Genomic DNA, 224,509 nt, shown 5'->3' with positions numbered 1-224,509 from the left:
AAGCGCCGCCTGCGCGAGCTGGAATTACAAGGCCGCTTGACCGGTGTGATCGAGCTGGTGCCGATGGCCAATCCAATCGGTATCGGGCAAATGTTCCAGGCCACCCATCAGGGACGCTTCGAATTCAACAGCGGCAAGAACTTCAACCGTGACTTCCCGGAACTGGCCGAAGCCGTGGCCGTGCAGTTGAAAGACCAACTGGGCGAGGATGCCGATGCCAACGTGGCACTGATCCGGCGTGCCATGATCGAGGTCATTGCCGACATGCCGCTGGCCGAATCGGAACTCGACGGCCTGCGCCGCCTGCTGTTGCAGCACGCCTGCGATGCCGATGTGGTGCTGGACCTGCACTGCGACTTCGAGTCGATCATGTTGCTGTATGCGCTGCCGCAAAACTGGCCACGCCTGCGTTCACTGGCCGCGCGCCTGGACGCCGGTGCCGTGCTGCTGGCCGAGGACGCCGGCGGCAATGCCTTTGATGAAGCTTGCGCGATTCCCTGGTTGCGCCTGGCCGAACTGTTCCCGCAGGCGAACATTCCGCTGGCCTGCGTGGCGACCACCATCGAACTGCGCGGCATGGCCGACACCGAACGTGAACCGTGCATGGCCAGTGCCGAGCAGATCCTCGGCTACCTGGCCGAACAAGGCCTGATCCGCGGCGACTGGCCAGACGCGCCAGCCACCTGCTGCGACGCAACGCCCTTCGCCGGCGCGCAATACGCCTATGCGCCACACCCCGGCGTGGTGAGTTTTCTGCAACCGCTGGGTGCTCGGGTCTCGGTCGGCGACCCGCTGTTCGAAGTGCTCGATCCGTTGACCGATCGCCACAGCGTGGTGAAGGCCAGCACCGACGGCATTCTTTACGCCCGCGAACGCCTGCGCTTTGCCCAACCGGGCTTGTGGCTGGCCAAGGTCGCAGGCTCTACCCCTATTCGCCAGGGTCGCTTGCTCAGCGACTGACTCAAGAGAATCGACACCATGAACACACTTGAAATTCAGGACCTGCACAAACGCTACGGCACCCACGAAGTGCTCAAGGGCGTGTCCCTGGAAGCCAAAGCCGGCGACGTGATCAGCATCATCGGCTCCAGTGGCTCGGGTAAAAGCACCTTCCTGCGCTGCATCAACCTGCTGGAGCAACCCAACTCGGGCAACATCCTGCTCAATGGCGAGCAGTTAAAACTGGTCGCCAACAAGACCGGCGGGCTCAAGGCCGCCGAGCCAAAACAGCTGCAACGCATGCGCTCGCGGCTGGCGATGGTGTTTCAGCACTTCAACCTCTGGTCGCACATGAGCGCCCTTGAAAACGTCATGGAAGCGCCAGTGCATGTGCTGGGCCTGGACAAGAAACTCGCCCGCGAAAAGGCCGAGCACTACCTGAACAAGGTCGGCGTGGCCCATCGCATGGGCGCTTATCCGGCGCACATGTCGGGTGGCGAACAGCAGCGCGTGGCGATTGCTCGCGCGTTGGCGATGGAGCCGGAAGTGATGCTGTTCGATGAGCCGACTTCAGCCCTCGACCCGGAGCTGGTCGGTGAAGTGCTTAAAGTCATGCAGGACCTGGCCCTGGAAGGCCGGACCATGGTGGTGGTAACTCACGAAATGGGCTTTGCACGGGAGGTGTCGAACCAACTGGTGTTCCTGCACAAAGGTCAAGTCGAAGAGCGTGGCAACCCGCGTGAAGTGCTGGTCAACCCACAGTCCGAACGCCTCCAGCAGTTTTTGGCCGGCAGCCTGAAGTAAGCCGCTTGCCGACCGTTCCGGGTGCTGCACGCCAACGGTCGGCTTCGGATACACTGGCGCGCACTCATATCAGGGGCCAGATAGGGTCCCTTCCAACCTCCTGCGGATGTTGAGCCGGTTATGCCTACTCCTTCGAAAAACACCACGGTCTACGCCGCGCCGGTCATGCGCAAACTGGCAGAAATTCTTGCCGACTTGCAGCCGTCGCTGCGCAAGGTGGCGGACTTTATCCTGCGTCACCCGCTGAAGGCCGCCACCCTGACCATCGAAGAGATGGCCCATGAAACCTCCACCTCACCGGCGGCGGTCAACCGTCTGGCCAAGGCGTTGGACCTGGGTGGTTACAGCGGCATGAAAGCCGAGCTGGTCGCAACCTTGCAGCAGATGGTCTCCCCGGTGGACAAACTGCGTAACGAGCTGGCGCACCGCCCCGGGGGTGCGTTCGGTCTGCATGAGCAAATCCAGAGCGCCACCAGCAACCTCGGCACCGCTGGCACCAACAATCACCCTGACACCTTCGAAGCCGTGGTCACCTGCCTGATCGAGGCGCGCAAGATCTACATCCTCGGGTTTGGCAACAGTGTCTACATGGCCGGTCTCGCAGCCTCGACACTGATGCCGTTCTGCGCCGACGCCACGGCGATCAGCATGGAAGGCGGCAACGAAAACGCCGCCTACCGACTGGCCGCGATTACCGATCGGGACGTGCTGCTGGCGATCTCGCTGCCGCGCTACTCCCTCGACACCCTGCAACTGTCACGTTTTGCCCATGAGCGCGGCGCGACTGTGCTGGCAATCACCGACTCCCCCGCCTCGCCCTTGACCCACATTGCTCAGCACGTGCTGTTTGCGCCGGCCGACCACCCGGTGCTGACCAGTTCCAATATCGCGGTACTGGCGCTGATCGAAGGTTTGGTCGCCGGTGTGATGGCACGTAACAAAGAAGCGGTGAAGCTGGCGACCGAACTCACCGAAAGCGTGATGAATTACCTGCACATACCCGGCAGCAGCAAAACCCCAAAAAAGTGAGACGGCGGGTCACAGCCACCAGCGCAGCAGAAAAAAGAAGCCCATGCTCAGCAGCATGCTGATCAGGGTACTGCGGGTGTAGAGCACCAGGCCGATGGCGACCAGTGAGCTGATCAGGTACGGATTGTCGTACTGCAGATTCAGTTGATGGTCGGGCATGAACACAATCGGCCCGCAGATCGCCGTGAGCATGCCCGGCACCGCAAACCCGAGAAATTGCCGCGCGTTGCTGCTCAGGCGCACGGGCAACCGTGGTTCAAGGAACACATAACGGTTGAGAAAAACCAGCACGCCCATTCCGAAAATAACCGCCCAGACCATCATGTGCGCGCTCCATAAAACTTGTTGCAGACAAACCCGGCACTCATTCCCAGCAAGCCGGCCAACACCAGCGCCGAGCCCCAGTGCCAGTAGTTGAAGAGCACCGAGCAGAACAGCGAAACCGCCACACAGACGACCGTCGGAACGTTGCGCACCACGGGGGTGATCAACGCGATAAACGTGGCCGCGATGGAAAAATCCAGACCCAGGTGTTCAAGGCCCGGAATGCTGCTGCCCAGCACAATCCCGGCGAGGGTGAAGAGGTTCCACGCCACATAAAAGGTCAGGCCCACCCCGAGGGCGTACCAGCGATTGAACTGCCGTTGGTCAAATTGGCTGGTCAGCGCGAACAGTTCATCGGTAAGCAAAAAGCCCAGCCCTACCCGCCAGCGACCTGGCAACGGCGAAACCACCGGACGCATGCTCATGCCGTACAGCAGGTGTTGCGAGGTCAGCAGCAAGGTGGTCAGCAGAATCGAGAAAATCCCGGCGCCGCCCTTGAGCATCCCGATCGCGACCAACTGCGCAGCACCCGCAAAGACAATGCTCGACAGGCCCTGGCCCTGCAGTGGAGTGAGGTTGGCCTCAATGGCCATCGAACCCGCCAACAGCCCCCATGGCGCAGTCGCCAGGGACAAGGGCATGACGGCAGCGGCACCGCGCAAGAAAGCACTGCGCGGCAATAGATTGTCAGACATAGCGCTCTACAACGAAGGAAAGGTCGCTAACTGTGTCAGCCGATCAGCCCCCTGTCTTGAACAATCTTGCGTAATTGCACATCAAGGCGCAGGCAAGTGGTTGAGCACTGGCCGGTAAAAAGTACTGCTCGATAAACATGGCAGCGACAGGAGATGGTCTATTTTTAATGGGTGTCGACTTCGGGTCGTTTGAGCGCAGGTGAACCTTATCGCCGGATAGCCGGTCGATAGGTGCAGCCTAGCCAGGTTTGCCGGTGACCCCGTCGGTAGTAGCAACTGACCCGTATCATTCGCTGGAGACGCCCCCTTGATAACGACCCGACGCATGGCCACGCTTAAAGCCTGGGGCGCCCACGGTTTTACCGCAACCGGCGTGGTGACCGCCTTCCTGGCAACCCTCGCCTTGTTCGATAACCAGCCCAGAGCCTGTCTGCTGTGGCTGGGTGTGGCGCTGATCGTCGATGGTGTAGACGGCGCGCTGGCGCGCAAGGTGAATGTGCAAACGGTACTGCCGCATCTCGACGGTTCCATACTGGATCTGGTCATCGACTACCTGACCTACGTGTTCATCCCGGCCCTGTTCATCTACCGTTACATCGACTTGCCGGCCTACACCCCGCTGCTGACCACCTCGGTGATCCTGGTCTCGTCGCTCTATTGCTTCTGCAACGTCAACATGAAGAGCAAGGACAATTACTTCCAGGGCTTCCCGGCCGCATGGAACGTCGTCACCCTGTGCCTCTACATCATTGCGCCGACACCCTGGCTGACGCTGCTGACCATTATCGGCCTGGCGCTGTTGACGGTGACCCGGATGAAGTTCCTGCACCCGTTTCGCGTGCGGCGGTTCATGCCGATCAACATTGCCGTGACGTCCATCTGGTTGCTGTGCAGCCTGTCACTGGTCCTCAACCACCCGACCGTCAACCCTTGGGTCATGGGGCTGTGGCTGGCGATGTCGGCTTACTTTCTGGGGATCTGCATCTGCCGCTCGGCCGCAGACTGGCTTGAGCGCAGTCATCATTAATGGAGGCATGAATGCCTATCCATATCGTGCAATTGGGCACGCCCCGTACACCCCATGAAGGGCTGCGCCTGGGCACCGTCCGCCGCCCACCGCGCGGCGTTCCGAAAGCCGAATTCGCCAGCCGCGACTTCTACGACACCTGGCTCCCCGTCCTGTCGCCCAGCGCAGAGCTGGTAACAGAAGCCAAAGCCGCGGAAGACGAAAAAGACTGGGAAGCCTTTCGACGTAAATTCAAGGCCGAAATGAACCACCCCGCCCCCAGCCAAATGCTGGATCTGCTGGCCGCCCTATCTCATCAAACGTCGCTGGCCATCGGCTGCTACTGCAAGGAAGAACGCCACTGCCATCGCTCGGTGTTGCGTGAGCTGTTGATTGCTCGCGGGGCACAGGTTGCAGCGCTTGAAGAGGTGTAGTTGGCTGTTTGCTTCGAGGGGCGTTTGCGGCGGGATGTGAACGGCAGAGTTCGGCCAAAAGCTGAAACACTGGCCTGACCATGATTGAACCAGGCGATGGGAGATGTATCCAGGCGAGACAGTTGAAGAGCATCTGTCGGCAACCCGGACGACGGCAAGCGATACGCTACACTTCCCTGGCTCTGCCGCGGCACCTGAGGTGCCAAACCCTTGTCTCCTGATCCGGAGGTATCCAATGAGCGCTAACAACATACTCACTTCCTTCACCGGCTGGGCCGCGACGGCGGCCGGCGCTCCACTGGAGCGCTATAGCTACGATCCCGGTCCATTGGGGGAAGAGGAAGTAGAGGTCGCCGTGGAGTATTGCGGCGTCTGCCACTCCGACCAGTCGCTGATCGATAACGAATGGGGCATCAGCCAGTATCCCTTTATTCCCGGCCACGAGGTGGTCGGCAATATCGTACGAGTCGGCACACAGGTACGCGGTCTCGAGGTGGGGCAACGGGTGGGCATTGGTTGGTACAAGGGCAGTTGCATGCATTGCTCCTCGTGTATCGGAGGCTCCCACCATCTGTGCGGCACCGTCCAACCCACCATAGTCGGCAGCAACGGAGGCTTCGCCGACCGCCTGCGTTCGCACTGGGCCTGGGCCCTTCCAATACCGAGTGGACTCGACCCGGCCATGGCAGGCCCGCTGTTCTGCGCCGGCTCGACAGTGTTCAACCCGCTGGTGGAATTCGACGTCAAGCCCACCGACCGGGTCGGCGTGGTGGGCATCGGCGGCCTCGGTCATCTGGCACTACGCTTCCTCAACGCCTGGGGTTGCGAAGTCACGGCCTTTACCTCGTCGTTGAGCAAGCAGGACGAAGCCAGGCGCCTGGGCGCGCACAACGTGGTCGCCTCGACCGACAGTAATGCACTGAAATCCATTGCCGGCACTTTGGATTTTCTGCTGGTCACCGCCAACGCCGACCTCGACTGGCCAGCCATGCTCGGAACCCTGCGCGGCAAGGGCCGCCTGCATTTTGTTGGCGCCGTGCCTGGCGCGATTCCAGTGCATGTGTTCGATCTGCTTCCCCAACAAAAGAGCGTGTCCGCCTCGCCGGTCGGCTCGCCGGGCACCACAGCGACCATGCTGGAATTCTGCGTACGCCATCAGATCCTGCCGCAGGTCGAGCACTTCCCCATGAGCCGGGTCAACGAAGCCATCGATCACCTGCGCAGTGGCAAGGCTCGTTATCGAATCGTACTGGATGCCAGCAAATGAAAGACTGGCGCGTCGGGTGACGCTCGCACGCGCCTTTGACTGCGCTACCCCCTTCGCGGGCTCAAACGGAGAAGGCACCGACTTCTCCGTTTGCCTCGCACCGTTCATCAATGGATGGTTTGGGATCATCGAGAAACTTCGGGGGGTGTAAAAAACTAAAGGGGGGGAAGCTATGGTTTAAGACGCGTTTTGTCTCGCGAGAGACATCCGCTTTGGGTCGGTTACATTCCCTCGCGACAGGCAGCAATCGGCCAAAAGCAGACGGTCCTACGCAGACATATTTCAACTATCTGCCAAGCGATATAGCGCTTGAGCGTGAGATGTCGCTAGCCCTGTACGCTGCAAATTACGGCGACTTTGCGAGCTGGGAAGCGCGGTTGCGGCGATCACAAGGCTGCCGTGCTTCTTTGCTTGCTCTATCCGGTGAGATATCAGGGCACCATGGTAGCCCAAGCCTCGTGCATTTTTTTGGGTCGCAGCCGTCCCAAGGTAGGCAACTCCATTGCTGGCCAGGTACATCAACGCTCCTGCAACAACCTGTCCATCAGCTTTAAGGACGTAGATTTTCAGACGTTCATTTGACATCAGTCCTGCGAACGAAGCCTTGCTCAACTGACGATGCTCTAGCTTGGTATGAAATCCACTCGCATGAACGACTGCGAACTCGGGAAGAGTGTGTGAGGTGGCCTCTTCGATTTCGAATGAATGGTGGTTCAAGACCACGTCCTCGATGGAGCACACGAGCTGCAGGTGCGTCCAACCCCTCAGACGCTCCAGTCGCCCCTCCCCCGCAAAAGCGTACTGTTCCAACGTCGAGGCATTCCCGATAAGAGGCGTTACGGTCGAATACTCTGCTGATTCCTTGAGCAAGCTCAACAGTGACTGGGGTCTGCCGGTGCTGTCGCCGTAGATACGATTGAACATCGGGCTAGGTGATGCCTTCACTTGAAAGCATGGAAAAGCTTCGTTGAAGAACACACGAGCACCAAAAGGGTTTCCACTTACCCGAGACAAGCTCTCAACGCGGGAATACAAATACTCGCTTTCTGCGGCCTCGATCGCATGAGCCATTCCAATATCCATGTGCATAGTCCTTATTGCGCGATTTCCAAGGAAGGTAGCGGTAAATCAAACAATACGCACCTGCAAAGATACCTGCTAATAGATAGCCTGCTTCAGCGTCCGCTTTGGGTCGTTTACAGCCTTTCGTGACAGGCTGTAATCGGCCAATGCCCGCTAGAATCAGCGGCGTGAAGTGTGTGTGTTGGGCGACATCAGGCATGGCTCCAAAACGCGTTTCAGGTACCCGATGAGAGACGTGCGGCATCGGGCGCGGATTCAGCGCCGACTTCGCTTTGGCGTCCCAGGAATAGAAAGACCACGGCGGCAGTGAACAGCGTGAACATCGCCAGCAGTTGCAACAAGGTGTTGAATCCTGCCGTATAGGCCGAGCACAGCATCGTCAACGGGATTTGGCTAGCGTCGGTACTCGCGTGCTGGATATCACCCATCACTAGGCGTTGCGCGATAGTTGAATAGTCAACAGCGGACAGTTTGACCGAGTCACTGATGCTCAGATGGTGTGCGACCAGGGCCGTCAGCACCGCAACAGTGATTGCCAGGGCGACACCTTCGCTGGCCACCCGCGTCGTGTTGAAAATACCGGCGGCCATCCCCGCCCGTTCCTTGGGGATCACGCTGATCGACAAACCATCCATCAAGCCCCAGGGCAGGCCTGTACCGATACCGGTCAGCAGCATGGCCGCGATGATCTGCCCGTGCGCGCCAACCGGGATCGCACTCATCCAGTAGAGCCCGGCCGCTGCGATCACGAAGCCAATTGCGCAGAGTACGCCCGCCGACAACCAGCGAGTTAGCGACGCGGCAATGATCGGGACAATCAGCATCGGGGCAGAGAGTGCCAACATCATCAGCCCCGCTTCAAAGGCACTGGCCCCTTCTACGCCGATAAACCTAAACGGCAGCAATACGATCAAGACGATGTAGCAATAGCAGGTGCCGATCGGCAGGATCTGTACACCGACAAAGCGCGGAAACAAAAATAGCCCCAGTTCCAGCATCGGATGTTTTGCCCGATTCTCAACAATGATAAACAGCAGCAAAAAGACCGCCGACGTTCCAAGCAGTGCATGGATGACCGGCGAGCCCCAGCCTTGCTCAGGTGCCAGGATCACCGCCGTGGTAAACATGATCAGCAGGCCGGAAAACGTCAGCACACCGGGCGTATCCAGACGCTGTGCTTGCGGGTCGCGGCTTTCGCGCATTTTCGGCAGGGCAAATATCAAGGAAAGGATGGCGAGCAGGGCCGTGAAAAGGAAAATTGCACGCCAGCCCAAGTACTCGATCAGCAACCCCGATAACAACGGACCGAAGGCCAGGCCAACCCCGAAAGTGGTGCCCAGAAGGCTGAAAGCACGAGTTCTGGCATGCCCATCAAATTCCTGCGCCAGTGCCGCCGAACCGCTGGCCAGGGCTGCCGCCGCGGCAATGCCTTGCACGCCACGCAACAGGTCCAGCCAGAAAATATCGGGGACCGCCGCCAACAGGATCGACACCAGTGCAAACAACGCCATGCCGCACATGAACAGTCGCTTGCGTCCGTAGAGGTCAGCGAGGGTGCCGGCGGCCATCAGCAGGCTGCCGAAGCTAAGCATGAAGGCATTGGTGATCCAGGCCAGTTCCGTGGGATGGGCATCAAAGGTTTGACCAATGAACGGCGTGGCCACTGCCCCGCCGGTAAAGCTCATGGGCAATACCAAGGCGGCGAGGCAAATTGCAGCCAATATGGAGTGCCGGCCATGGGCCGGCAGCGGTTCGGTAGCTGAGTTCATTAGGTGATTCCCTGCATATCTATGAAGTATCCGTGCTGTCCAGGCCGAGGCGCGCGATCGTTCGCACACTCTAGTTAGGATACAATCGAAGATAAACGGGCTTTTATTCCACTTATAGTGAACCAAAAGGATGTAATCGATCTGTGGACAGTCTTAGCGGTGTGATCTCATTCGTAAAAACCGCCGAGGCGCTCAGTTTCATCAGCGCCGCCAGGGCGTTGGGGATTTCTGCCTCGGCCGTGGGCAAAAACGTCGCCAAACTTGAGGCTTCGCTGAATGTGCGGTTATTGCACCGCAGCACCCGCAAAGTCAGCCTGACTGCGGAGGGACAGTTGTTCTATGAACGCTGCCGCAAGATCCTCGACGATCTTCAAGATGCCCGGGCGATGCTTTCCCATGCCACACAGGAACCCCGTGGAAAGTTACGCGTCAGCTTGCCCACCATCGGTTATCGCTTTCTCTTGCCCCATATGGCGCGGTTCCGCAAAGCCTATCCGGAGATTGAACTGGAACTGGACTTCAACGACCAGTTGGTGGATGTGATCGATGAAGGCTTTGACGTAGTGATTCGCAGCGGCGGCCAGGTCGACTCCAAGCTGATGGCCCGCAAGCTGGGACCTTTTAAGTTTGTCCTGTGCGCATCGCCTGACTATCTGCAGCGTAAGGGACGGCCCGTCACTATCAGTGACCTCGAGCATCACGAGTGCTTGCGTTACCGATTTGTCACGACGGGTAAAATAATGGACTGGAGTATGTCTTCGGCCCCCCAGTTCACGCAGTTACGCCTGCCAACCGCCCTGACATTGAACAACATGGAAGCCATGCTGATGGCCGTGGTGGATGGGCACGGTATCGCATTTGTCCCGGACTTCCTGGCCCGCGAAGCTATCGCCTTGGGGCACCTGGAAACGGTGCTCGACGGTCACAGCGAAGATCAAGGGCAGTTCTGGGCGTTGTGGCCGTCCAGCCGCCATCTTTCACCGAAGATCCGCGTATTCGTGGACTTTGCTGCCGAGCATCTGTTTGCCATCCCTTCCGTCGACAGACCAGCTGTAACTCGCTCATGAAGCCGGTAATCGCTGACCGTCCGTTGTGGGTCGATTGCGGGCCTTCGCGACAGGCAGAAATCGGCCAAAAGCGGTCACTCAATCACGGTTGTCGCTTTCTCCGGGTGCTATCGACAAGATCGCCCGGTATCCGTCGTCCTCAGGTGCGTATGGGATAAAACGGGTGCCGGCCTCCTTATCCAACCAAAGGCGCCCGCATCCCTTGCACTCGTAAACAGTTGTCAGTTGGCGGGCATGGATGCTGGTTAGTCGGTCTAGCAGGTAATCCGAGGCGTGAATCCAAGGCACTTCCCGGCAGACATTAGCCATTAGCGCTGTCAAATCTCCCGACTCAGCAGCGGCGACGAAGTTTTTGATCTCGCGATGGAACTCATCCCAATATATGTTTTCTGCCTCATCGCGAAGCAAGCCAGCCTTGTAGGGCAAGCTATCAGCTTGATCGACAATCACATGCCCACATTTGCAGCGGAGTTTGCTCATTTGCGGTTACACACCTATGCGTTCGATCACTTGGCTTAACTCTATCAGTGATAAGACGTGGGTCGGAAACCTTGAAACGATGTTCGCTAAATTCAGCAACCAGGTGGCGCAGGACATATTTTTTGAATGACCGCTTAGGGTCGTTAGCAGCCCTTGCTTCCAAGCCGCATTGAGCAAAGCCATCCACGCCAACCATCGAGGACCGGGTTGACCGTCTGCTTTTGGCCGTTAGCTGCCTTTCACAAAGGGCAGCTTTGGCTCAGTTGTTGCCATTGGTAATGGATCACCATCGAAAGGGGTTCAGCTGTCGATGTGCAGGGCCTCTGGGATCAGGTCGATCCAGTAAGGGGGCATGTATCGATAAACTTTGAAGATCTCTGTTTTGATTGGCTCAAGCCCCCCACACAATCGTCGCCAAACGACTTGCAGAGTCAGCCCATCCCCTGCAATCCAGTTTTGATCAGCGGTAACGCGCGTTTTCGGTCCAGGCTTTCGCCAAAGCTACGGATCACCTGCAGCAGCGACTTCACCCGCAGCGGCAGATTCCCGGCCGGGTACACCGCGTGCATCTGCGGGTTTTCGCCGCCGCTGGAGGTGAGCATGTACTCGGGACAGACCCGGAGCAGGCGCCCCGCTTCCACTTCGGGCTCTGCGACCCAGTCCGCCAGACGGGCAATCCCGACGCCCGCCAGGGCCGCCTGGAGCACCGCCACACCGGAGCTGAATCGAAATTTCGGCTGAACCCTAACGCTGACGGCCTGTTGCTCACTGCGAAAATTCCACTCCTTGAGAATCCGCGGCGCCGTATGCAGGATCAGCGAATGTGCCTCCAGCGCCTCGATGGAATCGGGCATCCCGCGCCGCTCCAGGTACCCGGGGCTCGCATACAGGTAACGTGAATAACTCCAGAGCGGAAATCCGATCAGGTCGCTGGATTGCGGAAACGAGCCGCGAATCGAGAAGTCCAGCTTGCTCTTGGCCGGGTCGATGGTTTCGTCGGTGAAAATCACATCGACGTTCACGTCTGGAAAACGCTCGCAGTACTGCGCGATCAGCCGGGGCAATACCCCGTGTCCGAGCATCTCGGGGGCGGATAAGCGAATCCAGCCGTAGGCCAGGCCGCTAAGGCCGGCCAGGTCTTCATCCGCCTCTCGTTGCAGATCCAGCATTTTGTAGGCGTGGGGCAACAAGCGCTCACCCGCCTCGGTCAAGCTCACGGCGTTGGACGAGCGATTGAACAACTTGCCCCCGACACTTTCCTCCAGGGCTTGAACGGCGCGGGTCAGCGAACTCGGGGAACGCCCCAGCGAGCGTGCTGCCGCGACAAAACTGCGCTTGCGAGCCACCGTCGCAAAGGCTTCAAGTTCCCCCAACATATCCAGTGCCATTCACCACCTCATTGCACTTTTCACAACGCGGCATTGCAACACAAAAAAAGCCGTTCCGTTAACCTTCCCGCTCAATCCACACCGCTGGACCTTCACCACTCCTTCATCGTCAGGGCCTGATTTCATGATCGATATTGTCATCCTTTGCGTGTTCGCCTTTGCTGCCGGCCTGATTGATGCGGCGGTGGGCGGCGGCGGACTGATCCAGATACCTGCGCTGTTCAACGTGCTGCCCACGGCACCACCCGCGGCACTGCTGGGTACCAACAAGGTCGCGGCCGCCTGCGGCACTGCATTCGCGGCCCGGTCTTTCGTGCGCAAGGTGGTGATTGACTGGGGGCTGGTGATTCCTGCGGCCTGTGCGGCCTTTGTCATGTCCTTCTTCGGAGCGGCCACGGTGTCGTCCGTCCCGCAGTCAGTGATCCGGCCGGCAGTGCTGGTGTTGATCGTGCTGATGGCGATCTACACCTTCTGGAAAAAGGACTTCGGCGCCCTGCACAAACCCATGCACATCGGTACCCGGGAGAAACTGCTGGCGATCAGCATCGGCGGTGCCATTGGCTTCTACGACGGACTGTTCGGTCCCGGCACCGGCAGCTTCCTGATCTTCCTGTTTATCCGCTGCTTCGCCTTCGACTTCCTGCATGCCTCGGCCTCGGCCAAACTGGTGAACATCGCGACCAACGTTGCGGCGCTGATCTTCTTCATTCCCACGGGTAACGTGCTCTACTTGATCGCCCTCCCCATGGCCGCATTCAACATCCTCGGCGCGCTGACCGGCACCTGGCTGGCGGTGCGTAAAGGCGTGCCCTTTGTCCGTGCGCTGTTCCTGGTGTTGCTGGTGATCCTGATCAGCAAACTGTCTTACGACCTGTTCGTGTGAACCTGAGCCGTGGTTCTGACTGTCCCCATAGCATTTCTATTCATGCGAAATCCGACAACAGTGTTTGTCCAATAGGCCGCTGTCTGGGAAAGGGCTAAACATCTAGCATCGTTTCTACCCGGTGAGCACATTGAATAAACATCAACGAGCTCACGAGGTAAAAACGACGCAGACCAAACCCTTGAGCGATACGGTGAACATGATGAGTATTTCAAAAATTGCGATCTTCCTTGCACTTGGCAGTTTAGGCGCCCAGGCATTTGCAGACGAGAGCCATTCAACAGCCGCGACCAGTCAGGCACCGATTGAAAGTTACACTTACGCAACAAAGCTCGACATTAAAAAAGTCATTGCAATGACAGACACTGCGGACCAATGCGGAGTGGTTCCTGTTCAAATGACCTATGAAGACTCTCATGGTCAACGGCACGTCCTTCAGTATCAAGTCATGGGAACGGGCTGTTCAAACGGTTGAGCACTGTGCGGACGATGGAGGGTCGACACTCCATACCTGCCGCGCTAGCGAGCTCGAAAGCTGTTATCTTTTCTGGCTGAACCTACGATCTCTTCATCAGATGCTAACAAGCCCGGAATGTAATCTTTAAGAAACTCTACCCATGTCTTTATTTTGGCATCCACGAACTTTCGTGATGGGTAAATGGCAAACAAGTTGAACTCTTCAAAATGATACTCCGGCAGTACCCGCACTAACGTGCCGGCCCTGAGTCCGTCGACTGCCGACGCAATCGGCTGAATACCAATCCCCATCCCATTCGTTATGGCAACAGTCATGGCGTCAGCAGTGTTGACGTGAAACGGCGACAATGGAACGTTGACGGTCTCCACGCCTTCGGGCCCCTCAAATACCCAGTTTTCAACCGGCATTACCGTATTAACAATTCTCAAACAATCATGTTCGCCAAGCGATCTCGTGGAATCAGGAATTCCGCGTTTCTTCAGGTACGCGGGCGAGGCGCAGAGAATGCTGTACGTGATGCCAAGCCGCTGAGCGACAAATCCTGAATCAGGTAGATCCCGCGCTAAAACAATCGAGATGTCATAGCCCTCTTCCAGCAAATCAGGCAGCCGATTGGTCAGTGTCAAATCAAACATTACCAAGGGATAAATCTCTCTATACCTGGCAATGGCTTTGATCACGTAATGATTACCGACGGCTCCCATCGCGTGAATCTTGAGCCTGCCAGCGGGCATGACCTGGGCGGTACCTGCTTCGTCTTCGGCCTCACGCACCTCCTCAAGAATTTTCTCGCAGCGCTGCAAATAGCGCACACCTGCCTCGGTCAACGCCAGGCGTCGGGTCGTGCGGTTAATCAGACGTGTTTGAAGCCTGGCCTCCAGACTGGAGACCGCTTTGGAAACGTTAGTTGTGGTGGTGTCCAATAGCTCAGCCGCCGCCGTAAAGCTGCCGCTCTGAGCAACAGCAACGAAAAAACGCATGGTCTGGAAAACGTCCATTGCTTTCACCTCTGGGGGGATAAAAAGGGGTGGCCCTGCAGAAGACCGCCCCCCCTTGTCGCGCGTTACTTCTTGCCCGGAATAAATCCGGGCACACCGGTTTCCACCACCGAGTTGAATCGTACCCGGGTCGTAATATCTTCCTTGATTTCAAGCATGGCCCTGTGAGGCAGAGTAGAAATCGCAAAGTTTTCCTGGATATGGCTCAACGTTGCAGAAGTCGTCAGGAAAGCCACGCCACGTTGTACGGACCAGGCCAATGCAACTTGAGCCGGGGTCTGTTGCAAGCGCCGGGCGACGCCTGTGATCACCGCATCTTCCAGTACGTTCGGCTGCATGCCATGCCCCAGTGGTGCAAACGCAAGGACGACAATTCCATGCTGCTGACAAAACTCGAGCAGTTCCCATTCGGGCAGATAAGGGTGAGATTCAACCTGCACCACGGCAGGTTTTATCCGGGCCACTGCCACAATTTCTTTTAATGCCTGCAGTGTGATGTCGGATAACCCGATGGACTTGCACCGACCCTCATCCACCAGACGCTCAAGTGCTCGCCAAGTCTCGATTAATGTCACGCCCGAGTCGTAAATGATTCCCCCCTGCTCGTCTCTTGGTTCCTGGTCTTCGCCCGGTTGAAAGGCGAAGGGTGTGTGGATGAGGTAGCAATCGATGTAATCCACTTGAAGTCGTTGGCAGCTGGCTTCAAAAGCCGGCAGAATCCGCTCGGGGCGATGGTTGGTGTTCCACAGCTTTGTGGTAATAAACAGGTCTTCGCGCCGGACCTTACCAGTCTCCAGGAATTCCTTGATGGCCACACCGACCTTGTCTTCGTTTCGATAGCGCTCTGCACAATCGAAATGGCGAAAGCCTGTTTCCAGTGCGTGCTTGACGGCTTGTGTGGTCACGCTCAGATCCCGGAACAGCGTGCCAAATCCAACGGCTGGCATCGCACCCGATCCTTGGACAATCGGGAACTTTGTATCGCGAAGTTCATCGTGAAACGCTTCGTATGACATGTCTTTACTCCGATGTCTGGGGCCACAGCCGCAATGGCGGTAGTGGTCTCTGGTAAAACGCAGCTGCTATTGATAAACAGTTTTCGGCGCCTCGCGACTGGCAACGCGCTGCTCGGACACGCCCACAGAATTACCGCCGAGTGCCACATACAACCGCACCGTGTCGAGGTACTGCGCCGTCTTCACTCTGAGTTGACCGAGTAACGCCTGCTCATAGGCACGTTCCGCCTCCAGCACCTGGAGAATGCTGTTCTCACCTTGCGCGTAGGCTTGCTGGTTCAACCGAAAACTCGTTTCGGCCGCTCGTAACGCGTCCTCCTGCGCCAGGTTTTCCTCCGAGTCATGGTTGATTGCCTGCAGCGTGTCTGCGACCTGGCCAAAGGATTGAATGACCGTTTGCTGGTAGCCGGCGAGTGTCGCCTTGTAGCCGTCGACGGCTGCCTGACGTTCAGCCTTGAGCGTGCCACCATCGAAGATCGGCCCCGCCAGTCCCGCAGCAAGACTCCAGAGTGCAGCGCCGCCATTGCCCGAAGCCGCCTGCGCAAGAGATGCGGACAGCGTTACATGGGGATAAAGATTGGCTGTCGCGACCCCGACGGCGGCGCTGGCCATGTGCAATTCAGCTTCTGCTTGCAGTACATCCGGCCGGTTGTGGGCCATTTCCGAGGGCAAGCTGACTGGCACGCTAGACGGCAAGACAAACTCGGCAAGATTGAAGTCGGGTGCGGTCCAGTCTCCTGGGCCTTTTCCCGTCAGAACCGACAGCGCATGCCGCGCCGAATCACGCTGTTGAGCGAGAGGCGGCAACAGCGTGCGGTCCTGAGCGAGCCGTGTCTCGGCCAGCGAAACGTCGATCTGCGTGGTGGTGCCATTGGTGTGCGCCATGCGCACGAGCTCAAGGTTCTTCGCGTCATTGGCGAGCAGTTTCTCGACGGCTTCCATCTGCGCGTTTGCAGAAGCAACCAACAACGCCTGGCTCGCAACATCGCCCGTCAGGGTCAGGTACGCCGCTTCGTAGCGATGTTTCTGCAGACTCGTAAACGCTTCCTTCTGCTCGACCAACCGCTTGGTACCGCCAAAAGCGTCAAGGTCGAAGCCAACCCGTGGCCCAATCGAGTAGAAATTGGAGACGGTTGGCTCGGGCCCGTTGTGGGTCCGTTGGCGACCAGCCTGAGCGCCAAAATCAACCTGCGGATACAGTGCACCCTCCGCCGCTGCAACAGAGGAGGCCGCTTGCCGGATCGTCGCATCCGCCGCCACGAGCTCAAGATTGCCGTCGATTGCCCGACGCACAACCTTGTCGAGCTTCGGCGAATGGAAGGCAGACCACCAGTCACCGCTGACCTTCTTGCCAAGCTCAATGTGCTGTTCAGCGAGCTGATTACTTTTCTCGCCGAGCCGTTGCTCGGCCTGTTGATCATAGTGCTGCGACGGGCTATCCGCAGGCGCTTTATAGTCAGGGCCGACGGTACAGGCGGACAGGAACATCAACGCCGACACCGCACCGACCGTCGTTTGGAACCATTGTCTGTTGAGTACGAACGTATTGGATTTCATTGGGCAGACTCCACGAAAACTAGTTGGTCGGAACGGGTTTGCGAAGAAAGACAACCAGTGGGCTTACCACCAGCATCGCCAGCATCAGAATCTTGAACTGGCCGATAACCGCGATAAAAGCTGCCTGGCCGGTGATCATTTCGTTGAGTCCCCCGAGTGCCTGCAAGGACGCCGACGCCGTCATGGAATGTGCAGCGGCGCGATAAGGCGTCAGATGGCTTGCCAGCACCACATGCATCGTTTGCGTGTTGTTGAAGAAGAACACTTGCACGATGGCAACGCCGAGGGTGCTTCCGTAGACACGGGCCAGATTGAAAAAACCGCTACCTTCCGGGCGGAACCTGGGATCGAGTGTGCTGAAAGCCACCTTACTGATCGCCGGCATCAAGACACCGAGGCCGATTCCCTGGAGTGCACCGGCGACCGCCACAGGCCACCAGTCCATCAATGGCGAATAGCCGAGCATCAGCCAGTTGGCATAAGCCACCAGCGCCACGCCCGCGGCAACGAAGAGTCGCGAGTCGATGCGAGCAGGAACCCGGCCCATCAGCAGAAATGCACCTACAAGCCCGACACCTCGCGGTATCGTCAGGTAACCGGTCGTGGTCGGTGGGTATCCGAGAATTTCATCCAGCATCGGCGATGTCAGGGCCATCGTCGGCAACAGCACAAAACCGAGTGCGAAAAAGATGATCGTCGACAGCACGAAATTGCGGTCTTTGAACAGATTCTTGTTGAGGAAATGCACCTTCGCGGTCAGCACATGAACAACGAACAGGTAGAGCCCCAGTGCACCTGCCAGCGTTTCCAGCCAGATCTCGGGCGAAGCAAACCAGTCCAGACGCTCGCCGCGATCCAGCAGCATTTGCAACCCGATCATTCCCAGCGTGAAGGTGCCGACGCCGAAAAAGTCGAAAGGCGGGCTTTTCTCGGCCTTTTTCTCGGCCAGCAACAACCTCACCACCACGAAGATAAACGCCGTTAGCGGAAGGCTGATGGAGAAAATCGAGCGCCAATCGTAATGTTCGCAGACCCAGCCACCGATACTCGGGCCGCTGACGATGCCCAACAGCACAATGGCCGTGAATATCGAAGCAAATTTCGCACGCCGCGCAGGTGGCAGTGTCTCCATTGCAATGGCCATCGAAAGCGGTGCCAGCAGGCCACTCGCGGCGCCTTGAATAATGCGCGCACCGACGAACTCCAGCGGGGTCGTTGCCTGCATGGCGAGCAACAAGCCAAGGACGAACAAGGCTATCGCAGCTTGATACACAACCTTCAGGCCGTAGCGTCCGGCGAGCCACTGCGCAATCGGCAGGGTAATGGCGCTCGCCGCAAGGTATGAAGTGAATACCCAGCCAGCCTGGTCATCCGTCATCGACACGGCGCCCTGAATAAACCTCAATGCCGCATTCGGCAGAGGCAGGTTCGCAGACTGCATAAAGGTCGCGAGCAATGCGGCGAACCTGAGCGTGCGCGAACCCTCTCCCGCCGGGTTTCCAGCAAGATTGGCGTTCATCGGTCGGTACCTGCCGTCAACAGAGCCTTAAGTGGGTGCCACCAGGGCGTGCGATACCCGGTGTCGACTTTGACCGTGGCACTGGTACCCGAGAAAAGCGGCAGAGCAGGATCCACTTCATCGAGTTCGAGTCGAACCGGCACCCGCTGGACAACTTTGACCCAGTTGCCGGTCGCATTTTCCGGTGGCAGCAGTGCGAAGTCCGACCCGGCACCCGGGCTCATGCTGGTCACGTGGGCTTTGAATACGTGATCAGGGTACGTATCGACACTGATGGTTGCTTCCTGGCCCCGACGCATATGGGCCACTTCCGTTTCGCGGAAGTTGGCCTCAACCCAGATCTGGCGATCGGACAGCAGAGCAAAGGCTGGCGCGCCGCTGTTGACGTAGTTGCCCACCTGCAAATCGTCGACCTTGGCCACGATGCCATCCTCCGGCGCATACACCGTCGCGTACGAGAGATAAAGCTGCGCTTCGTCGAGCTGAGCCTTGGCCTCGCGAACCATCGGGTGTTTATCGGCTTCGATGTCCGGATTGCCGTTCAAGGCAACGACCGTACTGGCGATCTGCTGTTCGATCGACGCTATTCGTTGCCGTGCAACTTTAAGGTCTGTGTCTGCACGTTCGTAAATGGCGCGCGAGACGAACTCGGTGGCGACCAGCGCTTTCTTGCGGGCAAATTCCCGCTGGTCGAAATCCGCCGACTCTTTGGCCGATTGCAGTTCAGCCTGCTGCTGGCGGTAGCTTGCCTTGAGTCCATCGATGCGAAGCCGCGCGACGCTCAGCTGTGCTTCTGCACGGTTAATCGCGATCTGGAACGGCTCCGGGTTGATCCGAAACAGCACCTGGCCCTTGCGAACAGGCTGATTGTCCTCGACCGCGATTTCGACGACTTGTCCGGAAACGCGGGCATTGATCGACGCCTTCGCTACTCGGGCATAGGCGTTATCGGTCGAAACGTAGGGCTCGCCCGTCACATAGTGTGAGTACCCAACCGCTGCGACGAGAGCAGGAACACCCACCATAAGGAGCGGTCGCAACTTCTCTTTAAACGGTTTATTGATGGGCCTGTCAGCCTGGTTCAGCCCTGGGTGCTCGAGGGTTTGCGAAGCTGGAATGTCGAACTGTCTGGTCATGATCGAATACACCTTTAACCGGGAAATCGGGCGAACACCGGCAAGAATCGCCTGCGGCCCTGATGTCAATAATTGCTGTGAGAAAGCAAACCCATGCGCGGTCAGGAGGATCGCTCTGCCGCACCTGTTTCATCGCCGCAACACCCAGTTCGAGCTTCGCTGCAACAAACCTGAAATTCAGGAACTTCTGGTTCCTTAATTTTGTGCGATGGTGTAAGAATATGCCGTGACTCACCTTCATTCAAGGATTTTGTACAGAATGGCACAAAATAAAATTGCAGAGGGCAAAGGCCGCGGCCGCCCTCGCGCGTATGACCCGCAGGCAGCGTTGCAGCAGGCACTTGGGGTTTTCTGGAGCACCGGATATTCCGGCGCCTCTCTGGATAGCATCGCGACGGCGGCCGGCATGAACCGTCCAAGCCTCTATGCGGCATTCGGTGACAAGCACGCGCTCTATATCAAAGCGCTTGAGCAGTATTGGGAGTTTGCCGCGGCGGCCATGCATGAGGCACTGACAGACAACGCGCTGACACTCGAACAGGCGTTGATGCGTTTCTATGAAGGGCAGTTGTCGATCTACTTCTCGGGCGAAGGCCAACCGCGCGGCTGTTTTGCGATTGGTACGGCGACTACCGAGGCCGTCGAGGATGCTGAAATACGCGACGTTCTTTCGGATCGGCTGAGCAGGCTCGATGCCGAACTCGAAACGCGCCTGCGGGCAGCAATCGACTCCGGCGAGTTGAAAAGCGATGCCGACCCTGCAGCCCTTGCCGTACTCGCATCAGCCTTGCTGCACAGCATTTCGATACGCGCTCGGGCGGGTAAATCCCGCGCTGAATTGACCGAGCTTGCACGCAATGCGGTCAGCGTGATCTGCGGCTAATTAACCTCGGCACCTGTCGGGTTTGTGAGGTTTTATCGTGGGTGAAAGACTCGAAGATATTCTTGCCGAGCAGCTTGCCGTGATTTTCTGTGGCATCAATCCGGGTATGACTGCCGCCGCCCAGGGCCATCATTTTGCGGGTCGGGGCAATCGCTTCTGGCGCACCCTTCATCTCGCCGGTTTTACGCCGCAGGAAGTACGCCCGGAACACGATCGAACGATCTTGCAATACCAGTGTGGGTTAACCGCAGTGGTCGAACGGCCAACCGCGCGGGCGGATCAGCTGTCTGCACATGAATTCAGCGCTGCCGCTGCGGATTTTGAACAAAAGATCGCACGTTATGCACCACGCTTTGTGGCGTTTCTCGGCAAAGCGGCGTACAGCGCGTTGTCCGGTCAACGAGATATTGCATGGGGGCTTCAGTCAAAAACCTTTGGTAATGCCTCGGTCTGGGTCCTGCCTAATCCCAGCGGGCGAAATCGCGCGTTCACGCAGGATCAACTGGTCGGCGCTTATCGCCAACTCTGCCTGGCAGCAGGTTCGGATCGGTTTCCCGGTTGATCAGGGGATCACTTTACTTTTTCGTCAGACCGGGATAGATAGCGTGTTACGCCCCCTGCTTGATACCTGATGTAATTAATCGAGAGATAAGATGCCCCGGCATTTTGACGATGTGCAACTCGGCAGCATTGAGCTGTTCTGTTTGGCAGTCGAGTTTGAAAGTTTCACTGCCGCTGCGCAGGCCGCCGGTGTGACGCCTGCCGCCGTGAGCCGGTCGGTGTCACGTCTGGAGGAGCGTTTGGCGGTGCGCTTGTTTGTACGCACCACCCGGCAGATACGCCTGACCGAGGCAGGTCGGGTCTATTACGAGCAATGCCGGCAAGCGTTGACTCAACTGGTTGACGCGGAACGTAAAGTGACGGGACAGCAGCAGGCACCTTCAGGGGAATTGCGAATCAGCGCACCGACGCCCTATGCGCATTTTCGACTGTTACCACGCCTTGCCGAGTTTCGTCGACGCTATCCACTGGTCAAGGTGGTCGTACACGTCAGCACCCGGAACATAGATTTCGCTGAGGAGGGTTACGATCTGGCCATCCGTGGTCGAGCGCCCGAAGACTCGGCGCTGATTGCGCGCACACTCGAGAATGCGGAGCTGGTGGTCGTAGCCTCTCCTGAGTACCTTCGCCAGCATGGCGTTCCGCAGGCACTGTCGGACCTGGAATTACACGATTGCATTCAGTTTGAACTACCCAGCAGCGGAAGGAATGTGCCGTGGACCTTCATCGTCGATCAACGGTCGGTCAGCGTGCACACCACTGGAAATACCACCTGCCTTGAAGATTATCTGGCAACGATCACGATGGCCAGACACGGCGCCGGGATCGTGCAGGCGTACCGGTTTACCGTTCAGGCGCAAATCGAAAGCGGTGAATTGGTCGAGGTACTCGGGGAGTTTGGTGGTGCTACACGCCCCTTCATGTTGCTGTATCCCCATGCCCGCTACCTTCCGATGAAAGTCAGAGCGCTGATTGATTTCTTGACGGACCCGGAGTCAGTTCATTGATTGCCAGGTCAGATGCTCCTTCTCTGGGGACTGAACATATGCCGATTCGGAAGGCTGCCGCTTACCCCTGCTAATTCGGGTCCAACAATCCTCCGCTCCAGTTGCGCGACACCCGGGTTCCGGTGAATTTCGCCACCACCATGCCCTGTTGCACAAGGCGATCCCGATAACGTGTGACCATCCGCCCCGATTGTTCGGCAAACAGCAGCACTTCGGAAGATGGGTCACCTGGGCGCCCCAGAATCCGCGCAAACCGCTGCCCTTCTTCGACAAAATCGCCCAGCTCCTTTTCAAAGATCAGCACCCCGGGCTGCGGCGCGAGAATGGTCTCCATGTGGCTCATTTCTATCGCCTCGACAGGCCAATCGCCTGGCGATAGCGGCTCATCGATCACCCCGCACGCGCAAAGCCAGGCGTACAGCCCTGCAGCATCCTGCTCGGCAAACCGGTCGCTGACATCGCCCTGCCCGCGCAACTCCAGGGTCGCCGCCAGGTGCTGGTCCGTAACGCCATCGCGCAGCCAGGGCGCGATGATGGTTTCCTCGAAAGAGCCATCGCCACCGTCATCCCAGATGATCGCCACCTCCATCTTCATCGCCGCCGCCAGTTCGCGGCCGCGTGGCCAGAAACTGCGGTGAACATAGAGGTACGGTAGCGCCTCGTCATCGGTGTGCAGATCGAGCATTACATCCGCCGGGGCCGCCAGTTGTACCAGGCTTTTTTGCCAGGCCTGGACAGGAGTCGAAGGTCGGGCCATTGCTGTCGACTGGTCGAATGAACGGTTGAAGTTATGGCCGGTGGCGTCGTGAAACCGACCGAGTATTCGCCCTTGGCGAAACTGTCCGATGCCCAGGGGATTGGCCTGTGGCACCACGGTCACACTGCCCTTGATGCGGCCCTCGGCCTCGGCGACCTGGAGCCGCTGCATCAACAGATGCAGGACCAGCATCCCGGCGATTTCATCGGCGTGCACCCCCGCCTGCAGGTGCACCTTCGGCCCGCCGCCATTGCCCTCGAATCGCCACACGCCGACCCGTACCGCGTCGCCGTTATTGTTCCGAACAGCGAACGAAATGTCCTGCGCCATATACTTGTCCTCTCGTCATGACTGTCGACCCCGATGCTCGACGGACTCTGGATCGAAGGGTGCCTGGCCCCCGAAACCTTCAGCCCCGCCAACGGCCTCCCTGTCGGTCGTTGCGGGATAAAGGGGTTGCGTCACGGAGCATTCGGCGCCGACGACGTCTTGTGCCGGGTGACGGCCAACGATCATCGCCAGGGTGCCGCTGACCGCGATCAGCCCGGCACCGATCATCAGCGACTCATCCATCAGCGTGCCCCAGACCAGGTTCGACAGCAGGAACGCCCAGACCAACCCGGTGTACTCGAACGGCGCCAGCAAAATCGCCGTGGCCCGCTGAAAACTGGCGAACAGCAGGAACTGCCCGATACCGCCCACCAGCCCGGCGCCCAGCATCCCCAGCCAGGCCGGGGTCGGCGATGGGGTGTGGGTCCAGGGCAACGCCAGCATCATGCAAATGACAAACACCCCATTGGTGATCAGCATCTGCTCCAGTACTGAGGTCTGGTCATCCACCTGCCGCAACTGGATGTAGGTGAAGGCCCAGCACATCGCGGCCAACAGCGTCAGCACGATCGGCAAGGGCTCGGTCATATTGCTGGGGCGACAGGCAATGATCACGCCGACAAAGCCGATGATCAGGGTGAACCACTGCCAGCCGCTGGCACGTTCCTTGAGAATGACGACTGCCAGCACGGTGACCATGATCGGTGCCGAAAAATACAGCGTGGTCATCTCTGCCAGAGTCAGGTCCCGGGCTGCCGTGTAATACAGCAGCCAGGCAACAAGCGACAGCAACCCGCGCACCACCAGCAAACGCCGGCTCGGTGAACGCCAGGCGCGCTGAATCAGCCGCAAGCGTCCGGCCAGCAGGCAGGCGACCACCACCACGAGGCTGCGCCAGAACAGGATGCTGACCACCGAGTAGTCGGCCACCAGCCACTTGATGCTCGCGTCCTGCAACGCCAGAAACGCGTAACCCAAGGTGCACAGGCCAATACCCTGCAACGACCGGTCAACCCGTGGCGCGCTCATTACACCGCCCTGCGCAGCGGCGTCCCGCGCCGTTCGGCAAAAGCGAACAGCGCCTCGATCAGGAACGTCAGGCAGACATACACCCCGGCCACCAGCAGCAACGGTTGATAGACTTGCAGGGTCTGCGCGCGGACCACGTTGGCGGCGCCCAGCAGATCGATCACCGCGATGGTCGAGGCCAGCGCCGTGGACTTCAGCAACATCACGGTCTCCCCGGCCAATGTCGGCAACAGCAACCGCATGGCCCGTGGCAAGCGCACCCGCAGCAGGGACTGGCGCGGGGTCATGCCAAACGCCGAGGCGGCTTCCATTTCACCTTTTGGCACTGCCAGCAGGCCGCCGCGAATCACTTCGCCCACATAGGCCCCCACCGACAGCACCAGGGCAAACACGATGTACCAGTAGCCGTCACGCAGATAAGGCCAGAGAAAACTGCCACGAATCAGCGGAAACTGCGCAAACAGACTGCCAAGCCCGTAATAGAAGATGTAGATCTGGATCAGCAACGGTGTCCCGCGAAACACGCTGGTGTAGAACAGGCTGGCCTTGGCGATGACTTTATTCTTCGAGATCCGGGCCAGCGCCACCAGCACCGCGAGCAAAAAACCGAACGCACTGGCAAACAACAGAAGGGTGATGCTCGTTTGCAGCCCTCGGCCCAACAGCGCCGCGTATTCAACTATCCACGCTGGAATCATTTCATTCACTCAGCCAAAGGCATCCAGCGACGAGTACGTCGCTCAAGCCGTCCCGACAGGTAGTTGGACACCAACGTCACCACGTAATACATCGCCGCGGCCGTGAGGTAGAACAACAGGTAGTGACGCGTCGAACCCGCCCCTTGCTTGGCGGTGTACAACAGCTCGTTGGTGCCGACTACGCTGATCAATGCGCTGTCCTTGATCAGGTTGATCCACAGGTTGGCCATCCCGGCCATCGCATAGGGCGCCATGATTGGCAGCGTTACGCGCCGGAACAGTCCGAACCCGCTCTGGCCGAACGCCCTCGCCGCTTCGATCTGACCAAAGGGAATCGCCTGGATCGCTGCCCGAAAAATCTCCGAGGCATAGGCGCCTTGCACCAGGCCCAGCACCAGGATTGCCGCCAAAGGACCGCTGACATCCATCGCACCGTAACCCATCCGGGCCATCAGCGAATTGAGGAGCATGGAACCGACGTAGTACAGCAACAGGATCAGCAACAATTCCGGAACTGCCCGGAACAATGTGGTGTAGCCACGCATCAGTGCCGCAATCGGTTTGGGCGCGTTCAACTTGAGACAGGCCACCACCAGGCCAATGAACAGCCCGACCACAAAGGCCCCGGCCGATATTTGCAGGGTCATCCAGAGCCCCTTCAACAGCGCACTGCCCCATCCTTGTTCGCTGAAATCGATCAACTCGAACATTGCTGGCATTTCAACTCTCCGGTCGGTGGCCGTGAAAACACCACCTCATCCTTAGTGGGAGCGTGGCTTGCCCGCGAAGCTTTTGGCGGCCTCAAGGGCCTCATCGCGGGCAAGCCCGGCTCCCACAGGGATCTGCGTTTCACATAGGATTTGCGTTTAGAACGCGGGCTTCACGCTGGTCCCGAAGTAGCTTTGGGAGAGGTCGTCATAGTCCTTGCTCGCCAGCAGGGTCTTGATCGCCTTGTCGAGATTGGCCTTGAGCTCGGTGTCATCCTTGCGCAGACCGGCGCCCACGCCTTTGCCGAAGATCGGGTCATAAGGCACCGTGCCCAGGTAGGCCAGGTCCTTGGCATCCGGCGTCTTGACGAATGCCGCCATGGCCGTGCCGTCCGCCATCATCAGGTCGACGCGACCGGCAATCAGGTCGGCGTTGGCCGAGTCCTGGGTGTCGTAATACTTCACGTCGGCAATTTTCTCGTAGTAAGCCTTCAGGTAACTGGCGCTCACTGTCGAGTTCTGCACCGCGATGATCTTGCCCTTGAGATCATCCGGGTACTTGTTCACCGCCGTGCCCTTGGGCCCGACAAGCGCGATCGCCGAGTCGTAGTAGGCCTTGCTGAATGCGATCTGTTTTTCGCGCTCTTCGGTCACCGACATGGAAGAGAAAATCACGTCGATCTTCTTCGCCAGCAGCGACGGGATGATCCCGTCCCACGCCACTTCCTTGATCTCGCACTCGGCTTTCATTTCGCTGCACAGCTTGTGGATCAGGTCGACTTCAAAGCCTTTCCATTCACCGTTGGCCTGCTTCTCGGTGTACGGCGGATACGGTTCGGCGGCGACCGCGAACCTGATCGGCTGCGCCTGTGCCGCGCTCATGCCGGCCAGCATTACGCAGGCCACGCCGGCCAACCAGTTTGCCAAACGTCGATTTCCCATGATTGTTCCCCGTTTTTTTTATGTTATTAGCGAGTCTGATGAGCGTTGACGAATTGTCGGCAACGTTCGCTGCGTGGGTGTACGAACACTTCGTCCGGCGAACCGGCTTCCTCGATCAACCCTTGATGCAAGTAGGCGACTTTGGAAGATACATCGCGTGCGAAGGCCATCTCATGGGTCACCAGGATCATGGTCCGGCCTTCTTCGGCGAGAGAGCGGATCACCCGCAGCACTTCGCCGACCAGTTCCGGGTCGAGTGCCGAGGTGGGTTCATCGAACAGCATGACCTTGGGCCGCATGGCCAGGGCCCGGGCGATGGCCACCCGTTGTTGCTGTCCCCCGGAGAGAAACGCCGGGTACTCGTTGCGCTTGGCCGCAAGCCCGACGCGTTCAAGCAAGGCTTCGGCCCGTTCAGTGGCCTCCGCACGGCTTTCACGCAGGACCTGAGTCGGCGCTTCGATGAGGTTTTCCAGCACCGTGCGATGGGGCCAGAGGTTGAAGTTCTGGAACACCATGCCCAGGCTCGAACGGATCCGTACCAGCTGTTTGGCGTCGGACACCAGCGGCGCGCCGGGACGGTCGAAGTTCAACTGAATGCTTTCGCCGTCCACCAGAATGCGCCCCTGGTCCGGCACTTCGAGCATGTTGATGCAGCGCAATAAAGTACTTTTGCCCGAGCCGCTGGCGCCGATCAGGGAGATCACATCGCCTTCGCGGGCCGTCAGGGAGACGCCTTTGAGGACCTCGATATTGCCAAAGCGTTTGTGCAGACCATCGACCTCGATCATGGTCTTGGCCGCGACCGGCTCAACGGTCACTTCGCTGGTCACACGGGTGATCTCCGGCCGCGGCGCTTCGCCTTTCAACACCCGGACAAAATCGCGAATACGCTGGCAGGCCTGGGCCAGTCGTTCTTCACCGAGCGTGAACGAGAGCCGCACAAAGCCTTGTGCCGGTTCGCCGAAAGCAGCCGCATCGAGGACCGATACCCGCGCCTCGCGCAACAGACGCCAGGCGAACTCAAGAGAACTCAGACCAGTGCCCCGCACGTCCACCAACACGAACATGCCGGCATCGGGCGTGAGCACTGAAATTCCCGGGCAATCGGACAAACTTTTCACCACCAGATCACGACGACGGCGATAGATCTCGCGCATGCCGTGGGTCACGTCCTCATGGGCCTGAACGGCCTTGAGCGCGGCCTCCATGACAAACCCCGGCAAGCCGTAGAGCATGCTCAGCATCAGGGTTTCGGCATGCGCCACCAGGGTTTCATCAGCGACGATCCAGCCGATCCACCAGCCGGTCATGGCATGGGATTTCGACAAGCTGCCGATGACCACGCAACGTTCGGCCATGCCCGGCAAGGCCGCCAGGCTGAAGTGCTCGCGTTCGAACGCCAGGCTCTCATAGACCTCGTCCACCACAACCCACAGGTCATGGGTGATGGCGAGGTCGGCGATGGCCTGCAGCTCTTCGCGGTTGAGCACCACGCCGGTGGGGTTGTTCGGATTGGAGAGGAAAATCGCCCGGGTACGCGGGGTGATGGCCTTGGCCAGCACCGCGGCATCGAGCCGGAAACCCGAATCCGCCGCGCAAGGCACCCGCACCAGCGTCGCGCCGGAGGCCTTGAGCGTCGCCTCGTAGGTCACGTACATCGGGTCCAGGGCAAGTACTTCGTCGCCGGCAGTCAACAGGCACAGCGAGGTGATGAACAGTGCATTCTGCGCCCCCGCCACATTGATGACGTTTGACGCTTGCAGCTCACGGTCGAACAGTTGGCTGTATCGCGCGGCGATGGCTTCGCGCAGGGCCAGGCGACCGGCGATTTCGGTGTAGTGCGTGTCGCCCTCACGCAGCGCATCAACCGCGGCATCGGTGATGAAGTCTGGAGTGGGGAAATCCGGGTCCCCGACGCTGAGGATGATGACATCCTCACCACGGCGCTGGGCGTCAAACGCCGCATTGTGAATATCCCAGGCAGCAACGCCCTGACCTGAGATCCGCTCAACAAAGGGTGAAAACCGCATGCCAGTGCCTCGTTCGAGAAGAAGAAACGCAAGCCCGCAACCAGCCGGGAAGAAGGTGGGACGAACATAGTCCAAGCTGAACAGTCGTTCAACAGAAAAGTCACAGGGGTTCGCGTTCAGCGTCAACAGGTCGTTTTTACGACAGTCGAGGCACTTTCCAGTATTCGAAGGACAGGTAGGAATGAGGTTTGCGATGGCGCTGCTGGTGCGTTGGGCAATGCCGCGATAGCCGTGTCCCTTTCACCAGGAGCGGCGTCAGGCATCCTCGAGATGCTCACGCAGAAACTCGATAAACCGTTGGGTTTTCACTGGTAACAGTCGGGTTTCGATCAGGCGACCGCTGAGGCCTTCGCCGCGCAAGGTCACGGCTGCGCAGCCACCGGCATTCGGCACGCCGGAAAAGCCAAGGAAGAGAGTGCGGTTGTCGATATAGACGATCATCCTGAACTCACGCAAAACCTGCCGGTTGAGGGAATACCTGGATGAACTTGGGAAAATGGCAGGGGCGGCTGGATTTGAACCAACGCATGGCAGGATCAAAACCTGCTGCCTTACCGCTTGGCGACGCCCCTGTAGCTGTTGCTGAAAACCCCGTGAGGGCCTCTGCAAGAACGCGCGGAAATTTATCAACTTTCGCTTCGTCTGGGAAGCCCCCAAACCACATAAATTGTTTTTAAAACAGCCACTTGCTTTTGATCGAATTAAACAACCCTCCCCTGCCCGAGCCTGAGGCAATCGTTGCAAGGGAGGGACGCTGGCTGAGTTACTTCGGTTGCGCCACGGTGCGCAAATAGGGTTTCAACGTCTTGAAGCCCTGCGGGTACTTCTTCCTGGCTTCTTCGTCGGACACCGACGTGGGAATGATCACGTCCTCGCCCGGACGCCAGTTCACTGGGGTGGCGACCGTGTGCTTGGCGTTTAATTGCAGCGAGTCGAGCAGGCGCAACACTTCATCGAAGTTGCGTCCGGCACTCATTGGGTAGATCAGCATCGCCTTGACTTTCTTGTCCGGGCCGACGATGAACACGGAGCGCACCGTCGCGTTGTCCGCGGCGGTGCGTGAGCCGCCGCTGGCATTCGGGTGAATCATGTCGTAGAGCTTCGCCACGACCAGGTTCTCGTCGCCGATCATCGGATAGTTGACCGCATGCCCCTGGGTCTCTTCGATGTCACCGAGCCAGGCCCGGTGGTCACTGACCGGATCGACGCTGAGCCCGACTATCTTGGTGTTGCGCTTGTCAAACTCGGGCTTGAGTCTGGCCATATAACCGAGCTCAGTGGTACAGACAGGCGTGAAGTCCTTCGGATGCGAGAACAGGATCGCCCACTTGTCGCCAATCCACTCGTGGAAGTGGATCGGGCCTTCAGTACTTTCGGCAGTAAAGTCCGGTGCTTCATCGCCAATGCGAATTGCCATGTTCATTCTCCTTACAGTGACTGATAGGGAAGCTGTCAAAACCCTGTCGGCGGGCCCGACGGCGTTGGGTGCCAGCGCTGAGCCTGGCAACGCGAATCAGTATAGGAGACGTATCAAGACAGCCGTGACAATCGCTTGGCCCGGCCTCGCAGTGGCGTCGTTTTCATTTGACCAGTCGCGTTTCCTTGGAGGGTCTGTATCCAAAGTACGAGCTATAACATTTGCTGAAATGACTGGGTGAAACAAAACCGCAGGCCACCAGCACATCGACCTGGGATAGCTCGGTGTGTTGCAGCAGTCGCCGCGCCTCGGTAATACGCAGCTCCATGTAATACCGTTGCGGCGTCGTGCCCAGTTGCTCCTTGAACAAGCGTTCGAGCTGTCGACGGGAACGGCCGGCATAAACCGCCAGTTGCTCCAGCTCCAGCGGCTCTTCGAGGTTGGCATCCATCAGCTTGACCACCTCACGCAATGGCGCGCTCACACAGATATTTTCAGCCGGTTTGATGCGCCGATAACGGGACTCCTCGAAAGCCAGAATGTCCTCGATACCCTCGACCAGCGCTTTATCGTGCAGTTCCTTGATCCAGTCCAGCGCCATATGGAATGCCCCCGCGGGACTGGAAGCGGTGAGCCGGTCTCGATCAATGACAAAAGCTTCGCTGGTGACATGCGTCGCCTTGGAGATTTCCGCGAGTGCGGGGCGATGTTCGGGGTGAATAGCGCAACGATATCCATCCAGCAAGCCGGCGCTGCCGAGGAACCAGGCGCCATTCCACAACCCGGCCAGACTCACGCCACGGTCTGCCGCTGCTCGCAACAGGCTGATCAGCTCATCAGTCGCCTTCAGCTCTGTCCTGTAGCCGCCACAAATGACCAACAGGTCCAGGTCTTGAATGGCTGAAGAATCGAAACGCGCATCCGGACGAATGACCAGGCCGAGATCACTGATGACCTCCCCGTCATTCAATCCGAACGTTCGGGAAGCGAACAACCCGGGGCGTAGCAGATTCGCCGTAACAATCGTATCCAGCGCCTGGGTGAACGCGGGCAGCGAGAAATGCTCGAGCAGCAGAAATCCTGCCCGGGTCATTTGAGCAGTCTCACTGGGATTCTCATTCAGATAGCGAAGGTTTTTCCCCTTCATGCCTCCGCTAAATTGGCGTCGTTCGATCAATGTTCGACCTACTCGGTTGCGTTAACCCACCGGTCATTTGGTGCGTCGGTAAAGCGCAATGCTAACCGCATAAGTTTCAACACCACCAGCACCATTATGCAACTGATCAGGCAAGCTGAAAGCCGTGCAAAAACGGGTGACATGATCCACTTTCAGCGCCACGACCGCCCGTAACCCTGAACAGGCGTCAGCTCATGCTTCGCTATGCTTAACCACACACCGCTGGAGCGGTCGAATACGAGCTTCGTCGCGTGAGCGCGAGGAGCAAAGGCAGGGAGATGAGGCAGCTATCTGACAAGAGAATCGAATAATGAAAATGCTAATGATGGTCGAGTGCCCGAATGAACCCTTCAACGCGCTCGTCAGGGCCGGGAAGGTCGGCGAAGTCATCGGGCGAATCCTGGAAAGCATCAAACCGGAGGCTGCCTACTTTACCGAGCAGGATGGAATGCGCGGCGGGATTTTCCTGATCGACGTACAAGACTCCTCCCAGATCCCCAGCTTTGCAGAACCGTTCTTTCTCAACTTCGATGCCACCTGCAAGTTCCGTCTGGTCATGAGCCCACAGGACCTGCAAAGGGCTGGTCTGGAAGCGCTCGGAAATACATGGGGCTGAAGGCGATCAGTGCGGGGCGGTTATATCCGCCCCACACCCTCGTCGGGTCACGACAAACCCGCTGGGCAATAGCGGTTGCCGATAGCTATGATTGGAGACCATGACAGCCTCTCTCCAGATTCGACAACCCTGCCCGCCCGGTGCCTGCGATTGCAGGCGCGAACAGTTGCTGGACATACCCAGTGCGGATTTGCGCATCCTGCACCTGACCCGCCAGGAGGAAAAACGCCTGCTCGACCGACTGGAGAATCTGCAGAGCCTGGCCGACCTCGAGCATTTGCAACGGCGGATGTACGAGCAGCTAGGCATTCGTGTGCAAATCATCCCAAGCGTGCACGAAGTGCGAAGCATGCGCGGTATCGGTATTCAGCTTCTCGACCTGCCGGGGCTGTGCCGCAAAACCCGCCAGTCGATTCCAGCCGCCATTCGTCGCGGTCTGGAAAAACACCCCGAGATTGCCTACGAGCTGCTTAACGCTCACGACCTGTTGCGCGATGCCTGAGGTGCCGCCCGGCGTGCGCCTCTTGCAAAGACACGGCGGGCGACAAGCGATTATCGAGAACGTGTCAATGGCGCAGCAATTTGCGCAGCGGCACGCCGTCCTTGAGCACGGGAGACTTGATGACGATGTAACTGAAGTACTTGGAGATGCCGATGTTCTTGTCCAGCAGGCTTTCGATCACTTCCTGATAGTGCTGGATGCTGCGGGTCATGAAGCGCACCAGATAATCGTAGCCACCGCTGATCAGATGGCATTCGAGCACCTCATCCACCAGACGGATATTGGACTCGAACTTGGCGAAGTCTTCGCGCTTGTGATCGCTCAAGGTGATCTCGGTGAACACCGTGACCGAGTCAGTGATCTTGGCCAGGTTCAAATGTGCCTTGTAACTCGAGATGTACCCCGCCGACTCCAGTCGCTTGACCCGTTGCAGGCACGGACTGGCTGACAACCCCACGGCATCGGCCAGGCTGACATTGGTCATGCGCCCGTCTTTTTGCAACTCAACCAAGATGCTGATGTCGATCCGGTCCAGTTTCACTAAACCTTCCATTGCGTACCTCTTGATTGCCGTTTGTAGGACAATCTTCTAGCAAAATCAGCGCCGTAAAGACAGCTGATGCTGAGCCACCAGGTCAGCCATGCTGTTAATGCAGTAATCCGCCGCACACGACGTTGCAGGTTTTGCCCGCCCGCGACAAATCAGGCACACATCGCTGGCCGCCTGCCGACCGGCAGAAGGTCGGGTCACTTGCAGGATATCCCGGGCCTCAAGCCCATTGGCCTGTAACCAGTCCCGATCCAGCAAAGGATCGCTGGCCAGTGAAATGAAGTCGTCGGGCATGACCCCCAAACGCTCACAGAGCAGCCCTCGATCTTCGGCATCCCGATCGCCCTGCACCAGCAAGCGATAGAACTTGCGCAGGTACAACATCGCGCCGGGCGCGTCCTCGAACAGCGACCAACCGGCCACCGAACGGGCAAAACTCATGCCCTCCTCCCAACTGGCTCTCAGCCCCCAACGCTCGGCCAACTGACGATGGGCGAAACACAGCAAGCCACTAAAGCCCAGCTCACCGAAACGCGGGTAGAGCGCACGCACCACCTCGCCGTACTCGGCCAGTACCTGTTCCTTGTCCGGGCGACCGCCAAGACTGTCGAGCAGCGGTTGCAGCGCCGTCCAGACTCCCGAATCGCGATCGACCAGGACTTCATCGCAATCGATGAGCAACGCTCGATAATCAGTCAGCCCCATGGTACGCCAAGCCTCCAATAATGCACTCCGTCACTCCATGCGCCATAAATGCTCACGGGCGATACCTTGCAGTACCGCCCGGAGCAGGCATGAGTTCAGTTCAAGACGCGTGCCAATGCTGCTTCAAGAATCTGCAGCGCTTCGTCGATCTGATCTTCTGTTGTCACCAGCGGCGCAAGGAAACGCAGCACGTTGCGGTACACGCCGCATTTGATCACCAGCAAGCCGCCTGATCGGGCTTCGTCAATCAGCCGCTGATTCAGGTCCGCATCCGGGGTACGCGCGTCGTCATCCTTGATCAGCTCGATCGCCAGCATGAACCCGCTGCCGCGCACGTCGCCGATTTGCCGGTGACGGGCTTGCAAGCGCAACAAGCCCTGACGCAAACGCTCGCCCAGAGCGTCGCCACGCGCCAGCAGCTTCTCTTGCTCGTAGGCGTCGATCACCGCCAGCGCTGCGGCGCATGACAGCGCGTTACCGCCGTAAGTGCCGCCCAGGCCACCAGGCAATGGCGCGTCCATGATCACGGCCTTGCCGACCACACCGGACAACGGTAGACCACCGGCAAGACTCTTGGCGACGGTCACCAGGTCCGGCTGGATACCGGCGTGCTGGAAACCGAACCATTTGCCGGTACGGCCAAAACCGGTCTGGATTTCATCGAGAATCAGCACGATGCCGTGCTTTTCAGTGAGGGCGCGCAACGCCTGGAGGAACTCCACCGGTGCCGAGAGGAAACCGCCGTCGCCCTGGACCGGTTCAATGATGATCGCCGCGACCCGCTCAGGGGCGACCTGGGTGGCCAGCAACTCGTCCAGTGCCTTGAGGGCCATCTCACTGCTGACGCCGCGATAGGCATTCGGATACGGCGTGTGAAACACCTCCGGCGCGAACGGCCCGAAGTTCTGCTTGTACGGCTGGCTCATGCCGGTCAGCGTGGTGCCGAGCAAGGTGCGACCGTGAAACCCGCCACGAAACGCGATCACCGCTGAGCGGTTGGTGTGAGCGCGGGCGATCTTCACCGCGTTTTCCACGGCCTCGGCGCCAGAGGTAAAGAACGCCGCTTTATAGGCTTCTTTGCCGCCGATCATTTCACACAGGCGCTGGGCCAGATCAAGGTAAGGCTTATAGGCCACCACCTGAAAACAGGCGTGGGAGACCTTTTGCAACTGGGCCTGCACCGCGGCAACCACCTTGGGGTGGTTGTGGCCGATGTTGAGCACACCAATGCCGCCGACAAAATCCAGGTAGCGCTTGCCGTCCACGTCCCACAATTCGGCACCTTGGGCGCGATCGATCACCAACGGGTGAGCGGTAACCAGGCCACGTGGCACGAATTGATCGCGCTGACGGAGCAAATGAGGGGTTTCGTCGACTTTGCTGTTCATGGCATTTCCCATCGTGAGTCCGGCAACCGGGAGGTGGTTGCGATGGTGTTCAGGTTAAGGCTTGTACGAAACGAACTACGCCGAACTTGCACCCTGAGAAATTCGGATCAACTGTTTTCACCCCACCAAACGGCAGATTCCTTCAGCCCGCCGAATCTGCCGGGGCATGCCTGATAGAAACAGGTGCAACGCGTTTAACCCGGCCCTTTCGACAGATCCTGCGCTGGCGTTGCGCGATGATGGACAGCCTCTTCACCCTTCAGGAAATGCCCATGGCCCTGCTTTATAAAGCTGACCCGATACGCGGCGAACAGTGGAAAGCGCTGTTCGCCGAGCATGCCCCGGATATCGAATGGCGCGCCTGGCCGGACATCGGCGACCCCAAGGACATTCAGTACCTCGCCGCCTGGCAGGCACCGGATGATCTCGAGGCGCTGCTGCCCAATCTGCGCGTTTTGTTTGCGTTGTCCGCCGGGGTCGATCAACTGGACTTGAGCCGCTTGCCGACGAACCTGCCGGTGGTGCGCCTGCTGGACCCCGGCATCACTCGCGGCATGTGCGAATACGCCAGTTTTGCGGTGCTCAGCCTGCACCGCGACATGCTGCGCTATCGCCAGCAACAAATGGCCCGGTGCTGGCAGGCACACTTGCTGCAACCGGCGGCCAAGCGGCGGGTTGGCGTCATGGGCCTCGGTACCCAGGCCCGGCAGATTCTGGCGACCTTGCAGCCCCTGGGGTTTGCGTTGTCCGGCTGGGCGCGCAGTGCCCATCAAGTTCCGGGCGTCGATTGCTATGCCGGTACCGAGCAGTTGTCTGCGTTCCTGAGCCAGTGCGACATTCTGTTGTGCGTACTGCCGCTGACCGAACAGACCCAAGGCATTCTCGACCGCACGCTGTTCCAGCAACTGCCCCGTGGGGCGGCGCTGATCAACATGGGTCGTGGCGGGCATCTGGTGGAAAGCGATTTGCTGGAGGCGCTGGACAGCGGGCAACTGAGCGGCACCGTACTCGATGTGCTACAGGAAGAACCGGCGCCGGTGGATCATCCGTTTTGGGACCATCCGCAGATTCTGCTGACCCCGCACATCGCAGCGATGACTCAACCGGAAAGCGCATTCGAGGTGTTGTTGGAGAATATTCGGCGGCATCAGCGTAGCGAGCCTATGGTCGGTGAGATCGATCGCACCCGGGGTTATTGAATACACAAAAAATCAAAATTCGGGAGCGAGCTGGCTCCCACAATAGTCCGGTGGTTGATTCAGAGTCTGTCGGCAATCACCCGTTCGACGCTGATCATGCTTTCAATGCATCTTCCAGAAAGGCCACCAACGCCTGTACGCGCGCACTGCGAAGTTTGCGTGAGGGGACCAACAGGTTGATCGGCGCGCTATCAAATTGCCAATCCGCCAATACGCGTGTCAGGCTGCCGTTGGCGATCGCTTCACTGACATCCCATTGCGAACGCAGCACCAGCCCCAAGCCTTGCTCGGCCCACCGCCGGGCCACGCCTCCATCGTTGCTCAACAGCGCCGGCTCGATGCGCAGCGTTTTGCGCCCCTGCCCCTTACGCATATGCCACAACGTGACGTCTTCATCATTCTCGCGAATGCAAATGCAACGATGCTCGGCCAGTTGCTCGGGCGACGACGGCACGCCGTGCTGCTCCAGATACGCCGGACTGGCGCACAGCCATCGATTGTTTTGCGTGAGGGGTTTGGCGATCCACAGGCTGTCGTTGAGGTGACCAATGTGAATCACCGCATCGCTGTCGTGACGATCAGGCCACGGCGTTTCGCGCAGATCCAGGTGCAGGCACAGCTGTGGATGCAATCTGGCAAAACGCGCCAGTAGCGGCGCAATGCGCTGGCGCCCATAGCCGAACGGCGCCGCCAGCCTGAGTGTGCCAACCAGCCGCTCATCATGCTGCCTGAAGGACTCTGGAAGCGCCTCCAACTGTTCCAGCAGCAGCGCGCTTTCACGGGAAAAACGCTCGCCATCGGCAGTGAGACTCAAGCGCCGGGCATCGCGATTGGCCAGGGTCAGACCCAGCAGCGTCTCCAGCTTGCGCAAACGCATGGACAACGCTGGTGGTGAGACATTCAGGACTCTGGCGGCAGCGCTTAAAGACTCGGAGCGCGCCAGCGTTACGGCCAGACGTAAGTCTTCAACGGAGATCATTCAATTTTACTTAATGATTGATGACTATCCATTGAACCACACCTTCATGACGGCTGAGTAGAGTGGACCTCGTACCCAGCCACCCGAGTTCTGTCATGTCAGTCCCTATTGCCTCCCTCGATACGCCCGCCGCGATAGTCGATGTCCCGCGAATGCAGCGCAATATCCAGCGCATGCAGCAGCGCATGGACACCCTGGGTGTGCGTTTGCGCCCGCACATCAAGACCAGCAAATGCCTCCCCGTGATCAAGGCACAGATAACCGCTGGCGCAAGCGGTGTCACGGTTTCCACCTTGAAAGAAGCTGAGCATTGTTTTGCTGAAGGGATCAGCGACATTTTCTATGCCGTTGCCATGGCGCCTGCCAAATTGGCCCAGGCACTGACACTCAGGCGCAATGGCTGTCAGCTGAGCGTGCTCACCGACAGTGTTGCCGGGGCGCAAGCCATCGTCTCCTTCGGACAGAAACACGACGAACGATTCGAGGTCTGGATCGAGATAGATTGCGATGGCCACCGCTCAGGTCTGACCGTTGAAGATCATGCACTCATAGAGGTCGCACGCGTCCTTTCTGAGGGGGGCATGCAACTGCGAGGCGTAATGACCCACGCCGGATCCAGCTACGAACTCGACAGCCTTGAAGCACTGCAAATCCTCGCCGAACAAGAACGCGCCCTCTGCGTCGAGGCCGCCGAAAAAATCCGCGAAGCCGGACTGGCGTGCCCGGAGGTCAGCATCGGCTCCACTCCCACGGCACTGTCGGCACGGAGTCTGGAAGGCGTCACTGAAGTACGCGCGGGTGTCTATGTGTTCTTCGACCTGGTCATGCACAACATCGGCGTCTGCCAGGCAGGCGAGTTGGCGCTGAGCGTGCTGACCACCGTCATCGGTCACCAGCAAGATAAAGGCTGGATCATCACCGATGCCGGCTGGATGGCCATGAGTCGTGATCGCGGCACGCAGCGCCAGCGACAGGACTTCGGCTACGGACAGGTGTGTACCGAGGCCGGTGACTGGATCGAGGGCGCGCTGCTCACGGGCGCCAACCAGGAGCATGGCATCATCACCCTTGGAGTGGCCGAGAGCGCCAACCTCGTAGCGCGCTTCCCTATCGGTAGCCGTCTGCGCATTCTCCCCAACCATGCGTGTGCCACGGGCGCGCAGTTCCCGGATTATCACGCCTGTGACGCCGAGGGCGTCGTGCACACCTGGAGTCGTCTACATGGCTGGTGATCAAGCAGGTTCGATCGACTTAATCCACACGCCCCACGCAGCAACTCCGGGCGGGCACTACTCCCAGGCGGTATTGCACGAGGGCGTTTTATATGTGTCCGGGCAACTGCCGGTACACGCGAATGGCGACCACAGTGCCGACCAACCGTTCGAGATTCAAGCATCCATCGTGCTCGATAACCTGGTGGCGATTCTCAGCGAAGCAGGCCGGAGCACGAGTGACCTCCTGAAGGTCACTGTCTATGTCGTCGGAATAGAACACTGGCCCGCCTTTGATCGGATTTATGCCCAATATCTGGGAGAACATCGGCCAGCCCGCGCCGTGGTGCCCGTTCCGGTATTGCATCATGGTTACTTGATCGAAATCGAAGCACTGGCCCGCGGCGAACAAACGGAAACCTACCGATGACGAGGCGCTTTGCACGACTGGCCGAGCAAGGTCGGCCGACCGTCAACAAACCCTCACCGACGATGATCATCGAGGAGCTCTCATGAAACCGCAAAAAAGCGATGTCCTGATTATCGGCGGCGGCATCATGGGCTCGACGTCGGCGTTTTTCCTGCGTCAACGTGGACTCTCAGTCACCCTGCTGGAGCGTGACCAGATCGGTCAGTACGCCAGCGGCGTGAACTTCGGCAACGTCCGGCGCCAGGGGCGATTCCTTGGGCAGCTTGAACTGGCGAATCGTTCCTGGGCGTTGTGGAAACGCTTGCCGGAGCTGATCGACGACGACCTCGAGTTCATCGCCAGCGGCCACATGCGGGTGTGTTATCGCGAAGACGAGATCGCCGAACTGGAGGCCTACGCTGCCGCCCCCGAAGCGGCACAACTAGACCTGAAAATCTATCGCGGCGCCGAACTGCACCAGCGTTTTCCGTTTCTTGGGCCGGATGTGAAGGGCGGCTCCTATGCACCCCACGACGGCCACGCCAACCCGCGTCTGGCAGCCCCGGCGTTTGCCCGGGCGGCCCGGCGCCTCGGCGCGCGGATCGAAGAGCGCACCGAAGTCGCCGAGGTGCAGAAGGTCAATGACCAATTCCACGTCACGACCACCGATGGCCAACTGTTCGTCGCCCAGCAACTGCTGATCACCGCTGGCGCCTGGGCCGCCAGGCTGTCCGAGCAATTCGGCGAACCCGTGCCGCTGGAACCCAATGGTCCGCAGATGTCGGTGACCGAGCCGGTGCCCTATGCCTTGCCAACGGTGATCGGCGTGTTTACCAAAATCAAGGAAGAGGTGATTTACTTCCGGCAGATCCCCCGCGGCAACATCATCATCGGCGGTGGCAACCGCTGCAAACCGGACATGGTCAACCGGCGCGCTTACTTCAAGCCGGAAAGCCTGCTCAACCAGATGCGGCAAATGCGTCGCCTGCTACCGGGGGCCGAGAAGCTGAACATCATCCGGGTCTGGAGTGGCATCGAGAGCTATACGCCGGATTCCCTGCCGATCATCGGCCCCAGCGGCACCGTCGATGGATTGTTTTATGCCTTCGGCTTCTGCGGTCATGGCTTCCAGCTTGGCCCGGGCGTTGGCGATGTGATGGCTGAACTGATCAGCACCGGTCGTACCAGCACCTTGATCAGTCCATTCGATATCCGTCGGTTTACTAACCCATCCGCGATTGCGATGCCGTTATCTACAAGCCTCCTCAGCACAGGCAAACTTATATGAGCCGCGCACCGCAACGCCCTGATCGCCCCACTCAAGATTGCCCTCTTCAAGGAGGCTCCATGCCTGCAACGCCGGATTCTGCCTATCTGTACCGCACGGTTACCGCGGCGGATATGCCCGCGGCACACGCTCTCTCCGTGCACCTGAAATGGCCTCACCGAGAAGAGGACTGGGCCATGGTACAGCGCACGTCCGAAGGCTTTGTCACGGAACATAACGGTCAACTGGTCGGCGTAGCATTTGCCTGCCATCAAGGTGCTTACTCCTCCATCGGCCTGGTGATCGTGAGTGATGAGCACCAGGGAAAGGGGATCGGACGTCGGCTGATGAACCTGTGCCTGGACGCCGCTGAACTCCGCACGCCGATCCTCAATGCCACCGAGTCGGGCGCACCGCTCTATGCAAGCCTGGGATTCATCGACTTCGCGCGTATCCAGCAGCATCAAGGCGTGCCACAGACACCTGCGCTGATCCCTTTGATCGAGGGCTCGCCATGTCGCGCATTAGGCCCGGCCGATTACCCGAGGCTGATTGAATTGGCCAATGCGGGTAGCGGCCTGGACCGCACAGCGGTACTCAACGATTTGCTTCCGATGGCCGAGCACGCAGTCGGCATTGAGGTGGATGGACAGCTGCAAGGCACTGCCCTGCTCCGTCGTTTTGGCCGTGGCCATATCATTGGTCCGGTTGTCGCACACAACCAGGAACAGGCCCAACAGTTGATTACCCACCTTCTGCGTTTGATACCGGATACCTTTGTTCGCTTCGACATTCTGGCCGATTGCGGGTTAGCAAGCTGGCTGGAGAGCCTGGGGTTGCAGTGCGTCGACAGAGCACCGCGAATGGTTCGTGGACTTTCCCCGCAGTCAAGCGGTGGAATCAAGCAGTTTGCGCTGGTGACTCAAGCTATCGGCTAGTGATCACAACCGCCAGCGAGGGGTTTATCGGACCCACTCCCCACGTAAACGGCTCAGTTGCATGGATGCAACGTTAGCCCGGCAGATACAGCAGATTGTCCCTTGCCGACTTGTATAACGGCATATTTTGCCGGGGCCATTTTGTTAGCGTATTGAGGTAACAGGGCATAGGGATGTATGGGGCGCCACGGCGATGCTCTGGTGACTCGCTCCCTCCCCGGCCCCTCTCTTCGCGGTGTCTATTACCGCTCCAAGGAGCTCGTTGGATGACAACACAATCTTCGAATAGCTACAGCGTTGATCCGCAAACGTCTCACCAGTTTTATATCAACGGCCGTTGGTCTTCCCCCGCCATCCCGGCCAGTTTGCCAGTGGTCAATCCGGCAAGTGAAGCCGTTGTTGCGCAGGTCGCGCGCGGGTCTGCCGAGGATGTTGATCGGGCAGTCGCTGCGGCGCGTGCAGCGTTTGCAAGTTGGTCTGCGTCCTCGGCAGAGTCGCGCGGGCTTATCCTTGGAAAGATCTACGATCTCATCCTTGAGCGCAAAGAGGTGCTCGCGCAGGCACTCTCTCTCGAAATGGGGGCAGCGATCAGTTTCGCTCGGGCAATGCAAGTGCCTCTCGCGGCCGAACACGTTCGGGTCGCACGCGATCTCCTCTCCAGCTATCGTTTCCAAACGGTTGAAGGCGGCACCGCGATTGAACGCGAAGCAATAGGTGTCTGCGCGCTCATCACGCCGTGGAACTGGCCGCTGTATCAAATCACCGCGAAAGTTGCCCCGGCTATTGCTGCCGGGTGCACCGTGGTTTTGAAACCCAGTGAACTGTCGCCTCTGAGCGCCCTTCTTTTTGCACAACTGGTCCATGACGCTGGCCTCCCGCCTGGCGTCTTCAACCTGGTGAACGGAAGTGGACCCGAGGTCGGTGCCGCCATGGCGGCGCATCCCGATATCGATATGATCTCAATTACCGGCTCAAACCGCGCAGGCACGCTGGTCGCACAGGCAGCCGCCCATACGGTGAAGCGCGTCACGCAAGAGCTGGGAGGCAAGTCCCCGAATCTTCTGCTTCCCGACGCCGACTTCGCCAAAGCCGTCCCGCTGGGAGTGATGTCTGCGTTTCGCAACGTCGGACAATCCTGCAGCGCCCCGACACGAATGATCGTTCCAAAGGACCGGCTGGCCGAAGTCGAATCCCTGGCTGCCGCAACCGCCAATGCGATTATCGTGGGTGACCCGCAATCGGAAGATACGGTACTCGGCCCCATTGCCAACGAGGCCCAGTTCAATCGCGTGCAAGCCATGATCAACGTTGGCCTTAGTGAGGGCGCCAAACTCATTTGCGGAGGACCAGGACGTGTGCCGGGCTTTGAAAGGGGCTTTTACACCCGACCCACTGTTTTCTCCGAGGTAGATTCCACAATGCGGATCGCCCAAGAGGAAATTTTTGGTCCCGTGTTGTGCATCATTGCGTATGAGACGATCGATGAGGCGGTCGCTATCGCAAACGACACGGTATATGGGCTGGGCGCCCATGTTCAGGCTCAGGACCTTGATCTTGCACGTGCCGTTGCCTCTCGTATTCGCGCGGGACAAGTGCACCTGAACTACCCCGCCTGGAATCCAATGGCTCCGTTTGGCGGTTATAAGCGCTCGGGTAATGGTCGGGAATACGGTGTCTACGGCTTTGAAGAGTACCTGGAAACCAAAGCAATCATCGGATTTGGCGCAGCGCCCGATCTCCCTTCGCGCACATAGAACACGCTTCATCGGACCAATAGGGCAACTGCTCGCAGCCGCCCTATTGTTAACTCAGTTCAAAGCGCAGCGACGATTGCCCTACCGACATCCTGAGTCGAGCCCTTCCCGCCCAGATCCGGCGTGATCGGCCCCTCGGCAATCACCCGCTCGATCGCCTGCAAAATCCCGTCATGCGCCGCGCGATAACGCTCATCGCCGTTACCGAGGAAATCGAGCATCAACGCCCCGGACCAGATCATCGCAATCGGGTTGGCGATATTTTGCCCGTAGATATCCGGCGCCGAGCCATGCACCGGTTCGAACAGCGACGGAAAACGCCGCTCCGGGTCGAGATTCGCCGACGGCGCAATGCCGATGGTTCCGGCGCAAGCCGGCCCGAGGTCGGAGAGGATGTCGCCGAACAGGTTCGACGCCACCACCACATCGAAACGATCCGGTTGCAGCACGAAGCGCGCACAGAGAATGTCGATGTGTTGCTTGTCCCAGCTGACTTCCGGGTACTGCTGGGCCATCAGCGCCGTGCGCTCGTCCCAGTACGGCATGCTGATCGAAATCCCGTTGGACTTGGTCGCTGCCGTCAGGCGTTTTCGCGGCCGGGTCCGGGCCAACTCGAAGGCAAACTTGAGAATCCGGTCGACGCCGCGCCGGGTGAACACCGACTCTTGCAGCACGAACTCATGCTCGGTGCCTTCGAACATCTTGCCGCCGACCGAGGAATACTCGCCCTCGGTGTTCTCGCGAATCACCACGAAATCGATGTCCCCCGGCTTGCGTCCGGCCAACGGACACGGCACGCCGGGGAACAACCGCACCGGGCGGATGTTCACGTACTGGTCGAAGTCGCGGCGAAACTTCAGCAGCGAACCCCACAGCGAAATGTGATCCGGCACCTTGTCCGGCCAGCCGACGGCGCCGAAGTAGATCGCATCAAAACCCTTGAGCTGTTCGAACCAGTCGTCGGGCATCATCTGCCCGTGCTCCAGGTAGTAATCGCAGTGCGCCCAATCGAGCACCTCGATGCTCAAGTCCAACTGCCATTTCTTCGCGGCCTGCTCCAGTACCCGCAGCCCTTCAGGCAGGACTTCCTTGCCGATGCCATCGCCGGCAATCGCGGCGATTCTGAATGTCTTGCTCATCAATCGTGGCTCCCCGTGTCTGTGAGTTACAGCCCGCCAATGTGGAAGGCTTTGACTTCAAGGTATTCATCCAGGCCGTACTTGCTGCCTTCACGGCCCAGGCCCGACTGCTTGATGCCGCCGAACGGCGCGACTTCCATGGAAATGATCCCGGTATTGAGGCCGACCATGCCGAACTCCAGTGCTTCGCCGAAACGCCACGAGCGGCGCAGGTCCTGAGTGAAATAGTAGGCGCCCAGGCCATAAGGCGTGGCATTGGCCAGCGCGAGTGCTTCGGCCTCCTCGGTAAAGCGCATCAACGGTGCCACCGGGCCGAAGGTTTCTTCGTTGGCCAGCAGCATGCCGGCGTGGGCATCGCCGAGCACCGTTGGCTGGACAAATTGACTGTCGCCCTCGGGAACACCGCCGCAGAGCAAACGCGCGCCCTGGCTCAGGGCATCGTCGATATGCCGAGCGACTTTGCTCACCGCCGCCGGATTGATCAGCGGGCCGATGGTGACGTCAGCGTCGAGGCCGTTGCCGACCTTGAGCTTGCCCACCTCCTCCACCAGCCGCTGGGCGAAGCGCTCGTAGATGCCGTCTTGCACCAGGATGCGGTTGGCGCAGACGCAGGTCTGCCCGGCGTTGCGAAACTTGCTGAGCATGATGCCCGCCACTGCCTGCTCAAGATCAGCATCGTCGAACACAATGAACGGCGCGTTACCGCCCAGCTCCAGGCTCAAGCGCTTGATGTGTTCGGCACTCTGGCGCATCAGCAAGCGGCCGACCGCCGTCGAGCCGGTGAAGGAAATCTTCCGTACAGTCGGGTTACCGGTTAGCTCTTCGCCGATGCCGGCGGGCATTCCGGTCAGCACATTGAACACCCCGGCCGGAATCCCGACCTGTTCGGCCAGCACCGCCAGGGCCAGCGCCGACAATGGCGTCAGGTCCGAGGGTTTGACGATGATCGGGCAGCCAGCTGCCAAAGCCGGCGCGCACTTGCGGGTGATCATCGCGTTGGGGAAATTCCACGGGGTGATGGCCGCACAGACACCCACCGGTTGCTTGAGGGTCAGCAGTCGGCGGTCGCCGCTGGGAGCCGGCATGGTTTCGCCATAGACACGGCGGGCTTCCTCGGCGAACCATTTGACGAAACCGGCGCCGTAGCGAATTTCGCCTTTGGCTTCGTTGAGCGGTTTGCCCTGCTCGCAAGTCATGATCAAAGCGAGGTCATCGAGGTTGTCGATCATCGCCTGATACCAACGCTCCAGCAGCGCTGCACGTTCGGCCGCTGGGCGTGCGCGCCAGGCTGGCCAGGCTTTTTCGGCCGCTTCAATGGCACGGCGGGTTTCCGTGCCTTGCATCGCCGGTACGCGGGCGAGCAACTGGCCGTTGGCCGGGTCGATGACGTCGAGCGTCGCGGCGTTGTCGGCGCCGATCCACTGCCCGTCAATGTAGGCGAGTTCTGCCAAAAGGCTTGGGTCTTTCAAACGATTCTTGAGCATGGTCGAGTCCTGATCCGAGACACTTGCCAGTCTAGGGAGGTGCCTCGCAAGAGGATGCTGAAAGCGCCTTGAGGGCAGCGTCGGATGCTGAAAATCGTAGTGGGACGGCAGGCTCTACCAAAGGAGTTCGAGGAGCAGACAACCAACCCGCAACCCTGTGTGGATGCGGTGTGCCTGTCGAAATGGGGTTGCAGGTTTTAGGGCCGCTTCGCGACCCAGCGGGGGCAAGCCCCCTCGCCACAGGGAATCGTATCGCCTGGAAACAACAGGATTGGCCTTACAGCTTTAACGAGCCGAGCAACCCAGCCAGAAACCGCTCCCCGGCCTCCATCTGGCTGATCTCGATAAACTCGTCCGGCTTGTGCGCCTGTTCGATGGAGCCCGGACCGCAGACCACCACCGGCACATCCAGGCGCTGCTTGAACAACCCGCCTTCGGTGCCGAACGACACTTTAGCGGTGCCGGTATCCGGCGCGGCGAAGTTCTTCAGAAAGCGCACCGCTTCGACGCTCGGATGGGTATCGAGACCCGGATAAACATTGAGGGTTTCGATCTCGATGTCCGCCACGCTGGACAGCTTTTTCGCCTCGCGCACGATCACTTCGGCGCGCTCTTGCATCTGCGCCAGGAACTGATCCAGATCGTCTGCGGGCAGGTTGCGCACTTCGAAATCCAGGGTGCAGAGGTTCGGCACGATGTTCAGCGCCTTGCCGCCAACAATCTGCCCGACATGTACGGTGCTGTAAGGCACGTCGTAGTCCGCATCCTGAGCGCCCTGCTCTTGCAGCTGCTGTTGGCTTTGACGCAGCGCCGCGATGAAATCGCAGGCTACGTGGATCGCGTTGACCGAGCGCGGCGCCAGCGAGGAATGCGCTTCCAGGCCACGACAGTAAGTGCGGTAAGAACCCTTGCCCTTGTGCCCAAGCACAAATTGCATGTTGGTCGGTTCGCCAATCAGGCACAGGAATGGCCGAACCGGCGCCAGGTGCAACACGTCGAGCAAACGCCGCACACCGACGCAACCGATCTCTTCGTCATGGGACAGGGCCAGTTGCAGCGGTCGGCTCAACGAATGGTCGGCGGCGTCGAGCATGGCGTCGATGGCCAACGCGATAAACCCCTTCATGTCGCAGCTGCCGCGACCGTAAATCCGCCCCTCCTGCACCGTCGCCTGAAACGCCGGGAAGGTCCAGGCCTGGCCCGCTGCCGGGACCACGTCGGTGTGCCCGGACAGTAGAATCCCCGGCAACGCTTCAGGGCCGGTGCTGGCGAACAGGTTGGCCTTCTTGCAGGTGGAGTCCTTGACGATCAGCGACTCGATGCCCTTGCTCAGCAGCAGGTCGCGCACGTACTCGATCAAGGCCATATTCGACTCCGAAGACACGGTATCGAAGGCCAGCAGGCGTTTGAGAATATCCAGTACGCGGGGTTTCATGAGGCCTTGCTCCGTTGCTCGGCTGGAAGGGCGAACCGACGAATGGAGAACGGCTCAATCGACGTGCGGGTGCTGCCGGTACTGATCAGTTCGGCCATCACGTCGCCGACGCCCGGGCCAAGCTGAAAGCCGTGACCGCAGAAGCCGAACGCGTAGAACAGCCCGTCGACCGTACCGCTGGGGCCCATCACCGGCAGGGAATCGGGCAAGTAACCTTCGATGCCGCTCCAGACGCGGATGATGTTCAGGTTGCCGACACCCGGCAGCAAGCGACGCATCTGCTGGATCTGGTTGAGGATGCTGCGCGGCTCGACCTGAGCCCGACGGGTGAGCATGTCCGGCTTGCTGCGGTAACCACCACCGATAACGATGTTGCCGCGCGGGATCTGGCGGAAGTAAATCACTTCCTCGGGAATTTTGGTGTACACGCCGATCACCGTTGGCAAGGCGTAAGGCACCGGCTCGGTCACGGCCATTTGCGGGCCGTGCGTGTCCAGTGGCACCGGCTCGCCGAACTGCGCCGAAAGCTTCTGGCCCCAGGCACCGGCGGTAATCAGCAACTGTTCGGCGCTGAACTGGCGTCCATCAGTGGTGGTGACGGTGAACTCGCCGCCAACCTTTTGCACGTCGGCGACTTCGGTCTGCTCTTCGATCCGTGCGCCAAGACGCCGTGCGGCGCGGGCAAACGCCGGGGCTGCCAGACGCGGGTTGGCGTGGCCGTCGTGAGGCGCATAGGAGCCGCCCTTCACATCCGGCCCAAGAAACGGAAAACGCTGGTGCAACTCGGCACCGCGATAGATTTCCAGGTCCAGTTGCGCAGCCTCGGGGGCGGCGGCGTAGGCCTCAAGCTCGGCGATTTCGTCTTCGCGGTAGCACACGCGCATGTGGCCGCTGGCGATGAATTCGAGGTCGTCGTCGATCAGCTCCGGCAGGCGTTTCCACAACGCCCAGGAACGGTTGGCCAATGCCAACTGGCCAAGGAATCGCCCCTGGCGCCGGACGTTGCCGAAGTTCACCCCGCTGGCGTACTGACCGATCTGGTCGCGCTCCAGCAAGATCACCGACTGCCCGCGCTGGCGCAGGAAAAACGCCGCCGCCGAACCCATCAGGCCGCCCCCGACAATCACCACATCGGCTTTCTGTAGCGTCATGGCGACACCTCCTCGGTGAGCATCGACAGCGGCTTGACCGGCGCCTGACCACGCTGGCGGCCGACCTGTTGCACGTTGACGCCCGCCGCAGCGGCAATCACCTCGGCCCCGGCCTGGGAGCAATAACGACCCTGACACCGGCCCATGCCGACCCGGCTAAACGCCTTGGCCCGGTTGACCTCACAAGCACCTTTCTCCCGGACCACGGCCCGCAACTCGCCGGCGCTGATCATCTCGCAGCGGCAGACAATGGCGGCGTCCGGCAAGGCTTTGGCTTGCGCCGACGGCCAGGGAAATGCCTCGGCCAAACCGAGACGAAACCGGTCCATTCCCGCCAGGGCGTGCCGCTGTTCGTCGCGCAACCCGGCGTCCACCGGCTGGTGCAGATCCTCCAATAGCGCCATGGCCACCAGGCGCCCGGCGTGCTCGGCGGCATCCGCCCCACGAATTTTCGAGCCATCCCCGGCGGCATACACGCCATTTACCGAGGTCCGGCCTTCTTCATCGGTGGCCAGCCACCATTGGCTGGACGCCTCGTCGAAGCGCAAACGGCAACCGGCCAGATCCGCCAGTTGGGTTTCCGGGCGCAAGTGATAACCCAGGGCCACGGCATCGCACGCCACGGTCAAGGTCTCGCCTTTGGCGGTACGCACCCGCACACCGCTGACACCGCTGGCGGCGTCGCCCAGCACTTGCAGGGGCTGGATGCCCAGGTGTACGGGAATCTTCGCTCGGTACAGCTGCGCCAACAGTTTCATCCCGCTGAACAGCACTCCGGGACGCGCCAGCAGCTTTGGCAAGGCGCCGATGCGCTTGCTCAGCGGCGAAGTGTCGAGCACCGCTGACACGTTGGCGCCGGCCTTGAGGTATTGACTGGCGACCAGATACAGCAACGGTCCGCTGCCCATGAACACCACGCTGTGGCCGATCGACACCGCTTGGGACTTGAGCGCGATCTGCGCCCCGCCGAGGCTGTAAGTCCCCGCCAACTGCCAGCCTTCGATCGGCATCAAGCGGTCGGTGGCGCCGGTGCAGAGGATCAGCGCGTCGTAATCCACCGTCGAGTGTTTGCCCTGGCTGACGCAGCACAGTTGCCCCGGCGTGAGGTTCCACACCAGCGTGTCCGGGCGGTAGTCGATCAACCCGCGCAAGCGGTCGAAGCTCTGGTGCAGGTCTTTGGCCTTGGCGGCTTCGGTGCCGTACAGCGTGGCGTAATCGCGGGTAAAACCTTCCGGTTGGCGCCGGTAGATCTGCCCGCCATCCCGGCGATTTTCATCGATCAGGATCGGCTTGCAGCCTGCCGCCAGCAAGGTTTCGGCGCAGCGAATGCCGGCCGGCCCGGCGCCGACGATCACCACTCGATGTGTGCTCAGCCGTGCAGTGGCCATATCGCCTCCGGTTGTGTAGTGACGATATCCAGCCCTTCACGGACTTCGTTGGAACAGGCGCGCAGGCGTTCGCCACTGCGGGTCCAGACCCAGCAATCCTGACAGGCGCCCATCAGACAAAAACCGGCGCGGCGGCCCGAATCGAACTCCGACTGGCGCAATGCCGAGCCATGGGTCAGCAACGCGACCATCAGCGTGTCGCCCTGCAACGCCTCGATGAGTGCGCCGTCCACCTTCAATTTGACGGTTGGCCGGCCCTGCTCGGCCAGCCTCACAAAACGCCCCTTCATGCGTAGACTCCCTGAATCATGCTGTTCAAATCCTGCTGGGTTTTCAGCAACTCGGCACTGTCGTGGTGGCAGAGAATTTCACTGCCGCCGACAAGCGTCCGGCGGTTCGGTGCGGTGCGATTGCACAGACCGTCGACCCGCACCGGGCAGCGATTGAGGAACGTGCACAACTCCGGCACGTTGGCCTTCGCACCGATCGGCGGCAGCGTGCCGCAGGTGGTGCCGCAGTTCTCCAGCCAGCCCTGTCGCAGCTCCGGCACCGAGTGAATCAACAGGTCGGTGTAAGGATGGAAAGGCGCCTGGGCAAACGACTGCCGACTGCCCTCCTGAACCTTGTAGCCGCTGTACATCACCACGATGTCGTCACACAGTGCGCGCACGGTGGAGATGTCGTGGCTGATGAACAGATAGGACACCCCCAGCTCCTGACGCAGGTCGCGCAGCAGTTCAAGAATCGCCGCGCCGACCACCGTATCCAGCGCCGAAGTCACCTCGTCGCACAGAATCAGGTCCGGCTTGGCCGCCAGCGCCCGGGCCAGGTTGACCCGTTGCTTTTGCCCGCCAGAGAGTTCATTCGGTCGACGCTCGGCCAGGCTCCGCGGCAAGCGCACCAGGTCCAGCAATTCGCCGATACGCTCGCGCAATGCGGCGCCCTTGAGGCCGAAATACATCTTCAACGGCCGGCTTAGAATGGTGCTGATGCTGTGCATCGGATTGAGCGCGGTGTCGGCGTTCTGGAAGACCATTTGAATGCGCCGGAATTGCTCAAAGGTACGCTCAGAGAGACTACCGCCCAGTGGCTGACCATCAAAGGTCAGGCCACCCAACGCCGGCGTCAGCAACCCGGCCACCACCCTCGCCAGCGTCGATTTACCAGAGCCCGACTCACCGATCACACCAATGGCCTGGCCCCTGCGCACCGTCAGGTCGATGTCTTCCAGCACACGAATCGACGGCATGCCTTGGGCGTTTTTGTTGCCGTAGCCAGCGGTCAAACCTTTGATGGTCAGCAGTGGCTGATCTTCGGCGACACCACAGGGCGGGCGGATTGTCGTATCCGGGCGTGCCGCCGCCAACAGGCTGCGGGTGTACTCATGGGCCGGGCCTTTGAGCAGCGGCGCGGTGGCGCTCTGTTCGAAGATCTGGCCGCCGTTGAGCACCACAATCTGGTCGGCCATCTGCGCCACCACCGCCAGGTCGTGGGACACGTAAACCGCCGTCGCCCCACGTTCGCGCACCACCCGTTTGAAGGCGCGCAACACGTCAATCTGAGTGGTCACGTCCAGCGCGGTGGTCGGTTCGTCAAGCACCACCAGCAACGGATCGCTGATCAGCGCCATGGCCGCCATCACCCGCTGCAATTGCCCGCCGGACACCTGATGCGGGTAGCGTTGACCGATGTGTTCAGGGTCCGGCAAGGCCAGGTCGCGGAACAGCTCGATGGCTTTGGCTTCGAGCACGGTCCGGTTGCCCAGACCATGAATCAACGCACCCTCCACCACTTGGTCGATCAGCTTTTTCGCCGGGTTGAACGCCGCCGCAGCGCTTTGCGCAATATACGACACCCGGTTCCCGCGCAGGCCTTGCAGTTCGCGTTCGCTCAACGCCAGCATGTCGTGCTCGCCGACTTGCACCACGCCTCCGGCCAACCGGCAACCGCGCCGGGCGTAACCGAGCAGCGCCAGGGCGATGGTGGTCTTGCCGGAGCCCGACTCACCAATCAGCGCCAGCACTTCGCCTTTCTCCAGAGAGAAGCTCACGCCCTTGACGATTTCTACTTCGCCGCGCTCGCCACAGGCAACCACGCGAAGGTCCTCGACTCGAATCAATTCACTCATATCAATGGCCTCCCGAACGTCGACCACGCCGGGACGAGAGTCTGTCGATGAACAGATTCACCCCAATGGTCAGGGTGCCGATGGCCAGGGCCGGAATCACGATGGCCGGCGCGCCCTGATTGAGGCCGCCAATGTTTTCGCGCACAAGGGATCCCAGGTCGGCATCCGGCGGTTGCACGCCCAGACCGAGGAAACTCATGCCGCTGAGCAACAACACGATGTAACCGAAACGCAGGCCCAGATCGGTCAGCACCGGGTTGAGCATGTTCGGCAGGATTTCCATGCAAGCGACGTACAAACGGCGCTCGCCACGGGTACGCGCCACTTGCACATACTCCAGCGCTTCGATGTTCACCGCCATGCTGCGGGCAACGCGGAAGGCGCCCGGGGTGTAACTCAGCACCGCCGTGCAGATCAGCAAGGTGACTGACGAGCCAAAAGCCGAGACCATGATCAACGCCAGCATCTTGCTCGGAATCGAGATGAAGGCGTCCATCAAGCGACTGATCACCTCATCCAGCCACTTTGGTGCGACCACCGACAGCAATGCGCTGAGGGTCCCAAGACCACTGGCGAGGACTGCCGAGACCAGCGCCAATCCCACGGTAAATCGCGCCCCGATGAGAATTCGACTGAGCATGTCGCGGCCCAGGTAATCGGTGCCAAACGGGTAAGCCGCGGTCAGGCTGTCGAAGACATTGTCGGAGACCACTTCGCCCACCGGATGTGGCGCCAGCCAGGGGCCGAAGATCGCCACCAGCAACCAGATAAAACACATTGCAGCCCCGACCAGCCCCAGCCAGGACCGCCCACTGACCACCTTGCCGAGCGCCACATCGGGCGCAGCAGGCATCGATTTCACAATGAGTTTGTTCATTGGTTTCTCAGCCTTGGATTGGAAAGAATCGCACACAGGTCGGCAATCAGCACCAGCACCAGGTACGCCGTACAAAACAACATGGTGCAAGCCTGGACCAGCGCCATGTCACGGTTGGTCACCGCATCGACCATCAGGCTGGCGATACCGGGATAGTTGAAGATCGTCTCGACAATCACCACCCCACCCAACAGGTAGGAAAGACTCAGGGCGATGGCATTGGCGATCGGCCCGATGGCATTGGGCAAGGCATGGCGCAGGACGATCCGCACCGGGCTCACGCCTTTGAGCCGGGCCATTTCCACATACGGGCTATCCAGTTGATCGATCACCGCGGCCCGGGTCATGCGTGCCATTTGCGCGACAATCACGCAGCAGAGCGTCATCACCGGCAAGGCGTAAGTGCGCAGAAATTGCAGCGGTGAGGTGATGTCGCTGGCATAGGACAGCGCCGACAACCAGCCCAGGTTCACCGCAAAAATCAGCACCGCCAGCGTCGCCACCAGAAACTCCGGTACGGCGACCATTGCCAGGGTGACAAAGCTGAGGAAACTGTCGATGCGCCCGCCCCGGCCCATGGCCGAGCCGACGCCCAGAATCAAGGCCACCGGCACTGACACCAGCGCCGTGGCGGCCGCCAGCATCAGGGTGTTGGGCACCCGCCCGGCCATCAACTCGCCGACCGGCATGGCGTTGGAGACGGAAAGCCCCATGTCGCCGCTCAGCAGGTTCATCAACCAGTGCAGGTAACGCAACACACCGGGCTGATCCAGTCCCAGTTTCAGGCGCAACGCGGCCACCTGTTCCGGCGTGGCGAACTGCCCCAGAGACTGTTGCGCCGCGTCCCCCGGCAGTACCGCCGTGATGGCGAATACCACCATGGACACGATCAACAAGGTCACGATCGCGGAACCCAAGCGCCGGCCGATCAACCACAGTGTGTTGCTATTCATCGCCCTGTTCTCCTGCAATGTCGCTGCGGCACAAACCTCATCGGTCCATCAAGCATCCAGCCAGACCTGCTCGGCAAACATGTAGCCCATGAAGCCGCCCAACGGGTTGCTGCCATAACCTTTGACGCGCTGGTCGACACCGTCGATGTTGCTGATGAACACCGGAATGCCGATACCGCAGTGATCATGCGCCAGGGTCTGCATGTCCGCGTACATCTTGCTGCGCTTGGCATCGTCGGTTTCACCCCGGGCGAGCATCAGCAGCTGGTCGAACTGGTCGTTCTTCCAGCCGGATTCATTCCACGGCGCGCTCGACTGGAAGAACTGCGAAAACATCACGTCAGCATTCGGCCGCGGGTTGATGTTGCCGAAGCTCAACGGGTGTTTCATCCAGTGGTTGGACCAGTAGCCATCGCTGGGCAGACGGTTGACGTCGAGCTTGAGCCCGGCCTGTTTCGCCGATTGCTGCAACAGCACGGCGATGTCCACCGAACCGGTTGCCGCTGGAGATGCCGCCACTGGCATGCTGATGCTGTCCATCCCAGCCTTCTTCAACAGGAATTTGGCTTTTTCCGGGTCGTAGACAGTCTGTGGCAGGTCAGCGTTGTAGTAGCGCGAGCCGGGGGCAATCGGATGGTCGTTACCGACCACTGCAAAGCCACGGAACACCGCGGATTTGATCTGCTCGCGGTCCATCAGGTACTTCATGGCCTGGGTGAATTCGGCGCTTTTGCCGGGCATCTGATCCTGACGGATGATCAAGTCAGTGTAGTTGCCCGAGGGTGCATCGACGACGCGGTGACCGGCGCTGGCCTTGATTCGCGTGGTGGAGCGCGGGTTGACCTCGTTGATCATGTGCACGTCGCCTGAGAGCAACGCGTTGACCCGCGATGGCTCGTCGGCAATGGCGATAAATTCGATTTCGTCCAGGTAAGGCAAACCTGGTTTCCAATAACCGGTATTGCGCACGGCAATCGAGCGCACACCTGGTTTGAACTCCTTGGCCTTGAACGGCCCGGTACCGATGCCCTGATTGAAGTCGGTGGTGCCTTCGGGAACGATCAACAAATGTGAAACTGCGAGAATCGACGGCAGCTCGGCATTCGGGCCACTCAGACGGATCTGCACTTCGTTGGCCCCGGTGGCCTTGATCTCGGCAAACTGCTCGACCAACGGCAGGACCTTGGAACCGGTGATCGGGTCCTTGTGCCGCAATAGAGAAAAGACCACGTCAGCGGCTGTCAGCGCCTTGCCGTTGTGGAAGGTCACCTCCTTGCGCAGGGTGATCACCCAGAGCGTGGCATCCGTGGTGTCGATGCGCTCGGCCAACTCCAGTTGCGGCACCATATGGCTGTCGAAACGCGTGAGACCGTTATAGAACATGAAATGGCGCGCGTAGTCGGTAGATGAGGAGCCTTTAGCCGGGTCCAGGGTATCGGCGGTGGAACTGGTCATGCCGGCGACACGAATCCGCCCGCCCGGCTTGCCTTTGCCAGGGCTCGCAGCTTCGTCGGCAAACAGTTTGCCGGCGGCGCCGAACAGGCTGCCGGCACCCGCTGCAGCCACCCCGGCGACACCGAGCAATTGCAACGCGTTACGGCGCGACATGCCGCGATTGAGGCCTTCGAAGACTCTCAGGCTTTCCTGGCCGGAGATCAGTTTGGAGTCGATCTTGTCATCATTCATTTAAGCTGTACCTGTCAATAAAGAGAAGGCTCATGCTCGCGGTTGTCCGGAGCGTCTTGAAACGCAAACGACGGTAAAGCCACAACTTCAACTCAATGCAAATAGTCCTGGAACCGGTAATACGCGCCCACCAGCGGCAGGAACCACGGCTTGCCGAAATGCCCGGGAATCGCCGGCCAGTCGAGTTCCCGCCAGGGATTGGCCTCGACCTTGCCGGCCATCACTTCGGCCATCACCTGGCCCATGTGCACCGACATCTGCACCCCATGGCCGCTGTAGCCCATGGAGTGATAAACCCCGCCGTGCTGGCCGGCACGGGGCAACCGGTCGGAGGTCATGTCCACCAGCCCGCCCCAGCAGTAATCGATCTTCACGTTGGCCAATTGCGGGAACATCTGCACCATCGCCGCCCGCAGCACCTTGCCGCTTTTGGCGTCGGAGACGCTGTCGGACATGGCAAACCGCGCACGGCCGCCAAACAGCAGGCGGTTGTCCGGGGTCAGGCGAAAGTAGTTACCGATCATGCGGCTGGTGACATAGGCTCGCCGACCGGGCAACAACTGGTCGATCAGGCTCTGTGGAAGGACCTCGGTGGCGATCACGAAACTGCCCACCGGCACGATCCGCCGCCGATACCAGCCCAACCCGCCGTGCTGACAGGCACCGGTCGCCAGCAGCACTTGCCCGGCGTGCAGCGAACCCTTGGCGGTGTTGACCCGATAGCCGCCGGCCTGGGCTTTCCAGTCCGTCACCGGCGTGTCTTGGTAGATCAACGCACCGTGCCGTGCCGCAGCTTCGGCCAGACCGACGCCAAAGCGCCCGACATGCATCTGCACGCCGTTGCGCTGCAGCAATCCTCCGTGGAACTGGGCCGAGTCGACTTCAGCGCGGATCTGTTCGGCGGTCAGCAACTCGACATCGGCATCGACCTCCCGGCGAATCAATTCGCAAGTCCGTGCCAGACCCTCGTAGTGCATCGGCTTGGCGGCAAGCTTGAGCTTGCCATTACGCTTGAGGTCGCAGGCGATCTGCTCCTGTTCCACCAGCGAAACCACGCTGTGCACGGCACTCTCGTAAGCCTTGTAATAGGCCCGCGCCTTGTCCGCGCCGAGGCTGGCGCTCAGGCCGGCGTAATCCTGGGCCACGCCGGTATTGCACTGACCGCCGTTACGACCCGAGGCTTCGCCGATCACCCTGCCAGCTTCCAGCACCACCACGCTGGCGCCCTTCAAGGCCAGCGCCCGAGCCGCCGCCAGGCCGGTGAAACCACCGCCGACAATGGCCACGTCGACTTGCCCGGGCAATGCGCCGGGCTGCGCACCGGTGAATGCCGGTGCAGTGTCGAGCCAGTAGGATTCACTGCCCATGTCTAACCCGCCTCTACCAAAAAGACTGCCGTGAGAATGCCGTTGCCGTGACGACTCAGAGACCGACTAGCGCCGCCAGCCCGCCGATGTCGGTGATCTGCCGGTACTCGTAGAAAGCATTGGCCGGGACTTCGTGACCACGGGCGACGAAGGCCTTGTTCTTGATCTTCATGTCGTGGGCTGGCATCAGGTCGTAACGGAAGCTCGACGACACATGCAAGATGTCTTCCGGGCCGCAGTTGAGGTTGTCGAGCATGTACTCGAACGCGGCCAGGCGCGGTTTGTAGGCTTGTGCCTGTTCAGCGGTAAAAACCTTGTGAAACGGTGCGCCGAGCTTATCGACGTTGGACATGATCTGGCTGTTGCTGGCGTTGGAGAAAATCACCAGCGGGATTTTGTCGGCGATTTTCGACAGGCCGGCCGGTACATCCGGGTGCGGGCCCCAGGTCGGCACGGCGTCGTAATACAGCTGACCTTCGTCACGGTACTCAATACCCCAACGCTTGCAGGTCCTTGCCAGGGCGGTCTTGAGGATTTCGTCATACGGCATCCAGTCACCCATGACCTGGTCCAAGCGATAGGCCGAGAAGTCCTTGACGAACTGATCCATCTGCTCGGGCACCACGCGATCGGCGAACAGTTCGCGAGTCATCGTACCCATGTGGAAATTGGTCAGCGTACCGTAGCAGTCGAACGTAATGAATTTGGGGCGAAGAAAGCTCATTGAGTGCGGTCCTGAAGTTCGTTGAGGTCATGGCGTGACAAGCATTCGCTCCGTTCCGGGAGCCGTGATGCAACGCTGCAGCACACCGTCATTACAACACCGTGAAATCAGCAGATGGCGTTAAAAGCGACCTCTGGTCGATACAAACCACCGTTTTAGCGCCCGCCCTCAGCAGACTTTGCGGGTCGCTCCAGCCTTGGGCAAACCCCGTATTCATGCGCTCTTATGGGCCTTTATAACGCCGCAAGGCTCAAGCGCACACCGATTCACCGCAGAACCTGCGCCGGGCACCACGAAAACGGGCGCTTCCCTGAGGAAGCGCCCGTTTGGATCCGGTTTGAAACCTGTCGACGATAGGCGGTTAACGGATCACCTGTGGCGAGGGAGCTTGCTCCCGCTCGGCCGCGAAGCGGTCGTAATCCGGCAATCGCGCTCCATCTGGATACTCGCGGTGGCTGACTTTAGAGTCGCTTCGCCCGAGCGCGGACCGACCCGCGGGAGCAAGCTCCCTCGCCACAGGTTTTGTGCTCGGCAAATTTTTCCTTAACTAACTGGCATCAGGGCAAGCCCCTGACAACAGGGGGTACGTGCCAGCCGCCTACGGAACGATATCAATCAGCACACTCTTGAAGCGCAAATTGGCTTCGAACGCTTCATCCACCAGGTCGGCATCGACAATCGGCAACTGGGCATAGACCTGGCCATCCAACGGCCGCACCACCTCAAGTCCCGGTTGAGCATCGCGGTATTGGCCGGCAATGAAATGAGCGCTGCGCACAGCGATAAGGCGAGGATCGAAGCTATCCATGGAGCACTCCAAAAAAGAGACGGCGAGTCGTCAACTCAGGCCTCCATCGTAGAAAAAAAGCCCAAGCATTTGCTGCCGACCTTGCCGGGCAATTAAGTAGTAAGTGTGGTCTTGTGGCCGCGGGCGTGCGGAATCTGCCGAATGCTCCAGCCCCTCTTGTCAGGCCTTCGCGCAGATGGGATACAGGCACCATCGCGCCGCACAGCCGGTTGATCGCGCACACTGTCCAACGGAGACTCGCCATGTCCGCCCCGCTCCCTTCTGCTTATGTCTATCGCCCGATGACGACCGCCGACCTGCCCTCGGCCCATGCCTTGTCCGTGCAATTGAAGTGGCCCCATCGTCTGGACGACTGGGCCATGGTGTTGCGCATCAGCGACGGCTTTGTGGCTCTCGATGGCGAGCGTCTGATCGGCACCGCGTTCGCCTGCCCCCAAGGCGACTTCGCCACCATCGGCCTGGTGATCGTCAGCGACGACTATCAAGGCAAAGGCATCGGCCGCAAGCTGATGGAGCAGGCACTTGATGCTTCTCAGTCGCGCATCCCGGTACTCAATGCGACCCTTGCCGGTGCACCGCTTTACGCGAGTCAGGGCTTTGTCGAGTTCGGGCGGATTCAGCAACACCAGGGCCCGGCGCAAGCCGTTGCACCTGTGCCGCTGGCCGACGGTGAAACCTCTCGCCCGCTGCGTGAGGCCGATAAGGCCCGCGTGCTGGAACTGGCCAATGCGGGCACCGGGCTGGACCGGCAAACGGTGCTCAACGAGCTGTTCGATGTGGTCGAGCATTCGGCTGTCATCGAGCGCGATGGCCAAGTGCGCGCCTTCGCCCTGCTGCGCCCTTATGGCCGTGGTCGCGGCCTTGGCCCGGTGGTCGCCGAGAACATCGAACAGGCCAAACACCTGATCGCCGTGTTACTGGCCCACGTACCGGAGGCCTTCGTGCGCATCGACATTCCGGCGGACAGTGGCTTGAGCGACTGGCTGGACTCGGTCGGCCTCAAACAGGTCGACACCGTGGCACAAATGGCACGGGGCACACCGCCGCAAGCGGTCAACGGCGTCCGACAGTTCGCACTCGTCACCCAGGCCATTGGCTGATAGCCGCGCGCAAAGCTGCCGCCGCTACCCAACACCCTCCACACCCCATTTGCATGGAGCATCACCCACATGCCTCAACCTACCGTTCTGCTGTTGGCTCGCGCCGACGGCAGCCGTGTCGCCACGTCTTTCAACGCAACGTCCTTGAGCGCTGCCGACCCCTTCAAGGCACATCGTCAGGTCGCCTACACCGGGCCCGATGGCATCTGCGCCGGGACCGTGAACACAAGCGAATCACTCGATATCGATGACTTCCCGCACACCGAAGTGATCGTGGTCCACGCCGGCCACGTCGTGTTGAAATCCAAAGGCCAGACGCTGGAACTGGGGATCGGTGCCAGCGCGGTGATCGGCCGTGGGACCACGCTGCGAATCGAGGCGCAAGCCGATACGTGCTGGGCATTCTGTGCCGTGATCAGCCCCAACGCTGAGCCGACACCAGGGCTGACAGCGCTGGACCCGCTAGCAATGCTCTCCCCTTCGGCCGCGCCGGAACCGCAAATACTGATCGGGCCTACCCCGCAATGCCGCTCACGCAATGCCTTCGAAGACAGCACCAGCGACCTGCGCGTCGGCGTCTGGGATTCGACCCCCTACGAACGCCATGGCCGCCCGCATAAACTCAACGAGCTGATGCACCTGATCGAAGGCAGCGTCACCCTGCGAGCAGCCGATGGTACGAGCCTGACCGTCAACACCGGCGACACGGTATTCGTACCGCAAGGCGCACCGTGCGCCTGGCAAAGCACCCGGTATGTCCGCAAGTTTTACGCCGTGAAATAAGCACCACGGCGCAACGCCGGCAACCGCGCCGGCACTGAACCCACCGACCGGTCGCGAACCAACGCAGACCGGTCGACGGGGCAAGCAGCCTCGCTACAACGCGGTACTACGGCGCATCCGGCTGATCGTAATTATCCAGCGCCCGATTCACCAACAACTCCCCCAACGAAATCATCTGTTGAATCGCCAACGCCACATGCCGGCGCGTGCCCTCCAGCTCGAACGCCAGATCGCTGGCCAATACATTCAACGACGCCAGGGTTTCCGAGGCGTGGGCCAACAGGGTTTCGTTATCCAGATCAGGGATGACTGCAAAGATGTTGGAGGGACGTTTATCGGGCAGGTTGCCCTTGTCGAACGGCGGCTTGAGGTGGTGATCCAACGCCCGCTCGGCGGCAGCGTGGAGTTTTTTGGAGTCGGTGGAGGCGTAAGGGGAAGTGCTTGGGGTTTCTGCGAGATCGGAAGTGATCTTGTGCATGGTGAAGCTCCTTGAGTAAGTGGGAGCTTGATGGGTCCAGGCCGCGACGCCCGGTCGCTGCTTTGGCCGCGACACCCGGAGGTTATCCATACACCTTCCCACCCGGCAACCTTGAAAAGCTGTCGGAAAATTCTCTTGAGCGCCTGATGTTTGTAGTCGTTTCCTAGGACTGAACCGACTGTCCGGGACAGTCATATCAATCGTTCAATCGAATCGGGAACGGAAGTTGCGCCATGATCCCGACGATTGTAGCGGCGAACCGTCCATCAGGATCAAGATCAGGGTCGAAAACCGTAACCGTCATCCCCCGACATCGGTGATCAGCAACGAATGGAGTCATGATTTTCACCAAATCGTCAGGAGCAATACCAGGAGACCCAGGGCAATCGACGGCAGGCATGACGGCTTGGTCCAGCACATCGACATCAAAGTGTATCCAGAAGCCCTGATCAGGCACCCGATTGAGCGTGTCGCCGATACGCTTAATGACAGCAGCCGGACCGATCGCCAGCGCCTCGAAAACGTCGATCCGGTTGATGGAAGTGCTGTTTACGTCGGGCCATGCGAAATCTTCATCGCGGTTTTCGCGTTCGCCAAGTTGGACAACGTGAATATCTTCAACAAGCGGGCCGGATACACCGGGCCATTCGGTCGCTAGTGTCTCGCCACGGCCGGTCGCTAGCGCAAGGTCCATGCCCGCCACAGCACCCAAGCTTTGCTCAGGATCGTAATTGCCTGGATGGCGAAAGTCGCTGTGCCCATCAATATGAATCAGCGACAGCGGGCCTGCGTAGCGCGCGCCAGCGAGGGCGCCCAACAGAATCGAGCAATCCCCTCCGATGACGAGCGCGAAATCGCCCTGCCGATAAGCTTCACGTACCAAATCCGCAAGCGCAAGATTGGTCGGTGGCGTCGGGCGAAGTCTTAGAAAATTCAGTCAATAGGCGGGCAGACACCAGGCGTAAGTGCGCCTTCGACTCCATTGCTCCCCCCTGCCTTCAAACACAGCCGCTAAACCTGCAAAAAACACTCTACCTTAGAGCATTACATCTAGGCTCTGACTTCAGCCAAAAAAACTTTAAGCTTCTCATACTCTTCAAAAGTCACCTCATACGTTACCAATATCTTTTGACCTGGCAATGCTTTAACCGCCAGAAACTTATGTAAAAATTGCCACACCCAAGCCAACAAAATCAAAGACACAATATAAACAAGAAGATACAAACTAAAGACAAAAATAAGTTGAGAGCTGTCATTGAAATTTAATAGCGACGAAAGGTATACCAACGTATTGGTAGAAATTATAACTAAAAGCATAAAAATCCATAATAAAAAATTACACATTCCAGCCTTAAGTTTCGTATTTTTCATACTCAAATCACCTCAAAATCCAATGTGGCAGAAGACTAACATATAAGATCCATCATTTCCCCCCAATCCCCACGCCCTGATCAGCCTCAGATTTTAGACGCATCTGACGCGGCAGCTTATGACCGATTTCCGTCTATCACGACGGACTGAGATCGATCCACGGCAGACGGCCTGCGACATCTATATGACTAGTGGCGATTCACACCCTCCATGATCGCCAGGCCGATGGCCAAGGCAACCCAAACCGCTCCTCGTGTATGCAATCAAAATGACAAAGCACGAGGTGCTGAAAAGTAAGTTGTCGTGAGATAAAGTGTGGAGGGTTCAGATACTTGTCGTCACATAATACCAATCCCCGCCCATATTGGTAACGAGTGCTTTTTCCGCCTTATCAGGGCTGTATACTTCTTGTGGTGAATAGATATAAAAGGCGTAGCAGTAGAAGCATGGAAGGTCGATCTGCGCGAACGATACACGCCCTTGCTCGGACCGGATGCTGATACTAATGGGGGCTAGCTTTGCCTTCTTTGCTGCATATCTGACTTTGGTGAAAAGTTCTGTTCCTTGTACATCGAAAGGTTTGGTCTCGTCACCGACGCCACAGGTGGAGACTGCTGAGCTTGCATAGTTACCAGCCTCGGAAAGCAAACTCTCACACCCGTCCTGATCCTGATAATAAGATATTCGATTTTCATTGACAGTGGTGACTAGCGCGGTTAGCAAAGGGACCATTTGTGGATTCGTGGAATCAGCAGTCACGTAAATAAAAAAAACAATACCGACCAATATTGCGGCCGCGCAAAGTACGACTTTAATTAAAGCTCCAGCCAGCTGCTTAATCGCATAAAACAGCATGCAGCTTAATGATTTTATACAGCGCATCATTACGACTTTAATGCTCCTGATAGCTGACACCGCATGCCCCCTTGAAGTCCTTTTTATTGCAACCGGCCTTTATATGCAGCCCAGCCCAGCCCAGCAAAACAAAGAGTACTATAATTTCTGATTAAACTACCACTCTCCAGATCTCATTGACCTCCCAGGAGTCGGCATCTAGCGGCTGGCAGGAGATGTCGACTAAATCAGGGGCGGCTCAGTCTTCAGCTTGGCTGATTTTCTCTTCCAGACGCACCGCTTTGGCCTCAGAGGGTGTGGGTTCTTGCCGATCGGCAGCGATAAAATCCTCAGAAATAATAGCAAGTGCTCGCGAAGGCGTTTTTATACACTTTGGCTAGAAACGGACGCTCGACGGATGAGTACGTGGTAGTTAACGAAATCGCGAAATACTTTGTTTCAATTCTTTGAATCACCCACGTACTGGTGCTCTCCGGGCAACTGCGCAACTTCTTGCGCAGTTCAAGCGAGCTATCATTGCGCGCCTCATAAACTGCCGCTCGCACTGAGCCTCCATGCCTCATAGGCAAGCCTGGTTTTTTACGGAAGATCTACACGTCAAGGAGCAACAATAGATGTTCAGTCCTGCCAACCAAGCTCATTTCAGCCTGACCATCGATGATCTTGAGCACGATCTTCAAGTGCTTTCGTTTACCGGCACCGAGGCAATCAACACGCCCTATGCGTTTGATGTGGAACTGGTCAGCGAAAACCCCGACCTGGACCTGGAAACGCTGCTGCACAAACAGGCGTTTCTGGCGTTCGACGCCAATGGTAGCGGCATTCATGGGCAGATCTACCGGATACGGGGCCCTGCCCTGCATGACCTGAACCACAACTTCAGCACCGCCTGGGATCGGGAAACCTTTTGGGTCAAGAAATGGTTTGTCGATGGCCTGCGCGATCAACGCCAGGCCATCAAACCGGACAATTTCAAAGCCGCCGGTTCAACCATGGCGCAGATTTGCCGTACGCAACCGCAAGAAGGTGCAGAGACCTCGATTCTGGAGCTGTACCACAAGGCTTTAGGCAACGTGCGCAACTACGCCTATTTTGAAAACCAGTATTTCCGCTACCCGCCGTTTGCCAAACAGCTGCGTGAACTGGCGGCGGCTTATATCGCAAAGGGTAGAGACAAGGATTTGTACTTGTTCGTCGTCACCAACAACCCGAACGACAAGGGCTTTTCCAGCACCACCTATGCCACCTTGCAGGAACTGGGGCAGGAGCAACTGATGCCTCAGGCTCAGCGCAGCCTGGTGGAAGATATGCTTCGAAAGCGCAGCCAGTTGGCGTATCTGGAAGCAAACCCACACAGTGATCCCGACGTACAGCAGATTCAGCTCAGCCGAGCCGGGGTACTGAAGCGCGAGATTACCGAGCTGGAAAAAAAGGGCGTCACCCCTGAAGTAGAACAGCGTCTGGGCGGTCTCAAACCAAAAGATATTCCTGACCTCGGCAAGCCCAAATCGAATGATAGTGAAGAGCCAAAACCCTACACCCTCAAGGATTTACCGGGTCTCAAGGTCGTCATCGCGACGCTGACTGCTTGCACTCCAGAACCCGGAAGCACTTTATCCGAGGGAGAGCAGGCTTTTTTCCGGGACATCTACGTGCACTCAAAATTGCTGGTGGTGGACGATGTCTTCAGCTTGCTCAGCTCTGCGAATATCAACACCCGCAGCCTGCATACTGACTCCGAGTTAGGTCTGGCTGCACCGGATGCCGAGTTGGCCAAACATTGGCGGGAAGAGTTGTGGAAGTTGCATGTCGGTGAGTCAATCAACGACAGCAAGGGGCGCTGTAATGCGGCGGCCAACTTTAAAAGTTGGAATGAAGTGATGGATAAAAACTGGGAAAACAAAAACAAAAATGAGCCATTGATAGCCCATCTAACGCGCTTTTGGGACGTGGAGACGCCTTATGCCAAAGCCATTGACTAAAGCCATCTCTTTTTGTGCCCTCATTTTTTCACTTTTGTTGAGCGGAGCTCCGGCCATGGGCTATCCAACCTTTACCTGTGCCTACGAAAAAGACCACAACCCACCGCTGGATGCGGAAGCTGAACGCTGGTTTCAACAGGCCCGCGCTTTGGAGAAAGTACGAGGAGTCAAAGACTGGAAAACCATCGTCGGACTCTACGAAAAAGCCATCGCCAAAGATCATTGGAAGGCAATGCATAACCTGGCGGGACTCTATCGCACGGGCTGGCCAGGACAACCCGGTGTTGAGCAAGACACCAACAAGATGCTCGATCTCTATGAGCGGATGGTGAAACTCAAAGTCCCGCTGGGCTATTACATCAGGGCAGTGATTGCCGAAAATGGACAATGAAAACATGTGCCGTGGCCATCAAAATCTCCTTTGGCCGATTTTTGAAAAATCAGCGCTTTGAATAATACTTGGGGTTTGCCTGTTGATTTGCCAACGTTCAGCGCGGCTGACTGCGCGGCTGGAATGAAGGTATCAGTCCTGATTCTGGAGAGGAAAAATGGTCAGCAAAAACACGATTTGCCTCTGGTACGACGGCGCTGCGCAGGATGCTGCAGAGTTCTACGCCCAAACATTCCCGGACAGCGCGGTCGTCGCCGTCCATCACGCGCCTGGCGACTACCCGGCGGGCAAGCAAGGCGATGTAATAACGGTCGAGTTCACAGTGATGGGCATCCCTTGCCTCGGATTGAACGGGGGGCCGGGGATCAAGCACAACGAGGCTTTTTCATTCCAGGTGGCGACCGACGACCAGGCCGAAACTGACCGCTTGTGGAACGCGATTGTCACAAACGGCGGCCAGGAAAGCGTATGTGGCTGGTGCAAGGACAAGTGGGGCCTGTCGTGGCAGATCACGCCCCGCGTCCTGAGCGCCGCGATATCCAACCCCGATCGAGCGGCGGCCAAGCGCGCTTTCGACGCCATGATGACAATGACCAAGATAGACATCGCGGCAATCGAAGCGGCACTCGCGGGTTAGCCGGTCGACATCCCAGCCGCTTGATTTCAGCCGAGACGCCGCATGGAACGACTCACCGGCAGTTGCCTGTGCGGCAACGTGCGATTTATGGCGCGGGTCTGCACTACCAGGTCGTTCTTCGGCAATTTTCTGCGTGTCATGAATGACCGGTTTGGGTTGTGAATTGCAGTCCTTCGCGACATGCAAATATCGGCCAAATGAAGACATTCACCGAGCCACATGCAAGCATCAAGCAAGAGCGCCCCTCTCCCTGCTACCCCCGAAACAACAAAGCCCAACACTGGACCGGGATTCAAGATGAGCGTGGATCGCTTATCAAGTATTCATTGAAAGGATAAGCACGATGAACCGAACCAGTCATATCTGCCTGATGGCGACCTATAACGAGTGGATGAACGCAAAGATTTATGAGGCAGCCAGAAGCCTGTCGGATGAAGAGCTCTCAGTGGACAGGAAAGCATTCTTTGGTTCAATTCTCGGGACGTTGAACCACCTGGTGGCCGGCGACACGGTCTGGCTAAAGCGATTCGCCAAGCACCCAACTAACTACTTGGCTCTGGGACCGATTCAGCAGCTTCCTGCCCTCAAAAGCCTCGACCAGTTGCTGTTCTCGAATATCCGAGAACTTTCGGCACATCGAGTGTGGCTCGACCAGAACATTATCGAGTGGTCTCGCTCCATTGCAGAGTCGGATCTGGATCACACCCTCCATTACACAAGCATGAAGGGAATACCCGCTGACAGGAACTTTTATGGTTTGGTCATGCATTTCTTCAACCACCAGACGCATCACCGCGGACAAGTGACTACCTTGCTTTCACAAGCGGGTGTCGACATAGGGGATACGGATCTGGTCGCACTCATTCCATCCGAGCCCTGCACAAAGTAGAAAAGCCTAGCGCTAGAGCACGTATTGTCAGCTCTGATCGGGTCGGCGAAACAGCGCAGCCATCCGGACTGGTTGCCGATCCCGAGTGACGGTAAACAGTTGTGGATTCAACCGGTCGCGACAGACAGCAACCGGCCAATAGCGCACATTCAATCAAGGATAGGACGGCATCTCGCTCTCATCTCCAGGAAGCGCAGTCGCAACACAACATTCGTTCCCACGGTGCGGTCGCCCCCTCCCATCAGCCTTTAACTGGACGTTCAAAACCTGCACAATCGCCGGCTTTTTTCGCGACAGGAAGTCCCCATGCAACGGATTGTAATTCTGGGCAATGCCGGTAGCGGCAAATCTACCCTAGCCCGCGCCCTCGGCAAGCGCCTGAACCTACCCGTGGTCCATCTGGACACGCTGTTCTGGGAACCTGGCTGGGTCGAACCCGACGCCGAACAGTTCCGCGCACGGGTTCGCGAAGCGATCGCACCGGATGCCTGGATTTGTGAAGGCAACTACGCGCGGCGAACCTTTGACCTTCGCCTGCCCCGTACCGACCTGATCATCTGGCTCGATACTTCGCGGCTTACCTGTTTCGCCCGAGTGATCTTGCGCAGCGTAATGAACCGCCCTCGCCCAGACCTCCCAGCGGGCTGTAAAGAGAAGCTCGACCGAGCGTTCCTGACCTTCCTGAATTTCGTGTGGAATTTCGATCGCGGTTACCGCTCAGGTATCGAGAGCGTGCGCTTGTCCATAGGCCCGGAAATTCCTACGGTGCACTTGCGCGGTAACCGGCAGATTGCCGCATTTCTCGATAGCTTGCCCGCAACACCTGAAATCTGCCTTGAGTAGAGGGTGACTTTCACCATCCCGGCAGTCCATCCGCGCCTTTAGCGTTAGCCCAGTGCCTGGGGCTCAAGAGTGGAAAGAACAACTTCACATGCACGTTACAGATAGGTCTTCGAACATGAAAAAACCCACTCGGCTCTCGACATTAGTCCTCAGTGCACTCGTGTTCTGCGCGGGGCTATGGGCCGTTTCACAGTGGTGGGAAAAGGCTCTGGCGAAGCCCGACGGCGCCGCCGAGATCAGCCCCAACGGCTGCTACCGAGTTCAGGAATTCAGACCTTTTGGGATATTGCCCGGCCTCTTTCACCCCAAGTCGCCCCCGGATGAGCCAGAACAGCTACAGTGGTTTGTCCGCCGGGAGTCTCCGGCCTTTTTTCGCTTGTATGTCCCGTCCTGAATAAGGTCTACACCTGTTTCAGGACTAGACAGGTTTTACTCAAGGCCGCTTCCGGTACATCCCCGTCAGCATCTCCTGAGAATCCGGCGCAGCGTTGTAGTTGATGACCGCAAAGTTTTTCACCAGCTGTATGTGATACGGGCCATTTATCTTGGACGCTTGCGGCTCACGCACAATGATCAGGTTTTCGGTTTCCATGGGCACGATGTGATGCTCGGTCACGATGTCTTTCAAGGTCACAGCGTCCTTCAATGTCACGGTGAACTCCGCCACTTCTCTCCCCTCGGCATCGCGGTCAGGCAGGATCTTCAAGTCCAGGTCTCCGTCGCGCCCCAGAAAGTCCCGGCGCATCTGGTAATGGCCGCTGCGCTGGTCACGGTCGACTTCGTTGAGTTTGTCGTAGTCCGGTTCACGGTATTCATCGTGTAGCAGGATCGCCAGTTCGCGGGCGTCACCCTTGGCGCCGCTGACCCATGTGCCGGTGTAGTTGTGGGGTTCGATGGTTTGCCGCGTGATCCGCCAGATACCCGTCTGACGACCATCGTCAGCATATTCGTGAAGGTAGACAAAATTATCGTCGCCGTAGGCTTCCCGAGAACCCACCAGTTTGATCGGCTCACCGCTGCCACCCTTGGTGTACCGCACCTCACCAATGAGGACCTCCCCCTGATCCTGGTACCAGATCTCTACCGGGATTTTGCCGTTGAGGGTTCCGACGAGACTCTGAGAATCTTCGATGACCGGTCCTTCAAGACTGGGTTGTTCGTGCCACTGGCCGTCTTTCCAGTCGCCGGTGGTGCGCAGCATATAGCCGCGGGGCATGCTGGAATTTTCGCCAAACTCGGTCGGAGGGACTTCTTCCTGGGTGTACGAGCGAAGCCGGACCAACTCGCCGTCGCGCATTTTCCATTGGCTAGTGCGCATCCAGCAGCAGCCGCGGTCAGTTTGCGAATGCAGAATGCCGTCAGTTGGGCTGACCGAGAACATCCCGTTGCTCTCCTTCGCCAGGTCCGTTAAGGCAGCGTTGAGGACCCATCGGGTTTGCTGCGGGTCTTGCAAATAGACATCGAAATGCGACTGACCATCCACCTTGGGATCCGTGCCGTTGCGAATTGCCAGATCCTGACGACCATCGAAGTTGAAATCGGCGAAGTACAACAAGCCGTAGGGCCCGAGCAACCACGCGTCGGCTTTGTCATTGTGGTTTGCCGGCACATTACCGGCCTGGGTCTGCCATTGCTGCAGGGTTTCGAGCGTGTTTTTGTCGCGCAAAGTGATGAGCGCTTGCGCCAGTTGATGCGGGTCTTGCGGTGGCTCCGGGAACAGCACTTCCACCAGGTACTTGCCACTGGGGTCATTTACCGCAAATGACAGTGGTGCGGCCACGACCGGGGCTACCAAGGCCATGGAGAGGAGCACACCGTTGACGAGCGAACGCATCCAAAGCTTCCTTGCTTAAATTTCGGGGGCCGCAGTGTAACGGCATACTCCACCTTAGGGTAATTGCGTCACGCCATTAACCCGAGATGCTCGCGATGTAGGCCCTCAGGTCTGTCAACGTCAGTTCCGGCTTTGTAGAATCCTGCCAGCGCTCACCATCAATTGAGGCCCGCATTGAAAAGTAGAATAAGACCGGAAATTGAGAGAGCGACCTATGATGAGTTCTTAGCGCTTTGGGACAGAGGTGCATTCGAGAACCAGAGATTGGGTCAGGCTTTCTACAACCACTTCCGTCTGCATCGTCTCAGCGAGCGGAGGTTGCTACATGGTCTTTATGAATCTGACGGCAGGAAAGCCTTGAATGCAATTGCTGGAATCTTTCAGATCAAGTAACCACCCCTCTTCATTGGCCAATGAATGTAATAGGCGGCTTTGGGATAGCAGCCCTTGCTGACAGGCAGCAATCGGCCAGGAGCCGACGCACGACTCCAACAATAAATTCCCCCCTTTGCTCATGAAACTTGTGTTGAGGCCCACAGTCTTAGCCCAGCCTTGGAATCCATTTGCGAGCCAATACAGCGAAACGCTCTGCGGTCATTCCTCAGCCCACTATCGCCATTACCGTCGTCATCCCATCAGAGCTGCCCGCCTCATGCGCCAGACCGTTCGCTCCTCCTGCGTTTTCTCGTTCTGCCTTATTCCTTTGCTCCCCCTGTTCGCCAGTCCCGCCCATGCCGGCGGGGAAAGGCAACTGGTGGAGGACATCAACGACTACCGCGCCCAACCGCAGCGCTGCGCGGGGCGCACGGTCCGAGCCTTGACGCCGCTAGCTCTGAAGTCGAACCTGGCCTTGCCGATCGGCTATGGAGGCGTTACGCGGGAGACGTTGAAGGATTCCGGCTATCAGGCGGTGTCTGTGCGGACTATCCGTCTGGTCGGCGCTGAAGATGCCGAGGAGGCCTTTGACATGCTCCAGAGCCGCTACTGTGGAGCCCTGCTCGATACCCAGTTCGCCGATATTGGCGTGTATCGCGACGAGAGCGAATGGCAGGTGGTGCTGGCACGGCCCTTGCTCGATGGGCATCTGGACGACCCGCGAGCGGCGGGCAAGACGTTGCTGGCACAAGTCAACGCGGCACGGGCGAAACCGCACCTGTGTGGTCGTCAGCGCTTTGCCGCTGCACCGCCGCTGACCTGGAATGCCGCCCTGGGGACAGCGGCGCAGGGGCACAGCCGGGCGATGGCCAACGACAATTACTTCGCGCACCAGGACCCCAACGGTGATATGCCGTGGGACCGAGCGAAGGCCGCCGGCTACGGTGGCCGGCAGATCGGAGAGAACATCGCCGCCGGGCAGCGTTCGCCGGACAAGGCTATGGAAGGCTGGCTGGCCAGCCCCGGGCATTGCGCCATCCTGATGAATCCGATGTTTACCCAGGTTGGCGCGGCCTATGCCGCGAACTCGCGTAGCGACAACGGCATCTATTGGACGATGCTGTTCGGCGCGAAATGAGGAAAGCTGAAACAACCAAAATCTACTTCCCTTCAAGCTTACGTTTCAGTCGCTTGAGATCACTATTGACGATCAGCTTATGGGCTAGACCTACCGGCAACATGTAGATGCGCCCAAAGACGTTATGCGTTACGACAGATGAGGTGATCGTGAACACACGATCTGTTATCGAAAGGCAAATCATGACATCCAGATGCCGGTCACGTTCGGTCAGAACCAGCATGTCGGGGGCACTATGCTCCACCAGAAAGAAATCCAGCTGTTCGCCAGCGTGTACCGTCTCTCGCCTGGCGCCGGAGAACCCGCCGATCCGCTTCACGCCGAATAACGAGGAAATCGCGTCCCTCGTTCGGAAAGCTAGCCGCATGAGCAGTCCCGGTTCGGCCGTCATGATGTTCCAGGCGTCAAGAGTGGTGATTTCAACAGGGAGCGGAACCGACCTGCTGTCATGGTAATCAAGATCGGACAGTGCACGCAGAGTGTGAGCAGGTGATGTGGTAGCCAAACATTATTCCTTTCAGTGGCCCGACTGCCATTCCCGATAAAATCGGAAGCTGATTATCATGTAGCCATGCTACGTCATAATTACCCCCAAACAGGCCGGTACGGGTTGTGGATTCAACCGGTCGATGCAACAGATGGAATCCATGACCAATAGCGGACGGTGGTGAACCGAGTTTGGGCCAGGCTACCAATTCGTCCCTATGCCGACCAGGCTCCTGAATCAATCATTGTCGACCTGGAGCTCCTGCAGAAGAAACCCAAGTGAGTCAGGGGTTGAGCAATGACTTTTTTCCGAGCGTTGTTCATCCCATGGCATAGCGTCATCAGTGCAGAAATCTCCAACACACTCCATGCTCAGTTCGCCATCGAGAAGTCCAAGTGGAATCCAGAAGTAAGGCATCTCGCGAAGAGCATTAGGCACGGTCGAGCCACATCGTGAGCAAAAGTCATTTCTGTACCCGCTGGATTTGCGCCAACTAGTGATCGCACCTAACCCTTCTTCCCATCGAAAGTCGCGAGCTTTGACCACTGTGGCGAGATTGTGGCCGACCCCGGTTTGCTTGCGGCACAGGGTGCAATGGCATCGATAAAAAAAACGTGGTTCAACCCCGAGGGAAAAGCGTACAGCCCCGCAAAGACATTGCCCTGATGTCATGGATATCTCCTTGAAGAACGACTCATCGGTATTTTACCGGTTCGAGCGTTGGTACCGGAAAAGGGGTGGCCGTCATGGTACTGGCCTTTGATTGCCATGGATAATGCCCAGCCTGATTCAACGCCGAATGTCGAACACTGGATCATGCGCAACGAGGAGGCTCGCCCATTTCGAGCCTCCTCAGAAGCAATCAGTCAGCTGCCAACCGTAGCGATTTGCTTCGCACGATCGTTCTGTTTACCTATCAGAAACACCAATAGCGAACCGATAGCGGTCACTATGCAGAGTGGCATCAGTGCAATTGGAAAGCTCCCGGTCTGATCACGCAGTACACCGATCACCGAACTCATGGCGCCCGTACCCAAGTGGGCAAAGGTATTGATCGCTGCAATCCCGGTGGCCAAAGTCGCCGGCGGCAGGGATTCAGAGCAAAGTGCCCAGAACGGCCCCTTGATCGCATAGTTACCCATCAATACGAGGGTCAGCAGTACCAGCGTAATGGTCAGGGAGTCCGTGAACAGCGTGGCAGCGAAGCTCACCGCAGTAATGGCCAGCGGAATAGCAGTGCTCTTGATCCGCTCCCCGCTCTTGTCTGCACGCAGTCCCCAGAAAATCATGAACGCTGCGGCCATGCCGAACGGAATCATGTTCATCAGACCCGTTTGCATGTTGGTCAGATGAAAGGATTTCAGGATCTGCGGCATCCACAACGACAGCGTGTTGCTGGTTGCCGAACTGCCCATGTAGATAATCGAAAGCACCCATACATATTTATTGGTAAACACAGCCTTGAGGGTGCCGCTTATGCTGTGAGCGTGTTGAGGAATACCACTTTCGCGCGCGGCCTTATCGTTAGTCAGTTGCTCGCCTAGCCAATCCTGTTCCTGCTGAGTCAACCATTTCGCTTCGCTTGGCCGATTTGGCAACACCTTCAGCGCGAGCAATCCCAGGGTGATGGCGGGAATGGCTTCAAACATCAGCAACCACTGCCATCCCTTGAATCCGGCCAGACCGTCTAATTGCAACAGCAGTGCCGACACCGGTGAGCCGAGAAAGTTGGAGAGTGGTATCGCCACCATGAATAGCGCAACGATTCGAGCCATGTACGCTTTGGGGATGCATTGCGTGAGGTAAAGAATGACGCCGGGAAAGAAGCCGGCTTCGGCTGCACCCAAGAGGAATCGGGAAATCGAATAGGATATTGGCCCGACCGCAAATGCCGAACAGAATCCGACGATGCCCCAAGTAATCATGATGCGCGCGATCCACCGGCGGGCACCGAAACGCTCCATGGCCATGTTGCTTGGCATTTCGCAAAGTACATAAGCGACGAAAAACAGCGTGGCGCCGAATCCGAAGGCACTGGCCGTCAGGCCGATGTCCTGGTTCATGGTCAGTGCAGCGAAACCGATGTTGACTCGGTCAATGTAGGCGATGAAATAACAGAGTACGAGAAAGGGGATCAGGCGAATCCCCAACTTGCGCATGGTCGATTTTTCAATTTCAGTACTGGATGGCTTGCTCATGGAAACCGCTCTCTTGTAGTTGTAATAGGCTGCTCTTGGGTGAGCTTCAGCCTTCGCGTTTTGCAAAACCGAATAACCTTTGAGGTGCTTGCACGAGCAACGAATGGCTCAGTTGCATCGAACACTCCAGGGCTTGTCGCTGATTGATTACTGTGCCGAAACCGATGCTTTTCTCATGCTGCGTGTGTGGCCAGTCGCTGCCCCATACAAGTTGGTGGAGGCCGAAACTTTGCTCCAACAGCGGTAATGCCGATCGGGCGAAATTGAGGTTTTGTTCCGGTGTACCTCCCAAACGATAAATTCCCGATACCTTCATCCAGATCGACCCTCTCGATCCCAATTCCAGTAACTCGCAAAACCCTGGTTGATCGACGCCCAAACTGGCATCCGGCCGACCAAAGTGATCAATAACCAGCTTCAAACCGAACGGCGTCAATTGATGGATCAGTGCCGGCAGATCCTTTACCTCCCGATGCAATTCGACATGCCAGTCAAGATCAGCGATGTGGCTGAAAAATTCTTTCCAGGCGCGATTGCGAAAATCAGGTAACGCCTTGCCCATCAGGTTCAAGCGAACGCCGACCACGCCTAGGTGAGCCATGTCATTCAACATCGCACGACTAACGCCCGGCTCTAGCACGACCACTCCTCGCAACCGCTCCGACACTTGTCTCAGCGCCGCCAACAGGTAGCTATTGTCGGTGCCCAGAAAGCTCGGCTGCACCAATACGCCGTGACTCAAACCATGGGCACCCAGGTGATTCAGATACTGCGCAAGCGTGGCATCGTAGTCAGGGGCGTAGCGCCGTTTAGCGGACAGCTTCAGCCCCCGACTAAAGACATGAGCATGGGAATCGATGCCAGTGATCGATGTTGAACAGGTATCAGACATGGGTTTCATCTATCGCAAGTAATGATCATCACGCTCGGGCGCTCTCGCGGCCTTGCACCGAGACGGATGGGATTGCAGCGTCGAGACTGCGACCACGGGTTTCCGGCAGGCAAAGGGCAGCGATAACGGCCACGCCGTAAGCGATCCCGGCGTCGATGCCTATGGCCGAGCCCAGTGACATGGAGTCACTCATATGGCCGACCAGAAACGGGAATACCGCCGAGAGCACTCGGCCGAAGTTGTAGCAAAACCCCACGCCAGCACCGCGCACGTCCGCCGGGTACAGCTCGTTGAACAGTGCGCCGAGGCTGGCCGGAATGCCCGCCGCGAAGAAGCCGAGCGGAAAACCGAGGAATAGCATTTGGGTATTGGTCAGGGGCAGGAACACGTAGCACTGCACGGTCACGACGCAGCACAGGGCGAACAGCACGATGTTTTTGCGGCGGCCAATACGGTCGATCAAGAATCCGCTGACGACGCAGCCACACCAGAAGGCAAGGATGATCACGGCAAGGTAGCCGCCAGAGTTCAGCACCGACAGGTTGCGTTCGGTCTTGAGGAAGGTCGGCAGCCACGTCATCACCGCGTGGTACCCGCCGTGTGCGCCCAGGCCCAACAGCCCGCCGAACAGTGTCACGCGGATCAATTCAGGACGGAAAATACCGGCCAGGGATTTGAAAAAACTTTGCGCGATGGCGTGTTCTTTTTGCAGACGCTGGAAGCTGTCGGGCTCCTCGACATTGCGCCGTACCCAGATGATCAGGAGCGCCGGCAACAAGCCAACGATGAACATCACACGCCAGGCCATGTCTTGCGGTACGAACGAATAAATCAACGCAAAAACCCCGACCGCCACGCCCCAACCTACGGCCCAGGCACTTTGTACGGTGCCCATCACTTTGCCGCGGTATTTCGGGTTGATGGTTTCGGCCATCAGTACCGCGCCGGCCGCCCACTCACCGCCAATGCCGAAGCCTTGCAGCGCCTTGACGATCAACAACTGCTGGAACCCGGTAACGAAGGCGGACAGAAAGGTGAAGAAGGAGAACCACAAAATCATCCACTGCAACGTGCGCACCCGGCCATAGCGATCGGACAACGTCCCCCCTACCCAACCGCCGATGGCCGAAGTGACTAACGTGACGCCGCTGATCAGCCCGGCATCGCCCTTGGTCAGGGCGAAGGCGGCAATTAACGCCGGAATGGCCAGGCCGAACATTTGTACTTCCAGTGCGTCCAGCGACCATCCACCGAAGCAGGCCCAAAACGTTTTGCGCTCCCGAGGAGTGACTTGGCGATACCAGCTGAACATGATTTCTTATCCTTATAGGTGGAACATGAGGCAGCCGAGAGCGAACCGCGCCGCTACGAGGCCAGTCATGGCAAACAAAACGATGAATCCGCCGGCGATCGATTCGCCGGTGAGCGATCCGCTATCCGGGCAATGCGCTAGCGAATGTCCACGCTGTAACGGAAATGCTCGGCATGCCCACGGGAGCGCCGCCACTCCAGAGGCGTACCGGCGTAATCACGCGCCAGACGCTCGATCACCACCACGGGACTGTTGACCGGTATTTTCAGTAACCGCGCATGCACGTCATTTACAGACTCGGCGGTGAGTGCTTCTTCGGCAGAGGCGACGACCTGACCGCAGAGCTCTTCGTAAATCGGGTAAAGCAATGGCCCTTTTCGATTCAGGTCGATCTCCAGTAGCGGCTGAAACCGGCTGCGAGGCAGCCAGATTTCTTCGGCAAGTACCGGCTGAACATCCAGAAGACGAACACGGACAATGCGAATAACCGGCGCGTCGATTGGCAGCCCTAACGCCTGGGCCACTGCCGAGGGTGCGGCCACCGGTTCGATAGACAGGATGCGACTCTCCGGGACCTGGCGTTCACCCGCAGCAGTCTGGAAGCGGAAGAATCGGAAAAGCGATGATTGAAACTGAGGCCGACGAACGAAGGTGCCTCGACCTTGCTGACGCTCCAGAACCCCTTCACTGACCAGCGCGTCGACCGCTTTGCGCACGGTGCCAGTGGACAGTTCGTACTCCGCTGAAAGCGCAGCTTCAGTGGGAATGGCCTCCCCCGGACGCCAGCGATTGTTGGCAATCTGTTCAGCCAACTGATCACGCAGGCGTTGATAAAGCGGTAGGCGGACATCACTGGACAGGGAATTCATCGACTTTATTCACCTTGTTATCTAGTCATATATATGAATATTGGCCGAGTATTCTCCTGATGCATTTTTCTGTCAATAAGGGTTACCGAACCTGGCGGACGAACGGCAGCGGCAGCCCTTTACCTGCGACTGCGCGCGAGGGGCGACGGTCAAGCACATGATCGAGGCGCTCGGGATACCGATGTCGAACTGGTGCTGCTCAATGGCGAGTCGGTGGGCTTCGAGCGGGTGATCTTCGACGGTGATCGGTTGGCGGTGTATCCCAAGTTCGAAGCGCTGGACATCAGCCCTCTGCTAATGGCTTCGAGGATGGCGCGTCCACCTAATCCCTACTCGCAAAACGCCTTGATCCAAAGCCCGACGGCTGGTGTATCGCGTCTTATGCGCCAGTTTGCGCAGCGCGCGCTTTCGCATGGCGCGCCAGACCAATCTTGATGCCGACCAGCATAGGCGCGGCGACCACAAACAGCAGGGCCACTGCGTAGAACGCGGTATCGAAAGCAATCACCGTGGCTTGACCTGACACGACTTTGCCCAGCAGGCTGGTCGCTACCCGGCCAGCGGCTGCTTGTTCCATCCCCTTCCCCACCAACATCGCCGTGGTGGTCGTCAGCCGTTCGATGAGCGCGCTTCCCCCTGGGGTGACGTTGGCGCCGAGGGCCGCGACATTGATGACGATGTGATGATCGATCAGGGTCTGGAGCCCGGCGACACCCATTAATCCACCCAATTGACGCCCCGTATTGAACAGCCCGATGCCGAAGGCGAGGTTGCGGCTGTTGAGGTCGCTGAAGGCGATCAGCGTAATTGACAGAAACAGGAAGCCAAGGCCCAGGCCGCGCAACAGGATAGCCGCCATCATGTCACCGGCGCCGCTGTCGCTGGTGGAGCCGGACAGCATCCACATCGCCCCCATAATCAACAGGATGCCAAAGGGCACTGTCGCAACCGGTGGAACGCGACGGATTTTGATGAGAAAGGCAGCGATGAGCAGCGAGCCAACAAAAAAAACACCACTGGGCAGCAGGAGCAAACCGGCATCAGTCGGCGTGAACGCAAGCACTGACAAGGCGAACGCCGGAATCAAAAACGCACTGCCGAACAAGGCGGCACCGGCGACAAAACTGACAATAAAGGCAAAGCTAAAATCGCTCGATTTGAACACCGTGAAATCGAGCAATCCCTGACCTTTGGCCAACGTTTGTTGGCCGAAAAATGCCAGCAGCGCGGCTGTACCGATCATCGTCAACATCAGGATCCGAGGTTCCTCGAACCAGTCCCATCGGCTGCCTTGGCTGAGGACGTAGGTAACACAGATCAGGGTGGCCGAGATCAGAGAGAAGCCGAGCCAGTCAAAGGGACGCTGCCGGCCCTTGGCGGGCATGGGGTGGTCTGCGATGAGCAAAAGGCCGGTTGCCGCAAGGGCCAGCGGCACCACGCTGAAGAAAATCCAGGTCCAGGACTGGCTGTCGATCAACCACCCTTGAAGGGCCGGGGCGAGAGTCGCCGGTGCGACCACGGAGCCCATGGCAAACACGGCTTGAAGGATCGGCTGAAGGGCACGCGGCCAGGCACGAAAAATCATCGTCTGGCCCGCCACCAGCAGGGTGCCGCCAGCGAAGCCTTGAATGATGCGAAGCGCGATCAGCAGGTCCAGCCGAGCGGTGATGGCGGCGATGCAGCACGCCAGACCCATGGCCAGGGTTGAACCGATGATCAGGTTACGCGCAGTAAAACGCTGCATCAGCCATGGAGCCATGATGAAGCCGATCAGCTTTAGCGCGGTGTAACCGACATCCAGCCAGGCGAATTCATCAGGTGTTGCATAGGTGTCGCCGATGATATCGCCGCGCCCGATCGATAGAACGGTGCCGGCGATCGCCTCCGTCAGTGTGGCCAGCACGATGCCCACGATGAGCAGGACGCCAGTCGTAGCCTTGGCGCTGCTCGGCGTTGCGCTGGCAAAGGTGTTCATGAGCCGCCCCCTTGCGCCACCTCCACCCGCGCGGACAGACCTGGCACGATGCGCCCCGGCAGCGGATTGTCGGCCAGCCGGATCTTGACCGGAACCCGCTGCACGACACGGACATAGTTCCCGGTTGCGTTGTCAGGCGGCAGCAAGCTGAACGCCGCCCCACTCCCCGGCGCAAAGCTGTCGACCACGCCTTCAAGTGCCGTGTTGGGGTAGCCATCGACCGTGATGCGCACGCGCTGTCCAGGGCGGATATGTTCGAGCTGGGTTTCCTTGAAATTGGCCACGACCCACACATCATTGACCGGCACGATATCGAGCAAGGAAACGCCCGGCGTCACGAGCCGGCCGACACGAACCTGGCGGTTACCGACGACGCCATCCACTGGCGCGCGTACCACGGTGTAGTCAAGATCGATTTGGGCAAGATCGCGCGCAGCCTGTGCTTGCGACACGGCCGCCACGGCAGCCTCTCGCTCGGCCACATAGACGGCGATGTGTTGCTGTTGCGCCTCGACCGTAGCCGAAGCGGCCGATACCGACGCCTCGGCTCTGGAACGCGCCGTGCCGGTTTCATCGAACAACGCCTGGCTCACCGCGTTGCTGACGATCAGTTTGCGACTGCGATCGTGGGTCTTGGTTGCCAGATCCATGTCGGCGGTGGCTGAACGTCTTTGAGCTTCGGCCTGCCGAATCAACGCACGCTGAAGCTGGGTCTGCGCATCGACATGGGTCAGGCGAGCCTTTGCAGCGCTGACATTAGCCTCTGCTTGCGCAAGCTTGGCGCGATAGTCCCGGTCATCGATACGAAACAGGACGTCACCCGCCCGGACAGTCTGGTTGTCCACGACCTCTACCGCAGTGACATAGCCGGCCACCTTTGCGGCGAGTGAGGTCACGTCACCGCGAACATAAGCGTTATCGGTCGAGGTTGTGCCGCTCGAAACAGCCATGGTCCCCCAGGCAGCCACGACCACCACCGCGCCGACGCACAGCAATATGCCGATTGTCTTGCGCGTGCTTCGCCGCGCCACTACGACGGGGGGCCCGGCGATTGCCCCGGTGGCAATGGCGGCCTTGTCCTGGAGCGAGTTCATTTTTCCATTTCCTGTTCAATGCCATGCACTACAGCAGCCCCAGGGCGGCGGTGGCCTGCCGCCCGGCTGTCGAGTATTTATGAGCGCGTTGATCGGCTCACTTCTTGATAGGTGTGACGAGCGTCTTTTCGTCGGTGTCGAGGACGAACACGGCCAACAGGCGTGCAGGTTCGGTGTCGCTGGCGTTGGCGCTGACTTCGTGCACGGAACCCGGCTCCTCTACGAAGTTTTCGCCGACGTGGTAGATCTTTTCCGGCTGGCCTTTGACTTTGATACGAAACGCGCCCTCCAGGACCGTTGCATAGATGAAGGCCGTTTTCGGATGGGTGTGGGACGGCGACGCGGCGCCCGGCCCATACTCGACGACCACACCCTTCATGCTCTTGCCAGGGATGTTGGGAATGGGACGGTCAAACACGACTGTCACCTTGGCGGCGGGCGGCTCAGCGGCCGACGCTGCGCTGATCGACAGTGCTGCGAAAGCAGCGGCTAAGAGAAATCGGGCAACCATGGCAATACTCCTTCGTGTGCAGGGGTTATGACGGCGCGCCCCACTACCGGGGCGGCGCCTTCGTGAGTTGTCCCTGGAGGCCTCAGCGGCCCGCTTCGGCCGTTGACTGGCTGAGCCAGTCTTCGAAACGGATCGCGCCCAGGCGCGGGTTCTTGCCGGGGGTCAGCGATTGATCGTCAAGCACGGCACCGTAGTAGCGTGCGTGTACGTCCGGTACGACTCGGCGAGTATCCTGAGTGGCCCGCAGAAAGCGCCTGATCAACTCGTCGAGCGGCATGGCCTCGGGCCCCGCGACTTCGACCGTGCCCTTCACCGGAGCTGCCAGCACGATGTCGGTAAGTGCCGCCACCACGTCGTCGGACGCCATCGGCTGGATCAGCGCCGGCGAAACGCAAAGTTCTTCGCCGACGGTAAACGATTGGGCAATGCCGCCGACAAATTCGAAAAACTGTGTGGCACGCAAAATAGAGTAAGGAATGCCGGATGCCTTGATGAGGTTTTCCTGCGCGACCTTGGCCCGGAAATAACCGTTCTCGGGAAGCCGTTCGCTCCCGACAATCGACAGGGCAACGTGATGGCGAACCCCGGCGGCCGCTTCGGCGGCCAGCAGGTTACGGCTCGACGTTTCGAAAAACTCGAGGACGGCCTGGTCCTCCCACGACGGCGCGTTCGCCACGTCGACGACGATGTCGGCACCATCCATCGCCTGGGCCAGGCCCTCGCGGGTGATGCTGTTTACGCCCGTGCTGGGGCTGGCAGCGAGCACGTCATGGCCGCGCTCGCGGAGGTTCTTCACAAGTTTCGATCCGATGAGGCCGGAGCCTCCGATGACGACGATCTTCATGGGCTTTCTCCACGTATCGACTGCAACCATTGCGTCGGTGTAAGGGAAGATTGCCTGCAGGCGTGAACGAAGTCCTTGTGCCTGTTGTGGATTCCCCTCCACGAAAGCTTGGTTTTACATCCAAAGACGCCGCAGTCCGACATCGTCTCTGCCGCAGACGGTGCGGCGGGTTTAGCGCTGCCGTATCATCAATATCAAATACTAATCGCCAGCCGCCTGGGACACGGAGTTGAGGGCGCGTCACCAGGGGATCCTCACTTTGCCATTCATGTTTGAAGACTACCTGCTCGATGAGGAACGCCGGGAACTCACCTTGCGCGGGCAAGTCGTGGCCGTCGGGCCGCAGGTTTTCGATCTATTGCTGCTGTTCGTCAACAACCCCGATCGCGTCGTCAGCAAAGACGACCTGCTCAAGGCGGTGTGGAACGGCCGGATCGTCTCGGAGTCGACGATCACCAGCCACATCAATGCGGTGCGCAAGGCCATTGGCGATACCGGTGAAGAACAGCGCCTGGTGCGCACCGTCGCCCGCAAGGGCTACCGCTTTGTCGGCCAGATCAAGGTCGGCGGGATCGGCGAAGCGCAGCAGCCTGACCGGCCTGCCATCGACGAACGCTCCCCCACAGACCCGAAGGAAATGCCCTCCTCCTCGCTCGTCCTCCCGGACAAACCTTCGATTACCGTCTTGCCCTTCCAGAATTTGAGCGGCGATCCAGAGCAGGAATATTTCGCTGACGGCATCGTGGAAGATCTCATCGCTGCCCTGTCGCGTATCCGCTGGCTGTTCGTCATCGCGCGTAATTCGAGCTTCACCTACAAGGGCCGGACGGTGGACGCCAAGGGCGTCAGCCAGGAGCTGGGCGTTCGCTACGTGCTGGAAGGCAGTGTGCGCAAGTGCGGGAACAAGGTACGCATCACCGGCCAGCTCATCGACGCGACGAACGGGACACATATCTGGGCGGAACGCTTCGAAGGCGCGCTCAACGACATCTTCGAGCTGCAGGATCAAATCACCGAAAGCGTCGTCGGTGCCATTGCGCCGCAACTCGAACGGGCAGAAATCGAACGCGCCAAACGAAAACCCACGGAAAGCCTGGACGCCTACGACTACTATCTGCGCGCAATGGCAAAACTGCACAACGGCACCCGTGAAGCCATCGACCAGGCGCTGCCATTGTTCTACAAGGCTATCGATCTCGATCCGGAATTTGCATCGGCCTATGGCATGGCAGCCTGGTGTCACTTCTGGCGCAAGCTGAATGGCTGGATGACCGATCGGACGCAAGAGATCGCTGAGGGCGTACGGCTTGCGCGTCTGGCGGTAACGCTTGGCCGGGATGATGCGGTCGCGTTGACGCGAGGTGGACATGCGTTAAGCCATCTCGCCGGTGATGTTGACGGCGGCATTGCCTTGCTCGACAGGGCACGCCTGCTCAATCCAAACCTCGCCCCTGCCTGGTTCCTGGGCGGTATCCTGCGCGCACTGCATGGTGAAACGGACGCCGCCATCGAGCATCTGACCCATGCCGTTCGCTTGAGTCCGCTGGATCCGGAAATGTTCAGGATGCAGGTCGGAATGGCGCTCGCGCATTTCTTCGCCGGGCGCTTCGATCTCGCGACGGACTGGGCGGAAAAGGGCTTGGGCAACTTGCCCAGTTTCCTGCCCCCGGTGGCTCTGGTGGCGGCCAGTCACGCCCTCAGCGGACGAATGGATAAAGCGAGGTTGGCGATGCAGCGTCTACGCGAGCTGGATCCCACTTTGCGCCTCTCCAACCTGAAAGACTGGCTGCCCATCCAACGGCCCGAGGATTTCACGCGCTTGGTCGATGGACTGCGGTTGGCCGGGCTGCCTGAGTGACCGTGGAACGGTTCCATGTACTCACAATCAACGGGAATGTGCAGGCAGATGATACGTTTGCTGGCCAGTTCTGAGCGCAATCGTGCGCTGCGACGCCTGCCAACGGGTTTACTGGCTTTTGCATCAGCTAGATAACGGACAAACCCGGTCACTCACACAATAGACGCTCTGGATGGACTGCCTCACGGTGTTGCGCATCGCAGCGGCGATCCAGCTGACTATCGGACGGAGTACACACGGGTTGACCACTACAACCGCACAATGCTTCTACGACTTGAAGCGCCCCACCAGCCCGTTCAGTTCATTCGAGAGGTGCGAAAGCCGGCCTGAGTCTTCTTGCGCAGAGTTGGCCAGGCTTTCGACCAGCCGCGCCTCGTCGTAGATCTGCTGGATATGCCGATTGATCTCTTCGGCCACACTGTGCTGCTCTTCTGCCGCCGCCGATATCTGCAGGTTCTGATCCCTGATTTCATTGACCGACAACTGGATGCCTTCAAAGCTGTCACGTGCGCTCTCGATCGAGGACACACTGGCACGCGACAGGTCCAGGCAACTCTCCATCTTCTGCGAAACTTCCTGGGTCTTGCTGCCGAGCGTATTGAGCAACTGGTCGATTTCCCCGGTGGAGTCGGACGTGCGCTTGGCCAGGGCCCTGACCTCGTCCGCGACCACGGCAAAACCCCGGCCCTGATCACCCGCCCTGGCAGCCTCGATTGCCGCGTTCAGCGCCAGCAGATTGGTCTGCTCGGCGATGGCGCGGATGGTGCCCAGAATCTGGTTGATGCTGCGGCTGCCTTCTTCCAGCTCCACCATGGCCTGGGAAGACTCGGTCATGCGAGTGGCCGCGCCCATGACTTCGCCATACTCGATCAAACCGATGTAGCGCCAACCAAGGCCGGGCGATGTCCAGATATTGGCCATGTACCTGACCCCGTTGATTTGCACCTCGGTGGAACCCTGCGTGGTGGCAGCCAGTTTGGCGTAGGGCTCGCCCAGATCCTTGAGCTGCTTGAAGCTGTGCCCGGCGTCACGCGGGTCGACCAGCACGGTGCCGTCCTCGATCAACATTACGTAGCCGCTTTCGCCGAGCTTGATGCTTTTGACCAGTTCGGTGAGGTTTTTCAGCGAAACGCTCACGACCAACACACCCTTGGCCTTGCCAGCATCATCGAGCAGCGCCCTGGCGCTACCGACCAGCGCCACAGCGTCCTTGTCATAGTAGTAAGCGGGAGTTCGCACCGTTTTGCCGGGGCTGGCCATGGCGGCTTTGTACCAGGGGCGCAAACGCGGGTCGTAGTTCGACAGCTGCGGGTCGTCCGGCCATTTGGCGTAGCTGCCATCTTCCAGACCGATGGAAAGGATTGCGGCGGCCGGGTGCATCGCGCCATAACGTGCGAACGCATCGATGACATGCTGGGCAGCCGGTGGCAGAGGCTGGCTGGCGGCATCGGCGGCCAGATAGTTTTTGAGGCTGGCGATCGATGTGTATACAGGATCAGTGGCAATTTGATCGACGTTTTGCTGGGTTCCGTCGAAAAACTGCCGCATATTGCCGTCGATCTGGCGTATTTCACGGGTGCTGCCATCGAGAAACTGATCGACTGCCTGAGCCCGAATATTCAGCACCGATATCACAGCCACCAGGCTTACCGGAATGAAGGCGACCAACACAAAAGCAAGGACGAGCTTGTTTTTTATTTTCATTATGACGGTCACCATCCTGGGAAGTGAGGTACAAATAGCCGAATCACACGGATTAATGGCGATTTGCTGTTGAGTCTGTCCCGGCTGATTTTGTGGAATCTTTACCGTTTCTTCGTGCACAAAAAAAGCAACGATTGCTCTCAATATTTTCGCTAATCAAGAGGCTTCTATCTTCATGCCGCAGCGTTGGTGAGCTGATTCCTGTATCAGCTCAAATCAGCTCACCAAAATGCTGGTCGAGCGGGCCCTTGAGGCCGAAATGATCGAGCACCTGACACAGCGTGCAACTGAGATCGGCCAGTTGCTGACGCATCTATGAGTGCCAGCCGGAGAAAGTCTCCGGGCTGGACTCGCTCATCCTGCAGCCCTGCCATACTGTTCAGCATGACCCGTGCAACCTTCCGCTTCTACGAGGAGCTCAACGATTTCCTGCCGGCCGAACGGCGGCGTCAGTCCTTTACCTGCGAGTGCGCGCGCGGGGCGACGGTCAAGCACATGATCGAGGCGCTCGGGATACCGCACACCGAGGTCGAGCTGGTGCTGCTCAACGGCGAGTCGGTGGGCCTCGAACGGGTGATCTTCGACGGTGACCGGCTGGCGGTGTATCCCAAGTTCGAAGCGCTGGACATCAGTCCGCTGCTAAAGGTACGTGCGCAACCTTTACGGGTGCTGCGCTTCGTCGCTGATGCGCACCTTGGCGGGCTGGCCAGCCTGCTGCGCATGAGCGGCTTCGACACGCTCTACGACAATCGCTTCGAAGATAGCGAGATCGCCGAGATCGCGGCGCAGCAAGGGCGCATCGTGCTAACCCGCGACCGTGAACTGCTCAAGCGACGGATCATCAGCCACGGCTGTTACGTGCATGCCCTGAAACCGTCGCTGCAACTGCGCGAGGTGTACGAGCGCCTCGACCTGGCGCGTAGCGCGCGGCCCTTCAGCCTGTGCCTGCATTGCAACCTGCCGCTGCACGAGATCAGCCCGGAACTGGCCCGGTCGCTCGTGCCGCCACGCGTTGGCGCGCTCTATTCGCACTTCCTGCGCTGCGACGCCTGCCAACGGATTTACTGGGAGGGTTCGCACTGGCGCGGCATGTGTGCCCTGCTGGCACCTTTGCTGGACCGATAGTCGAGAGCATCGAGCAGATAACGGCCAAAAGTGCTCAAGTGCACACCACAAGGCTCTGGCCCGATATTTAAGCTGATATCATTCGAAAACGTACAAACCGAGTAGAAAAGATGAATCGTCGTAAAAAAATAAATCAGTTATTAAAGGCTAACGCCAAAAAGGCCAGCGCCAAATTGGCACCGCAAAGCAAGTCTAAATACATTTGCAAAGCCGACCGATTGAAGCTGGCGGCTGAATCCAGTCACGACGCAATCACTTCTTCCGAAAGCTGATCTGTGTAGCTTAAGCACCACCTGGATTTACAAATCAGCAGGCAGTGCTGTCGGCGGATTTATCTCGCGGCTACGCACTAGCGACGATAGTAGCGGTGATCGTCATCGTAGCGGTGCTCATGATGGCGCTCCCAATCACGACGGCGTTCGACTTCCCGGCGCTCTTGCTCTCTGCGCCACTCGTTTCTACGCCATTCGTCTCGGCGCCAATCTTCTCTACGATCGTGCCAACGGCCGTCACGCCAGTATCGGTCGTCATGGGCAAGCAACGGCCCTGGCTGCTTGCCGGCCATGCTGGCCAAGCTCGGCCAAGGGTTTCCGGCAGCCTGGACCGGAGCCTGAACGGCTGCGACTTCAGTTGCGAAAACAGGGTTTGAGGTCTTCATCTGTGATGCTGATGCCGAGCCCATTGCCGCAAACGCGAACAGGCTGAGGAGCACCATCCGTGGGACATAAAATTTCATGGGCGAAGACAACCTCTGATTGACAATTGGACGTGGCGCCATTTGGCTACGGGAAACCTTCGGGTCGCGCTTACCGAGCTTTATGTGCGTATTCACATAGACCGGTAAATAGGGAAAAGTTCTAGGAAGGCGCTGGATAAATAGCTGACGCCCCCCAGTCCGGTTGCTCCCTCGACACTCTTGTGAGACGTTGAGGCGACGCTAATTTTTCAGGAAGATCATGGACATTCGATCGACGCAAGCAAAAGACTGGATGCTATTGAAGCAAGTGCGACTCGCCGCGCTGTTGGACACACCAACGGCGTTTGGTGTGAGTTATCAAACCGCCGCCAAATACAATGACGAACAATGGAAAGAAAGAGCCTCATCAACCGGAACGGAATTCTGGCTGGCCTTCGAGAGAGACAGACCTGTCGGAATGATCGGTGCCGGAGTCGGTAGCACGAATCGCTATAACTTGATCGGGATGTGGGTTGAACCCGCTGCACGGGGCTCTGGCGTGGCAACTCAGCTGGTAGAGGCAGTGAAAGTCCGCGCGATGACGAAAGGCTTTGATCGCGTTTTCCTCGACGTCTCTCCCGACAATGCAAGAGCCTCGAACTTCTATCTGAAGCAGGGGTTTGCTTTCCTGGATGAATGGGAACCGTTAGAAAGTCATCCGCATATCACGGTTCAGACAATGCTTTGGATCGGAAGCCGCCCTTGCTGACAGGCAGCAATCGGCCAGAGGTGGACTCTCAGAAACTCAACCGCGCACCAAGTAGGCCCCTAACGGAACCCGATATCGCAGCTTCTCGCAGCTGCCAGGTGCGGGCTGATGCCCCGGCGGGCGATCAGGAAACCAGATTCGGCATTTACCCGGAGGCGGCAAATGGCCGCGGGGAATCTCGACCTCGTCGTACTCGTACGACGGCTCTGGCTCGACGGAAGTCATTTGCATTTGTCCTTCGGGCCGAGGTCTGCCAGCCGTCGGTGAATCCGATACGCCATCTGCCTTTGCGTAAGCGAAGTTACCAGCGTCGCGCCCAGCATCCCGAGTGGATTGTTCAGCAACGGCCATTTCTGCTTCGCGGCGCCTTTGGGTCTCCTCTTCCAGCCCCTTCCGTACGGCGACCTGGTCCTCTTTGGCGTTGGGTGGGGTATTCGAAGCCTGGGCCTGCTGCGCCGCCTGGATCAATTGGAAGTTGCGGTTGCGTAACGCGACGTTGCTACCAACCCGCATGTTCGAGCGCACCGCCAACGTTTCAGCCTGCTGGTACTGACCCTGCTGAAGACGCAATACACCGAGGTAATGCAGGGTCGCGGGGTTGTTCGGCTGGATATGCAGGGCACGCTCCAGCGTGGCAGCGGCTTGGTCCAGTTGACCATCGCCATACTGCCGCGAGGCCGTTTCGATCAGGGTGGTTGATGCGCTGTTACTTTGCGAGGGCGCTCTTCGCTCGGCAGCCACCGAACCAAGCGACGCGACGGCGCAGAACACCAGGATGAGACCCGGCAGAAAACTTTTGGTTGGCATCAGGGGGCGGACTCGACTGATCTCGGACGGCACTGCCGTAAAACAGCTCCCAACTGACCTGGCGAGTACCCTGAAGTTCCCGCAGCATCAGCCTTGGAACAAGGGATTTGGCCCTCTTCAACGTGGCAATCTTCAGTGAGTCCCTGCCCGCACCGACCGTCTGACCTCAGCCTGTATGGCATAAGCCGGCGCCTCCACAGCATTGAAGTCTTGTGTATAGCGCTGGGCAAATCCTTCTACCCCCCATTCCTGATACTGCTGCACATGCTTGAGTTCGTGAGCCCAGAGCGCGACGTCCTGCTCTGCGGTTTGAGCGTCCCGGAAGAGGATGATGTCGATCAGCGTCACGGCACCGACATCAGGGTTTTGCAGCATGGCAGTGGCGGCGTTGAGTTGACCGTTGTCGCTAATTTTGTAGCGCGCGGCATCGAGGACGCGGGGGTCATACCAGCGCAGCAACTGCTGCCGGATGTGCGGCGGAATGGGTTGGATGCCGGCGCTGGCTGCTTCAGCACGGGCTTGGGTCAGCCACAGCGCAAGGGCAGGTGCCGCGATCTGGTCGATGCCATCAGTCATCTGCCCCAGATCCGGCAGGCAGATGCAGCCGTCCAGGCACACTTGCTTCTCGCCAGCTGGACAGCCGTTGGCCTGGACTGGCACGTCAAGAGTCAGGCAAAGAACAAACAGCGCCACCAGGCACGTGGTGATAGGCGGCATTGGGTCCTCCAGGGACAGACGCAGCACGAGCAGTCGATCACAATTGATCGACGGCCCGCATAACTTTAGCGCATCCCTATCGGTCTCCTCCCGATGACTGCTGCGGGTCCAGGCTGTGTGAAAACGCAGGCGTCACATCAGCGTTTTGCTTCTTATGAAAAACACGCAGCAGAAATTTGAAGTCGGCTTTGACTATAAACTCCGTGACATAAGGTATTGCTCTTTCCCCCAAGCCTCAAAACGCTCCAACACTTCCCAGCCAAGCTTGGTGTAATAATTGCTCCGGTTGTGGGTGTGCAAGTACAAGGTCGTGAATCCAATGTCTCTTGCATGGTCACAGATGCCTTCGATTAACTGCGCTGCGAGCCCTCTCCTTCGAGCTTCAGGTGTGATGAACACACACGCAAGCCACGGGCCCAGATCCGGCCTGTCAGAAAGGTCGTTACTGGCAAGTGTAGCGCCGCCCAGCAACTGGCCTCGTTCCGTTGCGATCAGGCACTTCCAACGGCCATCACGCTGTCCATCAGAGAACTCTTGTTGCCAACTTGAAAGAGATTGCTGCGCAAACTCATAACTGAATTCCCGATAAAGCCATTCGGCCATAACGTCGCACATGTCCATTTGTGTATCGAGCCAATCCACTCGCAGCATCTGAAACACTCCTCAACACGGTTGTTTGAATGCAGGTCTATGCTACAGAATTTCATCACGCCCCCCCACAGCAAAAGTCTAAGAAAGCCAGCACGGCGGCTGGTAACGTCAATACGGTGATGGCCGATATCAGGATTATGCGTTTGGGCTTCATCACTATTCAGCGCGTTGGCATGAGTTGATAGTTGAACAGATAGAAATGCTGCCCATCACGAATATCAATCTCCATCGTGCCGCTGAGCCCCTCCAACTCGCCGGTACCCGAGTCGGGTACGACCTGAATGGTCAGTGTTCGCTGGCCTCTGTCCATTGTTCCAAAATGCATCAACACAAAGCTGCCTGGCCTTCCCGCCAGATTACCCTCAACCCGCTCCATCGCCACATAGCCGGCAGATCCCGGGACTGTCGAGAGGGAGGCAAGCATCTCTCCCAGACTATTGGCCACCAAGTCTCCCTGAAACGTCTTGTGTATGGCCTTTCTGCTCAGTTGAGCGGCCTCGGTACCGGGCGCAACGGAGTGGACAGGTAATTGGACGTCGAATGTTCCCTTGGCTTGCATGCTGTTATCTCCATTAAAAATCCAGGTAATGCCGTACGGTCTAAACCAGAAGCAGTTGTTGTCGACGCTAATCCCTCGACTGTTTACAGTCCGCCTATGCCGAGATCAGCGGCCTATTTGAGCGGTCCACACAGTCGGACCTATCCCTGATTTGCATTGGAGCAGATGGCGACCGAAGATGATTGGAAAAACACGACCAGCCTCTACTGTTATCCTGCAGCCCGCACGAGGCGTCCTTAATCAGCGATTGACGAGCCCGCAGTTCACTCACACTCGCGAGGCACCCTCAGTCCAGTTGGCACCCTGGGTTGAGCATTATTGGCATGTCAGCTGGAATCTCAGTGATCAGCCTGTACAGCAACAGGAAACCCTGCCTCACCCCAATGTGCATCTCGTTGTGGAAAGGGCTCAGGTCCATGTCTGGGGACCTCGTCGCTCCCGCTTCAGCAAGACGCTGTCTGGCAACGGCTGGGCGTTTGGAATCAAGTTTCGTCCCGCCGCATTCCAGCCATTTCTGGGCGGACCTGTCAGTCGGTTGGCCAACCGATCGATCCTGGCCTCTGAAGTTTTTGGGGCGGTGGTCGACAGGTTGGCCGAACACATCGAATGTCCAGGGATGGCAAGCCTGTGCGAGCAATCAGAAGCGTTGCTGAGTCCCTGCTTGCCGCAATCCGATGAGCGTGTACAACTGCTCAATGACCTCATCGCCCAAATCGCGTCAGACAACAGACTGACAACAGTGGCACAACTCAGTGAGTTGTCCAGAGTTAGCGAGCGGCAGTTACAACGCCTCTTTGCCCATTACGTTGGTGTAAGTCCAAAGTGGGTGATTGCCCGATACCGGCTACATGAAGCACTGACCCTGCTGCAGAGCGGCGAAGCCAGGCCGGGGACGGAACTCGCGCTCAAGCTGGGTTATTTTGATCAGGCACACTTCATCAGGGACTTCACCCGGATGGTCGGTCTGGCACCCGCAAAATATGTCCACCTGATGATCAAAGCCCCGTGACATTACCTTAGCGAACATGCGCTTCAAAAAACTCAAGCGCCCTTTCGTTAAGCTGCTTGTGAACGGCAACCCGATCGAATCCCTTGGCATCAACGCAGAGCTGCGGTGCATCCTGCTTCAACGGCGCAGGACACGGGGCGAGAAAAGCAAAATGTGCTGCGTCGGGAACGAGGTGGAACTGCGGTCTCTGGGGAAGTGCGTTGGCGAGTGCAGGAAGGGTTTCAGGCAACACGCCATCGCCGCCAAACTGCGAAGCCCAAAGCTGAATCGGTGCTTTCACATTTGTCAGGTTGGCCGGGCTGGGAAACTCGTTGAGCGGATCCGCCAAGACAAAGGCTTTGATACGTTCATCACGGGTCAAGGGCTGGGTGGGCACCTCTTTGTTGCGCAACTGTTGGCAAATGGGCAGTGACGGATCCGGACAAGGAACATTGGCATTGAGGAAATCCGGGGTGCCTCCGGCCAGTACGAGACCTGTGTAGCCACCGCGTGAAAACCCAAAGAATCCAATCCGCTGCGGATCGATCCTGGCGGCGTCCGGGGCGGCGCCCAGCATGTAATCGATAAGGCGCTTTATATCGGTCGGACGCTCAACGAACGCAGAAAGATCGTCCGCGTGGCTCATATCAGAAAAGGTATCCCCGGGATGGTTGATGGCCGCCACGATGAAACCGGCATCGGCCAATGTCTCGGCAAGGTCATGATGGCCAAGGATCAGGCAAACCTCTCCCACATCTGAACCAGCCCTACCAAATGGACGACACCAAAACCGACACAGACTGCCGAATTGATCACGATGAACCGATTGCTTCGTCCAGTGCCGACCCACACGAAGGGGTTCGCCAAAGCATAGGTTGCCCAAACCAGCAGGACCAACGCAATGATGCTGGTAATCACGACTGGGGAAACTCTTCCTGCCTCCGCTGTGTGGGCAAAACGTTCGCCCCGTCCAGGCAATACGTCTTGTTGATCCAGCGCTTAGGGCGATGGTGTATCACGCCATATCGTCTGCATGGACAAAGCACAGTTTGTTACCCTCGGGATCGCGGCAATACGCGCCAAAGTAGTCTTCCGAATACTGTGGCCGTAAGCCCGGCGCTCCTTCGTCCTTGCCGCCCATCGCCATCGCGGCTTCCCAGGCAGCTTGCACCTGTTTTTGTGAGTGGGCTGCAAAGCTGACTTGTGTGCCGTTCCCCCACGTAGCCGGTAATCCATTAAATGGCAACTGAACGAAAAATTGTGGCCATTTTCTTCCTGGGAGCCGCCAGCCTGCTCCAGCAGGGCCATCGTCATCTTCATCAGGCATACGCACCAACCCCAAGGTCGTGAGAACCGCATCGTAGAAAGTGATCATGGTAGCGAGGTCACGAGCGCCAATCTGAATGTGACTGAACATGTCTTCTCCAAAAAAATATATTTGAAATGTCTAGTCCTGAAACAGGTGTAAACATTTTTCAGGACGGGACCTCCTGCAATAATGGGTGCCCCCTTTTCGTTTTTTATCAGGAGGTCTGGGGCTTGTTGTTGGCCTACAACTTGATTCGCCGGGAGGCGAGCCAGACCGCAGAGGTTTTTGGCCGAGCGCCGTCGGACATCCGTTTCAAGCCAGCTTGCCAGTACATCGCCGTTCAGTTGATCGTCATGGCAGCGGCGAACCCGGCTTTGCGACGTCACTGACTGATGACAGTAAACGGCAAACGGCCCGACTGAAACCTGTCAAAAAAATCAGCTTTAGAGGCTGAGGGCTTTTTTAGGACAGTCGGGAGCGGCTACTCATCGAGGGCCGAGCGCTGCTGAGGCAGCGCTCACAACGAACCCGGATACATTAGCGCAAGCCAGTTTTACCGGATACAGCCAATGGGGTTGCAGGAGACGGGCTGACCATACATTTTGTTTGGACAGGCTCAATCATGGGTGCGTGCCGCACTCAAGCCGCATCTGCACCAGCGTCATCAAACGTCTGCTTGTCGAGATTCAAGACCTTGTCCATCACGTCCTGAGCACTGCCCTTACCTTCAACGGTATTGGTCTTGTAGTTGAAATCGAGTGCTATCCAACCCTGCAACTTCGCCTCATAACTATTAGGGTATTGTGCCTGCTCAATAGCGGGCAAATCCTTGTAGTGCTCAAGTGCTGCAGTAAAGAATTTCGTCAGCTTCCCGGTTCCATTATATTCAGCGATCGAATTGGCAACAACTTTCTGCCGCCAGGCATATTCCTGATCGGATGACTCACTCCACGCCGCGCGGCGCTCATTATTCGTAAAACTCCCACTGTCATCATAGATAATCAATGAGAGCTGATCGCTCGACATGCCCGCAAATGGGTTTTTACCACTGCCATTTACAAATTGCGTTGCATTTTTCGCACGCGCCAACAACTCAGGGTTCTGAGTGTCAGGCACTTCAGCATCATTGGCTTTTTTGTTGGCAAAATAACCATCACCGGAAATCTTGCTCAAAAGCTCACTCGCTTTCATGCCAAGCTCTTTCCTGCTCAAACTCGAGTCCCTTACCGCCGCACCCGCGGCACTCTCACTCAACTGCAGAGAGAGTGAAGAAAGGCTACTGGTATCTTTCTGACTGTCAACAGCAGAGTTTTCAGTTACCGCCTGACTTTTCGTTAGCGATTCATTTTGGCTCACCGTCACATTGGAAACCTGCGAGCCCGAAAGTGTATTTGAGTTTATTGAAACGACCAAGATAACGTCCTCCCTGTTATTAGCCATTCCTGAATAACTGGCCAGTAAATCATTATCGGCAGCACTCAAAGAAACTGTGCTGCTTCACGATGAATGGACGAACAAAACCGGCGCAGGCCCAGCGGCACAGGCAGGCTTTGCGCAAGCAGCCACACCGCCAGGCCAGGCCTGGGCCTTACTTCATGGTAAATTCAACAGCCCAGGCGTATGTGGAGATATTGGTCGACGTTACTTTCGCCGTACACACTGCGCCACCGCTAGGCGTTGCCGTATTGTTCCATTTTGGAATAGTCGAACCTAATGAGCCTGCCGTGCGGTAATGTCCGGCTGGCGATAGCATTTTTCCATCCTGCCGCTCTCCTCCTTGAACGCAATCGGTCTAAAAAAGCCCGGCCTGCGCTTTAGAGTTTTTGCTATCCTGAAACTGTAGGTGAAGACGCAGACTGATGCGCAAGAGGATAGCAAGGAAACGTGGGGCGCGTTCCGAAGGGTACACGGTTAGAAAGATCTCCGCGCTGAGATCCAGCCCTTATGCCGTGTGAAGCAGAAGAGCCTATTTTTGTTCCCAGGCAATTCTGTGAGAGGCCTGATAAACCTTGTAAGCCGGGGACCAGCGCCGGCCACCTACTCGATTTTCAAAGCCCGCCTTGTGCGGGCTTTTTCGTACCCGCTGGCGCAAGGCTTGTCCCCTCTTCAACCTCGCTCGCGCCCAATGTCCCCTCATTGCCCGGCTGCGCGCACACCTCCCGAAGGCACCCGCGCAACCAGCGATGCGCCAGGTCGGCATCCAGCCGTGGATGCCAGAGCATTGAGACGGTGAACGTCGGCAAGCTGAGTGGAAGCGCAAAGCTGTGCATGCCGGCGCGCAGGCTTTCGGTGTGCCGCTGCGGAACGCTGGCGATCAGGTCGCTGGCCCGGGCCAGCGCCAGTGCGGTCGAAAAGCCGCCGACGATGGTCACCACTTCCCGTGCAAGCTCGAGCGACTTCAGGGCTTCATCAATAGGTCCTCTGTCGAGCCCCCGCCGGGAAACGTAAATGTGCCTGCCCGCCGCGTAACGGGCGGGCGTAATCTCGCCCTGGCTCAGCGGATGCCCCTTGCGCACAACGCCAATGAAACGGTCCCTGAACAGTGCCTGCGTACGAACCTCGGGGCCTTCACTCTTCCCCACCACCCCCGTTTCCAAATCGACGCTCCCATCGCGAAGCGGCGTGCTGTCTTTATCGGGCTTCTGCACGAACCGCAGCCGCACACCGGGGGCTTGCTCGCCGACGCGTGCAATCAACTGCGCGCCGAAACTCTCCACAAAACCTTCACTGGTGCGCAGCGTGAATGTGCGGGCCAGCTGTTGGAGGTTGAGTGTTTCAGCCGGGCGCAGAACCGCCTCGGCATCCTGTACCAGCTGACTGACCTGCTCGCGCAATTCGAGCGCTCTCGGGGTAGGCACAAGTCCGCGGCCGGCCCTGACCAATAGCGGATCGCCGGTCGTTTCACGTAGTCGCGCCAGTGCCCGGCTCATCGCCGACGGGCTCAGCCGCAAGCGCTTCGCAGCCCGTGCAACGCTGCCTTCTGCGAGCAGCACATCAAGGGTGACCAGCAAATTGAGATCAGGTGTCGACATGGATCGCCCCTTGGAACGGCGTGAGGGTGATAAGGCGCTAGACGCACGAATAAAGTGCAAATGCTGCGTCTTCCGCCATGTTATGCGCCAGCGTAGATTTCTGACAGCTCCGTTTCGGAAGTCGCCAAACAAAGGGAACATGATGAAGCCAATCAGTGCAGCACGAGATGAGGCCGTCGCCGGCAGCGCACCACGAGCAACCTCGGTTCGCTGGGCGCTCGCCAGCCTTTCGTTATCCATGTTGCTGTCCTCGCTCGGCACCAGCATCGCCAATGTCGGCTTGCCGACGTTGGCACAGGCATTCAACGCCTCCTTCCAGGAGGTCCAGTGGATCGTCCTCGCTTACCTCCTCGCCATCACCACCCTGATCGTCAGCGTCGGACGCCTCGGCGACATCACTGGTCGTCGACGGCTGCTACTGGCCGGCATTTTCTTGTTCACGCTGGCCTCGGTCCTATGCAGCGTCGCGCCCACGCTCTGGCTGCTGATTGCCGCCCGGGCGCTGCAAGGCCTCGGCGCGGCCATCATGATGGCCCTGACCATAGCCTTTGTCGGCGAGACGGTTTCGAAGGCAAAAACCGGTAGTGCCATGGGCTTGCTCGGGACGATGTCTGCGATTGGCACCGCGCTGGGGCCGTCGCTCGGCGGCGTGCTGATCGCAGGCCTCGGCTGGCAGGCGATCTTTCTGATTAGCGTACCGTTAGGAATCCTGACGTTTCTGCTCGCGCATCGTTACCTGCCTGCCGATCACCAAGCGCCGAAACCCGAGCGCGCCGGCTTCGACCCGTTGGGCACTTTGCTGCTGGCGCTGATGCTTGCGGCTTATGCGCTGGCCATGACGATTGGGCACGGCAGTTTCGGTCCACTCAATGTGGCCCTGCTGGTGGCGGCAGCCTTCGGCGTCGGCCTCTTCGTGCTCGCCGAAGCGCGAGCTGCCTCACCGTTGATTCGATTGGCGATGTTCCGCGATCCGGTGCTGAGCGGGAGTCTCACCATGAGTGCGCTTGTCTCGACGGTGATGATGGCGACGCTGGTGGTCGGGCCTTTTTATCTCTCGCATGCCCTCGGGCTTGACGCCCCGCTGGTTGGGATTGCCTTGTCGGTCGGGCCGATTTTCGCGGCGCTGACCGGGGTGCCCGCAGGTCGTCTTACGGACCGTTTTGGCGCGCAACGCATGACCGTCTTCGGGCTCATCGCAGTGGCGACCGGTTGCCTCATGCTCTCGCTGATACCGGAGACGCTCGGGGTCCTCGGCTACATCGCCCCGATGGTTGTCATCACCATCGGCTACGCCTTGTTCCAGACGGCCAACAACACCGCGGTCATGAGCGATATTCGCCCGGACCAGCGCGGCGTTATCTCCGGCATGCTCAACCTGTCGCGGAATCTGGGGCTGATCACCGGTGCGTCCGCGTTGGGTGCAGTGTTCGTGTTCGCATCCGCGACAAACGACATCACCGCGGCGCGTCCCGAGGCTGTTGCCAGCGGTATGCGGATCACCTTCGTCGTCGCCCTGGCGCTGATCGCCGCTGCGCTCGTTATTGCGCAGGGAAGCCGTGCTCTGGCAATGCGCTCTACACTGCCTGGAGACGTCTCATGACGCGAAAAACAAAATCGGCTGCAGCCTAAAAAGGCATTGCGCTGGGTGGGGCTAATTCGCGCATCATGGACGCAGTCAGCTCAAGGGAGAGTTTCATGCGCGTCCTGTCATCCGTTATGCGTCTTGCCACGTTGTCGCTGGGGCTGGTGTTCGCCGCCACTGCCGTGGCAACCGAAGAGTCGCAGCTGGTCGAGTTGATCAACACCTACCGCAGCCAGGTACAGCGCTGCGCCAGCCTGGTGTCTCAAGAGCTGCCACCGCTCGCGGCCGATCCGCGCCTGATCCTGCCCGGCAACAATATCGGCGACCTGCAGCAGGCGCTGGCGCGTACGGCCTATCCGATGGTCAGCGTACAGGCGATCACGTTGTCCGGCCCGCGAGATGCGCCATCGGCCATGAAGGCCGTACGGGAGAGCTTTTGCCAGGTTGTGCTGGACCCGCAATTCGTCGATATCGGCGTGAGCCACGAAGGAACTACGTGGCGCATTGTGCTCGCGCGCCCATTGTTGGTCAGCCGCCTGGGCGACTGGCAGGCCGAGGGACAGAAGCTGCTCGAGATGATCAACAGCGCCCGCAAGCAAACGCGCCAGTGCGGAGCTCAGTCCTTTGCTGCCACCCAACCGCTGGCTTGGAACACCATGCTGGCGACGGCCGCCCAGACGCACACCCAGGCCATGGCCAATCAAAACTTCTTCGACCACAAGGACCGCGATGGCCGCACACCGGGTGATCGGGCCGAACTGGCAGGCTACGCCGGCCAGCAGATCGGCGAGAACATTGCCGCCGGGCAAGACACCGTGCGCAAAGTGATCGATGGCTGGCTGGCCAGCCCCGGTCACTGCGCCAACCTGATGAACCCGCAGTTCCGTGAGCTGGGCGCGGCGTACGCGGTTGATCCGAAGAGTGATGCGGGCATTTACTGGACGGCGATGTTCGGTACGCCGTAAGTACTTTGGCGATCCGGCGATCGACCTATACTTTGTGGATTACCACACTCGATGCGACGCGCATACGTGTTCGATGGGCTGCGTGACGTGTCGAGCGGTCCGTTCACGCAGGCCCAGGCCTGCCTTCGTATGAAGGAGAACATCATGTCGCGTAAATATATCGATTGCCGTGAATTTCCAAGCGGAATCAAGTGTTCTGTCGCACTGTCCGCCGATTCCGAAAAAGAATTGCTGGATGCCGCTGCGCAACATGCGGTCAGTGTTCACAAGCATGTCGATTCGCCAGAGCTGCGCGCCCAACTGAAGACCATGTTTCACGATGGCACGCCGCCGCTAGAAGCCCGACGCGCTTGATGCAGAAGGTTTGACGGGGGATTCAGAGTCGTCTGCGGGGCTCATATTGATGAGCCCCGCAGTTCTCACGCGTCTATCGAAGGCTATCGCCCGCCTCGCTCAACCCACTCAACTACCGGTTCTGTCGTGGCGACCAGTGCCCCCTTCGAGCCGTCATTCCAGTGACTATGATGAGGGGCAATACCACTGAGGAGTTGAAAGATGTCGCTGACTCTTTACTACCATCCACTGTCGTCGTACTGCCACAAAGTGCTGATCGCGCTTTACGAAAACGCTACCGATTTCGAAAAGCGGATCATCGACCTGGCAGACGATGCAGACCGCGCGGAGCTTCAAGCCCTCTGGCCACTGGTCAAGTTCCCGGTCATCAGTGATCACCTGCGCCAGCGCGCCCTGCCAGAGGCCACGATCATCATCGAGTACCTGGATCACCACTATCCGGGTGAGCAACGGTTGATTCCGAACGATTGGGAGACCGCGCTGGAGGTGCGTCTCTGGGACCGCTTTTTCGACAACTATGTGCAGGGGCCGCTGCAACAGATTGTTAGTGATCGACTGAACAGCACCAACGCTGATTTGAGCAAACAACGGTCCATGCTGGAGACGGCCTACGCCATGCTCGACCATCGAATGGCGTCGCGAATCTGGATGGCCGGCCAGGACTTCAGCCTGGCTGATTGCGCCGCAACCCCGGCGCTTTTCTATGCCAGCACGCTCGTGCCGTTCCCGAGCGAATTCAAGCACTTGAGTGCCTATTTCGACCGGTTGACACGCAGACCCTCCGTCCAGCGAGTCATCGACGAAGCCCGACCGTACTTTTCGCTCTACCCGTTTGCGGACGCCATTCCCAAGCGGTTTCGCCAGGCACCGGACATCACTTGAGGAGCGGATACAAGCCCTGGCGACACTCGACTAACGGTACTTGAGCGCATGCTCCCACCTTCCTAGGATAGTTCTGCGCAACTGTTAAATGCTCCAACAGTTGCGTAGGTGGTGAGTGATCTGAACCCCTACCAAGCTCACCACTTGCTTCACGTGCATCTTGAGCCTCTGGGCTCTACTTCCTCCCCATCAAAGAGCTTTGAGGCTCTTTTTTTGTCTGAAAAAACTCCAGACACCATAATGCCCGGCACCAGAAGCCGTTACGCGATTCGCCAGCTAGCGGTTACTCATCGTCAATCGCGGTGCAGGGTCACTCCTTTTGGGGTCGTGGCGGGTTGTCCTGACGATAGGTATGCTGGGGATTGATGACCAATTGCCTGATCTGACTGTCCAGCTCTTTGCTGTGATAAAGGTCCAGGCATTTGAGCAGTTCAAAGCGAACGCCTTGAAGCTCTGATTCGACCAGTGGATTGTGATAATCACGAGCCAGAAACTGGTCAATCAGAGGTCTACCGGCTTGAGGTGCTTGCTCCAGATCGAAATAGGTCCAGTCCATAAGCGCACTGGCACTGCTTCCGGCATCCTGGGAGGCTTTAGGTTCGTTCTTGTAGGCGGTAGCGATGCAATCTGCCAGTACCATATCCTTGTAGTTTTGCGCGTAGGTGCGTTCGCCTGCCTGTGGGGAGTGTGTCGGATCATCCTTGGACCAACTGTTGGAAGGTGCGGCTGCCCAAGCCAGTACCAAGACCGCAGTTAAATATTTCATCAGGACAAACTCCAGAAGCTTGCGCGGTCGGTTTGATAGTTCACACCTGGCTCATTGAAATAGCAGTGGTCATAACACATTCTGCCGTCAAACAATGTGGCATGCCCCTGAGCGTCCGACCAGCCAGAAACCTCAAACAGAATCAGTCCCTTCCTGCCCGCCAGGGGGCCGCCATCTGCGGCCGGGAAACTGACCGTCTCGGCACTTCCCCATTGCTGCTCCAGATAGGCAATCAGGCTTTTGACGCGATAGAAGTACCAGCGCTTGTCAGCGCCAGACACGGTTTCGCCAACTATTCTCGGTATGAGTGAGCCTGAGTAATTAAGGATATAGCTCATGCGCACCGCGCACGTGTTGATCCACCTTAGGGCTGGATCACGGCTGTTAATGTTCATTGCAACATTGCCGCCGATGACTGTCGCCACTTTTTCAGATGGATTGAGGGTGTCGTAAATCCGTTGAGAGGCCGCCCACGCGCTGGAAAATGAGGGTCGAATCATGTTTCATCCTTGATTTTAGGGAGCAGAAAAACGCAGCAGCTTAATCCTTCATGCTTGAGGTGACGATGGTGGCACGCGCCGCTCAACAGGACCTCATACTTCGGCCCTCGGCGTTACGACCACCGGAGGGGACTGAACGGTGTACATCTGAGTAGGTAGCCATAGCCCGAAACCATGTCTTGGCTTTGCGGGGCTGGGTAGATGACTTGGCCGGACGCATACGAACAAACCCCAGAAACGATAAAGCCCGGCACAAGTCCGGGCTTTATCGTTTCTGATCGGTCCAGCGCGCAAGCCCCGCCACACAGTGTGTGGCGGGGCTTCGTCTTACAGGGCCATATCAGTCGCTGGGTTGCTTTCTTTCTGTGGTTGCGCTGGAGCTGGAGCGGCTGTTTGCGCGGCCGCTGCCTTGCCAATCACAGGCGGTGTAGCAAGTTGCAGGACTTGGCTGGTGTAGGTCCATTCCTGATAAACACGCTCAGGACTGTCGTTCAGCTTGGTACCGTAGCTCGGGATGATCTGGTGCAGCTTTTCCTGCCAGGCCGGGGTCGCCACCTTGTCCTTGAAGATCTTCTCAAGCACGCCCAGCATGATCGGAGCCGCGGTGGACGCACCTGGCGATGCACCCAGCAGACCGGCAATGCTGCCGTCCTGGGAGCTGACAAGCTCGGTGCCCAATTTCAGGATGCCGCCCTTCTCTTCATCACGCTTGATGATCTGAACGCGCTGGCCGGCTTGCCACAGGCGCCAGTCTTCCTTCTTGGCGTTCGGGAAGTATTCCTTCAGGGCATTCATGCGATCGTCGTCCGACAGCATCAGCTGGCCGGCCAGGTATTCAACCAGTGGGTACTGCTCGATGCCCACCTTGGTCATAGGCCAGAAGTTGTGCGTGGTGGTGCTGGTCAGCAGGTCGAAGTAAGAGCCTTCTTTCAGGAACTTCGTGGAGAAGGTCGCGAACGGGCCAAACAGAATCACGCGCTTGCCATCCAGCACGCGGGTATCCAGGTGCGGAACCGACATCGGCGGTGCGCCAACCGACGCCTTGCCGTAGGCCTTCGCCATGTGCTGTTCAGCGATTGCCGGGTTATCGGTCACCAGGAACGAGCCACCGACCGGGAAGCCTGCGTATTCTTGTGCTTCCGGGATGCCCGACTTCTGCAGCAGATGCAGTGCACCACCGCCCGCGCCGATGAACACGAATTTGGCGTCGGTCTGGGTTTGCGAACCGTCTTTCAGGTTCTTGTAGGAAACACGCCAGCTGCCATCTTCATTGCGCTTGATGTCTTCCACTTCGCTCGAAAGCTTCAGCGAGAAATTCGGCTTGGTTTGCAGATAGCCGACGAACTGGCGGGTAATCTCGCCGAAGTTCACGTCCGTACCAATCGGAGTCCAGGTTGCTGCGACCTTTTGATTCGGGTCACGGCCTTCCATCATCAGCGGAACCCATTTCTTGATTTGCTCCGGGTCTTCCGAGTACTGCATGCCGGCAAACAGCGGGCTCGCCTGCAGGGCTTCGTAGCGTTTCTTCAAGAACTTGATGTTGTCATCGCCCCACACAAAGCTCATGTGCGGAGTGGAGTTGATGAACGAATGGGGATTCTTCAGAACGCCATTCTTGACCTGCCAGGCCCAGAATTGACGCGTGATCTGGAAGCCTTCATTGATTTCAACGGCCTTGGGGATCTCGACCTTGCCATTCTTGTCTTCTGGCGTGTAGTTCAGCTCAGCCAGAGCAGAGTGACCGGTGCCGGCGTTGTTCCAGCCGTTCGAACTTTCCTGCGCGACGCCATCGAGACGTTCAACCATCTCCATGGACATGCCAGGCTCAAGTTCATTGAGATAAACGCCCAAGGTCGAACTCATGATGCCGCCGCCGATGAGGAGCACATCGACTTTCTTTGTTTCAGCTGCGTGCAAAGGCATGAGGACCATCGACATGGCCAGGCCGAGTAGCCCCGTGTTCACTTTTTTTAACATTCAGTAATACCTAGGATAGAACGCCATCCACCCACCACTCTTGATCATGAGCTGCCCGGGTTCACCGCATGCAATGCCGCATGCCGTCGAACCCTGTACTCAGAAAGACTGATGGGTGGACATATAAGACCGACAGACACTATCGGTCTCACGTTTAGGCCCCTCCCGCGCTGACTTTTTATTAGTCATTGGCTTCAGCTACTCGGGTGACACTAATTCTGTTTTTAAAATATCGGACGCAGAAATGAACAGATGTGCGTCCAGAGCGCGACATTCTACCTCAGGTCTGCCAAATCGACGAAGACGCAAAAATTTCTCATTCTTCGACGGCTGCGGCACAAAGAGCCTCACGCAGCACCTGTTCCAAAATGGCAAAAAAACACTTGATGTGGGCCTGTTTCAACGCTTGAGGCCGAGTCACCAGATAGACTTCCATATCCGGCAGCTGGATATCCGGAAACACGGCTGTCAGGTCCCTTGCCAAAATACGCGGCAACACGGCAACTCCCATCCCTCCCCTTACCGCTTCGATCTGTGCCGCGAACGAATTCACTCTGATCTGCGCACGTTCCAGCCCCGCGGCCCTTGCCGCACGCATTTGCGGCAACATGTCCAGCGGAGGGAGCAAGGCGATATTCACCGCGGTGGCTGGAGCCGCCGCTGGAAAGCGCTTCAGATAAGCCGCATCGGCGAAGACACCATAAGCGAGCTTGCCCATGGGTCGATAAACCAGTGATGGCTCGCCCAGGTGCGCTGTGCGGATAGCGATATCCGCTACACCGCGGACGATCTTGTGAAAGTCGGCGGTGACCAGCAATTCCACCGAGCAACGCGGATGCACAGACGTAAAGCGATGCGAAGCCTCCAGCACACAAGACGAAAATCCTTCGCCGACACTGACCAGAACACTGCCGCAAAGCTCCGTCGGTAATTGCGATGCGCCGGCAGCGGTCTGACGCCTCAAGCCCTCCTCCGCGGCCAAGGCAACTTCAACCAGGAATTGGCCCCGCGAGGTCAGCCAACAGCCTTCAACTCCACGCTCGACGAGTGGCTCGCCGAGTGAACGCTCAAGCTGAGTGATCCGTCGGGACACCGTCGACGCCGCGATGCCCAGCAATTGGCCAGCCTGAAGAAAGCTGCCACGTCGCGAGACCGCCAACAACAGACGCAGATCGTCCCAATTCGCTTCTGAACTCATGTACATGCCCGCTGCTTTGCAAATGTGCAAAACCATTATGCAGCAGTCGCTGTTTTTCGGGAGTGACGGCGACGGTATATCTACCCGCTTTAGCCAATGAAGGGATGACACATGCGCAGTACATTCGTCACCGGCGCAACCGGTTTGCTGGGCAACAACCTTGTGCGTGAACTGGTCGCCGGTGGCTACGAGGTCAAGGCTCTGGTTCGTTCAAGAGCCAAAGGTGAACAACAGTTCAAAGATCTTCAGGGCGTGAGACTGATCGTGGGTGACATGGCCGATGTCGATGCCTTCGCCGCGTCGATGCAAGGCTGCGATACGCTGTTTCACACGGCGGCGTTCTTTCGCGACAACTACAAGGGCGGCAGCCACTGGGAGGAACTCGAAAGGATCAACGTGACGGGCACACAGCGTCTGCTTGAGCACGCCTACGCTGCCGGTGTCCGCCGTTTCATCCACACCTCGTCCATTGCCGTGCTCGACGGTGCTCCCGGCACATCGATCGACGAGACGTGCCTGCGCGACGAAGCCGATGCAGATGACTACTATCGCAGCAAGATCCTCGCTGACCGTGTCGTGTTGTCGTTCCTGGAAGATCATCCCGACCTGCATGCCTGCATGGTCCTGCCCGGCTGGATGTGGGGCCCTGCCGATAGTGGGCCGACTTCCTCGGGGCAGTTACTCAACGACGTCGTGCGCAATAAGCTGCCCGGGCTGGTTCCCGGCAGTTTTTCAGTCGTCGATGCCCGCGATGTGGCATTGGCGCAAATCGCCGCAGCACAACACGGGCGACGTGGCGAACGTTACCTGGCGGCGGGACGCCACATGACGATGGCTGAGTTGGTGCCCTTGCTGGGCAAAATCGCGGGCGTCAAGACGCCGCTGCGGCAATTGCCGCTGTCGTTGCTGTACGCCTTGGCGTTTACGCAAGAGCTCTATGCGCGCCTGACCGGCAAGCCGATTCTGCTGAGCATGGCGACCGTGCGCCTGATGGTGCGCGAAGCCGGGCGCACGCATTTCAACCCTGACAAGAGCAAACAAGAGCTTGGCCTGCGGTTTCGCCCCGTCGAACAGACCCTTACCGATACGCTGGCCTGGTACCGCGATCATGGCTGGTTTGAAAAGCGCTAGCACTGCACCAGTGCCATCGCGGTTTACGCAGATTCACCTTGCACGCCAACAGCGGCGACACTCAGGCGATTTCTGCCCTGCGACTTTGCCAAATACAGCGCGCGGTCGGCCAGGTCAATCAGCGACGTTTCATCATGCTCGCTATCGTAGGCGGTAAAAGTCGCCAGCCCGAGGCTGGCGGTCACGCTACCGAAAGGGCTCGACAGGTGTTCAAGTCGCGCCTGTGCAATGCCGAGGAGAATGGCCTCGGCAACCGAGCGGGCACCCGACTCGTCTGTGTTGGGCATCACCACAGCGATTTCTTCACCGCCGTAGCGGGCGGTCATGTCAGCTGGACGGCGCACGCACTGCTTGATCGACTGGCTGATGATGCGCAGGCATTCATCTCCGGCGAGATGCCCATAGTGATCGTTGTAACGCTTGAAAAAATCCACATCGATCAGGATCAGCGACAAAGGACTTCGCTGGCGCTTGGCGCGCTTGAATTCGATATCCAGAAACTGATCGAAATGCCGGCGATTGGCAAGACCGGTCAGCTTGTCCTCGCTGGCGAGAACTTCCAGCGTCTGGTTAAGCTCGATCAGCGTAGTCTGGGTGGTTCGCAGCTCTGCCTCTGCCCGAATACGATGACTGATATCGGCAATCAATCTGCGCCCAAGCGTAATCAGGAGTCCCAGCAACACCATCACCACCGCAACCGATTGCCTGGTCTGGCTCCACCACGCTTGCATGGCCTCGTCCTGGCCCACCGCGACCGTCGTGACGAGGGGATACTGATCGCTTCTGGTGAATGCGTAGATTCGATGGATGCCATCGACGTTTGAAACAAAATCCACGGTACCCGACGACATCTTGCGCAGGTACTCGGAAAATATCGGTGCACGAGACAGATCACGCCCGATGTCCTGCTCCTGGAAGGGATACCTCACCAGAAGACGCCCTTCGGATGAGGTCAGGCTGATCGCGCCATACTGCCCAACGGACATGGTTTGATAAAGCTTGAGGAAATGTTCGAGACTCAAAGTGACGGCGATCACCCCGGCAAAACTCCCGTCCGGATGATCGATGCGTCGACTGACCGAAATAACCCAAGCACCAGTCGCCCGGCTGCGAATCGCCGGACCGATGAAGATGCCGCGGTCCGGATTGTCGCGGTGATGCTTGAAGAACGCTCGATCAGCGTGGTTGCTGTTGGGTGAGACATGCTTGTTGGTCGAGAATATCCAGTCCCCCTGAGCGTCATACAGCGCCACGCTGTTCAATTGCTTCAGTGCACCCATCTCCTGAGCGACCAGCACTTTCAGGCGTTCGAGCTGCTGCGGGCCGGTCCTGTCTTTCTCGATCCTTTCTGTCAGCCCCAGCAGTACCACTTCGCTTTGCTTGAACGTGCCCTCGGTGTACGTGTTGAGTGCATTGGTCAAATTCAACGTATCGGTTTCAATGTCACTCAGGGTGTTCTCACGGGCTGTCCAGATCTGCCAGGCAGTCAGCACCACCACGGATACACACACCAGGGAGGTCAGCAAAGTGGCAAGTCGAAGGTCGCGTTTCAAGTGAGTACCCAGGCGGTTGAGCGCGCATTGATCAAAAGCCCGCGCAGTATAAACGCCTTCGAACGGTACAAATGACTGAAATGAAAGCTATTGGCCATCTTTCTTCCATGCCAAAGACTGCTTGCGTTGCTTCGAAGCGGTGAGAGAGTCGCCATTCAGCGGAGCCCTGAAACAGGGCTCCGCCGCTCACTCAATAGCCCAGCGACAGTCCGGTGTTACGCCGCGGGTCGTTCGCGCCATAGAAGCGGTTCTTGCCGACCGGTTTTGCACCGAGTGCCGGCGCACCGACCAAAATCGCCGCAAGATGGTTGGCGTCCTGCGGACCGATGAACTTCTGCCCCCAGCTTTCGAGGATTTTCCGGGTGTCCGGGCTGACGGCGAAGGCTTCAAGATTGGTCTCTTCAGGCAGCCACTGCTGGTGGAATCGCGGCGCATCGACCGCTTCCTGAATATTCATTCCGTAGTCGATCACATTGAGGATGGTCAGCAAGGTCGCGGTGATAATCCGGCTACCTCCCGGCGTGCCGACGACCATCACTGTCTTGCCGTCCTTGGTGACGATGGTCGGGCTCATCGACGACAGCGGTGCCTTGCCTGGAGCGATCGCGTTCGCTTCACCTTGCACCAGACCGTACATGTTGGGCACGCCCACCTTGGAGGTGAAGTCGTCCATTTCGTCGTTGAGCATGATGCCGGTCTTGCTGGCCATGACCCCCGCCCCAAACCAATCGTTGAGGGTATAGGTCACCGAGACCGCGTTACCCCACTTGTCGACGATCGAGTAATGCGTGGTGTTGTTGCCCTCGTGTGGCGCTACTCCAGGTTTGATCTCGCGGGAAATACCGGCTTTTTGCGGGTCGATGGCCCCACGTAGCTTCTCTGCATACGCTTTGTCCAGCAGATGGGCTATCGGGTTCTTGACGAAATCGGGGTCGCCCAGATAGCTGTTGCGGTCGACATAGGCGTGGCGCATGGCCTCGATCTGATAGTGCAGCCCCTGCGCCGAGTGAAAGCCCAGGCTTGGCATCGGGTAGCCTTCGAGGATGTTCATGATCTCGCAAATAATCACCCCGCCCGAGCTTGGTGGTGGCGCAGAGACAACGTGATAGCCACGGTAGTCGCACTCGATCGGCGCCAGCTCGCGGGTCTGATACTTGTCGAGGTCAGCCTGAGTGATGAGGCCCTTGCCGGCCTTGCTTGAGTCGACGATGGCCTGGGCAACCCAGCCCTTGTAGAAGCCGTCAGCACCTTTGCTGGAAATTTCCCGCAGCGTCTTGGCCAGGTCCTTTTGCACCAGCTTCTGGCCCACCTGAAGCGGCTCGCCATTGCTCAGAAAGATTGCGCCCGAGTCGTGAATATCTTTCTTGAACTGGTCGGTGGCGGTATCGAGCAGGTCGACATCGCCCTGCTCAAGCACGAAGCCGTCCTCGGCGTACTTGATGGCCGGGGCAATGACATCGGCACGCTTCATCGTGCCGTATTTTTTCAGTGCCAGCTCCATCCCCGATACCGTCCCCGGCACGCCGACGGCCAGATGTCCCTTCGAACTCAGGTCCGGGACAACGTTGCCATCCTTGTCGAGGTACATGTTCGCAGTCGCGGCCAGAGGCGCCTTCTCGCGGAAGTCGAGGAAGGTCTTGCGACCATCGGCCAGCTGGATAGTCATGAACCCACCGCCCCCGATGTTGCCTGCCGCTGGGTAGACCACCGCCAGCGCATAGCCGACTGCGACCGCTGCATCGACTGCGTTGCCGCCGTCCTTGAGGACGTCGACACCAACGTGGGTGGCCAGACGCTGGGCGGTGACCACCATGCCATTTTCGGCGGCGACCGGGGCTTGCGAAGCGGCCTGTGCGCAGGCGCAGCCAATAGCGAGTGCTGTCGCTATCAGGGATTTGGCAAGGGGCTCGAATGTCATAAGTCGATTCTCTTGTTTTTGTTATAGGGAAAGGGAGCGTCGTGCCGGATCGCAACCCCCCACAAACTGTAGGACAGTTTTGGCATTCCCGAGCCGGCAAATCTTCACAAAGGGGCTATCACCCCAACTGCCTACCGAAGAGTCGACTTTTTCAACACTACCGACCCTGACCGGACATTCGCCGACGACAGCTCCAGGTCGAAAGCAATGTGCTCCACAACCGCTATTGCAACGGAATATAAATATCGGTCTGCCATTGATCCCGCGGTGTCTCGGGATAAGCACTCAGGTAATCGAAGTACAGCGGCTGGTCACGAAGCTCCTCACCGCTGGCAGGCAGCCAGTCGCGGTAGATCGGATAGATCGTTTCGCCGATATGATCCGTCGAGCCCACGTGTCGCACCACCACGCAACGGCCGCCAGGAATGACGATCTCGCGCACGCCAAACTCATTCGGCGCCACTGCCTCGTGAATCTCGCCGCAGATTGCGAAGCGGAATTCTTCCGGCGGTGTCGTATCGGGGTTGCCGTAGGGAATGCCAAAGGTGCGACTCGATGCCACCGGCGACTGTCCGCTCTGCATACGCCACTCGATGAACTTGCGCACACTCTCATCAAGGAGCCCGGTTGGCCCGCAGTGCTCAAGCGCCGCGACCCTGACTTCGGAAAACTCCACGATTCGTACCTGCATGATGATGCTCCTGGAAAAATGAGGGATTGCAAACACCGCACTCCAGACCTGCCAGTTCGGTTGCTTCCTGAACGCACTCGGCGTCATACCGAACGCCCGCCTGAACGCCCTGCAAAATGCCTCGGGACTTTCAAAGCCGGCACCGAGTGCGGCGTCCAGCACCGAATGATCGGCAAGGGAGGCCAGGCAATGCGCCGCGCGTCGTAGCCGCATCAATTGCACATAACGTGAGACAGGCACGCCCACGAACGCGGTGAATTGCCGATGGAAGTGAAATTCCGAAAAGTTCGCCACACGGCTCAACGCCTTCACCGAAAGGACACCTTCGAGGTTGGCGTCAATGTAGGCGAGTACGGCGTTGAAGCGTTTCGCGTAGGCGGCGTTGGTCGGCATGTCAGACACTGGGTAAAGGCTCCGGGAAATACGGTAGGCAACAGGATCGACTATGCCGGAGTGAACGCGCCTAGCCGCGTTTGCTCAAAGCGCTTGGGTAGCCAGTAAAGCCACATCCCTTTACGATCAGGCGACCACACGGAAGGCGTTGCCCACGGTGACAGAAAAAGGAGCGACCTTATGAAGCCCATCAGAATTCGTACCCTGCAAAGTACCGATGCTGAGGCAGTACTGACATTTGAACGGGACAATCGCGAATGGTTTGAGCGCCACATTGACCCGCGCGATTCGGCTTTTTACTCGGTGCAGGGCGTCACCGACCACATTACGGCTTATTTATCCGGTTTTGCCGCCGGAACCTGGCACCCTTTTGTCATCGAAGATCCTGACGGAAATATAGTCGGTCGAGCGAACCTGAAAAGCATCGACATAACCGAGCGCTCGGCAGAAGTCGGCTATCGGATTGCTCAAAGTGCTTGCGGACAGGGACTCGCAACGCTGGCGGTGAAGCATCTTATCCAGGAGGCGCAGTTGCATTGGAACCTTAAACAATTGGTTGCCAACGTATACGCTGGCAATATCGGCTCGGCAAAAGTACTCGAACGGTGTGGCTTCTCGATCGAACATGCCTCTCGGCAAGAAGGGACAGAGCACGAATATCGATTTAGCCTTTCGATTTAGATCAGTGAATGATTGGCCAATACCTGTAAAACGGGCGCCTTCAGGGCTGATGCAAGTCAGTCAAGAGACCGCGCAGGCAACACATGACCCGTAGCAGCCGGTGCAAGTTCGGGGAACTCAACCAGCAGTGCCTTGTTACCCCTGGCGATGTGCTCCGTCACCGCCATGGCGATGTTTTGACGCACCACTCCGGCCGAGACGTAATACATGGCCCAGGCTTGTTCGGGCGTGCAATGGGCGATCTGTTCCTCAATTTCCTTATAGGCTTTGTATTCGTCCGACTCCAAGTGGCATTGGCAATCACCTTGGCGCATGACTTTTCTCCTTCCCTGGAACTGCTGTGACAACCCTTTAGTAACTCGACTGATAAAGGCAGCCCCTACTCCCTACGTGATGACCAGCATTTTAAATAAACGCTGGCTATTGCAGGAAGCGGGAGCAACTCTTCAATAAAGACAATACCCCAGCAAGATCAAATGCCAGTCTTGACTTTGGTCCAAACTCGGGTACGGACACGCTCCAACTTCAATGGCAGCGGTTCAAGTGGAATAAGTGTAGCAATCGTCTTTTGATCCGGGTAAACCCAAGGATTGCCTGTCAGCTTCTGCTCGACAAACTCAGTGGCATCTTTATTAGCGTTAGGATATAGAGTGTGATTTGAGGTCTTGGCAATAACTTCTGGTCGCAACATGTAATTAATAAACGCCAACCCTTCCTTAGGGTGAGGTGCGTTTTTTAGCAGAACCAGATTTTCCGACCACACCAGCGCGCCCTCACGAGGAAGGCTGTAGGCAATCTTGCGTCCAGTGTTGGCCTTCTCGTTTATGGCCTGCGCAGCAAGGGCACCATTAGCCCATCCCACAACCGCACAAATATTGCCATCCGCCAGGTCAGCGTCGATTCTGGATGAGTCGAAATAGAGGACGTAGGGGCGGATTTTTAACAGCAGGGCTTGTGCTTTCTGGTAATCATCCGGGTTCCTGCTGTTGCTGGGGAGCCCAAGGTAATGCAAAGCAATCGAAACGATCTCACTGGGAGAGTCGAGCATTGCCACACCACACGACTGGAGTTTGCTGATGTTTTCTTCTTTGAAGATCAGATCCCAGCTATTCACCGGAGCATCATCACCCAATGCCGCTTTGACTTTATCAACGTCATAGCCAATGCCGGTAGTGCCCCATAAATAGGGCACAGCGTAGCGATTACCAGGATCATTGACCGCGACCTGGGACAAGATATCAGGATCGATATGTGACAAATTACTCAGTTGATTACGATCCAAGGGCTGAAGGACTCCCGCCTGGATCAGGCTTGGCAACACATTGGAGGTAGCCACAACCACGTCATACCCCGTGCGCCCCGCCATTACCTTACTCTGCATGATTTCGGCACTGTCGAACGCATCCATCTGCATTCTGGTACCGGTTTCCTGCTCAAACTCCTTTGGGGTCTCCGGTGCGATAAGCCCGAACCAGTTATACAGATACATCCCGGGCTCTACGGCCCCCACAGATGTGCTGATCCCTACACAGAGAAGCGAGGCTGAAAAAATGCTTCGCAAAGGTGATTTTCTCATGCAACTATCCTTGTCAAGACGATGTGCCCTCATGGCCATCCCAAGCCCTGAATAGTGAATATACCGGGCATTAGCGAATAGTAAATACCTACGAATACTTACCCCTGACCGACGAATCCCTAACCCTAAAGGGGTAGAAAATGCCACTCGACCTTCATAGCCTGGCCTGGCACCGATCGATTGGAAAGCTGATCATGCAGTTGAACCGTCCAGAGTTCTGGAGCCCACTCATTCGCACATTAAATTAATATATGTACAATGATAACTATGCATTTCCGTTGGCGGCAACATCCATTTCAATCAAGAACAAATAACAACATGCGAAAAATGACGTACTTAAATTACTACTGAGTGACTTCGCCAACAAAGAGATAGCCGAAAAACTTCCCCTGTCGACAGAAACGATAAAAGTGCACCGCCGCAATATTTACGCCAAATTAAATATCAAATCACAACCCGAACTATTTGCTCGTTTCTTTATGCCCAAACCGGATAGCCTCTCTACAAATTGAAGTTTGTGCGGGTCGCGTGATCTTCGAACGCGCAGACGATGCAATCAATCATTTCGGCGATGGTCGTGAGTTGCCTGCCATCCGCCCGAGTAGCGAAGTTTTTCGCTGAAACGCCATGCGCCTTCGCCAATTCCGCGTCCGGCGTACTGACCGGCGACACCAGGACCCCGCCCTGCTTCAATACCTTCCAGGAACGTCGCTGGGTTTCGCCGCCCATCAGGTCAAGCACGATGTCTACATCCTTCACCACCTCCTCGAAGGCCTGGCTACGGTAGTCGATCAGCTGATTCGCGCCGATTGTTTTCAGATAGCCATGGTTGCCGATCGACGCCGTGGCAATGACCGTGGCGCCCGCATGCCTGGCTATTTGCACGGCGGCGCCGCACGCGTTCATCCACTGCGGCGCTATTGGCTCAGCGATGGCGGGCGTCGAGGCTGAAGCGACCGGCGCCGAATGCGACGACCTGCAACAGACCACCTGCCATGGCGATGTTCTTGAAGAAGTGGATGAACTGGTTCTGGTCGCCCAGGCTGTTATGGAATGCCAGCGCGGTGATCACGCTGAACAGGGCAAGCACCAGCGCCACGGTACGAGTGCGGTAGCCCGCGATCAACGCGATACCGCCACCGAGTTCGATGATGATCGCCAACGCTAAAGCAAGTTGCGGGAACGGCAAACCCACGGAACCGATGTAGCCGATCATCATCGCCGGGGCGCTCAGTTTGGAGATGCCCGAGAGGATGAAGATGGCGCTGAGGAACACACGGCCGACCAGCGCCGCCGTGGCGGTGGTAGCGACAGCACTGGACAGTTCATGGGTATCTTTGGAGGTAGTAGCTGCAGATTGGGACATGGTCGTTCTTCCATCAAGTTGGGCGCATCCACCATTGGAGCACCGCGTTGAAGAAAGTCTGCCACCCACTCTACACTCGTAATAGCCGACTAATTTCGACGATTACGTTCGAGTAAATAGAAATGATCTCAGACCCAGGCACTCCTACTCTCGATCAACTGCGTGTGTTCCTGACGGTTGTCGAGGTCGGCAGTTTTGCGGCCGCCGCCCGAAAACTGCACCGAGCCACTTCAGTCATCAGCTATTCGATCGCCAATCTTGAGATGCAACTCGGCGTGTCGCTGTTTGACCGCCATACGACGCGTAAACCCCAGCTCACCGATGCCGGCCGCACCGTGCTGGCCGAAGCCAGAACCATCGCCAATGGCATTCATGGGTTACGCGCCAAAGTAAAAGGCCTGCTTCAGGGGCTCGAAGCTGAAGTTCATGTCGTACTGGATGTGATGCTTCCCGCTGAGCGCGTGGTGGACGCACTCAAATCATTTCGAGAGGAATTTCCTACGGTTGCACTCCACTTGCATATGGAGGCGCTCGGTGCAGTCACTCAACTGGTGATCAACGGCGGCGCGTCCGTCGGCGTCAGTGGCCCGATGAATGAGGGGATTGATGCTATCGAAAGAATTGCGGTCGGCAGTGTTGAGCTGATTCCGGTGGCAGCCCCCAATCATCCACTGGCTTCAAGCGATTCGAATATTCCAGGTGCTGGACGTGAGTTCATCCAGCTTGTGCTGTCTGACCGTTCACTCCTGACAAAAGACAAGGACTTCGCAGTCCTCAGTACCCGCACGTGGAGGCTGGCCGACCTGGGGGCTAAACACATGTTGCTGCGTGAAGGCATTGGCTGGGGGAACATGCCGATCACGATGGTCCGGGAAGATCTGGATACTGGCCGACTCGTCCACCTGAAAATGCCGGAATACAAAAGCGGGATGTACACCTTCGACGCCATCTATCGCACGGATCTGCCGCCAGGGCCCGCCGCAAGGTGGTTGATTGATCGGTTCGCTCAACAAAGCTCAGCGGGCGATGCGCCCGCTCCTCGATAGCACCAGGATAATCTGCATCACTGGGGTTTCAGGCCATCGCGCCAGGCGATTGCTTCGAGTTCGACCCGGACCGCGTCCTCGACGGCAACCACAGGGCGCGCCTGGAACTCGAACGCAGGAAACGTCGAGCAAACCTTGTGAACCGCCAGCGGATCGTCGCAGTCCACCAACATGTGTCCACCCCACTCGCCCACGCGCACGACAAACACCTCGATCTTGAAATTGTCCGGGGCTTTCCATTGACCAAACACCTCCAGGATCCGTTTCTGCGCACTCTCGTACTCCGCAGGCGAGCCTTGTGGCCGTTCAAACCAGCTGATCATGTACTTCATTGCGATCCTCCTCTGGAGAGGTAAGGATAGTTCTCGATGCAACTTCTCGCTTCAATCGCCTAGCTCGCCCATCCTGCAGACACTGTGCGATTTCGCGCCTACCGGTGCTGCAAAACCGACCCGCCCCTCAGCGACAGGCCGCTTCAGCACGTCGGCCTTGGCCTTGGCTTCGGACAAGATTGCATTACAACTTTGTCATTGTGCTGTTGGTCGGCTGTTGGAGTTGCCTTGTTACCGTGAACTCACTGCCAAACAACAGGCAGCCAACTTCAGACAAGGAGATACTGCCATGAAACTGTTAACGCTCGGACTCGCCACCCTCCTCGCCACCGGCTCAGCCTTCGCCGGTACCAGCGACACTTCGGCGGTGATCCACGACAGGACCGGTTTCTTCGTCCACCTGGACGTTGCGAAAGTCCTGTCCATGACTGAAATTCCGGACCAATGTGACGTCACTCCAGCCCGTCTCGATTACCTGGATCATCAGGGTCGGGAACATGTGCTGGACTATTCGGTTCAAGGACGTTGCACCAACGGAAACTGATGGGATGCTGTACGCACATGACTGTCCGGGAGCAGGCAATACGCAACAAAACCTGATGATTGGGCTAAAATTGCGCCACCTGCTCTCGGCTTTCAGGTCCGTTCTTTTGGGTTGAATGCCGACACCGAACCAAGGTCATTCTCATGAACATCCTTGTCGTGGAAGACGAGCCCAAGGCGGGCAATTACTTACTCAATGGTCTGCAGGAGCAGGGATACTCCGTCAGCCTGGCCCGCGATGGCGTCGAGGGTTTATACCTGGCCCTGGAAACGCCTTTCGACGTCATCGTGCTGGATGTGATGATGCCAAAGATGGACGGCTGGGAAGTACTGCGCCGCCTGCGCAAGGAAGCCGACACACCGGTACTGTTCCTGACCGCGCGCGATGACATCGCCGACCGAATCAAAGGCCTGGAGCTGGGGGCCGACGACTACCTGATCAAACCCTTTTCGTTCGCCGAGCTGGTCGCACGCCTGCGCACCCTGACCCGCCGGGGTCCGACCCGGGAAGAAGAGCAACTGCAGATCGCCGACCTGCAAATTGATGTCATCAAACGCCGCGTCACCCGCGCCGGCGTGCGAGTGACGCTGACAAACAAAGAGTTTGCCTTGTTGCATCTGTTCGCCACGCATCAGGATCAGGTGCTGTCGCGTTCACTGATCGCCTCCCGGGTCTGGGACATGAACTTTGACAGCGACACCAACGTGGTGGACGTGGCGGTGCGACGCCTGCGCCTGAAAATCGACGACCCTTTCCAGCTGAAGCTGATCCACAGTGTGCGGGGCATTGGCTACCGCTTCGATACGCAACCATGAACCGTCGCCATTATTCCCTCACCCTGCGCCTGGCCGTGGTGTTCGCCTTGCTGGCCTTCGCCCTGATGGCCACCACCGGCGTCGCACTGTATCGCGATCTTGAGCGCGAACTGATCCGACGCGACGAGTCCACGTTGGTCTACCGCATCGATCAGCTGCGTAATTTTCTCAATGGCAGCAATACGCTGGAACTGATCAAGACCAAACCTATGCTGTTTCAGAACATGCTGGGCAATCGCGAGTACATCCTCACGATTGGTGTTCCGGGGGAAGCCCCGTTACTGCAGGTCAATCCCCGTCATATCGATATTCCCGACCTCACGCCCGTGGCCATGGACCAATCCCTGTCACTGACCGATGTACGGCATCTACCCGCCGTGGACGGAACACCCTTCGCGGCCCTCTCCGCAAGTATCGACTCGGGCAAGCTGAAACTGACCGTTGGCTGCCTGATGACCGAACGAACTGCTGTACTCGCCAGCTACCGTCTCAGCGTATACATCCTCGCGAGTCTCGCGGCGATTGTCCTGGCGCTGGCGGGATATGCCCTGGTTCATCTCGGTTTGTTGCCCGTCAGGCGCCTGGCGCAGCAAGCCCATGGTATCGGCATCGGTAACCTGACAGAGCGACTCGGCAGCCAAGGTGCTCCGAAGGAGTTGCTGCCAATGATCGACTCGTTCAACACCATGCTTGAGCGACTCGCCAAGGGTTTTGCGCAACTGAGCCAGGTCTCGACCGACATGGCCCACGAACTGCGCACACCCATCAACAACTTGCTGGGCGAAATCCAGGTCGCCATGCATAAGAACCGCAGCGTGGAGCATTACCAGCAGTTGCTCGCCTCCAACGTCGAAGAACTCGAACGCCTGGCACGCATGCTCGACAACATTCTGTTCCTTGCTCGTACTGATCCCGGTAGCGCTCGTGATCAGCGCCAGGAACTGGGCGCCGCCGACGAGCTGGAACGCGTAGCCGACTACTTTGAAGGCCTGGCCGCGGACGTCGACATGACCATCCGCGCGGAGGGCGACGGCCTTATCTGGGCCGAGCCCATGCTGCTACGCCGCGCCTTGGCCAACCTGTGCGCCAATGCGATCAAATATGGCGCACCCCATTCCGAACTGTTGATCCAGGCCACACCATCCGAGGACGGCATCAATCTGCGCGTGCGCAACTACGGAACCACCATCCCGGCGGAACACCTTCCGAGACTATTCGAGCGTTTCTACCGCGTTGATCCATCACGCGAGCGCTCGGCCCAGTCCAATGGCCTGGGACTTTCGATCGTCGCCACGATCATGCAGCTGCACAGTGGCCGCTACAGCGTCACCAGCGAAAATGGCGTGACCTGTTTCAATCTGTTTTTCCCGATACGGGAACAGTAATTGTTGTGTCTGCTGGTCAGCGTTGGATGGTGGATTCAACCGGTCATTCGTGACAGGCAGACATCGGCCAACTGTGTTGAAAAGTCGGCTTCGGTTTCCGCTAGTGTTTACACATCAGGCCATGAAGAACGCCGAACCTTAAGCCTGGCTCGGACGGAGTCATATGCGGGATACCAAATACCTTGAACGCCGCCAGCATGAGCACCAGGCCTCCGGGCAAGATGCCGAGGCGATGAGTTGGCAAGCCCGCTAATTTGAGTCGTTTCACATGCCCCACTTCCAGCAGACGCAATGACAAGCGCAACAGACCGCCGTAGGTGATACCGCTTTGGCCATAGTCGTTCAATCCGTTGGCCTTGAGCACTTTGGCTAGCATCCTTGCGGTACCTGAAGAGCCGATAGTCTGCTGCCAACCGAGTGCACGATAACGACGTGCAACTTTTTCAAACTGTAGAGTGGCCACCCGCTCAGCCTCGAGGAGCGCCTGAGCCGTGATACCACCGCCCTGAAAGTAACGTGCACCAAAGGTGCCGCTGCCGATGGCAATGCTCTCGGTCAACAGGGGGTGAGCACCCTGCCCCAGAATCAATTCAGTTGAACCACCGCCGATGTCCACGACCAGTCGCATACTCTCTGTACCCGGTATCGTGTGGGCAACACCGGCGTACACCAGTTGGGCCTCTTCATGCCCGGAGATGACATCAATACGAAAACCTAAATGCCGCTCCGCACTGCCCAGAAACAATTGAGCATTATCAGCTTCGCGGACGGCACTGGTCGCCACCGCACGTACACGGCCGGCCTCAAAGCCGCGTAACTTTTTGCCAAATCGCGCGAGTGCCTGCCATCCCCGATCCAGCGCAAGTTCGTTCAGCGACCCGCCCTGAAATCCCTCCACCAGGCGGACAGGCTCACGCAGGGTTTTCACCTCCTGGATAACGAATTGCTGGTTCCGTTTGACCGACTGGCCAATCATCATGCGGAACGCATTGGAACCCAGGTCAATGGCCGCAAACAGGGAGGCGTCTCCTTTCATACGGGTATTCCTCGCACATTCATCAGCCATCAGGCGGAGCACTGCCGAGTGCTCAAGACGGTTTGCGAGGATCTTGCCACCGGTTCGATGACGCCAAGATGACACCCACTCTCCATTTTCAATGCAACAGGCAGCAGACCAACCTGTCTGGACGCCCCAGACCTCCCGGCACACCCGCCCTGACGCCGCCTAGCCGCCTGCGAAAGGCTGGGTTGTCTGGATGGACGCACGGTGCATCAAATTTCGCAGCCATGCAGAAGCCGAAGCGTTCGTAAAAAGACTGGAAGATCGTGTAGTCGCAGAAGACAACCCGCTATGTGCTAACGTTCGCGCGTCGCCACTTTAAAGTCATACGCCGATGTCTATTGCAGATAATCTCCTCGCCTTTACCTTCGCAGCCACTCTGCTAACGCTGACGCCCGGCCTCGATACCGCTCTGGTTTTGAGAACCGCAACGGTGGAAGGTAAGCAACAGGCGTTTCGCGCTGCGCTGGGTATCAATGCTGGCTGCTTACTGTGGGGCGCCGCTGTCGCCTTTGGCCTGGGTGCTCTGATTGCGGTATCGGAGTTGGCGTACAGCCTATTGAAATACTGCGGCGCCGTTTATCTGGCATGGCTCGGATTGAACATGTTGCTGCGCCCGCGTAGCTCACTGTCGCCCGTCGAAGATGACGGCAAGCCGAATGCAAACTGGTTCCTGAAGGGCATGATGGGGAACGTCCTCAATCCCAAAATCGGCATTTTCTACGTCTCTTTTCTCCCTCAATTTATCCCCCACGGGCACAGCTTGGTTGCCTGGACATTTGGCTTGGTCAGCATTCACGTGGTGCTGGGTTTGATGTGGTCTTCGACGTTGATTAGCGCTACTCAATCCCTTGCCGGCGTTCTGCGGCGTGAGAAAGTGATCAAGTGGATGGATCACACCACAGGCATGGTCTTTGTGCTGTTCGCAGCTGGGCTGGCCTTTAGCAAGCGCTGATGGCGACATCCCCACTTGGCCGTGATTAACCTCCGGGCTGATTGCAGCTTTTCTTGATAGACAGCAATCGGCTGTCAGTCGACTGGCTTGATTGGGATGGATAAGCTGGCGTGTTTTCACGTGCAGGATTGGGTGCATGACAGAGGTACACCAAGGAAGCTGCCTATGCGCAGCAGTCAGTTACGAGCTACTCACTCCACCAAAAGCAGTGAGCCATTGTCATTGCAGCCAGTGTCGCAAAGGTCATGGGGCAGCATTCGCTTCGTACGGCAGCGTTCCCCGCAACGCGCTACGGATACTGGGTGGCGCCACCAGCATCAAAACCTATACGTCCTCAGAGACGGTGTTACGCGAGTTCTGCGCGCACTGTGGTTCGACGTTGTTCTGGTCACGATTTCAAGGTGAATTTGCCGACTGGGTTTCGATAGCACTGGGCACACTCGACACGCCCTTCTTGCCTCAAAAGCAAAAACACGTTCATGTCGACTCCGCAGTCCATTGGTACACGCCATCCAAATTATGTCCGCAGGTCGACTGACTGCTTCGGGTCGCGAGCCGGCCCTCCACTACCGGCGGCTCTCGCTGCGAAGTGGTCATCAAACCTTGCAGCATCCTTTTTGCCCTCCTGCTGTCTCTTTCAATCCCACCTTCAAGGACCGAATTTGTGATCGCATCCCCCGCCAAACTCCTCTTCCTGCCCGGAGCCTCAGGTAACACCCAATTTTGGTGCCCGGTTGCTGAGCGCCTGGCCCACCCGGCGCAGCAGGTCCATATCGGCTGGCCCGGTTTTGGAGACACTCCACCCTTGCCCAGCGTGACCGGCATGGATGATCTGGTGACTCGCGTGCTGGCCGAAATCGACCGGCCCACAGCGCTGGTGGCGCAGTCCATGGGCGGTATAGTCGCTGTGCTTGCAGCGCTTGAACGCCCTGAGCTGATCACGCACCTGATACTGACCGTCACCTCTGGCGGGGTGGATATGTCTGCTCTGGACGCGCATGACTGGCGCCCGGACTTTGCTGCCGACAACCCGACACTGCCGAGGTGGTTTCTCGACGACCGCACCGACCTCACGCTCCGGCTGGTCGAGTTGCGCATGCCTGTCCTGCTCCTCTGGGGGGATTCTGATCCGATCAGCCCCGTTCGCGTCGGCCAGCGCCTTGCTCAACTGCTACCCCGCGCGGAACTACACGTTTTCCCTGGCGCCGATCACAGTCTCGGCTTTACTCACGCGGCCGAGGTGGCGAGCTTGATCGAGAAACATCTGGCTAGCGGGTGAGCGGAACACTTGTTGCCACCGCGTCGGACAAGTTGTACCGCCCCGTGCGTTTCAAGACATCTCGGATAGTGGACAGAAGTTAGTCTATGACATGTAATTTTGCACCTCGTTGACCACCTGCTACGGGGCGTTTTCTGCCGACTTTGACAGGCAGATAACGGCCAGACGCGGACGTTCGATCCATGCCTGCTTTCAGCCAGAAAGAGAAGCTGGCCTTCTCCCGCAGGCCCGTATTGCTCAAGTTCCCGACTCACCTGCCGACAGCCTTCGTTCCCACTTCACGGATGATTTTAATGCTCCGCTCTCTTTTTTCCGGCGTTGCTTTGCTCGCCTTCGGCGCCGTCTGCACTGCCCAAGCCCAGACCGTCACCACGCCCGAACAACTGCTGACTGAATTCTCTCGTTGCGATGCGCATTTCTTCGAGAGCCTGCGCGATGCCCGCCTGCCAGCAGGTACCTTGCGCCTGAGTGACTACGGCTCGGTCAAGGCACCGACCATCATGAGTCCGCTGCAGGAAGGTGGCACTTACCAACACTTCGAAACGCCCCTGATCGTTAACGGCGTGCGTATGGTCGGCTATTACAACCAGGCCGAAACCATCAAGAACGTCGGCAATTTTCTGTTCTGGGGTTTCGTAGCCGATGGCTTGCCACAAGAGGTGGCCGCAAAACTCAAGCCGCTGATCGTCGACAACGCACGCTTTGTCAGTCAGGGCAAAGCCATTACCCGCGCCGAAATTCGCCGCGTCGGTGACCCGATCGGCCAATGGCGCACCGAAGGACTGACCGGCCCCGGCGTCGCCACGCCGTTTGGTTTCGTAGACCGCGTGCTGATCGTCGACACGGGCGACACGACACCGCCGCTCGCGGGACACACCACCGTGTTCTGCTCGCTACAAGGCACCGTGACCGCGCCGCTCTTGCAGGTCTATCGCCCTGACCTCAACGCTCATCTGCTCGACTGACAAGGATGCTTATCATGAATAATCGCTGGCCCGCACTGATCGCCTGCTCCGTCATCCTCACAGGTTGTGCTGGGATGCAAAACCCGCAAAAAGCCAACCTTGTCCACTGCACTAATCAGTTTAAAGCGTCCAAAGCCAAAAACTACCCTCTGGTGCTGCAGGAAGGTGATCTATGCCTGCAGAAAAATACGCTGCCCGCCTCGCTGCAAAGTTTGATTTACGCGGTGCAGGCCGACGCCTACAGCAACCTCAAGCACTTTCCCGAAGCCGTGGCCGCCAAGGAAAAATCGATGCAACTGGCGGTCAAGCCTGATCCGCGCGCCAACCTGGACTTGAGCGCCATGTATCGCGACGCTGGCAACCCGAAAAAAGCCCTTGAACTCGTGCAGTACAACCTTGACAACGGGATGGGAGAAACGGGAAAGGGTTCCGGCTTCCACATGCCGACCTACTATCATCTGGGCCTCGCGCTGACAGACCTGGGTCAGTACCGAGAAGCCGCTGAAGCATTCAGCACCGGCCTTCAGCGCCAGCCGGACTATGCCTGGGCCTATTACGCACGCGGGATCGCGTACGACCATTTGGGAAGCAGGGACGACGCCAAGGCCGACTTCATGAAGTTCTCGCAGACTGCCAACAAGAAGTACGTGCTGGAGGAGCAGAAGGCCAAGCTCGCCGAGTACAGGATTTCCATGCCGTAGCAGGAGAGCAGGCTTAGTGGCGAATGCGGTGGGTCAGCGAGCACGGAGTGACCGCTTGCCTCGCATCTCAGATGAGTGAGCGATCACCTCTGCTCCACCCCCGGGCGACGAAAAGAACCGAATGTGTCGGGACCCCTTATAGCCCCGACGTCACTAAATCTACAGACTCGGTCGCTACTCATGGCAGCTTTCTGTATCAATCCTAACGCGAGGGAACGACTGCTACTGACCGATTTATGCCCATCGCGAAGGGCAGAAAACGCCAATAGCTGCCGTTGAGCGTCTACGAAACCAACGGTGACTCACAACTTTGCACCATGGTGATGCAGGAGCGAAATGTGCTTTTGCTTTTGCGTTTTCATATCAAAGCCAATACGCCAGAATGCGTTCAACGCCTGCCATCAGATCAGCGAGTGCTGACACTTGTGGGTCTGAGCCGATAGCCAGCAAGGAACGCACATGAATTTCTTCAAGAAACTTCTCGTCTCATTGAAAAGTCCTTTGACCCAAGACGTCCAACCTACACCGCCCCCCCTCGAATTGCGCGAGCCTGTTACTCCCAGCAGCTTGACTGAGGCTGAAGTGGTAAATCAGGCAGCCCGACAAGCTAGCGAAGCGTGCCTGGATCGTCATTGGGGATCCGTCGGCACAGTCGAGCGGGATGTCCTTTCCTATATCATTAGTCCGAGCTTTTCGGGTGGCCCTTACTGGCCCTCGACCCGTCAGGCTTACCGAGTAGTCCGCCGTGGCGACTCAGTTATCATCGCCACCGAAGGCCTGTCAGATCCATTCGATGATGCTGAAGGGATGGGCAATGGTTTCGAAATGGAGTTGTTCATAGAAACAGCAGATATACCCGAACACGCCCGTGGCCCCTTGGGTGAGGTCGATCCTTTCAAGCGCAGTTGGGCATTCGAGCTGGTGGAGCACGTTGCCAAAACGGTGGCAGATGCTGGAGGAATCACCCACCGTCTTGAGCAGTATGGTGCGCTATCTCTCGAAATCCCCGGGTTCAGCCTGTCGCACCACATGAGTGATCAACTCCCCAGACTCTTCATGACCGATGACGACTCTACCGGCGTCTTGCTGGGAGCCCCTGAACCGGATTTCCCTACCCAACTGGATGACATGCCTTTATCCCCGGTCAGATTGGTTCCAGTGGTATTGATCACAGCGTCGGAGCTTGAATACGTCCGTTCTGGCGGGCGAGAGGCACGCGAGGATCTGGTGGTCCGTTTGAAGGCTGCAGGCATCGGACATATGAGCAGCCTTCATCGTGCTAGCGTTGTGTGACACCGGGCGGCTCTCAACCGGTAGCTGACCGAGGCGAACGGCTGTTTTAAGTCTAATGTCAGCTTTGGTTTTTTTTGCCAGTCGCGACCGGCTGAAAACGGCCCAGAGTGTGTAAAAACGCTCATGGATCTCATCGTCGTGGAGCAGTGACGTTCGTTCGTTGGCTGAGCGATCGCACGGTCATGCCGCGGGCCGCATCAGTCGCAGCCTGGAACACGCCATTGCTGTTTTTACAGCCTCTGTGATGGGCCAAAATCGGCCTTTTTCAGGCCGTCAGCGCTTTCATCAAACCGTTGGCTCCGATGATTTTCATAACCCGTTTCAAGTTGTAGGCGAGAACATTCAAGCTCATCTCCGCACTCACCCCGGCCAGCTTTCGGGTCAGGAAGTGCGTGGCGCCCATCCATTGTTTGAGCGTCCCGAAGGGATGCTCAACTGTCCGTTTTCGGACTCGCATCATCTCTGGTGCTTTGCTCAGCCGACGCTGCATCTCCTCCAATACGGCTTCATGCTCCCAGCGTCGAACTCGTCGTTCCGTGCTCGGTGTGCACTGCAATTTCAACGCGCAGCCCCGGCATTTCGAACTCCAGTAACGATGCAACTTCAGGCCTTTTTCAACGTAGGAATAGTGCCAGATCAGCGCCTCTCCAGCCGGGCAAATGTATTCGTTTTTTTCCGCGTCATAGATGAAGGCATCGTTATTGAAACGCCCGTCAGCCTTGGCTCCAGAGGTCATCGGCTTGGGCACGTAGGCGGTGATGCCTGCATCGTGACAAGCCAGGATTTGTTCGCTTTTGAAGTAACCTCGGTCAGCCACTACCGACAACGTATCTGACGCCATCGCCTCGCGGGCCTGCTTGGCCATCGAGCTGAGTTGATCGCGGTCGGAACCGACGTTGGTCACCTCATGCGCAACGATCAAATGGTGCTGGGTATCAACCTCTGTTTGCACGTTGTAACCGACGATTCCAGTGCCACGCGTCATCATGGAACGGGCGTCTGGATCGGTCAGTGAGACCTGTTTATCCGGGGATTCGTTGAGCCGGATTTCGATCGCTTGAAGCTCCTTCATTTGCGTCTTCAGCTTGGCTATTTTCTCTTCCAGCCGCACGGCGCTGGGCTCGGAAGCTGTGGGTTCTTGCCGATCGGCAGCATCGAGTGCCGCCAGGTAACGGCTGATGCTCGATTCAATTTCTTCCATTCGCCGCTTCAGTTTGGCGCTGGTGAAATTGCGGTCGCGGTTGTTGACGGCTTTGAATTTACTGCCATCGATGGCGACCAGATTTTCTCCGAACAGTCCCAACTGCTGACACAGCACAACGAACTGGCGACAGACGCCTCGGATGGCCTTGCTGTTGTCTTTTCGGAAGTTGGCGATGGTTTTGAAATCAGGCATCAAACGCCCGGTCAGCCACATCAGCTCGACGTTGCGTTGGGCTTCTCGCTCCAAACGTCGGCTCGACTGGATGCGGTTGAGATAACCGTAGATATAGATCTTCAGCAGGATTGCGGGGTGGTAAGCAGGCCGGCCTGTGTCAGCAGGAATAGCACCGTCAAAACCCAGATTGACCAGGTCGAGTTCATCGACGAAGACATCGACTATGCGCACCGGATTGGTATCGCTGACGTAGTCGTCGAGGCTTTCGGGAAGTAAGGTGCTTTGGCCTCGATGTTCACCTTGGATGAAGCGCTTCATGGGCGATCCTTGCGATGAAATCCTCAGAAATCATAGCAAGGGTTCAAGAAAGCGTTTTTACACACTCTGGGCCAAAAGCAGTCGTTGGTTGAGTCCCTCGTCCAAGGCGGCTTTCGGCTGAACAGTCTCTATGAAAACCGGGGCTATTCAGAATATTTCCGCTGGCTTGCGTTTCAATTCGACCTCATTGCAGGAAGATCATCATGGCTCAGATCTCGCGTGGCGCAACGTGTGAGTTCTCACCTGTACTCATTAGATGCTCGATTCGCGCAATTGTGGCTGCAGCAGTCGTAGCCCCCGAATTTAGTTGCTTTAAATCTCCACCAACCTCAAGCAGAAGGGTTGGAAATGATCGAACGCCCCATGCTTGGCATTGCGTGAATTGTTCATACACGGCGCTTTGAGCGGCGGCAGTGGTGAAGCGCGAGCGGAACTCATCAAAAGATATCGAAGCGTCTTCACAGATTGACCTATAAAAGCTCACATCCTTAGGATCCTCACCTTCAACATAAAACTTGCGCTGCACGGCAGAGAAAAACGCAAGGGTTGCCGATGCGACCAGCCCTTGCTGGGCAGAGATCTGCTCGGCGATCACAACGGCTCTGCAGGCAGGCTCCGTGTCGTAGTCGAAGTACTTGGCTGCCAACAAGGAGAAGCCAAATGGCTGACCTGTGACCTTAGCGACATGCGTCCACTCTTGACGTAGAAACGCCTGGAAGGCTGGTACCCATGGATCACCCCCGCCTGCTCGCAGACCTCCCATGGTGAGCGTGAAACCGATCTGCTTTTGTTCACAGTAGCGCGCGAGCTCTTCGAGTGCAGGTGAGATACCCCAGCACCAAGAGCACATTGGATCGCCGATATATTTCACCGTAACTTCGCCGGAAAAGTGTCTTGCCGTTTGAGCAGTTGAGTGGCCAGAGTGAGAAACCTGGCAACTACCGCTTGCAGGGTCGCAGTCCAAAAATCGCATGATTAAATTCCACTGATTGAAGGCTCGGCAAGTGATTGCCATCTACTTCGATATCAAAAATTGCTAGCCGAACTGCACTGCTTCCATGAGTACCGGAGAGGGCCTGCATACGCTGCCTCATAAAGCCGCGTATCCAGCTGTCTAGGGGCTCTGAGCTTGATTTTGAAAGCCAGCAGGCGTTTAGCAGCGAGACACCGCGTGAGCGGTCACGGGAGGGCTGGATATGGTCATCAGCGCTCCCCAACTGCTCGTTGTACTGCAGGCCTTACCGCTCCGCCCAGCAATGTGATCGAGCGCAGCAGTGCTGGTTGGTCACGCGCTGCGGAGTTCATCAGTACGGTGATGCGGTCGATGCCTGCGAGATCCAGATCGGCTTGCCGGATCTTGGTGATCACCGTATCCGGGCTACCCACCAGAAAGGCACCGTGACGACTGGTCATCTGGTCGTATTGCGCGCGCGTGGCAGGCGGCCAGCCGCGCTGGGCACCGATCTTGGTGAACATGTATTGCCATCCAGGGAAGAACGACGCGTGCGCCTGTTCGTCGGTGTCCGCTACGAAGCCGAAGGTGTGAACGCCGACCTTCAGTGCACTCTCGGAATGCCCCGCAACAGCGCCGGCCCGGCGGTACAGATCGACGAGCGGGCGGAACCGCGCAATATCTCCGCCGATCACTGCGATCATCAGCGGCAAGCCCAACGTGCCTGCACGGATGAAGGACTCAGGGGTACCGCCGACACCCAACCATATGGGCAACACAGCTTGCTGCGGACGCGGATAGACGCCTTGGCCGCGCAGTGGCGCCCGAAAGTGCCCCGACCATTCGATCTGCGTGCTCTCACGCAGTGCGAGCAGCAAGTCGAGCTTTTCGGCGAATAGCGCGTCGTAATCGGCGAGGTCGTGGCCGAACAGCGAATAGGCCTCGATCGATAAACCGCGGCCAACGACGATTTCGGCCCGGCCACGCGCGATTAGGTCGAGCGTCGCGAATTCCTGGAAGACGCGCACTGGATCTGCCGCGCTCAGCACCGTGACGGCGCTGGTCAGTCGGATAGTCTTCGTGCGGGCAGCAGCAGCCGCGAGTATCACAGCCGGTGCACTGTCGAGATAGGCATCGCGATGGTGTTCGCCAATACCGAATACGTCCAGCCCGGCCTGGTCTGCCGCTTCGACCTCATCAAGCAGGAACGCCATGCGATCTGCGTCGCCGATCAGTGGTTCGTCGCCGACTGCAGCCGAGGTGGCGGCGAAACTGACAATGCCAATGTCCATGAATGTTGCCCGTTCAATGTATGTGGCAGAGTTGCCGACCGGTTGCAGGAGGCTTGTTTACGGTCAGTCCGACCGTGAGCGTGGCGATCCGCGCTTCGGCATCGCGGATTGCGGAAGCACGCTGATCTGGGCCCGTCGCGACGCCATCGGCAGTAACTGCTTCGGACGGTACGCCAAGAAAGCCAAGCGCCGAGCGCAGATGGCCCTCTGTGTGTTCGAAAGAGACCATCGGCGAATCACCGATATAGAAACCACCACGCGATACCGCCAGGATGGCGCGCTTACCGGTTACCAATCCTTCGGATTTGCCGTCGGGCGTGAAGCGGAATGTCTTTCCGACCACAACGAGGCGATCAAGCCAAGCCTTGAGCTGACTGGGCACGGCGAAGTTGTACAAGCCTGCACCAATCACAAGAATATCTGCGGCGAGGAACTCCTCGAGTACAACCGCACCCTCGGCCAATTCAGCCTTCAACGCGGGTGAATAGTCTTTCTCGGGAGCCATGGACGCCGCGAAGTATTCGCCCGACATGTGTGGCAGCGGATTGGCAGCTACGTCACGGTAGGTGACCTCGACGTCGTTACGGCCTGCGCGCAGTTGCGCCACGATCGCGGCCGACAGTTGGCGGCTGACGGAGGCATCGCCGAGGATGCTGGAATCGATGTGAAGGATTTTCATGGCGGTGTTCTTTCACTCAAATTTAAGAGGCAAAGGGATTCTTGGGTCGTGCGCAGCAAAGCGTCACGACCTTGAAAGGGAGGCGAGGCGGCGGCGACTAGGCTGTCAGCGCGGACAAGTTGTCCTGCGCGTAGGCTCTCAGCGTCCGCGGTGCTTTGCCGGTCAACGCAGCGACATCATTGGTCACCGCACCGGTCCATCCTGCGCGGACGGGGTAGAAGATCGAGGCCATGAAAGCGGCGTAGTCGGCGGGTACACCGACGCCCTTGAGCATCTCGATGAATACTTCGTCCGAGGTCGCGGTGTATTGCACCGGCTTACCGGTCACTTCAGACAGGATCGCGGCAGCATCGGCATAGGTGAGCGCCTCAGGGCCGTTGAGGTTGAACGCTTTGCCGTCGAACGCGGTTGAGGTCAGCGCCGCGATCGCGCTGTCAGCGATATCGCGGGCGTCGATGAAGCTCGACTTGCCCTCACCCGCAGGCAGCGCGATGTGGCCGTGGTCGAGACCTTGCTTCCAGAACGTGTGGAAATTGTCCGAGAACCAGTTCGGCCGCAAGATCACATAGGGTGTGCCGGATTTCTCCAGTGCAATCTCCACCTGTCGGTAGGGGATAGAGTCATCTGCGTCGACACCGATGACGCTCTGAAACACCACCTTGACCTTGCGGCTTGCTGCCGCCTGGACGAAGGGCAGCAAGAGCGCTTGCACATTCAGATAGCCTGCTGGCATCAGTACGTAGGCGCGGTCGACGCCTTCCAATGCCGCAGCAATGGTCTCCGGCTTACTGAAGTCGAAAGGCGTACCTTCTGCCCCCTCGACCGCCTGGCCCAGACGAGAGGCCGCCTTGACCGCCTCACCACGTGCCAAAAGGCCCCTGACCAGCGGCCTGCCGACAGTACCTGTTGCACCGAGAACAAGAATCTTCTTTGACATATCAATCTCCAGGATATCCGCTTCAAGCGGTTAGAAAATTAGGGCGAATCAAAGCGAATTGAAATTAGCGTCTAGCCGCCAGCACTGGCTTCGCATGGCAACATGCTGATCTCAATCCGCCTGAGACCGGTGTGAATCAGAGTTGGCCATATTCCTCTTCAAGTCCCTCAGCCTGGAGCGCGGCTTTGACTGCCGGGCGGGCCTCGACACGGGCCATGTAGCCTTTAAATTCCGAGAACGCGTCTAGCGAGATATCGAACTTGGCACACCAGCGTGTGAGTACGAAGAGATAGGCGTCTGCAACGGTGAAGGTGTCGCCCATGATGTATGCGCGACCGCCAGCCAAAACGCTGTTCAGGTAGGTCAGCTTGGCAATCACAGGGCGCTGTGCGTCAGTGGCATCTGCATTGGCCGCCAGGTAGAACAGTGGGGTGAAGGACTTGTGATAGTCCGAGGAGAGGTAGTTCAGCATCTCGTGCAGCCGGGTGCGCTCAAGCGTGCCGTTGGCAGGCACCAACGCAGGGGCGTAGCGATCCGCGAGGAACTGGGTGATCGCCGGGCCTTCAGTGAGCAGGCTGCCCTCGAACTCCAGGGCGGGCACAGTACCTTTAGGGTTGGTCTGGTAGTAATCGTCACCCGATGCGGTCTTGTGTTTCCACAGGTCGACCTTAGCGAGTGCGTGGGGCAGATTGGCTTCACGCAACACGATGTGAACAGCCAGCGAGCAAGAACCAGGGGAGTAATAGAGTTTCATGATTGAGATCCTTCGAGTTGATGGAAAGAATCGTAATTGGCAGTGCAAAAAAGAAAAATCCATCCCACAATGACTCTTGGTTCAATAATTGCGAACAATGAATGGACAAGCTCACCGCCATGGCCACCTTTGTGAAGGTGGTGGACGCCGGCAGTTTCACGCGTGCCGCCGATGCCCTGGGTCTCCCTAAAGCGCGTGTCTCCCAGCGCATAAGCGACCTTGAAATGCATCTCGGCGTGCGATTGCTTAACCGCACTACTCGCGCCCTAAGCCTGACGGACGACGGCACCGCATACTTCGATAAGTGCCAAGTCCTGCTGCAGCAAATTGACGAACTGGAGGCCACTCTGAATGGAGGGGTTGCGACACCCATCGGCCGCCTGAGGGTGGACTCCCTGGTCTCCATTGCACGCTGGGTAATCGCCCCGAGGCTGCACGATTTCCAGGCGCGTTATCCGAGGATCCAGCTAAGACTGAGCAGTTCGGATCGCATCAGTCACTTGCTGGAGGACGGCATCGATTGCACGATCCGGGGAGGCACGCTCAAGGATTCGAGCATGATCGCTCGACATCTTTGCGACATTCAGATGGGGCTGTATGCCTCGCCCGGGTACCTTGCCTCCGTCGGAGGGGTGGGTACCCCGGACGCGCTGTCGCAACTCAAGCGGATAAGCTGGTTCAGTGGCAGGGAGCGTAACCCGTTCGTTTGGGAGTTGGAGTCGGGGCCCGAACGTTTCGTGGTGCAGTCGGGCGATGGCATGCAGTTCGATGAACCCGATGTCGCTATCTCGGCATGCATGGCGGGAAGCGGTATCTGTCCTGGTGCCCCTTTTGCCGTTGCCGGGTTCGTCCGATCCGGGAAGCTGGTTCCCGTACTACCAGAATGGCACTTCTCTCCCCGGCCGGTGCATATCGTCTACCCCGGCTCCAGACACCTATCGGTTCGTGTGCGCTGCTTTGTTAACTGGATCCTGGAGATTTTTGCCGAGAGCAAAGAAATCCAACTTACTCCCAATGCGCTTGCGCAGGATTCCAGCCACCGGGAATGAATGCTACCTAACGATTTCTGCCTGTCCTAAGGAGCCCCTGACAGCCTTGGACGAACCCGGTTGACGATGGGGTGACCCGCTGGGTTGCAAACTCAGGGGGTTGGGGATTCGCTCGGCGTCGGCTTCAGCACTATCGCTCCGTCAATCACCTCAACAGCAAACACGTCGCCGATGCTCAATCCTAAGTCAGCGACTAGGTCCAGTGGCTAGTCAACGATAACGTCGCCGCTTCCATCCGCAGGATCTTGGCATTTCACTGTCCAACGTTGGGCTTTGTTCATGATGTCGTTCGAGCTGCGTTGTTGGGGGCGTTTCATTATGCTCGCGGTGCCTTACCCAATTGAAGCGTAATGCTGAGCAGTAATGTCCCTTATTGGTCGTTTTCAGCCCTCCGCGGCGGGCAGATATCGGCCAAAAGCAGTCCTTCGGATGACAGTCACTGCTGAAAATGAACGGTTTTACTCGAACGAAAGACCAAGCAGCTCGCTGCCACTAGCACCCATGCCGCAACCCCGCCATAGAGCATCACCCAGCCAAACCCATGCGCCAAAGCTGCGTTGGCGACATCGACCGGAATCGTAATTCCCTGGCCAGTCTGCGCCAACACGGTAGAGTTGCCTGCTGAAATATTCTCCGCCAGCAACCTCAGTTGAACATCATCGGACAAGCCAGATAACTGGTTGCGTAGAGAAGACAGAATACCTTCCACCAAGATGAATCCCATCAGCGCGATATTGATTGCAAGGCTGATCATACGAGCGCTGATATCGATACCCGATGCCATGCCGGCGCGCTCATTAGGCACCGATCCGGTGGTGGTATTGGTAACAGGTGTATTGGTCAGCCCCAGCCCGATCCCGGCGATCAGGCAGCCCGGAAGCATCGTCAGCCAGCTGGCATGCGCGACACTGCTGCCCCATTTCATCAGCAAGAACCCCAAACCTATGGTGAACAAGCCTGCGGGAATCACCACGTCAGGTCGATAGCGCAGCGCCAGCCGCTCGCTCAACGGGGGGACAACCAGCGTCGGCAGCGTATAGGCCAGCAGTGCCAGACCAGTGCCCACACTGGCGTAGCCCAGGCTGTTTTGAAAGTACAGAGGCAGGTAGATCATGAATGGCCAGAAGCTGAAGTTCATGGCCGCCGCCCCCAGCAATGCACCCGAGAAGCGGCGGATGCGGAACACTGAGAAGTCGAACATCGGATCGACATTACGTCGCTGTGCGACGACAAAGACGATGAAGCTGACCATTGCCACAACCAGACTGGCGATCGCCGAGCCACTGGAGAACCCCACCCCCGCTCCCTGAGTGATGAACCAGGAAAGGCCCAGCACCGCCAGCGACAGTGAAATAATACCCAACACATCAAGCCGGCGACGCTGCGGATCGCGTGATTCATCGACACCGGCGATCACCAGCACCAACGCGAACACGGCAATTGGCGCATGCACCAGGAACACCCATTCCCAACTCGACAACGCTACGATAGCTGCACCAATAATCGGACCGAACCCCAAACCGATGCCAAACACGATCCCCCACGCACTGAAAGCTTTGCCGCGCGCAGCTCCTGACTGGAATCGGTGAGACAGCACTGCCACCTGACAGATCAGCATGGCACCACCAGACATACCTTGCAGGCATCGGCTGGCGATCAACACACTGGGGCTGGGCGCCCATCCACAGCCCAGAGAGGTGATGCCAAAAAGCACCAGGCTAATGACAAACACTCGCTTGCGCCCATACCGATCCGCCAGTATGCCGGTGGCCATTAGTACCGTGGTGCAGGCGATGGTGTAGGCATTCATGATCCACTGCATATCTTTGAAATCGCTGCGTAGAACCGATTCAAGAGTGGGCAGGATTGCCGGCACGCTCGAGATCTCCAGGCCGAACATCAACGAGGCCAAGCAAACGGCGGCTATTGTGAAAACATCTTTTTGCGAATAAGTGAACGGCATCATGATCTTCCAGATCAAGTTGATGGGTGCTGGCAAGACCACCCTGAACGCCATCAGGGAAGAGATGCGAAAGTCTTGCCAGGGTCACCTGGCACAAGTCCAGGTGACCGGACGCATTCTGGAAGCAATTAAAAAATGACAGAAATGATTTAATTTCGTAAGTTTTATTAATATCCATCATGAGTCGACTTAATGGACTTCGACCCAACTCTGTTGCGTGCCTTTGTTGCGATCAAGGAGGCCGGTAGTTTCACTCGTGCCGCAGAGCGGCTGCACTTGAGCCAGTCTGCGATCAGTCATCAGATCCGGCGTTTGGAAGAACAAGCCGGTACCACGCTATTGATGCGCACCACCCGACGTTTGACGCTTACAGAAGATGGTGAAGATTTTCTGCGCCATGCCGAACACGTCCTCAGAGCGCAGGACGCCCTCTCCCTGCGCTTCAAAAAATCATCGGTATCCGGGGCTGTGCGCTTCGGTGTGCCAGAAAATTTTATCGGCGATGGTCTACCGCCGTTGCTGACTCGGTTCGCCAGACAATTTCCCGCAGTACGCCTGGATGTAACTGTCGGCACCTACCTCGATCTGCGCGCGCTGGTCGATGTCGATGGGCTCGATCTGGCCGTGGTCCTGGCATTGCCGGGAAGTCAGGCCGACGGCACCGTGCTGCGCGAAACCCGGTTTGTGTGGGCGGCGGCGCAGAGTTTCGACTTCTCCGGCGACGCCCCTTTGCCTCTAGCGTTTGCACCAGCGCCCTGCTTGCACCGCCAGGTGGCCGTAGAGGCATTGGAGCATTCCACTGTAGATTGGCGAGTCACCTTTACCTCCCCAAGTCAACAAGGACTGCGAGCGGCGGTATTGGCAGGGCTTGCCGTCACCGCTCTACCGCTGGGTGATCTGGAGCCTGGTATGGTGGTGATTGACGGTCAGCATGGCCTGCCACCGCTGCTGGCTGCTGATTTCAGACTGATTTGGAGTGTCACAGGAAAGACACCTGCGGCCGACGCATTTGGGCACCTGCTGGTGGAGATGTCTGAGTCGTCATCGATCTAGAACCAGCTGACTCGATTGGCATTGCAGTGATAAGCATCTGATAAGGAGACAGACTTATTTATCTACCATCAGCCTCGACGCTTGGTGCGCGCCGCAACACTGACGCTGCCCTGCTCGGCGGCGATGAAATACTCCAACTGGCGGAAGGTGAAGCCGATCATCGCAATGCCCCCTCTCGGATGCTTGAACCAACAGCTGCGCCGCTACCCCGCCAGAGCCGGGTTCAACGCCGCTGGCGTACGCCAGGACATATCGGCCCAGGCACCGCCGCCGGGCGCCAGCAACTGGCGCAGATGCTGCTCGTGGAACGCTTCGCCCAGCGAGTCGACGCGAAACGCCGCAACCCACTGCTCGCGCCCCAGCTTATAGGCTTTGCCGAAATCTTCCCAATCGTCGAAACAGTCCTGCGCCCGCTGCGCATTGAGCAGCAGCACACGCCAGGCGAGATCGGGCTCGAGCCAACGCATCAGCAGCGCACAACGGACCAGAAACGCCACCCGCGCGCAGGCAAAGGCCATGGCCGCACGCGGCTCATCGCCGGCCGTCAGCGCCTGCAGGTCGAGGCCGTACCATTGCTGTTCGAGGGTCGAACTGAAGTGCGCCCGCACCGCCTCGTCATTGCAATTGCTGCGTATCCCGGCCTGGTGCAGCAACGCTGCCCGCATGATCGTCTGCGCTTGCTCGGTGAAGTGATCGCACGCCGGCGAGTAGAAGCCCTCGACTTCCATCGCGTCGGCCATGGGCCTGGCCAGCAGCAGCGACCAGTGCCTGCGCTGGCTGAACAACGGCGTGGCGCCGCGTGGTCTGAATGCTCGCCACAACATCCAGGCTGAAACAACAGCTGCGATAAACAAAAACATGCCGTTCTCCTTACCTTGACCGGGCCTGCCAGGCCTGGATTTCCTCGGCCAGGGGCGAGGCCATGTCCGGCCACGGCACACCTTCGGTCAGGTACAGCGGGTCATTAGGCTGACGCTCAATGCGTTTACTGAAAATATGCCGGGTGGCGTACTTGACCGACACCGCTTGCGGGGCAACCTGCAAGAACTGCTGCGGCTGACGCCCGGCCACCAGCCATTCGACCATGGCCGAAGGCGCATCGAGGCGCTCGTACAGTTGCGGATAACGGGCCACCAGGCGAGTCTGGGCGGTCGGGTCGCTGACCTCTTCGATGCGCAGCCAGCCGGCTTCGGTGCGCACGATGCCGATGGCGATGCAGTCGGCGGGCGTCTGCTGGTCGGTGCCCAGGGCATTCAGGCACTGCAGCAGGTCCTGGTAATAGCGCTCGACCGGCGGCCGGTTCTGCTTGCCCTTGACCTGCTCGACGGTCAAGGTGCCGTCGGCCTGGACGATCAGGCTGATGGTGATGTGTGGCTGGCCCTGGCCGTCGCGAAAACTGAACACGCGCATGCGCCGCTGCTCCACCGCTTCGGCATAGCGCTCGCCGTAGCCGCCGGTCAAGGCGCGGCGATCGGCGAACTGGCCCAGGCAGTGGCGCATCACGTAGCTTTCAAAGGCCATTTCCGCGCGCAGCAAAGAACTCTCGGGGCGCAGCTCCTGCAGTACGTGCTCAGCGGTGGTCACCCGTGTGAGCAAGGCCTCGGGCTGGCTCTGGCGCCAGCCCTGCTCGACCCGCGCAGTCATCTGCACGTGTTCCTTTTCCCACAGTGCCAGCGCCTGCGGGCAGTTGATACGGTCGAGCTTGCCAGCCAGCGCCGTGCCCTGACGCGAGGTCAGGAACTCCACCAGCAAGGCCTCCTGGGCCAGCAGTGGCGCCTGCTGCGGATCGACCCAGACCAGCGGCGCAAGCGCCTGCTGCGAATCTTTGCCGGCGTCGCTTAAATGCCTGGCCACCCATGACGGCGGCTCGGCTCCCAGTGCCTCGACAGCCTGCTCCAGGGTCAGGATCCGCCGAGCAGGCTCGAAGTTGCCGACCAGATGACGGTAGAAATGGTTGAGCAACCATTTGCCCACCTCTGGCGCATCACCGCGGGCCTTGCTGCGCTCGGCAATGCCGCGCTTGAGTTGATCGGCATTGAGTGCGTTGCGCGGGGCGTAACCGGACTGTCGCAACTCTGGTGTCACTTCCATATCTGCCACCAGGCCTTGCCGGCCGGTTTTTCCGAAGCCTGCAGCTCGGCGATGCTCTGACGGAAGATTTCATTGTTGCCCTGGTCAACCTTGTTGTTCGGGTCACTGCGCAGGATGGAACGCTGGTAATAGGCCAGGGCCTCTTCCTTGCGCCCGAGGCCCTTGAGCACATCGCCGGCGCAGCCCAGCAGGGAGGATTCGTCGCGTTCATTGATGTGCGGCGCGTAACGCAGCCACAGGCTGGTGGCCGCCTCCGGCAGGCTGTACGACAGGTACATGGCAACTTTTATCCGTGCGAACAGCGGCGAGTATTTCAGCTCCTTGTCGCTGATTCCGCGCTCTTCCTGCCATTTGAGAATACGCTCCAGCCAGATCAGAATCTCGCGGTCGCGGTCCAGGCGGTACAGGGCGCGGGCGACGTCCTGCAGGTATTCTTCCGGGTCGTGGCGGCTGTAGCCATAGTCGGCTGCGTAGTGCCAGAGTTGTTCGGCGGCTTCGGCGATGCCCGGGTTATCCTCCAACAGAATGCGGTTTTGGAGGATGCCCTGATAATGTTCTGCGAACGAGCTGGCGGCGATACCGCGGGTATGCAACTCAAGGGCCTGTTCATACATGCGCTGGTCGTTGTAGCAGCGGTAGTTGATCGCCAGGTTGTTGCACAGCATCGAATACAGGTGCGCGCAGGCATCGAAGCGGTGCCCGCGGCCGCTGGCGAAGCATTGCTCCATACGGGCCTGGCCGTGTTCGTAGGCAACCTTTTGTACTTCGCGCAGCAGCGACCAGGCCTGATCTGCCTCCTCGCTCGAGAGCTTCTCGACTTGCGCTTCGACCAGGTCGTCGATGGCGTTCGCGAACTGGTAGTAGTACATGCCACTGGCCATTGGCGGCAAGGGTTGGCGCAGGGCATCGATAATGCCGAACACACTGGCATGGGCGCTGACCAGGCTGTAGGCGCTGCGGTTGTCCTGCATATCGCCGGCCGGGACGGCTTCGCGCAGCATCGTAAGTTCGGTGTTGACGTCGATGCGCCCGGCCTGGCGTTCACGCACCGCCATCAGGCGGGTGATCCACGGGTGGTTCGGCGCGCGGCGCCGGGCTTCTGCAAGGGCCTGGGCGAAGACGTTGTCGATTTGCTCAAGGTCATCGCGCGCGGCATGCAGTGCATCGAGCAGCGGGCCCTGGGACGGCGTCGACTCGTCACGCCACGGCAGGCCGGAAATGAACCGCTCCAGCACCGCTTGATCGTCACAGGCACGCATCACGCACAACGGCCACCACGCGGACTGGTCCTCGGCATCGAGCAGGCGATCGTGTACCCAGAAGGCCGTGCCCGGCCACATTTCGTCGCGCACTTCATAGATTTCCATGAACGCACGTTGCCCGGCCTCGTCGATCTGGCCGTTCTCAAGCAGCCAGGGCAAATGGAAATCAACGAAGTTGTCACCGCCGCTGGACTCCAGGCTCAGGGTCGCCACTTCACAGATTTTCAATGCGCCGGCCAGGTCGCCCTGGGCCTGCAGTGAACGGGCGGCCAGACGCGCCAGGCGCACTTCCCATTCCCGGCGCTGGGGCAGCGACAATTCGGCGATCAACCGCACCACAGGTTGCTCGAACATCGCCAGGCGCAACGGCACGATGTCGATCAGCGCATCACCCAGCCACAGCCAGTCGTTACCGTCGACATCCTGATTTTCGCCGGCGGTGCGCAACGCGGCAATTGCCGCCAGCGCGGCTTCGCGAGCCTCTTCGTCACGGTCATGGGCGGCCAGCACCCGGGCCCGGCGCCGGTGTTGATCGGCATCGTCCCAGGCCCGCAGGGCGTGACGGCCGGGGTTGATCAGGGCCAGGGTGCGACGCACCTCGATGACCTTGAGGGCGACGTCGAGGGTGGTGTGCTGCAGATCGTCGAAAATGCGGTAGCGCCGGTACTGCTCGATGTCGAACGGCAGCGGCTCGTTGGTCAATTGCTGCAGGGTGTCGAGCGCCTGCAGCAGGCCCTGCTCGTCTTTGAGGTAGTTGCCCAGCCGCAGTTGGCAGATCAGCAGATTGACCTTGAGTTCGTTGCGCGCGTCGTCAGGCGTAGCCTCGATCAGTGCCTGGCCGTCGTCGGCCAGTACCGCCTTGGCCGCGTCAGCGTCACCGGCGTTGACCCACAGCACGTGCAGACGGTCGATCGACTCCAGCGAGGCCGCCTTGAGCGGCTGGGCGCGCAGCTGGCCCAGCAGGTAGTCGGCACCGTGTTCCTGATGCTCGACCTCAAGACGGTCCATGAATTGATCCAGCTGGATGCCAGACAGCACGGTGCTGTTTTGCGTCATTGTGAACTCCATTTGCGAATGACTGTGCATCGCCCGATGCGTCCTGCGCAGCGCCTTTGAGTGGGGCAGCGGGTATCCGCGTGCGTCTGCCTTGGACTGGCAACGATGACGAAAGGGATCGGGCAATACAGCGAGGTGCTGCACGCTACCAGTTGGCGTTTGAAAATCCAAGAGCGTGCGGGGGGCGGAGTCAGTGATTAACGTGCAAACAGCGGATCGACACTGTGAATCGCCCCTGGATTGGTAGACACCTTCGAATGGCAGCTTCTGGCTGTGGATTCAACCGGTGGTGGCAGGCAGAAATCGGCCAGGAGCGGTCCGTCGAAGCCTGGTCCGAAATTGCTGACGATCACTAGGCTGAGAATTCTTCCAGCCAAGCGATTTCCGCGCGTGGTCGCGTGTCACCGATCGGCACGGAGTGTCACAATTGCGCCACCTTCAATCCCGAGCGCTCTCCATGTTTCGTCCAGCCCTGCAGATCGTCGCCGTGCTTCTGTCCTGGATGACCGCCACCACGGCGCTGGCCGACCCTCAGTACTTCCACAAGACCTTCGCGGGCCGCATTGGCGATCGCTATGCGTTTACGATGAATCTCAAGAATGTCGACGGCAGGCTGACGGGAAGCTATCGCCATGCCGGCAAGCGCAATGATATCTACCTGAGCGGCGAGATCGACCCATCAGGGACCTTTACGATGAACGAGTTCGGGAGTGCGGGCCAACGTACCGGCACCTTCACCGGCAAGGTGGCCAGCGACACGCTCGACGGCAACTGGGCATCGGCCCGTGGCGACCGGCGCTTGCCCGTTGACGCGCGTCAGACCTCGGAAATCATCATTGGCTCGAAGCGCGAGATTCTCACGCAGGCGATCGGCACTTATGCGCTCGATAGCGTCAGCGGCGTGGGCTGCCCCAGCGGCGTGTGGGAGTCGTGGCGAGACAAAGGCCGATGGAAATCGAACTTCTCGGTCGTCGAGGATGGGCACGGCGAGGTCTCAGACGTGAGCCTGACACGCGGGGACCGGCACCGGCTCAACAGCATGACGGTCACTTTGGACACCTCGCTCGCCACGCGCCTGAGAGTCGATGGCAAGGTGCTGCTGTCGATCCCGTACCGCGACACTGGCATGCAGTACGAGATCAGCCAGCCCCACAACGCTGGCATAGAGTACGAGATCAGCCAGCCCCTCAACAGCGTAATGGAGGATCACCTGAAGACGCTGTCGCCCGCCACCACCGTCTATAACGAGCATCTCTACCTGCTCGCCCGCGACGCGATCGATTTCACGCCGGCGATGTCGGGCAATTATCTGTCCAACGACGTGGGCGTCGTGACGGTCAGCTACGCCGTCGTCGGCAAGACCTTCGACGTCTACCTGCGGGACGACAACGGCTGCAGCGGTACCGTGTTCTCCTTCCGGCGCAAGGGCCGATGAAGGCGATGCATCATGCGCCTCTAGGTAAGGCCCCGAGTGCAGCGGCGGCGCCAGTGCTCGCCTGGATGGCCGCTGACGAGAAATGTGTACGACCGTTGAGGGTCGTTTTGAGCCGCTCACAACTGGCAGAAAACGGCCAAAAGTGGACATCCGCAGTCAAGAGGCAGCAATGGAGACGTGGCGAATCATTTTGTTCATTGCCAGGTAGGACAACGACAGTCCTGTATTTGCCTGCTGGATGAAAGTGAAAACAGACCTCCCCTATCCCTGCGAGAACGTGATAAATCAAGCCCCCATTTCAACGCAAAACATCTCAAGGACGCCCATGAAATACGATGATGCAAGCTGGCACCATGGCGGAGACTTTCCAGCAGGCCAACCACAGGAGCACGGCGGCACACACATAGCGCTGTTCTTGAGATGGTGTTTTGTTAAAGGCTGGGCTGGCGACTTTCACGCCGAGGAAGAGCCTGAAGCCGTCGCCCACGTGATCAGCGGCGAACTCTCCGCCACCGAGTTTCTCTTCAGGTATTGCGATGGCAAATTTACGGAGGAGGACTTGAACGATGCTGGGAATGAGATCGCGCAGCAGTATTACGGGAGCCATGGCCTTTACCTTCAAGACTACGCCGACCACTTTGGCAACTTGATGTACGTTGCCCCGGAATCCGCGCACGATTTTGAGGAGTTTTCCGCGATACTGGATGCTCGGGTTAAGAGTGGCGTGCTGATTAAAGCAGAGGCCTAACCGCGCTTCTGGCCGAAAACATTCGCTTATCGGCTCGGCGCCGCACATCTTGAACTATCTGCCTGGCATCAGTGGAGTGTCCGCTTCGGGTCGATTAGCGACCACCACGCATTGCGACTGATCCACCCTTGTCCTCCCTCAACCTGGAGGACAAGCCATGAACACTATTGCTATATGTCCCCATCAGCCTTGGAATAAGGGAAAGTTTGTAGGGCAGAAAGCTCCGCTCCGAGTCAGAGATATCTGGGCCATCCGCGTAAGACTTCAGCTTGCTGAGAAAACACGTGATTTGGCGCTGTTCAACTTGGCCATCGACCGCAAGCTGCGTGCCTGCGACTTAACCAAGCTGCGAGTACGAGACATTGCGCATGGTGAGCACGTGTCATCACGGGCCATCGTGATGCAGCAGAAAACTCAGCATCCAGTGCAGTTTGAAATTACTGAGCAAACACGAACGGTTCTGGAGGCTTGGATGCATCAGGCGCAGCTTCGCAGTGAGGATTTTCTGTTCCCGACCCGGCTGCATGGCTCAGATCATCTCTCCACTAGGCAATACACTCGAATAGTCAAAGCATGGGTAACAGCCATTGGACTTGACCCGACGATGTACGGTACTCACACGCTACGGCGAACCAAGGCATCGTTGATCTATCGCAGGACCAAGAACTTGAGAGCAATCCAACTCTTGCTTGGTCATACGAAGCTCGAAAGCACTGTCAGATACTTGGGTATCGAGGTAGACGATGCTCTAGAAATGGCAGAGCAGACAGAAGTCTAGTCATCCACTGCGACGGTCTAGGTCAGACCGTCGCTTCCCGACCCATAGTTGTCCTTCGCGAAGGACAGCAGAAGGCCAATCGCCGAGCGAAAGCTCAACGACTAACTTTGGTTTTTACAGACGTTGTAAACCTGATTCTGGTCCATTAATTCAACGCGCTGCCCATATCCTGTCATCATAACGAGCTTGCGTTCTGTGACCCCGGTTGGCTGATAGGACTTTCCCTGGGCATCGATGTGAGGACGGAAGCCGGCGGCTGTCATCTCATCGATCAGCTTTTTTCGTAGGGGGACGTCAATAAGCCCTCTGTTGTTGCCGGTAGTAAGAAATACGGGGCGATCGGCTTTCAATAACCACACCGGCTGCGCGCTTACATCACCGTTGAAAATGTACATGCAGTCGGTTGAGGCACTGGTGAATTCAGCCTGGCGAACGTAATGGCCTTTCTCATACCCGACAAGTGTGAGTAACCCGGGTTGGACCAGCGCAAGTGTATCTACCGTATCCATGCCTTCCTTTTGAACGCCATACTCAAAATAGGACCATTTCAGAGGGAGCATTCCTGGCGGTAAATGCTCCAAGTGAAGGTCTTGTTTCATACGGGCTAAATCTTCGGGTGATTCATAGGGAACTACACTGCTGCAGGCAGCAATCAGCGCGGCGCAGCTTCCAGCTAGTAGCATGTTTAGGAGTTTCACTGTCACTCTCCGTGTGTCCAAAAGTATGTGTCGGCATTGGCCAACTGAATAGGTGGCCTGATGCTATCAGAACGACGGCAGGTTTCATGTTTAGAGCTTTCCATTTTGGCCGTTTTCTTCTCGTTATCACGGGCTACTTCAAGCTTTTGGCTACGCTTCTCAATGATCGCTCTTGGCCGTTTTCTGCCCGTCGGTTACTTGCAAACAGACTCGCGATTCCAAAGAGGGGACAAAAAACAAGAGCTCTCAAGAACGATCCTGCTGCGCAGACATATGTGCCTTCAGAAACCCGATAAACGCCGTTACTTTGGGCGACGGCAAATGCTCGCGGGCCGTCACGGCATTGAGATCCTGTGGCGGGCCGATCCACTCTGGTAATACCCGGCACAACCGGCCCGCCTCGACGTCAGCCTGCATGCTGTGATCCATGCCCAGGCTCAACCCTTCGCCGGCACACAGCGCATCGCGCAACAGCGCGGGGTCGTTGGCGATGATGGACGGCTCGACGAGATAATTGCGCTGCTTGGCGCCGGCCTTGCGCAGCGGCCAGACATAACCGACGTCGCGCCGAGCCTGGTGCAGCACCAAGGTGCGGTGCTCGATGAGCGCGTCAGGTGTGGCCGGTTGCCCGTGGTGCTTGATGTAGTGGGGCGCTGCGTAAATGCCTGTGGCGTAGCTGGCCAAACGGCGGGCTACCAGACTTGAGTCCGGTAAAACACCCAGGCGCAGCGCCACATCTATCTCCCCCCCGACCAGATCCAGCGGCACGTGAGACGCCAGAATCTCCAGCTGAATCTCCGGATACGCCTGACGAAATCCAGATATCAGCGGTGAAAACCAACTGATCCCGAATGAATACGGCACCGTCACCCGCAACCAGCCCCGCGGACCATCGCGTAACTGATGCACCGCCCGCTCGGCGTGCTCCAAGGTGGCGGCAATGTCTTTGCACTGATCAAAGTAAACCGCCCCAGCCTCGGTGAGGCTCAACTGGCGTGTGGTACGGCGCAGTAGCTGCACGCCAATGGCCTGTTCCAACTCGCGCACACGCCGGCTCACGGTGGTCTTCGGAATCTGCAAGGCATGGGCCGCAGCGGTAAAACTGCCCAGACGCACCACGTGCACAAACACCATCGTGTCGTTCAAGTCCCTGATCATTGAGCCACATCCAGCAGGTTTGGGAGTGGGGAGCATTGTGCCACTCGCAGCACATTTCATACCGCTTTTATGGGCTAATCAGCCGTCCGGGTGCAACCTATTATTGGGCTTCTTAACTGGAGTCCCCTTCATGAATCTGAACGAATACGCATCCTATGACGGCATCGGCCTGGCCCGATTGGTGGCCGCTGGCGAAGTCAGCGCCACGGAACTGGCAGCCCTGGCGATTGACGCCGTGCAACGCGTCAACCCACAGATCAACGCGATCATCGAACATTGGTCCCCCACCGTGACCAAGGGCACAGGGCCGCTCGCAGGCGTGCCCTTCCTCATCAAGGATTTGGCGATCACCTCGGCTGGTCGGCGCAATGAGCTGGGTAGCCGATTGGCCCAAGGTTTGGTGGCCGAGTCGGACTCCTACCTGATGCAGCGCTTCAACGCCGCGGGCCTCGCCACGCTGGGGCGCACCACCACGCCGGAAATGGCCTTCAGCACGGAGACCGAGTCCACCCTTCAAGGGCCAACACGCAACCCGTGGGACGCCCGGCTATCGGCCGGCGGATCGAGCGGAGGTTCGGGTGCCGCAGTCGCTGCCGGTATCGTCCCGCTAGCCCACGCCACCGATGCAGCAGGCTCGATCCGTGTGCCCGCAGCCTTTAACGGTCTGGTCGGGCTCAAACCCACCCGTGGCCGAAGCTCCCACGGCCCGTCGTTGGATGAAGTGTTTACCGGCTTCGGCGTACAACTCGGCCTGTCGAGAACCGTCCGCGACAGCGCAGCATTGATGGACATCGTCCAGGGCCATGCGCCTGGCGACCCTTACTACACCGCCGCGCCGGTCGAGGGCTTTCTGGCACAGGTGGGATGCGATCCGGGACAGTTGCGTATCGGGCTGCTCGACACACCGTGGAACGGCGCTCTGCTCGACCCCGAAATCACCGATGCCACACACGCGGTGGCGCTGGAGCTGGAAGCACTCGGTCATAAGGTCGAGCGAGTGAACCCGCTGCTCGGCACCTCGTGGGAGTCCTTTGTAGAAGCCAATGCCAGCATCTGGTGCGCCACCCTCGTGCGCTGGATTGATGGACTTGCAGCGGCCACCATGAGGCCCATTGACGTAAGCACCCTGGAACCCGCCACCTTCGCCTGCTACGCCTACGGCCAACAGTCCCGCGCAGTTGATTTCGCCGGCGCTCTCGAAATACGCAACCTCATCTCACGCAGCGTGGCTCACTGGTTCAACGACTTTGACGTGCTCTTGACTCCGACCTTGCCACGCTTGCCTCATGCCCTCGACACCTACAGCCTTGGTGCCGACACCATGGATGGGTTGCAATGGACCTCCCGAGTCTTCGAACACTCGCCTTTCACACCAGTGTTCAACGTCGCTGGTACTCCGGCGATCTCCTTGCCGCTGGGCATGTCTTGCGAGCATGGTTTACCGATAGGCATTCAATTTGCGTCACGGTTTGGGACTGAGGATACGCTGTTGCGGTTGGCGGGACAGTTGGAGCAGGCGCTGCCTTGGGGTGAGCGTAGGCCGGGGATTTGGGTGGGTGATTATTGAGTTGTGGGGTGCTGAAGTGACTGGGTCGATCCCGGCTGCAATCGACCCAAAGCGGTCATCTACACCATCGATTTACTTCACGCAATCACTCTCGCATACACCGAGCGGTCCACATTCCCACCGGACAGAATCACCCCCACCCTTCTTCCAGCCATTGCTTCACGCTCTTGAATCAGCGCCGCAAGGGCCGCCGCACCCGCCCCTTCAGCAAGATTGTGGGTATCGGTGTAATACACGCACATGGCCTCGGCAATCTGCGCCTCACTGACCGATACGATTCGCTGCGCACCTTGCGCGTAGATGGCAAAGGCTTCTGGAATTGGCTTACGCACGGCAAGGCCGTCAGCAAAGGTATTCGCCGAGGCGGTTTCGCATAGTGCTCCTGCGTCAAACGACAACTTTGCGGCCTCGGCATTTGTGGAAACCACGCCCACCACCCGGGTGTTCAGGCCAAGTGCGTCGCGGGCGGCGATCACCCCACAAATCCCCGAGCCACAGCCAATCGGCACGTAGACCGTATCCAGATCCGGCGCAGCCTTGAACAACTCCAGCGCGTAAGTGGCCACACCTTTGACCAACTCGGCATGGAACGGTGGAACCAGATAGAGGCCATGCGCTTGCGCCAGGCGCGCGGCCTCTTCACGGGCGTCATCGAAATCGCGGCCACACTCGACCACTTCACCGCCAAAGGCGCGCATGGCATTGTTCTTTTCTACCGAGTTACCCTCCGGCACTACAATCAGCGCCCTCAAACCCAGCGCGCCGGCTGCCAGCGCCAGGCTCTGGCCATGGTTGCCGCGAGTGGCGGCGACAATACCCTTGATGCCCGGGTGCTCGCGCTTTAGCCAGTGCATGAAGGTAATGCCACCACGCACCTTGAAAGCACCTGTAGGTGTGTGGTTTTCGTGCTTGACCCAAACGGTGCAACCCAACCGCTCGGCCAACAACGGCCAAGGGTATTGGGCGGTAGCGGGCATGACCTGGTACACGTGGTGAGCAGCTTGTTCGATATCGTCGCGAGTCAGTCTGAGCATGAGTCGTCTCCCTGAGGTTTTGCCCAGTCTAGATACGGGCGCATCACGCAGGCTTTCAAAAAACTGACCTGACTTTTGTGCCCCCGCTTCACTACTATGGTGTTCATGAACCATCGAAGCCACCTTCAGCCAACGCCCCGCCCCGAACCGGTCCGTCGAGTCGAGGCAGGGCCATGGGCGATTGAATTGCTACCCGGCGCCGCCTACGCGACCCGGTATGTAGCGCCCCAGGCAGCGATTGGCTTTGCCTTCGACAGCCAGCGAGGCCTTCACGCCATTGGCAGCGACCGAGTGCTGCCCTTCGATGCCATGCCCAACGGTCTGGCGTTCGTCCCCGCCGGCTGTGACGTGCTGTCCGAGTCCCCCATGGGCGGTGAATACCTGCGGGTAATGCGCACTGACGGTAATGTGTTGGTCGGGGAAAGTGCATTCAACAATCGCATTGACCAGCAGGCCATTACCCTCGCCCTGCGAATGCGCGGCGCGTTGTTGCAAGCCTCAGTGGAGGACGATTGGGAGGCCTGGGCACTCGCATTGGCTGAACGGGCGACGGGCGATCAAACATTTTCGGCTCCACCCCAAGGCTCTATCACCGGCAGCCGGATGCGTCTGCTCGATGAGTTCATTGACGCTGGCCTCGACGGGCCACTGGGCATACCGGCAATGGCGGGCTTACTTGGATTGTCCGAAGGATATTTCATGCGGGCGTTCAAGAACGCGACGGGCAAGAGCCCGCACAGTTACCTGATCGACCGACGTCTTGCCAAGGCCCGCGCACTGATACGCGATTCGACAGCAAGCCTGGCAGAGATCGCCCACACCTGCGGTTTTAACTCCCAGGCACACATGGCAACCACGTTCAGGCAACGCCTTGGATTAAGTCCGGTACAGCTGCGTGGATATGTGAGGTCGTTAGTGCAGGTGTCGGGCAGAACCAGCCTGTCAGCGCTATAGAGGCCTGCTCCCTTTGGTCTCTGAACTCAGCGCCCTACAATTACCACGTGAGCCAGTATGAATAACCAACTCGCCAACTTGATCTACGACTACCAGGCAAGCGTCGAAGCCGCTGTGGACTTGATGCAGCGATCCGGCATACCGCGCCCCCCGACCAATACGGATTGGGTTGGAACTGACATTCCCCAGAACGGAGAACTTGAGGATGGAGTTCGTTACTTCAAGCACGGCTATGGCTGTGCGGTCAGCTTGCCCACGGGCGCAGTAGACTTCGATTTTGGGGAGGATGGCGAGATCAGTGGGTTTGACGTATGGCGACTTGCTGGATTTGCCGACGCCAAGCTGCCGGAGTACGGCTTTGCTGATGAGGATGCACTCAAGGAGTGCTTCAAGGCAGAAGTGGCGACAGGCTCCCTGGTGTACTCCGGCTATATCCTCTACTACCTGGCGGATGCTACCCGACCACTCATATCGAAATAGCCCATCCCACCCTGCAATAGGTTCCCAGCATCGATCGCCTGGATATACCAACGGCTGGCTTGTGTCGATGGCAGACGGTCAAAAACTGGAAAACCAGTGGCTTCAATAACTTGGGGGTTTTCGCTTCGAGCCCAGAAGGGCCTTCACCCTCCTGATAGGACAGAGACAACAACTCATGCCTTCTCACTACTCAATTCAAATCACGCCAGCGGAACCATTACCAGACTTCTATCGCGTCGCCGAACATCTATGGGGAACAGGCTGCAATGTTGACACTGATGGTGATTGTGCAACCCCAGATGATCGCCAGTGGACGGAACTGACATTATCGCTTCGCGGTACCTCAGGAGAGCGTATCGACATTGACGCGCTCTCGGCCGTGCCCCTTGCGTTGGTCATCCGCTCATCGCGAGCAGCCCTATGCCAAAGCGCCGCCGAATTCATCGCGTCTGTTTCCGGAGGGTCCATCCGCGAGACTGTCAGCGCCGAGACTAAATGCGGTTAAATAAATCAGCCAAAAGCAGCCATTTGAATATCCTCCCGGCCATGAGACAAAGACCGGGAGCCCTGCGAACCACCCACACAATCAAGGAGAGTTGCAGATCATGGACGAAGCCATTACTTACCGAACCGCAACGGTAGAAGACGCACTTAGCATGTGTGAGTTGGGACAATTGCTTAACGCGGTGCACCACGCTGCCCGTCCCGATATTTACGCGGCTGCCACCCAAGACTTTTCGCGCGACCTTCCTCACTGGTCAGGCCTTTTCGAGAAACCGGGTCAGGTTGTATTCATCGCCAATGTCGGTCACCAGACCGCCGCCTTCATTACTGCCAGCCTATCGGCGAGTTCTGGGCCGCTGATGCAACCGCTGAATGTTGTTCGCATCGGATCGGTATGTGTTGCCGAGCAATTTTGGGGGAAAGGTATTGGACGTGGGCTTATTCAACTCGTTAAAAACTGGGCCATCGAACATGACGCTCAGGACTTGAGGTTGTCTGTCTGGCCGTTCAATGCACGTGCTGCTCGCATGTACACAGAGTTCGGGTTTGAGACTCGTGCTTTCGAGATGGGAATGCGTCTGTAAAGGCGATCACCCTAAAGGTGAAAAGAGGTTCAAGGGACCTCTGCGGGGGCATTCGTGACTGACAGCCAATAGCGGTCATTCATTCTTGAACACCCAAAAATCGATAGGACTGAATATGAGCGAGCTACCGAAGTCCGGCACGGGCCATGATGATGTAACACGGAAGAAAATCCATGCTGCCGTAGCGGCGAGAAACCTGGCAAGCGCATCGAACAATACCAAGTGGGATGAGCTGATCAACCATTTCCGCCAGCTTCAGGGTTGGCGCCCGTCATACCGATTCAAGTCCGTCACTGGATACATCTCGGGGTGGGATGTCGAGTGGTTTTACCATCTGCCGTTTCCATTTGCGTCCGTCGAATGGTTCGACATTGGCTTGTTGGAAGCAGCCCCCTCAAAAGGAAGGCTGCTTGCACGTACAACCATTGACCATACAGACGAAATATCGAAGGTCGTCGCACACATTGGATTCGAGTTTGACGTGCGCGCTGACGTTCTGAGAATTTGGGGGTACATCCCAAAATCGTATGAAGACTTTCCGCCTGTGTGACAGGCTGAAATTGGCTGCCTGCTAAGGAAATTCTGAAAAAGACTTCCTGATTTTGGCAAAATTTCAGGACTTCCCCCGCCGAGCTTCCAGAGAGTTCCGATAGCGCTACCTCTCCCCCACCGTTCCGGTCAGAGGTTCGCCGAGCACAATCGATCACCATCCTTACGCCATCCGGGCTGTCTGGGCCGCCAAGAGCCGGCCCAGACAGCCCACTACCCGCACAAAAAACCCACCAACGCTCGCATCACCCGTCCCTCCAAACTCACCGCATCCGTCTCCCCCCGCTCCCCCGCCGCATCGATCATGCCGTGCGCCATCGCCAGCAGGTCTTGCGCGGTCTCCAGTACATCGGCGCAGACCCACGGGGCTGACGGAAGGACCAGCGCCGCTATCAGTTCGGTATGAATGACGTTGGCCACGCGCTCATGGCGCTCTTGCAGCGGTAAGCGGCGCTCTTCGAAGTCGATGATTCTGGCCAGTTCCGGGCGCCGTAGCTGGTGGGCGACGGAGGCCTGGACCAGTGCGCGGATGCGTGCGAGGGCGTCGTCGTGTTGATGGACGTGCTGGACGTCATCAAGCAACTGAGTGGTTTCGCGTTCGATCAAGGCGACGGTCAGGGCGTCGCGGTTGGGGAAGTACTGGTACAGCGAGCCGATGCTTACGCCGGCGCGCTGTGCCACGGCGTTGGTAGAGCAGGCGGCGAGGCCGTCGGTTTCGAGAATGCGAGCAGCGGCTTCGAGAATAGTGTCAACGGTGTTGGCCGAACGGCGCTGGACCGGGACTTTGCGGGGGGTTGAGGGCGGTATTTCGAGGTGTTTGGTCATGATCGGGATGCGAGTTTTAAATATGAGTTATGACTCGTATTCTGGATTGGCTTTCCCCACTCTTCAACTACCAGGAATCATTATCATGGCAACGACATCACTGAGTGTTTTCATGTTGGTCAAGACCACCCAGGAATGGCTGGGCTTTTCAGTCGAGCATCGCTTTGAGCTGATGCGCACGCAGATGGAGCCGATTTTGCAAAAGCATGCGGCGCAGGTCTCAATGCGGTTTTTCGACATCGAGTTCTATTCGGCGCGGGTCACTGATCTGTGGCTGTGGGAAACCGACAGTCATCATGCGTATGAACTGCTGGTGGAGGATCTGCGGGAGACGCCGTTCTGGGATCGGTATTTCACCATCGTCGATATTTTGCCGGGGGTGGAGAATGCCTATGCCAAGAATTATGATCAGGCGCCGTTGTTGAGTGCGTAATGGGGGTTTCGTGTAGCTGCCGGCAGGTGGCTCCGGGCGCACCACCGTAGCAACTGTCTTGCTTCCCCGCCAAAACTATTGATTGAGCAAGTGGTATGCGGATCGACTTCAAATAACAAATCAGGCGTCTTGGGCGCCTGATCCATTTCTGGAGCCAGCGTTTATCGACGGCAACGAGTTGATCCACGCTAAACCAAAGGCTGGTGACTGGTCACACAATGGATGCCACCACCACCGGCGGCGATGGCATCGATATTGAGCTGCACCACCTTTCGGTCCGGGTAGAGCTCGGACAACAGGTCAAAGGCTTTGGAATCTGCCGCCTTGTCGCCGAACTCGGGCGCAATGACCGCTCCATTGATCACGAAGTAGTTGATATAGCCTGGCGCGAAGTCTGGATTGTTTTTGCTGAACCGACTCTTTCGTGGATTGAGCGGAGGCGAGACCGTGTGCACTTGCAGCGCGCGGCCATCGGCATCGGTGGCCTTCCTGAGAATCTCCAGATGGGCAAGCGTCACGGCGTGGTCATACGACTCGGGGTCATTGTCGAGGTTGGCGATCACCACTCCCGGCTTGACGAAGCGGGCGTAGAAGTCGACATGGGCATCGGTGATGTCCTTGCCTTTGATTCCCGGCAGCCAGATGATTTTGCGCAAGCCAAGCCTGTTCTTCAGTTCGTCCTCTACATCAGCCTTGCTCCAGCCAGGATTGCGGTTGCTATTGATCCAGCTACTCTCGGTCATGATCCCCGTGCTGTGGCCATCCACTTCGATAGCGCCGCCCTCGCCCACCAGCCGGCAGCGGATGTAGCTGGCGTCAGCGGTCCGGGCGACTGAAGCGGCCAGCTGTGCATCATCGGCATGCTGCTGTTTGTTGCCCCAGCCGTTGAAGTTGAAATCCACCGCGCCGAGCCCTCCTTCGCCATCGATAACGAAGGTGGCCCCGATATCGCGCATCCAGATATCGTCCAGCTCCGTGACAACAAAGGTGATGTTGCCCGTACCGCATTTTTCTTCAGCCAGATCCCGCTCGCTCTCGCGGCAGAACACGGTGACCGGCTCATAGCTGGCGATGGTGCGGGCGATCCGCCCCAAGGCGTCTTGCACATAAGGCGTGAAGTCCTCGTGGATGGCCTCCTGTGCACCAAAGGCGATAAAGGCCCGCCGATGTTTGTCGCCCTCGTCCGGCATATGCCAACTGCCCTTGATGGCTGCTTGCAGCCGTGGAGCATTCAGGCCCAGTCCCATGGACGCGGCTGCGCCCAGACTGGCAACCACCGATACCTGCTTGATGAACTCACGACGTGTCGACATGCGTACCTCTCCGTTCATTTCGCGGAAGCTGTCTTGAATTTGGTCCATGCCCGCATGCGCGCACGCATATCCGCCTGGGGAATGTCTTTGCCCGGGATCAGTCGTTGGTAAGTGGCGTCATCGAGGTAGATATCCGGGTTGTTACGCATCATTGCGTCGACGCTCGGCCGTGCCTTGGCATTGGAGGTGGGGTAACCGGTGAAGTTAGTGATGGCGGCCATGTTCTCCGGGCGCATGACGAAGTTGATGAATGCATAGGCGTATTCTGGATGCTTGGCGTCGACGGGGATCGCCATGGTGTCCATCCATATCGTGGTGCCCTCGCGCGGGATGTGATACTCGAACGTGGTTTTCTTGCCGGCGGCATCTGCAGCCCGTTGCGCTTGGGTCACATCGCCGCTGTAACCGAGCGACAGGCACAGGTTGCCGTTGACCAGATCGGTCACCGGTTGCGACTGGAACTTGCGGATGTACGGCCGCAGTTTGAGCAACAGTTCACTGGCCGCTGCCAAGTCCTCCGGCTTGGCGCTGCGCGGCTCACGACCGAGGTACTTGAGCGCGACCGCCAGCACTTCGTCCGGCGAGTCGATCAGGGAGATACCGCAGTCCGCAAACCTCGCGGCCAGTTCCGGTTTGAACAGCATGTCCAGGCTATTCACCGGCGCATCCGGCATGCGCTTGTTGATCTGCTCGGCGTTGTAGGTCAGGCCGATGGTGCCCCACGTGTAGGGCACGGTGGCCTTGCTCGAGTAGAGATAATGCGTGCGCAGTTTCTGCAAACCCGGCTCGATGTCATCCAGAGCGGTGAGCTTTGACTTGTCCAGTGGCTGCAAGCTGCCGGCGTGCATCAGACGCTCGCCAACAGTGTCGCCCGGGAAGATCAGGTCATAACCACTGCCGCCGGCCATCAGCTTGGCTTCCAGTGTTTCACTGCCATCCATGACGTCGTAGATCACCTTGATCCCGGTTTCGGCGGTGAATCTGGACAGGGTGTCCTCGGCGAAGTAATCGGCCCAGTTGTACAACCGCAGGGTCTTCTCCTCCGCCTGCACCGACGACAAGACACCGCTCAGCGCCAATCCCAAGGAGCAGAGCAAAAGCTTTTTGGTCACGTTCATGTCAAACCCCTTGAGTATTCCAGCGAGCGTTAATGTGACGACCATCCAGGCTTAACAGCGCCCCGTACATTTCCGGACGGCGGTCGCGGTAGATACCCCAGGTCAGGCGTTCTTCGCGCATGGCGGACAAGTCCAGGCTGTGTACCAGCACACCCAAGCTGTCGCGGTCCGCTTCGGCGAGGAGCTTGCCCTTGTGGTTGCAGATAAAGGACGAGCCGTAGAAATTCATCTGCAGGGTCGGATCGGTGGTCGCCACTTCTCGGCCGATGCGGTTGGCGGCCACCACCGGCAGGAGGTTGGCGGCGGCATGGCCGCGCATGGTCATCTGCCAGTGGTCACGTGAATCCAGCGCGGCGCAACCAGGTTCAGAGCCAATGGCGGTGGGAAACAGCAAGACTTCGGCGCCCATCAACGCCAGGCAGCGAGCGGTCTCGGGGAACCACTGATCCCAACAGATGCCCACACCGATACGCCCGAACGCAGTGTCCCAGACACGAAAACCGGTATCGCCGGGGCTGAAGTATTCCTTCTCCTGATAACCGATGGCGTTGGGGATGTGCGTCTTGCGATACACCCCCAGCAATTGCCCATTGGCATCGGCCACACTCAATGAATTGAAGTAGGCATTGCCGGCCTTCTCGAACCAGCTCAGCGGCAGCACCACACCCAATTCCCTGGCCAGCGCGGCAAAGCGTTTTAGCACGGCGCTGTGCTGATATTCCTCAGCCAGTGCCAGGTGTTTATGACTTTGCTCAATGCAGAAATACGGTGAGGCAAACAGCTCCTGTAACAGGATGACTTGGGCGCCCTTGGCGGCCGCATCACGCACCAATTGCTCGGCCTGATCGAGGTTGTGTTTCAGATCCCAGGTGCAGGGCATCTGGGTCGTAGCAACAGTCAAAATGGTCATGGCATTACCCCTTCAGTGGCCAAGCTGGCTGTTGCTGGGTGATGCAATGCACACCGCCACCGCCATGGGCCAGATGATTGATCCGCACCGGCACCACCTCGCGCCCGGGGAACGCCTGAGCCAACACTTCGGCAGCCGCGTTGTCGGCATCGATGCCATAGGCCGGCATGATGATGGCGTTGTTGGCGATGTAGAAGTTGGTGTAGGAGGCACAAAACACTTCAGCCTCGGTGTCCACGGCATCGGTGGCTTCATACAGGTCGATCAGCTCAAACGGTCGACCGTGGGCATCGGTTGCCAGCTCCAACGCACGGCGGTTTTCTCGTACCACCTCGGCATACACCGAGTGCTTGTCGTGAGTGGCGTCCACCAGCAGCACACCAGGGCGGGCGAAAGCGCACACGCCATCGACATGGCCGTCGGTCATGTCGCCGGTCACATAGTCTGGATCGCCCGGCAGCCAGACGGTCTTCTTCACGCCTAACAGACGCGTGAAGATCTCCTCCATCTCGGCCTTGTTCATGCCCGGATTACGATTGGGATTGAGCAATACCGACTCAGTGGTGATCAGCGTGCCCTCGCCGTCCACATGAATGGCGCCGCCTTCGTTACTCAACGGGGTCCCGAAGCACGCCACGCCGAGGTGATTGAGTGCGCGGCGAGCCAGGCTTTCGTCCAGGTCATGGGCCGACTTCCCGCCCCACGCATTGAAGCGCCAGCTCACACCGGCCAGCCCCTGTTGCGGGTGGCAGACGAAGCTCGGGCCAGAGTCCCGGCACCAACTGTCGTTCACCGCCAGCTCGATCAGTTCGATGTTTGGCCCACACAACGCTTTGGCACTCGCGACAGCAGAAGGGTCGACGACCATCTTCACCGGTTCAAAACGGGCAATGGCGTTGGCCACACGAGCGAAATCCTCTTGCACCAGTGCCAATGTGACACCCCAACCCGACTCCCAGAGCGCCTGGTTGTGCGGCCAAACCATCCAGGTTGCGGCGTGCCTGACCCATTCAGCCGGCATCCACCAACCCCTGTTTTGAATTTCATTCTGCTGCATGACAAGCACCTTTGAGTTAAGTCATTGTGTTCAATGAAAACTGCCTATGTGGTAGTGGCATGCATGCTACGGCCGCAAAAACGGGCAAACAAACGATGGATTTTGTAGATAAATGATTAGAGGAACTTATCAGCATGCTCAAACACTGGCCGCCGCTCGGCACCCTTCGCGGCTTTGAAGCCGCCGCCCGGCTGGGCAGCTTCCACAAGGCCGCCGAAGAGCTGCACCTCACCCAATCGGCGATCAGCCAGCAGATTCGTAGCCTTGAGGCGTACCTGGAACAACCCTTGTTCTTTCGCAGTGGCCGCAGCGTCAGCCTGACCGATGCCGGTCACGACTTACTCAGCACCACCCAGGCACTGCTGCAGCAACTGGCCGTCGGCATTCGTCGCCTTGGGCAGTACCAAAAACCCAACCAACTGGTACTCAACACCACCCCGGCGTTCGCCCGTCACTGGCTACTGCCCCGCCTGGAAGATTTCCGCCGCCAACACCCGGAAGTTGATCTGTGGATCTTCAGCACCGACGAAGTCCCGGACATGACGACCCAGACCATCGACCTCGCCGTGCGAGACGACATCAGCTCCCAGGCCGAATGCAGCTTCAAGGTGCTGCACGCCGACCGCCTTTACCCGGCCTGCCACCCCAGCCTGTTGGCAGTGCCCAGCGCACAGCGCACCACCCTGCATGGCGAACGGGAAATGGACTGGAGTCACTGGGCCGTGGAAGCTGGCATCGACGTAGGCCAGAAGGATCAGGGACTGAATTTCTCCGACCCCGACCTGCTGCTGGACGCCGCGTGCACGGGGCTCGGCATCGCCTTGGTCAGCCAATTATTGAGTCAGCCAGCGCGCGCCAATGGGCTGTTGCAACCGCTGGTTGAGGAGACCATTCGCGGCCCCAACTGGGCGTTGTTGACTCATCGTGATAGTGAGAATAATCCGATGGCGCGGAGTTTTAGTGAGTGGTTACTGGGCAAGCTGGCGGCGGGGAGATAGGTGATGTAAGGGTTTTGGATCAGGGCTTGAAGGGTGCCGCCTCCTTGGTTTAGTGCACTTTGATTTGCAGATGCATGGGAGGCTGCTTTTGGGGGTGGATTTCGGTCAGTCGTGACGGGCAGGAATCGGCTGAAGCAGACATTCCGCATCCATAAATTTCACGGCGAGTCACTCACACGTTACTGCGAGCCAAGGTAAAGTAATCTATCGCAGAATGAAGAATCTGAGAGCAATTCCTGCTGGGTCACACGACGCTTGAGCATCGTCAGGTAAATGGAAATTGAAGTAGACGATACGCAAAAATGGCAGTGACATTCTCGATCGGTGTTGGCATGACGGCGTCCTTTAACCAGTTAACGTAGGTGAAGTACAGACGCCCAGTGAACTCAAGTTATCTGAGGCCGTCGCACTATCGATCAGTGCGAAGCAAAGCTCTGTCTTGTGTACGCAGGATTTTCATCTAACGAGTAATCGTTCCATGTTTCGGTTTTTGTCTGAAGGCGACCGACAATACTCGCAAGTCAGTTGGCTCCATGGTTATTGAGAGCATGTCCACACACGCTACCGGAAGGTTTTACCGATTGAGCCTGAGAGTATTGCCTGCTGTTTAACAAGGTGCTGCTGAAATCGCTCGGCGTAATCGTCTCCCACGGCCGAGATGACACTTGGCCTACTTGCCAGTGAAGCTCGCCACGCTGATACGCGGGGAAGGTTGTCGAAGATCGGCTGGGAGACGACCGGGCTCAGCAAGTCGAAGTAACGAAAGACAGGAGCAAACACCGCATCGACCATGCCGAACGCCGATCCTGAAAAATAGGGCACTTGATCAAGCTTGCCCTCAAGCCGCTGCAATTTATCTCGAAAGGCAGCTTTCTTACCGTCAGCAATCGCGAGATCTTTGGCGTTGAGGAACTGCCAGGCATCGGAGAGCGCCGCCACGCCAAACTCTACCCAGGCGCGCTGTTGCGCGCGGGAAAGCGCGTCGTTGGAGTAAAGGCTGATACCACCCTGCGTTTCGTTGAGATATTCGCAAATGGCCATGCTCTCGAACAGTATCGCGTCCGCCCTATCCGGCAGATCCACCTTGAGTAACGGCACTTTTCCCGTCGGCGAAAGCGTCAGGAACCAATCTGGCTTGGCGGCGAGGTCGACGTCGATCCTCTCAAAGGGCACATTCTTTTCCAGCAACACGATGGCCGCACGCTGAACGAACGGGCACAACGGATGACTGATGAGCGTAAGTTGAGCGTGCGGCATGATGGTCTCTCGATAAGGCAGTGACGGATGAATTAATGCGGCTGTGGCTACAACAACTGCCCGCCCGAGATGTCAAAAGTCGTCCCGTTAGCCCAGGCCATGTCATCGGACAAGATGGCGGCTACCGCACCGCCTATATCATCCGGTAGACCGACACGACCCAGCGCGATGCCCTGTGCTACATAGGCGTTCACATCCTGATTGTCGCGCACCGCACCACCGCCAAAATCGGTTGCGATGGCGCCTGGCGCAATCGCATTCACCCGAATTTGGCGCGAACCGAGTTCTACGGCCATGTAACGGGTCAGCACCTCGACTGCGGCCTTCACCGCCGCATAAATGCTGTAGCCCGGCAGAGTAAAGCGCACGAAGCCTGAGGAAACGTTCAGGATACGACCGCCGTCTTCTACGAGCGGCAACAGCTTCTGAGTCAGAAAAATTGGACCGCGAAGGTGCGTGGCGACCAGTGAGGCAAACTGGTCTTCGGTCGCGTCAATAAAGTTCGAAAAGAGGCCATTACCGGCATTGTTGACAAGAAAGTCGAAACGCTCGCGGCCGAACTCGGTCATCAACGTATCAGTCATTGCGTTTGAAAAAGCCTCATAGCTGGCAGTATCGGTGATGTCGAGCGGCAGCATCGCTGCCTTGCCGCCCTGCGCTTCGATCTCCTGCTTCAGCGATTCGGCTTCTGCCACGCCGCTGCGATAGGTGCCGATGATGTGGACGCCGCGCTTGGCGAGGTGAAGAGCCATGTTGCGGCCAAGGCCACGGCTGGCGCCAGTGATGAGTGCGATCTGGTTGGTCATGGGCTGTCTCTGCTAGGTTTAGGCGCGCCTTTCGGCGCTTTCTTGACCTGCTCAAGATAGGCAATGACAGGTTTGTAACCCACGCCCAATAAGCTCAATTTATTGCCTGATTGTATCAATCACATTGCGCGGTGGCGGGGCGCAGGCATAATCGGCTCATGAACAACGATCTTGCACCGCATCTTGATATAGCCCTGCGCCATGCGCCACCGGGTTTGACTACCACACGGATCCCGCGTGTAGACCTCTGCGTCGGACAAGGCTCTACAGACAAGGCGCCATGCCTGTATCGCTCGATGATCTGCTTCATCCTGCAAGGATCGAAGCGCGTTGCGATTAACGACAATCTTCTGAGCTACGACAGTGAACAATATCTCATCAGCGCCCTGGATCTGCCTTTGATCGGACAGATTCTTGATGCTGAAGGGGGGCAGCCCTACGTTGCGGTATCGCTCGTGCTGGATCCGGCCATACTGGCGGAATTGGCAGCGACCATCCCGCCAGTTCGCGAGAGCGAACAAACGGGGATTGGCATCACGATAAACCCGATGACCGCATCGCTCCGCGACACCTTACTCCGCTTATTGTCGCTGCTCGACACGCCTGCCGATATCCCGGTTCTCGGCCCCATGGTCGAACGGGAATTGCTTTATCGTCTCCTACAGGGTCCTCAAGGGCGGCTGCTGCGTCAGATTGCCCAACCCGATGGCGCACTGAGTAGCATCCGGCGGGCCGTTGCCTGGATCAGGGATAATTACAATGCCCGACTTCGCATCGAGGCGTTGTGCAATGCAAGCGGAATGAGCCGGGCAAGCCTGCATCGCCATTTTCGGTCGATGACAGGCCTCAGTCCTATCCAGTATCAGAAACAGCTTAGATTGCAGGAAGCTCGCCAGCTTTTGCTTGCTGGCGAGCATCGCGCGTCTGACGTGGCGTTTGTTGTCGGCTATGAAAGCGCATCACAGTTTAGCCGCGAATATCTACGGCAATTCGGCGCACCGCCAGCACGCGACGTGCGAGAGATACGGCAGGCGATCGGCACTCCAACAAGGGCATAAACGGCAGACTGATTTGACCTACACCAGCACGGTCAACCAGGCCGACACCAGCAGCAAAAAAGCCAATGCATTGTTCATGCGTTTAAACGCCTGTGGCGAACCAAAAAACCGAGCACTACCCACGCCGAGCAACGCCCACAGGGTCATGCACGGCAAGGAGACCAACAGAAACACTAGCGACAACACCACCAGCCGCATGGTCTTTTCGCCGCCACCGACAAATACGCTCACCACCGCCGCCGCCATCATCCAGACCTTGGGGTTGACCAATTGCAGGGTGGCGGCGCCGAACACGCTGAGACCCTCGTCGCGCGGGGTAGCCGGGTCCAAGGACGGCGGCGCGCTTTGAAAGATCTGCCAGGCCAGCCAACTCAACCAGAGCACCCCGGCCCAGGCCATTGCCTGCTGCACACGCGGAAACCGCAGCAGCGTCTCGCCCACGCCGAGCCCGACTGCAAAAACAATCAGCGCCGCCGCCACGCATGCGCCAAAAATGATGGGTAGTGTGGCACCTAGCCCCCGCCGCGAGCTGTGGCTCAACACCAGAATATTGGTCGGTCCCGGGGTAATCGAGGCAACGAACGCAAACAGCAGGAAAGGCAGCAACGATTCCATGGCTCAGACTCCCCGAAGGCGCATCGAAATGGCAGAAAAGAACAGCGAAAAGGACATGACATGGACTCCTTGATCAAATAGGAAACCATGGTCGCGAGTCAGCGGGATTCAGTCTGGAAGGTTTGAGCAGCGCTTGCGGTAATCCGCTGGTGTGAGCTGGTAGGCACGGCGAAACCATCGCCCCATATGGCTTTGATCGGCGAACCCGAGAACACTGGCCACCTGTGCCGGCGACTCACCCCGCGCCAGCAGCTGCCGTGCCTTGGCCAGGCGCAGCTGGATCAAATAAGCATGAGGCGCCAGCCCAAAGGCTGCCTTGAAGGCCCGCGTCAGGCGAAAGCGATCAACACCACACGCTTGGGCCAGATCATCCAGCCCGATGTCCTCGAAGACATGGGCATGCAGATAGTCACGCGCAACCTGGGCCACCAACGGCAGGCGCGGATCAAAGGTCTGACGCTTGCGCCAATCAAGGTGGCAAGTGAGCGACCCCAACAAGGTGTCGATGGCGCTCTGGCGCACAATGCGCAAGTCACCCTCATGGAGCGAGTGGAAAGCTTGATAAATGGCAGTGGCCAGGCTCGGATCCTGGCTCAAGGTGTCGGCAAACCCCGGCTGACTGTTGGCCGGCGCGTGCTCGAACAACGCGAGCAACTCCCGTTCCAGCCAGTGCGGATCGAGGTAGAGCATGGAGTAGGTAAACCCCTCCTCAGTCGGCGCATGCCCATCGTGGATTTCCCCCGGCTCCAGCATGAATACCTTGCCCGGTGTACTGAGGTGGCGAACGCGCCGGCAATTGAACTGCTGCACCCCCTGCTCGGTGACCCCCACCAGAAAACTGTCATGCCAGTGCGGATCGTAGGCATGCCCCTGAAAATGGGCACGAATCGATTCAATCCCGGTATCGGCATCCTGGGACAGCTCAATCCAGTTGCGTTTATCCACGGAAGGCTCCAGAGGTAATGGTTCAGCTTTGAACTGTGCGGACGACTAATTTACCGCGCGTTGGAAAAGGACGTTTAGAAGATTTGTGCAGGTTGGTGCTGAGCTATAGCTGCCGATCCGTTGCATCGACCGGTTGAATCCACAGTCGTTAGCAGCCCTTGCTGACAGGCAGATATCGGCCAGAAACAGACACTCAGGACTTACGCTCTTACCCTGAGCACCACCGCTGCCCCAAAGGCACTCAACTTAGGCATAACGATGCCGGAAAGAGCAGCATCAACAGCCATCCCGCCACAAAAAGCCCCAGTCCGAACGTCAGATGCGCAGTGACGCTTCTACGCCTTGCCACGCTCGGTGCCGCTGTCTTCGAAGCGGCAACGCCGAAACCGAACGCGGGCTGCATGATGAAGAAAGGCGCAATCACACTGACCAACCCCATCACCAGCGCAGGCACCAGCGTGGGGTTGCAGATCCAGGCAAGCCCTTTCGCACCGATCAGCACCATCGCGAAGACAATGCCCGTGACGTAATGGAACACCCACCCCATCAGGCGTTCATTCCTGACAGGAGCCGCCGTCATGATCGGGGCGTGACGAAACCGCCCTTGCAACATGTGGCCCAGCCAACGACCGACCAGGCCATAGTCAAGCGACGCCAGGCCAAACACTCGTGCTTGAATAAAAGCCGATACGTCCATGATCAGCGTGGCCCCCACTCCAACAAACAGAATGCGCAGTGCTGTCTCGGCTGTTCCCATGGTATTCCTCCTTGCCTTGAACCTGTTTTGGCGGTTTGATCCGAGCAGTCTGCAGGTTCAAGTCGACTTGAGGTCAAGCATGAAAGAGCTGGATATTGGTGAGGTGGCACGACGTTCCGGTCTACCGGCTTCAACGCTGCGCTACTACGAAGAGAAAGGTCTTATCAGTTCGATAGGTCGTCGTGGCCTGAGTCGCGTGTTTCGTACCGATGTACTCCAGCGATTGTCCTTGATCGCGCTCGGGCAGTCGGCAGAGTTTTCACTGGACGATCTCGTCGCGATGCTGGACGCGGAGGGTCAGCCTGACATTGATCGCCAGCGGCTTAACGAAAAGGCTGACGAACTGGACCGTACCATCGAGCGACTCAGCGCCATACGCGACGAGCTTCGTCGCGTAGCGTCCTGCCCTGCTGCTCGTCACATTGAATGCTTAAAGTTTCAGAAAATGCTGAACGCCATCGGGACGGGGGATATCAAGAGAAAAACCGGAAAAGGCGACCTGCGCAGACGTGGATCGTGAAAGGGAGACGCGCCTGTTTTGGATCAATAACAACCCTCTCGGACAGTCAGCTGTCGGCCAAAATCGGACGTTAGAGGTCGATTGATGTCTCTACCCCAAACTCCTCCTCCCTGTACCAACTGCCTGGGCCTTCACAAGATCTAGTAACATAAGGCCACTATCCAGCAATGTCCGGCTCCTGAAAATTACAGGGGAGCCTGAAGGTATCAGGGAGCGGTTGATGTACGGGAATCACAAGTTTTGCTGGTGTGCTCTGCTGGCAGGAGCGATGGCGCTCAGCGGTTGCACTTCACTGTTTCAGGGCAAGCAGTATGTCTTTCCCCATCCGGATGAACCCTCTGCGACGGTTCGCCTTAAATATGAACGTGGCACCACGCTGGACGCCATGACCTTCAACGAAAAAGGCTGCTACGCAGGGTTCACGCCATTGTCCTATACCGGCGACTTTATCGAATCGCCGGTCGCAGTGGGCAAAGAGCTGGTATTGACTTACCGGAAGGTAGTCGGAGGTGGCCAGTGTCAAATACCCTTTTCTTTCACGCCGCAGGACGGCGCCACGTACACCTTGAAGACCGGCTTCTGGAGTGAGACCAAGACAGGCATCCTTCCCATCTTTACCAGCGACCAATATTACTGCGGAATTGGTTTAGTCAAAAAAGTAGGGGATCAGGAGAGCATCGAACCCATTCAACAGCTGCATATCGAGACGGGTTTTGCCTGCCTTACATTCGTCAAATAGGCGCAATAGGTTGTTTGGCTTCTCTCTATCAACTGACGGATTTTTTCATGCATACCCGCATTCATGCCGCTTACCATCAAGCGGCTTTCTCCCGTAGCGCCTGCGCGTGCCTGACTATCGACGACGTGGCCATCGAGCAATGGCTGGCATCTCATCTCAATGACCCCAATGTCGCCCTGCTCGGTCTTTCGTTAATTTGGTTGCTGGATGAGGACGAAGACGCTCTTGCGAAGCGTCGCTTCATTCCCGGCGAGGATGGTAGTTCCACGCTTGTACCGCTGCTAGTGTGCAGCGACGATATGGACTTCTACTGCACCGTGCTGATGGTCGAACAGGTTATTGAAGGCGACACCGTACACTGGCGGCGTTTCGGCTGGAGCGTTTCCGGCAAGCTGGAAGTGGGCATTTCCACCCGCTGGAACGCTGAAAGCCAACCGGTGAGCTTTGCCTTAGAGGACTTCCGCGCGGCGCTGGCGGAGTTCGATAAATTGCTGAAGGAACAGGTGAATCAATGACAGGTACGCCTCCTAAGTATCAGCTTCTCGAACCCGACGTTGCTGCAAAAGAAACGAAAAGAGGACAGACTTATTTATCTGCCATCAGCCTCGACGCAATGAAAAATAAATCTGCCCCCTTTTCCCTGCTTTTCAGAACGACTTGCCTATGGCAGAGTAGCTTCGGATAAACTAACGCCAGCTCAGTAGAGACGCGCTCTAGCATTCACGGACGAGACAAAACCCACATGTTAATGAAAACATCATTCATCGCTTCGCTAGTAACTTTATCGCTAATTCAAACATCAACATCCTTCGCGGATAATATCAATGGGAAAAACCTCTATTTACAGAGGTGTGTCATGTGCCACGGAATAGATATCAAAGGAACAGGACCATTGGCTAATAAAATCAATCCTCCTCCGCCTGACCTTACAACATCGGCTTTCAAAAAAAGACTAAATGATTATCCGGGCGTTATTGTATCATCGATAATACTTCGTCCAAATGGAGACTTGATTCCAAGAACTTTGCGAGAGAATGGTGTAAAGATTCCGCCACACGCTTGGAGCGTTAAGGATTTTCGCGATTTGAATCAATACATGAGTGGTGTAATTTCAAAAAATCGATGATTTTGAGATGAGCAATGAACAGGGGACGGACTTATTTATCTGCCATAAGCCTCGACAGCAATGAAAAATAAAACTGTCCCCTTTTCATTCATTTACTTTTCACTAGCGAGTTCGCTAGCTGAGGCCATTGCTCCATCAATACATCGCGCACTCGTAGTCCCGCGGGTACGGATTGCGCATGATCGTCTTGAACTAGACGGGCGAAAACCAGCGAATGCTCATCCTTTGTCGCCCAGCCGACAAACCAGCCGTATCCATGGGCTTCATCGCTGCTCCCGTCCTCCATTCGAGGAAAGGCCGTGCCTGTTTTGCCGTGAACATTCCAACCATCGGGCCGTTGGGCAATTTGCGAAATCCGACTCGTCATATCAAAGGCATGTGGGCTCACTGGCAATTGGCGATTCACCAGTCTCTTCAAAAAAGTGATTTGTTCGTGAGGGGAAATCTTCAAAGAGGAACTGATCCAGGCACGATCAAGGCCATTGTTTTTTCCGGGATCACCGGACAGGTCGGTATTCCCGTAATCGAATGCCTCGGCATATCGCTTGACCGTTGCCTCTCCAAGCGCATGAGTAACGCGTTGAGAGAACCACACCACAGAATACTGAAACCATCGAACTGCATCTGTAGGCTCCAGCCAGGCAGCGCCTCCCCAATCAGGATCACCGGGATGGTATGGCAAGGTCGGGAAATGTTCGTCTCGCAAAAAAGCTGCGTCGAAGCCCATCAGGCTTATCGCGATCTTGAATGTTGAGGCAGGAGTCACGCGACGGTAGCAATCACCCTCTTGCTGCAAAACGTCACCGCTTTTGGCATCTGCCACGATGGTGCAGATAGTCCCAGCCTGTGCTGCTGAAATGCTGAATCCCAGAGTCAATAAACTCAATGCAACGCTGCGCATAAACATGCGTTCTATTCCTTTAGTAGGCGTCCCCATAAGCCCCTCTCAAAAACCTTGAGCGACCGTAGGGCAAAACTGTTGCCTGCCCGCTGGGGCGGATGCAACTCATCAGTCCGAGCGAATTCTACCTGCAGGCGCTGTATCAATGTCAGCTTCGGGTCGTTTGTTGCCGTTGGTGATGGGTGTCCCCTATTCCGAAGTCAGAAAAGCTCATCTGGCTCATGGAGCGCTCGGGTCAGGTGGTGAGGGCGTATTTCAGCGTACTTGGGGACTTGTTCGGAGTTTCCTTAGATCCGCCACCGCTCAAACAAGCGCCATCACCCTATTTACCCGCCTCACCAACCGCCAGTGGACGATCCACAGCGGCAACGCCAAAGCTCCCCCCAGCGAACCAAGTTCATTGGGCAGCAATGAAACAATCTGCGCGGTACACCACCCCAGCCCTGAGAACAGGCCAAAGCTTTTGAACGAGCCCAGAGCTTTGTTATGCCTGGCTTCACGCCGTAGTGATCGGGCCACGTGAGCGACAATGAAAAAGTCTTCAATGAAGTTGTAAGGCAGCAGAAACATCAGCCATACACTTCGAGGCGACGCCACCCTGGATGGAGGTTTGACCAATGTCAGCGAACGCTGAAGGTCGCGGCAATAAAAGAATACGGCGATCAGGAACACCAGCGTCAATATCGACGCCCCGATGCTGCCCAATGCCCCCAGTTCGCTGAAGATTCCCCCGGCCACCGAAGGATCTACCAAGGGCCACGCCAACGCCCAGGCCACGGGGATGGTCAGCAGAATCTTGAAGACGACGAGCAACATCGACGAACCCCGCAATAAATGACAGTCGCCATTATGCCGCAGCGGATTTTGCCTTGAATGCGGTCACGGGTCGCAGGCGAGCGCCTACAACGAGTGAAACAGGTGTAAACCTATTTCAAGACTAGACACCATCAGCCTAGACGCAATGAAAAATAAATCTGTGCCCCCCTTTTTCTCTGATCGCTCTTGTCAAGAAATTTTCAGGACTTGCTGATGGGATTCAATGTGTTTTCCTACTATTCTATGAATTAACTTTAAGGATGAGTGAGCCCTCGAATGAATATCAATACAATCCTCGCTTGTGCTACGTGTGAGGCTGAAACTCATTGCCGCATAGGCATGTCTAACAGAAAATTTCAACCGCTATCCTTCCTGTGCGAGGGATGTGGCGGTGCTATTGAGATAGACATTAAAGATATGGTAGGCAGCGGCTTGCGCAATGCCGTGGAAGTTCAATTTGAAAGAGACTCTCTCGGGGAACACGACCGTTTTTTTATTGATCTGCATCTAGACTTTCCAATCTGGAGCACCACCTACGTCATGGGTAAAACTCCATATTTTGTTGCAATCGAAATGGTCGACAAGGATAAAACTTTTATAAATGGGATACCAGCTGTAGAAATATTTAGAATCAGGCTAGATATATTGAATCACTTTGGGGAAAAATTTAATGAAGTGAAGCAGCTTCTTAAGTTATACCCTAAAAATAATAAGGAGCTATTCAGGAAAAAGGCCATAGAGTTTTTGAAAGAAGAGCATAGCCCTTCTCTCGCCCCACAGGATATTAATCTTTTACTTTACACTGTGCTTTCTAGGGTTTCGTTAGCCTTTCTTGAGGAGGAAACGGTCAAAGAAGTCACCAGCGGCTACCCGCAAATCATCATGCAACTTGCACAGACTCACCGCGAAAAGCTTGATGAGTTCTATAATTATATTAAAGAGACCGGATTCCTTGATGGGCTTCAACGCGATTGCTTAAGCCTTTATGGGCGTATTTTTGAGCTAGAACTTTATTTGCGACCAGCCATATTTCTTGATTTTTGTACAGGTCAAGAGGGCAAGAAAAGCTCTGCAAAAATCTCTAAACTAGGATTTGAAAGCTGCAAGGACATGTATAAGGACCTGTCGGAGATAGTTGGGCGCCAATTAGCTTTAGTGGCCGGCATAAACAATCTAATTCATCGTGGCGACCACAACTCTTTCTTGCCAAGCAAAGATGGCCCAGCACTCTCTAGCCTCGATAAATTCGCCAACAAGGTCCTTTCCGAAAAACTTAAATACTTGGACGAGTGTTGGTACAAGCTTGATGAGGGGCTATGGAATACCGACATCAGGAATTCAATTGCGCATTACACCTTCGAGTATAACGAATTAACGCAGATCATAACCTGTTATCCAAGCAAGGAGGGACTGCGACAGGAAAACAAGATAGAGATAAACTTTTTAAGCTTTATGCGCACAATATTAATTCAGTTTCGCGAAATGCATTACTTACACCATCTTATCAAGGCACTTTACTACTATGAGTACCTGATTCTAAGCAAGTGAAGCTGAGGGTTTAATTGCGCCTGGTTCCGTAGAGAACCTGAGTGCCCGTATAAAAATGGGACAGACTTATTTATCTGCCTTCAGCCTCGACGCAATGAAAAATAAATCTGCCCCCCTTTTCGTCACTAATAAGTCTTCAGTTTGTTAAGCGAACTTTACTGATTTGATAGCTGCAAAATGAGTGTTTTGGCTAGGCCAATATAGTTTAAGGCTGCGGACTTGGACGGATTGAAGTCGTCCATATGTGCTGCTTGATTTCTTAAAGAGCGCAACTCGTTAAATAGTGCCAATCCTTCTGCATTAAGAACCTGAGCCTGTGCCAATGAGCGATACGCATCTAAGATTGGTCGACGTTCTGGGCCTGCCTCATGAAGACCCAGTTCAAGAACTCGTTTGCGAGCGGTAACTTCAACGTGCTGCCAGCCCTCTAGGATTGCGGATCTTGGGTTGACCTCAGCGAGCCTGTATAACTTTTCTTCCATGGGGTACAGAGTGTCCGAGCCCTTTACGGGGTTCAATTGCTGCTCTGTTGAATCCCGAAGCACCTTCAGTTCACGCTCGAACTCCGCTTCTAGGGGGCCAGCTTTCACCCGTTTCAACAGAGGCAAAAGTCCCGCTATCTGCGTCCTCAAGAGAACCAAGATGGCGATTGAAGCAATTGGCCATGCCAAGGCTTCGGCGATTTTCGTGGTGAATGTTAGCCAATCCATTTTTTAGCAGCCTAACGGTCAATAGGTGAAGCGATCTCAGATAAGACCTTGGAGGAAGGTACGTTTTTCAGTGCTGCGCCGTCTAGCAGTTCATTGTACGAGCACAAGGTAACGCCAGCATTGGGTCGATTTTGGTCAGTCGTGACAGGCTGGAATGGGCCAATGGCTGCCGCTGATTATAAAAAGTACGGTCAAGAATAGCCCCCTGGACGTTACCTGCAAAACTGGGTGCGATTCACACTGTACAGATAAACAGCCCATGTATTTATCGAATCCAAATTACCGGTTCCTGCTAGACCGGTTGATAGCGATTTGATAGCTTCTGAGATATCCGAGGTCGCAAGGCCACGCGAAGTAAACAGATGGTGTCCCACCGGCGCCAATAGATTTCGGAAGGATACGATGAGCATCGCCTCCCGATGAGTATTCACAAGGCAGGCATGCAGTGATCACTACACCCGTTGGCAAATTCACAGGTATAACTTGGGAAGCGCAGTGTCAGCTCGCATTTAAACTCAAGCATGGCGGCGACGGATATCAGCATATACCGGCCTCTCCTGGTGATTTTGGGATCGAGGGATACACGAAACACACCGGATATGCGTTTCAGTGTTACTGCCCAGACCGGCTCTATCATCAAGACGAGCTCTATGAGAAGCAGCGTACGAAGATCAACGACGATCTGAAAAAACTCAGAGATTATGCTGTTGATTTACAGAAAATTCTGGGCGATACAAAAATCAAAAATTGGTGTTTTGTCACCCCCGAAATTAGCAGAAACAAGCTGCACTCCTACACCCAGACCAAACAGACAGAAGTCAGGGGGTGGAGCCTTCCACATCTCGATGATAATTTCACGATCCTGCTCCATGACCATGAGTTCTACATAAAAGAATTCAATCTGCTGCGGACTACAGAAGGTCTGCCTCCATGCCTGGGCTCGCCGACAGAGTCTTTGCCCAAAGTGAGCACTACTCCTGAGCCGTATGACGAGAATCTTGAAAGGAAGTGTCGCCTGCGAATGCCAGGGAGACCCGCCAAGAAAATTGAAGATTTGATCAAGCTGACAACCAACAACTTCCTGGATCACGACACATATTTTCAGTCTCTGTATGACCGATCGCCCCAAACGTATGTAAACGTCGCCCGAATAGTGAATACCTTTGAGCAAGACGTTTTGGAATGGGGACTGACGTCTGACGCAACACCGGAGGAACTCACCACACTGGTGAGGGACAGGTTGATGGAATACCTGACCACTGATCGCCATCTCAACATAGACAAGTCCATGGCAAGTGATGTGGTGCGAAGGACTGTCGCGCGATGGCTTGCGATCTGCGAACTGGACTTCAACGAGTAAATCATGGCTCAGCTCAAATTTATAAGGCGGCCGATTCCGGTACTCTCGGAGCTTCGCCCTCTCTACAAAATTTCCCAGGCGCTTCTAATTCTCCATCTGTCCGGACGTGGCGGCAGATCAAGCCTTCCAAAAATCCACCTGTTGAATTGGGCGCTCAAGACACCCGAGCGTACGCGGTCACTAACAGTCGGTGCCGAGAAAGGTCAATTGCAGCTCCCGATCTGGGGGTTTGACCCTGCAATGGCAATCGCACTTAATCTTGCGTTCAGTGAATCATTGATAGCGCCCACCACAACGGGGTTTGAGCTCACTACCTCCGGCAAATCCTATGTGGAACTGATACTCGCTGACGAATCCGTACTCAGCGAAGAAAAGGCTGCCTTGAAGTCGATCGGGAAGAAAATTACGGAAGACATGGTGAGTACCGTGTCCAAGGGATGGGAATAACGATGTACATCAAAGCAATCCATATCGACATTCAGACGGATAATGGCCCGTTTGGATTCTTTACAGAATTCAACCGCAACTTGAACATCATCCGTGGCCGAAACTCCGCTGGTAAAAGTACAATCGTTCACGCGATCATGTATGCCATGGGTATGGAAGAGTTACTGGGTGCGCAGAATGAAAATGCACTGACCTATGCCTTGAAGGACTATCTGGAGCACGAGGGGCTTAAGCATCAGATCCAGACCTCCAGAGTTACAATCGAAATCGAGAGCAACGGCAAGACTATCACCGCAAGACGCAGCGTTAGAGAAAACGGGCTCAGCACGAAGCTCGTACGGATCCAGGAGTGCTCGGGGCTGACTAAGGGTGAAACGGCCCCCACCCTCTACAAGTTCATTCATGACGCAAACAGCGCTCAGATCGAAGAGGGTTTTTTTAGATACTTTGAGCAATTTCTCGGCTTGCAGTTGCCGCTCGTACCGAGGACAAACAACAAACCAGCAAAGCTTTATTTACAGTACATCTTCGCCGCGATGGTGATCGAGCAGAAACGTGGATGGACGGACTACATTGCAAACCTTCCATATTTCGGCGTGAGAGATGCGCGCATTAAGATCGTCGACTTCTTGGTTGGCACAGACGTGTTCGACACAGATGCCAAGCGCGACATTTTGGATCAAGAATCCAAGCAGATTTATGATGATTGGCAAATTATTTACCGAACACTTTTGGGTGAAACCCTCAAGCAGGGCTTCAAGTTCTCCAACATCTCAAAAACGCCAGTAGCAGATTTCAATGCAGACCTAGTCAACTTCCACAAAACCTCTGACGGTGTAACAGAGAGTATCTTGGAGTATAGGCAGCGCAAGATTAATGAGCACCAAATCATTGGCTTGAAACTCTCTAGCCAGAGTGAAACGCCAACACAAGAAATCACTCAAGCAATTGAAAAGCATACCAATGAACTTGAGCGCTTTACAGTTGCTTATGAGACCTGCCTGGGTGACCTCGCTTTATTGCGCGTCAACCTAAACAGCAACAGACTCAACACTCGACAGGCCAAAGATGAACTGACCAAAAACCACGCTGCACAGAAGCTGATCAAATTCGGTGCATCGCTCAGCCTGTCAACTGCAAGCAACTCTTGTCCAGCGTGCCATCAATCCATTGGCAACTCTCTCGTAGACCTGCATGAGAGTACGCCGCACATGGATATCGACACCAACATAGACTACTTGTCTGCCCAGCTGCGAATGCTCGAAAGAGAAAAGGGTGGAATTGAACAGTCCATCAAAGAGTCTGAGGCGCTGAAGGACCAACTGGCAAGAACACTGTCCGCTACAAAGTCTGCGCTTAGGGCACTACGATCCGACCTAAACTCCAACTCGTCTGTATCCAAATCGGGGATCAGGCTGCAAGTGCAAATCGAGATGGAGCTCGAAGGTCTCACTAAGTTTGAAGAAAGCTCGGATCGGGCACTCGATGCTCTCGGCGCGCTGTCACAACGCTTCCTCGATAACCAAAAAGGTCGGGGGATGATGCCAAGCGATCACTACTCGCCCGCTGACCTAGCTAAGTATTCACTCTTCGAAAGAATGTTCCGCGCCAACATCAGTGCATTCGACTATCACAGCGCGGCAATCGAGGACATCGAGTTCAACAGGGAGAATCTCCTCCCGTACCTCGCCAAGATTGAGCTCAGAGAGATCAATGGTCAAAGACAACCATTCAATTCCGCAGCCCTCGACTCCCCCACAGCTCCAAATATTGGAAGAAGCGATGACAGTCCCAAAGGCAAGGGCAACATTGCCAGGGAGTCCAGCGCCAGCGACTTTGTTCGTCTGATCTGGAGCTACCTGCTTTCCATTTACCAAACCTCCTCTCACCACACGGTCAATGGCAACCACTTGGGTTTCCTGTTGCTGGACGAGCCTGGGCAGCACTCAATGGCTACCAAAAGCCAACAGGCACTCTTCCAGCTTCTGTCGTCCGAGAAAGGGCTGCAAAGCATCGTGGCAGCCTCGTTTGATGACAGTGAGGCCACTTACAGAGAGGCAACCTCTAACGTTGAGTTCAAGCTCATTCAGCTGGAGGACAAGTCGATTTTGCCGCTTAAGTGAGTCGCCTCTGGTTCCGTAGACAGGTGTGAGCGTCGGCTTTTGGCTGTGGATTCAACCGGTGGATGTCCGCTTTGAGTTGTGGATTCAACCGGTTGAATCCACAGTCGCTTGTTGCCGTTGCTGATGAGTGTCCCTTTTTGTGTAAGGGCGTAATAAACCGGATATTTTCAGTGCATGCAGAATAGCCAAGATCGCAGCCTACGGCAGCTCCTACGCCGGACAATCGAGTCCGTACGTAAATCCGGAACTGCCGCAGACTGCGATCTTTCAAACGCTTAACGGACAAACATCACGCCTTCAGAGCACCCGCCTTCACTCACTTCCCCACCTCCTCCCGCAAACGTCTACCAATCACATCCATCAAATCGCACCCATCGCGCAACGGAATGGCCAGCAGTTTGGCGAAGTCGGCCAGCACCACCGTGTCGCTCTCAATATCAGCACGAAAAGCGATATTTTCCAGCACCTGAGTAACCGTGCGGATGCGGTAGTCGGCGGTGGCTTGCAGTACGTCGAGTGGGGCTTGGGTGTCGATGAGCAGGGAGGCCGGGATCAGGTCGATTCCGGTGAGGGGCATGTATCGATTCATTTTGAAGATCTCTTATTGATGGGATCCTCTGTTGATCAGGTCGCCAAACCCAGTCGCCGGGCGACGCAGCAAACTATAAGCCTCACCCAATCACGGGGCAAGGTGACGGATTCCTGGGTTTATGTAAGACCCGTATTGATACGACCCTGAACCTTTAAACGCCTCGTTGTACCCGACCAGCATCTTTATCAGATCTTTATTTCCCCGCCCCTAATCCTGTCAACAACTTTCCAAGCGTCCATTTAGGCTTTCCTCATTCCCGGAGGAAACGCCATGGACTTCTTCTATCTGCTACTCGGTGCACTGTTTCTCATCATTCTCGTCGGCCTGACGTACGGCTGCGCGGCGCTCAACAGGAGGCGGTCATGACCGGTTTCTACCTTTTCGGCGGGCTCATTGCGGCCGGCTTGCTGGTTTACCTCGTCGCCGCGCTGCTGTTTCCGGAGGACTTCCTGTGACTATTCAAGCCTGGGTTTTACTCGCAGCCTTTCTCCTGGCGCTGGGGCTTCTGGCCTGGCCACTGGGACGTTGGCTGACCACGGTGATGGAGGGCCGATTTGCCTTCGGTTCGCGCATCGAGTCGCCGCTGTATCGCCTGGCCGGCGTCAACCCTGAAATGCAGATGGGGTGGCTCCAGTACGCGCTCGCATTGATTCTGTTCAACGCGTTGGGGGTTCTGGTCGTTTATGCCTTGCAACGGTTGCAAGGCGTGCTGCCGTTCAACCCGCAGGGGTTTGCGGCCGTCACTCCCGACTCCTCGTTCAACACCGCTTTCAGCTTCGTGACCAACACCAACTGGCAAGCCTATAGCGGCGAGTCGACGATGAGTTACCTGACGCAGATGCTCGCGTTGACGGTGCAGAACTTCCTGTCCGCCGCCACCGGCATTGTGGTGGCGATTGCGCTGATCCGTGGGTTCGCACGACATAGCGCGGACAGCATCGGCAACGCTTGGACCGACCTCACCCGGATAACGCTGTGGGTGTTGTTGCCACTGTCGCTGATACTCGCGTTGTTCTTTGTCAGCCAGGGCGCGATTCAGAACCTTGACCCGTACAAGGACGTCTCGACACTGGAGGTCATGCAGTACCAGAACCCGGTGCTGAATGACGCCGGCCAGCCGACCCTCAATGCCCAGGGCAATCCGGTGACCAAGGCCACCAGCACCGACAAGCAGACAATTGCCATGGGGCCGGTGGCCTCGCAAGAAGCGATCAAGATGCTCGGCACCAATGGCGGCGGTTTCTTCAACGCCAACTCGTCGCACCCTTACGAGAACCCGACCGCCATCACCAACTTCTTCCAGTTGCTGGCGATCTTCCTGATCCCGACCGCGCTGTGTTTCGTGTTCGGTCATGTCGTCGGTGACATACGCCAGGGCTGGGCGCTGCTGGCGACGATGACGATCATCTTCGTGATTGCGGTGGTGGCCGTCACCCATTACGAACAACTGGGCAATCCACAGTTTTCAGCGCTGGGTATCGACACGGCGGCGGGCAACATGGAGGGCAAGGAACTGCGCTTCGGTATCAGTGCCTCCAGCCTGTTTGCGGCGGTGACGACGGCGGCTTCATGCGGTGCGGTCAACGCGATGCACGACTCGTTCACCCCACTGGGCGGTGCGGTGCCGCTGGTGCTGATGCAACTCGGTGAAGTGGTGTTCGGCGGCACCGGTTCCGGTCTGTACGGCATGCTGATATTCGCCATTCTCGCGGTGTTTATCGCTGGCCTGATGATCGGCCGTACGCCTGAATACCTGGGCAAGAAGATCGAAGCCTTCGAGATGAAAATGGTCGCCATCGCGATTCTGGTGACGCCGTTGCTGGTGCTGTTCGGGACCGCCATTGCGGTGATGGCCGAGGCCGGCAAGCTGGGAATCGCCAACCCTGGCGCCCATGGCTTTTCGGAGATCCTCTACGCCTTCACCTCGGCGGCGAACAACAACGGCAGCGCCTTCGCCGGTCTGTCGGCCAACACCCCGTTCTACAACATCATGCTGGCCATCGCCTGTTGGTTAGGCCGCTTCGGCGTGATCGTACCGGTGCTCGCCGTCGCTGGCAGCCTGGCCGCCAAGAAACGCCTGGCCGTCACCGGCGGCACGATGCCGACCCACGGGATGCTGTTCGTTGTACTGCTGATTGGCACGGTGTTGCTGGTCGGCTTGCTGAACTACGTACCGGCGCTCGCGCTGGGTCCCGTCGTCGAACACCTCATCATGATCAAGTGAGACCACGAACATGACACGTAAAGCGTTCTCCTTGTTCGACCCGAAACTGATAAGGCCTGCGATGGTCGAGTCGGTGCGCAAACTCAGCCCACGAATCCAGTGGCGCAACCCGGTGATGTTTGTCGTCTACATCGGCGCGATCATCACCACCGCCCTCTGGGCGCAAGCCCTCAGCGGCAAGGGTGAAGCCAGCAGCGGGTTCATCCTCGCGATTGCCTTGTGGCTATGGTTCACCGTGCTGTTCGCCAACTTTGCCGAGGCCCTCGCCGAAGGCCGCAGCAAAGCCCAGGCGGCCTCCCTGCGCGACCTGAAAAAGCAAACCTGGGCCAAGAAACTGCGCGAGCCGCACTACGGCGCCGAGTGGCAGTTGGCTCAGTCGAGTGACCTGTGCAAAGGCGACGTGGTGGTGGTTGAAGCCGGTGACCTCGCGAACTCGGTGATCCCCGCCGACGGCGAAGTGATCGAAGGCGCGGCCTCGGTGGATGAGTCGGCGATTACCGGCGAATCGGCCCCGGTGATTCGCGAGTCTGGCGGCGACTTCTCGTCGGTGACTGGCGGTACGCGGGTGCTGTCGGACTGGATCGTGGTCCGCGTGACTGCCAACCCCGGCGAGACCTTCGTCGACCGCATGATTGCCATGGTCGAAAATGCCAAGCGGCAAAAGACCCCGAACGAAATCGCCCTGTCGATCCTGCTGGTCGCACTGACCATCGTGTTCCTCGGCGTGACGGTGACACTCCTGCCCTACTCCCTATTTGGGGTCGCAGCAGCCAAATCCGGCTCGCCAGTCTCGATCACCGTGCTCATCTCGTTGTTGGTGTGTCTGATTCCCACGACCATCGCCGGGCTGCTGTCGGCGGTCGGTGTGGCGGGCATGAGCCGCATGATGGAAGCCAACGTGATCGCCACTTCCGGGCGGGCCGTGGAGGCTGCTGGTGACGTGGATGTGTTGCTGCTCGACAAGACCGGGACCATCACCCTGGGCAACCGCCACGCCTCGGCGTTCTTGCCGGCGCCGGGCATCAAGGAAGCGGAGCTGGCGGATATCGCACAGCTAGCGTCACTGGCCGACGAAACGCCTGAGGGCCGCAGCATCGTGGTCCTGGCCAAACAACGGTTCAACCTGCGCGAACGCGACATCACCGCGCTGCATGCGCACTTCGTGCACTTTTCGGCGCAGACCCGCATGAGCGGCGTCAACATGGATGAGCGGCAACTGCGCAAGGGGGCCGGCGAGGCGATTCTCAAGCATGTCCAAAGCCTGGGCGGACACTTTCCGGAAGCGGTGCAAACCATCGTAGAACAAGTGGCTCAGCGCGGCAGTACGCCGCTGGTGGTCGCCGATGGGGCCAGGGTGCTGGGCGTCATCGAACTCAAGGACATCGTCAAGGGCGGCATCAAGGAGCGCTTCTCCGAGCTGCGGCGCATGGGGATCAAGACCGTGATGGTGACCGGGGACAACCGGATCACCGCCGCCGCCATCGCCGCCGAGGCCGGTGTCGATGACTTCCTGGCGGAAGCCACACCCGAACAAAAGCTCGAACTGATCCGCAGCTACCAGGCCGAAGGCCGGCTGGTGGCCATGACCGGCGACGGCACCAACGATGCCCCGGCGCTGGCGCAGGCGGATGTCGCCGTGGCGATGAACTCAGGGACTCAGGCGGCCAAGGAAGCCGGCAACATGGTCGACCTCGACAGCAACCCGACCAAGTTGATCGAGGTGGTGGAAACCGGCAAACAGATGCTGATGACCCGGGGTTCGCTGACCACGTTCTCGATTGCCAACGACATCGCCAAGTATTTCGCGATCGTGCCGGCAGCCTTTGTCAGCACTTACCCGCAGCTCGCGGCACTGAACATCATGGGCCTGACGAGCCCGAATTCGGCGGTGCTGTCGGCGGTGATTTTCAACGCGCTGATTATCATTTTCCTGATTCCCCTGGCGCTCCGAGGCGTGAAGTACCGCCCGGTCGGTGCGGCCCTGCTGCTGCGGCGTAACCTGTTGATCTATGGGTTGGGTGGGGTAATCGTTCCATTCATTGGCATCAAAGTGATCGACATGGCGCTGTCCGCTGTCGGTCTGACTTGAGGGAGTATGGCCATGTTATCTCTGCTGCGTCCGGCATTAACCCTGTTGATTGCACTGTCACTGCTCACCGGGCTCGCCTATCCGCTGGTCACCACCGGGATTGCCCGGCTGGTCTTTCCCCATCAGGCCGCCGGCAGCCTGATCGAAAGAGACGGCAAAACCGTGGGCTCGCTGTTGATCGGTCAGGGCTTCAGTGATCCGAAGTATTTCTGGAGCCGCCCTTCCGCCACCAGCCCCATGCCCTACAACCCGCTGGCCTCGGGCGGCTCGAACCTCGGTCCGCTGAACCCGGCGCTGGCGGATGCGATGAAGGGCCGCATCGATGCGTTGCACGCTGCCGATCCCGGCAACACCGCCACGGTGCCCGCCGACCTGGTCTACAGTTCCGCCAGTGGCCTTGATCCGCATATCAGCATCGCGGCAGCGCTGTACCAGGCGGGCCGGGTTTCGCGGGTGCGCAACCTGCCCGTCGACAAGGTTCGCGAACTGATCAACCAACACGCCGAAGGCACGCTGCTCGGGTTTCTCGGCGAGCCTCGGGTCAACGTTCTGGAACTGAACCTGGCACTCGACGCCGCACATTGAGCGTTAACACACGGTGAGCTTGATGGCCGAAGAACGTCCTGATCCGGACCAGCTACTGGCCCGGATTCGCGAAGAAGAAGCGCAAGCCAAACGCGGTCGGCTGAAGATTTTTTTCGGCGCCAGCGCCGGTGTCGGCAAGACCTACGCGATGCTCGCCGCCGCACAGACCGCGAAGCTGCAAAACATCAATGTGCTGGTCGGCGTGATCGAGACCCACGGTCGCGCCGAGACTCAGGCCCTGACAGAGGGCCTTGAACTATTGCCTCGCAAGCAGGTGGTCGACAAGAACCGTACGTTGACCGAATTCGATCTGGACGCCGCGCTCGCGCGCAAACCGGGCCTGATTCTGATCGACGAACTGGCTCACTCCAATATCGCAGGCTCCCGACATCCAAAGCGCTGGCAGGATGTAGAAGAACTGCTCAGTGCCGGTATCGATGTCTGGTCGACGATGAATGTTCAGCACCTCGAAAGCCTGAACGACATTGTCGGCGGCATCACCGGGATTCGCGTCTGGGAGACCGTGCCCGACCATGTCTTCGACACCGCCGATGAAGTGGTCATCGTCGACTTGCCGCCCGACGACCTGTTGCAGCGCTTGAAGGAAGGCAAGGTCTATATGGCGCAACAGGCCGAGCGTGCGGTGCAGAATTTCTTCCGCAAGGGCAACCTGATCGCCCTGCGCGAACTGGCGCTGCGCCGAACCGCCGACCGGGTCGACAGCGAGATGTTGCAGTATCGCCAAAGCGGCGCGGTGAAACCGGTGTGGGGCACCCGCGAGTCGTTGCTTGCCTGCGTTGGCCCCAATGATCAGGCCGAAAAAACCGTACGCTCGACGGCGCGCCTGGCCGCTCAGCTCAACGTGCCGTGGCACGCCGTGTATGTCGAAACCCCGGCCTTGCAGCGCCTGCCCGAGGTCAAGCGTCGTCGGGTGCTGGCAACCTTGAAACTGGCTCAGGACATGGGCGCGCAAATCTCGACCCTGGCGGGCCAGGACATTGCCGAAACGCTGGTCAAGTACGCACGGCAACACAACCTTTCAAAAGTCGTGCTGGGCCGTGATGAACGTCCGCGCCAACGACTCTGGCGGCGAGTGCTTGCGGATCGGATTGGGGTGCTGGGCACCGATCTTGACGTGATTCAAATCTCGCTGCCGGAGAGTCGCCGCCCACAAGCCGAGACAACCTCCACCGCCAGCGACAGCCCGATCACCTGGCGCCCCTATCTCTGGAGCGTCGCGATCTGTGCGGTGACGACCCTGTTGGCCATGCCGCTGTTCCAGGTGCTGGAGCAGGCCAACATCGTCATGCTGTTCCTGCTGGCCGTCGTCGCCGTCGCGGTACGCTTTGGCCGTGGCCCGGCCATCATGGCGGCCTTTGTCTCGGTCGGCGCCTTCGACTTTTTCTTTGTGGCGCCACGTTTTTCATTCGCCATCGCCGATATCCAGTATCTGGTGACCTTTAGCGTGATGCTCGTGGTGGCCCTGGTGATCGGGCAAATGACCGCCAGCCTGACCTATCAGGCACGGGTGGCGCAACGGCGCGAAGACCGCATGCGCGGGCTGTACGACATGTCACGCCTGTTGTCCGCCGCACTGTTGACCGAACAGGTCGCGGAAATCGGCGCGCAGTTCCTCGCGGCCGAATTTGGCGCCCGGTCGGCACTGCTGGTGGCCGACGACCACAATAAACTGCAGGCGCCGATGGTCACAGGGGACGCACCGCAAGTCGACGTTGCGATTGCCCAGTGGTCGTACGACAAAACCGAACCGGCCGGATACGGCACCGACACCCTGCCCTCCAGTTCCACGCTCTACTTGCCCTTGTCGGCGCCGATGCGGGTGCGCGGGGTCCTGGCCGTGCAGCCGCGCGACACGACCCGGCTGGCGGTGCCGGAACAGCGCCGCCTGCTCGACACCTGCGCGTCATTGCTGGCCATCTCGCTCGAACGGATTCACTACATCAACGTCGCCCAGGACACCACGGTTCAGATGGAATCCGAGCGGTTGCGCAACTCGCTGCTGTCGGCCATCTCCCACGATTTGCGCACCCCGCTGTCAGTCATGGTCGGACTCGCCGAAGCGCTCAAACTGACCAAACCGCCTCTGACCGGCGATGCCGCCGAGATCGCCACGGCGGTGGGCGAATCTGCGCTGCGCATGAATACGCTGGTCAATAACCTGCTGGACATGGCTCGCCTCGAGTCCGGCAACGTGGTGTTGAATCGTCAATGGCAACCCATCGAAGACGTGGTCGGTAGCGCGCTGAGAGCTATTCAGCCGATTCTAGGAGGGCGTTCGGTGCAGGTCGCACTCGAGGAGGACTTGCCACCGGTTCGCATCGATGCGGTGCTGATCGAGCGCATCCTCATCAACCTGATCGAAAACGCCATCAAGTACACCCCACCCGGCACGCCGATCAGTCTGGGCGCCAGCGCCACGCCCGAGAGCATCGAATTGTGGGTCGCCGATGAGGGACCGGGCTTGCCCCGCGGACATGAAGAGGCGATCTTCAACAAATTCATGCGCGGCAAAAAGGAAAGTTCGATTCCCGGCGTCGGTCTGGGCCTGGCCATTTGCCGAGCAATTGCCCAGGCGCATGGCGGAACCATGCTCGGTGTTACCCGCCCGGAAGGCGGTGCGCGCTTCACCTTGCGTCTGCCCCGAGAAGAGCCGCCGAACATCGAAGCGCTTTCGCAGCAAACTGACGAGGACCCATCATGAGCGAACCGGTGCTGCGCGTCCTGCTGATTGAAGACGAAAAGGACATTCGCCGTTTTGTGCGGATGGCCCTGCAAGCCGATGGCCTGGAAGTGCATGAAGCCGAGACCTTTCAGCGCGGCCTGATCGACGCGGGCACACGCCGGCCGGACCTGATCGTGCTGGATCTCGGCCTGCCTGACGGTGACGGCGTTGACCTCATCCGGGATCTGCGCACCTGGTCAGAGGTGCCGATCATTGTCTTGTCGGCCCGTGGCGCCGAATCCGACAAGATCCTGGCCCTCGACACCGGGGCCGACGATTACCTGGTAAAACCCTTCGGCACCGGCGAACTGCTCGCACGCGTGCGTGCCCTGTTACGCAGGCGCGTGAAAGATACCGAGAACCGCTCGGTCCTGGCCTTCTCCGACATTCAAATTGATCTGGACCGACGCGTCGTGGAGCGCGCCGGTGTGCCTTTGCACCTGACGCCACTGGAATACCGTTTGCTGGTTCATCTGTGCTCGCACCCGGACCGGGTGCTGACGCACCTGCAACTGCTCAAAGCGGTATGGGGCCCTTCGCACACCACCGATACACCGTACCTTCGGGTGTTCATGGGCGGCCTGCGCAAGAAAATCGAAGCAGACCCGTCGCAGCCGCGCCATCTAGTGACCGAAACCGGTGTCGGTTACCGTTTCATTCCTTGAACACTGAGCGGCACGGGTTGAATTCGGATGCAGGCTTCATGCCCCGAGAACCCGTGGCTACCGTTCGTCCAGGCTGAAGCGGGAGCGCCCTTTCCTCGTCTACACCTTTAGACAGGAGTCCTTTTACGGTCGATTGGACACTGGGCATTTCATTCGATGGCATACGAAGCGCCATACCGAACGGCAGTACTTCAAGCTTCGGGTTTCATTTCTCAAGGAATAGAAAAATGGGCACTAGCAGCAAAGACTGGCATGCATGGCTGAACGCAATGCCACCGAAACCGGATGACTTCCACGTGGTAGGCGATGTTGAAGTTGCCAATCCGGGGATCGAGGCCTATCTGACCATGCGAGCCCCGCAAGGCTTTAATCCGTCGATCCTCATGCTGGATCTGCACTTGATCCAACGGCCTGGAAACTGGGCACAAATGCTGTCCTGTACGCAGGCCAGGTACGACCGGGTAATGCCCCCCAGCGCGCCCCATTACACCGCCGTCGACATTTACCAAAATGGCGAGCGATTGGCGTACATCGACTACATTCCCACCGTCACCTGACCGGCCCGTAACCGGGCACTAGAGGTAGCAACAAAGGCTGTGCCGGCAACGTTCGAAAAGCGCCACGTATACAAGGTCAGGAGGATCCGGAATAACGCGGCGCTCTGTTCTTTTGCTTACATCGGCGAGATGGTCGCAAGCGCACCGATCACGATGGTCAATGCCAGAAATCCACCCAGGAAAATCGCCATCTTCAGCATTTGGCCTCCAAAATTATACGTCTGTGGTTGCAGTGTCATTGTGAGGCTCGGGCCGGGTTCATTACAGAAGCAGATAGCCCGGGAAAATACAGATCAGTTCAACCCGCCGACATTCCCGTCACTACCCCCCGGCGTATGCCCTGAGCAATGTGCGCCTTTACTGTCTAACGTGACTGAGAGTTTCAGCATGAAACCACGTGCCCGCGACCTGAACATCCAATTCGGCCAGCTGCAACCCTGCCCCCTTAACACCATCACCGATGTGCCCGGCGTACGGGTCGGCCACAGCAATGTGCGTGGACGAACAGCCGACGGCCGCGACATTCATACCGGCATCAATGGCCGGTGGAGTCGCTAGACGAATAATGTCCTTCATAGTTTCGCCGTCCTACCTCACCTCATGACCAATTACGACCGTGTAATTGTTGTTGACGTCTCAATGAATATCTCTCTTAGCGAGCTTTCAATATCGTCGATAGACCCCAGCTGAGGAGTAATCTCTATTCCAATGGTTTTTATCGTATTGCACCACGGGGTGGCGTTAGAAAAATTGAAAACCAGTTTGTCTGCTGCTATCAAAACATCATCAACGCCACCATAGCCAGCCATCCCAGGCTCACCTATCTCAACATAATACGTGTCCTGACCAAGCTCTACATCTTGCTCATAAACTTCTTCAGTTCGCTGCAAAATGAGAAAGTGCTTAGGATCATCTAAGCTGTCTGCAAGCCCGAATGTCAAAACATCATCCTCTGAGGAGGAATCATAATATGTTGCCGAAAATTGAATATTCATTACTTTCTCCTTCCAGTTTTTGGTGTTGAGGTCAGTCTGAGAGAATGCCTCTATAACCACACCACCATGGCTAGTGAAGTCGCCCAAGCGGATGATGTCTTTCATCGGGCTCGTCCACCCTCATCCTGTTTCTGTCTTGAATCAACAAAGACCAATAACTGCTGTTGATCTCATGTCCTCATCTGGGTATCAGGAGCCAATGTATTTGTAATAAACCGCCAGCTGACCATTGCTTTCGGAAACTTCAATATGAAGGATGGCCTCACTAGGTTTGCCATCAGCAAAAATAACGCATTCTAATCCGAGTGCTTTGCCGTTTGTTTCATAAGTATCAATAAACGGACGTTGTCGCCGGTGCGAATCAAAGGCCTTCTCTTCAGGTGCGATAGATAATTTTGTGCCCTTTTCGAAGTAGTCATCAATGGACTCGTAAATTTCATCAGCTACTGCATTGGAAATTCTAGAACCCTGTAGTAGTGCCTTGGAATCTCGCAGATTTATGGCTTCAACGAATTCTTTAGCCTTGGTATATGCTTGTTGATTTGTGGGTGTACTCATTGAATACCCCACAGCGATCCAGCCGAAACAGGAAGGTAATCATCCTCATTAGATATCAGCTCAAAAACAATCCTGTGAAATCGATCAGTCATACTGGATGTACTCACGGCCTATGTGTTGTCCGTATGAAGTGGACGGCGAAACGTCAACCAATAAGGTTATTCATACTGCTCAAGCTCTTGCTTGATGACGCCCAGCAAGTCCTCGGGTGGTACGAGAAGACCTTGTTCATCAGGCGTCGAAAATATTTGGCAGATCCTACCATCACCCTGCATTCCGGGAAGCCAACGCATTAGGAAATCGTTCAACTCAATGGGTTTTGCTGTGAACCCATTCCATTCAGCACTTGCGCACAGAGTCGCGAAGCCCTCCTCCGGCCAGAATGGAACAGCTGTTATCTTTCCGGACTCAGCAGTCGCCCACCCATTGTCAAACAAAGCCCAGACGACCTCAACGTCTGCTACCTTTCGGATGAAGTAGTCGTATCTCTCTTGAGGCGCTAGCCTCAAGACATTTTCGATTTTCTTTTGATGAGTACCCATCATAAGAAAGAGAAAAAAATACTATTGACGTAGCAAGCCATACTTATAGTTCCCCCCTCCGACTCTTCAACCAAAAAATAAATCAAGTGATCCCAGGATACGTCCTCTGGAATATTGATCGAATAAAATATACCCGCCCTGCTTCCTGGCGGGCTCATTTTTTCTAAGCCGAATGGGTCGATCCATTCGATCGGATTCGGTGCATATTGATAGACGTTGAGGCCACCGGCAAACCCTCATCGGATCCTGACTGATAAGCCGCCCAACGCTTGGATCATAGTACTGATACCGGTTGTAATGCAGCCCCGTCTCATGGTCGTGGTACTGCCCCTGGAGACACCTTTGCACAGTGGGCAGCTGACTTTGTGACCAACACCGGCAATCGGTTTGCCGTTGAGGTCGGTTTGGGCAAAGACTTCAAGGACCACCCCACCATGAGCTGGTGGAGTCACCTAATCTGATAACGTCTTTCACATCACTCTCCCTGGCTCATAAGTCGGCCTACTCAGATGCGTCTTATTCCCGACCAAAGCACACTTTCCAATGGAGTAAACGCTATCCCTTTAAAATTTATCGCCAAGTCTTTGAACGTCTGAGAACAGATCAAGCTATCACTACCTGAAATAAGCCGCTTATATTTGAACAGGTCTAGCTTCCAGTCACTGGGAAGAATCAACCTCTTGAATCTGACAGCCCTTCCATTTTCCTCAACAAACGTAGAGGCCGGATCGGAATTAGACCGAACATCTAGCTCTTCAAATAATACAGCATTGTAATTTTTTGAGGAGATGCGCGCTCCCGCCTCAGATAGCACTTCGATCTTCACGCTATCCACAATACTCACATCAAGCCCATTACATGCTGCCAAAAACTCATCACTCACTATGTACAAAAAACGTGAAATGCTACGAATATCGAAATCATAGTACTTATCCTTGGAAATAAGAACCATGCCCTCCGGAAAGGATGTGCGCGGCCCGGGCTTACCTTTTTCTGCATACCAGGGGAAAAAACCGAATTCTACGCCCTTGGTGCTTGAATAGAATTTGTCGTAGAGACCTGCATACAAAATGCCTATCGGACAGCCCGGTTCTTCTTTCTGAGAAAGCACGTAATTCATAGTTCTCAAAACCTTAATTATCGAACTCGACATTATTTGGCTCCCGGCACTGACAGGCTTGCTCTTAACCTGGACTGGATTGCCGATATCTGAGCACGAGCCTGAACGTTATCAATATCCCCAGATATCATAATCGTCCCGAACCTTTTCAACCATTGGCGTGTAGACCTTGCCATGAGAGCCACAATGGTAAAAAACACGCTTGGTTTTCCTGGCCTGTTCCGCACTGTCGGGCATCAATATTCCATTCTCCTTTTTATCCCGTTCACCGGCCATGCCGATATCCGAGAAAAAGCTCGCCTGCCGACCCCATACTTCCTCAGGAATGAGGTGATGGGCTTGCATTTTGTCGTTGGTTTTGCCACCTAATGCCCGATCAAGTGTTCTACTGCATAAACCATTGGGGTCGACCCATTGAGTCGGACTGACTGCATATTGATAAAAATTAATACCACCGGCATAACTGATTGGGTCGTGGCTGATAAATCACACAACAGCCGGATCGAAGGCGAAGGTTTCCACGCCCGGACGGCTGATGGCGTTGAGCAGGCGACCGACCGGGAGATTTGCTCTGAAGTTAGAGTAACGTCAGCTAATTACAACCCCCTTTGGACCGCTGGCCATCAGACTGGCATCACACGCGGTTTTCATACCATCCAGTGCCACAGCGATTCCACCTACTGTGTAGGTGCTGCTGCCCTCGGTAATAGGAAACACCTCTTTGCACAGCTAACTTTGTGGCCGACGCCGGCAATGGGTTTGCCGTTGAGATCGGCTTGAGAGAAGGCTTCGAGTACCGCACCTCCATGACTGGTGGAGTCGCCCAAGCGGATGAAGTCTTTCATTGGAAGTAAGTGCCCTGTAGGAGCAAATTTACGGTCTTCACAATGGAACCTCGCCTCCCAGTTACTCAGCCAAGTGCGCAATTTTTTGCGCACTCTGAATGAGCCACTCCTGACTCCATGACAGACGGCTGTTCTGGTGCCTCAGCAGCTACTGATGACCCTGGCATGTCCTGGGCGGGACCACACGCGATCCACTGCTGAAGCGACCGGACACGTTAATATTTTTTCATCGTGTCAGTGCCCATTTCGTCCTTTTTCTCCATGCCCTCGCTCTTCATCGCGCCACCTTTCTCCATGCTGTCTTTTTTCATGGTGGCACTCTTGGTCTTCTCGCCCTTGGTCTTGTAGTGGTGCTTGGTCTTGGTGGCATCGCTTTTCATTTCGTCCTTTTTCATCGTGCCCTTGTCCATCTGATCCTTGGACATGTCATTCGTATTGGCTTCAGCCGCAAACAACGGGGCGGCCACCACCAGGACTACGGCAGCAATCGCCGCAGCAATCAGCTTCTTCATGTCACTACTCCTGTGCAGTTCGCGTTAAGGACAGCGGCAATGCGCCGCGTTTCAGAACAGCCGATTGCTCAACTGCCACTGAACCAGTTGTAACCCTGATCTTCCCAATATCCACCGGGGTAATCGTTGGTCACGAAAATCTCCACCACATGTTTCGGGTTCTTGAAGCCCAGCTTTGTCGGCATACGCAGCCGCAGCGGGTAACCGTATTCCGGCGGCAATACCTGATCGTCATAGCTCAGGGTCAGCAGCGTTTGCGCATGCAAGGCCGTAGGCATGTCGATGCTGGTGTAATAGTCGTCAGCGCATTTGAGCCCGACATATTTGGCACCGGTATCGGCGCCCACCCGTTGCAGAAAAGTCGAAAAGGTCACCCCACCCCATTTGCCGATGGCGCTCCAGCCCTCCACGCAAATCAGCCGTGTGACCTGAGTGGTGCGCGGCAACTGGTTCAATTCGGCCAGGGTCCAGCTGTGTTTGTCCTGGACCAGACCGCCAACCGTGAGTGTGAACTCATCTTCCTCGATGTCCGGAATACCGTTGCGGTCGTAATAGGCATTGAACGGAAACGGGCGCGTCATCATCGACTCGGGGTAGGTCGGTGCCAGTCTGCCCGGATCGAACAGCGCCGCCTGAACCTTGTCATTGAAGCGCGAGACCATTTTCAGCATGGACTCCACCGAGTTGCTGTCGTCCAGCCGACAACCTGTCAGCAAGGCAATCCCACCCAGCGTCCAGGCATGCCGAAGAAATTGTCTGCGTGCGGGTAAATCAAGTTCCTGCGCCACCGATTTGATGATGGCGGGGTCATCCATCCGGTCTTTTCCCGTCGTTCTGTTCATGAGTTAGCGCCCCCGCAGCATGGCAATCAGGGTGCGTGGCACGAGGGCCACCATCACCAGATGCACCACGGTAAAAGCGACCAGCAACGCCATGCAGACAAAATGCACGATGCGCGCCGAGTCATAGCCGCCCATCAACTCCCTCAGTAACGGAAACTGCACTGACTTCCAGATCACCAGGCCCGACAGCACGAGCACAATGAGATCGAGCACGGCAAACAGGTAGGCGAGCTTTTGCAGGGTGTTGTAGTGCCGCAAGTCCGCATGGGCGAGCTTGCCTCTGAGCGCGGCGAAAAAATCATGCAGGACTTCGCGGGGAGGTATGGGGAAGAATTTGTGGACGATACGCCCGGAAAAGATATTCAGCAGCAGGTAGACAATACCGTTGATGAACAGTACCCACATCGCCGCAAAGTGCCACAGCAGTGCACCTGCCAACCAACCGCCCAAGGTGATACTGGCGGGAATCTGAAAGGAAAAAATCGGCGCGGCGTTATAGATGCGCCAGCCGCTCATCACCAGGATGACCACGGCGATGACGTTGATCCAATGGGTCAGCCGCAGCCAGATCGGGTGAATAGTTTGCGAACTACTCATGATGCCTGCCCTGCCGGCAACGCGCCGGTAAAATCCCCCCGACCACCACGACGTGTGTTGGCTCAATCCCCCTTGGTTAACCGGCAACTCAAATGGAGTCGCCAACAACGCCGCCCTGGCGACGCATGTATCAAGCCTAGCATCGGCTTTTAGAAACCGTTTTACATTATTCGCCTGGGCACTTTGCGCAGATGAACACAGCCTGATCCCGCAGGGCCGCTCATCCAGCCGATTTGGCGCGAGCGCCCGCCCGCACCGATGTGTTCAGTGCCACAGCAGCGCGGATGAGCGCCGTCAGCGCTTTTTCATCAAGCCTGTCACCTTCGTGGACATCAATCGCACGCCGGGTGTTGCCTTCGAGGCTGGAGTTGAAGAGGCCTGAAGGGTCCTCGAGCGAAGCGCCCTTGGCAAAGGTCATCTTCACGACCTGCTTGTACGTCTCACCGGTGCAGATGATTCCGCCACACGACCATACCGGAACCCCTCTCCACTTCCATTCCTCAACCACGTCAGGAACAGCCTGCCTGATCAGCGCCCGGACCCGGGCGAGCGTTTCGCCGCGCCAATCCCCCAACTCCTTGATCCTCGCATCGATCAACTGAGAGGCAGAGCCTTCTCCCTCTCCTTCCTTTGCGCCGACCTTTTCCTTCTTCATGGTGGTTGTCATCCGCTTCATGGTAGTTGCCGCTCAGCCGCCACTTGAATTGGGCATGCCTAAGCGGGCTCGTTAACGGGCGCGAAACGTTGTGCGTACTCCTTTGGGCTCACCCCCATGCGTCGCACGAAGGCTTTTCTGAGCACGTCGACACTGTGATAGCCGCACCGGCGCGCAATCTCCTCCATCGATCGCTTTCCCAGCTCTATTTGCCGACAGGCCGCTTCGACCCGGACGTCCTCGACGTACTTCGCAGGCGTTGTCTTGAATTCGCGCTGAAACATGCGAATCAAGGTCCTCACACTGGTGGCGAGCCTGTCTGCAAGTATCTCAACCGTAAGCTCCGTATGTAGATGCTCACTGATCCATACGCATAACTCATCCAGGCTCGAACCTGTCGCATGCTGCGACTGGAGTGCGACGCTGAACTGTGCTTGACCGCCTGGACGTCGCAGAAACAGAACCAGATTTTTCGCGATCTCCAAAGCGATGTCGTCACCCAGATCTTCGCTGACCAATGCGAGCGCAAGATCGATTCCCGCCGATATGCCTGCCGAGGTGTACAGGTTGCCGTCTTTGATCCAAATCGGGTTGGGGTCCACCCGCACGTTGGGATAGCGATCGGCCAGGCTGCGTGCCATCCGCCAATGGGTGGTTGCCTTTCGACCATCCAGTAGCCCTGTTTCGGCCAAGGCGAACGCCCCGACACAGATCGAGCACACACGCCTGAAATTTCCGGCTCGCGTGCGGATCCACTCGATGGCGGTCTGATCCAGCTGATCCATGGCTTTCCAGCCCGACGTCACGATCAACGTGTCGATGGCCTTGTTTTCAAGACGCTCCTGTTCAAGCGTCTTGTGCGCCAGAAGTGCGATGCCGGTGCTGCTCTCCAGGTGTTCATTGGCACCCGCACAAACGAGTTCGAGTGCGTAGGGAGCAGAGTCACCGCGGTACAGATTGTTGGCATAGGCAAACACCTCTGCCGGGCCGATCACATCAAGCGAATCCACGGGCGGCAAACCCAGAATCACCACTCGTTTTTGCGCCACGCCGATAAAGGAATGATTTGATTTCGTCGTAATTCTCACCGCGATCTCCCGCATAGACCTGACACGCACATTGGCACAAATCATCTGAAAATAGTCAATTTGGCCAATCACGCCTATTTAGAATGAACTGCAAGCCAACTTCATCCCCCGGGAGCAAACATGAGTACACCTGTCATCATCGGCGGCTTCAGCGCTCCAGACTCTGAGCTCGCTCGCAAGGCCTCCTTCCTTGTCGAACGCGTTCACTCGACCGCGCTCCTGCACCATGTGCATCGCACGTGGTGGTTCGCCGAATTCCTCGGTCAGCAGCGAGGCCTGAAATACGACCGTGAGGCCGTCTATCTCGCCGCCCTGTTGCACGATCTGGGGCTGACGTACGAATTCGCAGCCGACCAGCGTTTTGAGGTCGACGGTGCCGACGCTGCCAGCCGCTTCCTGTTGGAAAACGGTTACCCGGAATCGAAAGCCGAGCTGGTTTGGGATGCGATCGCACTTCACTCTAGCGCCGGCATCGCCGACCGCAAACAGCCAGAGATCGCCCTGATCTACATGGGCGCCCATGTCGACGTGATGGGATTACGGCTGGAAGAAGTCACGCCATCGCTGGTCGAGGATACGCTGGCCCTCTACCCCCGTATTGGAATGAAAGCCGCGTTTACCCAAGCGGTCGCCGAAGTGGCCAGGAAGAAACCTCACACGGCGATTGGCACCGGGCTCGCTGATGTCGGACGTCGTCACGTGCACGGGTTCAATTGCCCGAATGTGTGCGACCTGATTGATCACGCGCCTTTCGATAGCTGACTGCGTACGCGCAAACCGGCAAGCGTTCAAGGGGTGAGCACTAGCGGCGTATGCGTTTGGTCTTGAAGACATACGCATACGCCGCGTCTAAATTGGTATTCACTCAATGCGGATGTTTCCAGGGAGTGCCTGATGAACCCCAAAATAGAGCTGTATGGCGCGCATACCGGCAACAGTCTGAGGGCTGCAATAGCCTTGGAAGAAGCAGGTATCCCCTACGCCGCGCGGAAACTGAATTTGCAAGCGAATGAGCAACGCGACTTGTCGTACCTGGCGCTCAATCCGGCAGGAAAAGTCCCAACCCTGGTCGACCCTACATCGACACCCCCGCTGATCATTAACCAATCAAACGCAATCATTCAGTTCGCTGATGCAAAAGCTCCCGGTCGGCTCGCACCCGCGCATCGTGGACCGCAGCGCGACCGGCTGGACAGGGCTGTACTTCCACGCTTATCACGCTGGTTCGACGCGATCGAAGCCAGGCCGGCAGTACAGCGAGGATTGAAAGCATTCCAGGATCACTGAGCGCTACCCCGCAGACCTTATTGTGTGCGCTAAAGAGTTCGACGACTCCTGCACGGACGTTGAAATCATTTTTTGCGGACCAGCCATGCGCCCCAAAATAGACTGGAGAAGAAGCGGGTTGCGTCTCCAAATCCAGTATCGTGCAGCAACTGTTGAACCGCTGCTTCTGAGTGAGGTGGGTCAGCGCCTTGAAGAATTTTATCCAGCTTGGCTTTGACTTCATCGGGACGGGCACCCTGCTGTCTCCATCGTTGCGCCCAGGCGTCGAGCAGTAGAGGCTGGCTGGCATAAGCATAATGATTCCCTGCCAGAATCAACGGCGCACCGGGCTTGAGACGGTCCCGAACCGATCGCAGTAGAGAGCGCTTGGCATCGTCTCCGTCCAGATGATGAAGCACGCCGATTACCGTGGCCGCATCGTACAGCTCGCTCGAAGGCAGGTCGTCGAGTGTCCCGAGATGGATGTCCGTTCTTTCCAGCAAATCGTTTGCCAGCAACTGCTGCGTTGCTGCCGCCAACATAGGCTCTGACGGATCGACGGCGGTAAAACGCCAGTTCGCCTCCAGCGCTGCCATCGCCAGAATTTCCTGGGCGGTGCCACCCGCGCCGACCACCAGCACCTTCACTGAACTCATACCTGCGAGGCTTGCCGCCAGCATGCACGCAGACAAGTCGTGGCAGGCGTCATACCCCGCCAAGGCAATGCGGCTTTGTTGTGCGTATTCATTCGCGCGCGACGTATCAAATTTTTCAGAAGCATTGAGCGGGGATGATTTCAAGGCGATTCTCCATGTGGCCTCAAATCAAGCTACTCCACACAAAACCATAATAAAAATTCATTAATTTTATAAACTGCATTCCTTATAGGAATAAATGTTGGCGTTGCGAATTCTACAGTTCGCGCATTCGCTGTACCGCCGGCACTCGCGTATCACGCAAAGCCCCCTGCACGGCGAGGACGATTGACAGCAGCGCGAGAAGATTCAGGGCGACCAGATAGTGCCACGGGATCTCGAGACTCTCGGGTGGAGGATCAAAAACGCCGGTCAGCAATTTGACGAGCATCCAGGCCAAACCGAACCCCGTCAGCGCCCCCAGGCTGGCGCCGGCAACGAACTGCAGCAGCGCCTCACTCCAGATGAAGGCGCCGAGCTGTCGAGGCTTGGCGCCCAATGCCGAGAGAATGGCAAACGTCCGACGCCGTTCAGCCAGGCCGAGAGCCAGCATTAACCCACTGGCGCCGGTCACCATCAGCACGGCGAAACTCAATTCCAGCAGCGCGAGCCCGCGAAGGTCGACCGCCGTCAGGCCGGAAGCAATCAATCGGCGCGCCTCAAAGAGGTCGCTGACCTTGCTGCCCGACAGGTCGGCAACCACCTTTCGGGCAGCCTGGGCCACCCTCTCAAGATCCGCCGCATCGCTGCGCAGCAAAACGATTTCAGCGCCCTGCGCCCCTGTCTGCTGGCTGACATACGCCGCATTGGCGACCAGGAAGGAATCATGAGGCGCTGTCGGAAACTCCCGCACCAAGCCGATAAAATGGAAGGGTACGCTGTGGTACTGCTGGTCGACGCTGCTCTGCAGTCGCAGGTTCAATTCGTCGCCGAGCTGCAGCTGGAAATCCTGCGCGGTTTCCTCAGAGACCAGCACACCGTCCGGCGTCGTCGCCAACAGACCGAGCAGCGCCTCGGCACTTGCACCTTGAAAGTAGGCATCGACCAGCCGTGTTGCCTCGCCGATATGCAAGGGATCAATGCCATACAGATCCTGCAAATCGTTGCCCACGTAGGCATAGCGATGCTGTAGCGGCTGAGCGGCCGTCACGCCTGACAGTCGAGCCAGTTCGGGCAGACGACTGGAGGCCGGCGCCTGCATTGTGCCGGTGACGGTGACGTCGGAGCCGTTGGTCAACTCGGCATCGACCCGCGATTGAGCGCTGTAAGTCGTGTTGAAGATTGCCGTCGACGTGGCAAAGGCAAAGCCCAGTGCGACCAGCGCAATGCCCTGCGTCACGCGGCGGCGCTGCTGGCTGATGGACGCCGCCACCAGATCCGCCAGTGCCCCGGCCAGCGGCTGCAACAGGTACGCCAAGCGTCGGCGGCCATGCTTCAGTGCAAGTTCGCAGAGCCGCAGGATCAGCAACCCCATGCCCAGCCAGAACAGCAGCGGCGCGAGGAAGGCCTGGTAATCGATCTGGGCAGTCGGCACACCTTCCGGCGCCAACACCAATTGGTAACCGCTGCTTGAAGTGCGCCAGAGGGTCACTCCCGCCAGCCCCAGGCAGATAAAGTCCAGCCCGATGCGTTGCCAGATCCGTGGGCGCCCTTGCACGCCATCCGTGCGTGCCTGCTGGACGGTCACCTGCCGCAGGTCGTGCCAGGCAGGCAGCACAATGGCCATCTGCGCCAGCAGCAAGCCGATCAGCATGGCGATGCCCAGCCAGACAACGCTTGCCATCTGCAACAACCCGCCCGTCAACAGCAGCGGCGCCCATACCACGGCCAATACCACACCGACGACCCATCCGCCAATTCCCACCATGGCGGCCTCGGCAGTCGTCAACCAGAGAATATCGGCAACCACCGCACCGCGAATGCGCAGCAGCGCCTGTTCGCGCCGACGTCGTTCGCTGCCAGACGCGGCGACCGCCAATGTGAGAAACATCGCCAGCACACAGCCCGGCACGCCAAGAAACAGGAACAGCACGCGCGCATAAAGCGCATCGCCGCGCACCGCATCGAGCCGCGCGGCCAGATTGTCGGCGAGCACTCCACGCCCGGCGATGCGTGCTTGCAGATTGTGCGCGGCACGCTGACTGAAGATGAAGGCCGTTTCCGGGGAATCCGGCAGTTGGCTGCGTTCGAGTGCGATATGCAGTTGCAGCCGAACGGAGTCCGGCCGGACTTGCGCTTGCGGATCGAACAACGCATGCCAGAGCGGCAGCGCGAGCAATAGCACATTGTCCGGCGGCGCCTGAGGGGCCGCACCGGGCGGTACGCCGATAGCCTGGAACAGCGAGTCGGCGGTGGGCAGATCGACCACTCCGGTAATCCGCACTTCGGCGGTTGTCAGCCCGGGCCTTAGGATAGTCACCTTATCGCCGGGGGCTACGTGCAGATTGGCAGCCGTTTGTTGCGCGATCAGCACGCCGTCCTCGGTCCCTGACAGCAGACGAATCTGCCCCGGAAAGTCCCGGCCATAACCGTCGCCCAATCCTAGAACCTTGCCGGCCCCGGTGGTCTGTACGGTTGCGCCCGTTTGGGCCTGAAAACCCTCCACGCCGGCATAGCCGACCGTTTGTTCATGGTTGATGCGAGCGGCTTTGTCGGCGGCGCTGGAGATCTCCGCAACCACGTCTCCCGGCACCAGTTGAAGCTGCCAATCCACGGGGATTTCCCTGACCGCCCGGGCGGTCATGCTGGAACCGCTCTGCGTCAGAAAAGCCCCCAACAAGGCCAGCAGCGCAACCGTAAGACCGACGCCCGCCACGCTGCCAGCCAGTCGCGCCTTGCGCGCACGAAGCAGGCCGCCGAGCCAGAGCCAGATCATCGCGAACCTCCAGATCGCTCGCAGCCGCTCAGCCGGCCATGCTCCATCTGCCACTGAGTTTCCATCCTCCAGGCGATCACCGGGTCGTGAGTGGCAATCAGCAAGGCGCATTCACTCCCGGCCAGGTGCCGGAGCAATGCGTCAATCAGCGCATGACCACTGACCTGATCGAGTTGCCCGGTGGGTTCGTCGGCGAGGATCAGTTGCGGTTCGCCAACGATGGCCCGAGCCATGGCGACGCGCTGCATCTGTCCGCCGGACAGCGTTTGCGGTAATTTGTCGGCCAGCGATAACAGGCCAAAGGTGTTCAACGCAAAGGTCACGCGGTCAGCGCAATCCTTGGCGCGTCCAGCCATCAACAGCGGCAGGGCAACGTTCTCGGCCACGCTGAGTGAGTCCAGCAGGCTCGGTGCCTGAAATACCAGGGCAATCTTTTCCGGAAGCAACGACTCGACCGGCCCCAGCGTCGGCCACGTCAGGCTTCCATCACTGGGCTGATCGAGCCCGGCGAGCAGATGCAGCAGCGTCGACTTACCGCTGCCGGAACGCCCGACCAGTGCAATCCGCTGGCCGGGCCAGATGCGCAGAGTCGCTGAGCTCAGCGCTACCACGGCCTCCCCGGCCTGCTGGTAACGACGCCCCAGGCCGTTTGCCTCAACCAGTGGCGAGGTCATCGATCAATCCATTTTCAAGCAACCGTCCATCATCGAGTCGCAACAGGCGATCAGCCTTGCTCGCGAGTGCCGAGCTGTGGGTCGCGATCAACATCGAGCCGCCTTCACGACAACGTCCTTTCAGGTAGTCGAGGATGCTCGACTCAGTCGCCTCATCGACTTCGGCGGTCGGCTCGTCCGCCAGCAGCAACGCAGGCCGAGTGCACAGCGCCAGCGCCAGTCCGGCGCGCGCCAGCTCGCCGCCGGAAAGCTGCGACGGGCGAGCCTGCAAACGCTGAACAAGCCCCAGGGCCTGCAGCATGGCATCGAGCCCGGTCCGCTCGCGCAGGCCTGCAAGCTTCAGTTGCAAGGTTAGATTGCGCTCCAGGGTGAGGTGTTCGAAGAGGTTGCCTGACTGCATCAATATGCCGATATGCCGCGCACGCAAACCCGCGCGCTCGCGCTCGGTGCGCCTGGAAATGCGCTGCCCCATCACTTCGACAATGCCGCCATCCGGGTCGTCCAGCCCGGCCAGGCATGCCAGCAACGTGGACTTGCCGCTGCCGGAAGGTCCCGTGACCGCGACAAACTCACCTGCAGCGATCTGCAGGGACACCCCCTTGAGCGCCGCCGTCTCCACATCACCGTTGTGGTAGAAGCGGTAGAGCCCACTGGCCGAGAGCGGCAGCATCTCAGTTCCAGCGAACCGAATTGGCCATCAACTGCCATTGATCGACGTTGTCAGCACCCACCGGGGCCGACAGATCGAGGGCTGCTTGCCGGCCATCGCGATAAAACAGATAGCGTTCGTGCTCCTGACGTAACTGACGATGGGTCACGGGGTTAGGTTCCGAGTCAGCTTTATAGCGAATGCGGATAGCCGGCCCGCCTTTTAGCGTGACACTGTCCACTTTGCCCGGCTCGACGTTGTTTCCGGCCTTGACCAGTGCCGGCAACTCGACAGACCTGGCCGACGCCTCGCTGGGCGCGACTGTTGCCGGAGTAACGCTCACGTCAACCACGTTGTACTTGTCCGCGAAACGCGCGCCGTCTGCACGCTCGGTGCGTGCCCAGCCCTCTGGAACCTTCAATGAAAGCCCAAGCGGTGATTGATAGCTGACAAAAACCTGAGAGTCTGGAATATCGCCGGGCGGATTTTTTTCCTGCTGGGCAGCAAAAACACCGGGAACAGCTAGCCAAACGGCCACCATGAGAGCGGTGAGACGCAGACGAATGGCGAAGCGTGGGAAGTCTCGATCAGTGCCTCTCATGTTGGCCTCGGCGCGCAATCTTCCAGGCAGGTGACAACACCCGCCACCCCACTAAGCGTAGGTGACTTTCGATTGCCCGCCCGCCAGGAATCCTGTTTCATGGCCGTCCGGTTCATCATGAAACGAACGATCTGGCTTGCACCGGCCGCAATGTTTGCATTCATGCCCGGTCGCCGGAGAAGATCAAAGCAGCACGATCGCTCTGGCACTGACTATCCTGATGCTACTGAGCCTCTCGGGCTCGATAACATCGCTCTCAGGGAATATCGAATGACCGCAAGACAAGTAATCAATGCTTCGGTGAGCCCAAAGGGCAGCCTGGAGACGCTGTCCCAACGCGAAGTTCAGCAACTGAGCGCCGCAGGATCAGGCAGCATCTACTCTCTTTTCCGCCAGTGCGCCCTGGCAATCCTCAATACCGGCGCCCATGTCGACAATGCCAAGACCATTCTGGAAGCCTATCGGGACTTCGAGATTCGCATTCATCAGCAAGATCGCGGTGTCCGCCTGGAGCTGCTCAACGCACCCGCAGACGCCTTCGTCGATGGCGAAATGATCGCCAGCACCCGGGAGATGCTGTTCAGCGCCCTGCGCGATATCGTCTATACCGAGAACGAGCTGGACAGCCAGCGTATCGACCTGAGCTCATCCCAAGGCATCAGCGACTACGTCTTCCACCTGCTGCGCAACGCCCGCACCCTGCGTGCCGGCGTGGAGCCTAAAATCGTCGTGTGCTGGGGCGGTCACTCGATCAGCAGCGAGGAATATCAGTACACCAAGAAAGTCGGCCACGAACTGGGCTTGCGCAGTCTGGATGTGTGCACCGGCTGCGGGCCTGGGGTGATGAAAGGCCCGATGAAGGGCGCGACCATTTCCCACGCCAAGCAACGGATCACCCACGGTCGCTACCTGGGGCTGACGGAGCCCGGGATTATTGCGGCAGAAGCGCCGAACCCGATCGTCAATGAACTGGTGATCCTGCCGGACATTGAGAAGCGCCTGGAAGCTTTCGTCCGCGTCGGCCACGGCATCATCATTTTCCCGGGCGGCGCCGGTACTGCCGAAGAGTTCCTCTACCTGCTCGGGATCCTGATGCACCCGGACAACCGCGACCTGCCCTTCCCGGTGATCCTGACCGGGCCGAAGAGCGCGGAGCCGTACTTGCAGCAACTGCACGCGTTCGTCGGCGCGACACTGGGCAAAGACGCGCAGAGTCACTACGAGATCATCATCGACGACCCGGCCCAGGTGGCCCGGCAAATGACTAAAGGGCTCAAGGACGTCAAGCAGTTCCGCCGCGAGCGCAACGATGCATTCCATTTCAACTGGCTGCTGAAAATTGACGAAGGCTTCCAGCGCCCGTTCGATCCAACCCACGAAAACATGGCCAGCCTGCAACTGCGTCACGACCTGCCGCCCCACGAACTGGCGGCGAACCTGCGTCGCGCGTTTTCCGGCATCGTTGCCGGTAACGTCAAGGACAAGGGCATCCGCCTGATCGAGCAATACGGTCCTTACAAGATCCATGGCGACGCAGCGGTCATGCAGCCTCTGGACAAACTGCTGAAAGCGTTTGTCGCGCAACACCGGATGAAACTGCCCGGTGGCGCAGAGTATGTGCCCTGCTATCAGGTCATCAGCTAAAAATACCCTCGCGTCGACAGGCTCGGAACCGTGCGGTTCCGGGCCGCTCTTCCCGCCTCGCGATACGCTTCCCCCCAACACAGCCTGAGTGATTGCCAGTGCAGACCACCCGTTTGACCCTGATCTGTCACGCCCGGACAGCGGCCCAGAAACTGGCGCGCTTTGCCCTGGATGAATCAGTGGAAATGGACTGGCAGAACGCAAAAGGCTCATTGGCCAAGCGTTTCAAACGAACGCCACGCCTGCTCAGCGCACCGGAAGCCCGGGCCCGCGAAACCGCCGCGCTGTTTGGCGCGGACATGGAAATTGTCCCGGCGCTGCGCGATTGTGATTTGGGTCGCTGGAAGGGGCTGCGGATCAATGACCTGCAACGAGACGAACCCGAACTGCTGCACGCCTGGCTGAGCGACAGCACCCATGCTGCGCATGGCGGTGAATCGGTGGCCCAGCTCTGCGAGCGGATTGCAGCGTGGCTGGATACCCTGGTCAGCCAGCCTGGGCACATCCTTGCGGTCACTCACCCGTTTGTGATTCGGGCCGCGTTGATGCACGTGATGCAATGCCCGCTCGCGCTGTTCAACACGATTGACGTCGAACCGCTGGCCGCCGTCGAATTCCGCTACAACGGCCGTTGGCGACTGCGCCTGACGCCAGCCTGAACCCGTGACCTCAAAGGTTCTGCCAGCCGGCAACCTTCTGCGCACTGATACTGATCCCACCACACACGATGATTACCACATCATGGGCTGCGGCAATCGCCGGGTGATCCAGATACGCGACGGCCAGCGAGACACCGCACGCTGGCTCCACCAGTTGACGCAGGTCATCGGCATAACGGACGACGCCCATGATGGCCTCGGCATCCGTCAGCACGACACACGTGTGCGGGAAGTGCTGGATGTGCTCAACCGGCCATTGCGCAACTTGCAGCGCCCCGAGTGAGCTGGCAATGCTGCTGATTTCAGAGAGTTTGACCGGATGCCCGGCCTTGACCGCGGCGTCGAATGACGCTGCGCCTTCGGTTTCGCAGGCAATGATCCGGCAATCCAGCCGGGCGTGGCGTTCCAGGCCGGTGAGGATCCCGGCCAGCAAACCACCGCCGCCCACCGACGCCACTATCGTGTCGACCTGAGGGCAGTCCTGCAGAATTTCATCGATCATCGTGCTGTGCCCTTCCCACAGCGTCGGGTGGTCGAACGCCGGCACGTATTCGGTATCGGGCGCCTTGGCGAGTTCCAGCGCCAACTGGTTGGCCTCGTCCCACACCTGACCGTGCACGATCACTTGTGCGCCGGTTTTGGCGATTCGCGCCCGGGTGCTTTCCGGGGTGGTGTGCGGCACGATGATGCTCGCTTGCAACCCCAACGCCGCGGCGGCCACTGCCGTCGCATAGCCGGCATTGCCGCCGGACGGGCAGACCACTTTTTTCATGCCCTGCTCGGCCGCGCGGGTACAGAGCAGGCCCATGCCGCGCAACTTGAATGAACCGCTGGGTTGCAGGTTTTCCAGTTTGAGCCAGATTCGCCGGCTGGGCGTCGAGAGCCCCGGATGGAGTATCAACGGTGTTCTGATATGCAGCATCACGGGCATCCTGATCAAAAAAAAACGGATAAATAGAAGGCTGGTACCGGTGCTGGCAAAGGTACATTCGACGAATGCCCCCAGGACCGGGCTATACCGCTGAGTTTAGACGTCGGCGCCTTCCTGGCTCGGCCAACACTATCAAACCTGGTGGCCGGACGGCTCGGCCCTTTTGCCCACGATTCCAAATTCAACCGGCGCCTTGATGTAAAACAAGGCAATGTCTTCGGCCTCGAGCCGCTCGAACAGGCGAGTGCACTCTTCTTCGGTAATCGCCAGGCGGATCTCGGCGGGCTGATCGCCCATCTCGAAAAAATGCGCGGAATGCAGTTTCCCGGAATGCCCGAAGCCTTCGATACCGGTTGCCAGAGTGGCCCCGTGCAGGCCCATTTCTTTCGCCAGATCGATGAGCCAGTCACCGAGCATTTTTCCGTGATGACGCCGGTTTTGCTGAGTAAAGAAAATCACCAGAAAACCTTGCATGACGGATCTCCTCTTCAATGGCCTCGATGACTCAACATAAACCCGCCTTGCCGAATATTGAAGTGCCCGGGATTTGTTGCAGAGGCGGTAAAGAAGATCAGCGGTCATACGCCGCATTCAGCAGGCTGCTATGCCTTCTCATGGGAGCTGTCGATCAAGTCAGCCGAGGGAGGCGCTGAAAACAGATGCGTGGCCAGGGTCGCGGCACCCACCTTGTGCGCGCAGAGAAAAACCGGTGCCAGCCCCTGAAAGGAGGTGGCAGATGCTCTACATCGTCAGTTGGTCAATCACTCCGGAACGTCGTAATAGCGCGATCGAACGTTTTCTCAAAACAGGCGGAGCCCCACCAGCAGGCGTCAAGATGCTGGGACGCTGGCATGCCGTAGGACGCATGACCGGTTTTGGTGTTGCAGAGGCCAGTGATGTCACACTGATACAGAAATGGGTGCTCGAATGGAGCGACCTGCTGGCCATGGAGATTCACCCTGCATTGACGGATGAACAGGCCGCGCCGCTGCTGGCGGCGGCACTTGGCAAGTGATATTGATCGTTCCCACTCCCGCGTGGGAACCGCCCCTCACCCTAACCCTCTCCCCAAAGGGGTGAGGGAACTGACCGAGGTGTTTTTTCGAGTTACATCGACCTGAAAGTCCGAGTCGAACTCAGGTTTGAAAGGCCCGGAGATCTGCTCCCTTTCCCCCTCTCCCCTATGGGGAGAGGGCCGGGGTGAGGGAGGGATTTCAGATCAGAACAGAGCATTCAGACGCTGAGTTTTCTTGACTGACCAGCATTAGCCCAGGTGACGGCTCTGCTCAGGTATCGACCGGACTTACTTCGCGCCGTAGATATCGAAGTCGAAGTACTTTTTGTTGATCTTCGCGTACGTGCCGTTGGCGAGAATGGTCGCCAGGGCCTTGTTCAGGTCTTCGCGCAGTTCAACGTCACTCTTGCGCACGCCAATGCCGTCACCGACGCCGAAGAAGTCCGGGTTGTCCAGGGTGCCGCCGGCAAACTCGTAGTCCTTGCCTACCGGTTTATTCAGAAAACCGTAGCTGGCCTGAATCGAGCCCTGCAACGACGCATCGAGGCGCCCGACCACGAGGTCGGCGTAGACCTGGTCCTGATTCTGATAAGAAAGAATCTCTACCCCCTGCTTGCCCCAGACCGCTTTCGCAAAGGCTTCCTGGGTCGAGCCCTGCTCCACGCCGATGCGCTTGCCTTTGAGCGACTCAACGGTCGGCTGCAGATCCGATCCGCGCTTGATCACCAAGCGTGCCGGCGCGTTGGAGACCTTGTCGCTAAACGCAATCTGCTCCTGACGCTTGGGGGTGACGGTCATCGATGACGCGATAGCGTCGAACTTGCGCGCCAGCAGCCCTGGAATCATCCCGTCCCAGCTGCTTTCAACCCAGACGCATTTAGCGTGCAACTCTGCACACAGCGCGTCGGCGATGTCGACGCCAAAGCCGGTCAGCGTGCCATCCTGGTTTTTGTATTCCAGCGGTGGGTACGTCGGGTCAATACCCAGTCTCAACACTTTGCCGGACCAGTCGGCCGCACCGGCCAGGCCGGATGCCGTCATGAAAACCAGTGAAACCGCCGCGATCATCTTATTCATTGTTATTGTCCTCCAGGGGTTCGCCGAGTCGGGTTACCGACCGATTTTTGTATAACCGTGATGTTAAAAAAGCGTGCGCCTCAACGCAGAAAACCCTCGGCCAACTTTACCCAATAGCTCGCGCCGATTGGCAGGCAAGCATCATTGAAGTCGTAACCGGGATTGTGCAGCAAACAGCTGCCATCGCCCTGGCCATTGCCGATCACTAGGTAGCTGCCGGGGCATTGTTCCAGGATGAACGCGAAATCCTCGCTGGCGGTGAAGGGCCGCAGGTCTTCGATCAGTTGCCCTTCTCCCAACCACTCCTGCGCAATCTGCCGGGCGAATGCGGTTTGCTCGGGATCGTTGATCAGCACCGGATGGCAGTGGAAATAATCGATTTGGGCCTGCGCGCCGAAACTCGCGGCCTGTCCGTTGACCAGCTCGGTGATTCTGCGTTCGAGCAATTGGCGGACCTCAGGCGTCAACGCTCGCACGCTCAGGATCATTTCGGCGGACGCGGGAATCACATTCGAAACGTTCCCGGCATGAATCGAACCGACCGTGATGATTGCCGTTTCCTGCGGATTGACGTTGCGCGAGACGATGCTTTGCAGGGCGATCACGATCGATGCGCAGACCACCACCGGGTCGACTGCCTTATGCGGCACCGCGCCATGGCCACCGGTGCCGATGATTTTGATCGTGACGGTATCTGCAGAGGCCATGAACGGCCCGCTGTAAAACCCCAACTGCCCGGCGGGATAGCCCGGGATATTGTGCATGGCAAAAATCGCATCACACGGGAAGCGTTCGAACAGCCCGTCCTCGAGCATCTTCTTCGCACCACCCAACCCTTCTTCGGCCGGCTGGAACACCAGGTTCAGCGTGCCGTTGAAATCCCGCGTTTGCGCCAGGTATTTGGCCGCCGCGAGCAAGGTTGCCGTATGACCGTCGTGGCCGCAGGCGTGCATCACGCCGTCGATCCGGCTGGCATACGGCAACCCGGTGGCTTCCTGAATCGGCAGCGCATCCATGTCTGCGCGCAGTCCGAGGGAGCGGCCCTCGCCATTTTTCAAGGTCCCGACCACACCGGTCTTGCCCAGGCCTTTGCTGACGTCATACCCCCACTGCGTCAAACATTCCGCCACCAGCTCGCTGGTGGTGAACTCTTCAAAGCCAAGCTCGGGGTGCGCGTGAATTCGCTGACGCAGGGTGATCATTTCATCCTGCAGCGCAGCGATTCCTGGCAAGACGTGGCCAGCATTCATGGGTGTGCTCCTCGATAAGAATGTTCAGCTGCCGGCGATTCAACCCAGGCGCTGTTGGGTCGATCTTAGGGAATGGGTCGTAGGCTGGGGAGGCGCAGTTTGGTTATGATGACAACCAACAGTTGTCACCACGGTGAGCAGATGAAACTGCATCAATTACAAGCCCTGATTGCCAGCGCCGAGACCGGCAGCATCCGCGCCGCCGCGCGTTCGCTGGACATCTCCCAGGCCGCGGTGACCAAAGCCCTGCGCGAGCTGGAAACCGAACAACAGTTGCCGCTGTTTGTCAGAACCCCCAGCGGCCTGAACTTCACCGAGTTCGGCAAGGTGCTGCTGACTCACGCCCGGCTGGTGCTCAAGCAACTGGAACATGCGCAGACCGAACTCGATCACCTGCGCGGCAAGGCCCAGGGACGCCTTTGCGTCGGGGTCACGCCCTGGGTCGCGTTAACCTTCCTGCCCGAAGTGGTCCTGGCTTTTCGGGCACGCATGCCGGAGATTCATCTGGAGTTGTTCGAGAGTTTGATGGCAGTTGCCCAGCCACTGCTGCGTGACGGCAGCATGGATTTCGCCATCGGCCAGCTTAATCCGGCACAAGCGACCGCGGAATTTGCCTGCGAAACCCTGCTCGAATACCAGACTTCGGTGCTGGTTCGCCAAGGTCATCCGCGACAGAACGCACGGTCGATTCACGAGCTGCTGGACCAGGACTGGACCCTGAACTACGCGCCAGACGGCCACGATGCGCTGATGCAGGAGCTGTTCTGGAGGCACAACGTGCAGATCGATGAGCAACGCATCGTGCGCGCCCATTCACTGGCGATCCTGCAAATGATGCTGGAACGGGCCGACATGTGTACCTGGGGTCCGACCATCCTGAGCACCGCCTCGCCCTTCCTCGGCCGATTGGTGTCTGTGAACCTGATCGAGCAGTTCGAACCAAGACAGCTGAGCATCGTCACTCGCCGCAACGGCTCGCTGAGCAATCCGGCGCTGTGTTTTACCGATTGCCTGCTACAGGTGATTCGGCGCCATGCGCGCTCGGCCAAGAAGGAAGACCGGCAGCTGTTTGAAACGCTGCAGTTGTTGGTGTGAGGTGACGCAGCACCGCGTCACTCAACCGCCATACGTTCCAGGCTGTTGCTCAAATGCAGCAGCATGGCCGCTCTGGCCGCATCAGGGTCCTGTCGGCGAATCGCATTGAAGATCGCTTCGTGCTCCAGATTGGCGGATTGACCCAGCTTCATCAGGTCGGTGTCACCCCGCTCCTGCGCGTTGATCCGCGTGCGCGGTATGACCGAGTTACCGAGGTGATAGATGATGTCGGTGAAGTACGTATTCCCGGTGGCTTCGGCAATCAGCCGGTGAAAACGCAGGTCGGGCTCAACACTGCTGTCGTTATTGGCCAACGAGTTCTGATAGTCGTCCAGCGCCTGGCGCATCCGGACGAGCTGATCGTCGGTTCGGCGTTTTGCTGCCAGGGCCGCGGCTTGCGTCTCCAGTCCCATGCGCAGTTCGAGAATCCCCCGCACGCTGATGGCGGTGTCGCTGCTCAGGCGAAAACCCTGATGCGGGTCACGTTCCAGGGCAAACGTTCCTACGCCATGCCGGGTTTCAACCAGACCCGAAGCCTGCAACTTGGAAATGGCCTCGCGAACCACGGTGCGACTGACGCCATGCTCACGAACAATCGTGGATTCGGAAGGCAGTTTTTCACCGGGCGCGATCTGCCCAAGCAGGATGCGTTGAGTCAGCTCGGCGACAATGTCGTGCGCCAGGCCAGGCGCACGCTTGCGGCCTGAACCGCTGGATTGGTTTTGCATGTGGTCCGACCCGTTCAAAGGAGGCTCCAGAATACTACTACCGTCAGTCTGCGGGCTGTCCCCCGCCTCTTCCAAGTGCTGATTTTGCACCTCGACATGTCAGACAACATAGCTGTTTCAGCCGTTTTATTCGACTGCCTCGTTTGCATGACGAGCGAGATGCTCATCATGAAAACTGAAACACCGAGTCAAAATCGAGCCTTAACCGCCTAAAACACGTCAATTACATCCATTTAAATCTTACAAACCCAGTTTTTATAGCTATTTGGTCGCACGACTCGTATTGCGAGCGAAAAATCTCACTTGTATGATGACTGGCAACTTAAGTCGCAAACAACACTGCAACACCACACCCGCATAACAATAATCAGTGGGAGTCATGAACCGTGAGCAACTCAAGCGCCACACCTGCCGTCTCGCCGGACAATCCTGTCCTGGCGCGCGCCATTTCGAAAGTGAAGAGCCATGTGCTCCCACTCTTCGTCATCATGTTCATCGTCAATTACATCGACCGCGTCAACATCGGTTTCGTCCGCACCCACATGGAACACGACCTGGGCATCGGTGCCGCGGCTTACGGGCTCGGTGCCGGTTTGTTCTTCATTGGTTATGCGCTGTTCGAAGTGCCCTCCAACATACTGCTGCAAAAAGTCGGGGCGCGTTTCTGGCTGACCCGGATCATGTTCACCTGGGGCATTACCGCCACGCTGATGGCCTTCATCCAGAACGAAACCCACTTCTACATCTTGCGTTTTCTGCTGGGCGTGGCCGAAGCCGGTTTCTTCCCGGGCGTCATCTACTACTTCACTCGCTGGTTGCCCGGCGTCGAGCGCGGTAAAGCCATCGCGATCTTCCTCAGCGGCTCGGCATTCGCCTCGCTGATCTCCGGGCCGTTGTCCGGCATGCTCCTGCAAATCAACGGTCTGGGCATGCATGGCTGGCAGTGGATGTACATCATCGAAGGCATGGCGTCGGTGTTCCTGTGCTTCTTCGTCTGGTTCTGGCTGGACTCCAAACCGCATGACGCCAAGTGGCTGAGCCGTGAAGAGCAGGATGCGCTGGTGGGCGAAATCGATCGCGAACAACGTGAGCGCGACGCCGCTCACACGGTCAAGCCGACCTTGGGCAAGTTGCTCAAGGACCGTCAGATCATGCTGTTTTGCGCGCTGTACTTCTGCATTCAGCTGACGATCTACGCCGCGACCTTCTGGCTGCCCAGCATCATCAAAAAAATGGGCGACCTCAGCGACATTCAGGTGGGTTTCTACAACTCGATTCCCTGGCTGATTTCGATTGTCGCCATGTATGCCTTCGCTGCACTGTCGGGCAAGTTCAAGTTCCAGCAGGCCTGGGTTGCTGCTGCGCTATTGATTGCCGCTACGGGTATGTTCCTGTCGACCACGGGCGGGCCGATCTTTGCGTTCATCGCCATCTGCTTTGCGGCGATCGGTTTCAAGTCAGCCTCTTCACTGTTCTGGCCGATTCCCCAGGGCTACCTCGATGCCCGGATCGCTGCCGCGGTCATCGCCCTGATCAACTCCATCGGCAACCTCGGCGGCTTCGTCGCCCCCACCACTTTCGGCTTTCTGGAACAAACCACCGGCTCCATTCAGGGCGGACTGTATGGCCTGGCAGGCACCTCGATCATTGCTGCGCTGCTGGTGTTTTTCGCCAAGACCAAACCCACGGTAACGGACACCGCCAACACGGACATTCACCAGCCCGTGCTCGGTAAATCGCACTGATCGGCGCTTGGCTCGAACTGACAAGACAGGAACTGAACATGAACACTGAACACCTGCACCACACCGGCAAAGCCCCGCTGATCACCAGCCTCCAGGTCATCCCGGTTGCCGGCCATGACAGCATGCTGATGAACCTCAGCGGCGCCCACGGCCCGTTCTTCACCCGCAACATCGTCATTCTCAAGGACAGCTCCGGCAATGTCGGCGTCGGTGAAGTCCCCGGTGGCGAGCGTATTCGTGAAACGCTGGAAGACGCCCGCAGCCTGGTGGTCGGGCAACCAATCGGCAACTACCAAAGCATCCTCAACGCCATGCGCCGTGCGTTCGCTGCCCGCGATTCGGCCGGCCGTGGCCTGCAAACCTTTGACTTGCGCATTACCATCCATGCGGTGACCGCCATGGAGGCGGCCTTGCTGGACTTGCTCGGTCAGTACCTCGAAGTCCCGGTGGCGGCCTTGCTCGGTGAAGGCCAGCAACGCGATGCGGTGAAGATGCTCGGTTATCTGTTCTACATTGGCGACCGTCACCAGACCGATCTGGCGTACCGCAGCGAACCCGACGCGGATGACTGGTTCCGCTTGCGCCACGAACAGGCGATGACGCCTGAAGCCGTCGTGCGCCTGGCCGAGGCCGCCAAGGCCAAATACGGTTTCAACGACTTCAAGCTCAAGGGCGGTGTGTTGCGCGGAGAGGAAGAAATTGAAGCCGTTACTGCTTTGGCCGAGCGCTTTCCTGATGCACGTATCACTCTTGACCCGAATGGCGCTTGGTCGCTTAAAGAAGCCATCCGTTTGTGCCGCGATCAGCATCACGTTCTCGCTTACGCCGAAGACCCATGCGGCGCAGAAAACGGTTACTCGGGCCGTGAAGTCATGGCTGAATTCCGCCGCGCCACGGGTTTGAAAACCGCGACCAACATGATCGCCACCGACTGGCGCGAAATGGGCCATGCCATCCAGCTGCAATCAGTGGACATTCCATTGGCCGATCCGCACTTCTGGACCATGCAAGGCTCGGTACGCGTGGCGCAGATGTGCCATGAGTGGGGGCTGACCTGGGGTTCTCATTCCAACAACCACTTCGACATTTCACTGGCGATGTTCACCCAGGTCGCGGCGGCTGCACCGGGCGATATCACTGCAATCGACACCCACTGGATCTGGCAGGACGGGCAACGCCTGACCAAGGAGCCGCTGCAAATCGTCGACGGTCACATCAAGGTTCCAGCCAGGCCCGGCCTGGGCGTCGACATCGACATGGACGCCGTCGCCAAGGCTCACGAACGCTACAAAGGCATGGGCCTCGGCGCGCGCGACGACAGTGTGGCGATGCAGTTCATGATTCCGGGCTGGACGTTCGATAACAAAAAACCCTGCCTGGTGCGCTGAGTTTCGGCGGCTACGCAACGTGATGCCTTGAAACAAGCGAGGACAGGTTCATTGCCCTGTCCTCGCCTTCTCGCGAATAGATCTATCCCCTCCGCTCCCCCGCCCCCGCCTCCGCCTCCGCCTCCGCCTCCGCGTTTATCGGGATCAGAAACAACCCTGTCAAAAAATTTATCCCGCCGAGAACAGGCCGAAAGATTGACCTCTCTAGGATGAGCGCACGCCTGAAGTTCAGGCAGCATTCGAGGCTAAATAACCTATGACGCGCCCACTTTCGACCAAGGCCAACTACAGCATTGTGTTGGTCAACTACAAATCGCTTGAGCTGACCAGGACCTGCCTGGAACTGCTGCACGAACATGTGCAAGCGGCTGGCGTGCCGGTGTTTGTGGTGGACAACTATTCGAACGATGCGAGCAGCGAATACCTGCGCACGCTCGACTGGATCAACCTGATCGAACGCAAAAGCAACGGCCCTGAAGCCGGAAGTTTTGCTCATGGCCGGGCCTTGGATCTTGCCCTGGAGCAGGTTGAAACCGAGTACCTGTTTTTGTTGCACACCGATACGTTCATTTACGACCCGACAGTGTTCAGCCTGATGCTCAGCCAGTGCGCTGGCCCGCAGGAAGTGGCGGCGGTCGGCTGCTTGGAACAGCTGAACCGAGGTGTAACCCGAACGGCCTGGCGCCTGACATCACGGTTTTTCAAGCACTACACCCGGCGCAGCTTGCTGGCCCTGGGATTGAATGCCAAGGCACCGAAACCGTTCAGGGAAGTTCACTTGAAAAGCTTCTGCACCCTGTGGAACGTGCGCCTGGTTAAACAACACGGCCTGCGCTTTCAAATGGATGGGCGCAATCCCGGTTACGAACTGCAAGATCGAATGGCGGCGCTGAACTACAAGATCGGCTTCATTTCGCCACGCACGATTTTCCGTTATCTGGATCATATTCAAAGCGGGACGGTTTCAGCGATGGGCGGATATGCGAATAGCCACCGCAGGGTCAAGGTGTACAACCAATTGACCGGACAGCGAGCATTCAAGGCTGATGCATTGCAGACAAATGGCTACGTGGGATCGTTTAAGCAAGCGCGCTCTCCCGCTATTGTTTGATGCCTGCTTCCAAAAGATCGTCCGAACGCGGCCCGAGCCTGCGGCCGCTACGGATATCAACCGCCACAACGAAGTGATACGCCCGCCCCACCACTCAACAGGCCGAGCGTTAGCTCGCCTGCCGCCCTTGATCTTGATCCACCCGCCCCTATCGGGAGACCGAGTGGAGGTGTTCATCAGGGGGTGGGCACGCAGCGCCGTACGGCGCAGCCGGACACATCGAGAGGAGGTCGTCGCGCAGCAGACCGTAGGCGATGCCCCCTGATGAATGCCGGAGCGAGGGAACGCCGAGCCTAGGCGAGGTGCCGGACGCTTGGGGCGAGCGTTTTTTTGCTTACTTTTTTTAGGCGCTTGTAAAAAAAGTGAGTCGCCGTCAGGCGAAACCCTAAGTGGCCGTTACCGCAGGAATGGATATGTACACCTGCAAGAGATGGGTCGGCTGTCAGGCCGCCATCGCAGGCAAGCCAGCTCCCACAGTTGGACTGTGTACATCTGCGGGAGATTGGTCGGCTATCGGGCCGCCAAGGTCAAAAGGTCCTGGACCTACGGCACCAGAGGCCATTCAGCCAGCGCCCGATAGCGGCCTTTATGCGATTCAAACAACGCAAAATGCCCGGCACTCAGATGAAAGTCCGGGGGCGTTGCAGATTCCGGGACCGGCTCTCGAAAGTCACGCATCAAGGTCAAATGAGGACGATATTCCCGAGGCGCGTCGGCAAACCCAAGCGCCAGCATCGCCTGCTGCAAGGCATACACCAGCTGACGCAATGGCAACGACGTCTGCGTTGGCGCGAGTAACAAAACACCGGCGCGGCGCCATGCATCCAGCTGGTCGAGAGAGACCGTCAAGCGCTCGCCCGGCGTTCTGACTTGCGCGGCAGCCGCGCAGATATCCGGAATCTGCGTCACCGCCACAGCCCCCAGAAACATCAGCGTCAGATGAAAGTTTTCCGCTGGCACCGGGCGTCCGCCAGTAAGCCGCAGAGCGCTTCGCCATTGGGCGATCGCTCGACGTTGTGCCGTGGCGCAGGGCAGCGCGAAAAACAATCGCTTGAACGGTTCGCCCTGCTCACGCGGTCCATTGTTCATGCCTTATACCTCCCGACTGGAGTGCGAGTAACGCTCAGGACTTGCCGCCCAGCGCAGCCGACAATGCGGCATCCCGCCCATAAATATCCGGGGCATAAAGCAACTGGCCTTGCTGGTCGGCTTGCACGGTCCAGTAACTGAGCAGGATCGGCACCGGTGTCGCCAGCCTGAATTCGTGGGTCAGCCCCGTCGCCAGCAGCTCATTGGTCCGCTGACGCTCAGCCGGGCTCAACAACAGATCGCGCAACTGCATCGCCTGCTCGACCCGCACACAGCCTGAACTGAACGCCCGCGGCGCCTTTTGGAAAAGCGCCTGGCTGGGGGTGTCGTGCAGGTACACGGCGAACGGATTGGGGAAGCGGATCGCCATTTGCCCCAGCGGATTCTTCGGTCCCGCATCCTGGCGCAGGAGGATGTTGCCAGGGTTATCCCAGTCGATCTCGTCCACCGCCAACGGATGGCCGTCACTGTCCAGCACCTGCAGGTTCTGTTTACCGAGGAACGCCTGATCCCGGCGAATTTCCGGCAGCTTGTCTTCACGCATGATAGTCGGTGGCACTGTCCAGGTCGGGTTCAGGGTCAGGCGCGTAACCGACGACTTCAGCAGCGGGGTCTGCCGCTCGGCACGCCCCACCTGAGTGCGCGTCTGCCAGACCGGCGTACCGCCCTGATAGACGGTCAACGTCGCCGCGGCCACATTGACCAGCAGACCATTGGGTTCCAGATCCTGCGCCAGCCAGCGAAAACGTTCGAGGTTGATCCGCAACTGCTCGCGCCGCACCGCCGGGCTGACGTTCAGCTCGGTCAAGGTGCCCTCCCCCAGCACGCCATCCGCTTGCAACGAATGGCTCAGCTGGAAGTTTTTCAGCGCGCTCACCAGCTCCTTGTTATAGACCGTGCCGACACCCGCGGAAACGTTGGCCAGATAGCCTTCGCTGAAGAGTCGCTTCGCCAGTTCAGGTACTCGCGCATCCTGTGCGCCGGGTTGCAACAAGGGCCCACTGGCGAGCGTCTGCCAATGGGGCAACGGCCGCTGACGCTGTCGGGCATAAACACGGCGCAAGCTCTGGTATTGCTCAAGGCTTGGACGCGCCAGTTGAAAAGCCGTCGCCATGTCTTGCAGGCCCGGCCCGGCAATGGCCAGCACCTCGGCGGGCCGGTCGTGCGGCAATGCCTGCGCATGCCACAACGGCTCGAAACGAGATTGCAACAGGCGGCCGTAACGCAGGTCCTGCAAGGCTTGCAGGTAACGCTGACTGATGCCGATATCGGCACACACTGCATCCCTTTCGGCAGCGCCCGTGGGCAGGTGGTAACGGTTGGGATCGAGGCCGTCATCGGCCAACTGCTGCAACTGTGCCTGCAAGGCCGGCAAGCGTCCGTTGGCCGTCCAGATCAGGGCGTAGTCCTGCTGCTGATAAAAAGCCTGCAACAGCGTTTGCGCCGACGCACTCAGGTGCGCGGCCAGGCCCGGGCAATCGACCGGCAATTGAGTGAGCGCCAATTTCAATGGGCTGTCGTGATCAGCCAGCTCGTTCTGGGCAGTCGCGACCAATGGCGCAGCGAGCAGGAAAAGGCTCAAGTAACATGCGTACTTTTTGATCAACTGCTTCACTCCACTCCATGGCCGTCAAGTAGACGGTCAACCTCTGCAGCAGGTGCGGCAAGCACCAAGGCCAGCGTATGCACAGGCCTGCCGAGGGAACGGCAGGAGGTCGGGAGCCAACAATAACAACAGGACTCTCTGCGCATGCTGACCTATTTACGCCGACACTGTCTGGCAGCTATGACGCTGGGCGCAATGTGCAGTCCGGCATTCGCCGCCGACACCCACAATCAAACGTTATATAACAGCCTCGCGCACGCCGCTCCGGAACTCAACCCCCAAGCACTGCAAAGTGCCCTGAACGCCATGCAATGCGCCGTCAACAGTGGCGCGAAGCAGGCCGAGCGCCTGGCCGTGATCGACTACTCGCAACCGTCCACGGCTCGTCGTCTTTGGATCTTCGATCTGCGCAAAAAGTCCCTGGTACTGCGCGATCTTGTCGCTCATGGGCAAAAATCCGGGGAAAATTTCGCCACGCAATTCTCCAATCGCGTCGGCAGCTATCAGTCCAGTCTGGGCCTGTTTCGCACCCAGGAAAGCTATCAGGGCAGCCACGGCTACTCGCTGCGCATGGAAGGCCTGGAACCGGGCTTCAATGACCGCGCACGTGATCGCGACATCGTGATTCACGCGGCCGACTACGTGAATCCCTTATGGAGTGAACGCCAGGGACGTATCGGTCGCAGCCAGGGTTGCCCGGCAGTGCGCCCGCAAGTGGCGCGCCAGGTGATCGATAAACTCAAGGACGGCCAGTTCATGTTTTCCTGGTATCCCGACCAGCACTGGCTGAAAGCCTCGGCCTACCTCAACTGTCGGCCACACCTGGGGACCGACATCCTCACCGCGAATGGCAACTGACGTGTCCGGAGATAAGGTTGGTTTTGGTGTGGTCAGGCATCACCAAAATGAACGACTGCTGATGTAAAGCTCGCTTGATCACTGCCGATAAGCTTAGTGTCCTGCTCCATATTATGCTCGCTCGAAATGATGGCAATACGCCAATCACATGGTATATTGGAGAATCCTTCGCATTTACAGATCAAGTTCTGTCGTTAATTTTCCAAGAAAATCCGATACGATTTTAGTTTGATTTGCATCACGACAAGGGTGTACACGCGCTGAAGGAGAAGCGCCAGGGTTAGACCGAAAAGCTTCTCTGCTTTCGTGCATTTACATGGTCTAAATCTGGTTTTACCTAGGAAAGTATTGAAGGTGCATCTTTTATCATGAAAAACGTTTACTTGATCAGCAACGTCAATAATGGCGGAAAAACATACCTTGAATACTTGCTGCCAGCGCTAAATGCTCTTCGCGAGAAGTACAACTGCATAGTACTCCAGACCAAGACTGTCGGTATCAGCAAGCACGAAGCAGAACAGATCCTCAACAGTCCGATTGAGGAGGTGGAACTGACTTTTATCGCAACGCTTAGATCGCAAACAGTCATCTCAAATGACGCCTCGATTGGGCGACTGCTGGATGAGTCAAATTTTGGTATTTTTATTGCGCATGGCAATGTCGGCATGCCCATCGACGACAAATACTATTGCTCCGATTGGACATCACATTGGGATGCGATTGTTTCTTCATCCCGATCGCTTTTTGACCTGATCAAAGCAGGTCTACAGGCATGACCGGCACGCGCTGCGTAAAGTATTTGAAGGAAGATCATTGCGCTCGGACCTTCGAAAAACAAGTGCAATATCTACACTGCCAGTCAAAATCCCCGAGCCTTTCAGGTTTCCCCCTGACTATCTGCGAACACCCGATGAGTATGTCGTAGGCCTTCTGCCGACCCAAAAAGGAATATGCCCGAACGGCGCTACTCTATATGAAAATATGGAGACCGTTATCAACTCAGTCAAGTCCACTATTCCTCATGCGACATTTATTTTACGCCCGTACATGACTGACTTTGAAGCGCCGTATGTAAAAGAGTTGTGTGGACTGCTTTCTCAGTACCAATGGATCTCAATCGATGAATCCAAAGAAAGCAGTAAAGAATTCTACCAACGCTGTGACACCCTCATTACCGACGCCTCGAGCGGTGGTGTTTCCTTTATGCTGAATACCTGCAGACTGCCAATCTATTATGTTCCGGCAGCCAGCGAGAGCAACCCCATCGTCAAGGCCTGGCTGAAACAAATGAATGGTTTGCTGCCAATAGCCAATAGTGGCGACCGCCTTAAAGAAATAGCCATTGAAATCGAATCGCTTACGCCTGATGAGCATTTTCTCAGGTATCAAAAATTCCATGAAGAAGAATACAGCGACCTGCATCACCCGAATGAAGTTTTTCAAGACCTGGTCCAGAAACAGCATGAGTCTGATTTCCGCTACTTTTCGATCGATTCTTTTGGAGAAATCGACAAGAGCGAAATCAGCAATCAAGAAAGCGTCCTGCAACCATCATGAATCTCCGTTGATTAACACTTCTAAACTGAAAACAAGTTAGGTCGATATGACAGATGACCGCGCCGGGCGGGTAGTATGGATTACAGGTCTTTCGGGTGCTGGCAAATCAACCTTGGCCCATGAGTTCGTTGCCGAACTGCGAAACCATGCCCAGCCGGTTGTAATGTTAGATGGAGATGAGTTGCGCGAGGTATTTGGCGCTGCAACTGCTAATTCACAAAACCATGGACGCGAGGGGCGATTGGCGTTGGCAATGCAATACGCCCACCTGTGCAAAGTGATTGCCGCGCAGGGGCTCACGGTGGTGATTGCAACGATTTCGCTGTTCCGCGAAGTTCATGCCTGGAACCGTACCCACCTACCGGGTTATTTCGAGGTTTACTTGAAGGTGCCGGTGGAGGAACTCCGCCGCCGGGACCCCAAGGGTATATATCGCCGGTTCTATGCGGGCGAGTTGCAGAATGTCGCGGGGCTCGATGTATCGATTGATGAACCGACAGCGGCAGACTGGGTGGTTGAGTTCGAACCTGACCGCCCCGTGCAAACATTGACAGATGATTTACTACATAGATTTTATAAAAGGAAGTTGGTATGAAAACCGAATGGGATTACACCGCGCTGGCTGATGCTTATTTGAAACGTCCTGACTACGCTGACGCCGCAATCGATGCAATGCTCTCGATTGCAGGTGCCGAGAAAGGCGACAAGTTCTGCGATGTCGGAGCAGGCGTCGCACACCTGACCATGATGCTGGCTGCGCGTGGTCTGGATGTTGTTGCGGTGGAACCTAATGATGCGATGCGCGCGAACGGCATCAAGCGTACCGCAGACTTGGCCAACGTGAGCTGGCATGAAGGGACGGGCGAAGTCACAGGACAAACGTCGCAGGCTTTCGACATGGTCACCTTTGGCAGTTCCTTCAATGTCTGCGACCGCCAGCAGGCACTCAAGGAAACCGCGCGCATTCTCAAGCCTCGAGGCTGGTTCGCCTGTATGTGGAATCATCGTCATCTTGATGATCCGATCCAGGCCCGCATCGAAGCCATCATTAAAGAGCGGGTACAGGGTTATGGCTACGGCACTCGTCGTGAAGATCAAACTGCCGTGATCGATGCCAGTGCGCTTTTCGGCCCTGTTGTTCATCTTGATGCGCGCGTCATTCACGAGCAAAGCATTGAAGAGTGCCTGGAAGCCTGGCGTTCTCACGCAACGCTGGAGCGTCAAGCCGGTGCGAATTTCCATGAGGTGATCAGCGCAATCGATGACTATCTGAAAAGCCTTCAGACGTCCTCGATCCAGATTCCGTACTCGACCAATATTTGGGTTGCTCAGTTGAGATAATGCCGATGGCGCTGCATTTCTCTACCAAGGCTGGCACATTGGCCAGCCTGCAAGAGCGGCTCAAGTCGGCTCGCATTGCTCCGCTGTTGTCGTTCACCGTGAGGGACTGGCAAATCGGTGGGCAAGCCTGTTTACGTGATATCCAGGGACAGCTGGGGGCCGGTCCCTGGATCGTGCGCTCCAGTTGTCTGCGCGAAGATGGCGCGCAAGCTTCCTGTGCAGGGGCCTTTCTCTCGATCCCTGGTGTCAATGAAACAGGATTGGTATCGGCCGTTGAACAGGTGATCGCCAGTTATGGCGAAGTACACCTGGCAGACGAGGTACTGATTCAACCGATGCTGGGTAACGTGGTTCGTTCCGGCGTTGCCTTTTCCCACGACCCGAATACCTGCGCGCCGTACCGGGTTGTGAACTGGTCGGAAGGCAGTGACACGGCATCAGTCACCGGCGGCATGGGCGGTCGGCTTTGGCAGCAGGCGGCACTTAGCAAAGTGCCGCCGCCACCAAAATTCGCCCCCTTGATCGCCTTGCTCGAAGAGTTGCTGGCGTTGTTCGGTGGCGCACCGGTCGACTGCGAGTTCGCTGTCACACGCGAAGCAGAAGGCGAGGTATTGTGGCTGTTACAAGCCCGGCCATTGATTTTGCCAACACGCCCGGAGCCCGAAACAACGCAGGCCGCCCGGCTGGAAAGTATTCAGCGCAAGGTAGCGCGGGGCATGCAGCCGCACCCCTTCCTGATTGGCCAGCGTACGGTCTATGGCGTGATGCCGGACTGGAATCCGGCCGAGATTATCGGAATCCGTCCCAAACCGTTGGCGCTCTCGCTGTACCGGGATTTGGTGACTGACTCAATCTGGGCCTACCAGCGCCACAATTACGGCTACCGCAACTTACGCAGCTTCCCGCTGATGCCGCATTTCTTCGGGTTGCCCTACATCGATGTGCGCTTGTCGTTCAACTCCTTCATTCCTGCAGACCTCGATGAGGGACTGGCCGGGAGGCTGGTCGATCACTATATCGATCGGCTGCTGGCCGAACCGACGCTGCACGACAAGGTGGAATTCGAGATTGTTTTCTCGTGCTACACATTGGATTTGTCGCAACGACTGGAGCGCTTGGCCAGTGCCGGTTTCCTGGAGCACGAGCTAGAGGCCATCAGCACCAGTTTGCGCAAGCTGACCAACCGCATCGTTCATCCCAAGGACGGCTTATGGCGCGCCGATGCCAATAAGCTCGACATACTAAATGCGCGACGCGAAGAATTGCTGGCCTCCAACGCCGACCCGTTGGAGCGGATTTACTGGTTGCTGGAGGATGCAAAACGCTACGGCACCCTGCCATTCGCCGGCCTGGCCCGCGCAGGCTTCGTCGCGGTGCAGATGCTTAAATCCCTGGTGACGGTGGGCGTGTTCTCGCAAGCTGACTACGATTGCTTCATGGGGGGTGTCTCAACCGTCAGCGGCCAGTTGGCACGTGACCGGGCGACACTGGACAAGGCGACGTTCCTCGCGCGCTACGGACACTTGCGCCCGGGTACCTATGACATCCTTTCGCCTCGTTACGATGAAGCACCGGAACTCTACTTCGACTGGACTCAGCGTCCCTCTACCCCGGAGCCAGTACAACCTTTTTCGCTGACCCTCCCACAGATGCGCGAAATCGTGAAGCAGCTGGAGGCACACGGTTTGCAGCCTGATCCAGTAGGCTTGTTGGACTTCATGCAAGCCGGTATCGAACTGCGCGAGCTGGCCAAGTTCCATTTCACCCGCAATCTCTCGGATGCCTTGGCATTGATTGCTGAAGTAGGTGCCCAGCATGGCATTGAACGCGAAGACATGGCCTATTGCGACATCAGTGCCTTAAAGGAGCTGCACGTTGCTGCAGCAGACCCGAAAGATGTGCTTTTGCGCAGCATTGAACAGGGCAAGGCCCGCTACGAAAAGACTCTCAAGATATCGCTGCCGCCGGTGATTACCCGACCTGAGGATGTCTGGTCCTTCGAGTGGCCGGAAACAGCGCCCAACTTCATCACCCAGAAGCAGGTAACAGCCCCCGTGGTGCTCAGCGATGACCGGGAAAAGCTCGCCGGGGCGATTGTCTGCATTCCCAATGCGGACCCAGGTTTTGATTGGTTATTTGCCTACCCGATTGCCGGGTTGATAACGGCGTGGGGCGGCGCCAACTCGCACATGGCGATTCGTGCCGGTGAACTCGGCCTGCCAGCGGTCATCGGTGCCGGTGAAGTGCTCTACCGTCGCTGGTCGGCGGCTCAGCGCTTACATCTGGACTGTCCCGGGCGCTGGGTGGAGATGATGGCATGAAGGTCGTTGCCGTCAGTCAGCGTGTGGACGTGATTCCTGAGCGCGGCGAAAACCGTGATGCACTGGACCAGCGTCTGGTCACCTTGCTTCTGGTTGCCGGATTTATACCGGTGCCGATACCCAACGGGTTGTACCTGCAAACACCCGATGGGGGGGTGATTCATGATGCCTTGGATGACTGGCTAAACGCGGTATCACCGCAGGCCATCGTTCTTTCAGGCGGAAATGACATCGGTCAGTGTTCGGCACGCGACCTGACCGAAAGCAGACTGCTTGACCACGCACGATCCCACAACTTGCCAGTACTCGGCATTTGCCGGGGAATGCAGATGATCGCGCACTCGGAAGGCGGCGAACTAAAACCGGTTACAGGTCATGTGCGAACCCGGCACACGTTGTCAGGACAGATTGTTGCCGAGGTGAACAGTTATCACAGCTTTGCCCTTGCCGACTGCCCGGAAGGATTTGAGGTTTTGGCACGAAGTGAAGATGGGGAAATCGAAGCCATTCGACACCTCAGCCTGCCTTGGGAAGGCTGGATGTGGCACCCGGAACGAGAGGCTTTTTTTGCCTCGCACGACGTTCATCGATTGAAGAAGTTATTCGGTGAATAAAACCTGTAGCCGGCCTGAGAGCTGGTACTTGGCACCCCACTCGCCGAGACGAATTCCATTCGAAAATTCATGAGGTAGAACTGTTGTGAAAGCCATTATTTTGGCTGCCGGACGTGGCAGCCGCATGAAAAGCCTCACGGATGAACGTCCGAAGTGCATGGTCGAGTTGCGTGGCAAGACACTGCTGGAGTGGCAGCTTGTGGCGCTGCGCGCTGCTGGCGTTAGCGAGATAGCCATCGTTACCGGCTACAAACGCGAGCTGTTGGCAGACCAAGGGCTGATCGAGTTCCATAATTCACGCTGGGCGCAAACCAATATGGTGTCGTCATTGGCATGTGCTGAAGCCTGGCTGCAGGCAGAGCCGTGCATCGTGAGTTATTCCGATATTTTCTACAGCCCGGCAGCGGTCCAGTCGTTGATGACATGCAAGGCGTCCCTGGCAGTCACCTATGACCCGAATTGGCTGGAGCTGTGGACACAGCGTTTTGGCAATCCATTACTGGATGCCGAAACGTTCCGCCTGACACCTGCTAACACTTTGGCTGAAATCGGCAACAAACCAGAATCAGCAGACGATATTCAGGGCCAATACATGGGGCTTTTGCGCTTTACGCCTGAGGGCTGGGCAGAAGTCGTCCGGCTTCGCTCAGCGTTAACCCCGGAGCAGTGCGACAAAGTGCATATGACGAACACCCTTCAGCAAGTCATTGATGCGGGTCGGGTCCCGATACACGCCATTCCTTACACAGGAGAATGGGGAGAGGTCGACTCCTCTGAAGACCTCTCCTTGTATCAATAGAATGAGCCGCAATGCTTGATCTGTCGCGATGACCCGCGGACTCAGCTCTTGGCCGCCATCGCGGTGACTTCCACGCGCATGCCTTCGACTGCCAGGGCGGCTACGCCAACGGCGGCGCGCACCGGCCAGGGCTTGGCGAAAAAGCGCTGATAGACCTCGTTGAAGGCGGCGCGGTCGGCCATGTCGGTCAGGTAGATGGTCAAATGCATGACCCGGTCCATGGAACTGCCAGCCCGTTCCAGCGCTACCTTGAGTGCCTGCAACGTGCACTCGCTCTGCTCGGTGATGCCACCCAGCTCCAGGCTGCCGTCAGCGCGAGTGGGGATCTGCGTGGAGACCAGCAGGCCGCCGAAACCGGCAACGTCGGAGGAGATGGATTCCGGGTCCGGGTCGGGGAGGAAGGTCAGGTCGTGGTTTGCCATGGGGGATCTCTTGCTTGAAGTGGTAAAGGGGGATCGTGCAGGCCGCAGCCAGTTTACAGCCCCATCGCCCGGGAGCAATCAATGCACGCAACCCTGTCTTCTCGGCGACGGCTTCGACGCCCAGGCGGGCTATCGGGCACTGTTGCCTAAAGCTTGTAGGTCACATACCGACCTCGCCCGGTTTTTTTGGCTTGATACATGACGCGATCTGCGGCCAGCAGGAGCATATCCGCAGAGCTTTCCCCGTTCCCCAGTGCAATGCCAATCGAAACACCCACGATGCAGACCGTACCGGAAATAAAAAACGGCGCTCCCAGTGCATCAATGCATTTAGTCGCGACGGTGCTCACGATCTCTTCGGCATCGTCACCAAGGTCACTCAACAGAACAACAAACTCGTCGCCACCGATGCGCGCCAAGGTATCGGTCTCCCGGACAACCCGGCGAAAGCGCCTCGCCACCTGCCGCAACACCTCGTCACCCGCCTCGTGGCCAAGGGTGTCATTGATATGCTTGAAGCCATCGAGGTCCATGAACAACAGGCCCACACTCGTCTCTTTGCGTTGTGCCAGTGCCAACACGTGGCGAAGCTGGCCCGAGAGATGATGCCTATTGGGCAAACCCGTCAACATATCGTGATGAGCAATTTTTTTAAGCTGGGCCTGTTTGTCATCCAGCTTGATCAACAAACGATTGAAGGCCGAGATCAAGTGACCGACCTCATCATTGCGAGTGACTGGCAAGGGAGCCAGTGGTCGCTCATCACGCGTCATGCGGTCAGCCTGCGCGGCGGCATGAAACAGATGACGAAAGACAAAGTACAGGCCAATGGACGAGAACACGGCGAAAATCAAAATGGATATAAACGCCCCCCTGATCAAAAAATGCTGTGTTCGATCGACAGTTGCAAAAGCCTCACTGCTCGGCAAACGGGCAACGACGAACCAGCCGGTACTTGGAACCGGCGCCATCGCTGAGACCTCCTCACCCCCTTCGGCGCTGAGCGTTACCCCCGCACCGCGAAATCCGGCCATGGCCCGATCATGCAGCGCATTGGCGCCGGGAGGCGGCGTTGGCTTGAGCGTCATATCCTGCGCCGAGGATTCGACAAACAATCGACTTTCCGGGAAAACCAGCTGGAAGCCGCCGGTTGTCTGCCCCATGTGGCTCTGGAGCAAGGAATCCAGAAACCCTGGCGCTGCGAGTGCCGTGACGCCCACGAGAACGGCTTGAACCCCGCCGTGTTCATCCCTGATGGGCACAGACATCGGCAGCAGCGGTTTTTGGGTTGTTTGATCCACCACAGGGCGCCCGATCACTGAACGTCCCGCCCATCCGGCGTGAATGTCATCACGCTCCGCGTAAGGGGTATTGAGCGGCGGCGTCAGGTCGGGATAGCTCGCGAGTGAATCCCCATTGGCGTTCACGATGAACACCTCTGTCGAGAACAACGTCTGGTAAGCGTAATGCTCTTTCAGCCAGGCACGCAGTTGCTCGGGTTGCTTGAGGAACTCAACAGGAATGGAGGCAGCAAGGAGCTCAAGCAAACGCTGACGCTGAATGATTTTGTCGTCGATATCGCGAGCGACATAAGTCGCCAACGCCAATTGCTGGCCTTCCACGACCGCGCTCAAATCCTCACGCAGAAAGTCGGTTAGCACGTAATAGCGCACGACTGCCCCAAACACGACAATGCACAGCGCCAATACCAACAGCCGAGTGACAACGCTGTTGAAGATTCGGGTGAAATTCAAGGGCATATGATCGTTATTTGGCATGGCTGGAGTGTAGCCGAGGGCGTCGCGTTTTTGGGTGTTTTCCCTTCACGGTGCAGCAAACCCATCGGCAGGTATCCAGGTTCGACTACAGGCTACTGCTCGGGCGCGACCACCCGAAACTTGATGTTGATCTCGTTGGAGACAACCCCGTAATCGGCCCATTCGCCCTCACCGATCTTGAAGTCGCCGCGTTTGAGAATGAACTCGCCATCGAATACGCCAATGGCGCTCTCAGGCTTCAAGGTGATTTGTGCACCGACCTCGCGGGTAATGCCCTTGAGCGTGAGCTGGCCAGTGACTTCGTAGCGATTGTTGCCGAGCGCCTTCACGCTGCTCGATACAAACTTCGCCTCCGGATAGGCCGCCGTGTTGAACCAGGCCGTTTTTTTCAACTCGCTGTTGGCATCGCTGTTCCCGGCATCGATGCTGTCGAGCTGGATGGTCAGTGTGGCGTGCGCCGCCGAGGGGTTCGCCGAGTTGAAATCGAGGGTGGCCTCGAATTTGCCGAACGTGCCATACACCCTCGCCCCCATCTGGTTATAGGTGAAGCTGATCCGGCTAGCGCTCGCGTTCACGCGCTTGTATTCGACGGCCAGGGCGCCCGTCGTGGTACCGAATACGAGGGCTGCAGCCAGGAGGACAGAGCGTGGAAATCGATAGGTCATGGGATTATCCGGTCAGTGGCCTGCTTCATGGCTTGAGATGCCGTGGGTCAGGCTGGCGCTTTGACGGCAGTATGCGCGCCAGCACGTTGTCACGATCAATGAAGTGGTGCTTGAGCGCCGCGCATGTATGAACGATCACCAGCACCAGCAATGTGTAGTTGAGCACCTTGTGCACATCACTGAGTCGGTCGCCGAGCGCAGCGTCCTTGGGCAGCAGATCCGGCAGCGGCAAGACACCAAACCATGACGTCTGGAAGCCTTTTGCCGAGCTCATCAGCCAGCCGCTGAGCGGAATCGCGAGCATCAGTGCGTACATTACCCCATGCGAAATGTGGGACGCGAACCTCATCACGGGCGACACGGTCGTCGGCAAAGGCGGAACAGGATGGCCCAGGCGCCAGCCGAGCCGTAGCAGCACCAGAAAAAACAAGGTCACCCCGGCCCACTTGTGCCATGAGTACAGCTTCAGTTTGGTCGGCGAAAGCACAAGCTCAGGCATGTAGTAGCCGAGCGCGAAGGTGCCGATCAGCCCGAGGGCTATCAGCCAGTGCAGGTAAATCGCCGTATGGGTGTAACGATCGTTCATGAGCACTCCGTGTCGACTGATGACATGACCGGGTAAAAACCTCGCTGCCTGACGGCCGGTACATTGTTGATCTGTACCTGTACTTGCGCAAATGCTTTGACAGCGGCTTGCCTGCGCAATCGCCTTTTGCCTCGCAGAACCCCTGGCGCCACAATTGTGGTTAAAATGCCGCCCCTTCACATTGCCGACCCCGCCCGATGAACCCTGACGCCCTCGCCACCCTCCGCCAGCATTTACTGACGGCTCTGACCGCTGTCCCCGAAGAAACCCGTCGCGTGTTCCATGGCCGGGGCCGATGCTGGCCGGGGCTGGAACAACTGACCGTCGACTGGATGCAGGGCGTGGTGCTGGTCTCGCTGTTCAAGGAGCCTGACCCGGTGCAGCTGGAGGCATTGAAGCAGTTGCTGATGGAGATAGCGCAATCGCCTGTGTGGGAAAAGTCCGGCGCGCATACGCTACTGCTGCAACATCGCTACCTGCCGCAAAGCACCACCGAATGGTTGTTGGGGGAAATGATCGAGGAATGGACGATCACCGAGGGCGGCCTGCGTTATCGCATCGACCTGGGCAAAAAACAGAACAGCGGCCTGTTTCTCGACATGCGCTACGGCCGCAATTGGGTGCGCGCCAATGCCCATGGCAAACGCGTCTTGAACCTGTTCGCCTACACCTGCGGGTTTTCCGTGGCTGCCATCGAGGGCGGCGCGGAGCATGTGGTCAACCTGGACATGTCCCGCGGCGCCCTGAGCCGCGGACGCGACAATCACCGACTGAATGGACACGACCTGAGCAAGGTCAGCTTTCTCGGCCATGACCTGTTCAAGTCCTGGGGCAAGGTCATCAACAGCGGCCCTTACGACCTGGTGATCATCGACCCACCGTCGTTCCAGAAAGGCAGCTTCCTGCTGACCAAGGACTACCAGCGCGTATTACGTCGCCTGCCGGAGCTGCTCAGCAGCGAGGGCGTGGTACTGGCCTGCATGAATGACCCGGCCTTCGGCCCGGACTTTCTTATCGACGGCGTCACCCGCGAAGCCCCGAGCCTGCGCTTCGAACAACGCCTGGAAAACCCACCGGAATTTCCCGATGTCGATGCTGAAAGCGGTCTGAAGGCGCTGGTGTTCAAGGCAGGCTGATTAGCCGTATTGGAATGGTTTGCTCAGCAATCGGCCTCCTGAAAAACCCGATTCAGGTAGGAAGCAGACACCGGAGCGCAGCACCTTCAGTAACTTCCTGCATTGGGCTCGGACGGTTCTCAAACACAAAGTGGACCAGGCTGATATTCATCGTGTGCCCAAACGATTGAAATACTGGGTAAGAACCGCTAATGAGGTCGCTTCCATGGGTACATTGCTGAATACCACCGACGTGCGTTGCCGCATTGATGCGGATTTGAAGATGCGTGCCACTAAAGTCTTTAACACTTGCGGGCTGAGCATCAGTGATGCCATGCGTCTTTTTCTCCGTCAGGTCGTTGCAACTCAAGGGCTTCCGTTTGAGGTGCACGTCCCTTCGGAAAAAACTGCCCGCGCCATGATGCAAGCGCGAGACATTCGCCAACAGTTCGACTCGATAGACGACATGCTGAGGGACACTGATGGCGAAACCGGAGAAAAAGCAAAAGCGAGCTGAACTGCCACCTACCCAAGCCGCTCCTGCACAAAAGCCTTCGCTTTGGCCGTCATCTGGTCGAGATGCCGGTCGCGCTGTTTTTCGGCATCGAGCATTGCCCTCTTCCCGTGTCGTTGCAGCAGATACGTATGGATCTGCCGCACTTCTGTCGAGCGGTAGATCGGTGCTGTATCCAGCACGCCCATCAAGCCGCCCGTGCTGTGATCACGAGTATTCATCAGCACCTGCGGCCCGCGCGCGCCCAGCACCTGAAAGCCCATCGCTTCGAAACAGGCAACCTTGCCGACCGCACACGCCAGCTCGGCATGCGGGTATCGGCTGAGCATCTCCTGGACCATCGCCCGTGCGACGCCCTGGTGCCGATGACTGGCTTGCACCGCCATATAGGCCACGCCGCACGCCTCGGGATCGTCCTTGACCGGCAGATACAGCAAAAAGCCGATGACCTTCGAAGGATCTTCATCATCCATCGCGACGATCAATTCGACAGCGATCCCTTTAGACCCGTCGAGCGCTTGCAGATAGAGATGAACCTCGTAGCCGATCGCATATTGATAGACGTTGAACAGGAGGTTGCTCGGCGCAATCGCCACCGTGCTGATATCGGTCAGATAGTCGACGACCATCTGCAGGATCTGGTCATTGATGGGCTCGGAGCACGGGGTTTCAAAGTGGGTGATCGTGAACATCGAACTCATGCCTCCTTCGCCTTCACTGCCGCCAGCCACTCAGGATTCAACTGATTCTGCTCAGTGTCGATCCCCAGCGCCTCCATACTTGTCTTGTGCTGATCGATCTCGCGGGTCATTTGGCTGAGGCTGCTGGTGTTGCCGTCCAGTTGGTGCATTTGCGTCAGCCCCAGGTGATAAAAGCGCAGCAGCTTGATTGCGCTCGGGTTACCGGCCTGCACCGCGTCGGTGACGCGATGCATGACGTTGGTGACGCTCATCAGGCTGCGCTTGAGTTGCCAGCCGTACACCGCCGCCGCCATCCACGGCTGCGACCAGCCTTTGATTTTCATCAGCGCGGCGCTAACGATGACAGCAGCAATGACGCCGCCCAGGTTGAAGCGAAAGTTATCGCCACCGGGCTCTCCGAACAGCATGACGGCCAGGCCGGACAGCGCCATCGCCAGCAGGACGAAGGTCACGGCGATGATCACGGTGCTGCGGCGCGTCTGCTGTCGATAGGTTTCGGGGTTCCACGGCTTGATCTCGAACATCACGGCTGGGCTCTTTTGCTAAGTTGAAGACAGGATGCGCGGCATTATCGCCCGTAGAGTTCGCTACAGACACACTTAATCAACAGGACGCCTCACCCTGCGCGCTACTGACGAAGTTTGGCCAACACAACCTCACCGAACCTGCACACGTTTCGGGTCAAATGACTGGCCCGACTTGAGCTCCCCCGCAAACACGCTGCATCAGTTATTTATACTCAAATGCCAGCTTAATAATATTTTACCGATACCAGGGTGATCCCTAGTCTTGAGCCCAAGAAATGGCAGGTCGTAACCGACCCTAATCCAACTTCGAAGGGCATAGAGATGACCATTGATAAAATAAAAACAGACACGCTGATTGTCGGCGCGGGTCAGGCGGGTGTGGCCATGAGTGAACACCTGAGCAAACTCGGAGTGCCACACCTGGTGCTGGAGCGCAATCGTGTCGCCGAACGCTGGCGCACCGGACGCTGGGATTCGTTGGTGGCCAACGGTCCGGCCTGGCACGATCGTTTTCCGGGTCTTGAGTTTGACGATCTCAGTCCTGACGGCTTTGCCCCGAAAGAGCGGGTAGCCGATTACTTCGAAGCCTATGCCAAGAAATTCAACGCCCCCATCCGCACCGGCGTAGAGGTGAAAAAGGTTGAACGCAATGTCGGTCGACCGGGCTTCACCATTGAAACCTCCGAGGGCATGATCGAGGCCAACCGTGTGGTGGCCGCC

General features: G+C 57.9%; 229 protein-coding genes, 1 tRNA gene and 10 pseudogenes (2 of these 240 running past the window's edge). 104 read left to right on the top strand and 136 right to left on the bottom strand.

Features of this window, described 5'->3' with window-relative positions:
• The 3 genes from KRR23_RS04905 to KRR23_RS04895 all read left to right on the top strand — a co-directional run.
• Positions 1-960, top strand: the 3' portion of a protein-coding gene (locus tag KRR23_RS04905) for a succinylglutamate desuccinylase/aspartoacylase family protein (protein ID WP_216741593.1). Its footprint begins 153 nt before the window's first position; the window shows 960 of its 1,113 coding nt (coding positions 154-1,113); its start codon lies off the left edge, out of view; the stop codon is at positions 958-960.
• A gap of 18 nt (positions 961-978) precedes the next feature.
• Complete coding sequence (locus KRR23_RS04900) at positions 979-1,743, top strand: ABC transporter ATP-binding protein (RefSeq protein ID WP_019689777.1); 765 nt, start codon at positions 979-981, stop codon at positions 1,741-1,743.
• 120 nt (positions 1,744-1,863) lie between these two features.
• Positions 1,864-2,772: a MurR/RpiR family transcriptional regulator gene (locus tag KRR23_RS04895; RefSeq protein WP_216741592.1), complete on the top strand. Its 909-nt coding sequence runs from the start codon at positions 1,864-1,866 to the stop codon at positions 2,770-2,772.
• A gap of 9 nt (positions 2,773-2,781) precedes the next feature.
• Here the strand turns inward: KRR23_RS04895 and KRR23_RS04890 are convergent, their stop codons facing one another.
• A complete protein-coding gene (locus tag KRR23_RS04890; RefSeq protein ID WP_024264669.1) occupies positions 2,782-3,093 on the bottom strand; it encodes an AzlD domain-containing protein in 312 nt (103 codons plus the stop codon).
• Positions 3,093-3,791: an AzlC family ABC transporter permease gene (locus KRR23_RS04885; RefSeq protein ID WP_103317265.1), complete on the bottom strand. Its 699-nt coding sequence runs from the start codon at positions 3,789-3,791 to the stop codon at positions 3,093-3,095. Before KRR23_RS04885 ends, KRR23_RS04890 begins: the two co-directional genes overlap by 1 nt.
• A 307-nt stretch (positions 3,792-4,098) precedes the next feature.
• Here KRR23_RS04885 and pcsA point away from each other — a divergent pair, with 307 nt between their 5' ends.
• The 3 genes from pcsA (at position 4,099) to KRR23_RS04870 (ending at position 6,498) form a co-directional block, all read left to right on the top strand.
• The gene (gene pcsA / locus KRR23_RS04880) at positions 4,099-4,818 is read left to right on the top strand and encodes a phosphatidylcholine synthase (RefSeq protein WP_216741591.1); all 720 of its coding nucleotides are present in this window, start codon (positions 4,099-4,101) and stop codon (positions 4,816-4,818) included.
• Positions 4,819-4,829: 11 nt separating this feature from the next.
• Positions 4,830-5,231, top strand: a complete 402-nt coding sequence (locus tag KRR23_RS04875; RefSeq protein WP_216741590.1) for a DUF488 domain-containing protein — start codon at positions 4,830-4,832, stop codon at positions 5,229-5,231.
• Positions 5,232-5,466: 235 nt separating this feature from the next.
• Positions 5,467-6,498, top strand: coding sequence for an NAD(P)-dependent alcohol dehydrogenase (locus KRR23_RS04870; RefSeq protein ID WP_216741589.1), 1,032 nt, complete (start codon positions 5,467-5,469; stop codon positions 6,496-6,498).
• A 282-nt stretch (positions 6,499-6,780) separates the two neighbouring features.
• Here KRR23_RS04870 and KRR23_RS04865 read toward each other — a convergent pair whose 3' ends face one another.
• A complete protein-coding gene (locus KRR23_RS04865) occupies positions 6,781-7,581 on the bottom strand; it encodes a GNAT family N-acetyltransferase (protein ID WP_216741588.1) in 801 nt (266 codons plus the stop codon).
• Between the two features lie 215 nt (positions 7,582-7,796).
• Positions 7,797-9,350, bottom strand: a complete 1,554-nt coding sequence (locus KRR23_RS04860) for an MFS transporter (protein ID WP_216741587.1) — start codon at positions 9,348-9,350, stop codon at positions 7,797-7,799.
• 143 nt (positions 9,351-9,493) lie between these two features.
• Between KRR23_RS04860 and KRR23_RS04855 the strand changes: the two genes are divergently transcribed.
• Entirely contained in the window at positions 9,494-10,417 is a 924-nt protein-coding gene (locus KRR23_RS04855) for a LysR family transcriptional regulator (RefSeq protein WP_216741586.1), read from the top strand.
• A gap of 78 nt (positions 10,418-10,495) precedes the next feature.
• On the opposite strand, the gene KRR23_RS04850 is transcribed toward KRR23_RS04855, so the two are convergent.
• Together KRR23_RS04850 and KRR23_RS04845 are read right to left on the bottom strand one after the other, a co-directional pair.
• Positions 10,496-10,897: a hypothetical protein gene (locus KRR23_RS04850; RefSeq protein ID WP_216741585.1), complete on the bottom strand. Its 402-nt coding sequence runs from the start codon at positions 10,895-10,897 to the stop codon at positions 10,496-10,498.
• A gap of 431 nt (positions 10,898-11,328) precedes the next feature.
• Positions 11,329-12,285 carry a LysR family transcriptional regulator gene (locus KRR23_RS04845; RefSeq protein ID WP_216741584.1) on the bottom strand — a complete coding sequence of 319 codons (957 nt, stop codon included), beginning with the start codon at positions 12,283-12,285 and terminating at the stop codon, positions 11,329-11,331.
• A 124-nt stretch (positions 12,286-12,409) separates the two neighbouring features.
• On the opposite strand from KRR23_RS04845, the gene KRR23_RS04840 reads away from it, so the two are divergent.
• Positions 12,410-13,168 carry a TSUP family transporter gene (locus KRR23_RS04840; protein ID WP_216741583.1) on the top strand — a complete coding sequence of 253 codons (759 nt, stop codon included), beginning with the start codon at positions 12,410-12,412 and terminating at the stop codon, positions 13,166-13,168.
• A gap of 202 nt (positions 13,169-13,370) precedes the next feature.
• The gene (locus tag KRR23_RS04835; protein ID WP_216741777.1) at positions 13,371-13,643 is read left to right on the top strand and encodes a DUF2790 domain-containing protein; all 273 of its coding nucleotides are present in this window, start codon (positions 13,371-13,373) and stop codon (positions 13,641-13,643) included.
• 44 nt (positions 13,644-13,687) lie between these two features.
• On the opposite strand, the gene KRR23_RS04830 is transcribed toward KRR23_RS04835, so the two are convergent.
• The 5 genes from KRR23_RS04830 to KRR23_RS04810 all read right to left on the bottom strand — a co-directional run bounded on the left by KRR23_RS04830 (position 13,688) and on the right by KRR23_RS04810 (position 19,872).
• Entirely contained in the window at positions 13,688-14,644 is a 957-nt protein-coding gene (locus KRR23_RS04830; protein WP_216741582.1) for a LysR family transcriptional regulator, read from the bottom strand.
• A 65-nt stretch (positions 14,645-14,709) separates the two neighbouring features.
• On the bottom strand, positions 14,710-15,660 hold the full coding sequence (locus KRR23_RS04825; RefSeq protein WP_216741581.1) for an aldo/keto reductase: 951 nt from the start codon (positions 15,658-15,660) through the stop codon (positions 14,710-14,712).
• Positions 15,661-15,726: 66 nt separating this feature from the next.
• Positions 15,727-17,217, bottom strand: coding sequence for an efflux transporter outer membrane subunit (locus KRR23_RS04820; RefSeq protein WP_216741580.1), 1,491 nt, complete (start codon positions 17,215-17,217; stop codon positions 15,727-15,729).
• 19 nt (positions 17,218-17,236) lie between these two features.
• Positions 17,237-18,736: a DHA2 family efflux MFS transporter permease subunit gene (locus tag KRR23_RS04815; protein WP_216741579.1), complete on the bottom strand. Its 1,500-nt coding sequence runs from the start codon at positions 18,734-18,736 to the stop codon at positions 17,237-17,239.
• Complete coding sequence (locus KRR23_RS04810) at positions 18,733-19,872, bottom strand: HlyD family secretion protein (protein ID WP_216741578.1); 1,140 nt, start codon at positions 19,870-19,872, stop codon at positions 18,733-18,735. Before KRR23_RS04810 ends, KRR23_RS04815 begins: the two co-directional genes overlap by 4 nt.
• On the opposite strand from KRR23_RS04810, the gene KRR23_RS04805 reads away from it, so the two are divergent.
• The 4 genes from KRR23_RS04805 (at position 19,871) to KRR23_RS04790 (ending at position 22,323) form a co-directional block, all read left to right on the top strand.
• On the top strand, positions 19,871-20,071 hold the full coding sequence (locus tag KRR23_RS04805) for a hypothetical protein (RefSeq protein WP_216741577.1): 201 nt from the start codon (positions 19,871-19,873) through the stop codon (positions 20,069-20,071). The genes KRR23_RS04810 and KRR23_RS04805 overlap by 2 nt on opposite strands.
• Before the next feature lie 60 nt (positions 20,072-20,131).
• Complete coding sequence (locus tag KRR23_RS04800; RefSeq protein WP_216741776.1) at positions 20,132-20,755, top strand: TetR/AcrR family transcriptional regulator; 624 nt, start codon at positions 20,132-20,134, stop codon at positions 20,753-20,755.
• Between the two features lie 37 nt (positions 20,756-20,792).
• Positions 20,793-21,317 carry a G/U mismatch-specific DNA glycosylase gene (gene mug, locus KRR23_RS04795; protein WP_216741576.1) on the top strand — a complete coding sequence of 175 codons (525 nt, stop codon included), beginning with the start codon at positions 20,793-20,795 and terminating at the stop codon, positions 21,315-21,317.
• A gap of 91 nt (positions 21,318-21,408) precedes the next feature.
• A complete protein-coding gene (locus tag KRR23_RS04790; RefSeq protein WP_216741575.1) occupies positions 21,409-22,323 on the top strand; it encodes a LysR family transcriptional regulator in 915 nt (304 codons plus the stop codon).
• 70 nt (positions 22,324-22,393) lie between these two features.
• Here KRR23_RS04790 and KRR23_RS04785 read toward each other — a convergent pair whose 3' ends face one another.
• From KRR23_RS04785 to KRR23_RS04740, 10 genes are all read right to left on the bottom strand, one after another.
• On the bottom strand, positions 22,394-23,410 hold the full coding sequence (locus KRR23_RS04785; protein ID WP_216741574.1) for a succinylglutamate desuccinylase/aspartoacylase family protein: 1,017 nt from the start codon (positions 23,408-23,410) through the stop codon (positions 22,394-22,396).
• 15 nt (positions 23,411-23,425) lie between these two features.
• Positions 23,426-24,439, bottom strand: a complete 1,014-nt coding sequence (locus tag KRR23_RS04780; protein ID WP_216741573.1) for a DMT family transporter — start codon at positions 24,437-24,439, stop codon at positions 23,426-23,428.
• Positions 24,439-25,137 (bottom strand): ABC transporter permease, encoded by a 699-nt coding sequence (locus tag KRR23_RS04775; RefSeq protein WP_216741572.1) that lies wholly within the window; start codon positions 25,135-25,137, stop codon positions 24,439-24,441. Before KRR23_RS04775 ends, KRR23_RS04780 begins: the two co-directional genes overlap by 1 nt.
• Before the next feature lie 5 nt (positions 25,138-25,142).
• A complete protein-coding gene (locus KRR23_RS04770) occupies positions 25,143-25,856 on the bottom strand; it encodes an ABC transporter permease (protein ID WP_054597921.1) in 714 nt (237 codons plus the stop codon).
• A 147-nt stretch (positions 25,857-26,003) separates the two neighbouring features.
• Positions 26,004-26,786, bottom strand: coding sequence for a transporter substrate-binding domain-containing protein (locus KRR23_RS04765; protein ID WP_216741571.1), 783 nt, complete (start codon positions 26,784-26,786; stop codon positions 26,004-26,006).
• 26 nt (positions 26,787-26,812) lie between these two features.
• Positions 26,813-28,816, bottom strand: coding sequence for an aminotransferase class I/II-fold pyridoxal phosphate-dependent enzyme (locus KRR23_RS29280; RefSeq protein WP_216741570.1), 2,004 nt, complete (start codon positions 28,814-28,816; stop codon positions 26,813-26,815).
• A 255-nt stretch (positions 28,817-29,071) separates the two neighbouring features.
• The gene (locus KRR23_RS04755) at positions 29,072-29,257 is read right to left on the bottom strand and encodes a hypothetical protein (protein ID WP_216741791.1); all 186 of its coding nucleotides are present in this window, start codon (positions 29,255-29,257) and stop codon (positions 29,072-29,074) included.
• Between the two features lie 56 nt (positions 29,258-29,313).
• A tRNA-Gln gene (locus KRR23_RS04750) sits at positions 29,314-29,388 on the bottom strand.
• 191 nt (positions 29,389-29,579) lie between these two features.
• Positions 29,580-30,233: a peroxiredoxin gene (locus tag KRR23_RS04745; RefSeq protein ID WP_216741569.1), complete on the bottom strand. Its 654-nt coding sequence runs from the start codon at positions 30,231-30,233 to the stop codon at positions 29,580-29,582.
• A 163-nt stretch (positions 30,234-30,396) separates the two neighbouring features.
• Entirely contained in the window at positions 30,397-31,410 is a 1,014-nt protein-coding gene (locus tag KRR23_RS04740) for a GlxA family transcriptional regulator (protein WP_216741568.1), read from the bottom strand.
• A 310-nt stretch (positions 31,411-31,720) separates the two neighbouring features.
• Here KRR23_RS04740 and KRR23_RS04735 point away from each other — a divergent pair, with 310 nt between their 5' ends.
• Both KRR23_RS04735 and KRR23_RS04730 read left to right on the top strand, forming a co-directional pair.
• Complete coding sequence (locus tag KRR23_RS04735) at positions 31,721-32,026, top strand: panthothenate synthetase (RefSeq protein WP_145021384.1); 306 nt, start codon at positions 31,721-31,723, stop codon at positions 32,024-32,026.
• A 100-nt stretch (positions 32,027-32,126) separates the two neighbouring features.
• A complete protein-coding gene (locus KRR23_RS04730; protein ID WP_216741567.1) occupies positions 32,127-32,528 on the top strand; it encodes a hypothetical protein in 402 nt (133 codons plus the stop codon).
• Positions 32,529-32,592: 64 nt separating this feature from the next.
• Here KRR23_RS04730 and KRR23_RS04725 read toward each other — a convergent pair whose 3' ends face one another.
• The 3 genes from KRR23_RS04725 to gabT all read right to left on the bottom strand — a co-directional run bounded on the left by KRR23_RS04725 (position 32,593) and on the right by gabT (position 35,171).
• Positions 32,593-33,081, bottom strand: coding sequence for an Lrp/AsnC family transcriptional regulator (locus KRR23_RS04725; protein ID WP_008055821.1), 489 nt, complete (start codon positions 33,079-33,081; stop codon positions 32,593-32,595).
• A 45-nt stretch (positions 33,082-33,126) separates the two neighbouring features.
• On the bottom strand, positions 33,127-33,783 hold the full coding sequence (locus KRR23_RS04720; protein ID WP_216741566.1) for a 2-haloalkanoic acid dehalogenase: 657 nt from the start codon (positions 33,781-33,783) through the stop codon (positions 33,127-33,129).
• A gap of 95 nt (positions 33,784-33,878) precedes the next feature.
• Positions 33,879-35,171 carry a 4-aminobutyrate--2-oxoglutarate transaminase gene (gabT, locus tag KRR23_RS04715; RefSeq protein ID WP_216741565.1) on the bottom strand — a complete coding sequence of 431 codons (1,293 nt, stop codon included), beginning with the start codon at positions 35,169-35,171 and terminating at the stop codon, positions 33,879-33,881.
• 272 nt (positions 35,172-35,443) lie between these two features.
• Here gabT and KRR23_RS04710 point away from each other — a divergent pair, with 272 nt between their 5' ends.
• Entirely contained in the window at positions 35,444-36,370 is a 927-nt protein-coding gene (locus KRR23_RS04710; RefSeq protein WP_216741564.1) for a glyoxylate/hydroxypyruvate reductase A, read from the top strand.
• Between the two features lie 94 nt (positions 36,371-36,464).
• Here the strand turns inward: KRR23_RS04710 and KRR23_RS04705 are convergent, their stop codons facing one another.
• The gene (locus tag KRR23_RS04705; protein ID WP_123583692.1) at positions 36,465-37,349 is read right to left on the bottom strand and encodes a LysR family transcriptional regulator; all 885 of its coding nucleotides are present in this window, start codon (positions 37,347-37,349) and stop codon (positions 36,465-36,467) included.
• A 95-nt stretch (positions 37,350-37,444) separates the two neighbouring features.
• Here KRR23_RS04705 and KRR23_RS04700 point away from each other — a divergent pair, with 95 nt between their 5' ends.
• From KRR23_RS04700 to KRR23_RS04680, 5 genes are all read left to right on the top strand, one after another.
• Positions 37,445-38,581: a DSD1 family PLP-dependent enzyme gene (locus KRR23_RS04700; RefSeq protein WP_216741563.1), complete on the top strand. Its 1,137-nt coding sequence runs from the start codon at positions 37,445-37,447 to the stop codon at positions 38,579-38,581.
• Entirely contained in the window at positions 38,571-38,990 is a 420-nt protein-coding gene (locus KRR23_RS04695; RefSeq protein ID WP_216741562.1) for a RidA family protein, read from the top strand. The genes KRR23_RS04700 and KRR23_RS04695 overlap by 11 nt, the downstream gene beginning before the upstream one ends.
• An 82-nt stretch (positions 38,991-39,072) precedes the next feature.
• Complete coding sequence (locus KRR23_RS04690; RefSeq protein WP_216741561.1) at positions 39,073-40,257, top strand: FAD-binding oxidoreductase; 1,185 nt, start codon at positions 39,073-39,075, stop codon at positions 40,255-40,257.
• Positions 40,258-40,316: 59 nt separating this feature from the next.
• Positions 40,317-41,174, top strand: a complete 858-nt coding sequence (locus KRR23_RS04685) for a GNAT family N-acetyltransferase (RefSeq protein WP_216741560.1) — start codon at positions 40,317-40,319, stop codon at positions 41,172-41,174.
• 266 nt (positions 41,175-41,440) lie between these two features.
• Positions 41,441-42,928 (top strand): aldehyde dehydrogenase family protein, encoded by a 1,488-nt coding sequence (locus KRR23_RS04680; protein ID WP_216741559.1) that lies wholly within the window; start codon positions 41,441-41,443, stop codon positions 42,926-42,928.
• 59 nt (positions 42,929-42,987) lie between these two features.
• Here KRR23_RS04680 and KRR23_RS04675 read toward each other — a convergent pair whose 3' ends face one another.
• The 13 genes and pseudogenes from KRR23_RS04675 to KRR23_RS04615 form a co-directional block, all read right to left on the bottom strand.
• The gene (locus KRR23_RS04675) at positions 42,988-44,067 is read right to left on the bottom strand and encodes a tartrate dehydrogenase (protein ID WP_216741558.1); all 1,080 of its coding nucleotides are present in this window, start codon (positions 44,065-44,067) and stop codon (positions 42,988-42,990) included.
• Between the two features lie 26 nt (positions 44,068-44,093).
• The gene (locus KRR23_RS04670; RefSeq protein ID WP_216741557.1) at positions 44,094-45,551 is read right to left on the bottom strand and encodes an NAD-dependent succinate-semialdehyde dehydrogenase; all 1,458 of its coding nucleotides are present in this window, start codon (positions 45,549-45,551) and stop codon (positions 44,094-44,096) included.
• 277 nt (positions 45,552-45,828) lie between these two features.
• Positions 45,829-46,986 carry an acetylornithine deacetylase gene (argE, locus tag KRR23_RS04665; protein ID WP_216741556.1) on the bottom strand — a complete coding sequence of 386 codons (1,158 nt, stop codon included), beginning with the start codon at positions 46,984-46,986 and terminating at the stop codon, positions 45,829-45,831.
• On the bottom strand, positions 46,983-48,137 hold the full coding sequence (locus KRR23_RS04660; protein WP_216741555.1) for an FAD-binding oxidoreductase: 1,155 nt from the start codon (positions 48,135-48,137) through the stop codon (positions 46,983-46,985). The genes argE and KRR23_RS04660 overlap by 4 nt, the downstream gene beginning before the upstream one ends.
• Positions 48,134-49,525, bottom strand: a complete 1,392-nt coding sequence (locus tag KRR23_RS04655) for an NAD(P)/FAD-dependent oxidoreductase (RefSeq protein ID WP_216741554.1) — start codon at positions 49,523-49,525, stop codon at positions 48,134-48,136. Before KRR23_RS04655 ends, KRR23_RS04660 begins: the two co-directional genes overlap by 4 nt.
• Positions 49,507-49,815, bottom strand: coding sequence for a (2Fe-2S)-binding protein (locus KRR23_RS04650; protein WP_216741553.1), 309 nt, complete (start codon positions 49,813-49,815; stop codon positions 49,507-49,509). Before KRR23_RS04650 ends, KRR23_RS04655 begins: the two co-directional genes overlap by 19 nt.
• Entirely contained in the window at positions 49,812-51,653 is a 1,842-nt protein-coding gene (locus KRR23_RS04645) for an ABC transporter ATP-binding protein (RefSeq protein WP_216741552.1), read from the bottom strand. Before KRR23_RS04645 ends, KRR23_RS04650 begins: the two co-directional genes overlap by 4 nt.
• A 1-nt stretch (position 51,654) precedes the next feature.
• Positions 51,655-52,530, bottom strand: a complete 876-nt coding sequence (locus KRR23_RS04640) for an ABC transporter permease (protein ID WP_216741551.1) — start codon at positions 52,528-52,530, stop codon at positions 51,655-51,657.
• Complete coding sequence (locus KRR23_RS04635; RefSeq protein ID WP_216741550.1) at positions 52,527-53,483, bottom strand: ABC transporter permease; 957 nt, start codon at positions 53,481-53,483, stop codon at positions 52,527-52,529. Before KRR23_RS04635 ends, KRR23_RS04640 begins: the two co-directional genes overlap by 4 nt.
• 48 nt (positions 53,484-53,531) lie before the next feature.
• On the bottom strand, positions 53,532-55,169 hold the full coding sequence (locus tag KRR23_RS04630; protein ID WP_216741549.1) for an ABC transporter substrate-binding protein: 1,638 nt from the start codon (positions 55,167-55,169) through the stop codon (positions 53,532-53,534).
• A gap of 92 nt (positions 55,170-55,261) precedes the next feature.
• Entirely contained in the window at positions 55,262-56,536 is a 1,275-nt protein-coding gene (locus KRR23_RS04625) for an FAD-binding oxidoreductase (RefSeq protein WP_216741548.1), read from the bottom strand.
• 55 nt (positions 56,537-56,591) lie between these two features.
• Positions 56,592-57,260, bottom strand: coding sequence for a haloacid dehalogenase type II (locus tag KRR23_RS04620; RefSeq protein ID WP_216741547.1), 669 nt, complete (start codon positions 57,258-57,260; stop codon positions 56,592-56,594).
• A 649-nt stretch (positions 57,261-57,909) separates the two neighbouring features.
• Positions 57,910-58,068 (bottom strand): annotated as a pseudogene (locus KRR23_RS04615) (aldehyde dehydrogenase); the annotation flags it as partial.
• A gap of 242 nt (positions 58,069-58,310) precedes the next feature.
• On the opposite strand from KRR23_RS04615, the gene KRR23_RS04610 reads away from it, so the two are divergent.
• Both KRR23_RS04610 and KRR23_RS04605 read left to right on the top strand, forming a co-directional pair.
• A complete protein-coding gene (locus tag KRR23_RS04610) occupies positions 58,311-59,168 on the top strand; it encodes a GNAT family N-acetyltransferase (RefSeq protein ID WP_216741546.1) in 858 nt (285 codons plus the stop codon).
• 69 nt (positions 59,169-59,237) lie between these two features.
• Positions 59,238-59,951, top strand: coding sequence for a cupin domain-containing protein (locus KRR23_RS04605; protein WP_216741545.1), 714 nt, complete (start codon positions 59,238-59,240; stop codon positions 59,949-59,951).
• Positions 59,952-60,057: 106 nt separating this feature from the next.
• On the opposite strand, the gene KRR23_RS04600 is transcribed toward KRR23_RS04605, so the two are convergent.
• From KRR23_RS04600 to KRR23_RS04585, 4 genes are all read right to left on the bottom strand, one after another.
• Positions 60,058-60,429: a DUF6124 family protein gene (locus KRR23_RS04600; protein ID WP_216741544.1), complete on the bottom strand. Its 372-nt coding sequence runs from the start codon at positions 60,427-60,429 to the stop codon at positions 60,058-60,060.
• A gap of 196 nt (positions 60,430-60,625) precedes the next feature.
• The gene (locus tag KRR23_RS04595; RefSeq protein WP_301542404.1) at positions 60,626-61,366 is read right to left on the bottom strand and encodes an arginase family protein; all 741 of its coding nucleotides are present in this window, start codon (positions 61,364-61,366) and stop codon (positions 60,626-60,628) included.
• Positions 61,367-61,479: 113 nt separating this feature from the next.
• A complete protein-coding gene (locus tag KRR23_RS04590) occupies positions 61,480-61,800 on the bottom strand; it encodes a hypothetical protein (protein ID WP_216741543.1) in 321 nt (106 codons plus the stop codon).
• A gap of 324 nt (positions 61,801-62,124) precedes the next feature.
• Positions 62,125-62,685: a hypothetical protein gene (locus tag KRR23_RS04585; RefSeq protein ID WP_216741542.1), complete on the bottom strand. Its 561-nt coding sequence runs from the start codon at positions 62,683-62,685 to the stop codon at positions 62,125-62,127.
• Between the two features lie 584 nt (positions 62,686-63,269).
• Here KRR23_RS04585 and KRR23_RS04580 point away from each other — a divergent pair.
• The 6 genes and pseudogenes from KRR23_RS04580 to KRR23_RS04560 all read left to right on the top strand — a co-directional run.
• Positions 63,270-63,500 (top strand): annotated as a pseudogene (locus KRR23_RS04580) (type VI secretion system tip protein VgrG); the annotation flags it as partial.
• Positions 63,501-63,647: 147 nt separating this feature from the next.
• Positions 63,648-64,637, top strand: a complete 990-nt coding sequence (locus tag KRR23_RS29360) for a phospholipase D-like domain-containing protein (RefSeq protein WP_367880645.1) — start codon at positions 63,648-63,650, stop codon at positions 64,635-64,637.
• A 55-nt stretch (positions 64,638-64,692) separates the two neighbouring features.
• Positions 64,693-65,025: pseudogene (locus KRR23_RS04575) on the top strand (sel1 repeat family protein); the annotation flags it as partial.
• A 160-nt stretch (positions 65,026-65,185) separates the two neighbouring features.
• A complete protein-coding gene (locus tag KRR23_RS04570; protein WP_216741541.1) occupies positions 65,186-65,665 on the top strand; it encodes a VOC family protein in 480 nt (159 codons plus the stop codon).
• 343 nt (positions 65,666-66,008) lie between these two features.
• Positions 66,009-66,554 carry a DinB family protein gene (locus tag KRR23_RS04565; protein WP_216741540.1) on the top strand — a complete coding sequence of 182 codons (546 nt, stop codon included), beginning with the start codon at positions 66,009-66,011 and terminating at the stop codon, positions 66,552-66,554.
• Between the two features lie 306 nt (positions 66,555-66,860).
• Positions 66,861-67,397 carry an AAA family ATPase gene (locus KRR23_RS04560; RefSeq protein ID WP_103317348.1) on the top strand — a complete coding sequence of 179 codons (537 nt, stop codon included), beginning with the start codon at positions 66,861-66,863 and terminating at the stop codon, positions 67,395-67,397.
• 433 nt (positions 67,398-67,830) lie between these two features.
• Here KRR23_RS04560 and KRR23_RS04555 read toward each other — a convergent pair whose 3' ends face one another.
• Positions 67,831-69,231 carry a hypothetical protein gene (locus tag KRR23_RS04555; protein WP_216741539.1) on the bottom strand — a complete coding sequence of 467 codons (1,401 nt, stop codon included), beginning with the start codon at positions 69,229-69,231 and terminating at the stop codon, positions 67,831-67,833.
• 652 nt (positions 69,232-69,883) lie between these two features.
• Between KRR23_RS04555 and KRR23_RS04550 the strand changes: the two genes are divergently transcribed.
• Positions 69,884-70,744 (top strand): CAP domain-containing protein, encoded by an 861-nt coding sequence (locus KRR23_RS04550; protein ID WP_216741538.1) that lies wholly within the window; start codon positions 69,884-69,886, stop codon positions 70,742-70,744.
• Between the two features lie 22 nt (positions 70,745-70,766).
• Here KRR23_RS04550 and KRR23_RS04545 read toward each other — a convergent pair whose 3' ends face one another.
• From KRR23_RS04545 to KRR23_RS04520, 6 genes are all read right to left on the bottom strand, one after another.
• A complete protein-coding gene (locus tag KRR23_RS04545; RefSeq protein ID WP_216741537.1) occupies positions 70,767-71,249 on the bottom strand; it encodes a DUF2867 domain-containing protein in 483 nt (160 codons plus the stop codon).
• Between the two features lie 219 nt (positions 71,250-71,468).
• Complete coding sequence (locus KRR23_RS04540; RefSeq protein ID WP_216741536.1) at positions 71,469-71,903, bottom strand: GFA family protein; 435 nt, start codon at positions 71,901-71,903, stop codon at positions 71,469-71,471.
• A 194-nt stretch (positions 71,904-72,097) separates the two neighbouring features.
• Positions 72,098-73,495, bottom strand: coding sequence for an MFS transporter (locus KRR23_RS04535; protein ID WP_253911925.1), 1,398 nt, complete (start codon positions 73,493-73,495; stop codon positions 72,098-72,100).
• The gene (locus tag KRR23_RS04530) at positions 73,476-74,321 is read right to left on the bottom strand and encodes an amidohydrolase (protein WP_216741535.1); all 846 of its coding nucleotides are present in this window, start codon (positions 74,319-74,321) and stop codon (positions 73,476-73,478) included. Before KRR23_RS04530 ends, KRR23_RS04535 begins: the two co-directional genes overlap by 20 nt.
• A 28-nt stretch (positions 74,322-74,349) precedes the next feature.
• Positions 74,350-75,633, bottom strand: coding sequence for an MFS transporter (locus tag KRR23_RS04525; RefSeq protein ID WP_216741534.1), 1,284 nt, complete (start codon positions 75,631-75,633; stop codon positions 74,350-74,352).
• Between the two features lie 137 nt (positions 75,634-75,770).
• On the bottom strand, positions 75,771-76,502 hold the full coding sequence (locus KRR23_RS04520) for a GntR family transcriptional regulator (RefSeq protein ID WP_216741533.1): 732 nt from the start codon (positions 76,500-76,502) through the stop codon (positions 75,771-75,773).
• Between the two features lie 91 nt (positions 76,503-76,593).
• Between KRR23_RS04520 and KRR23_RS04515 the strand changes: the two are divergent.
• Positions 76,594-76,799: pseudogene (locus KRR23_RS04515) on the top strand (twitching motility protein PilT); the annotation flags it as partial.
• Between the two features lie 82 nt (positions 76,800-76,881).
• On the opposite strand, the gene KRR23_RS04510 reads toward KRR23_RS04515, so the two are convergent.
• The 4 genes from KRR23_RS04510 to KRR23_RS04495 all read right to left on the bottom strand — a co-directional run bounded on the left by KRR23_RS04510 (position 76,882) and on the right by KRR23_RS04495 (position 80,926).
• Positions 76,882-78,477: a DHA2 family efflux MFS transporter permease subunit gene (locus KRR23_RS04510; protein ID WP_216741532.1), complete on the bottom strand. Its 1,596-nt coding sequence runs from the start codon at positions 78,475-78,477 to the stop codon at positions 76,882-76,884.
• Positions 78,474-79,571 carry an HlyD family secretion protein gene (locus KRR23_RS04505; RefSeq protein ID WP_216741531.1) on the bottom strand — a complete coding sequence of 366 codons (1,098 nt, stop codon included), beginning with the start codon at positions 79,569-79,571 and terminating at the stop codon, positions 78,474-78,476. Before KRR23_RS04505 ends, KRR23_RS04510 begins: the two co-directional genes overlap by 4 nt.
• Before the next feature lie 97 nt (positions 79,572-79,668).
• Complete coding sequence (locus tag KRR23_RS04500) at positions 79,669-80,082, bottom strand: cupin domain-containing protein (RefSeq protein WP_216741530.1); 414 nt, start codon at positions 80,080-80,082, stop codon at positions 79,669-79,671.
• A gap of 82 nt (positions 80,083-80,164) precedes the next feature.
• A complete protein-coding gene (locus KRR23_RS04495; protein WP_216741529.1) occupies positions 80,165-80,926 on the bottom strand; it encodes an SDR family oxidoreductase in 762 nt (253 codons plus the stop codon).
• Between the two features lie 259 nt (positions 80,927-81,185).
• On the opposite strand from KRR23_RS04495, the gene KRR23_RS04490 reads away from it, so the two are divergent.
• Positions 81,186-82,784, top strand: coding sequence for a winged helix-turn-helix domain-containing protein (locus KRR23_RS04490; RefSeq protein ID WP_216741528.1), 1,599 nt, complete (start codon positions 81,186-81,188; stop codon positions 82,782-82,784).
• 267 nt (positions 82,785-83,051) lie between these two features.
• Here KRR23_RS04490 and KRR23_RS04485 read toward each other — a convergent pair whose 3' ends face one another.
• Entirely contained in the window at positions 83,052-84,488 is a 1,437-nt protein-coding gene (locus tag KRR23_RS04485) for a methyl-accepting chemotaxis protein (RefSeq protein ID WP_216741527.1), read from the bottom strand.
• A gap of 384 nt (positions 84,489-84,872) precedes the next feature.
• Here KRR23_RS04485 and KRR23_RS04480 point away from each other — a divergent pair, with 384 nt between their 5' ends.
• Both KRR23_RS04480 and KRR23_RS04475 read left to right on the top strand, forming a co-directional pair.
• Positions 84,873-85,613, top strand: coding sequence for a Mut7-C ubiquitin/RNAse domain-containing protein (locus KRR23_RS04480; RefSeq protein WP_216741526.1), 741 nt, complete (start codon positions 84,873-84,875; stop codon positions 85,611-85,613).
• Positions 85,614-85,723: 110 nt separating this feature from the next.
• Complete coding sequence (locus KRR23_RS04475) at positions 85,724-85,885, top strand: DUF2986 domain-containing protein (RefSeq protein WP_216741525.1); 162 nt, start codon at positions 85,724-85,726, stop codon at positions 85,883-85,885.
• Between the two features lie 77 nt (positions 85,886-85,962).
• Here KRR23_RS04475 and KRR23_RS04470 read toward each other — a convergent pair whose 3' ends face one another.
• Complete coding sequence (locus tag KRR23_RS04470; RefSeq protein WP_216741524.1) at positions 85,963-86,349, bottom strand: hypothetical protein; 387 nt, start codon at positions 86,347-86,349, stop codon at positions 85,963-85,965.
• 220 nt (positions 86,350-86,569) lie between these two features.
• Between KRR23_RS04470 and KRR23_RS04465 the strand changes: the two genes are divergently transcribed.
• Complete coding sequence (locus KRR23_RS04465) at positions 86,570-87,058, top strand: GNAT family N-acetyltransferase (protein ID WP_216741523.1); 489 nt, start codon at positions 86,570-86,572, stop codon at positions 87,056-87,058.
• A gap of 36 nt (positions 87,059-87,094) precedes the next feature.
• Here the strand turns inward: KRR23_RS04465 and KRR23_RS04460 are convergent, their stop codons facing one another.
• The 4 genes from KRR23_RS04460 to KRR23_RS04445 form a co-directional block, all read right to left on the bottom strand.
• Positions 87,095-87,865, bottom strand: a complete 771-nt coding sequence (locus tag KRR23_RS04460; RefSeq protein ID WP_216741522.1) for a type IV pilus biogenesis/stability protein PilW — start codon at positions 87,863-87,865, stop codon at positions 87,095-87,097.
• A gap of 132 nt (positions 87,866-87,997) precedes the next feature.
• A complete protein-coding gene (locus tag KRR23_RS04455; protein ID WP_216741521.1) occupies positions 87,998-88,582 on the bottom strand; it encodes a DUF4157 domain-containing protein in 585 nt (194 codons plus the stop codon).
• Between the two features lie 192 nt (positions 88,583-88,774).
• Positions 88,775-89,233, bottom strand: coding sequence for a GNAT family N-acetyltransferase (locus tag KRR23_RS04450; protein ID WP_216741520.1), 459 nt, complete (start codon positions 89,231-89,233; stop codon positions 88,775-88,777).
• 160 nt (positions 89,234-89,393) lie between these two features.
• Positions 89,394-89,792 (bottom strand): DUF3224 domain-containing protein, encoded by a 399-nt coding sequence (locus KRR23_RS04445; protein ID WP_216741519.1) that lies wholly within the window; start codon positions 89,790-89,792, stop codon positions 89,394-89,396.
• Between the two features lie 178 nt (positions 89,793-89,970).
• Here KRR23_RS04445 and KRR23_RS04440 point away from each other — a divergent pair, with 178 nt between their 5' ends.
• Positions 89,971-90,801 (top strand): helix-turn-helix domain-containing protein, encoded by an 831-nt coding sequence (locus KRR23_RS04440; protein WP_216741518.1) that lies wholly within the window; start codon positions 89,971-89,973, stop codon positions 90,799-90,801.
• Positions 90,802-90,808: 7 nt separating this feature from the next.
• On the opposite strand, the gene KRR23_RS04435 is transcribed toward KRR23_RS04440, so the two are convergent.
• Both KRR23_RS04435 and KRR23_RS04430 read right to left on the bottom strand, forming a co-directional pair.
• Positions 90,809-91,534, bottom strand: coding sequence for a hypothetical protein (locus tag KRR23_RS04435; protein WP_216741517.1), 726 nt, complete (start codon positions 91,532-91,534; stop codon positions 90,809-90,811).
• A 261-nt stretch (positions 91,535-91,795) separates the two neighbouring features.
• The gene (locus KRR23_RS04430) at positions 91,796-92,197 is read right to left on the bottom strand and encodes a VOC family protein (protein ID WP_216741516.1); all 402 of its coding nucleotides are present in this window, start codon (positions 92,195-92,197) and stop codon (positions 91,796-91,798) included.
• Positions 92,198-92,301: 104 nt separating this feature from the next.
• Here KRR23_RS04430 and KRR23_RS04425 point away from each other — a divergent pair.
• Positions 92,302-92,460: pseudogene (locus tag KRR23_RS04425) on the top strand (IS4 family transposase); the annotation flags it as partial.
• Between the two features lie 268 nt (positions 92,461-92,728).
• On the opposite strand, the gene KRR23_RS04420 reads toward KRR23_RS04425, so the two are convergent.
• Together KRR23_RS04420 and KRR23_RS04415 are read right to left on the bottom strand one after the other, a co-directional pair.
• Entirely contained in the window at positions 92,729-93,571 is an 843-nt protein-coding gene (locus tag KRR23_RS04420) for a hypothetical protein (RefSeq protein WP_253911924.1), read from the bottom strand.
• Between the two features lie 566 nt (positions 93,572-94,137).
• Positions 94,138-95,121 carry a LysR family transcriptional regulator gene (locus KRR23_RS04415; RefSeq protein ID WP_216741515.1) on the bottom strand — a complete coding sequence of 328 codons (984 nt, stop codon included), beginning with the start codon at positions 95,119-95,121 and terminating at the stop codon, positions 94,138-94,140.
• 142 nt (positions 95,122-95,263) lie between these two features.
• On the opposite strand from KRR23_RS04415, the gene KRR23_RS04410 reads away from it, so the two are divergent.
• The 4 genes from KRR23_RS04410 (at position 95,264) to KRR23_RS04395 (ending at position 98,904) form a co-directional block, all read left to right on the top strand.
• On the top strand, positions 95,264-96,721 hold the full coding sequence (locus KRR23_RS04410) for an MFS transporter (RefSeq protein WP_216741773.1): 1,458 nt from the start codon (positions 95,264-95,266) through the stop codon (positions 96,719-96,721).
• A 95-nt stretch (positions 96,722-96,816) separates the two neighbouring features.
• Positions 96,817-97,668 (top strand): CAP domain-containing protein, encoded by an 852-nt coding sequence (locus KRR23_RS04405; protein ID WP_216741514.1) that lies wholly within the window; start codon positions 96,817-96,819, stop codon positions 97,666-97,668.
• 144 nt (positions 97,669-97,812) lie between these two features.
• On the top strand, positions 97,813-98,022 hold the full coding sequence (locus KRR23_RS04400) for a DUF1059 domain-containing protein (RefSeq protein WP_054598376.1): 210 nt from the start codon (positions 97,813-97,815) through the stop codon (positions 98,020-98,022).
• A 201-nt stretch (positions 98,023-98,223) separates the two neighbouring features.
• Positions 98,224-98,904: a glutathione S-transferase family protein gene (locus KRR23_RS04395; protein WP_216741513.1), complete on the top strand. Its 681-nt coding sequence runs from the start codon at positions 98,224-98,226 to the stop codon at positions 98,902-98,904.
• 310 nt (positions 98,905-99,214) lie between these two features.
• Here the strand turns inward: KRR23_RS04395 and KRR23_RS04390 are convergent, their stop codons facing one another.
• From KRR23_RS04390 to KRR23_RS04375, 4 genes are all read right to left on the bottom strand, one after another.
• Positions 99,215-99,670 carry a type VI secretion system amidase immunity protein Tai4 gene (locus KRR23_RS04390; protein WP_216741512.1) on the bottom strand — a complete coding sequence of 152 codons (456 nt, stop codon included), beginning with the start codon at positions 99,668-99,670 and terminating at the stop codon, positions 99,215-99,217.
• Positions 99,670-100,170, bottom strand: a complete 501-nt coding sequence (locus KRR23_RS04385) for a type VI secretion system amidase effector protein Tae4 (RefSeq protein WP_216741511.1) — start codon at positions 100,168-100,170, stop codon at positions 99,670-99,672. Before KRR23_RS04385 ends, KRR23_RS04390 begins: the two co-directional genes overlap by 1 nt.
• Positions 100,171-100,497: 327 nt before the next feature.
• Positions 100,498-102,147 (bottom strand): malate dehydrogenase (quinone), encoded by a 1,650-nt coding sequence (gene mqo / locus KRR23_RS04380; RefSeq protein WP_216741510.1) that lies wholly within the window; start codon positions 102,145-102,147, stop codon positions 100,498-100,500.
• 316 nt (positions 102,148-102,463) lie between these two features.
• Entirely contained in the window at positions 102,464-103,345 is an 882-nt protein-coding gene (locus tag KRR23_RS04375; RefSeq protein ID WP_216741772.1) for a LysR family transcriptional regulator, read from the bottom strand.
• Between the two features lie 111 nt (positions 103,346-103,456).
• Here KRR23_RS04375 and KRR23_RS04370 point away from each other — a divergent pair, with 111 nt between their 5' ends.
• Positions 103,457-104,476, top strand: coding sequence for an SDR family oxidoreductase (locus KRR23_RS04370; protein ID WP_216741509.1), 1,020 nt, complete (start codon positions 103,457-103,459; stop codon positions 104,474-104,476).
• Positions 104,477-104,499: 23 nt separating this feature from the next.
• Here the strand turns inward: KRR23_RS04370 and KRR23_RS04365 are convergent, their stop codons facing one another.
• The 3 genes from KRR23_RS04365 to KRR23_RS04355 form a co-directional block, all read right to left on the bottom strand.
• Positions 104,500-106,029, bottom strand: a complete 1,530-nt coding sequence (locus tag KRR23_RS04365) for a GGDEF domain-containing protein (RefSeq protein ID WP_216741508.1) — start codon at positions 106,027-106,029, stop codon at positions 104,500-104,502.
• Between the two features lie 190 nt (positions 106,030-106,219).
• Positions 106,220-107,947, bottom strand: coding sequence for a gamma-glutamyltransferase (ggt, locus tag KRR23_RS04360; RefSeq protein WP_216741507.1), 1,728 nt, complete (start codon positions 107,945-107,947; stop codon positions 106,220-106,222).
• 223 nt (positions 107,948-108,170) lie between these two features.
• The gene (locus tag KRR23_RS04355; RefSeq protein WP_216741506.1) at positions 108,171-109,040 is read right to left on the bottom strand and encodes an AraC family transcriptional regulator; all 870 of its coding nucleotides are present in this window, start codon (positions 109,038-109,040) and stop codon (positions 108,171-108,173) included.
• Between the two features lie 171 nt (positions 109,041-109,211).
• Here KRR23_RS04355 and KRR23_RS04350 point away from each other — a divergent pair, with 171 nt between their 5' ends.
• Positions 109,212-109,712 (top strand): GNAT family N-acetyltransferase, encoded by a 501-nt coding sequence (locus tag KRR23_RS04350; protein ID WP_216741505.1) that lies wholly within the window; start codon positions 109,212-109,214, stop codon positions 109,710-109,712.
• A 56-nt stretch (positions 109,713-109,768) separates the two neighbouring features.
• Here KRR23_RS04350 and KRR23_RS04345 read toward each other — a convergent pair whose 3' ends face one another.
• Together KRR23_RS04345 and KRR23_RS04340 are read right to left on the bottom strand one after the other, a co-directional pair.
• The gene (locus KRR23_RS04345; protein ID WP_216741504.1) at positions 109,769-110,026 is read right to left on the bottom strand and encodes a hypothetical protein; all 258 of its coding nucleotides are present in this window, start codon (positions 110,024-110,026) and stop codon (positions 109,769-109,771) included.
• Between the two features lie 158 nt (positions 110,027-110,184).
• A complete protein-coding gene (locus tag KRR23_RS04340) occupies positions 110,185-111,288 on the bottom strand; it encodes a polyamine ABC transporter substrate-binding protein (RefSeq protein WP_216741503.1) in 1,104 nt (367 codons plus the stop codon).
• A 140-nt stretch (positions 111,289-111,428) separates the two neighbouring features.
• On the opposite strand from KRR23_RS04340, the pseudogene KRR23_RS04335 reads away from it, so the two are divergent.
• Positions 111,429-111,800 (top strand): annotated as a pseudogene (locus KRR23_RS04335) (response regulator transcription factor).
• Here KRR23_RS04335 and KRR23_RS04330 read toward each other — a convergent pair.
• Both KRR23_RS04330 and KRR23_RS04325 read right to left on the bottom strand, forming a co-directional pair.
• Positions 111,790-112,194: a zinc-binding dehydrogenase gene (locus KRR23_RS04330; RefSeq protein WP_216741502.1), complete on the bottom strand. Its 405-nt coding sequence runs from the start codon at positions 112,192-112,194 to the stop codon at positions 111,790-111,792. The pseudogene KRR23_RS04335 and the gene KRR23_RS04330 sit on opposite strands and share 11 nt — an antisense overlap.
• Before the next feature lie 19 nt (positions 112,195-112,213).
• The gene (locus tag KRR23_RS04325) at positions 112,214-112,654 is read right to left on the bottom strand and encodes a DoxX family protein (protein WP_216741501.1); all 441 of its coding nucleotides are present in this window, start codon (positions 112,652-112,654) and stop codon (positions 112,214-112,216) included.
• A 122-nt stretch (positions 112,655-112,776) separates the two neighbouring features.
• Here KRR23_RS04325 and KRR23_RS04320 point away from each other — a divergent pair, with 122 nt between their 5' ends.
• On the top strand, positions 112,777-113,700 hold the full coding sequence (locus tag KRR23_RS04320) for a LysR family transcriptional regulator (RefSeq protein ID WP_216741500.1): 924 nt from the start codon (positions 112,777-112,779) through the stop codon (positions 113,698-113,700).
• Positions 113,701-113,717: 17 nt separating this feature from the next.
• On the opposite strand, the gene KRR23_RS04315 is transcribed toward KRR23_RS04320, so the two are convergent.
• Complete coding sequence (locus tag KRR23_RS04315) at positions 113,718-114,032, bottom strand: DUF3303 domain-containing protein (RefSeq protein WP_103315934.1); 315 nt, start codon at positions 114,030-114,032, stop codon at positions 113,718-113,720.
• A gap of 289 nt (positions 114,033-114,321) precedes the next feature.
• Between KRR23_RS04315 and KRR23_RS04310 the strand changes: the two genes are divergently transcribed.
• The 3 genes from KRR23_RS04310 (at position 114,322) to KRR23_RS04300 (ending at position 116,776) form a co-directional block, all read left to right on the top strand.
• Positions 114,322-114,576: a DUF2790 domain-containing protein gene (locus tag KRR23_RS04310; protein WP_216741499.1), complete on the top strand. Its 255-nt coding sequence runs from the start codon at positions 114,322-114,324 to the stop codon at positions 114,574-114,576.
• A 143-nt stretch (positions 114,577-114,719) separates the two neighbouring features.
• The gene (locus KRR23_RS04305) at positions 114,720-115,391 is read left to right on the top strand and encodes a heavy metal response regulator transcription factor (RefSeq protein ID WP_019689699.1); all 672 of its coding nucleotides are present in this window, start codon (positions 114,720-114,722) and stop codon (positions 115,389-115,391) included.
• Positions 115,388-116,776: a heavy metal sensor histidine kinase gene (locus tag KRR23_RS04300; protein ID WP_216741498.1), complete on the top strand. Its 1,389-nt coding sequence runs from the start codon at positions 115,388-115,390 to the stop codon at positions 116,774-116,776. Before KRR23_RS04305 ends, KRR23_RS04300 begins: the two co-directional genes overlap by 4 nt.
• Before the next feature lie 100 nt (positions 116,777-116,876).
• On the opposite strand, the gene KRR23_RS04295 is transcribed toward KRR23_RS04300, so the two are convergent.
• Positions 116,877-117,812: a Ppx/GppA family phosphatase gene (locus KRR23_RS04295; protein ID WP_216741497.1), complete on the bottom strand. Its 936-nt coding sequence runs from the start codon at positions 117,810-117,812 to the stop codon at positions 116,877-116,879.
• Between the two features lie 358 nt (positions 117,813-118,170).
• Here KRR23_RS04295 and KRR23_RS04290 point away from each other — a divergent pair, with 358 nt between their 5' ends.
• The 6 genes from KRR23_RS04290 to KRR23_RS04265 all read left to right on the top strand — a co-directional run bounded on the left by KRR23_RS04290 (position 118,171) and on the right by KRR23_RS04265 (position 123,029).
• Positions 118,171-118,791 carry a LysE family translocator gene (locus tag KRR23_RS04290; protein ID WP_216741496.1) on the top strand — a complete coding sequence of 207 codons (621 nt, stop codon included), beginning with the start codon at positions 118,171-118,173 and terminating at the stop codon, positions 118,789-118,791.
• Positions 118,792-118,927: 136 nt separating this feature from the next.
• Positions 118,928-119,329 carry a GFA family protein gene (locus tag KRR23_RS04285; RefSeq protein WP_216741495.1) on the top strand — a complete coding sequence of 134 codons (402 nt, stop codon included), beginning with the start codon at positions 118,928-118,930 and terminating at the stop codon, positions 119,327-119,329.
• 126 nt (positions 119,330-119,455) lie between these two features.
• On the top strand, positions 119,456-120,070 hold the full coding sequence (locus KRR23_RS04280) for an alpha/beta fold hydrolase (protein ID WP_216741494.1): 615 nt from the start codon (positions 119,456-119,458) through the stop codon (positions 120,068-120,070).
• A 293-nt stretch (positions 120,071-120,363) separates the two neighbouring features.
• Positions 120,364-121,035: a hypothetical protein gene (locus KRR23_RS04275; protein WP_253911922.1), complete on the top strand. Its 672-nt coding sequence runs from the start codon at positions 120,364-120,366 to the stop codon at positions 121,033-121,035.
• Positions 121,036-121,049: 14 nt separating this feature from the next.
• Positions 121,050-121,736, top strand: a complete 687-nt coding sequence (locus KRR23_RS04270; RefSeq protein WP_216741493.1) for a tetratricopeptide repeat protein — start codon at positions 121,050-121,052, stop codon at positions 121,734-121,736.
• Between the two features lie 459 nt (positions 121,737-122,195).
• Entirely contained in the window at positions 122,196-123,029 is an 834-nt protein-coding gene (locus KRR23_RS04265; RefSeq protein WP_216741492.1) for a suppressor of fused domain protein, read from the top strand.
• Between the two features lie 265 nt (positions 123,030-123,294).
• On the opposite strand, the gene KRR23_RS04260 is transcribed toward KRR23_RS04265, so the two are convergent.
• The 6 genes from KRR23_RS04260 to gstA all read right to left on the bottom strand — a co-directional run bounded on the left by KRR23_RS04260 (position 123,295) and on the right by gstA (position 129,339).
• A complete protein-coding gene (locus KRR23_RS04260; protein ID WP_216741491.1) occupies positions 123,295-124,725 on the bottom strand; it encodes an IS1182 family transposase in 1,431 nt (476 codons plus the stop codon).
• Between the two features lie 208 nt (positions 124,726-124,933).
• A complete protein-coding gene (locus tag KRR23_RS04255; RefSeq protein ID WP_216741490.1) occupies positions 124,934-125,698 on the bottom strand; it encodes a DsbA family protein in 765 nt (254 codons plus the stop codon).
• Positions 125,699-125,928: 230 nt separating this feature from the next.
• On the bottom strand, positions 125,929-126,969 hold the full coding sequence (locus KRR23_RS04250) for an LLM class flavin-dependent oxidoreductase (protein WP_216741489.1): 1,041 nt from the start codon (positions 126,967-126,969) through the stop codon (positions 125,929-125,931).
• A gap of 13 nt (positions 126,970-126,982) precedes the next feature.
• On the bottom strand, positions 126,983-127,648 hold the full coding sequence (locus tag KRR23_RS04245) for an FMN-dependent NADH-azoreductase (protein WP_216741488.1): 666 nt from the start codon (positions 127,646-127,648) through the stop codon (positions 126,983-126,985).
• 97 nt (positions 127,649-127,745) lie between these two features.
• Complete coding sequence (locus tag KRR23_RS04240) at positions 127,746-128,585, bottom strand: SDR family oxidoreductase (RefSeq protein ID WP_216741487.1); 840 nt, start codon at positions 128,583-128,585, stop codon at positions 127,746-127,748.
• A 136-nt stretch (positions 128,586-128,721) separates the two neighbouring features.
• Positions 128,722-129,339, bottom strand: coding sequence for a glutathione transferase GstA (gstA, locus tag KRR23_RS04235; protein WP_216741486.1), 618 nt, complete (start codon positions 129,337-129,339; stop codon positions 128,722-128,724).
• Between the two features lie 101 nt (positions 129,340-129,440).
• Here gstA and KRR23_RS04230 point away from each other — a divergent pair, with 101 nt between their 5' ends.
• On the top strand, positions 129,441-130,388 hold the full coding sequence (locus KRR23_RS04230) for a LysR family transcriptional regulator (RefSeq protein ID WP_216741485.1): 948 nt from the start codon (positions 129,441-129,443) through the stop codon (positions 130,386-130,388).
• A gap of 436 nt (positions 130,389-130,824) precedes the next feature.
• On the opposite strand, the gene KRR23_RS04225 is transcribed toward KRR23_RS04230, so the two are convergent.
• The gene (locus KRR23_RS04225) at positions 130,825-132,351 is read right to left on the bottom strand and encodes an MFS transporter (protein ID WP_216741770.1); all 1,527 of its coding nucleotides are present in this window, start codon (positions 132,349-132,351) and stop codon (positions 130,825-130,827) included.
• Position 132,352: 1 nt separating this feature from the next.
• Between KRR23_RS04225 and KRR23_RS04220 the strand changes: the two genes are divergently transcribed.
• Together KRR23_RS04220 and KRR23_RS04215 are read left to right on the top strand one after the other, a co-directional pair.
• Positions 132,353-132,490, top strand: a complete 138-nt coding sequence (locus KRR23_RS04220; RefSeq protein WP_216741484.1) for a hypothetical protein — start codon at positions 132,353-132,355, stop codon at positions 132,488-132,490.
• Between the two features lie 53 nt (positions 132,491-132,543).
• The gene (locus KRR23_RS04215; RefSeq protein ID WP_216741483.1) at positions 132,544-133,404 is read left to right on the top strand and encodes a LysR family transcriptional regulator; all 861 of its coding nucleotides are present in this window, start codon (positions 132,544-132,546) and stop codon (positions 133,402-133,404) included.
• A 203-nt stretch (positions 133,405-133,607) separates the two neighbouring features.
• Here the strand turns inward: KRR23_RS04215 and KRR23_RS04210 are convergent, their stop codons facing one another.
• The 3 genes from KRR23_RS04210 to KRR23_RS04200 are packed head-to-tail and all read right to left on the bottom strand — an operon-like array spanning position 133,608 to position 137,813.
• Positions 133,608-134,264, bottom strand: a complete 657-nt coding sequence (locus KRR23_RS04210; protein WP_216741482.1) for a DUF1266 domain-containing protein — start codon at positions 134,262-134,264, stop codon at positions 133,608-133,610.
• Between the two features lie 10 nt (positions 134,265-134,274).
• Complete coding sequence (locus tag KRR23_RS04205) at positions 134,275-135,495, bottom strand: hypothetical protein (protein ID WP_216741481.1); 1,221 nt, start codon at positions 135,493-135,495, stop codon at positions 134,275-134,277.
• Positions 135,486-137,813 (bottom strand): hypothetical protein, encoded by a 2,328-nt coding sequence (locus KRR23_RS04200; protein WP_216741480.1) that lies wholly within the window; start codon positions 137,811-137,813, stop codon positions 135,486-135,488. The genes KRR23_RS04205 and KRR23_RS04200 overlap by 10 nt, the downstream gene beginning before the upstream one ends.
• 457 nt (positions 137,814-138,270) lie before the next feature.
• Here KRR23_RS04200 and KRR23_RS04195 point away from each other — a divergent pair, with 457 nt between their 5' ends.
• The 3 genes from KRR23_RS04195 to KRR23_RS04185 all read left to right on the top strand — a co-directional run bounded on the left by KRR23_RS04195 (position 138,271) and on the right by KRR23_RS04185 (position 140,774).
• On the top strand, positions 138,271-139,248 hold the full coding sequence (locus KRR23_RS04195; RefSeq protein ID WP_216741479.1) for a hypothetical protein: 978 nt from the start codon (positions 138,271-138,273) through the stop codon (positions 139,246-139,248).
• 325 nt (positions 139,249-139,573) lie between these two features.
• A complete protein-coding gene (locus KRR23_RS04190) occupies positions 139,574-139,996 on the top strand; it encodes a hypothetical protein (RefSeq protein ID WP_216741478.1) in 423 nt (140 codons plus the stop codon).
• 157 nt (positions 139,997-140,153) lie between these two features.
• The gene (locus tag KRR23_RS04185; RefSeq protein ID WP_216741477.1) at positions 140,154-140,774 is read left to right on the top strand and encodes a tyrosine-type recombinase/integrase; all 621 of its coding nucleotides are present in this window, start codon (positions 140,154-140,156) and stop codon (positions 140,772-140,774) included.
• A gap of 101 nt (positions 140,775-140,875) precedes the next feature.
• On the opposite strand, the gene KRR23_RS04180 is transcribed toward KRR23_RS04185, so the two are convergent.
• Positions 140,876-141,472, bottom strand: coding sequence for a hypothetical protein (locus tag KRR23_RS04180; RefSeq protein ID WP_216741476.1), 597 nt, complete (start codon positions 141,470-141,472; stop codon positions 140,876-140,878).
• 246 nt (positions 141,473-141,718) lie between these two features.
• A complete protein-coding gene (locus KRR23_RS04175; RefSeq protein WP_216741475.1) occupies positions 141,719-142,630 on the bottom strand; it encodes a LysR family transcriptional regulator in 912 nt (303 codons plus the stop codon).
• 130 nt (positions 142,631-142,760) lie between these two features.
• Between KRR23_RS04175 and KRR23_RS04170 the strand changes: the two genes are divergently transcribed.
• Positions 142,761-144,197: an amidase gene (locus tag KRR23_RS04170; RefSeq protein ID WP_216741474.1), complete on the top strand. Its 1,437-nt coding sequence runs from the start codon at positions 142,761-142,763 to the stop codon at positions 144,195-144,197.
• 77 nt (positions 144,198-144,274) lie between these two features.
• Here the strand turns inward: KRR23_RS04170 and KRR23_RS04165 are convergent, their stop codons facing one another.
• Positions 144,275-145,231 (bottom strand): threonine dehydratase, encoded by a 957-nt coding sequence (locus KRR23_RS04165; RefSeq protein WP_216741473.1) that lies wholly within the window; start codon positions 145,229-145,231, stop codon positions 144,275-144,277.
• Positions 145,232-145,327: 96 nt separating this feature from the next.
• Between KRR23_RS04165 and KRR23_RS04160 the strand changes: the two genes are divergently transcribed.
• The 4 genes from KRR23_RS04160 to KRR23_RS04145 all read left to right on the top strand — a co-directional run bounded on the left by KRR23_RS04160 (position 145,328) and on the right by KRR23_RS04145 (position 148,303).
• On the top strand, positions 145,328-146,185 hold the full coding sequence (locus tag KRR23_RS04160) for a helix-turn-helix transcriptional regulator (RefSeq protein ID WP_216741472.1): 858 nt from the start codon (positions 145,328-145,330) through the stop codon (positions 146,183-146,185).
• A gap of 57 nt (positions 146,186-146,242) precedes the next feature.
• The gene (locus KRR23_RS04155) at positions 146,243-146,665 is read left to right on the top strand and encodes a hypothetical protein (RefSeq protein ID WP_216741471.1); all 423 of its coding nucleotides are present in this window, start codon (positions 146,243-146,245) and stop codon (positions 146,663-146,665) included.
• A 605-nt stretch (positions 146,666-147,270) separates the two neighbouring features.
• Positions 147,271-147,753: a GNAT family N-acetyltransferase gene (locus KRR23_RS04150; RefSeq protein ID WP_054598012.1), complete on the top strand. Its 483-nt coding sequence runs from the start codon at positions 147,271-147,273 to the stop codon at positions 147,751-147,753.
• A 115-nt stretch (positions 147,754-147,868) separates the two neighbouring features.
• Entirely contained in the window at positions 147,869-148,303 is a 435-nt protein-coding gene (locus KRR23_RS04145; protein ID WP_054598013.1) for a DUF6678 family protein, read from the top strand.
• Between the two features lie 212 nt (positions 148,304-148,515).
• On the opposite strand, the gene KRR23_RS04140 is transcribed toward KRR23_RS04145, so the two are convergent.
• Positions 148,516-149,127, bottom strand: coding sequence for a TetR/AcrR family transcriptional regulator (locus KRR23_RS04140; protein ID WP_216741470.1), 612 nt, complete (start codon positions 149,125-149,127; stop codon positions 148,516-148,518).
• Positions 149,128-149,212: 85 nt separating this feature from the next.
• Between KRR23_RS04140 and KRR23_RS04135 the strand changes: the two genes are divergently transcribed.
• A complete protein-coding gene (locus KRR23_RS04135; protein ID WP_216741469.1) occupies positions 149,213-149,560 on the top strand; it encodes a darcynin family protein in 348 nt (115 codons plus the stop codon).
• Positions 149,561-149,748: 188 nt separating this feature from the next.
• Here the strand turns inward: KRR23_RS04135 and KRR23_RS04130 are convergent, their stop codons facing one another.
• Genes KRR23_RS04130 through KRR23_RS04115 form a run of 4 tightly spaced genes read right to left on the bottom strand, consistent with a single transcriptional unit; the run spans position 149,749 to position 153,958 of the window.
• Positions 149,749-150,873: an agmatine/peptidylarginine deiminase gene (locus KRR23_RS04130; RefSeq protein WP_216741468.1), complete on the bottom strand. Its 1,125-nt coding sequence runs from the start codon at positions 150,871-150,873 to the stop codon at positions 149,749-149,751.
• A 14-nt stretch (positions 150,874-150,887) separates the two neighbouring features.
• Positions 150,888-151,991 carry an extracellular solute-binding protein gene (locus KRR23_RS04125; protein WP_216741467.1) on the bottom strand — a complete coding sequence of 368 codons (1,104 nt, stop codon included), beginning with the start codon at positions 151,989-151,991 and terminating at the stop codon, positions 150,888-150,890.
• Position 151,992: 1 nt separating this feature from the next.
• On the bottom strand, positions 151,993-152,901 hold the full coding sequence (aguB, locus tag KRR23_RS04120; protein ID WP_216741466.1) for an N-carbamoylputrescine amidase: 909 nt from the start codon (positions 152,899-152,901) through the stop codon (positions 151,993-151,995).
• 4 nt (positions 152,902-152,905) lie between these two features.
• Positions 152,906-153,958 (bottom strand): agmatine/peptidylarginine deiminase, encoded by a 1,053-nt coding sequence (locus tag KRR23_RS04115; protein ID WP_216741465.1) that lies wholly within the window; start codon positions 153,956-153,958, stop codon positions 152,906-152,908.
• A 134-nt stretch (positions 153,959-154,092) separates the two neighbouring features.
• Between KRR23_RS04115 and KRR23_RS04110 the strand changes: the two genes are divergently transcribed.
• Complete coding sequence (locus KRR23_RS04110; protein ID WP_216741464.1) at positions 154,093-154,956, top strand: LysR substrate-binding domain-containing protein; 864 nt, start codon at positions 154,093-154,095, stop codon at positions 154,954-154,956.
• A 561-nt stretch (positions 154,957-155,517) separates the two neighbouring features.
• On the opposite strand, the gene KRR23_RS04105 is transcribed toward KRR23_RS04110, so the two are convergent.
• Entirely contained in the window at positions 155,518-156,213 is a 696-nt protein-coding gene (locus tag KRR23_RS04105) for a glutathione S-transferase family protein (protein WP_216741463.1), read from the bottom strand.
• 47 nt (positions 156,214-156,260) lie between these two features.
• On the bottom strand, positions 156,261-157,019 hold the full coding sequence (locus tag KRR23_RS04100; RefSeq protein WP_216741462.1) for an SDR family NAD(P)-dependent oxidoreductase: 759 nt from the start codon (positions 157,017-157,019) through the stop codon (positions 156,261-156,263).
• Positions 157,020-157,177: 158 nt separating this feature from the next.
• On the opposite strand from KRR23_RS04100, the gene KRR23_RS04095 reads away from it, so the two are divergent.
• The gene (locus KRR23_RS04095) at positions 157,178-158,077 is read left to right on the top strand and encodes an AraC family transcriptional regulator (protein ID WP_216741461.1); all 900 of its coding nucleotides are present in this window, start codon (positions 157,178-157,180) and stop codon (positions 158,075-158,077) included.
• Positions 158,078-158,095: 18 nt separating this feature from the next.
• Here the strand turns inward: KRR23_RS04095 and KRR23_RS04090 are convergent, their stop codons facing one another.
• From KRR23_RS04090 to KRR23_RS04080, 3 genes are all read right to left on the bottom strand, one after another.
• Positions 158,096-158,692 carry a LysE family translocator gene (locus tag KRR23_RS04090; RefSeq protein WP_216741460.1) on the bottom strand — a complete coding sequence of 199 codons (597 nt, stop codon included), beginning with the start codon at positions 158,690-158,692 and terminating at the stop codon, positions 158,096-158,098.
• 108 nt (positions 158,693-158,800) lie between these two features.
• Positions 158,801-159,637: an AraC family transcriptional regulator gene (locus KRR23_RS04085; RefSeq protein WP_216741459.1), complete on the bottom strand. Its 837-nt coding sequence runs from the start codon at positions 159,635-159,637 to the stop codon at positions 158,801-158,803.
• A 241-nt stretch (positions 159,638-159,878) separates the two neighbouring features.
• Positions 159,879-160,394, bottom strand: a complete 516-nt coding sequence (locus KRR23_RS04080; protein WP_216741458.1) for a DUF2938 domain-containing protein — start codon at positions 160,392-160,394, stop codon at positions 159,879-159,881.
• A 79-nt stretch (positions 160,395-160,473) separates the two neighbouring features.
• Here KRR23_RS04080 and KRR23_RS04075 point away from each other — a divergent pair, with 79 nt between their 5' ends.
• The 4 genes from KRR23_RS04075 (at position 160,474) to KRR23_RS04060 (ending at position 162,779) form a co-directional block, all read left to right on the top strand.
• Positions 160,474-160,914, top strand: a complete 441-nt coding sequence (locus KRR23_RS04075) for a helix-turn-helix domain-containing protein (RefSeq protein WP_216741457.1) — start codon at positions 160,474-160,476, stop codon at positions 160,912-160,914.
• 220 nt (positions 160,915-161,134) lie between these two features.
• Complete coding sequence (locus KRR23_RS04070; protein ID WP_216741456.1) at positions 161,135-161,653, top strand: hypothetical protein; 519 nt, start codon at positions 161,135-161,137, stop codon at positions 161,651-161,653.
• Positions 161,654-161,700: 47 nt separating this feature from the next.
• A complete protein-coding gene (locus KRR23_RS04065) occupies positions 161,701-162,168 on the top strand; it encodes a hypothetical protein (RefSeq protein ID WP_216741455.1) in 468 nt (155 codons plus the stop codon).
• Between the two features lie 227 nt (positions 162,169-162,395).
• Positions 162,396-162,779 (top strand): cytochrome c, encoded by a 384-nt coding sequence (locus KRR23_RS04060; protein WP_216741454.1) that lies wholly within the window; start codon positions 162,396-162,398, stop codon positions 162,777-162,779.
• A gap of 88 nt (positions 162,780-162,867) precedes the next feature.
• Here the strand turns inward: KRR23_RS04060 and blaOXA are convergent, their stop codons facing one another.
• Both blaOXA and KRR23_RS04050 read right to left on the bottom strand, forming a co-directional pair.
• Positions 162,868-163,686, bottom strand: coding sequence for a class D beta-lactamase (gene blaOXA / locus KRR23_RS04055; protein WP_253911921.1), 819 nt, complete (start codon positions 163,684-163,686; stop codon positions 162,868-162,870).
• Positions 163,687-163,983: 297 nt separating this feature from the next.
• Positions 163,984-164,496, bottom strand: coding sequence for a hypothetical protein (locus tag KRR23_RS04050; protein WP_216741453.1), 513 nt, complete (start codon positions 164,494-164,496; stop codon positions 163,984-163,986).
• A 276-nt stretch (positions 164,497-164,772) separates the two neighbouring features.
• On the opposite strand from KRR23_RS04050, the gene KRR23_RS04045 reads away from it, so the two are divergent.
• The gene (locus KRR23_RS04045) at positions 164,773-166,044 is read left to right on the top strand and encodes a hypothetical protein (RefSeq protein WP_216741452.1); all 1,272 of its coding nucleotides are present in this window, start codon (positions 164,773-164,775) and stop codon (positions 166,042-166,044) included.
• 155 nt (positions 166,045-166,199) lie between these two features.
• Here the strand turns inward: KRR23_RS04045 and KRR23_RS04040 are convergent, their stop codons facing one another.
• Positions 166,200-166,754 carry a hypothetical protein gene (locus tag KRR23_RS04040; protein WP_216741451.1) on the bottom strand — a complete coding sequence of 185 codons (555 nt, stop codon included), beginning with the start codon at positions 166,752-166,754 and terminating at the stop codon, positions 166,200-166,202.
• A 445-nt stretch (positions 166,755-167,199) separates the two neighbouring features.
• On the opposite strand from KRR23_RS04040, the gene KRR23_RS04035 reads away from it, so the two are divergent.
• From KRR23_RS04035 to KRR23_RS04025, 3 genes are read left to right on the top strand one after another with little or no spacing between them, the layout of a single operon-like run.
• The gene (locus KRR23_RS04035; protein WP_216741450.1) at positions 167,200-168,114 is read left to right on the top strand and encodes a hypothetical protein; all 915 of its coding nucleotides are present in this window, start codon (positions 167,200-167,202) and stop codon (positions 168,112-168,114) included.
• A gap of 3 nt (positions 168,115-168,117) precedes the next feature.
• Positions 168,118-168,561 (top strand): hypothetical protein, encoded by a 444-nt coding sequence (locus KRR23_RS04030; protein ID WP_216741449.1) that lies wholly within the window; start codon positions 168,118-168,120, stop codon positions 168,559-168,561.
• 2 nt (positions 168,562-168,563) lie between these two features.
• Positions 168,564-170,684 (top strand): ATP-binding protein, encoded by a 2,121-nt coding sequence (locus KRR23_RS04025; RefSeq protein ID WP_216741448.1) that lies wholly within the window; start codon positions 168,564-168,566, stop codon positions 170,682-170,684.
• A gap of 316 nt (positions 170,685-171,000) precedes the next feature.
• On the opposite strand, the gene KRR23_RS04020 is transcribed toward KRR23_RS04025, so the two are convergent.
• A complete protein-coding gene (locus KRR23_RS04020; RefSeq protein WP_216741447.1) occupies positions 171,001-171,273 on the bottom strand; it encodes a hypothetical protein in 273 nt (90 codons plus the stop codon).
• A 365-nt stretch (positions 171,274-171,638) separates the two neighbouring features.
• On the opposite strand from KRR23_RS04020, the gene kdpF reads away from it, so the two are divergent.
• The 7 genes from kdpF to KRR23_RS03985 all read left to right on the top strand — a co-directional run bounded on the left by kdpF (position 171,639) and on the right by KRR23_RS03985 (position 180,139).
• Positions 171,639-171,731 (top strand): K(+)-transporting ATPase subunit F, encoded by a 93-nt coding sequence (kdpF, locus tag KRR23_RS04015; protein ID WP_019689681.1) that lies wholly within the window; start codon positions 171,639-171,641, stop codon positions 171,729-171,731.
• On the top strand, positions 171,728-173,500 hold the full coding sequence (gene kdpA / locus KRR23_RS04010) for a potassium-transporting ATPase subunit KdpA (protein WP_216741446.1): 1,773 nt from the start codon (positions 171,728-171,730) through the stop codon (positions 173,498-173,500). Before kdpF ends, kdpA begins: the two co-directional genes overlap by 4 nt.
• 10 nt (positions 173,501-173,510) lie before the next feature.
• Positions 173,511-175,589 carry a potassium-transporting ATPase subunit KdpB gene (gene kdpB / locus KRR23_RS04005; protein ID WP_216741445.1) on the top strand — a complete coding sequence of 693 codons (2,079 nt, stop codon included), beginning with the start codon at positions 173,511-173,513 and terminating at the stop codon, positions 175,587-175,589.
• A gap of 12 nt (positions 175,590-175,601) precedes the next feature.
• Positions 175,602-176,174: a potassium-transporting ATPase subunit KdpC gene (kdpC, locus tag KRR23_RS04000; protein WP_216741444.1), complete on the top strand. Its 573-nt coding sequence runs from the start codon at positions 175,602-175,604 to the stop codon at positions 176,172-176,174.
• A gap of 22 nt (positions 176,175-176,196) precedes the next feature.
• Positions 176,197-178,896, top strand: coding sequence for a two-component system sensor histidine kinase KdpD (gene kdpD, locus KRR23_RS03995; protein ID WP_216741443.1), 2,700 nt, complete (start codon positions 176,197-176,199; stop codon positions 178,894-178,896).
• Positions 178,893-179,582 (top strand): response regulator, encoded by a 690-nt coding sequence (locus KRR23_RS03990; RefSeq protein ID WP_216741442.1) that lies wholly within the window; start codon positions 178,893-178,895, stop codon positions 179,580-179,582. Before kdpD ends, KRR23_RS03990 begins: the two co-directional genes overlap by 4 nt.
• A 227-nt stretch (positions 179,583-179,809) precedes the next feature.
• Complete coding sequence (locus tag KRR23_RS03985) at positions 179,810-180,139, top strand: hypothetical protein (RefSeq protein ID WP_216741441.1); 330 nt, start codon at positions 179,810-179,812, stop codon at positions 180,137-180,139.
• Between the two features lie 116 nt (positions 180,140-180,255).
• On the opposite strand, the gene KRR23_RS29275 is transcribed toward KRR23_RS03985, so the two are convergent.
• Complete coding sequence (locus tag KRR23_RS29275; protein WP_256585423.1) at positions 180,256-180,378, bottom strand: hypothetical protein; 123 nt, start codon at positions 180,376-180,378, stop codon at positions 180,256-180,258.
• 148 nt (positions 180,379-180,526) lie between these two features.
• Here KRR23_RS29275 and KRR23_RS03980 point away from each other — a divergent pair.
• Positions 180,527-180,676 (top strand): annotated as a pseudogene (locus tag KRR23_RS03980) (S58 family peptidase); the annotation flags it as partial.
• Between the two features lie 71 nt (positions 180,677-180,747).
• Here KRR23_RS03980 and KRR23_RS03975 read toward each other — a convergent pair.
• From KRR23_RS03975 to KRR23_RS03915, 14 genes and pseudogenes are all read right to left on the bottom strand, one after another.
• Complete coding sequence (locus KRR23_RS03975; RefSeq protein WP_216741768.1) at positions 180,748-181,134, bottom strand: Imm10 family immunity protein; 387 nt, start codon at positions 181,132-181,134, stop codon at positions 180,748-180,750.
• An 18-nt stretch (positions 181,135-181,152) separates the two neighbouring features.
• Positions 181,153-181,239: pseudogene (locus KRR23_RS03970) on the bottom strand (PAAR domain-containing protein); the annotation flags it as partial.
• An 84-nt stretch (positions 181,240-181,323) separates the two neighbouring features.
• Positions 181,324-181,692 (bottom strand): hypothetical protein, encoded by a 369-nt coding sequence (locus KRR23_RS03965; RefSeq protein WP_216741440.1) that lies wholly within the window; start codon positions 181,690-181,692, stop codon positions 181,324-181,326.
• Positions 181,693-181,850: 158 nt separating this feature from the next.
• Positions 181,851-182,234: a DUF2750 domain-containing protein gene (locus KRR23_RS03960; RefSeq protein WP_216741439.1), complete on the bottom strand. Its 384-nt coding sequence runs from the start codon at positions 182,232-182,234 to the stop codon at positions 181,851-181,853.
• A 66-nt stretch (positions 182,235-182,300) separates the two neighbouring features.
• Positions 182,301-182,582, bottom strand: a complete 282-nt coding sequence (locus KRR23_RS29005) for an RHS repeat-associated core domain-containing protein (protein WP_367880642.1) — start codon at positions 182,580-182,582, stop codon at positions 182,301-182,303.
• Positions 182,573-182,708 (bottom strand): annotated as a pseudogene (locus KRR23_RS29000) (PAAR domain-containing protein); the annotation flags it as partial. The pseudogene KRR23_RS29000 and the gene KRR23_RS29005, both read right to left, overlap by 10 nt.
• Before the next feature lie 31 nt (positions 182,709-182,739).
• Positions 182,740-183,354: a hypothetical protein gene (locus tag KRR23_RS03950; RefSeq protein ID WP_216741438.1), complete on the bottom strand. Its 615-nt coding sequence runs from the start codon at positions 183,352-183,354 to the stop codon at positions 182,740-182,742.
• Between the two features lie 111 nt (positions 183,355-183,465).
• The gene (locus KRR23_RS29355; RefSeq protein WP_216741437.1) at positions 183,466-183,699 is read right to left on the bottom strand and encodes an AHH domain-containing protein; all 234 of its coding nucleotides are present in this window, start codon (positions 183,697-183,699) and stop codon (positions 183,466-183,468) included.
• A 243-nt stretch (positions 183,700-183,942) separates the two neighbouring features.
• Positions 183,943-184,199: pseudogene (locus KRR23_RS03940) on the bottom strand (PAAR domain-containing protein).
• 215 nt (positions 184,200-184,414) lie between these two features.
• A complete protein-coding gene (locus tag KRR23_RS03935; RefSeq protein WP_216741436.1) occupies positions 184,415-184,711 on the bottom strand; it encodes a hypothetical protein in 297 nt (98 codons plus the stop codon).
• Between the two features lie 68 nt (positions 184,712-184,779).
• Positions 184,780-185,526 (bottom strand): molybdopterin-dependent oxidoreductase, encoded by a 747-nt coding sequence (locus KRR23_RS03930; RefSeq protein ID WP_216741435.1) that lies wholly within the window; start codon positions 185,524-185,526, stop codon positions 184,780-184,782.
• A gap of 30 nt (positions 185,527-185,556) precedes the next feature.
• The gene (locus KRR23_RS03925; protein WP_019689670.1) at positions 185,557-186,150 is read right to left on the bottom strand and encodes a cytochrome b/b6 domain-containing protein; all 594 of its coding nucleotides are present in this window, start codon (positions 186,148-186,150) and stop codon (positions 185,557-185,559) included.
• 220 nt (positions 186,151-186,370) lie between these two features.
• Positions 186,371-186,805 carry a DUF1801 domain-containing protein gene (locus tag KRR23_RS03920; RefSeq protein WP_216741434.1) on the bottom strand — a complete coding sequence of 145 codons (435 nt, stop codon included), beginning with the start codon at positions 186,803-186,805 and terminating at the stop codon, positions 186,371-186,373.
• Positions 186,806-186,864: 59 nt separating this feature from the next.
• Entirely contained in the window at positions 186,865-187,938 is a 1,074-nt protein-coding gene (locus tag KRR23_RS03915) for a GlxA family transcriptional regulator (RefSeq protein ID WP_216741433.1), read from the bottom strand.
• 75 nt (positions 187,939-188,013) lie between these two features.
• On the opposite strand from KRR23_RS03915, the gene KRR23_RS03910 reads away from it, so the two are divergent.
• Complete coding sequence (locus KRR23_RS03910) at positions 188,014-188,655, top strand: HD domain-containing protein (protein WP_216741432.1); 642 nt, start codon at positions 188,014-188,016, stop codon at positions 188,653-188,655.
• A gap of 132 nt (positions 188,656-188,787) precedes the next feature.
• The gene (locus KRR23_RS03905) at positions 188,788-189,180 is read left to right on the top strand and encodes a glutathione S-transferase N-terminal domain-containing protein (RefSeq protein ID WP_216741431.1); all 393 of its coding nucleotides are present in this window, start codon (positions 188,788-188,790) and stop codon (positions 189,178-189,180) included.
• Positions 189,181-189,245: 65 nt separating this feature from the next.
• Here the strand turns inward: KRR23_RS03905 and KRR23_RS03900 are convergent, their stop codons facing one another.
• The 5 genes from KRR23_RS03900 to KRR23_RS03880 form a co-directional block, all read right to left on the bottom strand.
• Complete coding sequence (locus KRR23_RS03900; protein WP_216741430.1) at positions 189,246-189,959, bottom strand: class I SAM-dependent methyltransferase; 714 nt, start codon at positions 189,957-189,959, stop codon at positions 189,246-189,248.
• Between the two features lie 112 nt (positions 189,960-190,071).
• A complete protein-coding gene (locus KRR23_RS03895) occupies positions 190,072-192,729 on the bottom strand; it encodes an ABC transporter permease (RefSeq protein ID WP_216741429.1) in 2,658 nt (885 codons plus the stop codon).
• Positions 192,726-193,403 (bottom strand): ABC transporter ATP-binding protein, encoded by a 678-nt coding sequence (locus tag KRR23_RS03890; protein ID WP_216741428.1) that lies wholly within the window; start codon positions 193,401-193,403, stop codon positions 192,726-192,728. Before KRR23_RS03890 ends, KRR23_RS03895 begins: the two co-directional genes overlap by 4 nt.
• Positions 193,384-194,073 carry an ABC transporter ATP-binding protein gene (locus KRR23_RS03885; protein WP_216741427.1) on the bottom strand — a complete coding sequence of 230 codons (690 nt, stop codon included), beginning with the start codon at positions 194,071-194,073 and terminating at the stop codon, positions 193,384-193,386. Before KRR23_RS03885 ends, KRR23_RS03890 begins: the two co-directional genes overlap by 20 nt.
• A 1-nt stretch (position 194,074) precedes the next feature.
• The gene (locus KRR23_RS03880) at positions 194,075-194,653 is read right to left on the bottom strand and encodes a hypothetical protein (RefSeq protein WP_216741426.1); all 579 of its coding nucleotides are present in this window, start codon (positions 194,651-194,653) and stop codon (positions 194,075-194,077) included.
• A 270-nt stretch (positions 194,654-194,923) separates the two neighbouring features.
• Between KRR23_RS03880 and ppnN the strand changes: the two genes are divergently transcribed.
• On the top strand, positions 194,924-196,297 hold the full coding sequence (gene ppnN / locus KRR23_RS03875; RefSeq protein WP_216741425.1) for a nucleotide 5'-monophosphate nucleosidase PpnN: 1,374 nt from the start codon (positions 194,924-194,926) through the stop codon (positions 196,295-196,297).
• A 98-nt stretch (positions 196,298-196,395) separates the two neighbouring features.
• Positions 196,396-196,956: a histidine phosphatase family protein gene (locus KRR23_RS03870; protein WP_216741424.1), complete on the top strand. Its 561-nt coding sequence runs from the start codon at positions 196,396-196,398 to the stop codon at positions 196,954-196,956.
• Between the two features lie 10 nt (positions 196,957-196,966).
• Here the strand turns inward: KRR23_RS03870 and KRR23_RS03865 are convergent, their stop codons facing one another.
• Positions 196,967-197,878 carry a pyridoxal-phosphate dependent enzyme gene (locus KRR23_RS03865; protein WP_216741423.1) on the bottom strand — a complete coding sequence of 304 codons (912 nt, stop codon included), beginning with the start codon at positions 197,876-197,878 and terminating at the stop codon, positions 196,967-196,969.
• Positions 197,879-198,019: 141 nt separating this feature from the next.
• Complete coding sequence (locus tag KRR23_RS03860) at positions 198,020-198,361, bottom strand: DUF190 domain-containing protein (RefSeq protein ID WP_103316018.1); 342 nt, start codon at positions 198,359-198,361, stop codon at positions 198,020-198,022.
• Between the two features lie 262 nt (positions 198,362-198,623).
• Between KRR23_RS03860 and KRR23_RS03855 the strand changes: the two genes are divergently transcribed.
• On the top strand, positions 198,624-198,902 hold the full coding sequence (locus KRR23_RS03855; RefSeq protein ID WP_103316019.1) for a DUF3303 domain-containing protein: 279 nt from the start codon (positions 198,624-198,626) through the stop codon (positions 198,900-198,902).
• A 288-nt stretch (positions 198,903-199,190) separates the two neighbouring features.
• On the opposite strand, the gene KRR23_RS03850 is transcribed toward KRR23_RS03855, so the two are convergent.
• Positions 199,191-199,979, bottom strand: a complete 789-nt coding sequence (locus KRR23_RS03850; RefSeq protein ID WP_103316020.1) for an ABC transporter substrate-binding protein — start codon at positions 199,977-199,979, stop codon at positions 199,191-199,193.
• A gap of 80 nt (positions 199,980-200,059) precedes the next feature.
• Positions 200,060-201,229, bottom strand: a complete 1,170-nt coding sequence (locus KRR23_RS03845; protein WP_216741422.1) for a M20 aminoacylase family protein — start codon at positions 201,227-201,229, stop codon at positions 200,060-200,062.
• Between the two features lie 105 nt (positions 201,230-201,334).
• Here KRR23_RS03845 and KRR23_RS03840 point away from each other — a divergent pair, with 105 nt between their 5' ends.
• Positions 201,335-202,324, top strand: coding sequence for a LysR family transcriptional regulator (locus tag KRR23_RS03840; RefSeq protein WP_216741421.1), 990 nt, complete (start codon positions 201,335-201,337; stop codon positions 202,322-202,324).
• A gap of 17 nt (positions 202,325-202,341) precedes the next feature.
• Here KRR23_RS03840 and KRR23_RS03835 read toward each other — a convergent pair whose 3' ends face one another.
• The gene (locus tag KRR23_RS03835; RefSeq protein ID WP_216741420.1) at positions 202,342-203,052 is read right to left on the bottom strand and encodes a FadR/GntR family transcriptional regulator; all 711 of its coding nucleotides are present in this window, start codon (positions 203,050-203,052) and stop codon (positions 202,342-202,344) included.
• Positions 203,053-203,438: 386 nt separating this feature from the next.
• On the opposite strand from KRR23_RS03835, the gene KRR23_RS03830 reads away from it, so the two are divergent.
• From KRR23_RS03830 to KRR23_RS03820, 3 genes are all read left to right on the top strand, one after another.
• Positions 203,439-204,797, top strand: a complete 1,359-nt coding sequence (locus KRR23_RS03830) for an MFS transporter (protein ID WP_216741419.1) — start codon at positions 203,439-203,441, stop codon at positions 204,795-204,797.
• A gap of 38 nt (positions 204,798-204,835) precedes the next feature.
• Complete coding sequence (gudD, locus tag KRR23_RS03825; protein ID WP_216741418.1) at positions 204,836-206,185, top strand: glucarate dehydratase; 1,350 nt, start codon at positions 204,836-204,838, stop codon at positions 206,183-206,185.
• Between the two features lie 256 nt (positions 206,186-206,441).
• The gene (locus tag KRR23_RS03820; RefSeq protein ID WP_216741417.1) at positions 206,442-207,296 is read left to right on the top strand and encodes a glycosyltransferase family 2 protein; all 855 of its coding nucleotides are present in this window, start codon (positions 206,442-206,444) and stop codon (positions 207,294-207,296) included.
• A 543-nt stretch (positions 207,297-207,839) separates the two neighbouring features.
• Here KRR23_RS03820 and thpR read toward each other — a convergent pair.
• Together thpR and KRR23_RS03810 are read right to left on the bottom strand one after the other, a co-directional pair.
• Complete coding sequence (thpR, locus tag KRR23_RS03815) at positions 207,840-208,385, bottom strand: RNA 2',3'-cyclic phosphodiesterase (protein WP_216741416.1); 546 nt, start codon at positions 208,383-208,385, stop codon at positions 207,840-207,842.
• Between the two features lie 34 nt (positions 208,386-208,419).
• A complete protein-coding gene (locus KRR23_RS03810; RefSeq protein WP_216741767.1) occupies positions 208,420-209,991 on the bottom strand; it encodes a murein L,D-transpeptidase in 1,572 nt (523 codons plus the stop codon).
• A 144-nt stretch (positions 209,992-210,135) separates the two neighbouring features.
• Between KRR23_RS03810 and KRR23_RS03805 the strand changes: the two genes are divergently transcribed.
• The 8 genes from KRR23_RS03805 (at position 210,136) to KRR23_RS03775 (ending at position 217,481) form a co-directional block, all read left to right on the top strand.
• Entirely contained in the window at positions 210,136-210,849 is a 714-nt protein-coding gene (locus KRR23_RS03805) for a murein L,D-transpeptidase catalytic domain family protein (protein ID WP_216741415.1), read from the top strand.
• Positions 210,850-211,217: 368 nt separating this feature from the next.
• Positions 211,218-211,625: a hypothetical protein gene (locus KRR23_RS28990; protein ID WP_253911918.1), complete on the top strand. Its 408-nt coding sequence runs from the start codon at positions 211,218-211,220 to the stop codon at positions 211,623-211,625.
• 37 nt (positions 211,626-211,662) lie between these two features.
• Entirely contained in the window at positions 211,663-212,406 is a 744-nt protein-coding gene (locus KRR23_RS28985; RefSeq protein ID WP_253911917.1) for a hypothetical protein, read from the top strand.
• 46 nt (positions 212,407-212,452) lie between these two features.
• Complete coding sequence (locus tag KRR23_RS03795) at positions 212,453-213,001, top strand: adenylyl-sulfate kinase (RefSeq protein WP_216741414.1); 549 nt, start codon at positions 212,453-212,455, stop codon at positions 212,999-213,001.
• Positions 212,998-213,747, top strand: a complete 750-nt coding sequence (locus KRR23_RS03790) for a class I SAM-dependent methyltransferase (protein ID WP_216741413.1) — start codon at positions 212,998-213,000, stop codon at positions 213,745-213,747. The genes KRR23_RS03795 and KRR23_RS03790 overlap by 4 nt, the downstream gene beginning before the upstream one ends.
• A 5-nt stretch (positions 213,748-213,752) precedes the next feature.
• Positions 213,753-216,068 (top strand): PEP-utilizing enzyme, encoded by a 2,316-nt coding sequence (locus KRR23_RS03785; protein WP_216741412.1) that lies wholly within the window; start codon positions 213,753-213,755, stop codon positions 216,066-216,068.
• Complete coding sequence (locus tag KRR23_RS03780) at positions 216,065-216,682, top strand: gamma-glutamyl-gamma-aminobutyrate hydrolase family protein (protein ID WP_216741411.1); 618 nt, start codon at positions 216,065-216,067, stop codon at positions 216,680-216,682. Before KRR23_RS03785 ends, KRR23_RS03780 begins: the two co-directional genes overlap by 4 nt.
• 85 nt (positions 216,683-216,767) lie before the next feature.
• Positions 216,768-217,481, top strand: a complete 714-nt coding sequence (locus KRR23_RS03775; RefSeq protein ID WP_216741410.1) for a phosphocholine cytidylyltransferase family protein — start codon at positions 216,768-216,770, stop codon at positions 217,479-217,481.
• 41 nt (positions 217,482-217,522) lie between these two features.
• Here the strand turns inward: KRR23_RS03775 and KRR23_RS03770 are convergent, their stop codons facing one another.
• The 4 genes from KRR23_RS03770 to KRR23_RS03755 all read right to left on the bottom strand — a co-directional run bounded on the left by KRR23_RS03770 (position 217,523) and on the right by KRR23_RS03755 (position 220,932).
• The gene (locus KRR23_RS03770; RefSeq protein ID WP_216741409.1) at positions 217,523-217,903 is read right to left on the bottom strand and encodes a RidA family protein; all 381 of its coding nucleotides are present in this window, start codon (positions 217,901-217,903) and stop codon (positions 217,523-217,525) included.
• A 146-nt stretch (positions 217,904-218,049) separates the two neighbouring features.
• Complete coding sequence (locus tag KRR23_RS03765) at positions 218,050-219,681, bottom strand: sensor domain-containing diguanylate cyclase (RefSeq protein ID WP_216741408.1); 1,632 nt, start codon at positions 219,679-219,681, stop codon at positions 218,050-218,052.
• A 92-nt stretch (positions 219,682-219,773) separates the two neighbouring features.
• On the bottom strand, positions 219,774-220,346 hold the full coding sequence (locus KRR23_RS03760) for a YceI family protein (RefSeq protein WP_216741407.1): 573 nt from the start codon (positions 220,344-220,346) through the stop codon (positions 219,774-219,776).
• A gap of 25 nt (positions 220,347-220,371) precedes the next feature.
• Positions 220,372-220,932, bottom strand: a complete 561-nt coding sequence (locus KRR23_RS03755) for a cytochrome b (RefSeq protein ID WP_216741406.1) — start codon at positions 220,930-220,932, stop codon at positions 220,372-220,374.
• A 197-nt stretch (positions 220,933-221,129) separates the two neighbouring features.
• Here KRR23_RS03755 and KRR23_RS03750 point away from each other — a divergent pair, with 197 nt between their 5' ends.
• Both KRR23_RS03750 and KRR23_RS03745 read left to right on the top strand, forming a co-directional pair.
• Entirely contained in the window at positions 221,130-222,068 is a 939-nt protein-coding gene (locus KRR23_RS03750; RefSeq protein ID WP_216741405.1) for a class I SAM-dependent methyltransferase, read from the top strand.
• A 205-nt stretch (positions 222,069-222,273) separates the two neighbouring features.
• Complete coding sequence (locus tag KRR23_RS03745; RefSeq protein WP_216741404.1) at positions 222,274-222,564, top strand: type II toxin-antitoxin system RelB/DinJ family antitoxin; 291 nt, start codon at positions 222,274-222,276, stop codon at positions 222,562-222,564.
• Between the two features lie 8 nt (positions 222,565-222,572).
• Here KRR23_RS03745 and KRR23_RS03740 read toward each other — a convergent pair whose 3' ends face one another.
• Positions 222,573-223,253: a GNAT family N-acetyltransferase gene (locus KRR23_RS03740; RefSeq protein WP_216741403.1), complete on the bottom strand. Its 681-nt coding sequence runs from the start codon at positions 223,251-223,253 to the stop codon at positions 222,573-222,575.
• Between the two features lie 5 nt (positions 223,254-223,258).
• Positions 223,259-223,786: a DUF3087 domain-containing protein gene (locus KRR23_RS03735; protein WP_216741402.1), complete on the bottom strand. Its 528-nt coding sequence runs from the start codon at positions 223,784-223,786 to the stop codon at positions 223,259-223,261.
• Positions 223,787-224,110: 324 nt separating this feature from the next.
• Here KRR23_RS03735 and KRR23_RS03730 point away from each other — a divergent pair, with 324 nt between their 5' ends.
• A protein-coding gene (locus KRR23_RS03730; protein WP_216741401.1) for an NAD(P)/FAD-dependent oxidoreductase crosses the window boundary here: on the top strand, positions 224,111-224,509 show its 5' portion. It continues 912 nt past the right edge of the window; 399 of the gene's 1,311 nt are visible here — the first part of the coding sequence; the start codon lies at positions 224,111-224,113; the stop codon falls past the right edge of the window.

Origin of the sequence: Pseudomonas sp. CVAP#3 (assembly GCF_018986375.1) — a bacterium.
GTDB lineage: Bacteria > Pseudomonadota > Gammaproteobacteria > Pseudomonadales > Pseudomonadaceae > Aquipseudomonas > Aquipseudomonas helvetica.
This window is presented reverse-complemented; position numbering and strand designations above follow the sequence as displayed.

Excerpts from the sequence above, each read along its gene's own strand:
- KRR23_RS04845 (WP_216741584.1), bottom strand. The coding sequence starts at position 12,285 with ATGGCACTGGATATGTTGGGGGAACTTGAAGCCTTTGCGACGGTGGCT.
- KRR23_RS03925 (WP_019689670.1), bottom strand. The coding sequence starts at position 186,150 with ATGAGTAGTTCGCAAACTATTCACCCGATCTGGCTGCGGCTGACCCAT.
- KRR23_RS04660 (WP_216741555.1), bottom strand. The coding sequence starts at position 48,137 with ATGACGCTACAGAAAGCCGATGTGGTGATTGTCGGGGGCGGCCTGATG.
- KRR23_RS04040 (WP_216741451.1), bottom strand. The coding sequence starts at position 166,754 with ATGGATTGGCTAACATTCACCACGAAAATCGCCGAAGCCTTGGCATGG.
- KRR23_RS04050 (WP_216741453.1), bottom strand. The coding sequence starts at position 164,496 with ATGTTGCTCGTCGTCTTCAAGATTCTGCTGACCATCCCCGTGGCCTGG.
- KRR23_RS04340 (WP_216741503.1), bottom strand. The coding sequence starts at position 111,288 with ATGAGAAAATCACCTTTGCGAAGCATTTTTTCAGCCTCGCTTCTCTGT.
- KRR23_RS04145 (WP_054598013.1), top strand. The coding sequence starts at position 147,869 with ATGAGCGAGCTACCGAAGTCCGGCACGGGCCATGATGATGTAACACGG.
- KRR23_RS04405 (WP_216741514.1), top strand. The coding sequence starts at position 96,817 with ATGCGCGTCCTGTCATCCGTTATGCGTCTTGCCACGTTGTCGCTGGGG.
- KRR23_RS04625 (WP_216741548.1), bottom strand. The coding sequence starts at position 56,536 with ATGGGCAGTGAATCCTACTGGCTCGACACTGCACCGGCATTCACCGGT.
- KRR23_RS04220 (WP_216741484.1), top strand. The coding sequence starts at position 132,353 with ATGATCTTCCAGATCAAGTTGATGGGTGCTGGCAAGACCACCCTGAAC.
- KRR23_RS04090 (WP_216741460.1), bottom strand. The coding sequence starts at position 158,692 with ATGGAATCGTTGCTGCCTTTCCTGCTGTTTGCGTTCGTTGCCTCGATT.
- KRR23_RS03935 (WP_216741436.1), bottom strand. The coding sequence starts at position 184,711 with ATGAAGAAGCTGATTGCTGCGGCGATTGCTGCCGTAGTCCTGGTGGTG.
- KRR23_RS04415 (WP_216741515.1), bottom strand. The coding sequence starts at position 95,121 with ATGTCGACACCTGATCTCAATTTGCTGGTCACCCTTGATGTGCTGCTC.
- KRR23_RS04695 (WP_216741562.1), top strand. The coding sequence starts at position 38,571 with ATGGCTGGTGATCAAGCAGGTTCGATCGACTTAATCCACACGCCCCAC.
- KRR23_RS04605 (WP_216741545.1), top strand. The coding sequence starts at position 59,238 with ATGCCTCAACCTACCGTTCTGCTGTTGGCTCGCGCCGACGGCAGCCGT.
- ggt (WP_216741507.1), bottom strand. The coding sequence starts at position 107,947 with ATGACATTCGAGCCCCTTGCCAAATCCCTGATAGCGACAGCACTCGCT.
- KRR23_RS04190 (WP_216741478.1), top strand. The coding sequence starts at position 139,574 with ATGAAATACGATGATGCAAGCTGGCACCATGGCGGAGACTTTCCAGCA.
- KRR23_RS03910 (WP_216741432.1), top strand. The coding sequence starts at position 188,014 with ATGAGTACACCTGTCATCATCGGCGGCTTCAGCGCTCCAGACTCTGAG.
- KRR23_RS04210 (WP_216741482.1), bottom strand. The coding sequence starts at position 134,264 with ATGTTTTTGTTTATCGCAGCTGTTGTTTCAGCCTGGATGTTGTGGCGA.
- KRR23_RS29360 (WP_367880645.1), top strand. The coding sequence starts at position 63,648 with ATGGCGCAGATTTGCCGTACGCAACCGCAAGAAGGTGCAGAGACCTCG.
- KRR23_RS04865 (WP_216741588.1), bottom strand. The coding sequence starts at position 7,581 with ATGGATATTGGAATGGCTCATGCGATCGAGGCCGCAGAAAGCGAGTAT.
- KRR23_RS03770 (WP_216741409.1), bottom strand. The coding sequence starts at position 217,903 with ATGGCAAACCACGACCTGACCTTCCTCCCCGACCCGGACCCGGAATCC.
- KRR23_RS04105 (WP_216741463.1), bottom strand. The coding sequence starts at position 156,213 with ATGCCGCACGCTCAACTTACGCTCATCAGTCATCCGTTGTGCCCGTTC.
- KRR23_RS03885 (WP_216741427.1), bottom strand. The coding sequence starts at position 194,073 with ATGCTGCCGCTCTCGGCCAGTGGGCTCTACCGCTTCTACCACAACGGT.
- KRR23_RS04640 (WP_216741551.1), bottom strand. The coding sequence starts at position 52,530 with ATGAACAAACTCATTGTGAAATCGATGCCTGCTGCGCCCGATGTGGCG.
- KRR23_RS04410 (WP_216741773.1), top strand. The coding sequence starts at position 95,264 with ATGAAGCCAATCAGTGCAGCACGAGATGAGGCCGTCGCCGGCAGCGCA.
- KRR23_RS03920 (WP_216741434.1), bottom strand. The coding sequence starts at position 186,805 with ATGAAGAAGGAAAAGGTCGGCGCAAAGGAAGGAGAGGGAGAAGGCTCT.
- argE (WP_216741556.1), bottom strand. The coding sequence starts at position 46,986 with ATGAAACCCCGCGTACTGGATATTCTCAAACGCCTGCTGGCCTTCGAT.
- KRR23_RS04820 (WP_216741580.1), bottom strand. The coding sequence starts at position 17,217 with ATGAAATCCAATACGTTCGTACTCAACAGACAATGGTTCCAAACGACG.
- KRR23_RS04730 (WP_216741567.1), top strand. The coding sequence starts at position 32,127 with ATGACAGCCTCTCTCCAGATTCGACAACCCTGCCCGCCCGGTGCCTGC.
- KRR23_RS04400 (WP_054598376.1), top strand. The coding sequence starts at position 97,813 with ATGTCGCGTAAATATATCGATTGCCGTGAATTTCCAAGCGGAATCAAG.
- KRR23_RS04785 (WP_216741574.1), bottom strand. The coding sequence starts at position 23,410 with ATGGCGCAGGACATTTCGTTCGCTGTTCGGAACAATAACGGCGACGCG.
- KRR23_RS03960 (WP_216741439.1), bottom strand. The coding sequence starts at position 182,234 with ATGGGTACTCATCAAAAGAAAATCGAAAATGTCTTGAGGCTAGCGCCT.
- KRR23_RS03950 (WP_216741438.1), bottom strand. The coding sequence starts at position 183,354 with ATGAATTACGTGCTTTCTCAGAAAGAAGAACCGGGCTGTCCGATAGGC.
- KRR23_RS04215 (WP_216741483.1), top strand. The coding sequence starts at position 132,544 with ATGGACTTCGACCCAACTCTGTTGCGTGCCTTTGTTGCGATCAAGGAG.
- KRR23_RS04585 (WP_216741542.1), bottom strand. The coding sequence starts at position 62,685 with ATGATGCGCTGTATAAAATCATTAAGCTGCATGCTGTTTTATGCGATT.
- KRR23_RS04645 (WP_216741552.1), bottom strand. The coding sequence starts at position 51,653 with ATGAGTGAATTGATTCGAGTCGAGGACCTTCGCGTGGTTGCCTGTGGC.
- KRR23_RS04285 (WP_216741495.1), top strand. The coding sequence starts at position 118,928 with ATGACAGAGGTACACCAAGGAAGCTGCCTATGCGCAGCAGTCAGTTAC.
- KRR23_RS04600 (WP_216741544.1), bottom strand. The coding sequence starts at position 60,429 with ATGCACAAGATCACTTCCGATCTCGCAGAAACCCCAAGCACTTCCCCT.
- KRR23_RS03805 (WP_216741415.1), top strand. The coding sequence starts at position 210,136 with ATGCTGACCTATTTACGCCGACACTGTCTGGCAGCTATGACGCTGGGC.
- KRR23_RS04250 (WP_216741489.1), bottom strand. The coding sequence starts at position 126,969 with ATGGACATTGGCATTGTCAGTTTCGCCGCCACCTCGGCTGCAGTCGGC.
- KRR23_RS04565 (WP_216741540.1), top strand. The coding sequence starts at position 66,009 with ATGAACCGAACCAGTCATATCTGCCTGATGGCGACCTATAACGAGTGG.
- KRR23_RS04525 (WP_216741534.1), bottom strand. The coding sequence starts at position 75,633 with ATGTTCAGCTGGTATCGCCAAGTCACTCCTCGGGAGCGCAAAACGTTT.
- KRR23_RS04770 (WP_054597921.1), bottom strand. The coding sequence starts at position 25,856 with ATGCCAGCAATGTTCGAGTTGATCGATTTCAGCGAACAAGGATGGGGC.
- KRR23_RS04495 (WP_216741529.1), bottom strand. The coding sequence starts at position 80,926 with ATGAAGATCGTCGTCATCGGAGGCTCCGGCCTCATCGGATCGAAACTT.
- KRR23_RS04850 (WP_216741585.1), bottom strand. The coding sequence starts at position 10,897 with ATGAGCAAACTCCGCTGCAAATGTGGGCATGTGATTGTCGATCAAGCT.
- KRR23_RS04320 (WP_216741500.1), top strand. The coding sequence starts at position 112,777 with ATGATCTCAGACCCAGGCACTCCTACTCTCGATCAACTGCGTGTGTTC.
- KRR23_RS28990 (WP_253911918.1), top strand. The coding sequence starts at position 211,218 with ATGAAAAACGTTTACTTGATCAGCAACGTCAATAATGGCGGAAAAACA.
- KRR23_RS04150 (WP_054598012.1), top strand. The coding sequence starts at position 147,271 with ATGGACGAAGCCATTACTTACCGAACCGCAACGGTAGAAGACGCACTT.
- KRR23_RS03990 (WP_216741442.1), top strand. The coding sequence starts at position 178,893 with ATGAGCGAACCGGTGCTGCGCGTCCTGCTGATTGAAGACGAAAAGGAC.
- KRR23_RS04810 (WP_216741578.1), bottom strand. The coding sequence starts at position 19,872 with ATGACCAGACAGTTCGACATTCCAGCTTCGCAAACCCTCGAGCACCCA.
- KRR23_RS04590 (WP_216741543.1), bottom strand. The coding sequence starts at position 61,800 with ATGAAAAATACGAAACTTAAGGCTGGAATGTGTAATTTTTTATTATGG.
- KRR23_RS03750 (WP_216741405.1), top strand. The coding sequence starts at position 221,130 with ATGAACCCTGACGCCCTCGCCACCCTCCGCCAGCATTTACTGACGGCT.
- KRR23_RS04460 (WP_216741522.1), bottom strand. The coding sequence starts at position 87,865 with ATGCCAACCAAAAGTTTTCTGCCGGGTCTCATCCTGGTGTTCTGCGCC.
- KRR23_RS04540 (WP_216741536.1), bottom strand. The coding sequence starts at position 71,903 with ATGACATCAGGGCAATGTCTTTGCGGGGCTGTACGCTTTTCCCTCGGG.
- KRR23_RS03780 (WP_216741411.1), top strand. The coding sequence starts at position 216,065 with ATGAAGGTCGTTGCCGTCAGTCAGCGTGTGGACGTGATTCCTGAGCGC.
- KRR23_RS03755 (WP_216741406.1), bottom strand. The coding sequence starts at position 220,932 with ATGAACGATCGTTACACCCATACGGCGATTTACCTGCACTGGCTGATA.
- KRR23_RS04370 (WP_216741509.1), top strand. The coding sequence starts at position 103,457 with ATGCGCAGTACATTCGTCACCGGCGCAACCGGTTTGCTGGGCAACAAC.
- KRR23_RS03930 (WP_216741435.1), bottom strand. The coding sequence starts at position 185,526 with ATGGATGACCCCGCCATCATCAAATCGGTGGCGCAGGAACTTGATTTA.
- KRR23_RS04635 (WP_216741550.1), bottom strand. The coding sequence starts at position 53,483 with ATGAATAGCAACACACTGTGGTTGATCGGCCGGCGCTTGGGTTCCGCG.
- KRR23_RS04680 (WP_216741559.1), top strand. The coding sequence starts at position 41,441 with ATGACAACACAATCTTCGAATAGCTACAGCGTTGATCCGCAAACGTCT.
- KRR23_RS03855 (WP_103316019.1), top strand. The coding sequence starts at position 198,624 with ATGCTCTACATCGTCAGTTGGTCAATCACTCCGGAACGTCGTAATAGC.
- KRR23_RS04030 (WP_216741449.1), top strand. The coding sequence starts at position 168,118 with ATGGCTCAGCTCAAATTTATAAGGCGGCCGATTCCGGTACTCTCGGAG.
- KRR23_RS04395 (WP_216741513.1), top strand. The coding sequence starts at position 98,224 with ATGTCGCTGACTCTTTACTACCATCCACTGTCGTCGTACTGCCACAAA.
- KRR23_RS04350 (WP_216741505.1), top strand. The coding sequence starts at position 109,212 with ATGAAGCCCATCAGAATTCGTACCCTGCAAAGTACCGATGCTGAGGCA.
- KRR23_RS29280 (WP_216741570.1), bottom strand. The coding sequence starts at position 28,816 with ATGCGGTTTTCACCCTTTGTTGAGCGGATCTCAGGTCAGGGCGTTGCT.
- KRR23_RS04720 (WP_216741566.1), bottom strand. The coding sequence starts at position 33,783 with ATGGGGCTGACTGATTATCGAGCGTTGCTCATCGATTGCGATGAAGTC.
- KRR23_RS04690 (WP_216741561.1), top strand. The coding sequence starts at position 39,073 with ATGAAACCGCAAAAAAGCGATGTCCTGATTATCGGCGGCGGCATCATG.
- KRR23_RS04450 (WP_216741520.1), bottom strand. The coding sequence starts at position 89,233 with ATGCTGCGAGTGGATTGGCTCGATACACAAATGGACATGTGCGACGTT.
- KRR23_RS03895 (WP_216741429.1), bottom strand. The coding sequence starts at position 192,729 with ATGATCTGGCTCTGGCTCGGCGGCCTGCTTCGTGCGCGCAAGGCGCGA.
- KRR23_RS04475 (WP_216741525.1), top strand. The coding sequence starts at position 85,724 with ATGAATCGTCGTAAAAAAATAAATCAGTTATTAAAGGCTAACGCCAAA.
- gudD (WP_216741418.1), top strand. The coding sequence starts at position 204,836 with ATGAACACTGAACACCTGCACCACACCGGCAAAGCCCCGCTGATCACC.
- KRR23_RS04775 (WP_216741572.1), bottom strand. The coding sequence starts at position 25,137 with ATGATTCCAGCGTGGATAGTTGAATACGCGGCGCTGTTGGGCCGAGGG.
- KRR23_RS04230 (WP_216741485.1), top strand. The coding sequence starts at position 129,441 with ATGGACAAGCTCACCGCCATGGCCACCTTTGTGAAGGTGGTGGACGCC.
- kdpD (WP_216741443.1), top strand. The coding sequence starts at position 176,197 with ATGGCCGAAGAACGTCCTGATCCGGACCAGCTACTGGCCCGGATTCGC.
- KRR23_RS04325 (WP_216741501.1), bottom strand. The coding sequence starts at position 112,654 with ATGTCCCAATCTGCAGCTACTACCTCCAAAGATACCCATGAACTGTCC.
- KRR23_RS04745 (WP_216741569.1), bottom strand. The coding sequence starts at position 30,233 with ATGGCAATTCGCATTGGCGATGAAGCACCGGACTTTACTGCCGAAAGT.
- KRR23_RS04900 (WP_019689777.1), top strand. The coding sequence starts at position 979 with ATGAACACACTTGAAATTCAGGACCTGCACAAACGCTACGGCACCCAC.
- KRR23_RS03760 (WP_216741407.1), bottom strand. The coding sequence starts at position 220,346 with ATGACCTATCGATTTCCACGCTCTGTCCTCCTGGCTGCAGCCCTCGTA.
- KRR23_RS04170 (WP_216741474.1), top strand. The coding sequence starts at position 142,761 with ATGAATCTGAACGAATACGCATCCTATGACGGCATCGGCCTGGCCCGA.
- KRR23_RS04080 (WP_216741458.1), bottom strand. The coding sequence starts at position 160,394 with ATGGGAACAGCCGAGACAGCACTGCGCATTCTGTTTGTTGGAGTGGGG.
- KRR23_RS03765 (WP_216741408.1), bottom strand. The coding sequence starts at position 219,681 with ATGCCAAATAACGATCATATGCCCTTGAATTTCACCCGAATCTTCAAC.
- KRR23_RS04670 (WP_216741557.1), bottom strand. The coding sequence starts at position 45,551 with ATGCTCAAGAATCGTTTGAAAGACCCAAGCCTTTTGGCAGAACTCGCC.
- KRR23_RS04315 (WP_103315934.1), bottom strand. The coding sequence starts at position 114,032 with ATGAAGTACATGATCAGCTGGTTTGAACGGCCACAAGGCTCGCCTGCG.
- KRR23_RS04560 (WP_103317348.1), top strand. The coding sequence starts at position 66,861 with ATGCAACGGATTGTAATTCTGGGCAATGCCGGTAGCGGCAAATCTACC.
- kdpC (WP_216741444.1), top strand. The coding sequence starts at position 175,602 with ATGTTATCTCTGCTGCGTCCGGCATTAACCCTGTTGATTGCACTGTCA.
- KRR23_RS04520 (WP_216741533.1), bottom strand. The coding sequence starts at position 76,502 with ATGAATTCCCTGTCCAGTGATGTCCGCCTACCGCTTTATCAACGCCTG.
- KRR23_RS04705 (WP_123583692.1), bottom strand. The coding sequence starts at position 37,349 with ATGATCTCCGTTGAAGACTTACGTCTGGCCGTAACGCTGGCGCGCTCC.
- KRR23_RS04345 (WP_216741504.1), bottom strand. The coding sequence starts at position 110,026 with ATGCGCCAAGGTGATTGCCAATGCCACTTGGAGTCGGACGAATACAAA.
- KRR23_RS04440 (WP_216741518.1), top strand. The coding sequence starts at position 89,971 with ATGATTGGAAAAACACGACCAGCCTCTACTGTTATCCTGCAGCCCGCA.
- KRR23_RS04430 (WP_216741516.1), bottom strand. The coding sequence starts at position 92,197 with ATGTTCAGTCACATTCAGATTGGCGCTCGTGACCTCGCTACCATGATC.
- KRR23_RS04455 (WP_216741521.1), bottom strand. The coding sequence starts at position 88,582 with ATGCCGCCTATCACCACGTGCCTGGTGGCGCTGTTTGTTCTTTGCCTG.
- KRR23_RS04305 (WP_019689699.1), top strand. The coding sequence starts at position 114,720 with ATGAACATCCTTGTCGTGGAAGACGAGCCCAAGGCGGGCAATTACTTA.
- KRR23_RS04245 (WP_216741488.1), bottom strand. The coding sequence starts at position 127,648 with ATGAAAATCCTTCACATCGATTCCAGCATCCTCGGCGATGCCTCCGTC.
- KRR23_RS03740 (WP_216741403.1), bottom strand. The coding sequence starts at position 223,253 with ATGTTCACGATCACCCACTTTGAAACCCCGTGCTCCGAGCCCATCAAT.
- KRR23_RS04255 (WP_216741490.1), bottom strand. The coding sequence starts at position 125,698 with ATGCGATTTTTGGACTGCGACCCTGCAAGCGGTAGTTGCCAGGTTTCT.
- KRR23_RS04815 (WP_216741579.1), bottom strand. The coding sequence starts at position 18,736 with ATGAACGCCAATCTTGCTGGAAACCCGGCGGGAGAGGGTTCGCGCACG.
- KRR23_RS04530 (WP_216741535.1), bottom strand. The coding sequence starts at position 74,321 with ATGTCTGATACCTGTTCAACATCGATCACTGGCATCGATTCCCATGCT.
- KRR23_RS04870 (WP_216741589.1), top strand. The coding sequence starts at position 5,467 with ATGAGCGCTAACAACATACTCACTTCCTTCACCGGCTGGGCCGCGACG.
- KRR23_RS03865 (WP_216741423.1), bottom strand. The coding sequence starts at position 197,878 with ATGCTGCATATCAGAACACCGTTGATACTCCATCCGGGGCTCTCGACG.
- KRR23_RS04655 (WP_216741554.1), bottom strand. The coding sequence starts at position 49,525 with ATGGCCACTGCACGGCTGAGCACACATCGAGTGGTGATCGTCGGCGCC.
- ppnN (WP_216741425.1), top strand. The coding sequence starts at position 194,924 with ATGACCGCAAGACAAGTAATCAATGCTTCGGTGAGCCCAAAGGGCAGC.
- KRR23_RS04155 (WP_216741471.1), top strand. The coding sequence starts at position 146,243 with ATGAATAACCAACTCGCCAACTTGATCTACGACTACCAGGCAAGCGTC.
- KRR23_RS04500 (WP_216741530.1), bottom strand. The coding sequence starts at position 80,082 with ATGGTTGCCCGATTTCTCTTAGCCGCTGCTTTCGCAGCACTGTCGATC.
- KRR23_RS04100 (WP_216741462.1), bottom strand. The coding sequence starts at position 157,019 with ATGACCAACCAGATCGCACTCATCACTGGCGCCAGCCGTGGCCTTGGC.
- blaOXA (WP_253911921.1), bottom strand. The coding sequence starts at position 163,686 with ATGTTTATGCGCAGCGTTGCATTGAGTTTATTGACTCTGGGATTCAGC.
- KRR23_RS04445 (WP_216741519.1), bottom strand. The coding sequence starts at position 89,792 with ATGCAAGCCAAGGGAACATTCGACGTCCAATTACCTGTCCACTCCGTT.
- KRR23_RS04555 (WP_216741539.1), bottom strand. The coding sequence starts at position 69,231 with ATGCGTTCGCTCGTCAACGGTGTGCTCCTCTCCATGGCCTTGGTAGCC.
- KRR23_RS04780 (WP_216741573.1), bottom strand. The coding sequence starts at position 24,439 with ATGAGCGCGCCACGGGTTGACCGGTCGTTGCAGGGTATTGGCCTGTGC.
- KRR23_RS03745 (WP_216741404.1), top strand. The coding sequence starts at position 222,274 with ATGGGTACATTGCTGAATACCACCGACGTGCGTTGCCGCATTGATGCG.
- KRR23_RS04510 (WP_216741532.1), bottom strand. The coding sequence starts at position 78,477 with ATGAACACCTTTGCCAGCGCAACGCCGAGCAGCGCCAAGGCTACGACT.
- KRR23_RS04330 (WP_216741502.1), bottom strand. The coding sequence starts at position 112,194 with ATGAACGCGTGCGGCGCCGCCGTGCAAATAGCCAGGCATGCGGGCGCC.
- KRR23_RS04130 (WP_216741468.1), bottom strand. The coding sequence starts at position 150,873 with ATGTCGACACGTCGTGAGTTCATCAAGCAGGTATCGGTGGTTGCCAGT.
- KRR23_RS04290 (WP_216741496.1), top strand. The coding sequence starts at position 118,171 with ATGTCTATTGCAGATAATCTCCTCGCCTTTACCTTCGCAGCCACTCTG.
- KRR23_RS04110 (WP_216741464.1), top strand. The coding sequence starts at position 154,093 with ATGCTCAAACACTGGCCGCCGCTCGGCACCCTTCGCGGCTTTGAAGCC.
- KRR23_RS04200 (WP_216741480.1), bottom strand. The coding sequence starts at position 137,813 with ATGACGCAAAACAGCACCGTGCTGTCTGGCATCCAGCTGGATCAATTC.
- KRR23_RS04125 (WP_216741467.1), bottom strand. The coding sequence starts at position 151,991 with ATGAACGTGACCAAAAAGCTTTTGCTCTGCTCCTTGGGATTGGCGCTG.
- kdpB (WP_216741445.1), top strand. The coding sequence starts at position 173,511 with ATGACACGTAAAGCGTTCTCCTTGTTCGACCCGAAACTGATAAGGCCT.
- KRR23_RS04875 (WP_216741590.1), top strand. The coding sequence starts at position 4,830 with ATGCCTATCCATATCGTGCAATTGGGCACGCCCCGTACACCCCATGAA.
- KRR23_RS04225 (WP_216741770.1), bottom strand. The coding sequence starts at position 132,351 with ATGCCGTTCACTTATTCGCAAAAAGATGTTTTCACAATAGCCGCCGTT.
- KRR23_RS04835 (WP_216741777.1), top strand. The coding sequence starts at position 13,371 with ATGAGTATTTCAAAAATTGCGATCTTCCTTGCACTTGGCAGTTTAGGC.
- KRR23_RS04115 (WP_216741465.1), bottom strand. The coding sequence starts at position 153,958 with ATGCAGCAGAATGAAATTCAAAACAGGGGTTGGTGGATGCCGGCTGAA.
- KRR23_RS03915 (WP_216741433.1), bottom strand. The coding sequence starts at position 187,938 with ATGATTTGTGCCAATGTGCGTGTCAGGTCTATGCGGGAGATCGCGGTG.
- KRR23_RS04300 (WP_216741498.1), top strand. The coding sequence starts at position 115,388 with ATGAACCGTCGCCATTATTCCCTCACCCTGCGCCTGGCCGTGGTGTTC.
- KRR23_RS04385 (WP_216741511.1), bottom strand. The coding sequence starts at position 100,170 with ATGATTCGACCCTCATTTTCCAGCGCGTGGGCGGCCTCTCAACGGATT.
- KRR23_RS04045 (WP_216741452.1), top strand. The coding sequence starts at position 164,773 with ATGAATATCAATACAATCCTCGCTTGTGCTACGTGTGAGGCTGAAACT.
- gstA (WP_216741486.1), bottom strand. The coding sequence starts at position 129,339 with ATGAAACTCTATTACTCCCCTGGTTCTTGCTCGCTGGCTGTTCACATC.
- KRR23_RS04260 (WP_216741491.1), bottom strand. The coding sequence starts at position 124,725 with ATGAAGCGCTTCATCCAAGGTGAACATCGAGGCCAAAGCACCTTACTT.
- KRR23_RS04480 (WP_216741526.1), top strand. The coding sequence starts at position 84,873 with ATGACCCGTGCAACCTTCCGCTTCTACGAGGAGCTCAACGATTTCCTG.
- KRR23_RS03860 (WP_103316018.1), bottom strand. The coding sequence starts at position 198,361 with ATGCAAGGTTTTCTGGTGATTTTCTTTACTCAGCAAAACCGGCGTCAT.
- KRR23_RS03880 (WP_216741426.1), bottom strand. The coding sequence starts at position 194,653 with ATGAGAGGCACTGATCGAGACTTCCCACGCTTCGCCATTCGTCTGCGT.
- KRR23_RS04270 (WP_216741493.1), top strand. The coding sequence starts at position 121,050 with ATGAATAATCGCTGGCCCGCACTGATCGCCTGCTCCGTCATCCTCACA.
- KRR23_RS03850 (WP_103316020.1), bottom strand. The coding sequence starts at position 199,979 with ATGAATAAGATGATCGCGGCGGTTTCACTGGTTTTCATGACGGCATCC.
- KRR23_RS29355 (WP_216741437.1), bottom strand. The coding sequence starts at position 183,699 with ATGCAAGCCCATCACCTCATTCCTGAGGAAGTATGGGGTCGGCAGGCG.
- KRR23_RS04160 (WP_216741472.1), top strand. The coding sequence starts at position 145,328 with ATGGTGTTCATGAACCATCGAAGCCACCTTCAGCCAACGCCCCGCCCC.
- KRR23_RS04825 (WP_216741581.1), bottom strand. The coding sequence starts at position 15,660 with ATGTCATACGAAGCGTTTCACGATGAACTTCGCGATACAAAGTTCCCG.
- KRR23_RS04390 (WP_216741512.1), bottom strand. The coding sequence starts at position 99,670 with ATGAAATATTTAACTGCGGTCTTGGTACTGGCTTGGGCAGCCGCACCT.
- KRR23_RS04095 (WP_216741461.1), top strand. The coding sequence starts at position 157,178 with ATGAACAACGATCTTGCACCGCATCTTGATATAGCCCTGCGCCATGCG.
- KRR23_RS03975 (WP_216741768.1), bottom strand. The coding sequence starts at position 181,134 with ATGAATATTCAATTTTCGGCAACATATTATGATTCCTCCTCAGAGGAT.
- KRR23_RS03845 (WP_216741422.1), bottom strand. The coding sequence starts at position 201,229 with ATGAATGCTGGCCACGTCTTGCCAGGAATCGCTGCGCTGCAGGATGAA.
- KRR23_RS04505 (WP_216741531.1), bottom strand. The coding sequence starts at position 79,571 with ATGAACTCGCTCCAGGACAAGGCCGCCATTGCCACCGGGGCAATCGCC.
- KRR23_RS04470 (WP_216741524.1), bottom strand. The coding sequence starts at position 86,349 with ATGAAATTTTATGTCCCACGGATGGTGCTCCTCAGCCTGTTCGCGTTT.
- KRR23_RS04685 (WP_216741560.1), top strand. The coding sequence starts at position 40,317 with ATGCCTGCAACGCCGGATTCTGCCTATCTGTACCGCACGGTTACCGCG.
- KRR23_RS04725 (WP_008055821.1), bottom strand. The coding sequence starts at position 33,081 with ATGGAAGGTTTAGTGAAACTGGACCGGATCGACATCAGCATCTTGGTT.
- KRR23_RS04650 (WP_216741553.1), bottom strand. The coding sequence starts at position 49,815 with ATGAAGGGGCGTTTTGTGAGGCTGGCCGAGCAGGGCCGGCCAACCGTC.
- KRR23_RS04710 (WP_216741564.1), top strand. The coding sequence starts at position 35,444 with ATGGCCCTGCTTTATAAAGCTGACCCGATACGCGGCGAACAGTGGAAA.
- KRR23_RS04070 (WP_216741456.1), top strand. The coding sequence starts at position 161,135 with ATGTACGGGAATCACAAGTTTTGCTGGTGTGCTCTGCTGGCAGGAGCG.
- mqo (WP_216741510.1), bottom strand. The coding sequence starts at position 102,147 with ATGTTAAAAAAAGTGAACACGGGGCTACTCGGCCTGGCCATGTCGATG.
- KRR23_RS04610 (WP_216741546.1), top strand. The coding sequence starts at position 58,311 with ATGTCCGCCCCGCTCCCTTCTGCTTATGTCTATCGCCCGATGACGACC.
- KRR23_RS04375 (WP_216741772.1), bottom strand. The coding sequence starts at position 103,345 with ATGAGTTCAGAAGCGAATTGGGACGATCTGCGTCTGTTGTTGGCGGTC.
- KRR23_RS04735 (WP_145021384.1), top strand. The coding sequence starts at position 31,721 with ATGAAAATGCTAATGATGGTCGAGTGCCCGAATGAACCCTTCAACGCG.
- KRR23_RS04570 (WP_216741541.1), top strand. The coding sequence starts at position 65,186 with ATGGTCAGCAAAAACACGATTTGCCTCTGGTACGACGGCGCTGCGCAG.
- KRR23_RS04075 (WP_216741457.1), top strand. The coding sequence starts at position 160,474 with ATGAAAGAGCTGGATATTGGTGAGGTGGCACGACGTTCCGGTCTACCG.
- KRR23_RS04020 (WP_216741447.1), bottom strand. The coding sequence starts at position 171,273 with ATGAATCGATACATGCCCCTCACCGGAATCGACCTGATCCCGGCCTCC.
- KRR23_RS03890 (WP_216741428.1), bottom strand. The coding sequence starts at position 193,403 with ATGACCTCGCCACTGGTTGAGGCAAACGGCCTGGGGCGTCGTTACCAG.
- KRR23_RS04025 (WP_216741448.1), top strand. The coding sequence starts at position 168,564 with ATGTACATCAAAGCAATCCATATCGACATTCAGACGGATAATGGCCCG.
- KRR23_RS04895 (WP_216741592.1), top strand. The coding sequence starts at position 1,864 with ATGCCTACTCCTTCGAAAAACACCACGGTCTACGCCGCGCCGGTCATG.
- KRR23_RS04630 (WP_216741549.1), bottom strand. The coding sequence starts at position 55,169 with ATGAATGATGACAAGATCGACTCCAAACTGATCTCCGGCCAGGAAAGC.
- KRR23_RS03840 (WP_216741421.1), top strand. The coding sequence starts at position 201,335 with ATGATGACAACCAACAGTTGTCACCACGGTGAGCAGATGAAACTGCAT.
- KRR23_RS04205 (WP_216741481.1), bottom strand. The coding sequence starts at position 135,495 with ATGGAAGTGACACCAGAGTTGCGACAGTCCGGTTACGCCCCGCGCAAC.
- KRR23_RS03835 (WP_216741420.1), bottom strand. The coding sequence starts at position 203,052 with ATGCAAAACCAATCCAGCGGTTCAGGCCGCAAGCGTGCGCCTGGCCTG.
- gabT (WP_216741565.1), bottom strand. The coding sequence starts at position 35,171 with ATGAACAGCAAAGTCGACGAAACCCCTCATTTGCTCCGTCAGCGCGAT.
- KRR23_RS03965 (WP_216741440.1), bottom strand. The coding sequence starts at position 181,692 with ATGAGTACACCCACAAATCAACAAGCATATACCAAGGCTAAAGAATTC.
- KRR23_RS04275 (WP_253911922.1), top strand. The coding sequence starts at position 120,364 with ATGCTCCGCTCTCTTTTTTCCGGCGTTGCTTTGCTCGCCTTCGGCGCC.
- KRR23_RS04550 (WP_216741538.1), top strand. The coding sequence starts at position 69,884 with ATGCGCCAGACCGTTCGCTCCTCCTGCGTTTTCTCGTTCTGCCTTATT.
- KRR23_RS04240 (WP_216741487.1), bottom strand. The coding sequence starts at position 128,585 with ATGTCAAAGAAGATTCTTGTTCTCGGTGCAACAGGTACTGTCGGCAGG.
- KRR23_RS04265 (WP_216741492.1), top strand. The coding sequence starts at position 122,196 with ATGAATTTCTTCAAGAAACTTCTCGTCTCATTGAAAAGTCCTTTGACC.
- KRR23_RS04065 (WP_216741455.1), top strand. The coding sequence starts at position 161,701 with ATGCATACCCGCATTCATGCCGCTTACCATCAAGCGGCTTTCTCCCGT.
- KRR23_RS04765 (WP_216741571.1), bottom strand. The coding sequence starts at position 26,786 with ATGGGAAATCGACGTTTGGCAAACTGGTTGGCCGGCGTGGCCTGCGTA.
- KRR23_RS04140 (WP_216741470.1), bottom strand. The coding sequence starts at position 149,127 with ATGACCAAACACCTCGAAATACCGCCCTCAACCCCCCGCAAAGTCCCG.
- KRR23_RS04310 (WP_216741499.1), top strand. The coding sequence starts at position 114,322 with ATGAAACTGTTAACGCTCGGACTCGCCACCCTCCTCGCCACCGGCTCA.
- KRR23_RS03985 (WP_216741441.1), top strand. The coding sequence starts at position 179,810 with ATGGGCACTAGCAGCAAAGACTGGCATGCATGGCTGAACGCAATGCCA.
- KRR23_RS04185 (WP_216741477.1), top strand. The coding sequence starts at position 140,154 with ATGAACACTATTGCTATATGTCCCCATCAGCCTTGGAATAAGGGAAAG.
- KRR23_RS03735 (WP_216741402.1), bottom strand. The coding sequence starts at position 223,786 with ATGTTCGAGATCAAGCCGTGGAACCCCGAAACCTATCGACAGCAGACG.
- KRR23_RS03905 (WP_216741431.1), top strand. The coding sequence starts at position 188,788 with ATGAACCCCAAAATAGAGCTGTATGGCGCGCATACCGGCAACAGTCTG.
- KRR23_RS04800 (WP_216741776.1), top strand. The coding sequence starts at position 20,132 with ATGGCACAAAATAAAATTGCAGAGGGCAAAGGCCGCGGCCGCCCTCGC.
- KRR23_RS04860 (WP_216741587.1), bottom strand. The coding sequence starts at position 9,350 with ATGAACTCAGCTACCGAACCGCTGCCGGCCCATGGCCGGCACTCCATA.
- KRR23_RS03795 (WP_216741414.1), top strand. The coding sequence starts at position 212,453 with ATGACAGATGACCGCGCCGGGCGGGTAGTATGGATTACAGGTCTTTCG.
- KRR23_RS03790 (WP_216741413.1), top strand. The coding sequence starts at position 212,998 with ATGAAAACCGAATGGGATTACACCGCGCTGGCTGATGCTTATTTGAAA.
- KRR23_RS04890 (WP_024264669.1), bottom strand. The coding sequence starts at position 3,093 with ATGGTCTGGGCGGTTATTTTCGGAATGGGCGTGCTGGTTTTTCTCAAC.
- KRR23_RS04195 (WP_216741479.1), top strand. The coding sequence starts at position 138,271 with ATGTTTCGTCCAGCCCTGCAGATCGTCGCCGTGCTTCTGTCCTGGATG.
- KRR23_RS03785 (WP_216741412.1), top strand. The coding sequence starts at position 213,753 with ATGGCGCTGCATTTCTCTACCAAGGCTGGCACATTGGCCAGCCTGCAA.
- KRR23_RS04805 (WP_216741577.1), top strand. The coding sequence starts at position 19,871 with ATGATCGAATACACCTTTAACCGGGAAATCGGGCGAACACCGGCAAGA.
- KRR23_RS04675 (WP_216741558.1), bottom strand. The coding sequence starts at position 44,067 with ATGAGCAAGACATTCAGAATCGCCGCGATTGCCGGCGATGGCATCGGC.
- KRR23_RS04060 (WP_216741454.1), top strand. The coding sequence starts at position 162,396 with ATGTTAATGAAAACATCATTCATCGCTTCGCTAGTAACTTTATCGCTA.
- KRR23_RS29275 (WP_256585423.1), bottom strand. The coding sequence starts at position 180,378 with ATGACACTGCAACCACAGACGTATAATTTTGGAGGCCAAATGCTGAAG.
- KRR23_RS04840 (WP_216741583.1), top strand. The coding sequence starts at position 12,410 with ATGATCGATATTGTCATCCTTTGCGTGTTCGCCTTTGCTGCCGGCCTG.
- KRR23_RS04295 (WP_216741497.1), bottom strand. The coding sequence starts at position 117,812 with ATGAAAGGAGACGCCTCCCTGTTTGCGGCCATTGACCTGGGTTCCAAT.
- KRR23_RS04790 (WP_216741575.1), top strand. The coding sequence starts at position 21,409 with ATGCCCCGGCATTTTGACGATGTGCAACTCGGCAGCATTGAGCTGTTC.
- KRR23_RS04885 (WP_103317265.1), bottom strand. The coding sequence starts at position 3,791 with ATGTCTGACAATCTATTGCCGCGCAGTGCTTTCTTGCGCGGTGCCGCT.
- KRR23_RS04700 (WP_216741563.1), top strand. The coding sequence starts at position 37,445 with ATGTCAGTCCCTATTGCCTCCCTCGATACGCCCGCCGCGATAGTCGAT.
- KRR23_RS04485 (WP_216741527.1), bottom strand. The coding sequence starts at position 84,488 with ATGAAAATAAAAAACAAGCTCGTCCTTGCTTTTGTGTTGGTCGCCTTC.
- thpR (WP_216741416.1), bottom strand. The coding sequence starts at position 208,385 with ATGAACAATGGACCGCGTGAGCAGGGCGAACCGTTCAAGCGATTGTTT.
- aguB (WP_216741466.1), bottom strand. The coding sequence starts at position 152,901 with ATGACCATTTTGACTGTTGCTACGACCCAGATGCCCTGCACCTGGGAT.
- KRR23_RS04830 (WP_216741582.1), bottom strand. The coding sequence starts at position 14,644 with ATGGACGTTTTCCAGACCATGCGTTTTTTCGTTGCTGTTGCTCAGAGC.
- KRR23_RS04620 (WP_216741547.1), bottom strand. The coding sequence starts at position 57,260 with ATGAGCTTTCTTCGCCCCAAATTCATTACGTTCGACTGCTACGGTACG.
- kdpF (WP_019689681.1), top strand. The coding sequence starts at position 171,639 with ATGACCGGTTTCTACCTTTTCGGCGGGCTCATTGCGGCCGGCTTGCTG.
- KRR23_RS04165 (WP_216741473.1), bottom strand. The coding sequence starts at position 145,231 with ATGCTCAGACTGACTCGCGACGATATCGAACAAGCTGCTCACCACGTG.
- KRR23_RS04465 (WP_216741523.1), top strand. The coding sequence starts at position 86,570 with ATGGACATTCGATCGACGCAAGCAAAAGACTGGATGCTATTGAAGCAA.
- KRR23_RS03820 (WP_216741417.1), top strand. The coding sequence starts at position 206,442 with ATGACGCGCCCACTTTCGACCAAGGCCAACTACAGCATTGTGTTGGTC.
- KRR23_RS04135 (WP_216741469.1), top strand. The coding sequence starts at position 149,213 with ATGGCAACGACATCACTGAGTGTTTTCATGTTGGTCAAGACCACCCAG.
- KRR23_RS04175 (WP_216741475.1), bottom strand. The coding sequence starts at position 142,630 with ATGATCAGGGACTTGAACGACACGATGGTGTTTGTGCACGTGGTGCGT.
- KRR23_RS04755 (WP_216741791.1), bottom strand. The coding sequence starts at position 29,257 with ATGATCGTCTATATCGACAACCGCACTCTCTTCCTTGGCTTTTCCGGC.